This is a genomic window from Streptomyces kronopolitis (assembly GCF_050953795.1).
Classification (GTDB): domain Bacteria; phylum Actinomycetota; class Actinomycetes; order Streptomycetales; family Streptomycetaceae; genus Streptomyces; species Streptomyces kronopolitis_A.
Genome location: NZ_CP191850.1, coordinates 5071765 through 5299152 on the forward strand (window position 1 = coordinate 5071765; position 227388 = coordinate 5299152).

General features: G+C 70.9%; 205 protein-coding genes and 5 pseudogenes (2 of these 210 cut by a window edge). 110 read left to right on the forward strand and 100 right to left on the reverse strand.

Going from position 1 to position 227388, the window contains the following annotated elements; translation table 11 throughout:
* The 3 genes in view from ACQP17_RS22510 to ACQP17_RS22520 are tightly spaced (each overlapping or abutting the next) and all read right to left on the reverse strand, a layout consistent with a single transcriptional unit that may run on beyond the window.
* Positions 1-768: the 5' portion of an acyltransferase family protein gene (locus ACQP17_RS22510; protein WP_433857897.1), read on the reverse strand. 441 nt of this gene lie to the left of the window's left edge; the window shows 768 of its 1209 coding nt (coding positions 1-768); it begins with the start codon at positions 766-768; its stop codon lies off the left edge, out of view.
* Positions 765-2120: a polysialyltransferase family glycosyltransferase gene (locus ACQP17_RS22515; protein ID WP_433857898.1), complete on the reverse strand. Its 1356-nt coding sequence runs from the start codon at positions 2118-2120 to the stop codon at positions 765-767. Before ACQP17_RS22515 ends, ACQP17_RS22510 begins: the two co-directional genes overlap by 4 nt.
* Positions 2120-3097: a glycosyltransferase family 2 protein gene (locus ACQP17_RS22520; RefSeq protein WP_433857899.1), complete on the reverse strand. Its 978-nt coding sequence runs from the start codon at positions 3095-3097 to the stop codon at positions 2120-2122. The genes ACQP17_RS22515 and ACQP17_RS22520 overlap by 1 nt, the downstream gene beginning before the upstream one ends.
* Positions 3098-3285: 188 nt before the next feature.
* Here ACQP17_RS22520 and ACQP17_RS22525 point away from each other — a divergent pair, with 188 nt between their 5' ends.
* From ACQP17_RS22525 to ACQP17_RS22545, 5 genes are all read left to right on the forward strand, one after another.
* Positions 3286-4626, forward strand: coding sequence for a DUF6716 putative glycosyltransferase (locus tag ACQP17_RS22525; protein WP_433857900.1), 1341 nt, complete (start codon positions 3286-3288; stop codon positions 4624-4626).
* 44 nt (positions 4627-4670) lie between these two features.
* Positions 4671-5876 (forward strand): cytidylyltransferase domain-containing protein, encoded by a 1206-nt coding sequence (locus tag ACQP17_RS22530; protein WP_433857901.1) that lies wholly within the window; start codon positions 4671-4673, stop codon positions 5874-5876.
* 67 nt (positions 5877-5943) lie between these two features.
* Positions 5944-6870: an N-acetylneuraminate synthase family protein gene (locus ACQP17_RS22535; protein WP_364874800.1), complete on the forward strand. Its 927-nt coding sequence runs from the start codon at positions 5944-5946 to the stop codon at positions 6868-6870.
* Between the two features lie 29 nt (positions 6871-6899).
* Complete coding sequence (locus ACQP17_RS22540) at positions 6900-8105, forward strand: hypothetical protein (protein ID WP_433857902.1); 1206 nt, start codon at positions 6900-6902, stop codon at positions 8103-8105.
* 191 nt (positions 8106-8296) lie between these two features.
* Positions 8297-9556 (forward strand): amidohydrolase, encoded by a 1260-nt coding sequence (locus ACQP17_RS22545; protein ID WP_433859977.1) that lies wholly within the window; start codon positions 8297-8299, stop codon positions 9554-9556.
* A gap of 21 nt (positions 9557-9577) precedes the next feature.
* On the opposite strand, the gene ACQP17_RS22550 is transcribed toward ACQP17_RS22545, so the two are convergent.
* Genes ACQP17_RS22550 through ACQP17_RS22570 form a run of 5 tightly spaced genes read right to left on the reverse strand, consistent with a single transcriptional unit; the run spans position 9578 to position 14622 of the window.
* The gene (locus tag ACQP17_RS22550) at positions 9578-10468 is read right to left on the reverse strand and encodes a branched-chain amino acid aminotransferase (protein WP_433859978.1); all 891 of its coding nucleotides are present in this window, start codon (positions 10466-10468) and stop codon (positions 9578-9580) included.
* Positions 10469-10470: 2 nt separating this feature from the next.
* Positions 10471-11754, reverse strand: a complete 1284-nt coding sequence (locus ACQP17_RS22555) for an ATP-grasp domain-containing protein (protein WP_433857903.1) — start codon at positions 11752-11754, stop codon at positions 10471-10473.
* Positions 11751-12758, reverse strand: a complete 1008-nt coding sequence (locus ACQP17_RS22560; RefSeq protein ID WP_433857904.1) for a DMT family transporter — start codon at positions 12756-12758, stop codon at positions 11751-11753. Before ACQP17_RS22560 ends, ACQP17_RS22555 begins: the two co-directional genes overlap by 4 nt.
* Positions 12755-14023 (reverse strand): DUF6421 family protein, encoded by a 1269-nt coding sequence (locus ACQP17_RS22565; protein WP_433857905.1) that lies wholly within the window; start codon positions 14021-14023, stop codon positions 12755-12757. The genes ACQP17_RS22560 and ACQP17_RS22565 overlap by 4 nt, the downstream gene beginning before the upstream one ends.
* Positions 14020-14622, reverse strand: coding sequence for a bacilysin biosynthesis protein BacA (locus ACQP17_RS22570; protein ID WP_433857906.1), 603 nt, complete (start codon positions 14620-14622; stop codon positions 14020-14022). The genes ACQP17_RS22565 and ACQP17_RS22570 overlap by 4 nt, the downstream gene beginning before the upstream one ends.
* 473 nt (positions 14623-15095) lie before the next feature.
* Here ACQP17_RS22570 and ACQP17_RS22575 point away from each other — a divergent pair, with 473 nt between their 5' ends.
* The 6 genes from ACQP17_RS22575 (at position 15096) to cutA (ending at position 21180) form a co-directional block, all read left to right on the forward strand.
* On the forward strand, positions 15096-16127 hold the full coding sequence (locus ACQP17_RS22575; protein ID WP_433857907.1) for a BMP family lipoprotein: 1032 nt from the start codon (positions 15096-15098) through the stop codon (positions 16125-16127).
* Positions 16128-16362: 235 nt separating this feature from the next.
* Positions 16363-17904 (forward strand): ABC transporter ATP-binding protein, encoded by a 1542-nt coding sequence (locus ACQP17_RS22580; protein WP_433857908.1) that lies wholly within the window; start codon positions 16363-16365, stop codon positions 17902-17904.
* A gap of 35 nt (positions 17905-17939) precedes the next feature.
* Positions 17940-19067 (forward strand): ABC transporter permease, encoded by a 1128-nt coding sequence (locus ACQP17_RS22585; RefSeq protein WP_433859979.1) that lies wholly within the window; start codon positions 17940-17942, stop codon positions 19065-19067.
* A complete protein-coding gene (locus tag ACQP17_RS22590; protein WP_433857909.1) occupies positions 19064-20344 on the forward strand; it encodes an ABC transporter permease in 1281 nt (426 codons plus the stop codon). The genes ACQP17_RS22585 and ACQP17_RS22590 overlap by 4 nt, the downstream gene beginning before the upstream one ends.
* Entirely contained in the window at positions 20341-20742 is a 402-nt protein-coding gene (locus tag ACQP17_RS22595) for a cytidine deaminase (protein WP_433857910.1), read from the forward strand. The genes ACQP17_RS22590 and ACQP17_RS22595 overlap by 4 nt, the downstream gene beginning before the upstream one ends.
* A gap of 114 nt (positions 20743-20856) precedes the next feature.
* On the forward strand, positions 20857-21180 hold the full coding sequence (cutA, locus tag ACQP17_RS22600; RefSeq protein WP_433857911.1) for a divalent-cation tolerance protein CutA: 324 nt from the start codon (positions 20857-20859) through the stop codon (positions 21178-21180).
* A 2-nt stretch (positions 21181-21182) separates the two neighbouring features.
* Here the strand turns inward: cutA and ACQP17_RS22605 are convergent, their stop codons facing one another.
* Positions 21183-22520 (reverse strand): XRE family transcriptional regulator, encoded by a 1338-nt coding sequence (locus tag ACQP17_RS22605; RefSeq protein WP_433857912.1) that lies wholly within the window; start codon positions 22518-22520, stop codon positions 21183-21185.
* A gap of 188 nt (positions 22521-22708) precedes the next feature.
* Here ACQP17_RS22605 and ACQP17_RS22610 point away from each other — a divergent pair, with 188 nt between their 5' ends.
* The 7 genes from ACQP17_RS22610 (at position 22709) to ACQP17_RS22640 (ending at position 28020) form a co-directional block, all read left to right on the forward strand.
* Positions 22709-23017, forward strand: coding sequence for a hypothetical protein (locus ACQP17_RS22610; RefSeq protein WP_433857913.1), 309 nt, complete (start codon positions 22709-22711; stop codon positions 23015-23017).
* A complete protein-coding gene (locus tag ACQP17_RS22615) occupies positions 23014-23391 on the forward strand; it encodes a hypothetical protein (protein ID WP_433857914.1) in 378 nt (125 codons plus the stop codon). Before ACQP17_RS22610 ends, ACQP17_RS22615 begins: the two co-directional genes overlap by 4 nt.
* 168 nt (positions 23392-23559) lie before the next feature.
* The gene (gene tgmA / locus ACQP17_RS22620) at positions 23560-23802 is read left to right on the forward strand and encodes a putative ATP-grasp-modified RiPP (protein ID WP_433857915.1); all 243 of its coding nucleotides are present in this window, start codon (positions 23560-23562) and stop codon (positions 23800-23802) included.
* Positions 23802-24788: an ATP-grasp ribosomal peptide maturase gene (gene tgmB / locus ACQP17_RS22625; protein ID WP_433857916.1), complete on the forward strand. Its 987-nt coding sequence runs from the start codon at positions 23802-23804 to the stop codon at positions 24786-24788. Before tgmA ends, tgmB begins: the two co-directional genes overlap by 1 nt.
* Positions 24766-25941, forward strand: coding sequence for a methyltransferase domain-containing protein (locus ACQP17_RS22630; protein ID WP_433857917.1), 1176 nt, complete (start codon positions 24766-24768; stop codon positions 25939-25941). The genes tgmB and ACQP17_RS22630 overlap by 23 nt, the downstream gene beginning before the upstream one ends.
* A gap of 110 nt (positions 25942-26051) precedes the next feature.
* Positions 26052-27329 (forward strand): thymidine phosphorylase, encoded by a 1278-nt coding sequence (locus ACQP17_RS22635; protein WP_433857918.1) that lies wholly within the window; start codon positions 26052-26054, stop codon positions 27327-27329.
* 97 nt (positions 27330-27426) lie between these two features.
* Positions 27427-28020, forward strand: a complete 594-nt coding sequence (locus ACQP17_RS22640) for a Uma2 family endonuclease (protein ID WP_433857919.1) — start codon at positions 27427-27429, stop codon at positions 28018-28020.
* 68 nt (positions 28021-28088) lie between these two features.
* On the opposite strand, the gene ACQP17_RS22645 is transcribed toward ACQP17_RS22640, so the two are convergent.
* Positions 28089-29402: an MFS transporter gene (locus tag ACQP17_RS22645; RefSeq protein ID WP_433857920.1), complete on the reverse strand. Its 1314-nt coding sequence runs from the start codon at positions 29400-29402 to the stop codon at positions 28089-28091.
* Between the two features lie 62 nt (positions 29403-29464).
* Between ACQP17_RS22645 and ACQP17_RS22650 the strand changes: the two genes are divergently transcribed.
* Complete coding sequence (locus ACQP17_RS22650; protein ID WP_433857921.1) at positions 29465-30478, forward strand: LysR substrate-binding domain-containing protein; 1014 nt, start codon at positions 29465-29467, stop codon at positions 30476-30478.
* A gap of 24 nt (positions 30479-30502) precedes the next feature.
* Here ACQP17_RS22650 and ACQP17_RS22655 read toward each other — a convergent pair whose 3' ends face one another.
* Entirely contained in the window at positions 30503-31309 is an 807-nt protein-coding gene (locus ACQP17_RS22655; RefSeq protein WP_433857922.1) for an alpha/beta hydrolase, read from the reverse strand.
* Between the two features lie 103 nt (positions 31310-31412).
* Between ACQP17_RS22655 and ACQP17_RS22660 the strand changes: the two genes are divergently transcribed.
* A complete protein-coding gene (locus ACQP17_RS22660; protein WP_433857923.1) occupies positions 31413-32573 on the forward strand; it encodes an adenosine deaminase in 1161 nt (386 codons plus the stop codon).
* Between the two features lie 142 nt (positions 32574-32715).
* Positions 32716-33000: a hypothetical protein gene (locus ACQP17_RS22665; RefSeq protein WP_433857924.1), complete on the forward strand. Its 285-nt coding sequence runs from the start codon at positions 32716-32718 to the stop codon at positions 32998-33000.
* A 149-nt stretch (positions 33001-33149) separates the two neighbouring features.
* Here ACQP17_RS22665 and ACQP17_RS22670 read toward each other — a convergent pair whose 3' ends face one another.
* From ACQP17_RS22670 to afsQ1, 5 genes are all read right to left on the reverse strand, one after another.
* Positions 33150-33362 (reverse strand): PspC domain-containing protein, encoded by a 213-nt coding sequence (locus ACQP17_RS22670; RefSeq protein WP_433857925.1) that lies wholly within the window; start codon positions 33360-33362, stop codon positions 33150-33152.
* A gap of 45 nt (positions 33363-33407) precedes the next feature.
* Positions 33408-33962 (reverse strand): VanZ family protein, encoded by a 555-nt coding sequence (locus tag ACQP17_RS22675; RefSeq protein WP_433857926.1) that lies wholly within the window; start codon positions 33960-33962, stop codon positions 33408-33410.
* Positions 33963-34027: 65 nt separating this feature from the next.
* Positions 34028-34654 carry a hypothetical protein gene (locus ACQP17_RS22680; RefSeq protein ID WP_433857927.1) on the reverse strand — a complete coding sequence of 209 codons (627 nt, stop codon included), beginning with the start codon at positions 34652-34654 and terminating at the stop codon, positions 34028-34030.
* Positions 34651-36306 (reverse strand): ATP-binding protein, encoded by a 1656-nt coding sequence (locus ACQP17_RS22685; RefSeq protein ID WP_433859980.1) that lies wholly within the window; start codon positions 36304-36306, stop codon positions 34651-34653. Before ACQP17_RS22685 ends, ACQP17_RS22680 begins: the two co-directional genes overlap by 4 nt.
* A 119-nt stretch (positions 36307-36425) precedes the next feature.
* A complete protein-coding gene (gene afsQ1, locus ACQP17_RS22690; RefSeq protein ID WP_026169550.1) occupies positions 36426-37103 on the reverse strand; it encodes a two-component system response regulator AfsQ1 in 678 nt (225 codons plus the stop codon).
* A 226-nt stretch (positions 37104-37329) separates the two neighbouring features.
* Between afsQ1 and ACQP17_RS22695 the strand changes: the two genes are divergently transcribed.
* Complete coding sequence (locus tag ACQP17_RS22695) at positions 37330-38145, forward strand: SigE family RNA polymerase sigma factor (RefSeq protein WP_433857928.1); 816 nt, start codon at positions 37330-37332, stop codon at positions 38143-38145.
* Positions 38146-38345: 200 nt separating this feature from the next.
* Here ACQP17_RS22695 and ACQP17_RS22700 read toward each other — a convergent pair whose 3' ends face one another.
* Positions 38346-38984 (reverse strand): uridine kinase family protein, encoded by a 639-nt coding sequence (locus ACQP17_RS22700; protein WP_433857929.1) that lies wholly within the window; start codon positions 38982-38984, stop codon positions 38346-38348.
* 164 nt (positions 38985-39148) lie between these two features.
* Between ACQP17_RS22700 and ACQP17_RS22705 the strand changes: the two genes are divergently transcribed.
* The gene (locus ACQP17_RS22705) at positions 39149-39541 is read left to right on the forward strand and encodes a hypothetical protein (protein ID WP_433857930.1); all 393 of its coding nucleotides are present in this window, start codon (positions 39149-39151) and stop codon (positions 39539-39541) included.
* A gap of 88 nt (positions 39542-39629) precedes the next feature.
* Here the strand turns inward: ACQP17_RS22705 and ACQP17_RS22710 are convergent, their stop codons facing one another.
* The 6 genes from ACQP17_RS22710 to deoC form a co-directional block, all read right to left on the reverse strand.
* Complete coding sequence (locus tag ACQP17_RS22710) at positions 39630-40325, reverse strand: hypothetical protein (protein WP_433857931.1); 696 nt, start codon at positions 40323-40325, stop codon at positions 39630-39632.
* 136 nt (positions 40326-40461) lie between these two features.
* Positions 40462-41535, reverse strand: coding sequence for a WXG100 family type VII secretion target (locus tag ACQP17_RS22715; protein ID WP_433857932.1), 1074 nt, complete (start codon positions 41533-41535; stop codon positions 40462-40464).
* A gap of 19 nt (positions 41536-41554) precedes the next feature.
* Positions 41555-41890: a hypothetical protein gene (locus ACQP17_RS22720; RefSeq protein ID WP_433857933.1), complete on the reverse strand. Its 336-nt coding sequence runs from the start codon at positions 41888-41890 to the stop codon at positions 41555-41557.
* A gap of 142 nt (positions 41891-42032) precedes the next feature.
* The gene (locus tag ACQP17_RS22725) at positions 42033-42899 is read right to left on the reverse strand and encodes an aldehyde dehydrogenase family protein (RefSeq protein ID WP_433857934.1); all 867 of its coding nucleotides are present in this window, start codon (positions 42897-42899) and stop codon (positions 42033-42035) included.
* The gene (locus ACQP17_RS22730; RefSeq protein ID WP_433857935.1) at positions 42899-44350 is read right to left on the reverse strand and encodes an aldehyde dehydrogenase family protein; all 1452 of its coding nucleotides are present in this window, start codon (positions 44348-44350) and stop codon (positions 42899-42901) included. Before ACQP17_RS22730 ends, ACQP17_RS22725 begins: the two co-directional genes overlap by 1 nt.
* A 7-nt stretch (positions 44351-44357) precedes the next feature.
* Entirely contained in the window at positions 44358-45353 is a 996-nt protein-coding gene (gene deoC, locus ACQP17_RS22735; protein WP_433859981.1) for a deoxyribose-phosphate aldolase, read from the reverse strand.
* Between the two features lie 212 nt (positions 45354-45565).
* Here deoC and ACQP17_RS22740 point away from each other — a divergent pair, with 212 nt between their 5' ends.
* Entirely contained in the window at positions 45566-46198 is a 633-nt protein-coding gene (locus ACQP17_RS22740; protein WP_433857936.1) for a PH domain-containing protein, read from the forward strand.
* A gap of 88 nt (positions 46199-46286) precedes the next feature.
* On the opposite strand, the gene ACQP17_RS22745 is transcribed toward ACQP17_RS22740, so the two are convergent.
* The 3 genes from ACQP17_RS22745 to ACQP17_RS22755 form a co-directional block, all read right to left on the reverse strand.
* Positions 46287-47978, reverse strand: coding sequence for a phospho-sugar mutase (locus ACQP17_RS22745; protein WP_433857937.1), 1692 nt, complete (start codon positions 47976-47978; stop codon positions 46287-46289).
* Positions 47979-48229: 251 nt separating this feature from the next.
* Positions 48230-49051: a purine-nucleoside phosphorylase gene (locus ACQP17_RS22750; protein WP_364874864.1), complete on the reverse strand. Its 822-nt coding sequence runs from the start codon at positions 49049-49051 to the stop codon at positions 48230-48232.
* A 136-nt stretch (positions 49052-49187) separates the two neighbouring features.
* Positions 49188-49625 carry a gamma-glutamylcyclotransferase gene (locus ACQP17_RS22755; protein ID WP_364874866.1) on the reverse strand — a complete coding sequence of 146 codons (438 nt, stop codon included), beginning with the start codon at positions 49623-49625 and terminating at the stop codon, positions 49188-49190.
* 138 nt (positions 49626-49763) lie between these two features.
* Here ACQP17_RS22755 and ACQP17_RS22760 point away from each other — a divergent pair, with 138 nt between their 5' ends.
* Both ACQP17_RS22760 and ACQP17_RS22765 read left to right on the forward strand, forming a co-directional pair.
* A complete protein-coding gene (locus ACQP17_RS22760) occupies positions 49764-51209 on the forward strand; it encodes an NAD(P)H-quinone dehydrogenase (RefSeq protein WP_433857938.1) in 1446 nt (481 codons plus the stop codon).
* A 341-nt stretch (positions 51210-51550) separates the two neighbouring features.
* Complete coding sequence (locus ACQP17_RS22765) at positions 51551-52504, forward strand: DeoR/GlpR family DNA-binding transcription regulator (RefSeq protein WP_433859982.1); 954 nt, start codon at positions 51551-51553, stop codon at positions 52502-52504.
* A 48-nt stretch (positions 52505-52552) separates the two neighbouring features.
* On the opposite strand, the gene ACQP17_RS22770 is transcribed toward ACQP17_RS22765, so the two are convergent.
* Positions 52553-53191, reverse strand: a complete 639-nt coding sequence (locus tag ACQP17_RS22770) for a TetR/AcrR family transcriptional regulator (RefSeq protein WP_433857939.1) — start codon at positions 53189-53191, stop codon at positions 52553-52555.
* 347 nt (positions 53192-53538) lie between these two features.
* On the opposite strand from ACQP17_RS22770, the gene ACQP17_RS22775 reads away from it, so the two are divergent.
* Positions 53539-54723 (forward strand): alpha/beta hydrolase, encoded by a 1185-nt coding sequence (locus ACQP17_RS22775; RefSeq protein ID WP_433857940.1) that lies wholly within the window; start codon positions 53539-53541, stop codon positions 54721-54723.
* A gap of 99 nt (positions 54724-54822) precedes the next feature.
* On the opposite strand, the gene ACQP17_RS22780 is transcribed toward ACQP17_RS22775, so the two are convergent.
* Complete coding sequence (locus tag ACQP17_RS22780; protein ID WP_433857941.1) at positions 54823-56592, reverse strand: acetyl/propionyl/methylcrotonyl-CoA carboxylase subunit alpha; 1770 nt, start codon at positions 56590-56592, stop codon at positions 54823-54825.
* Between the two features lie 482 nt (positions 56593-57074).
* Between ACQP17_RS22780 and ACQP17_RS22785 the strand changes: the two genes are divergently transcribed.
* Positions 57075-57539 carry a hypothetical protein gene (locus tag ACQP17_RS22785; protein ID WP_364874877.1) on the forward strand — a complete coding sequence of 155 codons (465 nt, stop codon included), beginning with the start codon at positions 57075-57077 and terminating at the stop codon, positions 57537-57539.
* A 40-nt stretch (positions 57540-57579) separates the two neighbouring features.
* Here the strand turns inward: ACQP17_RS22785 and ACQP17_RS22790 are convergent.
* From ACQP17_RS22790 to ACQP17_RS22820, 7 genes and pseudogenes are all read right to left on the reverse strand, one after another.
* Positions 57580-58153 (reverse strand): annotated as a pseudogene (locus ACQP17_RS22790) (DJ-1/PfpI family protein).
* Between the two features lie 51 nt (positions 58154-58204).
* On the reverse strand, positions 58205-59032 hold the full coding sequence (locus tag ACQP17_RS22795; protein WP_433857942.1) for an MOSC domain-containing protein: 828 nt from the start codon (positions 59030-59032) through the stop codon (positions 58205-58207).
* A 143-nt stretch (positions 59033-59175) separates the two neighbouring features.
* Positions 59176-59787 (reverse strand): nucleoside triphosphate pyrophosphatase, encoded by a 612-nt coding sequence (locus ACQP17_RS22800; protein WP_433857943.1) that lies wholly within the window; start codon positions 59785-59787, stop codon positions 59176-59178.
* Positions 59788-59831: 44 nt separating this feature from the next.
* Positions 59832-61316: a peptidoglycan D,D-transpeptidase FtsI family protein gene (locus ACQP17_RS22805; RefSeq protein ID WP_433857944.1), complete on the reverse strand. Its 1485-nt coding sequence runs from the start codon at positions 61314-61316 to the stop codon at positions 59832-59834.
* A 172-nt stretch (positions 61317-61488) separates the two neighbouring features.
* The gene (gene mmpB / locus ACQP17_RS22810) at positions 61489-61617 is read right to left on the reverse strand and encodes a morphogenic membrane protein MmpB (RefSeq protein ID WP_364874887.1); all 129 of its coding nucleotides are present in this window, start codon (positions 61615-61617) and stop codon (positions 61489-61491) included.
* A gap of 151 nt (positions 61618-61768) precedes the next feature.
* On the reverse strand, positions 61769-61981 hold the full coding sequence (locus tag ACQP17_RS22815; protein ID WP_364874889.1) for an acyl-CoA carboxylase epsilon subunit: 213 nt from the start codon (positions 61979-61981) through the stop codon (positions 61769-61771).
* A 39-nt stretch (positions 61982-62020) separates the two neighbouring features.
* Complete coding sequence (locus tag ACQP17_RS22820; RefSeq protein WP_433857945.1) at positions 62021-63610, reverse strand: acyl-CoA carboxylase subunit beta; 1590 nt, start codon at positions 63608-63610, stop codon at positions 62021-62023.
* Positions 63611-63741: 131 nt separating this feature from the next.
* Here ACQP17_RS22820 and ACQP17_RS22825 point away from each other — a divergent pair, with 131 nt between their 5' ends.
* From ACQP17_RS22825 to hutH, 5 genes are all read left to right on the forward strand, one after another.
* The gene (locus ACQP17_RS22825; protein WP_433857946.1) at positions 63742-64665 is read left to right on the forward strand and encodes a biotin--[acetyl-CoA-carboxylase] ligase; all 924 of its coding nucleotides are present in this window, start codon (positions 63742-63744) and stop codon (positions 64663-64665) included.
* A gap of 182 nt (positions 64666-64847) precedes the next feature.
* Positions 64848-66092, forward strand: a complete 1245-nt coding sequence (locus ACQP17_RS22830) for an adenylate/guanylate cyclase domain-containing protein (RefSeq protein ID WP_433857947.1) — start codon at positions 64848-64850, stop codon at positions 66090-66092.
* A gap of 137 nt (positions 66093-66229) precedes the next feature.
* Positions 66230-67030 (forward strand): enoyl-CoA hydratase/isomerase family protein, encoded by an 801-nt coding sequence (locus ACQP17_RS22835; RefSeq protein ID WP_433857948.1) that lies wholly within the window; start codon positions 66230-66232, stop codon positions 67028-67030.
* Between the two features lie 252 nt (positions 67031-67282).
* Positions 67283-68398 carry a diguanylate cyclase domain-containing protein gene (locus ACQP17_RS22840; protein ID WP_433859983.1) on the forward strand — a complete coding sequence of 372 codons (1116 nt, stop codon included), beginning with the start codon at positions 67283-67285 and terminating at the stop codon, positions 68396-68398.
* A gap of 106 nt (positions 68399-68504) precedes the next feature.
* A complete protein-coding gene (gene hutH, locus ACQP17_RS22845) occupies positions 68505-70049 on the forward strand; it encodes a histidine ammonia-lyase (RefSeq protein ID WP_433857949.1) in 1545 nt (514 codons plus the stop codon).
* A 20-nt stretch (positions 70050-70069) separates the two neighbouring features.
* On the opposite strand, the gene ACQP17_RS22850 is transcribed toward hutH, so the two are convergent.
* The gene (locus tag ACQP17_RS22850; protein WP_433857950.1) at positions 70070-70438 is read right to left on the reverse strand and encodes a hypothetical protein; all 369 of its coding nucleotides are present in this window, start codon (positions 70436-70438) and stop codon (positions 70070-70072) included.
* Positions 70439-70546: 108 nt separating this feature from the next.
* Here ACQP17_RS22850 and ACQP17_RS22855 point away from each other — a divergent pair, with 108 nt between their 5' ends.
* The 4 genes from ACQP17_RS22855 (at position 70547) to ACQP17_RS22870 (ending at position 75942) form a co-directional block, all read left to right on the forward strand.
* Positions 70547-70885 (forward strand): hypothetical protein, encoded by a 339-nt coding sequence (locus ACQP17_RS22855; protein ID WP_433857951.1) that lies wholly within the window; start codon positions 70547-70549, stop codon positions 70883-70885.
* A gap of 311 nt (positions 70886-71196) precedes the next feature.
* Positions 71197-72477 (forward strand): L,D-transpeptidase, encoded by a 1281-nt coding sequence (locus ACQP17_RS22860; protein ID WP_433857952.1) that lies wholly within the window; start codon positions 71197-71199, stop codon positions 72475-72477.
* 96 nt (positions 72478-72573) lie between these two features.
* Positions 72574-73896 (forward strand): DUF2786 domain-containing protein, encoded by a 1323-nt coding sequence (locus ACQP17_RS22865; RefSeq protein WP_433857953.1) that lies wholly within the window; start codon positions 72574-72576, stop codon positions 73894-73896.
* A 183-nt stretch (positions 73897-74079) separates the two neighbouring features.
* Positions 74080-75942, forward strand: a complete 1863-nt coding sequence (locus ACQP17_RS22870) for a sulfatase (RefSeq protein WP_433857954.1) — start codon at positions 74080-74082, stop codon at positions 75940-75942.
* Between the two features lie 19 nt (positions 75943-75961).
* On the opposite strand, the gene ACQP17_RS22875 is transcribed toward ACQP17_RS22870, so the two are convergent.
* Positions 75962-76864 carry a phosphorothioated DNA-binding restriction endonuclease gene (locus ACQP17_RS22875; RefSeq protein WP_433857955.1) on the reverse strand — a complete coding sequence of 301 codons (903 nt, stop codon included), beginning with the start codon at positions 76862-76864 and terminating at the stop codon, positions 75962-75964.
* Positions 76865-77072: 208 nt separating this feature from the next.
* On the opposite strand from ACQP17_RS22875, the gene ACQP17_RS22880 reads away from it, so the two are divergent.
* Positions 77073-77513, forward strand: coding sequence for a hypothetical protein (locus tag ACQP17_RS22880; protein WP_433857956.1), 441 nt, complete (start codon positions 77073-77075; stop codon positions 77511-77513).
* A gap of 21 nt (positions 77514-77534) precedes the next feature.
* Here ACQP17_RS22880 and ACQP17_RS22885 read toward each other — a convergent pair whose 3' ends face one another.
* Positions 77535-78536 carry an alpha/beta fold hydrolase gene (locus ACQP17_RS22885; RefSeq protein ID WP_433857957.1) on the reverse strand — a complete coding sequence of 334 codons (1002 nt, stop codon included), beginning with the start codon at positions 78534-78536 and terminating at the stop codon, positions 77535-77537.
* 289 nt (positions 78537-78825) lie between these two features.
* Between ACQP17_RS22885 and ACQP17_RS22890 the strand changes: the two genes are divergently transcribed.
* The gene (locus tag ACQP17_RS22890; protein WP_433857958.1) at positions 78826-79563 is read left to right on the forward strand and encodes an SAM-dependent methyltransferase; all 738 of its coding nucleotides are present in this window, start codon (positions 78826-78828) and stop codon (positions 79561-79563) included.
* A 38-nt stretch (positions 79564-79601) separates the two neighbouring features.
* Here the strand turns inward: ACQP17_RS22890 and ACQP17_RS22895 are convergent, their stop codons facing one another.
* Positions 79602-80339: an SDR family oxidoreductase gene (locus tag ACQP17_RS22895; RefSeq protein WP_433857959.1), complete on the reverse strand. Its 738-nt coding sequence runs from the start codon at positions 80337-80339 to the stop codon at positions 79602-79604.
* Positions 80340-80565: 226 nt separating this feature from the next.
* Here ACQP17_RS22895 and ACQP17_RS22900 point away from each other — a divergent pair, with 226 nt between their 5' ends.
* Entirely contained in the window at positions 80566-81387 is an 822-nt protein-coding gene (locus tag ACQP17_RS22900; protein WP_433859984.1) for a helix-turn-helix transcriptional regulator, read from the forward strand.
* Here ACQP17_RS22900 and mgt read toward each other — a convergent pair.
* Positions 81350-82588 carry a macrolide-inactivating glycosyltransferase gene (gene mgt, locus ACQP17_RS22905; protein WP_433857960.1) on the reverse strand — a complete coding sequence of 413 codons (1239 nt, stop codon included), beginning with the start codon at positions 82586-82588 and terminating at the stop codon, positions 81350-81352. The two genes, ACQP17_RS22900 and mgt, sit on opposite strands and share 38 nt — an antisense overlap.
* 181 nt (positions 82589-82769) lie before the next feature.
* On the opposite strand from mgt, the gene ACQP17_RS22910 reads away from it, so the two are divergent.
* Both ACQP17_RS22910 and ACQP17_RS22915 read left to right on the forward strand, forming a co-directional pair.
* Positions 82770-83090: a GYD domain-containing protein gene (locus ACQP17_RS22910; protein ID WP_433857961.1), complete on the forward strand. Its 321-nt coding sequence runs from the start codon at positions 82770-82772 to the stop codon at positions 83088-83090.
* A gap of 491 nt (positions 83091-83581) precedes the next feature.
* On the forward strand, positions 83582-83746 hold the full coding sequence (locus ACQP17_RS22915) for a hypothetical protein (RefSeq protein WP_433857962.1): 165 nt from the start codon (positions 83582-83584) through the stop codon (positions 83744-83746).
* A 1185-nt stretch (positions 83747-84931) separates the two neighbouring features.
* Here the strand turns inward: ACQP17_RS22915 and ACQP17_RS22920 are convergent.
* The 4 genes and pseudogenes from ACQP17_RS22920 to ACQP17_RS22935 form a co-directional block, all read right to left on the reverse strand.
* Complete coding sequence (locus tag ACQP17_RS22920; RefSeq protein WP_433857963.1) at positions 84932-85276, reverse strand: hypothetical protein; 345 nt, start codon at positions 85274-85276, stop codon at positions 84932-84934.
* 365 nt (positions 85277-85641) lie between these two features.
* Positions 85642-86412, reverse strand: a complete 771-nt coding sequence (locus ACQP17_RS22925; protein ID WP_433857964.1) for a phytanoyl-CoA dioxygenase family protein — start codon at positions 86410-86412, stop codon at positions 85642-85644.
* 140 nt (positions 86413-86552) lie between these two features.
* The gene (locus ACQP17_RS22930; protein WP_433859985.1) at positions 86553-86939 is read right to left on the reverse strand and encodes a DUF6247 family protein; all 387 of its coding nucleotides are present in this window, start codon (positions 86937-86939) and stop codon (positions 86553-86555) included.
* A 108-nt stretch (positions 86940-87047) separates the two neighbouring features.
* Positions 87048-87158 (reverse strand): annotated as a pseudogene (locus ACQP17_RS22935) (peptide-methionine (S)-S-oxide reductase MsrA); the annotation flags it as partial.
* Positions 87159-87201: 43 nt separating this feature from the next.
* Between ACQP17_RS22935 and ACQP17_RS22940 the strand changes: the two are divergent.
* Positions 87202-88689 carry a recombinase family protein gene (locus ACQP17_RS22940; protein ID WP_433857965.1) on the forward strand — a complete coding sequence of 496 codons (1488 nt, stop codon included), beginning with the start codon at positions 87202-87204 and terminating at the stop codon, positions 88687-88689.
* Between the two features lie 207 nt (positions 88690-88896).
* Here ACQP17_RS22940 and ACQP17_RS22945 read toward each other — a convergent pair whose 3' ends face one another.
* From ACQP17_RS22945 to ACQP17_RS22960, 4 genes are all read right to left on the reverse strand, one after another.
* Positions 88897-90360 (reverse strand): replication initiator, encoded by a 1464-nt coding sequence (locus ACQP17_RS22945; protein WP_433859986.1) that lies wholly within the window; start codon positions 90358-90360, stop codon positions 88897-88899.
* A gap of 233 nt (positions 90361-90593) precedes the next feature.
* Positions 90594-90788, reverse strand: coding sequence for a hypothetical protein (locus ACQP17_RS22950; protein ID WP_433857966.1), 195 nt, complete (start codon positions 90786-90788; stop codon positions 90594-90596).
* Entirely contained in the window at positions 90785-92086 is a 1302-nt protein-coding gene (locus ACQP17_RS22955; protein WP_433857967.1) for an FtsK/SpoIIIE domain-containing protein, read from the reverse strand. Before ACQP17_RS22955 ends, ACQP17_RS22950 begins: the two co-directional genes overlap by 4 nt.
* Entirely contained in the window at positions 92086-92448 is a 363-nt protein-coding gene (locus tag ACQP17_RS22960) for a hypothetical protein (RefSeq protein WP_433857968.1), read from the reverse strand. The genes ACQP17_RS22955 and ACQP17_RS22960 overlap by 1 nt, the downstream gene beginning before the upstream one ends.
* Positions 92449-92613: 165 nt before the next feature.
* Here ACQP17_RS22960 and ACQP17_RS22965 point away from each other — a divergent pair, with 165 nt between their 5' ends.
* From ACQP17_RS22965 to ACQP17_RS22975, 3 genes are all read left to right on the forward strand, one after another.
* Positions 92614-93387 carry a GntR family transcriptional regulator gene (locus ACQP17_RS22965; RefSeq protein WP_433857969.1) on the forward strand — a complete coding sequence of 258 codons (774 nt, stop codon included), beginning with the start codon at positions 92614-92616 and terminating at the stop codon, positions 93385-93387.
* 443 nt (positions 93388-93830) lie between these two features.
* Positions 93831-96485 carry an ATP-binding protein gene (locus ACQP17_RS22970; protein WP_433857970.1) on the forward strand — a complete coding sequence of 885 codons (2655 nt, stop codon included), beginning with the start codon at positions 93831-93833 and terminating at the stop codon, positions 96483-96485.
* A gap of 22 nt (positions 96486-96507) precedes the next feature.
* Complete coding sequence (locus ACQP17_RS22975) at positions 96508-96888, forward strand: hypothetical protein (protein ID WP_433857971.1); 381 nt, start codon at positions 96508-96510, stop codon at positions 96886-96888.
* A gap of 571 nt (positions 96889-97459) precedes the next feature.
* Here the strand turns inward: ACQP17_RS22975 and ACQP17_RS22980 are convergent.
* Together ACQP17_RS22980 and ACQP17_RS22985 are read right to left on the reverse strand one after the other, a co-directional pair.
* Positions 97460-97741: a hypothetical protein gene (locus ACQP17_RS22980; protein ID WP_433857972.1), complete on the reverse strand. Its 282-nt coding sequence runs from the start codon at positions 97739-97741 to the stop codon at positions 97460-97462.
* Positions 97742-98014: 273 nt separating this feature from the next.
* Positions 98015-98260, reverse strand: a complete 246-nt coding sequence (locus ACQP17_RS22985; RefSeq protein WP_433857973.1) for a hypothetical protein — start codon at positions 98258-98260, stop codon at positions 98015-98017.
* A gap of 340 nt (positions 98261-98600) precedes the next feature.
* Here ACQP17_RS22985 and ACQP17_RS22990 point away from each other — a divergent pair, with 340 nt between their 5' ends.
* Together ACQP17_RS22990 and ACQP17_RS22995 are read left to right on the forward strand one after the other, a co-directional pair.
* Positions 98601-99344 (forward strand): XRE family transcriptional regulator, encoded by a 744-nt coding sequence (locus ACQP17_RS22990; protein WP_433857974.1) that lies wholly within the window; start codon positions 98601-98603, stop codon positions 99342-99344.
* Between the two features lie 3 nt (positions 99345-99347).
* Positions 99348-99818, forward strand: coding sequence for an NUDIX domain-containing protein (locus ACQP17_RS22995; protein ID WP_433859987.1), 471 nt, complete (start codon positions 99348-99350; stop codon positions 99816-99818).
* 9 nt (positions 99819-99827) lie between these two features.
* Here the strand turns inward: ACQP17_RS22995 and msrA are convergent, their stop codons facing one another.
* Positions 99828-100502, reverse strand: coding sequence for a peptide-methionine (S)-S-oxide reductase MsrA (gene msrA / locus ACQP17_RS23000; RefSeq protein ID WP_433857975.1), 675 nt, complete (start codon positions 100500-100502; stop codon positions 99828-99830).
* A 188-nt stretch (positions 100503-100690) separates the two neighbouring features.
* On the reverse strand, positions 100691-101854 hold the full coding sequence (locus tag ACQP17_RS23005; protein ID WP_433857976.1) for a hypothetical protein: 1164 nt from the start codon (positions 101852-101854) through the stop codon (positions 100691-100693).
* A gap of 207 nt (positions 101855-102061) precedes the next feature.
* Here ACQP17_RS23005 and ACQP17_RS23010 point away from each other — a divergent pair, with 207 nt between their 5' ends.
* Positions 102062-103213 carry a cystathionine gamma-synthase gene (locus ACQP17_RS23010; protein WP_364874933.1) on the forward strand — a complete coding sequence of 384 codons (1152 nt, stop codon included), beginning with the start codon at positions 102062-102064 and terminating at the stop codon, positions 103211-103213.
* Between the two features lie 26 nt (positions 103214-103239).
* Here ACQP17_RS23010 and ACQP17_RS23015 read toward each other — a convergent pair whose 3' ends face one another.
* The 3 genes from ACQP17_RS23015 to ACQP17_RS23025 form a co-directional block, all read right to left on the reverse strand.
* Positions 103240-103539 (reverse strand): hypothetical protein, encoded by a 300-nt coding sequence (locus ACQP17_RS23015; RefSeq protein ID WP_433857977.1) that lies wholly within the window; start codon positions 103537-103539, stop codon positions 103240-103242.
* Complete coding sequence (locus tag ACQP17_RS23020) at positions 103536-104033, reverse strand: sigma factor-like helix-turn-helix DNA-binding protein (RefSeq protein WP_433857978.1); 498 nt, start codon at positions 104031-104033, stop codon at positions 103536-103538. Before ACQP17_RS23020 ends, ACQP17_RS23015 begins: the two co-directional genes overlap by 4 nt.
* Before the next feature lie 209 nt (positions 104034-104242).
* Positions 104243-104743 carry a MarR family winged helix-turn-helix transcriptional regulator gene (locus tag ACQP17_RS23025; RefSeq protein WP_364874939.1) on the reverse strand — a complete coding sequence of 167 codons (501 nt, stop codon included), beginning with the start codon at positions 104741-104743 and terminating at the stop codon, positions 104243-104245.
* Positions 104744-104950: 207 nt separating this feature from the next.
* Between ACQP17_RS23025 and ilvA the strand changes: the two genes are divergently transcribed.
* The 3 genes from ilvA (at position 104951) to ACQP17_RS23040 (ending at position 108324) form a co-directional block, all read left to right on the forward strand.
* The gene (gene ilvA / locus ACQP17_RS23030) at positions 104951-106231 is read left to right on the forward strand and encodes a threonine ammonia-lyase (RefSeq protein ID WP_433857979.1); all 1281 of its coding nucleotides are present in this window, start codon (positions 104951-104953) and stop codon (positions 106229-106231) included.
* A gap of 189 nt (positions 106232-106420) precedes the next feature.
* Positions 106421-107449 carry an ATP-binding cassette domain-containing protein gene (locus ACQP17_RS23035; protein ID WP_433857980.1) on the forward strand — a complete coding sequence of 343 codons (1029 nt, stop codon included), beginning with the start codon at positions 106421-106423 and terminating at the stop codon, positions 107447-107449.
* Entirely contained in the window at positions 107446-108324 is an 879-nt protein-coding gene (locus ACQP17_RS23040) for an ABC transporter permease (RefSeq protein WP_433857981.1), read from the forward strand. The genes ACQP17_RS23035 and ACQP17_RS23040 overlap by 4 nt, the downstream gene beginning before the upstream one ends.
* Before the next feature lie 78 nt (positions 108325-108402).
* On the opposite strand, the gene greA is transcribed toward ACQP17_RS23040, so the two are convergent.
* Positions 108403-108900, reverse strand: a complete 498-nt coding sequence (greA, locus tag ACQP17_RS23045; RefSeq protein ID WP_433857982.1) for a transcription elongation factor GreA — start codon at positions 108898-108900, stop codon at positions 108403-108405.
* A gap of 301 nt (positions 108901-109201) precedes the next feature.
* A complete protein-coding gene (locus ACQP17_RS23050) occupies positions 109202-109612 on the reverse strand; it encodes a DUF4307 domain-containing protein (protein WP_433857983.1) in 411 nt (136 codons plus the stop codon).
* Between the two features lie 129 nt (positions 109613-109741).
* Here ACQP17_RS23050 and mca point away from each other — a divergent pair, with 129 nt between their 5' ends.
* Complete coding sequence (gene mca / locus ACQP17_RS23055) at positions 109742-110614, forward strand: mycothiol conjugate amidase Mca (protein WP_433857984.1); 873 nt, start codon at positions 109742-109744, stop codon at positions 110612-110614.
* A 4-nt stretch (positions 110615-110618) separates the two neighbouring features.
* Positions 110619-110864: a hypothetical protein gene (locus ACQP17_RS23060; RefSeq protein ID WP_364874951.1), complete on the forward strand. Its 246-nt coding sequence runs from the start codon at positions 110619-110621 to the stop codon at positions 110862-110864.
* A 333-nt stretch (positions 110865-111197) separates the two neighbouring features.
* On the opposite strand, the gene ACQP17_RS23065 is transcribed toward ACQP17_RS23060, so the two are convergent.
* Positions 111198-114479, reverse strand: coding sequence for a tetratricopeptide repeat protein (locus tag ACQP17_RS23065; RefSeq protein WP_433857985.1), 3282 nt, complete (start codon positions 114477-114479; stop codon positions 111198-111200).
* 147 nt (positions 114480-114626) lie between these two features.
* Between ACQP17_RS23065 and ACQP17_RS23070 the strand changes: the two are divergent.
* Positions 114627-114785, forward strand: a pseudogene (locus ACQP17_RS23070) (DUF255 domain-containing protein); the annotation flags it as partial.
* A gap of 625 nt (positions 114786-115410) precedes the next feature.
* On the opposite strand, the gene ACQP17_RS23075 reads toward ACQP17_RS23070, so the two are convergent.
* Together ACQP17_RS23075 and ACQP17_RS23080 are read right to left on the reverse strand one after the other, a co-directional pair.
* On the reverse strand, positions 115411-117243 hold the full coding sequence (locus ACQP17_RS23075; RefSeq protein WP_433857986.1) for a GmrSD restriction endonuclease domain-containing protein: 1833 nt from the start codon (positions 117241-117243) through the stop codon (positions 115411-115413).
* A gap of 604 nt (positions 117244-117847) precedes the next feature.
* Complete coding sequence (locus ACQP17_RS23080; protein ID WP_433857987.1) at positions 117848-118465, reverse strand: Uma2 family endonuclease; 618 nt, start codon at positions 118463-118465, stop codon at positions 117848-117850.
* Between the two features lie 196 nt (positions 118466-118661).
* Here ACQP17_RS23080 and ACQP17_RS23085 point away from each other — a divergent pair, with 196 nt between their 5' ends.
* The 3 genes from ACQP17_RS23085 to ACQP17_RS23095 all read left to right on the forward strand — a co-directional run bounded on the left by ACQP17_RS23085 (position 118662) and on the right by ACQP17_RS23095 (position 123221).
* Entirely contained in the window at positions 118662-120698 is a 2037-nt protein-coding gene (locus tag ACQP17_RS23085) for a thioredoxin domain-containing protein (protein ID WP_433857988.1), read from the forward strand.
* Positions 120699-120793: 95 nt separating this feature from the next.
* Positions 120794-121798: an MDR family NADP-dependent oxidoreductase gene (locus tag ACQP17_RS23090; RefSeq protein ID WP_433857989.1), complete on the forward strand. Its 1005-nt coding sequence runs from the start codon at positions 120794-120796 to the stop codon at positions 121796-121798.
* A gap of 73 nt (positions 121799-121871) precedes the next feature.
* Positions 121872-123221 (forward strand): amidase, encoded by a 1350-nt coding sequence (locus ACQP17_RS23095; RefSeq protein WP_433857990.1) that lies wholly within the window; start codon positions 121872-121874, stop codon positions 123219-123221.
* On the opposite strand, the gene ACQP17_RS23100 is transcribed toward ACQP17_RS23095, so the two are convergent.
* The gene (locus ACQP17_RS23100) at positions 123211-123837 is read right to left on the reverse strand and encodes a TetR/AcrR family transcriptional regulator (RefSeq protein ID WP_433857991.1); all 627 of its coding nucleotides are present in this window, start codon (positions 123835-123837) and stop codon (positions 123211-123213) included. The genes ACQP17_RS23095 and ACQP17_RS23100 overlap by 11 nt on opposite strands.
* 305 nt (positions 123838-124142) lie before the next feature.
* Positions 124143-124859, reverse strand: a complete 717-nt coding sequence (gene trhA / locus ACQP17_RS23105) for a PAQR family membrane homeostasis protein TrhA (RefSeq protein ID WP_433857992.1) — start codon at positions 124857-124859, stop codon at positions 124143-124145.
* Between the two features lie 239 nt (positions 124860-125098).
* Between trhA and ACQP17_RS23110 the strand changes: the two genes are divergently transcribed.
* Positions 125099-126919: a phosphoenolpyruvate carboxykinase (GTP) gene (locus tag ACQP17_RS23110; protein ID WP_433857993.1), complete on the forward strand. Its 1821-nt coding sequence runs from the start codon at positions 125099-125101 to the stop codon at positions 126917-126919.
* Positions 126920-127080: 161 nt separating this feature from the next.
* Here the strand turns inward: ACQP17_RS23110 and ACQP17_RS23115 are convergent, their stop codons facing one another.
* Entirely contained in the window at positions 127081-127530 is a 450-nt protein-coding gene (locus ACQP17_RS23115) for a hypothetical protein (protein WP_433857994.1), read from the reverse strand.
* Between the two features lie 86 nt (positions 127531-127616).
* Positions 127617-128828, reverse strand: a complete 1212-nt coding sequence (locus ACQP17_RS23120) for a pyridoxal phosphate-dependent aminotransferase (RefSeq protein ID WP_433857995.1) — start codon at positions 128826-128828, stop codon at positions 127617-127619.
* A 245-nt stretch (positions 128829-129073) separates the two neighbouring features.
* Here ACQP17_RS23120 and ACQP17_RS23125 point away from each other — a divergent pair, with 245 nt between their 5' ends.
* Complete coding sequence (locus ACQP17_RS23125; RefSeq protein ID WP_433857996.1) at positions 129074-130951, forward strand: P-loop NTPase fold protein; 1878 nt, start codon at positions 129074-129076, stop codon at positions 130949-130951.
* 28 nt (positions 130952-130979) lie between these two features.
* On the opposite strand, the gene ACQP17_RS23130 is transcribed toward ACQP17_RS23125, so the two are convergent.
* Together ACQP17_RS23130 and ACQP17_RS23135 are read right to left on the reverse strand one after the other, a co-directional pair.
* Complete coding sequence (locus ACQP17_RS23130) at positions 130980-132614, reverse strand: N-acyl-D-amino-acid deacylase family protein (RefSeq protein WP_433857997.1); 1635 nt, start codon at positions 132612-132614, stop codon at positions 130980-130982.
* 140 nt (positions 132615-132754) lie between these two features.
* The gene (locus tag ACQP17_RS23135; protein ID WP_433857998.1) at positions 132755-134044 is read right to left on the reverse strand and encodes an amino acid deaminase; all 1290 of its coding nucleotides are present in this window, start codon (positions 134042-134044) and stop codon (positions 132755-132757) included.
* Between the two features lie 180 nt (positions 134045-134224).
* Here ACQP17_RS23135 and ACQP17_RS23140 point away from each other — a divergent pair, with 180 nt between their 5' ends.
* The 4 genes from ACQP17_RS23140 to ACQP17_RS23155 all read left to right on the forward strand — a co-directional run bounded on the left by ACQP17_RS23140 (position 134225) and on the right by ACQP17_RS23155 (position 138259).
* Positions 134225-135430, forward strand: coding sequence for a sugar kinase (locus ACQP17_RS23140; protein WP_433857999.1), 1206 nt, complete (start codon positions 134225-134227; stop codon positions 135428-135430).
* Complete coding sequence (locus ACQP17_RS23145) at positions 135427-136206, forward strand: IclR family transcriptional regulator (RefSeq protein WP_433858000.1); 780 nt, start codon at positions 135427-135429, stop codon at positions 136204-136206. The genes ACQP17_RS23140 and ACQP17_RS23145 overlap by 4 nt, the downstream gene beginning before the upstream one ends.
* A 5-nt stretch (positions 136207-136211) precedes the next feature.
* A complete protein-coding gene (locus ACQP17_RS23150; RefSeq protein WP_433858001.1) occupies positions 136212-136622 on the forward strand; it encodes a RidA family protein in 411 nt (136 codons plus the stop codon).
* 161 nt (positions 136623-136783) lie between these two features.
* Entirely contained in the window at positions 136784-138259 is a 1476-nt protein-coding gene (locus ACQP17_RS23155; RefSeq protein WP_433858002.1) for a GntP family permease, read from the forward strand.
* A gap of 80 nt (positions 138260-138339) precedes the next feature.
* Here the strand turns inward: ACQP17_RS23155 and ACQP17_RS23160 are convergent, their stop codons facing one another.
* A complete protein-coding gene (locus ACQP17_RS23160; protein ID WP_433858003.1) occupies positions 138340-138828 on the reverse strand; it encodes an ATP-binding protein in 489 nt (162 codons plus the stop codon).
* A gap of 267 nt (positions 138829-139095) precedes the next feature.
* Between ACQP17_RS23160 and ACQP17_RS23165 the strand changes: the two genes are divergently transcribed.
* Together ACQP17_RS23165 and ACQP17_RS23170 are read left to right on the forward strand one after the other, a co-directional pair.
* Positions 139096-139944, forward strand: a complete 849-nt coding sequence (locus ACQP17_RS23165; protein ID WP_433858004.1) for a helix-turn-helix domain-containing protein — start codon at positions 139096-139098, stop codon at positions 139942-139944.
* Between the two features lie 10 nt (positions 139945-139954).
* On the forward strand, positions 139955-140146 hold the full coding sequence (locus ACQP17_RS23170; RefSeq protein WP_433858005.1) for a hypothetical protein: 192 nt from the start codon (positions 139955-139957) through the stop codon (positions 140144-140146).
* Here ACQP17_RS23170 and ACQP17_RS23175 read toward each other — a convergent pair.
* Positions 140134-140430, reverse strand: coding sequence for a hypothetical protein (locus tag ACQP17_RS23175; RefSeq protein ID WP_433858006.1), 297 nt, complete (start codon positions 140428-140430; stop codon positions 140134-140136). The genes ACQP17_RS23170 and ACQP17_RS23175 overlap by 13 nt on opposite strands.
* Positions 140431-140704: 274 nt before the next feature.
* Between ACQP17_RS23175 and ACQP17_RS23180 the strand changes: the two genes are divergently transcribed.
* Entirely contained in the window at positions 140705-140986 is a 282-nt protein-coding gene (locus ACQP17_RS23180) for a peptidylprolyl isomerase (RefSeq protein WP_189097275.1), read from the forward strand.
* Positions 140987-141081: 95 nt separating this feature from the next.
* On the opposite strand, the gene ACQP17_RS23185 is transcribed toward ACQP17_RS23180, so the two are convergent.
* On the reverse strand, positions 141082-142431 hold the full coding sequence (locus tag ACQP17_RS23185) for a M14 family metallopeptidase (RefSeq protein ID WP_433858007.1): 1350 nt from the start codon (positions 142429-142431) through the stop codon (positions 141082-141084).
* A gap of 247 nt (positions 142432-142678) precedes the next feature.
* Between ACQP17_RS23185 and ACQP17_RS23190 the strand changes: the two genes are divergently transcribed.
* The 13 genes from ACQP17_RS23190 to ACQP17_RS23250 all read left to right on the forward strand — a co-directional run bounded on the left by ACQP17_RS23190 (position 142679) and on the right by ACQP17_RS23250 (position 154455).
* A complete protein-coding gene (locus ACQP17_RS23190) occupies positions 142679-143554 on the forward strand; it encodes a S1 family peptidase (protein WP_433858008.1) in 876 nt (291 codons plus the stop codon).
* 441 nt (positions 143555-143995) lie between these two features.
* Positions 143996-145327, forward strand: a complete 1332-nt coding sequence (locus ACQP17_RS23195) for a hypothetical protein (RefSeq protein WP_433858009.1) — start codon at positions 143996-143998, stop codon at positions 145325-145327.
* A 106-nt stretch (positions 145328-145433) separates the two neighbouring features.
* Positions 145434-146150 (forward strand): Flp pilus assembly protein CpaB, encoded by a 717-nt coding sequence (gene cpaB, locus ACQP17_RS23200; RefSeq protein WP_433858010.1) that lies wholly within the window; start codon positions 145434-145436, stop codon positions 146148-146150.
* Between the two features lie 13 nt (positions 146151-146163).
* Positions 146164-147585, forward strand: a complete 1422-nt coding sequence (locus ACQP17_RS23205; protein WP_433858011.1) for an AAA family ATPase — start codon at positions 146164-146166, stop codon at positions 147583-147585.
* Between the two features lie 3 nt (positions 147586-147588).
* Complete coding sequence (locus ACQP17_RS23210) at positions 147589-147972, forward strand: TadE/TadG family type IV pilus assembly protein (protein WP_433858012.1); 384 nt, start codon at positions 147589-147591, stop codon at positions 147970-147972.
* Positions 147969-148418: a TadE/TadG family type IV pilus assembly protein gene (locus ACQP17_RS23215; RefSeq protein ID WP_433858013.1), complete on the forward strand. Its 450-nt coding sequence runs from the start codon at positions 147969-147971 to the stop codon at positions 148416-148418. The genes ACQP17_RS23210 and ACQP17_RS23215 overlap by 4 nt, the downstream gene beginning before the upstream one ends.
* The gene (locus ACQP17_RS23220) at positions 148415-149755 is read left to right on the forward strand and encodes a CpaF family protein (RefSeq protein ID WP_433858014.1); all 1341 of its coding nucleotides are present in this window, start codon (positions 148415-148417) and stop codon (positions 149753-149755) included. The genes ACQP17_RS23215 and ACQP17_RS23220 overlap by 4 nt, the downstream gene beginning before the upstream one ends.
* Entirely contained in the window at positions 149752-150741 is a 990-nt protein-coding gene (locus tag ACQP17_RS23225) for a type II secretion system F family protein (protein WP_433858015.1), read from the forward strand. The genes ACQP17_RS23220 and ACQP17_RS23225 overlap by 4 nt, the downstream gene beginning before the upstream one ends.
* A gap of 8 nt (positions 150742-150749) precedes the next feature.
* Positions 150750-151643: a DUF5936 domain-containing protein gene (locus ACQP17_RS23230; RefSeq protein ID WP_433858016.1), complete on the forward strand. Its 894-nt coding sequence runs from the start codon at positions 150750-150752 to the stop codon at positions 151641-151643.
* A gap of 596 nt (positions 151644-152239) precedes the next feature.
* Positions 152240-152404 (forward strand): hypothetical protein, encoded by a 165-nt coding sequence (locus ACQP17_RS23235; RefSeq protein ID WP_189097286.1) that lies wholly within the window; start codon positions 152240-152242, stop codon positions 152402-152404.
* A 20-nt stretch (positions 152405-152424) separates the two neighbouring features.
* The gene (locus ACQP17_RS23240) at positions 152425-153162 is read left to right on the forward strand and encodes a pilus assembly protein TadG-related protein (protein WP_433858017.1); all 738 of its coding nucleotides are present in this window, start codon (positions 152425-152427) and stop codon (positions 153160-153162) included.
* A 65-nt stretch (positions 153163-153227) separates the two neighbouring features.
* A complete protein-coding gene (locus ACQP17_RS23245) occupies positions 153228-153815 on the forward strand; it encodes a hypothetical protein (RefSeq protein ID WP_433858018.1) in 588 nt (195 codons plus the stop codon).
* A gap of 10 nt (positions 153816-153825) precedes the next feature.
* Positions 153826-154455 (forward strand): OmpA family protein, encoded by a 630-nt coding sequence (locus ACQP17_RS23250; RefSeq protein ID WP_433858019.1) that lies wholly within the window; start codon positions 153826-153828, stop codon positions 154453-154455.
* Positions 154456-154505: 50 nt separating this feature from the next.
* Here the strand turns inward: ACQP17_RS23250 and ACQP17_RS23255 are convergent, their stop codons facing one another.
* Positions 154506-154859 (reverse strand): DUF192 domain-containing protein, encoded by a 354-nt coding sequence (locus ACQP17_RS23255; protein ID WP_433858020.1) that lies wholly within the window; start codon positions 154857-154859, stop codon positions 154506-154508.
* A 95-nt stretch (positions 154860-154954) separates the two neighbouring features.
* Between ACQP17_RS23255 and ACQP17_RS23260 the strand changes: the two genes are divergently transcribed.
* Positions 154955-155689 carry a prepilin peptidase gene (locus ACQP17_RS23260; RefSeq protein ID WP_433858021.1) on the forward strand — a complete coding sequence of 245 codons (735 nt, stop codon included), beginning with the start codon at positions 154955-154957 and terminating at the stop codon, positions 155687-155689.
* A gap of 204 nt (positions 155690-155893) precedes the next feature.
* On the opposite strand, the gene mgrA is transcribed toward ACQP17_RS23260, so the two are convergent.
* On the reverse strand, positions 155894-156925 hold the full coding sequence (gene mgrA / locus ACQP17_RS23265; RefSeq protein WP_433858022.1) for an L-glyceraldehyde 3-phosphate reductase: 1032 nt from the start codon (positions 156923-156925) through the stop codon (positions 155894-155896).
* 141 nt (positions 156926-157066) lie between these two features.
* Here mgrA and ACQP17_RS23270 point away from each other — a divergent pair, with 141 nt between their 5' ends.
* The 4 genes from ACQP17_RS23270 to ACQP17_RS23285 all read left to right on the forward strand — a co-directional run bounded on the left by ACQP17_RS23270 (position 157067) and on the right by ACQP17_RS23285 (position 162503).
* On the forward strand, positions 157067-157846 hold the full coding sequence (locus ACQP17_RS23270; protein WP_433859988.1) for an isoprenyl transferase: 780 nt from the start codon (positions 157067-157069) through the stop codon (positions 157844-157846).
* A gap of 577 nt (positions 157847-158423) precedes the next feature.
* Positions 158424-159746 carry a PhoH family protein gene (locus ACQP17_RS23275; RefSeq protein WP_364875021.1) on the forward strand — a complete coding sequence of 441 codons (1323 nt, stop codon included), beginning with the start codon at positions 158424-158426 and terminating at the stop codon, positions 159744-159746.
* Between the two features lie 404 nt (positions 159747-160150).
* A complete protein-coding gene (locus ACQP17_RS23280; RefSeq protein ID WP_433858023.1) occupies positions 160151-160852 on the forward strand; it encodes a transglycosylase SLT domain-containing protein in 702 nt (233 codons plus the stop codon).
* A 127-nt stretch (positions 160853-160979) separates the two neighbouring features.
* On the forward strand, positions 160980-162503 hold the full coding sequence (locus ACQP17_RS23285) for an AI-2E family transporter (protein WP_433858024.1): 1524 nt from the start codon (positions 160980-160982) through the stop codon (positions 162501-162503).
* 95 nt (positions 162504-162598) lie between these two features.
* On the opposite strand, the gene ACQP17_RS23290 is transcribed toward ACQP17_RS23285, so the two are convergent.
* Positions 162599-163132, reverse strand: a complete 534-nt coding sequence (locus tag ACQP17_RS23290) for an alkyl hydroperoxide reductase (RefSeq protein ID WP_086718421.1) — start codon at positions 163130-163132, stop codon at positions 162599-162601.
* Between the two features lie 32 nt (positions 163133-163164).
* On the reverse strand, positions 163165-163719 hold the full coding sequence (locus tag ACQP17_RS23295) for a peroxiredoxin (protein WP_362613446.1): 555 nt from the start codon (positions 163717-163719) through the stop codon (positions 163165-163167).
* Between the two features lie 132 nt (positions 163720-163851).
* Here ACQP17_RS23295 and ACQP17_RS23300 point away from each other — a divergent pair, with 132 nt between their 5' ends.
* Positions 163852-164811 carry a LysR substrate-binding domain-containing protein gene (locus tag ACQP17_RS23300; RefSeq protein WP_433858025.1) on the forward strand — a complete coding sequence of 320 codons (960 nt, stop codon included), beginning with the start codon at positions 163852-163854 and terminating at the stop codon, positions 164809-164811.
* 12 nt (positions 164812-164823) lie between these two features.
* On the opposite strand, the gene ACQP17_RS23305 is transcribed toward ACQP17_RS23300, so the two are convergent.
* The 6 genes from ACQP17_RS23305 to ACQP17_RS23330 form a co-directional block, all read right to left on the reverse strand.
* Positions 164824-165423, reverse strand: a complete 600-nt coding sequence (locus ACQP17_RS23305; RefSeq protein WP_433858026.1) for a dihydrofolate reductase family protein — start codon at positions 165421-165423, stop codon at positions 164824-164826.
* Between the two features lie 58 nt (positions 165424-165481).
* Positions 165482-167872 (reverse strand): FtsX-like permease family protein, encoded by a 2391-nt coding sequence (locus ACQP17_RS23310; RefSeq protein ID WP_433858027.1) that lies wholly within the window; start codon positions 167870-167872, stop codon positions 165482-165484.
* Positions 167869-168558 (reverse strand): ABC transporter ATP-binding protein, encoded by a 690-nt coding sequence (locus ACQP17_RS23315; protein WP_433858028.1) that lies wholly within the window; start codon positions 168556-168558, stop codon positions 167869-167871. The genes ACQP17_RS23310 and ACQP17_RS23315 overlap by 4 nt, the downstream gene beginning before the upstream one ends.
* Positions 168555-169079: a PadR family transcriptional regulator gene (locus ACQP17_RS23320; protein ID WP_433858029.1), complete on the reverse strand. Its 525-nt coding sequence runs from the start codon at positions 169077-169079 to the stop codon at positions 168555-168557. The genes ACQP17_RS23315 and ACQP17_RS23320 overlap by 4 nt, the downstream gene beginning before the upstream one ends.
* Positions 169080-169147: 68 nt before the next feature.
* Positions 169148-169417: a hypothetical protein gene (locus ACQP17_RS23325; protein WP_433858030.1), complete on the reverse strand. Its 270-nt coding sequence runs from the start codon at positions 169415-169417 to the stop codon at positions 169148-169150.
* A gap of 97 nt (positions 169418-169514) precedes the next feature.
* On the reverse strand, positions 169515-170486 hold the full coding sequence (locus ACQP17_RS23330; protein ID WP_433858031.1) for an SPFH domain-containing protein: 972 nt from the start codon (positions 170484-170486) through the stop codon (positions 169515-169517).
* A gap of 309 nt (positions 170487-170795) precedes the next feature.
* Here ACQP17_RS23330 and ACQP17_RS23335 point away from each other — a divergent pair, with 309 nt between their 5' ends.
* Positions 170796-173084, forward strand: a complete 2289-nt coding sequence (locus ACQP17_RS23335; protein WP_433858032.1) for a transglycosylase domain-containing protein — start codon at positions 170796-170798, stop codon at positions 173082-173084.
* A gap of 98 nt (positions 173085-173182) precedes the next feature.
* Here ACQP17_RS23335 and ACQP17_RS23340 read toward each other — a convergent pair whose 3' ends face one another.
* From ACQP17_RS23340 to ACQP17_RS23370, 7 genes are all read right to left on the reverse strand, one after another.
* Positions 173183-174643 carry a catalase gene (locus ACQP17_RS23340; protein ID WP_433858033.1) on the reverse strand — a complete coding sequence of 487 codons (1461 nt, stop codon included), beginning with the start codon at positions 174641-174643 and terminating at the stop codon, positions 173183-173185.
* Between the two features lie 185 nt (positions 174644-174828).
* Positions 174829-177381, reverse strand: a complete 2553-nt coding sequence (locus tag ACQP17_RS23345; RefSeq protein WP_433858034.1) for a SpoIIE family protein phosphatase — start codon at positions 177379-177381, stop codon at positions 174829-174831.
* A gap of 90 nt (positions 177382-177471) precedes the next feature.
* Positions 177472-178155 carry a class I SAM-dependent DNA methyltransferase gene (locus ACQP17_RS23350; RefSeq protein ID WP_433858035.1) on the reverse strand — a complete coding sequence of 228 codons (684 nt, stop codon included), beginning with the start codon at positions 178153-178155 and terminating at the stop codon, positions 177472-177474.
* Positions 178156-178366: 211 nt separating this feature from the next.
* A complete protein-coding gene (gene fomD, locus ACQP17_RS23355; protein ID WP_433858036.1) occupies positions 178367-179113 on the reverse strand; it encodes a cytidylyl-2-hydroxypropylphosphonate hydrolase in 747 nt (248 codons plus the stop codon).
* Positions 179114-179192: 79 nt separating this feature from the next.
* Positions 179193-180614 (reverse strand): class II fumarate hydratase, encoded by a 1422-nt coding sequence (locus ACQP17_RS23360; protein ID WP_433858037.1) that lies wholly within the window; start codon positions 180612-180614, stop codon positions 179193-179195.
* Positions 180615-180666: 52 nt separating this feature from the next.
* A complete protein-coding gene (locus ACQP17_RS23365) occupies positions 180667-180882 on the reverse strand; it encodes a DUF397 domain-containing protein (protein ID WP_433858038.1) in 216 nt (71 codons plus the stop codon).
* Positions 180861-181709, reverse strand: coding sequence for a helix-turn-helix domain-containing protein (locus ACQP17_RS23370; RefSeq protein WP_433858039.1), 849 nt, complete (start codon positions 181707-181709; stop codon positions 180861-180863). The genes ACQP17_RS23365 and ACQP17_RS23370 overlap by 22 nt, the downstream gene beginning before the upstream one ends.
* 353 nt (positions 181710-182062) lie before the next feature.
* Between ACQP17_RS23370 and ACQP17_RS23375 the strand changes: the two genes are divergently transcribed.
* The 4 genes from ACQP17_RS23375 to ACQP17_RS23390 all read left to right on the forward strand — a co-directional run bounded on the left by ACQP17_RS23375 (position 182063) and on the right by ACQP17_RS23390 (position 184490).
* Complete coding sequence (locus ACQP17_RS23375) at positions 182063-182293, forward strand: hypothetical protein (protein WP_433858040.1); 231 nt, start codon at positions 182063-182065, stop codon at positions 182291-182293.
* Between the two features lie 111 nt (positions 182294-182404).
* Complete coding sequence (locus ACQP17_RS23380) at positions 182405-183151, forward strand: hypothetical protein (protein WP_433858041.1); 747 nt, start codon at positions 182405-182407, stop codon at positions 183149-183151.
* Complete coding sequence (locus ACQP17_RS23385; RefSeq protein WP_433858042.1) at positions 183148-183855, forward strand: DUF4166 domain-containing protein; 708 nt, start codon at positions 183148-183150, stop codon at positions 183853-183855. The genes ACQP17_RS23380 and ACQP17_RS23385 overlap by 4 nt, the downstream gene beginning before the upstream one ends.
* Positions 183852-184490: a TetR/AcrR family transcriptional regulator gene (locus ACQP17_RS23390; protein ID WP_433858043.1), complete on the forward strand. Its 639-nt coding sequence runs from the start codon at positions 183852-183854 to the stop codon at positions 184488-184490. Before ACQP17_RS23385 ends, ACQP17_RS23390 begins: the two co-directional genes overlap by 4 nt.
* Before the next feature lie 44 nt (positions 184491-184534).
* Here the strand turns inward: ACQP17_RS23390 and ACQP17_RS23395 are convergent.
* A pseudogene (locus ACQP17_RS23395) lies at positions 184535-184925 on the reverse strand (DUF6879 family protein).
* 359 nt (positions 184926-185284) lie between these two features.
* Entirely contained in the window at positions 185285-186958 is a 1674-nt protein-coding gene (locus ACQP17_RS23400) for a fumarate hydratase (RefSeq protein ID WP_433858044.1), read from the reverse strand.
* Between the two features lie 234 nt (positions 186959-187192).
* Between ACQP17_RS23400 and ACQP17_RS23405 the strand changes: the two genes are divergently transcribed.
* Together ACQP17_RS23405 and ACQP17_RS23410 are read left to right on the forward strand one after the other, a co-directional pair.
* Positions 187193-188077, forward strand: a complete 885-nt coding sequence (locus ACQP17_RS23405) for a DUF1707 SHOCT-like domain-containing protein (RefSeq protein WP_433858045.1) — start codon at positions 187193-187195, stop codon at positions 188075-188077.
* A 239-nt stretch (positions 188078-188316) separates the two neighbouring features.
* Positions 188317-188676 (forward strand): WhiB family transcriptional regulator, encoded by a 360-nt coding sequence (locus ACQP17_RS23410; RefSeq protein ID WP_189097312.1) that lies wholly within the window; start codon positions 188317-188319, stop codon positions 188674-188676.
* Positions 188677-188799: 123 nt separating this feature from the next.
* On the opposite strand, the gene glpX is transcribed toward ACQP17_RS23410, so the two are convergent.
* Positions 188800-189831, reverse strand: a complete 1032-nt coding sequence (gene glpX / locus ACQP17_RS23415) for a class II fructose-bisphosphatase (RefSeq protein ID WP_433858046.1) — start codon at positions 189829-189831, stop codon at positions 188800-188802.
* Positions 189832-190064: 233 nt separating this feature from the next.
* On the opposite strand from glpX, the gene ACQP17_RS23420 reads away from it, so the two are divergent.
* Complete coding sequence (locus ACQP17_RS23420; protein ID WP_433859989.1) at positions 190065-190601, forward strand: DUF4245 domain-containing protein; 537 nt, start codon at positions 190065-190067, stop codon at positions 190599-190601.
* A gap of 159 nt (positions 190602-190760) precedes the next feature.
* Here ACQP17_RS23420 and ACQP17_RS23425 read toward each other — a convergent pair whose 3' ends face one another.
* From ACQP17_RS23425 to ACQP17_RS23440, 4 genes are all read right to left on the reverse strand, one after another.
* Positions 190761-191354, reverse strand: coding sequence for a malonic semialdehyde reductase (locus ACQP17_RS23425; protein WP_433858047.1), 594 nt, complete (start codon positions 191352-191354; stop codon positions 190761-190763).
* A 213-nt stretch (positions 191355-191567) separates the two neighbouring features.
* Complete coding sequence (locus ACQP17_RS23430; protein WP_433858048.1) at positions 191568-191876, reverse strand: exodeoxyribonuclease VII small subunit; 309 nt, start codon at positions 191874-191876, stop codon at positions 191568-191570.
* A 29-nt stretch (positions 191877-191905) separates the two neighbouring features.
* A complete protein-coding gene (gene xseA, locus ACQP17_RS23435; protein WP_433858049.1) occupies positions 191906-193141 on the reverse strand; it encodes an exodeoxyribonuclease VII large subunit in 1236 nt (411 codons plus the stop codon).
* A gap of 93 nt (positions 193142-193234) precedes the next feature.
* Positions 193235-194731 (reverse strand): APC family permease, encoded by a 1497-nt coding sequence (locus ACQP17_RS23440; protein ID WP_433858050.1) that lies wholly within the window; start codon positions 194729-194731, stop codon positions 193235-193237.
* A gap of 84 nt (positions 194732-194815) precedes the next feature.
* On the opposite strand from ACQP17_RS23440, the gene ACQP17_RS23445 reads away from it, so the two are divergent.
* Together ACQP17_RS23445 and ppgK are read left to right on the forward strand one after the other, a co-directional pair.
* Positions 194816-195847, forward strand: a complete 1032-nt coding sequence (locus ACQP17_RS23445; protein ID WP_433858051.1) for a 4-hydroxy-3-methylbut-2-enyl diphosphate reductase — start codon at positions 194816-194818, stop codon at positions 195845-195847.
* Between the two features lie 85 nt (positions 195848-195932).
* Positions 195933-196826, forward strand: a complete 894-nt coding sequence (gene ppgK / locus ACQP17_RS23450) for a polyphosphate--glucose phosphotransferase (protein ID WP_433858052.1) — start codon at positions 195933-195935, stop codon at positions 196824-196826.
* Positions 196827-196839: 13 nt separating this feature from the next.
* Here ppgK and ACQP17_RS23455 read toward each other — a convergent pair.
* Positions 196840-197364: pseudogene (locus tag ACQP17_RS23455) on the reverse strand (DUF6542 domain-containing protein); the annotation flags it as partial.
* A gap of 363 nt (positions 197365-197727) precedes the next feature.
* On the opposite strand from ACQP17_RS23455, the gene ychF reads away from it, so the two are divergent.
* Both ychF and ACQP17_RS23465 read left to right on the forward strand, forming a co-directional pair.
* Positions 197728-198816: a redox-regulated ATPase YchF gene (ychF, locus tag ACQP17_RS23460; RefSeq protein WP_433858053.1), complete on the forward strand. Its 1089-nt coding sequence runs from the start codon at positions 197728-197730 to the stop codon at positions 198814-198816.
* Between the two features lie 310 nt (positions 198817-199126).
* Positions 199127-201283: an AIPR family protein gene (locus tag ACQP17_RS23465; RefSeq protein WP_433858054.1), complete on the forward strand. Its 2157-nt coding sequence runs from the start codon at positions 199127-199129 to the stop codon at positions 201281-201283.
* 258 nt (positions 201284-201541) lie between these two features.
* On the opposite strand, the gene ACQP17_RS23470 is transcribed toward ACQP17_RS23465, so the two are convergent.
* Positions 201542-202381, reverse strand: coding sequence for a hypothetical protein (locus tag ACQP17_RS23470; RefSeq protein ID WP_433858055.1), 840 nt, complete (start codon positions 202379-202381; stop codon positions 201542-201544).
* Between the two features lie 136 nt (positions 202382-202517).
* Between ACQP17_RS23470 and ACQP17_RS23475 the strand changes: the two genes are divergently transcribed.
* The 6 genes from ACQP17_RS23475 (at position 202518) to ACQP17_RS23500 (ending at position 215153) form a co-directional block, all read left to right on the forward strand.
* On the forward strand, positions 202518-204602 hold the full coding sequence (locus tag ACQP17_RS23475) for an N-6 DNA methylase (RefSeq protein ID WP_433858056.1): 2085 nt from the start codon (positions 202518-202520) through the stop codon (positions 204600-204602).
* A gap of 121 nt (positions 204603-204723) precedes the next feature.
* A complete protein-coding gene (locus ACQP17_RS23480; protein WP_433858057.1) occupies positions 204724-206733 on the forward strand; it encodes a type I restriction-modification system subunit M in 2010 nt (669 codons plus the stop codon).
* The gene (locus ACQP17_RS23485) at positions 206730-208034 is read left to right on the forward strand and encodes a restriction endonuclease subunit S (RefSeq protein WP_433858058.1); all 1305 of its coding nucleotides are present in this window, start codon (positions 206730-206732) and stop codon (positions 208032-208034) included. Before ACQP17_RS23480 ends, ACQP17_RS23485 begins: the two co-directional genes overlap by 4 nt.
* The gene (locus ACQP17_RS23490; RefSeq protein ID WP_433858059.1) at positions 208031-211243 is read left to right on the forward strand and encodes a type I restriction endonuclease subunit R; all 3213 of its coding nucleotides are present in this window, start codon (positions 208031-208033) and stop codon (positions 211241-211243) included. Before ACQP17_RS23485 ends, ACQP17_RS23490 begins: the two co-directional genes overlap by 4 nt.
* A gap of 116 nt (positions 211244-211359) precedes the next feature.
* On the forward strand, positions 211360-212967 hold the full coding sequence (locus ACQP17_RS23495; protein WP_433858060.1) for a protein kinase domain-containing protein: 1608 nt from the start codon (positions 211360-211362) through the stop codon (positions 212965-212967).
* Between the two features lie 17 nt (positions 212968-212984).
* On the forward strand, positions 212985-215153 hold the full coding sequence (locus ACQP17_RS23500) for a 3'-5' exonuclease (RefSeq protein ID WP_433858061.1): 2169 nt from the start codon (positions 212985-212987) through the stop codon (positions 215151-215153).
* A 220-nt stretch (positions 215154-215373) separates the two neighbouring features.
* Here ACQP17_RS23500 and ACQP17_RS23505 read toward each other — a convergent pair.
* The 4 genes from ACQP17_RS23505 to ACQP17_RS23520 form a co-directional block, all read right to left on the reverse strand.
* Positions 215374-216536, reverse strand: a protein-coding gene (locus ACQP17_RS23505; RefSeq protein ID WP_433858062.1) for an IS3 family transposase whose coding sequence is annotated in 2 segments (ribosomal slippage) — positions 215374-216249 and positions 216252-216536 — 1161 coding nt in all. Because the reading frame shifts where the segments join, the coding sequence is not laid out codon by codon here.
* A 321-nt stretch (positions 216537-216857) separates the two neighbouring features.
* On the reverse strand, positions 216858-217346 hold the full coding sequence (locus ACQP17_RS23510; RefSeq protein WP_433858063.1) for a hypothetical protein: 489 nt from the start codon (positions 217344-217346) through the stop codon (positions 216858-216860).
* A gap of 475 nt (positions 217347-217821) precedes the next feature.
* Positions 217822-218580, reverse strand: coding sequence for a carbonic anhydrase (locus ACQP17_RS23515; RefSeq protein WP_433858064.1), 759 nt, complete (start codon positions 218578-218580; stop codon positions 217822-217824).
* Positions 218581-218768: 188 nt separating this feature from the next.
* A complete protein-coding gene (locus ACQP17_RS23520) occupies positions 218769-219515 on the reverse strand; it encodes a PIG-L deacetylase family protein (protein ID WP_433858065.1) in 747 nt (248 codons plus the stop codon).
* 333 nt (positions 219516-219848) lie between these two features.
* Between ACQP17_RS23520 and ACQP17_RS23525 the strand changes: the two genes are divergently transcribed.
* The 6 genes from ACQP17_RS23525 (at position 219849) to ACQP17_RS23550 (ending at position 227002) form a co-directional block, all read left to right on the forward strand.
* Positions 219849-220601, forward strand: coding sequence for a GntR family transcriptional regulator (locus tag ACQP17_RS23525; protein WP_189097327.1), 753 nt, complete (start codon positions 219849-219851; stop codon positions 220599-220601).
* Positions 220602-220800: 199 nt separating this feature from the next.
* A complete protein-coding gene (locus ACQP17_RS23530; protein ID WP_433858066.1) occupies positions 220801-222546 on the forward strand; it encodes an APC family permease in 1746 nt (581 codons plus the stop codon).
* A 243-nt stretch (positions 222547-222789) separates the two neighbouring features.
* Positions 222790-222969 carry an SPOR domain-containing protein gene (locus ACQP17_RS23535; protein ID WP_189097328.1) on the forward strand — a complete coding sequence of 60 codons (180 nt, stop codon included), beginning with the start codon at positions 222790-222792 and terminating at the stop codon, positions 222967-222969.
* Positions 222970-223020: 51 nt separating this feature from the next.
* Positions 223021-223452: a (deoxy)nucleoside triphosphate pyrophosphohydrolase gene (locus tag ACQP17_RS23540; RefSeq protein WP_364875073.1), complete on the forward strand. Its 432-nt coding sequence runs from the start codon at positions 223021-223023 to the stop codon at positions 223450-223452.
* A 244-nt stretch (positions 223453-223696) separates the two neighbouring features.
* Entirely contained in the window at positions 223697-224158 is a 462-nt protein-coding gene (locus tag ACQP17_RS23545; RefSeq protein ID WP_433858067.1) for an ATP-binding protein, read from the forward strand.
* A 279-nt stretch (positions 224159-224437) separates the two neighbouring features.
* Positions 224438-227002: a SpoIIE family protein phosphatase gene (locus ACQP17_RS23550; protein ID WP_433858068.1), complete on the forward strand. Its 2565-nt coding sequence runs from the start codon at positions 224438-224440 to the stop codon at positions 227000-227002.
* A 36-nt stretch (positions 227003-227038) separates the two neighbouring features.
* On the opposite strand, the gene ACQP17_RS23555 is transcribed toward ACQP17_RS23550, so the two are convergent.
* Positions 227039-227388, reverse strand: partial view of a succinate dehydrogenase/fumarate reductase iron-sulfur subunit gene (locus ACQP17_RS23555; protein WP_364875079.1) — the end only. 448 nt of this gene lie beyond the right edge of the window; the window shows 350 of its 798 coding nt (coding positions 449-798); its start codon lies off the right edge, out of view — the gene reads right to left on this strand; it ends in the stop codon at positions 227039-227041.

Consider the following 227388-nt stretch of genomic DNA (forward strand, 5'->3'; position numbering starts at 1 on the left):
CAGCAGGTACAGGCCGATGCCGCCGATGAAGAACGGGGCGTACTCGGGCATCAGCGCGGTGTCGAGGAAGGGCTCGTGCGCGGCCTGGGCGAGGGCGGCGGCCAGCGTCCAGCCGGCACAGAAGAGCACCACCCGGCCGCGGGTCGCGCCGGGCAGCACGACGCAGAGCGCGAAGAGGGCGTAGAACCGCATCTCCGCCCAGAGGGTCCAGCACACGCCGAGCACCCGGTCCACGCCCAGCGGCTGTTGCAGCATCGTCAGATTGGTGAGCACCTCGCTGGGCGGCAGCGCCTTGTAGGCGACCCAGGGGAGCGCGAAGACCGCGGTGATCAGGAGGATCGCGGCCCAGTACGCCGGATAGAGGCGGGAGACGCGGGAGGCGAGGAAGGCGCGCAGTCGTCGCTGTCCGGGCGTGGCCCGGTCCGCTGAAGGGCGGTGGTGGGCGACGGGTGGGGCCCAGCCGCTGAGGCAGATGACGAAGCCGCTGATCACGAAGAAGATCTGCACGCCCAGACAGCCGTAGGCGAACAGCGGTGCCAGGGTGGGGAATTGGTGGGCGGGCGAGCCGCCCCAGGCCTGGGATATCTCGCCGTTGCGCCCCGCGTAGTGGTACCCGGCGACCATCAGCGCGGCGAGCAGCCGCAGCCCGTCCAGGGCGCGCAGCCGCGACGATCCGTCACGGCTGCGCCCCCGTATGACGGTCTGCGGGGCGGCGACGGCGGCCGGCGGGGCGGGCGGCGCGCCGGGCGTCAGCTGGGAGGCGGTCATCCGAACGCGGCCCGCTTCTTCAGCCGCCGCTGCACCGCGCGCGCCCGGCGGGCGACCCGGCGGACGGTGGCGTTGCGCGGGATGAACGACAGCTGGGAGGGGATCGCGCCGGGCAGCGCCAGCGCGGTCAGCCGGCGGCGCTTGAAGTAGCGCCAGGTGAACTGGTCGAGGCCGCCCGCGAGATAGCGCTCGGCGTGCGGTCGCAGCTGCGGGTACATCTGGTGCTGCATCGCGTAGCCCACCGCGGTGACCAGGCCGCCGACGGCGTCCGCGGTGGTGAAGGCGCGCGGCCGCTCGCTGCGGTCGCCCAGGTCGGGCACCAGCGCGTCGACCAGCGTGACCGGGATGCGGTTGCTGTTCTGGTACGGGGTGAGTCGCTCCAGCAGCAGGCCGGTGCCGGTGCGCGCGGTCGGCAGGCCGTAGAAGGTGGCCGCGGTCAGCAGCGCGGTGGAGAAGCAGCCGACGACCAGCGCGGGCCGCATCCGCTGGTAGAGCACCTCGGCCGGCACCGGATGCTCCAGCACGGTCAGCGCCAGGTCCCGCTTCTCCGCCTCCCGCTCCAGCAGCCGCGACCAGCGGGCCGGGGCGGAGGGGTGCGGCTTGAAGACGATCTCGCGGTGGCCGCGCTCGGCCGCGCCGCGCAGCATCCGCACGTGCAGCTCCTCTTCCTCCTCGGGGGTGAGGATGCCCAGCGCGGAGAGGTACTGGCCGAGCAGCAGCGCGCCGCCGTCCGGGACGGCCAGCTCCCCGGCGGCGTCGGAGAGTTCGGACAGCACCTTGGTGAAGGCGTCGGTCGGCACGGTCTGCGGCTCGACCTCGAACTCGGTCAGCAGCAGCGGCGTCAGGCCCGGGACCAGGTCCAGGTGCAGCAGCCGGCCGATCCGGGTGCCGATCAGCGGGTCGAGCTTGTTGCGGGTGGGGCCGTAGCTCATCAGGCCGTCGGCGTAGACGTCGATCGGCGCGTCCGGGAACAGCTGGGCGAGGGCCATGGCCGGGTTGACCTGGATGGACTCCACGATCAGCTCGACGTGGTCGTCGCCCAGGCCCCACAGCAGCCGCAGGTGCCGCTCCCACAGCGGGGCGTCGTCCGCGCGCGGGGACCAGCCGCCGGGGTGGAAGGGGCTGATCGTCTCGTTCCAGGACAGCACCCGGTCGAAGCGGCCGCGCAGCCGCTCGAAGCCGGGCACGGTGTCCAGCGCGGGGCTGGTCTCCGGGGTCGTCGCGTTGTTGCTGACCAGCAGCAGTCGGCGGTCGGCCGGGGCGAAGCAGTCGGCGTCCAGGGCGGCGGCGAGGGTCGCCGCGCCGTAGAGCGTGGACGCCAGGAAGATCTGGGTACGGGGTCGGGTGGACATCAGGCGGCGACCTCCGCCGGTGCCGGGCGGCGGCGCAGTCGCCGCAGCCGGGACGCGCGCTGCACATCCATGGAATCCAGGGCTTCCTTCAGTACGTCCTGCGGCATGCGTTTCATGGCCGCCGCGCTCATCGCGCGCAATTTACGGGCGACCTGCGGCTCGAAACGTTCGATCGAACCGAGGTGGTGGGAAATGATCGCGCAATAGGTGCGCACCGCCTTGGGCAGCAGGAATTCCGCATCGCGGTCCTGGGCGGTTTCCTCGATCACCTGGTCGAAGGCGCGGATGAAGTCCAATTGCCGCACATCTCCGATCTGGGTCAGCGAGGACGCCACGCCGCGCCGGTAGAAAACGCCGAGCAGGCCGACCACCGCCATGGAGGAGGCCTCGCGGTGCAGCCGCCAGATCCACGGCCGGTCCTCCGCGGTGCGCAGCCCGTCCTTGAAGTGCAGCACCCCGTCGTCCAGCAGCCGGCGGTGGTACATCCCGGCCCAGGCGTAGGCGTAGTCGACGGAGGTGGAGCGGTCGGCCGGCAGGATCACCGCGCGCGGGTCCAGCACCACCCCGCGCCGGCCGTGCGGGACCCGGTGGACGGTGCGCGCCCGGGCGGTGCACTGCACATGATCCGTACGGACGAAGTCACACCCCAACTCCTCGATGGCGGAGAGCAGTTGGGGGTAGTAGCCGGGGGCGAGCCAGTCGTCGCCGTCCAGGAACGTGACGTATTCGCCGCGGGCCGCGTCCAGGCCGGTGTTGCGGGCGGTGGCCAGGCCGCCGTTCTGTGCGTGCCGCAGCAGTCTGGCGCCCGGCAGCTCACGTTCGGCGCGCGCGAGGATGTCCGGGGTCTCGTCGCGCGAGCAGTCGTCGACGAGCAGGAATTCGAAATCCTCGCGGGCATTGGCCGCCAGGCTTTTCAGGGTGTCGGGCGCGTATGTCTGCACGTTGTAGAACGGCACGATGACGGAGAGCTTAACCACCCGGGTGACGTTAGGCGCGGTGCCCGGCATTCGTCTTTACGGGGTGCGGACACCGAGGTGAACGAAGAATGGCGGGATGGTTAACCAGGCCGACTATCGGGCCGGTTCGTCATTCGTCGACCCGCTGTTAACCCTTTGTTGCGGCCCAGTTGGCCCGCCAAACGGAATGCCTTCCTAGCGTCTTCGACGTGCCATCACGTACCGATTCCACGCCGCGAGTAGCCGTGCTCGCCGACTCGGACACCCGATGGAAATGGGGCGCTATGACAGCGTACCGGCTCCAATCGGACATCCGGCTCGACGGGTACCTCCTCCGCGGCCGCGCCACTCCCACGGTCCGCCAGCTCGACGAGGTCGGCGCCCGTGCGGACTCGCTGCGCGAAATCCGGGGCGTCGACTTCGTGCGGTCCCTCGACCGTACGCGCTATGACGTCCTCGTGCTGGCCTGCGTGGGCGGAGCGGTGCAGGCGATGCTGCACGGCCTGGCCCACGCCTGGAGCGCCGCGGCTCCGGCCGCCGCCACCGGACAGCACCGCCCCGTCGTCGTCACCGGCTACGTCGGAGTGGTCTACGAGAAGCTCGCCGACGGGCTGCTGCTGCGGCACGGCGCCGATGTCGTGCTCGCCAACTCCCGGCACGACGCGGACCGCTTCCGCGAGGTCTACCGCGGTGTCGGCGCCGACGACCACAGCGTCGTCGAATGCGCCCTGCCCTTCCTCGGCGGCGCGCGCTACGCCGGCGAGAACAGCCCCTACACCGTGGTGTTCGCCGCCCAGCCCTCCGTCCCGGAGAGCCGCGCGGACCGCGGCTACCTGCTGCGCAGGGCGGTGGAGCACGCCCGCACGCACCCCGGTCGCGAGGTGCTGATCAAGCTCCGCAGCAAGCCGGGCGAGCACACCACCCACATCGAGGAACTGCCCTACCAGAAGCTCGCCGCCAAGGTGCCCGGCGGACTGCCCGCCAACTGCCGCCTGGTGTACGGCAACATGGGCGAGGTCCTGGACCGCACCGACCTGCTGGTCACGGTCAGCTCGACCGCCGCCCTGGAGTCCCTGCACCGCGGCATCCCCACCGCCGTCCTCACCGACCTCGGCGTCCGCGAGGCCCTCGGCAACCACCACTTCCTCGGCTCCGGCTGCCTGGCCTCCTGGGACGAGCTGGACGCCGGCCACCGCCCCGAGCCCGACCCGCAGTGGCTGGCCCGGCAGGGCGTCGCCGCCGACGGGGACTACGGCCAGGCATTCGACGCCGCCCGCGCCCGGGTCACCGTGCTGCGCGAGGCCGGCGCGCTGCCGCCGCTCGCCCCCTACTACACCCCCCGCACCGCCCCCGGCTACCTCCCCGGCATCCTCGCCCGGCACGGCCTCGACCCGCACGGCGGGCCGCTCGCCGGATACGACGAGGCCCCCGGGGAGACCCGCGGACTGCGCCGGGTCGCCCGCGAGACGGTCCGCGAGGCCGCCCGCGGCGCCTACCGCCACGGCGTCCAGCGCGTCGCCCCCGCCATCCGCCGCTGGGGGCAGCTGTGAGCACCCGCCCGTCGCCCACCCCCAGCCGAACCGAGGAGCCCGCAATGCCACCCACTGTTGTGGCCGTCATCCCCGCCCGCGGCGGATCCAAGGGCGTGCCCGCCAAGAACCTCGCCGCCGTCGGGGGCGTGCCGCTGGTGGCCCGCGCGGTCCGTGAGTGCCGCGCCGCCCGCCTGGTCACCGATGTCGTCGTCTCCACCGACGACGCCGGGATCGCGGCCGCCGCCCGCGGCGCCGGCGCCCTCGTCGTCCGCCGCCCCGGCGACATCGCCGGCGACACCGCCACCAGCGAGGCCGCCGTCCTGCACGCCATGGACGCCTACGAGGCCGAGCAGCGCACCACGGTCGACGCGGTGCTGCTGGTCCAGTGCACCAGCCCCTTCCTCGTCCGCGAGGACATCGACTCGGTGGCCGCCGCGGTCGTCGAGGGCGGCGCGGACAGCGCGCTGACCGTCGCCCCCTTCCACGGCTTCGTCTGGCGCGACGGCGAAGCCGCCGGCCCCGACGACCGGACGGTCCCCGCCGGCGGCCACGGCGTCAACCACGACAAGTCCTTCCGGCCGCGCCGCCAGGACCGCCCCCAGGACCTGCTGGAGACCGGCGCCGCCTACGCGATGGACGCGGCCGGCTTCCGCGCCGGCGGCCACCGCTTCTTCGGCCGCACCGAACTCGTGCGCACCGACCCCGCCCGGGTGCTGGAGATCGACGACCCGCACGAGCTGGCCCGCGCCCGCGCGCTGGCCCCGCTGCTGGACGCCCCTCGCCCCGGTGCCCTGCCGACCAGGGACGACATCGACGCCGTCGTCCTCGACTTCGACGGCACCCAGACCGACGACCGGGTGCTGATCGACGCCGACGGACGGGAGATCGTCGCGGTCCACCGCGGCGACGGCCTCGGCGTCGCCGCCCTGCGCAGGGACGGGCTGAAGCTGCTGATCCTGTCCACCGAGACCAACCCGGTCGTCGCCGCCCGGGCCCGCAAGCTGCGGGTGCCCGTCCTGCACGGCATCGACCGCAAGGACCTCGCCCTCAAGCAGTGGTGCGAGGAAGCCGGCATCGCGCCCGAGCGCGTGCTCTACGTCGGCAACGACGTCAACGACCTGCCGTGCTTCGACCTCGTCGGCTGGCCCGTGGCGGTCGCGAACGCACACGACGTGGTGCGCGGCGCGGCCCGCGCGGTCACCGCGACGCCCGGCGGCAGCGGCGCCGTCCGCGAGATCGCCGCCTGGCTCCTGGGCCCGTCCCTCTGACCCCCACCCACCGGTCCCCGACCAAGTCCCCCCTGCACATCCCTGATCAACACGAAGGAATCTCCCCATGAGCAGCACCTCCCGCCTCCGCACCCTCGGCACCCGCGAGGCCGGCCCCGGCCGCCCCGTCTACGTCACCGGTGAGATCGGCATCAACCACAACGGCGACCTGGAGAACGCCTTCGCGCTGATCGACGCCGCCGCCGACGCCGGCTGCGACGCCGTCAAGTTCCAGAAGCGCACCCCGGAGATCTGCACCCCGCGCGACCAGTGGGACATCGAGCGCGACACCCCCTGGGGCCGGATGACCTACATCGACTACCGCCACCGCGTGGAGTTCGACGAGGACGGCTACCGCGCCATCGACGAGTACTGCAAGAAGCGCGGCATCGCCTGGTTCGCCTCCCCGTGGGACGTCGAGTCCGTCGCCTTCCTGGAGAAGTTCGACGTGCCCTGCTACAAGGTCGCCTCCGCCTCGCTCACCGACGATGAGCTGCTGCGCGCCATGCGCGCCACCGGCCGCACCGTCATCCTCTCGACGGGCATGTCCACCCCCAAGCAGATCCGGCACGCCGTCGAGGTCCTGGGCAGCGACAACATCCTGCTCTGCCACGCCACCAGCACCTACCCGGCCAAGGCCGAGGAGCTCAACCTGCGCATGATCAACACCCTGCAGGACGAGTACCCCAACGTCCCGATCGGCTACAGCGGCCACGAGACCGGCCTGCAGACCACCCTCGCCGCGGTCGCCCTCGGCGCCACCTTCGTCGAGCGCCACATCACCCTCGACCGCGCCATGTGGGGCTCCGACCAGGCCGCCTCCGTCGAGCCCGGCGGCCTGACCCGCCTGGTCCGCGACATCCGCACCATCGAGGAGTCCCTCGGTGACGGCGTCAAGAAGGTCTACGACAGCGAGCGCGGCCCGATGAAGAAGCTGCGCCGCGTCGCCGGTGTGGTCGCCGAGGCCGAGGCCGCCGAGCCGGCCGCTGTCTGAGCACCACCGACGAACCGACGGGAGCCAAGGTGAGCTCACCCGAAGGGGCCCGCGCCGAGCCCGTCCCGCCCGGCGCCGAGGTCCCGCCCCCGGAGACGGCGGTCTCTCCCGCCCACCGTCTCCGGGGGGTGCCGCGCCAGCGCCGCCGCGACGACGCCGGGGGCCGGACCCCCACCGCCCGCGGCACGGGCACGCTCGCCTTCGTCGAGAGCCCGGTGCAGCTGCTGAACACCCTGGAATGGGCGCACACGGCACAGGCCACCGAACTCACCGTCGTCGTGCTCTCCCCGCACGACCCGATGACCCGCGGCCAGCTGCGACGGATGGCCGAACTCGCCCGCGACGAAGGCCATACGGTGCGCTGGGAGGAGGCCCGCGGCGGCCCCACCGCCCCGGTGCGCACCATCGGCGGCCTCACCCCGCTGCTGCGCCGGGCCGGGCGCGTGGTCATCGGCGACCCGTTCTCCCGCTACGTCCAGCTGCTGCTCACCCTCACCAGGGCGCGCGACCTGGTCGTGGTCGACGACGGCACCGCCACCATGGAGTTCATCTCCCAACTCGCCCAGGGCGAACGGCTGGTGCGCTGGCACCGCAACGGCAGCGGGCGCGGCGCCCGGGACCTGGCCTTCGCGCCGTTCTCGGCCACCGCCCGGCGCCGGCTCACCCCGGCGCCGGAGGGCGGGCGGCGCACCGTCGGGCTGTTCAGCTCCATGCCCGTCGAGGTGCCGCCGGGCGTCCGCGTCACCACCAACGACTTCGCCTGGACCCGCGGCCGCTTCGGCCCGCCCCGGCTCACCCGCGCCGCCGACATCGTCGGCACCTCGCTGGTGGAGACCGGCGTCGTCGACACCGACCGCTATCTGGCCGCGGTCGCCGCCCTGGCCCGTACGCACCACGCCACCCGCTACTTCGCGCACCGCAAGGAGAGCACCGAGAAGCTGCGCCGGCTCTCCGCCGAGACCGGTCTGGAGATCGTCCGCCCGGACCTGCCGCTGGAGCTGATCGCCCGGCGCGGCCCGATCGGACGGCTGATCGTCAGCTTCCCCTCCACGGTCGTGCACACCCTGCCGCTCGCCCTGCGGGGCACCGAGGTCAAGGTCGCGGTCTGCGACATCGACCCGGAGTGGCTGACCGCCCACGCCTCACCGCGCGCGCAGGGCTTCCTCGACGGCGTCACCGGCACCGCCCGCGACGTCCAGCGGCTGTCCTTCACCCGGCGGATGGCCACCGGCTGAGGCGGGACCGAGGACGGGCGGACCTCTGTGCGAGGGCGTACGCCGCGCACGAAGCCCTACTGCATACCCTTCGCGCAAGCCGTCCATGCGCCGAGCGGCCTAGATTTTCTTCCCCTAACGGGCTGAACTTTTGTTGATCGAGGGACAGTTGCCCCCTCGGGGCCCGTAACCTTCGCCGGGTGAACCATCTGATGTCCCGCGATGCCGGCACCGCCCGTACCCCCGCCGGGGACCAGCTCCCCGGCACGCTCCCCGACGCGCTGCGCGCCGAACTCAGTGTGTTCCGGCGCGACTTGCACATGCACCCCGAGCTCGGCAACCAGGAGCTCCGGACCACCGAGGCGATCAGGGAGCGGCTGGCGCGGGCCGGGCTGCGCCCACGGGTGCTGGCCACCGGCACCGGCCTGATGTGCGACATCGGCACCCCGGACGCCACGGCCGACGGCCGGGCCCTCGCCGCGGACCCCACCCGCCCCCTGCTGGCCCTGCGCGCGGACATCGACGCCCTGCCCATCCCGGACACCAAGAAGGTCCCCTACGCCTCGACGGTCTCCGGCCGGGCGCACGCCTGCGGCCACGACGTGCACACCACCGTCGTCCTCGGCGCCGGCCTGGTCCTCGCCGAACTCGCCCGCACCGGCGCCCTGCCCCGCCCGGTCCGGTTGATCTTCCAGCCCGCCGAGGAGGTGCTGCCCGGCGGCGCCCCCGACGCGATCGAGTCCGGCGTTCTGGAGGGCGTCGGCCGGATCCTCGCCGTCCACTGCGACCCGCGCGTGGACGCCGGCCGGATCGGACTGCGGGTGGGCCCGATCACCTCCGCCTGCGACCGGCTGGAGGTCGGCCTCGACGGCCCCGGCGGCCACACCGCCCGCCCGCACCTGACCACCGACATGGTCACCGCCGCGTCCCGGGTCGCCCTCGACGTCCCCGCGCTGCTCTCCCGCCGGGTCGACGCCCGTGCCGGACTCGCGGTCACCTGGGGCCGCCTGGCCTCCGGCCACGCCTGCAACGTGATCCCGCAGCACGCCGAACTCTCCGGCACCGTCCGCTGCCTCGACCTCGACGCCTGGCGGCGGGCCCCGGACCTGGTGCACGCCGCGATCGACGAGGTCGCCACGCTGCACGGCGCGAAGTCGCAGATCACCTACGTCCGCGGGGTGCCGCCGGTGGTCAACGAGCCGGTCACCGTCCAGCTGCTGCACTCCGCGATGGCCGCCCGCCGCGGCGAGGGCGCCGTCGAGGACACCGAGCAGTCCCTCGGCGGCGAGGACTTCTCCTGGTACCTCGCACACGTCCCCGGCGCCATGGCCCGCCTCGGTGTCCACCCGCCCGCCGAGAGCACCCACCGCGACCTGCACCGCGGCGACTTCGACGTCGACGAACAAGCCATCGGGGTGGGCGTCGAACTCTTCACCGCCTGCGCCCTCCTCGACGGGGACCTCGCGGACTGACGGCCGGGCGGGCCGCCGCGTTCAGCGGGCCGGCGCGCCGCGGTCCGCCGAGCGCACCAGCTCGGCGTACGCCTCCGCCAGGGCGGTGGTCGTTTTGCCCACCCGGTACTCGTGCGCGTCGATCGCCCGGACCGGCTGGACCTCGTAGGCCGTGCCCGTGAGGAAGCACTCGTCGAACCGGCCGAGTTCCCCGGGGCGGATGTGCCGTTCGACCACGGGGATGCCGAGGTCACCCGCCAGGTCGAGCACCGTCTGCCGGGTGATGCCGGCGAGGAAGCAGTCGGCCGTCGGCGTGTGCAGCACCTCCCCGGCCACGAGGAAGAGGTTGGCTCCGGTGGCCTCCGCGACATGGCCGCGGTAGTCCAGCAGCAGGGCGTCGTCGAAGCCGTCCCGGTCGGCGTCGTCGCGGGCCAGGGTGCAGATGTTGTACAGGGAGGCCGCCTTGGCCCGGACGGGAGCGGTGTCCGGCGCGGGGCGCCGCCAGCGCGAGGTGCCCAGCCGGATGCCGCGCTCCTTGGCGTCGGCCGCGAAGACATGCGGCCATTCCCAGGTGGCGAGGGCGACATGGACAGAGGCGCCCGCACCGGCCACGCCGATGTGCTCGCTGCCGCGCCAGGCCACCGGCCGGACATAGCCGTTGACGATGCCCTGCCGTTGGACGAGTGCGCGCGTCGCCTCGTCCAGCTCCGCGACGGAGAACGGGATGGCGAAGCCGAGTTCCCGCGCCGAGTCGTGCAACCGCTGGGTGTGCTCGGTCAGTTTGAAGACCCGGCCGTCGTAGACCCGTTCGCCCTCGAAGACGCCGCCCCCGTAGTGGAGACCGTGGGTCAGGACGTGCAGCCGGGCGTCGCGCCAGGGAACGAACCGGCCGTCGAGCCAGATGACGCCGTCGCGGTCGTCGAGAGCGGGCATGCTCACTGTGCGTCCCCTGCCGGTGCGTAGTCGATGCGGATGCGGTCCTCCAGGTCCCGGTGGAACTCCTCCGCGTCCTTCGTGGTCGGGTGGTGGGAGAGGACGAACGCCGGATAGCCGGTGAAGTGCGGGTAGGGGCGTACGACGTCGCCGGGATGCAGCATCTGGACGACGTGGTCCACCCGGGGATCCGCGGCCACGTCGGCCAGCCCGTGGAGCGCGGTGATCCGTCCCGAGCCCCCGCACGGCACGATGTAGTTGGCCGCCGCGCCCCTCGCCCGGGCCGGCTGCGCCGGCGCATCGGGCAGGGAACACGGGGCGAGGCCCGCGGCCAGGCGCAGCGCGTCGGCGGCCAGGTCGGCTCCGGTGACGTGCTCGGCGATGTGGTGGGAGACGCCCGATCCGCCGATGCGGGCGCCGAGTTCCAGCAGGTAGGGGCGCTCGCCGCCGCGCAGCCGCAGTTCGGTGTGGGTGGGGCCGTCGGTCACCCCGAGCGCCGCGTGGGCCGCGACGACCTCGCGCACCACGGCGTCCTGCACTCGCGGCGCGAGCGGCGCGGGGGCGCGGTAGACGCCCTCCTCGAAGTGCGGGCCGACCGGCTCGCCCTTGTAGCCGATGGTCAGCACGTGGACCGTGCCGCGGTGGGCGAAGGACTCCACGGCGAGTTCCGGGCCGTCCAGGAACTCCTCGACGACCAGCCCCGTGACCTCGTGCAACTTGCTCCGGCAGACCTGCCACACCTCGTCGACCACGGCGCCGAGCCGCTCCGCGTCGTCGGCCTTGGTCACCCCGAGGCTGGAGAAGCCGTTGGCCGGCTTGACCACGACCGGGAAGTCGAGCCGGGCGGCCGCTTCCCAGGTACCGGGCTCGTCCAGAACGACGAAACCGGGGACGTTCAGCCCCGCACCGGCCAGGCGGCGGCGCATGATCCGCTTGTCCTGCACGGCCCGCGCGGTGGCACTGCCGAGCCCGGGCAGCCCGAGCGCTTCGGCCACGTCGGCGACGAACGGAACGGCCGGGTCGTAGAGCGTGGTGATCCCGTCGAACGGCACGTCCTCGTGCCGTGCGACGAGGGCGGCCAGGGCCGCGGCCGGATCGCCCTCCACGTCCAGGGGGAGCACGTCCACCACGCCGGGCGGCAGCCGGTCCGGGGACACGGTCTCGTCGGGACGCGGTACCAGGACGAGGTCGATACCGGCTCGCCGCGCGCTGTCGAAGACCCAGGGGAGCGAGGTGCGCTGGTACACCAGGACGACGGTGGGGCGCGGTGCGTGTGCTGCTGTCACGTGGTGCTTCTCTCGGGTTCGGCCGGGCTCAGGGGCGGGTGGTCCTCCGCGGGCGGCATCGCGGCGGGCGCCGCAGCCGGCGCCGGGGGCGTCGCGGCGACCGTCATCCACACGCCCACGGCGCACAGCACCAGGAACAGGAAGTCGACCGCGCCCGGCGCCGGCGCCTCGCCCCACGCCCACTCGCCCAGCCGCACCAGGAACGGCACGGTCAGGGCGACGGCGGACGTGAACAACGGGCCCTTGCGCAGGATCAGTTCATGGGAGAGCAGGAAGACCGGCGCGGTGAGCACCGCGCCGAGCGCCGCGACCCCCGCCCACTGACCGGCGCCGATGGTGCCCAGCGGGACGAGGACGACGGTGGCCAGCCCGAGCATGACGGTGCCCGCGCCGGTGACCGCGGGGAGCGCGGCGATGGGGGGCACGTCGGACATGTGCTGCCGGTAGACGTAGCCGTACAGGGCGTAGGCGAACGTGCCCGCGAGGGCGAACAGGACGCCGGTGACCAGCACCCCGCCACCGGCTCCGCCGCCCGCCGGGCCGTCGCCCAGCGCATACCCGAGCGCCGCGGCGACGGCGAGGACGGCCCCCACGACCTTGCGCGGGCCCGCTTGTTCGCGGAAGGCCACGATGCCGATGGCGAAGGTGAGGCACGGCAGGAGGGACACCACCAGGCCCACCCGGGAGGCGCCGATCCGGTCGACGCCGAGCAGCGTCCCCGTGTAGTAGGCGAAGAAACCCAGGAAGGCGAGGAGCACCACGGCCCGCCACCGGCCGGCGCCGGCCCGGATCGCGGGCCAGGTCCGGGGCCGCAGCACGCAGAGCGCGCTGATCGCCACGAAGCTCGCGGCGGTGCGGCCGGCCGCGACGGCCAGCGGCGGGGTGTCGCTGACCAGCTTCCCGGACACCACCCATCCGGTCGCCAGCAGCAGCACCATCAGGCACGACAGGACGGGGACCACGAGGCGGCCGTCGCGGCCCGCACGGGGCGCGGCCGGACTCACCACTCCGCCTCGGCGAAGCGCAGCGGCGGCAGCCCGGCCAGCGGCCGCTTGGCCCGCAGCAGGACGCGCTGGTCCTCGGTGAACCGGTAGCGCTGCTTGGCCTCGCCCTCCGGAAGATAGGCGCGGACCAGGGCCTTCGCGGCGGCCCGGTACTCGTCGTCGGTGGTGACCCGCTCCTCCAGCTCCTCGACGGTGGCCACGTACCGGCGCAGGGCGTCGAGCGCCTTGTCCCGGTCCAGCCGCAGCAGTCCGCCGCCCTCGGGCGAGCCCGTCAGCGCGCCGTGCTCGCGCAGCCAGGAGTAGAGGAAGACGCCGGTGCCGGAGTCGAAGTTGCGCGTCGCGTCGTCCGCCAGCGGATAGCGGAAGACGCGCTCCAGCAGGATCATGTCGATCTGCTCCTGTGCGAACGGCACCCCGCCGTCCGCACAGGCCAGGACGGTCCTGGCATCGACCTTGGTCTCTTCCAGGAGGCCCACGAACCAGTTCATCTTCAGCGCGATGTGCTGATCGAACGGCCAACGCCCCTGGTAGTGCAGGGAGTCGTGCAGATAGCCCCAGATCGCGCGGGCCTCGAAGCAGACCTCCGGCGCCAGGCCGGTCGAGGCCCGCGGCACGGAGTCGGCGGTCAGCACCGCCTCGGCTCCGGGCAGGGCGTACGTCTCGTGGATCTTCCGCATCTTGTTGTAGAAGAACATCGCGTACGCCTGCTCTTCGACCTTGTCGCGCGCGGCCACGTTCTCGGGGAAGAACACGATGCAGTTGCCGTGCGCGAAGCCGTGGCTGCCCGCGATCAGCACCAGCGACTGGCAGTTGTTCCGGGGATGGGGGAAGTCTTCGGCCAGTCGCGGCAGCGCCGCCGGCTCCTTGCGCAGCGCGAAGAAGCAGTCGAGGCGCTTGCCGACCGGCGGCACGCTGTTGGTGCTCTGCGCGGGGGCCAGGAAGAACACCGGAGCCCCGTCCGCCGGCGGCTGGAGCGCGTCCCGGGAACGGGCGAAGTGCGGCGCCTGATCCAGGCCTTCGGCGAGCCAGTCGGCCACGTCGTCGGCCAGCGCGTCGGCCTGGTGGGCCCGCCCGTTACGGACGTACCAGGCGACCGCCTCGTCCCGGATCCCGGTGAGCAGTTCCCGGTCGGCGGCGCCCGGCTCGCGCACCGCGCCGTTGTCGGCCTGGCGCAGGCGGAAGCGGTTGACCCGGGGGATGAGGGAGGCCGCGAGGTCCGCGGCCTCGGCCCGCAGGGCGGAGCTGAGGGGGGCGCTCGCCGTCACAGCCGCGCTCCCGTGGTCTCCGGCCGGCCGGCCGGCGCGTCGTCCACGGCGAAGACCTGGTGGATGGTGAAGACCATGGGCACCGGGCCGAAGTCCCGCAGCACGCGCAGCCCGTGGCGCTCGGCGGCGACGATGGTGGTGATGCACCCCTCGGTGCGGCCCGCCGCGCAGTCGATGGCGGCCTGGGAATTGCTCGTCACCAGCCGGGACTCGGCCTCCGCGGAGACCAGTCCGACCGGGGCGGGGTGGGTGGAGACGGTGCGGGGAGCGTCGGCTCCCGTGCTGGCCAGGACCATGTTGTGGGTCGGCATGAGGAAGCTGTCGACCATGTGCAGCCGGTGCAGGTTCCCGAACGTCAGCGTGTGCAGCGCCGGGTAGACCGCGCAGGCCGCCAGCGCGTGCTCCCCGTCGTCGGGCACCGCGTCCAGGGCGGCCTCCAGCGAGGGGTGCAGTTCGACCGTCCCGTCGATGCCCCGCCGGTGCAGCCACTCGTGGGCCGCGGCTTCCAGATTCGTCCCGTGCGGGCCGAGCGTGTGGACATATCGGACGCTGTCCGCGCCGATGCCCGTACGGCGGCGCGGCTCGGTGGCCATGGTCATGATTCCCCCTGCTTACGCGGTCCCTGGTGAGCCCAGGGCCGGATCCCCTCGTGCGGGCCGGTGGAGTTCACCGGCCTCTGGCGTCGGCAAACGGCACGACGCCCCACGGAAAAGATCAAACAAGCCGGCGCTGTCCCGTGCAAGACATCTGGTACGGCTTCTTGCATTTCAGGGGCACAAGTAGGGACAAATATGCCTTGCTCGCGAAAGTCCGGCTATCCGGGCGGGAGTGTGCCCCGCGGCGTTCAAGATCGAATGCGCAGAGCGGGCCACCGGCCGCAAAACGTGCATACCGTCCCCTTTCCCCAGTTAGCCGGAACGCGCTCGGCAAATCGCCGGGCGACTCCGGTCGGGGGCCCCTACGCCTCGAATCGATAACGTCCGCGCAGTGGAGGGTTTTGCGCCAGGTCTACGCGCGTTAATCTCCCACAAGCCAGCGCCAAAGGGGGCGCTTAGAGCGAAGGGAAGGCCCCGTGCGTCGGGTCATCAGGATTGCCGCCGCGGCTACCGCCACCACGTGTCTCGCGTTCACCGCCACCGCGTGCGGACAGAGCTTCGCCGAGGCCAATCGCGCCAAGCACGCGGGCGTCGGACTGGCCTTCGACATCGGCGGCCGGGACGACCACTCGTTCAACGAGGCGGCCGCCCGCGGTACCGAGGACGCCCAGAAGAAGCTGGGCGTCAAGGTCAAGATGCTCACCGCCAAGAACGGCGAGACCGAGGCGGACCGCGAACAGCGGCTCTCGTCCTTCGCCGAGGCCGGCTACAACCCGGTCATCGGCGTCGGCTTCGCCTACAGCCAGTCCGTGCAGAACGTCGCCAAGGACTTCCCCGCCACCACCTTCGGTGTCGTGGACGCCGTGCCCCAGGGCAAGAACGTCGACGCCATGGTCTTCGCCGAGCACGAGGGCTCCTACCTGGCAGGCGTCGCCGCGGCGCTGAAGAGCAAGACCCACAAGGTGGGCTTCATCGGTGGCGTGAACAACGCGCTGATCCAGAAGTTCCAGGCCGGCTTCGAGCAGGGCGTACGCGACACCGACCCGAAGACCAAGGTCGTCTCGCAGTACCTCTACCCGAACAACGACAAGGGCTTCAACGACCCGGCGGCCGCCAAGGCCAAGGCCGCGGGCATGATCGACAGCGGCATCGACGTGATCTACACGGCGGCCGGACAGTCGGGCGCCGGCTCGATCGAGGAGATCAGCAAGCACAAGGGCGTCTGGGCGATCGGCGTGGACTCCGACCAGTACCGCCAGCCGGGTCTCGCCCAGTACAAGGACCACATCCTGACCTCGGTCGTGAAGAACGTCGATGTGGCCGTGTTCGACCTGATCAAGAGCTACGAGGACCACAAGCCGCTGACCGGCATCCACGCCTACGACCTCAAGCACAAGGGCGTCTCGCTCGCCACCTCGGGCGGCTTCATCAAGGACATCCAGCCGCAGATCGACGCGGCCCGGAAGAGGATCATCGAGGGCAAGGTGAAGGTCAAGGAGACGCCGTAGTCAGACGCCGCAGTCAGGGACGACACTCCACCCCGGGACGCCGAAACGGCCCCCGGGGGCGGTCCCCGCGGCCCCCTGTGACCTTCCGGTCCCGCTTTCTCGTTCTTCGTCCTTTCCGCACCGTCATCCCCGAGGGGAGTGCGCCATCAACGCAGCATCCACGAGCAGTGGCCCGGCCGGCCCGGACGCCCCCGCTGTAGAACTCCGCGGAATCACCAAAAGGTTCCCCGGCGTCGTGGCCAACCACGACATCCATCTCACCGTGCGCCGCGGTACCGTCCACGCCCTCTGCGGCGAGAACGGTGCCGGCAAGTCCACCCTGATGAAGATCCTCTACGGCATGCAGAAGCCGGACGAGGGCACCATCGCGCTGGACGGCGAGCAGGTCACCCTGCACACCCCGGGCGACGCCATCGCCCGCGGCATCGGCATGGTCCACCAGCACTTCATGCTGGCCGACAACCTCACCGTCCTGGAGAACACCGTCCTGGGCGCGGAGAAGCTGCACGGCATCGGCGCCGGCGCCCGCGCGCGGATAAAGGAACTCTCCGACGCCTACGGGCTGCACATCCGCCCGGACGTGCTGGTCGAGGACCTCGGTGTCGCCGACCGCCAGCGGGTGGAGATCCTCAAGGTCCTCTACCGCGGCGCCCGCACCCTCATCCTCGACGAGCCGACCGCGGTCCTGGTCCCGCAGGAGGTCGACGCGCTCTTCGACAACCTGCGCGAGCTCAAGTCCGAGGGCCTGACCGTCATCTTCATCTCGCACAAGCTGGGCGAGGTGCTCTCGGTCGCCGATGACATCACCGTCATCCGGCGCGGCACGACCGTGGCCTCGGTCGAGCCGTCCGGGACCACCCCCAAGCAGCTCGCCGAGCTGATGGTCGGCAGCGAACTCCCCTCGCCCGAGACCCGCGAGTCGACCGTCACGGACGAGGAGATGCTGCGCGTGCGCGATCTCCACCTGTCCGCGACCGACTCCGACGGGGTCGTGCGCACGGTCCTGGACGGCATCTCCCTCACCATCCACAAGGGCGAGGTGCTGGGCGTCGCCGGTGTCGAGGGCAACGGCCAGGCCGAACTCGTCGAGGCCGTCATGGGCACCCGCAGCCCCGACCGCGGCACCGTCGTCCTGGACGGCACGGACCTGTCCGGCGCCTCCACCCGAGCCCGGCGCGAGGGCGGCGTGGGCTACATCCCCGAGGACCGCCACCGCCACGGCCTGCTGCTGGAAGCCCCGCTGTGGGAGAACCGCATGCTGGGCCACGTCACCGAGCGGCCCAACAGCAAGGGCAAGTTGCTCGACCTGGCCGGCGCCCGCAAGGACACCGCGCGCATCGTCGCCGAGTACGACGTGCGCACGCCCGGCATCGAGGTCACCGCGTCCTCGCTCTCCGGCGGCAACCAGCAGAAGCTGATCGTCGGCCGCGAGATGAGCCACCGGCCCAAGCTCTTGATCGCCGCCCACCCCACCCGCGGGGTCGACGTCGGCGCGCAGGCGCAGATCTGGGAGCAGATCCGCGAGGCGCGCCGCGAGGGCCTGGCGGTGCTGCTGATCTCTGCCGACCTGGACGAGCTGATCGGGCTGTCCGACACCCTGCGGGTGATGTACCGGGGCCGGCTGGTCGCGGACGCGGATCCCGCAGTCATCACCCCGGAGGAGTTGGGCTCCGCCATGACCGGTGCCGCCAGCGGCCACCTCACCGCGCCCGAGGACGGCGCGACGCAAGACGGTGCGCCCCACGGCGCCGGCGAGCAGGACGGTGAGCAGAAGTGAGCACCTCCACCCCGAACGCCGGCAAGAACCCGGCCGTGGACGCCCTCGCCAGGAGCGCCACCCGCGACAAGGTGATCCTCGCGATCGCCGCGCCCGTCCTGGCCATCGTCGCCGCGATAGTGATCTCCTCCCTGGTGTTCCTCGCGTCCGGCGAGAACCCCTTCCGGGCCTACGGGATCATGGCCGACTACGGCCACTACAGCGACAGCCAGGTCTGGATCATCAACAAGGCGGTGCCGTACTACCTTTCGGCGCTGGCGGTCGCCATCGGCTTCCGCATGAACCTCTTCAACATCGGCGTCGACGGCCAGTACCGCCTCGCGGCGTTCGCGGCCGCGGCCGTGGGCGGGGCCATCGCCCTCCCCGGCGCGCTCCAGATCATCCTGCTCATCGTCATCGCGATGCTGGTGGGTGCGATCTGGTCGGGCATCGCGGGCGTGCTGAAGACCACCCGTGGCGTCAGCGAAGTGATCACCACGATCATGCTGAACGCCATCGCCGCCTCGATCATCGGCTACTTCCTGCAGGACGGCCGCCTCGCCATCAAGGACGGCAACCTCCTGCACACCAAGTTCCTCCCGGAATCCAGCCACTTCTTCTCCTTCCCGACCCACCCCAAGCCGGTCTACGGCTTCGTGGTGATCGCGGTGCTGGCCGGCGCGCTGTACTGGTTCGGCATCAACCGCACCCGCTTCGGCTTCGACCTGCGCGCCGTGGGCGCCTCCGAGTCGGCCGCCGAGGCCAGCGGCGTCAGCGTCAAGCGCATGGTCGTCAGCAGCATGCTGCTGTCGGGTGCCGCGGCCGGCCTGGTCGGCATGCCCACCCTGCTCGGTGAGTCCTTCCAGTACGGCACGGACTTCCCGGCCGGCATCGGCTTCACCGGTATCGCCATCGCCCTGCTCGGCCGCAACCACCCGGTCGGGATGGCCTTCGGCGCCCTGCTGTGGGCGTTCCTCGACCGCACCGGCTCCCGCCTGGAGTTCGAGGGCTACGCGCAGGAGATCGTCGGCGTCATCCAGGGCGTCATCGTGCTCTGCGTCGTCATCGCCTACGAGATCGTGCGCCGCTACGGGCTGCGCCTGCAGCAGCGCAAGGTCGGCGAGGAGCTGGCCGCCCTGTCCACCGCCGACAAGTCGGACAACAAGCCGGAGGTGTCGGCGTGAGTACGGACCTCAAGACCGCGACGAAGCTCGCGGTCCCCGGGAAGAGCGGGCGGCGCAAGCTGACCTATCCCTGGATCCTGCTGATCATCGCCGGCGCGCTGGTCGCGGTCTCCGTCCTGCGGGCCGTCACCGGCACCGCGGACCTCACCTCCACCGGCCAGTTCGGCGCCGCGCTCAGCGCCGCCGTGCCGATCGGTCTGGCGGGCCTGGGCGGACTGTGGTCCGAGCGGGCCGGCGTGGTCAACATCGGCCTCGAAGGCATGATGATGCTCGGCTCGTTCGCGGCCGGCTGGATCGGCTGGCAGCACGGCCCCTGGGCCGCGGCACTGGCCGGCATCATCGGCGGCGCGCTCGGCGGCCTCATCCACGCGGTCGCCACCGTCACCTTCGGCGTCGACCACATCGTCTCCGGCGTCGCGGTCAACATCCTGGCGCTCGGCGCCACCCAGTACCTGGCCACCCTGTGGTTCGGCCAGGAGGGCAGCGCGGCCATGCTGGCCGGCGGCAACGACAAGCAGTCCCCGCCGATGCCCGACATGCCGAGCTTCACCGTCCCGGGCCTGTCGGACTGGCTCAACTCCGTCGAGGGCCACCACTGGTTCCTCGTCTCGGACCTGGCCGGCATCCTCGGCGCGGCCGTCACCAACGTCTCCTGGCTGACGCTGCTGACCATCGCGCTGTTCGTCGGCACCTTCTACGTGCTGTGGCGCTCGTCCTTCGGCCTGCGGCTGCGCTCCTGCGGCGAGGCGCCGATCTCCGCCGAGTCGCTGGGCGTCAACGTCTACGCGTACAAGTACGCGGCGGTCCTGGTCTCCGGCGCCCTGGCCGGCCTCGGCGGTGCCTTCCTCTCCATCGGGGTGCACTTCTACCAGGACGGCCAGACCGGCGGCCGCGGCTACATCGGTCTCGCCACGATGATCTTCGGCAACTGGCGTCCTGGCGGCGTCGCGATGGGCGCGGGCCTGTTCGGCTTCATGGACGCCATGCAGCTGCGCAGCGGCGGCCCCACCGTCCACGCCCTGCTGCTGGGCCTGGCCGCCCTGCTCGCGGTGATCGCGCTGCTGAAGCTGCGCGCCGCCAAGCGCACCCAGGCCGCGCTGTCGGCGGTGGCCGCCGTCGTCCTCATAGGCTGGTACTTCCTGGCCGACACCGTTCCGCTGGAACTGGTCGAGGCGAGCCCGTACATCGCCACCCTGCTCGTCCTCGCCCTCTCCGCCCAGCGACTGCGGCCCCCGAAGGCGAACGGCAGGCCCTACCGCCGAGGACAAGGCACATGACACCCACGGTGCCGGTCGACTGGACCGCACTGCGCGCGCAGGCCCGGGACGCGATGTCCCGGGCCTACGCCCCTTATTCCGGCTTCCGCGTCGGCGCCGCCGCCCTCGTGGACGACGGCCGCACCCTCACCGGCTGCAACGTCGAGAACGCCTCCTACGGCCTCTCCCTCTGCGCCGAATGCGGCCTGATCTCGGCCCTGTTCGCCACCGGCGGCGGCCGCCTGACCGCCTTCACCTGCGTCGACGGCCACGGCGACCTCCTCGTCCCCTGCGGCCGCTGCCGCCAACTCCTGTGGGAACACGGCGGCCCTGATCTCCTCTGCGACACGTCCTCGGGCATCCGACCGCTGGCCGAACTGCTGCCGGATGCGTTCGGGGCGGGGCATTTGGAGGGGTGAGGGGGCGACGAGCGCTGCGTATCGGGACGTCTGTCGGCTCGGTCCTGCCGCCCACCGCCTCGTTGAACGCGCGTAGCGACCCTGGTCCGGCCGGTTCGCCACTACAGTCGCCACATGACTGACTTTCTTCAGGTGTCCACCGCAACGGAGACCCGCGAAGCAGCCGAGAAGCTGGCGCAGTCGGTTGTCTCCGCACGGCTCGCAGCCGGCGCGCACATCATCGGGCCGGTCGGCTCCGTGTTCTGGCACCAGGGCAAGTTCGGCTCGGGCGAGGAATGGCAGCTCGTCCTCAAGATCCGCGCCGACCGCTACGACGAGGTCGAAGCGCATCTGCTCAAGCACCACCCCTGGCAGAACCCGGAGGTCTCCGCGGTTCCCATCGTTGCGGGGTCGGATGCGTATCTGCACTGGCTCAAGACGACGACGGCACCGGGCTGACCTCAGACCTGCGCCAGTTCCAGTACCTCGGCCACCGCAGACAGTTCGCGGTGAGAGCTGAGCCGGCGCAGGGTCGGTTCGATGCGCTGACGTGGGCGCACGGATGCCACACCGGCCGACAGTTCCAGGGAACGTCGGGCGGTGCTGGCCGCTTGTTCGATTTCCCCGGCAGACATGTACGAGTCGGCGAGCCAAGAAAGGTACAAGCTCTTGTCGCGGGCGTGAGTGTCCTCGTACTTGGCCAGGGCGTCTTCCAGTACGGGCACAGCGCGGAGCGGACGCCGCAACTCCGTCCAACAGCGGCCAGTCATGATCTGGAGTTCGTTGTGGTCAACCCATGAGGCCCAGTCAGGCTGCAGCATTCCGTCATGCTCGTTGAGAGCCGTCTCTGCATCGTTGAGAGCTTGTTCCGTCCCGTGCACCTGCCCTGCGACGGCGTAAGCCCATGCGAGGCGTTCATGCAGTAGAGCACGGACGCCAGGAGGGGCATCAGGGCCAGCAGTGCGGCATGCGGTGAGAGCGGTGCCAATCCCCGCTTCCCGGTCTCCACTGATCTGCTGATAAGCGAGGAAGGCCAAGGCGTTGCCCGCCAGGGCGGTATCTCCGGCTTGGGTGGCAGCTCGATAGCTGTCCTCGTACAGGCTGCGGGCATCGGCGTGATTTCCTCCGTCGAATGCGGCCCATCCGGCCTGTTGCGCTTGTTCGGCAAGCACCGAGAGCAGTGCGAGTCGCGTCTGCTCGCTGTACTCGCACTCTCGCATCAGGCGTTTGGTCGCCAATTGCTCGCCGAGATAGACGCGGTAGGTGTCACCCCCACCCAGAAAGTCGTCGAGGCGTCGCAGGCGGGCCGTGCGTTTCCGCAGCTGGTCGGGAATGTCGTGGCCGATCCGTCGGCCGGTGTTGATCCGGCTGAACTCTGGCAGACCGACGGCCAAACCAGTGCCAGCCGATGCCTTGAAGAATTCCCTACGCCGCACTGTGTCTTCTCCGTCCCGGCTCTCAACGATGGTGTGTGCGGACACGACGGGCGGGCTGCCGGATTGCATGACCGACTCCCATGCGCGAGGGGCGAGCCCGAGCATGTCACCCGGGATGCGTAGCGCATCTGCGATCTTGGCGATCTTTTCGAAGGTGGTGACGCTGCCGTGACCGCGGGCCAGAGCGCCAACTCGTTCGGGCTTGATATCGCACTCAGCCGCAATCTTTGAATAGCTGATACCAGCCTCACTCCGCGCGATGCGGAATACGATGCCGAAATCGTGAGCCGAAATCGCCGCTCTCACATCATTCCGGCTCAGTAAGTCTCGTGGTAGAGCCGTGGCCGGTTGGTAAGCCGTCATGGAGGGTCCCGTCGCGCCTGCTGGTGACAGTGTGCCGCAATGGTCTGGCCACCAGCCTACCCATGATGGGGACACCCATGGTGGGGAAGACGACTGCTTGCCAAGGCGCGACAGTTGCGGCGAAGAGACCCCCGCGACCGTGTTGGGACGGCCCGGGGGAACGGCCAACCTGAGGAAAGCAGGTCGACATGCCGAACTTTATCGCCCGTATCTTCGAACCGCTGTTGCGGTTGTTGCTTCCCAGGCCAGGCTGTCACCGTCCAGGCGATGAGCGTGCGATGGTCCAGCAGCAGGAGGTACCGGCGTGGGCGCCGTGCCGAATCCCGGCACACGGGCCGGTGTTGCTGCGGGGCGAGGATGCGGCCCTGATCCGCCCATACGTCCTCACCTCCGAGGAATGGCAGAAGCGACGGTCGCACCGTGCGCCGTGGCTCGCTGTGCAGGGACCCGATGCCGGGCTGCGCTGGATTCATGGCGTGGAGATGGCGGGCTGGTGAGCCCCACCGACACCCCGCGGCTCCTGCCCTGGGCGAGCCCTGACGGAAATCCGTGCTTCCTCGTGAGCGACGGGACCGGCTATGTGTCTCGGCTCGCCGACGAGATGGAGGAGGCGCAGCTCGACTCCGCCGCCGAACTCCTTGAGGGAGCACATCGCATCCTCGCCGACCGTACGTGGACCCCGGGGGAAATCCACCTGCTCGCGGTTGAGTTGACCAGTTCCCTCGTCGACGTGCACCGCGTCGCGGAGAGCAGAGGCGCGCGTCTGCCCGTGCCGGACGATGCCGTCCGCGACGGCGATGAAGCTCCGGGTGGCCACGACCTCAGCGGCCAGGGCAGCGGGTTGAGGCTTCCGGCGGAGGCGTTCGGATGAACGGCCGGACACCGTGTACGGACTTCCCGTCCGCACACATCCATCCATCGAGAACAATCGAGAAATGAGGAAGCAATGTCCACCACGGTTGAGGTTCACCGGCCTGCCGGGAGGGTACTCGATGCCCCCGAACTGCGGCTCCCGTTAAGCACCGGCGGACCCGCGTCCATGCCGGAGCTGTCCGGCCACCAGGGGCCGGCTCCGTTCGCGTTCCGCTTCCTCACCCCCGTTACGGCCACGGGCGGCATCCTGCCGAGCGATGTCGTCTACGACGAGGAGTCGCAGACGGGCGTCTATGAGGACATGCCGCCGGGCGTCTACATGACCAAGAATCCGCCGAAGACCTATGGGCCGACGGCGCCCACGGGCCAGATGGACGCGCCGGACGACCCCGGACCGAGCGACGACTGATGACGGGCGCCGGGCACATTCTCATCCTGGCGGGTCGCTTCGACCCGACCTGCGATCTGGTGGTGGAGGAGCTGAACCGGCGCGCCGTGCCCGTCTTCCGGGCCGATATGGCCGAGTTCCCGCAGAGGCTCACGCTCGCCGCGAGTCTCAGCGGGAACCGCTGGCACGGCACGCTGAACAACGACCGCCGTACCCTCGACCTGGGTTCGGTGCGCTCCGTCTATTACCGTCGCCCGACCCGTCCGACGTTTCCCGAGCAGATGGCCGCCGAAGCCCGCAGGGTCGCCGAGACCGAAGCCCGGTGGGGCTTCGGTGGACTGCTGACGGCTCTATCGTGCAGGTGGCTGCCCCCACCGGGAAGGGCGGCGGATGCCGAGTACAAGCCGCTGCAACTGCGCGTCGCGGCCGGCGTGGGACTGAACGTTCCCCGCACTCTCATCACCAACGACCCAGCCGCGGCAAAGGACTTCGCCGACTCCCTCGGTGGTCCGCTCATGTACAAGCCTTTCTTCCATGTGCGTGGCACGGTACGCGGGCAGACGGCTGCCGTGTACGCGAGCATCGTCAACCCCGAGGACCTGCCTCACGCGGACATCGCGACCACCGCCCACATGTTCCAGGAGTGGGTACCCAAGGCGTACGAGGTGCGGTTGACCGCCGTGGACGGCCAGATCTTCGCGGCCGAGATCCATGCCGATTCCGACGCCGGCCGCATCGACTGGCGCAGCGACTACGGCAGCCATAGCTACAAGATCTGTGATCCGCCGCCCGAGGTGGCCGCCGGTGTTCTGCGCATGCTGGACCGGCTCGGGCTGCCGTACGGCGCGTTCGACTTCGCGGTGACGCCGGAGGGGGAGTGGCGATTCCTGGAAGTGAACCCGAACGGCCAGTACGGGTTCATCGAGCAGGCGACCGGACTACCGATTACCGCTGCGATCTGTGACTACCTGGAAGGGCCGGCCAGTGACGAACATCCTCGACGATGAACAGCGCTTGATCCGGGCACACGTCTCGCTCACCCAGCAGATCGACCGTGGAAGCGTGGTGTTGTCGGCTCAGCTGGTGGAAGCGTTTCTCAACATCCCCCGGCATCCCTTCGTCCCCGTCTTCTACCGGCGCGAGGGTGAACGGTTCCTCCCCTGGCGGATCACCGACGGCGACGGGGAAGCATGGTTCGACGCCGTGTACACGGACGACTCCCTCCTTACCGAAGTGAACGGCGTACACGCCGAGCGGGCCGACCCCGGCGGAGTGACCGGTGTACCGACGTCGTCCTCCACCGCGCCGAGCCTCATGGCGGACATGCTCGATGCCCTCGACGTGAACGAAGGGGACGAGGTGTACGAGGCAGGTGCCGGCAGCGGCTACAACGCCGCGATGCTCTGCCACCTCGCCGGTGACAAGCACGTCACCACCGTGGATCGATCCGAGACCCTCTCGGCCTTGGCCCGCGAACGGCTCAACGGCCTCGGTTTCTACCCGCTCGTGCTCCACGGCGACGGTGCACGGGATGTCCCGTCCGCGGCCACGTACGACCGCATCATCGCCACGGCCTCGGTACGACGCGTCCCGCCCTTGTGGCTGGAACGATGCCGTACCGGTGGCATCCTGGTCGTCCCTGTCAAGGGCACACTCGCCGGCGGAATGATCGCCCGGCTCACGAAGCTGCCGGACGGGACGGCGGTCGGCCGCATTCTGCACACACCCGCCGCCTTCATGCCGCTCAAGAGCGGTGACGAGGACGAGGCGCAGGTACCGGAGATCCGCGACTGCCCGTGTCGTGATGCCGAGCTTTCCGGGCGGGTGTTGGATGACTGGACATTCTCCTTCTTCGCCCAGCTTCACATGCCGCATGGCCTCATCCGTACGTACGGCCGGAGCGACGGCGGCCTGCACGTCACGACGCTGTACGACCCGGCGGACGGCTCGGCCGCGCGCGTCGAGGACACGCCCGAGGGGACGTCCCGGGTGATGTACAACGGGCCGCGCGATCTGTGGGCACCGATGGAGGCGGCCCACCAGCTTTGGCGGCGGCTCAACCGGCCGCGACGCGAGTGGTTCAGCATCGAAGTCACCCCTGCCGAGCAGACCGTGACGTACACGGAACCGAACGGGCAGATCCATCGCTGGACGCGGTAGCACCCCCCGGCGCCCGGTCGGGGCGAGCGCCCCCCACCCAGGGCGCCCGCCCTGGCCACCCCGCCGTCTATGCGTGTAGAACGGACCTACCCGTTCGAAAGGAACCGTCCATGGACGTCATCTCCGTCATCCGTACCAAGCGCGATCGCGGCGAGCTGACCCCCGCCCAGATCGACTGGGTGATCGACGCCTACACCCGCGGCGAGGTCGCCCACGAGCAGATGTCGTCGCTGGCGATGGCCATCTTCCTCAACGGCATGAACCGCACGGAGATCGCCCGCTGGACCGCCGCGATGATCGCCTCCGGCGAGCGCATGGACTTCTCCTCCCTGCCCCGCCCCACCGCCGACAAGCACTCCACCGGCGGCGTCGGTGACAAGATCACCCTCCCGCTCGCCCCGCTCGTCGCCGCCTGCGGCGCGGCCGTCCCGCAGCTCTCCGGCCGGGGCCTGGGCCACACCGGCGGCACCCTCGACAAGCTGGAGTCCATCCCCGGCTGGCGCGCCGCGCTCTCCAACGCCGCGATGCTGGACGTCCTGCGCGACGTCGGCTCGGTGATCTGCGCCGCCGGCGACGGCCTGGCCCCCGCCGACAAGAAGCTCTACGCGCTGCGCGACGTCACCGGCACCGTCGAGTCCATCCCGCTCATCGCCTCCTCGATCATGTCCAAGAAGATCGCCGAGGGCACCGGCTCCCTCGTCCTGGACGTCAAGGTCGGCTCCGGCGCCTTCATGAAGGACCTCGACAACGCCCGCGAACTGGCCTCCACCATGGTCGAGTTGGGCACCGACCACGGTGTGAAGACCGTCGCCCTGCTCACCGACATGGCCACCCCGCTCGGCCGGACCGCAGGCAACGCCCTCGAGGTCCGCGAGTCCGTCGAGGTGCTCGCCGGCGGCGGCCCCCAGGACGTCGTCGACCTCACCCTCGCCCTCGCCCGCGAGATGCTCGACGCGGCCGGCCTCCAGGACGCCGACCCGGCCAAGGCCCTGGCCGACGGCTCCGCCATGGACCACTGGCGCCGCATGATCAGCGCCCAGGGCGGCGACCCCGACGCCACCCTCCCGGTCGCCCGCGAACAGCACGTCGTCACCGCCTCCTCCTCCGGCACCCTCACCACCCTCGACGCCTACGCCGTCGGCCTCGCCGCCTGGCGCCTGGGCGCCGGCCGCGCCCGCAAGGAGGACCCGGTCCAGGCCGGCGCCGGCATCGAGATGCACGCCAAGCCCGGCGACACGATCACCGCCGGCCAGCCCCTGCTGACCCTCCACACCGACACCCCCGAAAAGCTCCCCTACGCCCTGGAGGCCCTCGACGGCGGCGTCCTCATCGGCCCGGCGGACGCAGCCTTCGCCGCCACCCCGGTGGTGCTGGAACGTATCGCCTGACCTGGGGTTTTCCCGTACGGGTGAACGGGATCGGTGGACCCGCACCGGTCCCGTTCGGCATGCTGGGATCGGTGACGTACCGATAGAGGAGCACACCATGGCAGCAGTATTCGCCGAGCGCCCCCACCGAGCCGATGCATCAGGCTGGGAAGAGGCACTGAGGATCTGGGAGCGGACGAACGCCCCGGAGGGCTGCAAGGTGGAGATCATCGAGGGGATCGTCACCGTGGCACCACCGCCGGAGAGCGACCACAACGACACAGCGGACGAGCTACAGCGCCTGCTGTACACCGTCATCCCCCGGGACTGGGGGATCTACCAGACCCAGGGGCTGACCGTCCCCGGTCGACAGGGGCTGTTCGTTCCCGATGTGGCTGTCATCCCCAAGAAGTTGCTGCCGCGTCCTCGTGAGCGCCGGACAGCCGATGTGGCTCAGCTCGTCGTCGAGATCACCTCTCGCGCCAACGCGAATCACGATCGCATCGAAAAGCTGAACGGCTACGCGGCGGCCGGTGTCCCCCTGTATCTGCTGTTGGATCCCTGGCACTCCGGAAAACCGACCGCCACGTTGTACGGAGAGCCGGCCGGGGGCTTGTACCGGGTGCTCGAGACCGTGAAGTACGGCGATGAGCTGTACCTTCCCGCGCCGTTCGAGGTCACCGTCGATACCGCACTCTTCCCCGCCGGCTGACGTGGCTGACGACGAAGGGCCCGCCCCACCAGGACAGGTGGTGGGGCGGGCCCTTCGCGTCGCGGGGGCTAGGCCGTCTGGAGGAGGCGGCGTTCGGCCACGGCGCGGCGGGTGGCGTAGAGGGTGATGGAGGCGGCGCCGACCATCGCGGCGAGGCCGAGGAGGACGGTGCCCCCCCAGCCGACGGCGCGGAAGGCGGCGGCGCCGAGCGCGCCGCCCAGGCTGCTGCCCGCGTAGTACGCGCACTGGTAGAGGGCCGAGGCCTGGGCGCGGGCCGTCTTGGCGGTGCGGCTGACCGCGGACGAGGCGACCGCGTGGCCTGCGAAGAAGCCCGCGGTGATCAGGATGAGGCCCGCGAGGACCGCGTACACCGAGTCGGACAGCGAGAGCAGCAGGCCCGTGCTGGTGGTGCCGACGGCCAGGTAGAGGGCGCCGCGGCGGCCCGTGCGGGCGACCAGTTGGCCGGCGGCGGCCGAGGAGACCGTGCCGACCAGGTAGACCACGAAGATCGAACCGACGATGCCCTGCGGGAGGTTGAAGGGCTCGGAGACCAGGCGGTAGCCGATGACCGTGTAGACCGCGCCGAAGACCGTCATGAACAGCGCGCCGATGGCGTACAGGCGGCGCAGCAGCGGGTCGGCGAGGTGGCCGCCGAGGGTGCGGGCCAGCGTCCGCGGGCCCACCGAACGGGACGTGAAATGCCGGGCCTTGGGGACCAGCAGCCGGAACACCACCGTGCAGATCACGGCCAGTGCGCCCACCGCGCCGAGCGCGGCCCGCCAGCCCCAGGCCTGCGCGACCCAGCCGGTCAGGATCCGGCCGGACATCCCGCCGATGCTGTTGCCCGCCACGAACAGTCCGATGGCCGCCATCAGGGCCTTGGCCCGTACCTCCTCGGCCAGGAACGCCATCGCCGAGGCCGGCAGTCCGGCCAGTGCCACGCCCTGGATGCCGCGCAGCGCGATCAGGGCGCCGAGCGAGGGGGCGAACGGCACCAGCATCGCGATCAGCGTGGCCACCGTGAGGGAGAGCGTCATCAGCGTGCGCCGGCCGAAGCGCTCGGAGACCGCGCTCAGCGGGATCACACCGAGCGCCAGGCCGAAGGTGGCCGCGGACACGGTCCAGCTGGCCTGGTCGGGGCTCACCCGCAGGCCCGCGGAGATCGCGGGCAGCAGCGCCTGGGTGGAGTAGAGGAGCGCGAAGGTGGCCACTCCGGCGGCGAAGAGGGCGAAGCTCATCCGGCGGTAGCCGGGGCCGCCCGGCCGCAGCTTGGCCGACTCGGGGTCGGGCGCGGCGGCGGAGGAAGAAGAGGATCCGGTGGACGACAAGGGAGAGGCGGCCGCACGGTCGGTGACGGACGCCCCGGTATCAGCGGGAGGCATGGTTCGAAAGTAGGCCTGTGCGTTTCATGCGTCCAATGCATAGAAACGGCATAATCCATGCTGTGGCACATGACCCCAGCTCAGACGAGGTTCTGTTGCGAGGCCGCAACAAAAAAGACACCACAAAGACAGCTCGCGGCGGCGGGGAGGCGGAGCCGGTCGAGCTGGCCGCCGGCTCCTGGGCGGCCGTTCTCGCCCCGCGCCTCGCCCAGTTCGCCGCCGTCGCCCGGCACGAACACGTCACCCGTGCCGCCCTGGAACTCGGCATCCCGCAGCCGACGCTCAGCCGCGCCCTGGTCCGCCTGGAGGACGACCTCGGCGTCGCCCTCTTCGCCCGGCACGGCCGCACCCTCTCCCTCACCCCGGCGGGCCGCGCCTTCCTCGCCTCCACCGAACGCGCGCTGACGGACCTGGAGCGGGCCACCGAATCCGTACGGGCCGACGTCGACCCGGCGGCCGGGAAGGTGGCGTTCGGCTTTCTGCACACCCTCGGCTCCGAGACGGTGCCGGGCCTGATCCGCAGCTTCCGCGCCGACCACCCGCGGGTGCGCTTCCAGCTCGTCCAGACCTACGGCGAGGCGATGATCGAGCGGCTGCGCGCCGGCGACCTCGACCTGTGCCTGACCTCGCCGGTCCCCGACTACCCCGATCTCGTCGCCCGCCGGCTGGACGAGCAGAAGCTGCGCCTGGTCGTCCCGGACGACCATCCGCTGGCCGCCCGCAAGCGGATCCGGCTCGCGGAGGCGGCCGGGGAGCTGTTCGTCTGCCTCGAACCCGGCTTCGGGCTGCGCCGGATCACCGACGCGCTGTGCGCCGAGGCCGGCTTCACCCCCCGCGTCGCCTTCGAGGGGGAGGAGGCCGAGACGCTGCGCGGACTGGTCGCGGCCGGACTGGGGGTGGCGCTGCTGCCGCCGCCCGCCGTTCCGCGGCCCGGGGTGGCCGAACTGACCGTCACCGCGCCGCGGGCGGTCCGCGAGATCGGCGTCGCCTGGCTGGAGGGGCACCCGGACACCCCGCCGGTGACCGCGTTCAAGAAGTTCCTGCTGAGCCGGCGGGGGAAACTGCTGCTGCGGTGACGGGAGTTGCGTGCGCGGGGGGGCTCAGTGCCGCAGCGACGCACCGAAGCCCGCCGCCAGCGGCATCCGCAGCCCCAGCGGCGGCGGCGCGGCCAGGGCGTCCCTGACCGGCCGGGCGAAGTCCCGCGCGAACAGCGAGCCGAGCATGAAGTCGGCCGCCAGGGACTGGACTTCGTCCCGGTGCTGGTGCAGCGAGTGGCCGTCGGAGTGCACCTCGAAGCGGCAGGTGTCGCGGTTGACCTTCTTGGCGCGCTCGGCGTAGCGGTAGGAAAGATCGGGGTCGGTGCGCTCGTCGTTGGTGCCGTGCACCAGCAGCACCTGCCGGCCGATGAGCTGTTTGACCGGGTCGGGCCGCGCGCCCTCCCGCTGCGGATCGGGCAGCCAGGGCGCCAGCGCCAGCACCGAGTGGACGGCGGGATGGCCGGCGGCGTGCAGCGCGGCGCGGGCGCCCATGCCCGTCCCCACCAGGCACACCGGGACGTCGCCGTAGCGGCGGACGACCTCCTCCAGGGCCCAGGCCGCATCGTCCGCCGGATGCGCCGCGCTCCCGTTCCAGCCGCTGTGGCGGTAGCGCACGACATGCGCGGTCAGGCCCTCGGGCCGCCCCGCCCGCGCCAGCCGCAGCGCCAGCGGGCGCACCGCCAGCGCCGTCACCGGGGACGGCCGCCGCACCCCCGTCGGCCCGCCCCCGGGCAGCAGCAGCGCGACCCCGCTCACCTCCCGGCGGCCGCCACCCCTCCACGGGAGCACCTCGCGCGCCCCCTGCCCGCCACTCGTTCCCAGCGGTTTTCCCAGCCGGGCTTCGCGCACCGGCAGTGCTTGCTGAGCCATGACCAGAACGATGGCAGACCGAGGGGTGCCCGCCACCCCGTGGACGGGTCACTGTTACGTATCGTTCGATGAGATCTACGCGCGTAGGGGCTAGAGTGCCGAAATGACGAGCGAGACCACCACCCTTCCGACCAGTGAACAGATCCGCCGTGCCCCCAAGGTGCTGCTCCACGATCACCTCGACGGCGGCCTGCGCCCCGCCACCGTCGTCGAGCTGGCCCGCGAGAACGGCTACGGGGGACTGCCCGAGACCGATCCGGAAAAGCTCGGGGTCTGGTTCCGTGAGGCCGCCGACTCCGGCTCGCTGGAGCGCTATCTGGAGACCTTCGCCCACACCTGCGCCGTCATGCAGACCCGCGACGCACTGGCCCGGGTGGCCGCCGAGTGCGCCGAGGACCTGGCCGCCGACGGCGTCGTCTACGCCGAGGTCCGCTACGCGCCCGAGCAGCACCTCGAAGGGGGCCTGAGCCTCGAAGAGGTCGTCGAGGCGGTCAACGAGGGCTTCCGCGAGGGCGAACGGCGGGCCCGGGAGAACGGCCACCGCATCCGCATCGGCGCCCTGCTGACCGCCATGCGGCACGCCGCCCGCGCCCTGGAGATCGCCGAACTCGCCAACCGCTACCGCGACACCGGCGTCGTCGGCTTCGACATCGCGGGCGCCGAGGCCGGCTACCCGCCCACCCGCCACCTCGACGCCTTCGAGTACCTCAAGCGGGAGAACAACCACTTCACCATCCACGCCGGTGAGGCCTTCGGCCTGCCGTCCATCTGGCAGGCCCTGCAGTGGTGCGGCGCCGACCGTCTGGGCCACGGCGTCCGGATCATCGACGACATCGAGGTCGCCGAGGACGGCTCGGTCAAGCTCGGCCGGCTCGCCTCGTACGTCCGGGACAAGCGCATCCCGCTGGAGATGTGCCCGACCTCCAACCTCCAGACCGGCGCGGCCCCCTCCTACGCGGAGCACCCGCTCGGCCTGCTGCGCCGGCTGCAGTTCCGCCTCACGGTCAACACCGACAACCGGCTCATGAGCGGGACGAACATGTCCCAGGAATTCGAGCACCTGGTCAAGACATTTCGATACACGCTCGATGACATGCAGTGGTTTACAGTCAATGCGATGAAATCAGCGTTCATTCCTTTCGATGAACGTCTGGCCATGATCAATGACGTCATCAAGCCCGGATACGCGGAACTGCGTGCCGAATGGCTGTTCCGCCCGGCAGGTACAACGACGGCTGTGAGCAGCAGTTCTGGCCCTGCGTAAGGGAAAGTGCGAGCTTCTAGCGCAACGGCCGGTGGATTGTCCACCGGCCGTTTTTCCATTGGTCGTGGCTGTTTGCGGGGCCGGTTGGCGCCTCACTAGGTTGATTGGCCGGTCAAGCCCCCATCAACGAGGACGTAATTCGATGAAGCAGGGAACCATCAAGACTCTCGGTGTCGCCGCCCTCGGCGCCGCCTTCGCCGTCACCGCCGCGGGTGTCGCCAGCGCCGCCCCGGCGGTCGCCGCCGGGGACACCACCGGCGTGCTGCACAACCTGCCGGTGAAGGACGCCGCCAAGACCGTCTCCGGTCTCACCAAGACCAAGGCGGCCGGCAACGACGTCAAGACCAAGATGAACTCCCAGGGCAACAAGCTGCTCGGCGGCCTGCCGACCAGCGCCGTCACCAAGACCCTCCCCCTCGGCGGCTGATCCCTGCCCGGCCCGTCCCGCGAGGGACGCGCCGGGCACCGTGCCCCGGTCCTGCGCCCTGGTGCGTACGGCCGGGGCACTGCCGTGCGGCCGGCGGGCGGGCCCGGCCTCCCTCGGGCGGCCGCCCCCGGGACGCGCGGCCGGACGGGTCACCAGGAGGCGGCGGCGCCCGCGGCCCGGTCCTCGGTGGGCAGCAGGATCCACAGCGCCAGGTAGACCAGGAACTGCGGGCCGGGCAGCAGACAGGACAGCACGAAGATCACGCGCATCGTCGTCGGCGTCGTACCGAAGCGCTGGGCCAGGCCCGCGCACACTCCGGCGATCATTCGGTTGTTGCGGGGACGGACCAGTGCGGTGGCCATGAGAGCTACTCCTTTGCGACGTTACGGGGCGGGTGCCCCGATGTCTCAAAGGTAGGTCCGGCTGCCGGAGAGGGCATCAGCCTGCGGAGCCAGTTCGACCCTGGGGATCCTCGGGGTCCTCCCCCTGAGACGCTCCTCCCGGCGGCGGAGCCGGCACCGGGCCCCCGGGACGACCGTGAGGTGCACCAAGGCCACGCCGAGGGTGCTCAGCAGCACCGTATCGATGTCCGGGACCCGTCCGGGGATCCCCGACTGCAGCAGCTCGATGGCCAGCGCGATCATCGCCCCGGCGAACGTGGTCCGGGTGAACGACACCAGTGGCGAAACGTTCAGCCGCCCGGCCGAGAGCGGCAGCAGCACCCCCAGCGGCGCCAGCAGCAGCACCGAGCCGCCCAGGTGCTGCACGGCCTCCCACGACGGGAGGAGCGCCAGCTCGGCACGGATCGTCGCCAGCGGTTCGAGATTCGCCGCCGGTACCCACGGCACCGTACGGGGACGCAGCGTCAGCCAGCTGACGATCGACAGATGCGCCACGAGGAGAAGGAGTCCGGTGACGCGCATACGGGGGGCGGCGGTGGTGCCGGGGCCATGACGCTGCACACAGGCCAGGACGCGGTGAGCGGGGGCCGCGGTTCCGCCCCCTTGCGCCCCTCTTGGGCGCCCCCTCAGCTCACGTCCGACAACGGGTCCCCCCACCCGGCGTCCTCCGCGATGTCCGGATTGGCCAGCACGTCCGCCGAGCAGTCGAAGCGGTGCGCCGTCTCGCCGCCCGGGCCGCCCAGCACCGCCGCGTGCGTCCGGCCCAGCGCCGTGCTCGCGCCGTAGGTGCACACCAGCTGCGCCAGCGCGAACGACGGCAGATCCTCCGGCTGCATGCTCAGCCGCAGCGCATCCGACGGATCGCCGGCCCGCGGCCCCGTCACCCTCAGCTGCGCGGGCAGCGCGCTGCTGAACCCGGCCTTCTCCTCGTCGGCCGACGGCTGCCGTTGCAACTCACCCAGCAGCGCACGGGCCGTCGGCAGCCGCGGGTCGGCGGCCGACGCCCCCTTGGGCAGCGTCACCGTCCGCTCCACCTGCGCCAGCGCCGAGCCGCACACCAGATAGACGGTGGCCTGGGTGGTGCCCGGCGGGCCCGGCGCCGGAGCGGTCGCCGGCGCCTTGCAGCTCACCCGGGAGGGCGCGCCGCCCGCGTCGACCGGCACGGACGTGCCCCGGATCCCGCAGCCCGCGGCGGCGAGCGCCAGCGCCGCCAGCGCGGCCGTGCGCCGTCCCCGCCGCATGGTCGGCGTCATCGGTCGTCCTCCGTGCCCTCGTCCACCGCGCCGTCCCGGCTCTCGCGCCGGTCGCCGTCCGCCGGCGGGGAGGCGTCCATGGGCAGCCGCAGGGTGAAGACCGCGCCGCCCTCGGGGAGGTTGGCGGCGGTGATCTGCCCGCCGTGGATGTGCGCGTTCTCCAGCGCGATCGACAGGCCCAGACCGCTGCCCTCCGACCGCGGCCGGGAGGCGCTCGCCTTGTAGAAGCGGTCGAAGACGTGCGGAAGGACCTCCTCGGGGATGCCGGGGCCGTGATCCCGTACCCGGATCACCAGCGTCCCGCTCCCGGGCCGCGCCGTCTCCGGGTCCGGCCCGCCGTCCCCCGCGGGGGCCTGCGGCCCGCCGTCCGCCTCCTGGCCGGCCGCGGCGTCCGCCCCGTCCCGCGCGCCGAGCGCCGTGCTGCCCGTCCCGCCGCCCGCACCACCCGCCGCGTCCTCGGTGCGCACCGAGACCCGCACCGGCGAACCCCCGTGCTTGAGGGCGTTGCCGATCAGGTTCGCCAGGATCACGTCCAGCCGCCGCGGATCCAGCCGGACCACGATGCCGCGGTCCGCGTCCAGATCGACGGCGTCCAGCCAGGCCCGCGCGTCGATGCACGCGGTCACCTGATCGGCGACATCGACATCGTCCAGCACCAGCCGGGCCGTCCCCGCGTCGAAGCGGGTGACCTCCATCAGGTTCTCGACGAGATCGTTCAGCCGCCGGGTCTCGCTGACCACCAGCTGCACCGCGGGCGCGATCATCGGATCGAGCGAATCGGCCTCCTCCTCCAGCACCTCGGAGACCGCGGTGATCGCGGTCAGCGGCGTCCGCAGCTCGTGCGACATGTCGGCGACGAACCGCCGGGACGCCGCCTCCCGCCCGCTCAGCTCCGCCACCCGCAGCTCCAGACGCTCCGCGGTACGGTTGAACGTCCGTGACAGATCGGCGAGTTCATCGGTCCCGGTCACCCGCAGCCGGGTGTCCAGGCGCCCCTCGCCGAGCTGGCGCGCCGCGTGCCCCAGCCGCTGGACGGGCCGCAGCACGGTCGTCGCCGCGGCCTGCGCCAGCAGCGCGGAGCCGACCAGCGCCAGCGCCGTCGCGATTCCCAGCGACCAGGCCAGCGAGTTGAGGTCCTGCTGCTCGGCGGACAGCGACTTGATCATGTAGCCGGTGGGGCCGCCGCCGGTCACCTTCGCCCCGGCCACGAGATACGGCGTGTCCCCGACCTCCTTGCGCTGCCAGTACAGATGGTGCGCGTAGCGGTTGGACTCGTCGACCGGACGCGCCTCGTCGACCGCGGTACGCAGCGACGCCGGCACGCTCGTGAGCGTCAGCAGATCCTTGTCGGTGGTGGCCGCGCAGTCCTTGCCCTTGCGGTCCACGCCGATCAGCAGCACCGCGTAGTTCTGCGGACCCGCCGCCATCTGCCGCGCCGCGTCCTGGAGTTCGGTGCAGCGCGGACGCAGCGGCAGCGACCGGGTGCTGTCCTCCAGCGCCTTGCGGAAGTCGTTCAGGACGGCGTTTTGCGTGCGGTCCAGCACGGTGTTGCGGTTGAGCCAGTACGCGATCCCCGACGCGGAGACCGCCGCGGTCAGCGCCACCAGCGCGAAGACCACCACCAGCCGCAGCCGCAGGCTCGTCCAGCGCAGCAGCCCCGACGCCCGCAGCAGCAGCCGCAGCGCCCGCCGCCGACCCGCCGGCGCGCCCTCGGCCCCGGCCGGGCCCTCCGCGGTGTCCCCGTCCGCGGCGTCGCCCGCGGAACGTTCCCTCACTGCGGCGAATCCAGCCGGTAGCCGACCCCGCGGACCGTACGGATCAGGGTCGGTGACGACGGCACGTCCTCCACCTTCGCCCGCAGCCGCTGCACACACGCGTCCACCAGGCGCGAGTCACCGAGATAGTCGTGCTCCCACACCAGCCGCAGCAGCTGCTGGCGGGACAGCGCCTGACCCGGCCGGCGGCTCAGCTCCAGCAGCAACCGCAGCTCGGTCGGTGTCAGTTGCAGATCCTCGCCGTTCTTGGTGACCGTCATCGCCGACCGGTCGATCACCAGCGAACCGAACGTCGCCGAATCGCTGGACTCCCGCTCCCCCCGGCGCAGCACGGCCCGGATCCGGGCGTCCAGCACCCGCCCCTGCACCGGTTTGACGACATAGTCGTCGGCGCCGGACTCCAGCCCCACCACGACGTCGATGTCGTCGTTACGCGCGGTGAGCAGGATGATCGGCAGCTGGTCCGTACGCCTGATCCGCCGGCACACCTCGAAACCGTCGATGCCCGGCAGCATCACATCCAGCACGATCAGGTCCGGGCGCTGCTCACGCAGCAGCTTCAGGCCGTCCTCGCCCGTCGCCGCGGTCACCACACGGTGACCCTGGCGGGACAGCGAGAGTTCGAGGGCCGTGCGGATGGCGTCGTCGTCCTCGATCAGCAACAGGAAAGGCACATCAGCCATTCTGGCCCATGGGGCGCCACGAGATCGACCAGCGGCGCTCTCGTACACAAGCCCCGCACCCCCCGCACCCCGGCGACGCGCCGCACAGACCCCTGTGACAGGCCTGTGACAGTCGGCGGACAACGCGATGAAACTGGCTTGGCAGTCTTTGGGGCACCGGGAGAGATCAACAACCGGGACACACCGAACGAGCTGGCTCTACGACGGGGGGCGCGCGATGAACACACTGCACGGCACCACTACCAGCGCAGTCATCACGCGACTCCACGACGTCGTCAGGAATGACAAGCCCGGCGCCGCGGGGGGCACCGCCCTCACCGGCGGTCGCGGCTGTGCCCGCACCACCGGCCGTCAGCGGCCGCCCTTCCGGGTGGCCATCGACGCGACGACGGTGTCCCTGGGCACGGAAGGCGGGCGGCACGGGGGAGACGCCGCCCACGGGGGGAACGGCGGGGAGGCGGCGTACGGGAGGGCCACGGGGGAACGGCGCTCCGCGTCGGAGACGGCGGAGGCCGAAGCGGCCTTCACCGCCTACGTCCAGGAGCGCCGCGCCTCCCTGTTCGCCACCGCCTACCACCTGACCGGTGACCGCTACGAGGCTGAGGACCTGCTGCAGAGCGCCCTGTTCTCGACCTACCGGGCCTGGGACCGGATCAGCGACAAGGCCGCGCTCGGCGGCTACCTGCGCCGCACCATGACCAACCTGCACATCAGCGCCTGGCGCCGGCGCAAGCTCAACGAGTACCCGACCGAGGAGCTGCCCGAGACGGCGGCCGACGCGGACGCGATGCGCGGCACCGAGCTGCGCGCCGTGCTGTGGCAGGCGCTGGTCCGGCTGCCCGAGACGCAGCGCACGATGCTGGTGCTGCGCTACTACGAGGGCCGCACGGACCCGGAGATCGCGGACATCCTCAACATCAGTGTCGGCACGGTCAAGTCGAGCATCTGGCGCGCCCTGCGCCGGCTGCGCGAGGACGAGGTCCTCAGCTTCGGCCGTGACGAGGAGGAGTCCTTCGGCGAGCTGGTGGCCTGAAGGACGGGGGAAAAGCCCGAGGGGGACCGGGGGGAAACCCGAGGGGGACACGGGGGAGCCGGCACGACCTGAGCGTTCGCGCTCGGTGACGGCCGGACCGTATCGGGGGATACGGGAAACACGGGGGAAGAAGAGCGGGTTCGGACAGCCGGGGGGGCCGTCCGAACCCGCTTCTCCGTGTGCGGCCGCCGCACCGCGTCTCAGGAACGCACCGCGGCACCCACCGCGTCCGCCGCCCGCGCGGCCGCTATCCGGGCCAACGCCTCCGCCTTGGCGCAGGGGTGCGCGCCCAGCGCCGTCAGCCGGGCGACGATCGACCGCTCGCCGCGCATCAACCGCAGCCCGCGGCGCACCAGATACGGGGCCGGCTTGCGGCCCTCGCGCAGATCCCGCGCCAGCCGCCGGCGGAACGTGGTCGACGGACGCCCGCGCAGGCACAGCGCGTCCGCCAGCAGCCCCGCCGCCCGGCACCGTGCGATGACATCGGCCGCGAACACGCCCTCCGCCAGGAACAGCGGCGCACCGCCGAGCTCCAGGCCCGACGCGCCGGTGCGGGCACTGGTGGCGATGTCGTACCGCGGGACGTCGGCGCGCCCCGTGCGGCACAGCGACTCGATGGCCGCGACGGCGGCTTCGGCGTCCCAGGACAGCGGGGAGTCCCAGTCGGCGCCGCCGCCGTCGGGCAGTTGCGGCAGCGTCGGGTCCGTCCCCTCCTTGTAGAAGTCGTCGAGATTGAGGACGGGCAGGCCACTGCACGCGGCCAGCGAGGTCTTGCCGGAGCCCGAGGGGCCGGTCAGCAGCACGACCCGGGCGGCGGGCGGGAAGGAGTGGAGGCTCACGGGCACCCATTGTCGCGTATTGGCCCGTGTGGGGTACCCCTGGCGCGCGAGGTGGATCGGCCACCCCACCTCAACTACGCTACGCAGTCAATCGATTACCAAACCCCGTGGGCCCCCGCGCTCGCACAGCACTTCGACCACTCCGACCCACAGGCAGGTGGCACATGCCCTCCCACGCACGTCCCAAGCCCAGCCGCATCCCGCGCACCCTGCTGCGTGCCGGACTGGTGCTCTCCGCTGCCGGTGCGGCGCTCGCGGCGGGCGGTGCGGCCTCGGCGAGCGCCGCCCCCGCGTCCGCCACCGACACCGGCGCCACCGCCTCCGCGCTGACCGGCGCGCTGCTGCACTCCGTCGGCGGCGGCATCGGCCCCGTGAAGGACCTCAAGATCGACCCGCTCGCCAACACCCCCGTCGACCCGCTCGCCAACGCCGTCGGCACCCAGATCGCCGACTTCAAGCCGGTGGGCACCAACCTGCTGACCGGCCCCCTCGCCGGCGGCGGCACCCTGCGGAACCTGCCGCTGGTGGGGACCTTGACGAAGGTGCTGCCCGGCTGAGGCGCGGCCGGCGGCCGGCCCGCTCCCGGCTCCGCCCCCCCCCGGGCCGGCCGCCCACCCCCTGCCCGGGGCCGCGGCCGGCCCGGCATCAGCGCCCGCGGAAGGCCCCGGCCATCGCCTGCATGTCCTCCTGGAACGCACAACACAACGCGATCCACGACCCGTCGACGAAGACCAGGTCGAACCGGCCGCGGGGGAACGTCATACGGGGCCGGGGCCGCAGCTCCGCGATGTTCGAGAGCTGGATCTGCACGGCCACCGCCAGCTCGGGCTCGCGCTGACGCCAGGCCGTGGCCTGATCGGTGAGCACGAACAGCCGGCGGTCGGTCAACGCCTGATGCCGGGGTGTGCCGCCCGCGTTGGTGACCTGCACCAGGAACCGGCCGGCCATGCTGGACCAGTCGCCCTCCATGGTGGTGCCGAACAGCGCACGGTTCGTCGCGTCGTCGAGGGCGTCCTCGATGTTCTCCGGTGCCTCGTTCAGCCCCTCCGCGACGGTGCCGACCGCGCGCGTCCCCCGGTTGTCGAGCAGCCGGTTGTCGAGCAGCCGGCTGCTCGACGGCCGACCGGTGACCGTGCCGGCGGACGGCTGCGACGCCTTGTCGAGGATGTCGCTCAGTTTCCCCAGCAGACCCGTCGCGCGCGGCGACCGCTTCCCGGGCGACCTGAGATGGGCGGGCACCAGCGGGAGGTCGGGGTACTCGGAGTAGTCCCGCGCCTCCCGGAGCACCTCCCCGGGCTGGAGGAACCGGCGGCAGGGGGTGAGGTGGTCGGTCTTCGGCATACGGTCAATCTCCTCGGTTCCGGCCGGCGACGAGCCGCCCCATGGGCTCGCGCTGCGGGCTGCCCGGAAGGGGCTGGAATCGGTCATGGTGGTCCGGACTCATCCGGCGTGGCCTCCTTCTTTGGAGCCCCTGTCCTCAGCCGAACGGGTTGTCGGGATCGCGCGGTGTCCGGGCAGGCGCCGGGCGGGGATCCTGCTCGACCGCGGGTTCGCGGTAGCGGCTGAGCGGGTCCTGGACCACCGGCACCGGGTCCGGATGGCTGCTCACGGATTCGCGGTAGTGGCCTACGGGATCCTGCGCGGTGGGCGGCGCCGAGAAGTCGGAGGCCGGGGGCAGGTGAGGGCTGCCGTGACCGCCGCTGCCCCCACTCGCGTGGGCTCCCTTGCCGCTGAGCGCGTCGTCGAGCTTGTCGGCCTCGTGCTGGACGATGGGCGAGACCGCCTGGGTCGGGTCGCCGGAGAAGCCCAGGCCGCCCATCCCGAGGTCCACGGCCCCCTTCATCGGCGTCTTGACGATCTTCAGCGCCTTCTTGGCGGCCAGCGCCTTCGCGAACTTCTCGGCCTCGACCGGGTCCTTGAGGTGCTTCCAGGTCCATGGCTTGAGCTTTTTGACCTTCGACATCTTCTTGGCCTTTTTCAGCAGCTTGATGATGTTGACGAAGGCCTTGAGTTCCTTGGCCAGTTCGGACAGCACCCTGGCGATACGTGCCGAGACGAAACCGGCCTCGGCCGTCGCTGCCGCAGCGGCGGCAGCAGCCGAGACACCTGCGGTGACGATCGAGGTGGCCAAGGCCACGGCGAGTTCGATGATGGCCCATTCGATCAGCTCACGGATGAGCGTCTCGACTACCTGCTCGGCCATTTTCGCCTGTGCGCCGGCCTGTTCCAGGACGTCGGCCACGGCGTCCATGTCCTCGGCTTCCGCCTCCAGGGCGGTTTCCAGTTCGGCGAGATGCCCCTGGAATGCCTCGGCGGCCTCGCCGGTCCATTCATGCGCGAGGTCCGCACGGTCACGCCGCTGGTCGGCGATCAGGTCACGTAGCTCGGCTGCCTGGTCGCGCCACAGCTTGGCGGCTTCCTGGATGCCTTCGTCGTCACCGGTGACCGACTCCAGGTGCTCGGCGAGCGGCTCGACGAGCGGACGCATGATGCTGTCGACGGCGGAGTCGAAGCCGTTCATCCAGTCGTTGACCTTGTTGTAGGCGCCCAACGCCCCGACACCGGCCCGCTCATCGCGTGCTCCCCGGCCCGCCCGGGTGGATCTGCCGCATCGACGCGGCGGTCGCGTCCTCGTCGGACTGATAGGCGCGCGCCGTCTCGGTGACGCCCTCGCTGATCTTTTCCTCCAGCGTGGCCGCGGAGTCGAGCGTGTCCAGGCAGTGCTCGCTCTGCTCGTCATAGGCCTGGTGGAGCTCAGCGGACTCCGGGAGCTTCCCGAAGGCCTCCTTGCTGAGCTGGTGCGAGGCGAGCTTGCTGCGGATCGCGCGCAGCTTCTCCGCCCGCGCGTCGGTGCTCTTGGCGAATGTGTGCAAGGCCTGCTGAGCAGCGCTGAATTGCTCCGGCACAGATCTCCCCCGAAATGTTGTCGTGCTGCCGATCACGGTCAATGGTAGTTACGGGATCGGACAGCGGTGCGGGGCCCCGCCCGTAGGTGGGGCCCCGCACGCGGCATGGGGGACGGCCGGGTGAAGGGCCGTCAGGGCGGGGTTAGACGCCCTTCGGGTGCCATACCGTCTTGGTTTCCAGGAAGGTCATCAGCCGGGTGGTGCCGGGGTCCGACGACCAGTTCACCGGGGCCGGACGCAGCACGCGCTTGAGGTTGTCGGCCGCGGCCACCTCCAGCTCCTTGGCCAAGTCCGCGCCGGCGCCCGCCAGATCGATGGCGTTGACGTCCTGGTGGGCGGCGAGCGGCGCGCCGAGCTCCGCCGTGCGGCCCGAGAGGAGGTTGACGACCCCGCCCGGGAGGTCGGAGGTGGCGAGCACCTCGGCCAGGGAGAGGGCGGGCAGCGGAGCGTCCTCGGCGGCCACCACGACGACCGTGTTGCCGGTGACGACCGCCGGGGCGATCACCGAGACCAGGCCGAGGAACGACGACTCCTGGGGGGCCAGGACCGCGACCACGCCGGTCGGCTCGGGGGAGGACAGGTTGAAGTAGGGGCCCGCCACCGGGTTCGCGCCGCCGGCGATCTGGGCGACCTTGTCGGACCAGCCCGCGTACCAGACCCAGCGGTCGATCGCCGCGTCCACCTGCGCCGTGGCCTTCGCCTTCGAGTGGCCCTCGGCCGCGGCCACCTCCGCCACGAACTGCTCGCGGCGGCCCTCCAGCATCTCGGCGACGCGGTAGAGGATCTGCCCGCGGTTGTAGGCGGTCGCGCCCGACCAGCCGCCGAACGCCTTACGGGCGGCGACCACCGCGTCCCGGGCGTCCTTGCGGGAGGCCAGCGGGGCGTTGGCGAGCCATGTGCCCTTGGAGTCGGTCACCTCGTACACCCGCCCGCTCTCGGACCGGGGGAACTTCCCCCCGACGTACAGCTTGTAGGTCTTGAGCACACTCAAGCGGTCAACAGTGTTCATCAGCGCGCGCCCTCCGGGCTCGACGGGGCGAGGTACGCCTCCAGACCGTGCCGGCCGCCCTCGCGGCCGAAGCCCGACTCCTTGTAGCCGCCGAACGGCGACGCCGGATCGAACTTGTTGAACGTGTTGGACCAGATGACGCCGGCGCGCAGCCGGTCCGCCGTCCACAGCATCCGCGAGCCCTTCTCCGTCCAGATGCCGGCGGAGAGGCCGTACGGCGTGTTGTTGGCCTTCTCCACGGCCTCCGCCGGGGTGCGGAACGTCAGCACGGACAGCACCGGGCCGAAGATCTCCTCACGGGCGATGCGGTGCGCCTGGGTGACGCCGGTGAACAGCGTCGGGGCGAACCAGTAGCCGGAGTCGGGCAGCTCGCACGACGGCGACCAGCGCTCGGCGCCCTCGGCCTCCCCGGCCTCGGCCAGCGCGGTGATCCGGGCCAGCTGCTCGGCGGAGTTGATGGCGCCGATGTCGGTGTTCTTGTCCAGCGGGTCGCCCACCCGCAGGGTCCGCATCCGGCGCTTGAGGGCGTCCAGCAGCTCCTCGGCCACCGACTCCTGGACCAGCAGCCGCGAGCCCGCGCAGCACACCTGGCCCTGGTTGAAGAAGATGCCGTTGACGATGCCCTCGACGGCCTGGTCCAGCGGCGCGTCGTCGTAGACGATGTTCGCCGCCTTGCCGCCCAGCTCCAGCGTCACCTTCTTGTCGGTGCCGGCGACCGTACGGGCGATGGCCTTGCCGACCGCGGTGGAGCCGGTGAAGGCGACCTTGTCGACGCCGGGGTGCGCCACCAGCGCGGCGCCGGTGGAGCCGTCGCCGGTGAGGATGTTGACGACGCCCTTGGGCAGGCCCGCCTGGCGGCAGATGTCCGCGAAGAAGAGGGCGGACAGCGGGGTCGTCTCGGCGGGCTTGAGGACGACCGTGTTGCCGGTCGCCAGCGCCGGCGCGATCTTCCACGCGAGCATGAGGAGGGGGAAGTTCCAGGGGATGACCTGGCCGGCCACGCCCAGGGGGCGGGGGTGGGCGCCGTACCCCGCGTGGTCGAGCTTGTCGGCCCAGCCCGCGTAGTAGAAGAAGTGCGCGGCCACCAGCGGCAGATCGGCGTCCCGGGACTCGCGGATCGGCTTGCCGTTGTCCAGCGACTCCAGCACGGCCAGCTCGCGCGAGCGCTCCTGGACGATCCGGGCGATCCGGAAGAGGTACTTGGCGCGCTCGGCGCCGGGCAGCGCGGACCACTTCTCGAAGGCCTTGCGGGCCGCCTTGACGGCGCGGTCGACGTCCTCGGCGCTCGCCTGCGCGACCTCGGAGAGGACCTCCTCGGTCGACGGGGAGACGGTCTTGAAGACCTTGCCGTCGGAGGCCGGGACGAACTCGCCGTCGAGGAACAGGCCGTAGGACGGCGCGATGTCGACGACCGCGCGGGACTCGGGTGCGGGTGCGTAATCGAAGGTCATGGGAGCCTCAGTCCACCGTGACGTAGTCGGGGCCGGAGTAGCGGCCGCTGCTGAGCTTCTGGCGCTGCATCAGCAGATCGTTGAGGAGGCTGGAGGCGCCGAAGCGGAACCAGTCGGCGGTCAGCCAGGGCTCACCGAGCGTCTCGTTGACCATGACCAGGTACTTGATCGCGTCCTTGGTCGTACGGATGCCGCCGGCCGGCTTCACCCCGACCTGGACACCGGTCGCGGCGTGGAAGTCACGGACCGCCTCCAGCATCAGGAGGGTGACCGGCGGGGTCGCGTTGACGGCCACCTTGCCGGTCGAGGTCTTGATGAAGTCGGCGCCCGCGAGCATCGCCAGCCAGGAGACCCGGCGGACGTTGTCGTACGTCTGGAGTTCACCGGTCTCGAAGATGACCTTGAGGTGCGCGGCCGTGCCGTCCGGCCGGACGCACGCCTCCTTGACGGCCTTGATCTCCTCGAAGACGTCCATGTACCGGCCGGAGAGGAAGGCGCCCCGGTCGATCACCATGTCGATCTCGTCGGCGCCGGCCGCGACCGCGTCCCGGGTGTCGGCCAGCTTGACCGGCAGCGCGGCCCGGCCCGCCGGGAAGGCGGTGGCGACGGACGCCACCTGGATCCCCGAGTCGCCGAGCGCCTCCTTGGCCGTGGCGACCATGTCCGGATAGACGCAGATCGCCGCCACCTTGGGGGCCGTGCGGTCCGTGGGGTCCGGGTGGACGCCCTTGGCGCACAGCGCCCGGACCTTCCCCGGGGTGTCCGCGCCTTCGAGGGTCGTCAGGTCGATCATCGAGAGGGCGAGGTCGATGGCGTAGGCCTTCGCCGTCGTCTTGATCGAGCGGGTGCCGAGGGTGGCGGCGCGGGCCTGGAGGCCGACCTCGTCGACGCCCGGGAGGCCGTGGAGGAAGCGGCGCAGCGCACCGTCGTCGGCGGTCACGTCCGCCATTGACGCCAGACGCCCCGCGGCTTCCTTGCCGTATGCGGGAACAGTGATGGGCATGGTCACGAGGGGAGCATATCTACGCGCGTAGCGCCATGTCATCCCCCTGGACAGTCCGAATCCGGCCGGTGCGCGCGGGCGCGGGGCGCCGGGAGGCCCGGTGACACCACCCGACCGGCCCGCCACCAGGGCCCGGACGCCCGTGCCGCACGCCGCCGAATGATGCCGTAACGCAATGTCCGGCATCCGGACGGTCAGGCAGAATCGGCGGCATGACGAGCCAGGACCGGTCCACCCCGCCTCAGCAGCAGTACGCGGCACGCAGCTACCGCTCGCCCGCGGCCCTCGCCGGCGGCGCGCTGCTCCTCCTGCTCGGCCTCTGGCTCGGCGGCGACGCCCTCCTGCGTGGTGACACCCACACCCGGCTCACGGCCCTGTTCGCCCTGCTCCTCGGCGTGCCGCTGGTCACCGCCTTCACCCTGCGCCCCCTGGTCAGGGCGGGCGAGGACCGGCTCACGGTGCGCAACCCGTTCCGCACCATCACCCTGCCGTGGACCGCGGTCGAGGGCCTGCGGGCGGGCTACTCCACCGAGGTCCTCACCGACGGTGCCACCTACCAGATGTGGGCGATCCCGGTCTCCCTGCGGCAGCGCAAGAAGGCCGGCCGCCAGGCGGTGCGCGGCACGGCGTCCCGCCCCCGCTTCGGCCCGCACGCCGACGCCGGCGCCGGTCCCGCCCCGCGCGCCATGGCCGACCAGGCCCTCGACGAACTGCGCGAGGTCCGCGAGCGCGCCACCCACCGCGACGGCCCCCGGGACGCACCGGTGGCGGTGCGCTGGTCGTACGCCGTCCTCGCCCCCCTCGCGGTGGGCGCCGCGGGGCTCGTGGTGACGCTGGTGCTCTGAGGGGCGCGGCGGCGGGCCCCTCGCGTGCCGATGGCGGCCGTCCCGGTGCGGGGCGGCCGCCATCGGCACGGGTCGGGATGTCGGGCGGTCAGATCCCGGCCGCCGCCGACACGTCCCGCTTGATCGCCGCCAGTGCCGCCGCCGCCGTCGTACGGGCCTCGGGCAGCGCCTCGGCCGAGGCCACCGGGACCACGACCTCCAGGTAGCACTTGAGCTTGGGTTCGGTGCCGCTGGGACGGACCACGACACGGGCGGACTCGATGCCGCTCTCCGGCGAACCGGCCAGGTAGTAGCGCAGACCGTCGGTCGGCGGCAGCGTCTCGGTGCCCCGGGTCAGGTCGTCGGCACGGGACACGGCCAGACCCGCCAGCGCCGTCGGCGGCTGTTCGCGGAGCCTGCGCATCGCGTCGGCGATCAGGGAGAGGTCCTCGACCCGGACCGAGAGCTGATCGGTGGCGTGCAGCCCGAACTCCCGCGCCAGGTCGTCGAGGAGGTCGGCCGGGCCGCGCCCGGCCTGCTTCAGCTCCGCGGCCAGCTCGGTGATCAGCAGCGCCGCGGTGATGCCGTCCTTGTCCCGGACGCCCTGCGGGTCGACGCAGTAGCCCAGCGCCTCCTCGAAGGCGTACCGCAGACCGTCCACCCGGGCCAGCCACTTGAAGCCGGTCAGCGTCTCCTCGTACGGCAGCGCGGCGGCGGCCGCGATCCGGGAGAGCAGCTGCGAGGAGACGATGGTCGTCGCGAAGGTGCCCGCCGCCCGCTTGCTCACCAGGCTGGCGGCGAGCAGCGCGCCGACCTCGTCGCCGCGCAGCATCCGCCAGCCCTCCGGCGTGCCGGGGGCGGGGACGGCGACGGCGCAGCGGTCCGCGTCGGGGTCGTTCGCGATCACGAGGTCGACGCCGGCGCCCGCCGCCCGCGCGGTGGCGAACGCGAGGTCCATCGCGCCCGGCTCCTCAGGGTTGGGGAAGGCGACCGTCGGGAAGTCCGGGTCCGGCTCGGCCTGTTCCGCGACGACCACCGGGGCCGGGAACCCGGCCCGGGCGAAGGCGGCGACGAGGGTGTCCCGGCCGACGCCGTGCATCGGCGTGTAGACGACCCGGGTGTTCCGGGGGGACCCGGGCGTCAGCACCGCGTCCGTACGCTCCAGGTAGGCGCTCAGCACGGCCTCGTCGAGGGTCTCCCAGCCGGCCTCCGGGCGCGGCACGCCCGCCAGCGGGCCGACCGCGGCGATCTCCGCGGCGATGTCGGCGTCCGCGGGCGGCACGATCTGCGAGCCGTCGCCCAGATAGACCTTGTAGCCGTTGTCGCGCGGCGGGTTGTGGCTGGCGGTGACCTCGACACCGGCCACCGCGCCCAGATGCCTTATCGCGAAGGCCAGGACGGGGGTGGGCAGCGGACGCGGCAGCAGCGCGGCGCGCAGGCCCGCGCCCACCATCACGGCCGCCGTGTCCCGCGCGAAGTCGGCGCTCTTGTGGCGCGCGTCGTAGCCGATGACGACCAGCCCGGCGCCGTCGCCCTGGGCCTTGAGGTACGCGGCCAGGCCGGCCGCCGCCCGGATGACGACGGAGCGGTTCATCCGCATCGGGCCCGCGCCCAGCTCGCCGCGCAGCCCGGCGGTGCCGAACTGGAGGGTGCCGGCGAACCGGGCGGCCAGCTCGGCCGCGATGTCGTCGCCGTCGGCGGCCTCGACGAGCTTCGACAGCTCGTCCCGGGTCTCCGGGTCCGGGTCCTCGGCCAGCCATGCCTGGGCCCGGTTGATCAGCTCCGCGTGATCGGTAGCCACGTGATGCTCCTGACGGTGGGTGCGTGGTGGGGTTGCGTACGGGGGCGGGGGGTCGCGTGCGGGGGCCTGCGGCCGGCCGGGCGCGCGCCCGGCTCGTACCCCTTACCCCGCGTGCGGGGCGAACGACGCCATCCGGCCACCGACGGCCCGTGTGCCACCCGCCCGGCCGCTCCTCCCACCCGCCCGGGCAGCCGGCCGCTCCGGCCGCCGCCCGGGGGATGCGGACGGGCCTGCGCCCGGACCGGCCTCCGTCAGATCTTGTTCAGGACCTGGCCGAGCAGGGAGCCCATGCGGGTCGCCGAGTCGCGGCCGGCCTGCAGGACCTCTTCGTGGTTGAGCGGCTCGCCCGTCATGCCGGCGGCGAGGTTCGTCACCAGCGACAGGCCGAGCACCTCGGCGCCGGCCTCGCGGGCCGCGATGGCCTCCAGGACGGTGGACATGCCGACCAGGTCGGCGCCCAGCGTCCGGAGCATCTTGATCTCGGCCGGGGTCTCGTAGTGCGGGCCGGGGAGCTGGGCGTAGACGCCCTCCTCCAGGCTCGGGTCGATCTCCTTGCACAGCGCGCGCAGCCGCGGCGAGTACAGATCGGTGAGGTCGACGAAGTGGGCGCCGGCGATCGGGGAGGTGGCGGTCAGGTTCAGGTGGTCGCTGATCAGGACCGGCTGGCCGGGGCGCATGCCGGTACGCAGGCCGCCGCACCCGTTGGTGAGCACGACGGTCTTGCAGCCGGCCGCGACGGCGGTGCGCACGCCGTGCGCGACCGCGGCGACCCCGCGGCCCTCGTAGTAGTGCGTACGGCCCAGGAAGACCAGCGCCCGCTTCTCGCCCACCCGGTAGGAGCGGATCGTGCCACCGTGGCCGGCGACGGCCGGCGGCGGGAAGCCGGGCAGCTCGGTGACGGGGAATTCGTGCTCGGGCGCGCCCAGGGCCTCGGCGGCCGGTGCCCAGCCCGAGCCCATCACCAGGGCGACGTCATGGGTCTCGGCGCCGGTCAGCTCGCGCAGACGGGCGGCGGCGTCGGCGGCGGCACCCTGCGGGTCGCGCGCGATGTCCGGAGTAACAGATGCGTTCACGCGGACGAGGGTAGCCGGTATTCCCCTACGCGCGTAGATGTCGTTTCCCACGATGCCGGGATCGTGGTCTTGTGGCGTGCGCCATACGCCGGCCCGGGCGTGTCGCCCCACCGCGCCGGCCGCGGGCCCCGGGCCCTCAGCACGGACGTTTGCGCAGCTCCATCACATAGTCGTGCGGGGCGCCAGCGGATTCGGCGGCGTCGGCGATCTCGCCCAGGTAGCGGGCCGAGGGGAGGCCGCCCTCGTAACCGTTGAGGACGTAGATCCAGGCCGTCTCGTCGCCGTCGAGGGTGTGTGCCCGCACCCGCATCCGGCGGTAGATCTCCATGCCGACGCCCTCCCAGCGGTCCATGGACTCCTCGTCCATGGGCGCGATGTCGTAGAGCGCGACGAACAGCTGCGAGGACGGGTCCTCGACGACCGTCGCCAGGGCGCCTTCCCACCCCATCTGCTCGCCCCCGAACGTCAGCCGCCAGCCGTTGAGCCAGCCGGTGCCGCGCAGCGGCGAGTGCGGTGCGCGGCGGGACATCAGCCGCGCGTCGAGGTTGCCGGCGTAGGCGGCGTAGAGCGACATGGTTCCGAGGGTACGGGAGGTTGACCGCCGGGCCCGTGGTGCCGGGGGTTCGCGGCACCGGCCCGGGCGGCGCGCCCCGGTGCCGGTCAGCGCGGCGGTGTGCCCCCGGGCGTGAGTGACGCACGGGCGTGCGGGAGAATGGAGTACGTGACTCGGATCGTGATCATCGGTGGCGGACCCGGCGGATACGAAGCGGCCCTGGTGGCCGCCTCTCTCGGCGCGGAGGTGACCGTCGTCGACTGCGACGGTCTGGGCGGGGCGTCGGTGCTCACCGACTGCGTGCCGTCGAAGACTCTTATCGCCACGGCCGAGGTGATGACCACCTTCGATTCCTCGTACGAGGAACTCGGCATCATCGTCGAGGACGACACCCCCTACGCGGACCGGCCCGCCCGGGTCGTAGGCGTCGACCTCGGCAAGGTCAACCGGCGGGTCAAGCGCCTCGCGCTCGCCCAGTCGCATGACATCACCGCCTCGGTGACCCGCGCCGGCGGCCGGGTCATGCGCGGCCGCGGGCGGCTGGAGCCGGGGCAGGCGCCGGACGGCTCGCGCAAGGTGACCGTCACCGCCGCCGACGGCTCCACGGAGGGCCTGATCGCGGACGCGGTGCTGATCGCCACCGGCGCGCACCCCCGGGAGATCCCGGACGCGCTGCCCGACGGCGAGCGGATCCTGAACTGGACGCAGGTCTACGACCTCGACGAGCTGCCCGAAGAGCTGATCGTGGTCGGCTCCGGTGTCACCGGTGCCGAGTTCGCCGGCGCCTACCAGGCGCTGGGCTCCCGCGTCACCCTGGTCTCCTCCCGCGACCGCGTGCTGCCGGGCGAGGACCCGGACGCGGCCGCCGTGCTGGAGGACGTCTTCCGCCGCCGCGGCATGAACGTCATGGCGCGCTCGCGGGCCCAGTCGGCCAAGCGGGTCGGCGACCGCGTGGAGGTCACCCTCGCCGACGGCCGCACGATCTCCGGTACGCACTGCCTGATGGCGGTCGGCTCGATCCCCAACACCGAGGACATGGGCCTGGAGGCGGCCGGCGTCAAGCTCCGCGACTCCGGCCACGTCTGGACCGACAAGGTCTCGCGCACCACCGCCCCGGGCGTGTACGCGGCGGGCGACTGCACCGGTGTCTTCGCGCTGGCGTCGGTGGCCGCGATGCAGGGCCGGATCGCGATGTACCACTTCCTCGGCGACGCGGTCACGCCGCTGAACCTCAAGACGGTCTCCGCCAACGTCTTCACCGACCCGGAGATCGCCACGGTCGGTTACTCCCAGGCCGATGTCGACAGCGGAAAGATCGACGCCCGGGTGGTCAAGCTCCCGCTGCTGCGCAACCCGCGCGCCAAGATGCAGGGCATCCGCGACGGCTTCGTCAAGCTGTTCTGCCGTCCCGGCACCGGCATCGTGGTCGGCGGTGTGGTCGTCTCCCCGCGCGCCAGCGAGCTGATTCACCCGATCTCGATCGCGGTCGACAACAATCTGACCGTCGAGCAGATCGCCAGCGCCTTCACGGTCTACCCGTCGCTGTCCGGCTCGATCGCCGAGGTCGCGCGGCAGCTGCACACGCGCAAGGCGGGCGCCGAGTAGTCGGCGTGGCCCCCGTCCGGGCGGCGGACGGGCGCGGCGGCCGATTGAAATCTTTGTGCCCCCGGTGAGCGCTGGGGATGAAACGTCCCTGCACGGGCCGGGTCCCGCGCCGTCCGGCCCGCCGGCCGCCGCGGGGGCCGGCAGGGCGGCTGACCAGGCGGCAAGCCCGTCCCGTCGGCCGGTAGTTCGACGTCCGTACGACATATGCATACCGCATACCACGTCACGCTCCGCGGTGTGCACAACTTCCGTTAATTGGTGCAACCTGCTGAAAACAGACGGTCGTTGGCGTTACTGTCAGTTTCGTGTTCGCTGCAGAACGTCGCCAATTGATCCTTGAAATGGTGCGCGCCAACGGAGCGGTATCGCTCCGGGAGCTCGCCCGCGTCGTCCAGACCTCTGAAGTAACCGTACGGCGGGACGTGCGGGCGCTGGAGGCAGAAGGACTCCTCGACCGCCGGCACGGCGGTGCGGTCCTGCCGGGAGGCTTTACCCGCGAATCCGGATTCCCACAGAAATCCCATCTGGCCACGGCGGAGAAGACGGCCATCGCCGATCTCGCCGCGGGCTTCGTCGAAGAGGGCGAGGCCATCGTGGTCGGGGCGGGAACCACTACCCAGGAGCTGGCCCGCCGGCTCGCCAGGGTCCCCGGCCTGACCGTCGTCACCAATTCCCTGCTCGTCGCCCAGGCGTTGGCCCATGCCAACCGAGTCGAGGTCGTGATGACCGGCGGCACCCTGCGCGGCTCCAACTACGCGCTGGTCGGCAGCGGTGCCGAACAGTCCCTCCAGGGGCTGCGGGTCTCCCGCGCCTTCCTGTCGGGCAGCGGCCTGACCGCCGAGCGCGGGCTGTCCACCTCCAACATGCTCTCCGCCAGCGTCGACCGGGCGCTGGTGCAGGCGGCGGGGGAGGTGGTGGTGCTCGCCGACCACACCAAGCTCGGTTCCGACACGATGTTCCAGACCGTGCCGACGGATGTGATCACCCGGCTGGTCACCGACGAGCCGCCGGGCCACGACGACCGCGCCGCCACGGAGCTGCAGGCGCTGGCCGACCAGGGCGTGCAGATCGCCGTCGCCAACAGTTCGGGCGCCACCGGCCACGGGCCGGGGCAGCCCGGAAGGGAAGGCGGCGCGGCGGAGCGCAGAGGCCCGCGGCGGGACGTCCCGCTGCCGGGGCAGCGCCGCAGCCACGCCCCGGGCGCCGCGGGCGGGGGGCCACAGCTGCGCTCGGCCCCCTCGCTGTCCGAGGCCGCGGGCGGCCGGGTCGCCGACCTCGCACCGCGGCGGCGCTGACGGCCGGAGCCGGGGGCGCGCCCGCCGGGCGCGCCGCACCGGCACCGTTCAGTGCCGCTCGCCCTTCAGCCCGCTGAGGGTGAGGGTCAGCAGCCGGTCGGCGAGCTGCGGGTCGTCGGGGGACTCCTCGACGGCCAGCGCGATGCCGTTGGTCAGCTGCATCAGATCGCCGATGCTCACATCGGGGCGTACGGCCCCGGCCTGCTGGGCGCGGGTCAGCAGCGCGTCGCCGGCCTCCCGCATCGGGACGCTGCACCGCGCCATCCCCGAGTTCTCGTTCGCCGAGGCCGTCATCAGCGCGCGGGACAGCCCGCGGTAGGTGCTGGCGTGGGTGATGATCGCGCGCAGCCAGGCGACCAGGGCGGCGCACGGCTGCGGGGCGTCGGCCAGCTCCCGGGCGTAGGCCAGCAGGGCGTCCACCTCGCCCTGGAAGACGGCGCCCATCAGGGCGGTCCGGTTGGGGAAGTGCCGGTAGAGCGTGCCGATGCCGACGCCGGCGCGGCGGGCGATGTCCTCCAGCGAGGTGTCCGTGCCGTGTGCGGTGAAGGCCGTACGGGCCTCGGTCAGCAGCCGCTCGTAGTTGCGGCGCGCGTCGGCCCGCATGGGGCGTACGTCCTGCGCCCGCACCGCCGCGGACGCCGCCGGCCCCTGCGCCGTCTGCCGCTGCCCTGCCGTTTCGGTGGCCATCGCCGTCCTCCCTCGACCCGGCCGGTCGCGGCCCGGTGGCTCCAGGATGCCATTGCGGGGCGGGGGCCCCGGGGTGTTCCCGGTGAGCGGGCGGGGCCGGGCGGTGCGGGGTCCTCGGGCCGCCGCGGTCGCGGGCCCGGTCCGTGTCGTGCCGGGGGACGGTGCGTGAAGTTGCGGCAGCGCGCAGGAGTCGGGCGTCCGAACACCTCGCGGGGCCGCAACGCCGCCCCTCCACAGGCCATCAAACCAGGCGCAATGAGGTCTTCCGGGGTGTTCCGGGGGCCTGGGACTACGCCGTGGCAGGCCGCCGGGGGAGCGGGCCGCGGCGCGGACATCTGGGGATCGTGATGGGACTGACCAGCCGGTGGTTGGAGTGCGCCGTGGCCGCGGCTGCCGTGGTCTGCGTGGGGCTGACCCTCTGGCTGTGGCCGCGGTTCGCCGGGCGCGGGGCGCGGGCGCTGCTGGGACGGCTCGGGGTGATCGCCGGGACGCAGCTGGTCATCGTGGCGGCGCTCGGTCTCGCCGTGAACGCCAATTTCCAGTTCTACGCCTCCTGGCACGAGCTGCTCGGGCTCTACGACGACGCGCCCGAGGCCGTCGGCAAGTGGGGCGACGGGGGAGCGGCCGGGCCGGTCGGCGACCCGTCGAAGGGGCTGGTGCAGGCGTCGGGGCCGGACGGCCTGGACACGGTGCACGGGCTGCCGAAGGGGCCGCCGGCGACGGCGGGCCGGGTGGAGTCGGTGCGGATCGTCGGCAAGCGGACCCGGGCGGTCGATCCGGCGTACGTGTATCTGCCGCCGCAGTACTTCCAGCCCCAGTTCGCCCGGCAGCGCTTCCCCGTGATCGTCGCGCTCAGCGGCTATCCGGGCGGCACCTTTCTGCTCGGCCAGCACCTGCGGCTGCCGCAGACCGCCGGCGGGCTGATCCGGGCCGGGCGGATGCAGCCGACGGTGATCGTGATGATGCGGCCGACCATCGCCCCGCCGCGCGACACCCAGTGCGTCGATGTGCCCGGCGGGCCGCAGGCCGAGACGTTCTTCGCCCGCGATGTGCCGGACGCGCTGCGGTCGCGCTACCGGGTCGGCCACGACCCCGGCGGCTGGGGGGTGCTGGGCTACTCCTCGGGCGGCAGCTGCGCCCTCCAGCTCGCCATGCGGCACGATCGCACGTACACCTCGGCGGCGGCGCTCTCGCCCGATTACAAGGTCAGCAACGACCCCACGACCGGCGATCTCTTCGGTGGCGGCCGGGACCGGGTGCGGCGCCGCGAGGAGCACGACCTGATGTGGCGGCTGCGGCGGCTGCCCGCGCCCCGGGTGGACGTTCTCATCGGCACCAGCCGCAGCGGGGAGAAGAACTACCCCGCGGCCAGGGCCTTTCTGGCGGCCGTGAAGCCGCCGATGAAGGCGGATTCCGTGGAGCTCGCGCACGGCAGCCACAACTTCGCCACCTGGCGGCGGGAGCTGCCCGCGGCGCTCCAGTGGATGGGCCGCTCGCTGACGTTCCCGGAGGACGTCGTGGGGAACTCCTAGCCGCCGCGGTCACCGGCGGCGGGGCAGGGCCCGGACAGCCGAGAGGGGCTCCCGGCGGGTGTGCCGGGAGCCCCTCTCGTGATGCCGGATGACGTGGTGTCAGTCCTTGATCTCGCAGATGACCGCGCCGGAGGTCAGGGCGGCGCCGACCTCGGCGGTCAGGCCCTTGATGGTGCCGGAGCGGTGCGCGTTCAGCGGCTGCTCCATCTTCATGGCCTCCAGGACGACGACCAGTTCACCCTCGGTGACCTGCTGGCCCTCCTCGACGGCGACCTTGACGATGGTGCCCTGCATCGGGGAGGCCAGCGCGTCGCCGGAGGCGGCGGAGCCGGACTTCTTGGCGGCCTTGCGCTTGGGCTTGGCGCCACCGGCGACCGCGGCGCGGGCCAGCGGCATGCCCAGCGAGGACGGCAGCGAGACCTCCAGGCGCTTGCCGCCGACCTCGACGACGACCGTCTCGCGGGTGTCCGCCTCGGCCTCGTCGGCGCCGGGCGCGGTGAACGGCGCGATCTCGTTGACGAACTCGGTCTCGATCCAGCGGGTGTGGACCGTGAACGGGTCGGCGGAGCCGGTGAGTTCGGGGGCGAAGGCCGGGTCGGTGACCACGACGCGGTGGAAGGGGATGGCGGTGGCCATGCCCTCGACGGTGAACTCCGCCAGCGCGCGGGAGGCGCGCTGCAGCGCCTGCTCACGGGTGGCGCCGGTGATGACCAGCTTCGCCAGCAGGGAGTCCCAGGCGGGGCCGATGACCGAGCCGGACTCGACGCCCGCGTCCAGCCGGACACCCGGGCCGGCCGGCCCGTCGAACGTGGTGACGGTCCCGGGGGCGGGCAGGAAGCCCCGGCCCGGGTCCTCGCCGTTGATGCGGAACTCGAAGGAGTGGCCGCGCACCGCCGGGTCGTCGTAGCCGAGCTCCTCGCCGTCGGCGATGCGGAACATCTCGCGGACCAGGTCGAGGCCGGTGACCTCCTCGGTGACCGGGTGCTCGACCTGGAGACGGGTGTTGACCTCCAGGAAGGAGATGGTGCCGTCCTGGCCGACGAGGAATTCGCAGGTGCCGGCGCCCTCGTAGCCGGCCTCCTTGAGGATGGCCTTGGAGGCGCGGTACAGCTCGGCGTTCTGCTCGGCGCTCAGGAACGGGGCCGGGGCCTCTTCGACGAGCTTTTGGTGGCGGCGCTGCAGCGAGCAGTCACGGGTGGAGACCACGACGACATTGCCGTGCTTGTCGGCCAGGCACTGGGTCTCGACGTGCCGCGGGCGGTCGAGGTACCGCTCGACGAAGCACTCGCCGCGGCCGAAGGCGGCGACGGCCTCGCGGACCGCGGAGTCGTACAGCTCGGGCACCTCGTCGAGGGTGCGGGCGACCTTCAGGCCGCGGCCGCCGCCGCCGAAGGCCGCCTTGATCGCGATCGGCAGGCCGTGCTCCTTGGCGAAGGCGACGACCTCCTCGGCACCGGAGACGGGGTCGGAGGTGCCGGCGACCAGGGGGGCGCCGGCGCGCTGCGCGATGTGACGGGCGGCGACCTTGTCGCCGAGGTCGCGGATGGCGTGGGGCGGCGGGCCGATCCAGGTCAGTCCGGCGTCGAGGACGGCCTGGGCGAACTCGGCGTTCTCCGACAGGAAGCCGTAGCCCGGGTGGATGGCGTCGGCGCCGGAATCGGCGGCGGCGGCCAGGACCTTGGCGATGTCCAGGTAGCTGGTGGCAGGAGTGTCACCGCCCAAGGCGTACGCCTCGTCTGCCGCGCGGACGTGCAGGGCGTCCCGGTCGGGGTCGGCGTAGACGGCTACGCTGCCGATCCCCGCGTCCCGGCATGCACGGGCAACGCGAACAGCGATTTCGCCACGGTTGGCGATGAGCACCTTGCGCACGATGGGTCCTTCCTTGGCGCTTCGCCGTAACTTATGGATGCGGCGATTTTAGGGACTGGCGACACCGCGTGCCGACCCGTTCCCTGGGGTGAGCTTGCCCACACGGAGTGTGCTCGGGGCGCCAGTGAGGAACCTAAGTCCCCTGGTATCCCAGGGTAGGCCCGGATTCCTGGGGTCCGGCCAGAGGCCCGGTGTGGCTTAGGTCTCGCGCCGGTGGCGTCCTGCGGATCGTCAATTCTTTGTGGAGTCCCTACGAATGGGCGAAGGAATCTTTGCGGTCGGCTCCGTCCTTCGGCGTGCCGCGTGACGCCGCGCCCGCCGCTGCCCGTATCCACCCGCGCAGAACCCTTGCCCCAGGCATTACCCATTAGTAGCGTGCCCGATGTCTTCCGTACGTGCGGTAACGGCGGACCACGCGGCAACCGGCGTCCACCCGGGCGACCGGGCTCGGTACACGGCGGAAGTGGGTGGACGGGGTGACGGTGGCCCGAAGGCCGGTGGCGTTGGCCGCGGCGGTGGTCCTGGTCCTGGAGGCGTGCGGGATCGTGCTGCTCAACTGGATCCTGAGCATCGTCGTCGACCGGCAGCAGATGTCGCTGGCCGGGCTCCAGCCGCGGGCGATGTCCGCCGGGTCCTGGATCGGCGGCGCCGTTTTCGGCCTCTACCTGCTGTTCTGTGCGGCGGTTCTGGTGCGCTGCGCGCTGCGCGACCGGGCCCCGGGCGGCTTCGCCCGCATCTGCCTCATCAGCTGCGCCGTGGTGCACGGTGTCCTGGGCGCGCTCGCCGTCGGCCTGGCCGGCTGGGTCGCGTTCCTGGCGATGATGGTGGTGCTGGGACTGCTGGTGCTGACGCTGCTGGCGTACGGGGAGGGCCGTACGGGGGACGCGCGGGGAAACGCGGAAAACCCCCCGAACGGCGTACCGCCGGCCGCGCCCACGTCCGCCTGAGCGAGGCCGAGTTGCGCCACCCCGCCCCCCCCGGCGGGGCTCAGTGCTCCCCGGCGCTCTTCTTCACCGGGGCGTGCTCGCGCAAGACGTCCATGAAGGCGCGCATCCAGTCCGGATGGTCGGTCCAGGCGCGGGCGGAGACGACCTTGCCGTCCACCACGGCCGAGTCGTCGACGAAGGTCCCGCCGCCCATCTCCACGTCCGGCGCGCAGGCGGGATAGGCCGCGGTCCGGCGGCCCTTGAGGAGGCCGAGCGGAGCCAGGGTGATCGCCGCGTGGCAGATGTGGGCGACGGGCTTGTCGGCGTCGAAGAAGTGGCTCACCAGGCGGCGGTAGTCGGGGTCGTTGCGGAGGTACTCGGGGGCCCGGCCGCCGGGCAGCACCAGCGCCGCGTACTCGGCCGGATCGACGTCGGCCAGGGCGAGGTCGGACGGCCAGGAGTGGCCCTCGCGCTCCACGTAGGTGTCGAAGTTGTCGACGAAGTCATGGACGACGAACCGCAGCTTCCGGGGCCGCGATGCGGGGCTCGTAGCCCTCCTCCAGCAGCCGTTGGTAGGGGTAGAAGAACTCCAGGTCCTCGGTGGCGTCGCCGGCGATGATGAGAATCTTGGGCATGCTGCGCACTCCTCGCGATGGCGTCGATCGGGGCGATCGAGTTGTTCCGGATCAATCGGTTCCCCAGTCGGTGACGTGGAATGCGTCGCCGACCGCCACCTTTCCGGTGCGCAGCACGGAGAACTTCGAGCCGAACGACACCCCGCCCCCGGGCTCGCGCCGGTAGGTGGCGAGCGTGCGCAGCGGCTCGGGGCCCGCCTTCGTGCCGGTGTCCTGGTCGACGAGGGCGACGGCGCAGCGGATGGCGAGCTTGGTGAAGCCGAGCGCGCAGTCGCCGGCGGTCAGGCGCCGCGCGCGGTCCTCGACGCCCGGCTCGCGCCAGCCGTCGACGACGAGGTTGGGCCGGAAGCGGCTCATCGGCACCGGTCGCCGGCCGGCCGCGGTGATACGGGCGTTGAGGTCGTCGAGGGTGGCGCGGGAGACGACGTGCACGGCGCTGCTGTCGGCGAAGCCGGACGTGCCGGGGGTGAGGCCGTCGGTCACCCGGTCGTGCTCCGGGGGGATACGCACCAGGCGGCTGGGCGCGCCGAGCACCTCGGAGAGCCAGCCGGCCGCGTCGGCGCCCTGGTCGACCGCGCGGTAGGGCGTGCCGAACATCTCGACCGCCGCCCGCGCCGTCCCCGCGCCGGGGTCGATGGCGCACCGGAGGGGCTCGATGCCCGGCGCCGAGAGGGTGAGCTGCGTCCCGCCGGCGCCGACCTCGGGCCGGATCACCGCCAGCCGGGGGTCCCTGCGCTGGCTGCGGAAGACGCCGTCGGTCCCGACGACCATGAAGCTGCGGTCGTGCCGGAGGCCGGCGGGGGTGAGTTCGGCCTCGGAGGCGGGGACGCCGGCGCAGCCCTTGACGGGGTAGCTGATCAGTTCGACCACGGTCGCCATGTCGGCAGCCTAGGGCGCTTGCGGCGGTCGCGGGCCGATACCGCGGGAGCTGTGCGGATCTGGCGTGATCGGCCCGGATCCTGCCGGATCAGGCCATGCCGGGGCGTCCCCGCCGGCGCCCGTCAGGACGCCCCGGGGTGCCGTCAGGTCCAGAGCCGGGTGATCGCCACGTCGAGGTCGGCGAGCAGCCGGCGCAGCAGCGGCAGGGACAGGCCGATGACGTTGCCCGGGTCGCCGTCGATGCCGTCGATGAAGGGGGCGGAGCGGCCGTCGAGGGTGAACGCGCCGGCGACGTGGAGCGGTTCGCCGCTCGCCACGTAGGCGGTGATCTCCTCGTCGGACGGCTCGCCGAAGCGGACGGTGGTCGAGGCGGTGGCGGCCGCCCGGCGGCCGTTCGCGGTGTCGATGACGCAGTGGCCGGTCCGCAGGACGCCGGAGCGGCCGCGCATGGACTTCCAGCGGGCGGTGGCGTCCTCGGCGTCGGCGGGCTTGCCCAGCGCCCGCCCGTCCAGCTCCAGCACCGAGTCGCAGCCGACGACCAGCGCGCCGTGGATCTCCGGGCGGGCGGCGACGGCGTCCGCCTTCGCCTCGGCGAGCACACGGGCCAGTTCGCCGGGCGTCGGGGCGCTCAGCGCGTCCTCGTCGACCCCGCTGACGACGACCTCGGGCGCCAGCCCGGCCTGCCGCAGCAGGCCCAGCCGGGCGGGGGACTGGGAGGCGAGGACGAGACGGCGGGGGCGGGGCTCTTCGGTCATGTGCGCCATCGTACGGAGCCCGGCCGCGGCGGGTGGTGCCCGGACTACTTGTTGAGCACCGCCTCCATCACGGACTTGGCGATCGGCCCGCCCAGCTTGCCACCGGCGATCTCCGAGCGGGGGATGTCCATGTCCTTGGGGTCGACGAACACGGCGACCGCGACCGGCGAGGAGCCGTCGCTCTGCTTGGCGTAGGAGACGAACCAGGCGTAGGGGCGCTCGTCGTTGACGTTCGCCCCGTGCTGGGCGGTGCCGGTCTTGCCGCCGACGGTCACGCCGTTGATCTTGGCTTTGTCGGCGGTGCCGTCCGAGACGGTGTACTCCATCATCTCCTGCACCTTCTTCGCGGTGTCGGCGGAGACGGCCTGGGACATCTCCTTGGGCTCCAGCTTCTCCAGCGTCGACAGGTCGGGGCCGCGTACCTCGTCGACGACGTGCGGCATCATCAGCTTCCCGTCGTTGGCGAGGGCGGCGGTCACCATCGCCATCTGCATCGGGGTGCTGGTGAGGCTGCCCTGGCCCATGCCGGTGAGGGCGGTCTGCGGCTTGTCGAGCTTGCTGGGGTAGAGGCTCTTGCTGGCCAGCATGTCGCCGAACTCCTTGTCGTAGACATCGGAGTTGAAGCCGAACTTCTCGGCGGTCTCGCGCATCTTGTCCTTGCCGACCTTCAGCGCGGTGTCCAGGAAGACGTTGTTGCACGACCACTGCATGCCGGTCTTCAGCGAGGCCTTGTCGCAGGGCGCGCCGGCCACGTCGTTGCCGACCGTGGTCGAGCTGAGCGGCAGCTTGTAGGGGGTGGGGGCGCCGGTGGGGGCGTTGATGTCGCTGACCACGCCGTGCTCCAGGGCCGCCGCCGCGGTGAGGATCTTGAAGGTGGAGCCGGGGGCGTAGGTCTCGCGCAGCGCCCGGTTGCTGAGCGGCTTGCTCTTGTCGGCGTCCAGTGCCTTGAACTTCCCGGCCTCGGCGTTGGAGATGCCGGCGAACTGCGAGGGGTCGTAGGAGGGCGTGGAGGCCATCGCGAGGACCTTGCCGTTGCGCGGGTCGAGCGCGACCACCGCGCCCTTGGCGTTGAGGTCCTTGAGCCCCTTGTACGCGGCCTTCTGCGCCTTGGGGTCGATGGTGGTGAGCACATCGCCGCCGCGCGGCTTCTCGCCGGTCAGGATGTCCTTGGCCTGCTTGAGGGCGAGCCGGTCGTCCTTGCCGCTGAGCACCTTGTTGTAGATGCCCTCCAGGAACGAGGTGCCCTGGGCCTGGGAGGCGAACCCGGTGATCGGCGCGTACATCGGGCCGTCCTTGTACGTGCGCTTGTACTTGAAGTCCCCGGGGGTCGCCACGGAACCGGTGACGGGCTGCCCGCCCACGATGATGTTGCCGCGCGGGTAGGAGAACGCCTCGATCTTGACGCGGCGGTTGTTGGGGTCGCTGGCCAGCTCGTCGGCCTGCACGAACTGGACCCAGGTGGCGCGGACCAGCAGCGCCAGCACCAGTACCCCGCAGAAGACGGCTACGTGCCGCAACGGCCTGTTCATCGCTCTTCCACTCCCGTTCGGCAGCCTGGCCCGGCAAGCGGCGCCCGATATGCGCCCTCGGGAGGGAAAGAGCGGATTTCAGGGGCGGGGGTTGCCGACGGATTCTGTGATCGTCACCTCGCCGGGAACGGGAACTGCGGCCGCGACCGCGTGGCCGGCCGGCCGGGGTCGGCTATCCCCCCATGAGCAGGACCATCACCACGATCGCGGCGACGGCCAGCACGATGCCCATCCGGTGGAGCCTGGCCTGCACGTCGCGCAGCTCCTCCGGAGGCTCGTCGGGCGGATCTGACCACAGCATGTATCGATCCTGTGCCCGAAGTGCGGACGGCGCCTGAGTACGCGTACTCAGGCGCCGCCCACGCAAGGACTAGACGGTGCACCATGCACCGATCTGGCCGGTCCGCCGGGCCGGGCGGATCGCCCGGCAGGTCACCGCCCGCGCCGCCGGCTCAGTGCGGCCAGTAGCTCGTCCGCCAGGCCCGCGGGCCCGGGTGCGGCATCCGCGACCGGGCCGGCACCGTGGACGCGGGGTCGGACCACTCGGTGCCGCGGTCCTTCCCGCCGGGCGCGACGGCCGCGGCCGCCGCCGCGCGGGCCTGCACCACCGCCAGTGCGGCGGCCAGCTCCTCGGGCGTGGGGTTGCCCCGTACGACCTTGATCATGGAGATCGGCTCCCTTCCTGGTTCCGCTGGTGCCGCCGGTCAGAGGGGGATGTTCCCGTGCTTCTTCGGCGGCAGCGCCTCGCGCTTGTTGCGCAGCGTGCGCAGCCCGCGGACGATGTGCCGGCGCGTCTCGGACGGCATGATCACCGCGTCGACGTAGCCGCGCTCGGCCGCGACGTACGGGTTGAGCAGGGTGTCCTCGTACTCCTGGATCAGCTCCTGGCGCCGCTCGTCCTGGGCCGCCGGGTCCTCGATCGCGGCCAGCGTGCGGCGGTGCAGGATGTTGACCGCGCCCTGCGCGCCCATGACGGCGATCTGCGCGGTCGGCCAGGCCAGGTTGAGGTCCGCGCCCAGGTGCTTGGAGCCCATGACGTCGTAGGCCCCGCCGAACGCCTTGCGGGTGATGACCGTGATCAGCGGGACGGTGGCCTCGGCGTACGCGTAGATCAGCTTGGCGCCGCGCCGGATGATGCCGTCCCACTCCTGGTCGGTGCCGGGCAGGAAGCCGGGCACGTCCACGAAGGTGATCACCGGGACGTTGAACGCGTCGCAGGTCCGCACGAACCGCGCGGCCTTCTCCGACGCCTTGATGTCCAAGATGCCCGCGAACTGCATGGGCTGGTTGGCCACCACGCCCACCGCATGGCCCTCGACCCGCCCGAAGCCGGTCAGGATGTTCGGGGCGAACAGCGCCTGGGTCTCCAGGAATTCGTGGTCGTCCAGGATGTGCTCGATCGCGGTGTGCATGTCGTACGGCTGGTTGGCCGAGTCCGGGATCAGGGTGTCCAGCTCGCGGTCGACGTCCGACGTCTCCAGGTCCGCCTCCTCCGGGAAGGCCGGCGGCTCGGAGAGGTTGTTGGACGGCAGGTAGGACAGCAGGCCCTTGACGTAGTCGATCGCGTCCTTCTCGTCGCCCGCCATGTGGTGCGCCACACCGGAGGTGGTGTTGTGCGTGCGGGCGCCGCCCAGCTCCTCGAAGCCGACGTCCTCGCCGGTGACCGTCTTGATGACGTCGGGGCCGGTGATGAACATGTGCGAGGTCTGATCGACCATGACGGTGAAATCGGTGATGGCGGGGGAGTAGACCGCGCCGCCCGCACACGGGCCGACGATCAGGCTGATCTGCGGGATCACACCGGAGGCGTGGGTGTTGCGGCGGAAGATCTCGCCGTACATGCCCAGCGAGACCACGCCCTCCTGGATGCGCGCGCCACCGGAGTCGTTGATGCCGATGACCGGGCAGCCGGTCTTGAGCGCGAAGTCCATCACCTTGACGATCTTCTCGCCGAAGACCTCGCCCAGCGCCCCGCCGAAGACCGTGAAGTCCTGGGAGAAGACGGCCACCGGGCGGCCGTCGACCGTGCCGTAGCCGGACACCACGCCGTCGCCGTAGGGACGGTTCTGCTCCAGCCCGAAATTGGTCGACCGGTGCCGCGCGAACTCGTCCAGCTCGACGAAGGAGCCCTCGTCCAGCAGCAGATCGATGCGCTCACGCGCCGTCAACTTCCCCTTGGCGTGCTGCTTTTCCACCGCACGGGCGGATCCGGCGTGCGTGGCCTCTTCGACCCGCCGCTGCAGGTCCGCCAATTTGCCCGCGGTGGTGTGGATGTGTGCTTCCGGCTCGGACATCGGGATGCGGCTCCTGCTCGTCCTGGACTGGTGCTCGTGCTGAGGGTGGTATGCGTTGGGCTACTGATTCGTAGCGTATCGGCGGGACTGCTCAGCGGCACTGCGTCGTTGACCACACCTAGGCTGGTCCCATGACGCCTCAACCACCGGAAAACCGGGACAAAGACGCCGGTCGCTGGAGCGATCTGGGCCGCCCCCCGCTGAACGCCACGGCGTTGCGCCGGGCCCTGGTGCGCCCCGGCTCGCTGTGGACCTCCCTGGACGTCGTGCCCGCCACCGGCTCCACCAACACCGACCTCGCGGAGCGTGCGGCGCGGGGCGAGGCCGCCGAGGGCGCCGTCCTGGTGGCCGAGGAGCAGTCCGCCGGCCGCGGCCGGCTCGACCGCTCCTGGTCGGCGCCCGCCCGCTCCGGCCTCTTCTTCTCCGTCTACCTCACCCCGCGTGTCCCCGTGGAGCGCTGGGGCTGGTTGCCGCTGCTCGCCGGCGTCGCCACCGCCACCGCCGTCTCCAAGGTGGCCGGCATCGACACGGCACTCAAGTGGCCCAACGACCTCCTGGTGACTTCCGCCGGAGCGGCCGCCGGGGCCGCCGGGGAGCGCAAGGCGGGCGGCATCCTCGCCGAGCGGGCCGGGGACGGCGTCGTCGTCGGCACCGGCCTCAACGTTTCCCTCACCGCCGGGGAACTCCCGGTGCCCACGGCCGGTTCGCTGGCCCTGGCCGGCGCCCGCAGCACCGACCGCGACCCGCTGCTGCGTGCCGTCCTGCGCGCACTGGAGGACTGGTACGGCACCTGGCAGGACGCCGGCGGCGACCCCGCCGCCAGCCGCCTCCAGGAGGCCTACGCCGCCGGCTGCGCCACCCTGGGCCGTTCGGTGCGCGCCGAGCTCCCCGGGGGCGACGACCTCACCGGCGAGGCCGTGGCCATCGACGGCGACGGGCGCCTGGTGCTGGCCACCGCGAACGGCGTACAGCGGCCGGTCGGGGCGGGCGACATCGTCCATCTGCGTCCCGCGCCGCCGGCCGGGCCCGCGGACGGCGCCGGTCACCAGGGATGAGCGGGCCGGCGGCGCCGTGCCCGCCGGCCGGGCCCGGGCCCTCCTCTTCCGTGGTCAGGGCCGACATGTGAGAGTGAGCCAGAGCACACCTGCCGTATCGTTGAGGCGGTCCGCCAGGGAGCGGACCACCGGCGAGCAGTGATCGGAAGGGCAGTGCGCAGGGATCGGACAGGGAGCGGCCGGTGACCGCCGACGACTCGGGCGCCACCCCGCGCGACGTGGACACCGGGGACGACGCCGTGCCGGGAGCCCCCGACGGCGGCTCCGCGGGCGACCCGGCGCGCGGCGGCGACGCTCCCGCCGAGGGCTCCGCACCGGCCGGCGGCGACCCGGCGCACAGCGCCCCCGAGGGGGCCCCGGCGGCCCGCGAGGCGGACGACGAGAACACCATCGCCATCCGCCTCGAACAGCTCATCCTCGGCGCCGACCGCCGCTACACCCCGTTCCAGGCGGCCCGCGGCGCCGGCGTCTCGATGGATCTGGCGGCCCGCTTCTGGCGGGCCATGGGTTTCGCCGACATCGGGCAGGTCAAGGCCCTGACCGAGGCCGATGTGCTGGCCCTGCGCCGCCTCGCCGGTCTCGTGGAGGCGGGCCTGCTGAGCGAGGCCATGGCCATCCAGGTCGCGCGGTCCACGGGCCAGACCACCGCCCGGCTGGCCGACTGGCAGATCGACTCCTTCCTGGAGGGCCTCACCGAGCCCCAGGACTCCGGCCTGACCCGCACCGAGATCACCTACCCGCTGGTCGAGCTGCTGCTGCCCGAGCTGGAGGAGTTCCTGGTCTACGTCTGGCGGCGCCAGCTCGCCGCCGCCACCGGCCGGGTGGTGCGGGCCCAGGACGACGCCGAGATGGTCGACCGCCGGCTCGCCGTGGGCTTCGCCGACCTGGTGGGCTTCACCCGGCTGACCCGGCGGCTGGAGGAGGAGGAACTCGGCGAGCTGGTGGAGGCGTTCGAGACCACCTGCTCCGACCTGGTGGCCGCGCACGGCGGGCGGCTCATCAAGACCCTGGGTGACGAGGTCCTCTTCTCCGCCGACGACGCCGGGGTCGCCGCCGAGATCGGCCTGCGGCTGATCGAGACGATGACCAACGACGAGACGATGCCGGAGCTGCGCGTCGGCATCGCCTTCGGCACGGTCACGACCCGGATGGGCGACGTCTTCGGCACGACCGTGAATCTCGCGAGCCGCCTGACCTCGATAGCGCCGAAGGACACCGTGCTGGTGGACGAGGCGTTCGCCGAGGAGCTGGGGCGGATCGGCGAGGCGCCGGTCTCCGAGGCGGAGGCCGCGGCCGCGGAGAAGGCCGCCGAGGAGGGCACCGGCAGCCCGCCCCCGCCCTACCGCTTCGCGCTCCAGCCGATGTGGCAGCGGCCGGTGCGCGGTCTGGGCGTGGTCGAACCCTGGCTGCTCAGCCGCCGCGACTGACCGGGGCGCCTCCCCCCCCCGGGGTTCTCGCGGGCGCCCACGGCCCCGGTGCGGGCCCCTGCCCCCTCCTGTGCCCCCGAGCGCGCACCTGACATGATCCCTGCGTCAGGTCAACGTCCGTTAACAGGGAGGGCTGCATGTCACAGCGACGGTTCGGTGCGGACGGCTGGGTCGCCATCGAGCGCCATGACCACGTGGCGGAACTGATCATGGACCGCCCGAAGGCCATGAACGCCGTGTCGACGGCCATGGCCGACAGCCTGGCGCAGGCCTGCGAGGAGCTGGCGGCCGACCGCACCGTGCGGGCGGTGGTCCTCACCTCCACGCACGAGCGGGCGTTCTGCGTCGGCGCGGACCTCAAGGAGCGCAACTCCCTCAGCGACGCGGAACTGATGCGCCAGCGCCCGCGCACCCGCGCCGCCTACACGGGCGTGCTGGAGCTGCCGATGCCCACCATCGCGGCGGTGCACGGCTTCGCGCTCGGCGGCGGCTACGAGCTGGCGCTGGCCTGCGATCTGATCGTGGCCGACGGGACGGCGACGGTCGGTCTGCCGGAGGTATCGGTGGGCGTCATCCCCGGGGGCGGCGGCACCCAGCTGCTGCCGCGCCGGGTGGGCGCGGCGCGGGCGGCCGAGCTGGTGTTCACCGCGCGGCGGGTGCCGGCGGCCGAGGCGGCGGAGCTGGGCCTGGTCGACCAGCTGACCGAGGACGGGCGCGACCGCGCCGAGGCGCTGGAGCTGGCGGCCCGGATCGCCCGGAACTCGCCGCTGGGGCTGCGCGCCGCCAAGCGCGCCATGCGGCTGGGGCACGGGCTGGACCTGCGGACCGGCCTGGACCTGGAGGACGGCGCCTGGCGCAGTGTGGCCTTCTCCGGGGACCGGACGGAGGGCGTGGCGGCCTTCAACGAGAAGCGTGCGCCGCAGTGGCCCGGCGAGTGACCCGGGGCCGGACCGCTCCCTGGTGACGCACCGTAAGACCTGCCCGCAAGGCCTCACCGATTGCTCATCCGTCCCGTCCGACCAGGGCGGACGCGAGTGCGTACGGGTGTCGATCGCGCACCGGAAGGGGCGGAAGGGGTTAAACATTCCTACGCTGAAGTACAGAGCGTGCTCACGGTGACGGAATGCGAGGATCCGGTGACGGGCGAGGGCGATGCGAGGCTGCGGGCCGTGGTGGGGCTGGCGCAGGCGATGGCGGCCGCGCACACACCGCGCGAATCGGCACACGCCGCGGCCCGGGGTGTGTGCCGGGCCCTGGGCGGCTCCTTCGCGGCGATCTCGAAATGGGAGCGCGAGCTGGGCAAGCTGCGGGTGCTGGTCAACACCGGCGAACTCGCCGAGGGCGAGGAGGAGTTCCCGGACGACGAGAGCTACCCCGTCCACGAGTTCCCGGAGATCGCCGGCTTCGTGCACGAGCAGTGGGCCGGCGGCGGGGAGTCCAGCGCCTGGGTGGAGAGCGCCGGCGCCCTCCCGGTGGCCGTGGTGGCGCCAGGGGAGCCGGGCGGCGGCCGGGGCAACGCCCAGCGGGTGGCCGCGCTGCGCCGCCGGGGCCGCGGCTGCTGTGTGGTCGCGCCGATCGTGCTGCACGGGCGGGCCTGGGGCGAGCTGTATGTCGCGCGCGGCACGGGCGAGCCGGTCTTCGGCCGGGCGGACGCCGACTTCGCCGGGGTGCTCGCGGCCGTGACGGCCGCCGGTATCGCCCAGACCGAGCGGCTGGCGGAGGCCCGCCGACTGGCGTTCACCGACTCCCTGACCGGGCTGGCCAACCGCCGCGCCGTCGACATGCGGCTGGACGAGGCGCTGGAGCTGCACCGCAGGGACTCCGTGGTGGTCAGCCTGGTGGTGTGCGATCTCAACGGGCTGAAGCGGGTCAACGACTCCCGCGGCCACGCGGTCGGCGACCGGCTGCTGGAGCGCTTCGGCTCGGTGCTCTCGCTGTGCGGCGCCATGCTGCCGGGCACCCTCGCCGCCCGGCTCGGCGGCGACGAGTTCTGCCTGCTGGCGGTGGGTGCGCCGGCCGACGAGGTGGTCAAGGTGGCCGGTGAACTGTGCGACCGGGCGGGGGAGCTGGACCTCGGTGAGGGCGTCGCGGTCGGGGTCGCCTCGACCGGCGATCCGATCGGTGAGGTGCGCAGCGCCCGGCGGCTCTTCCGGCTGGCGGACGCCGCGCAGTACAAGGCCAAGGCGGCGCGGTCCGGCGAGCCGGTGGTCGCCGGGCGGCACGGCGGCAAGGACGACCCGGTGGTCCGGCTCGCGGACGCCCCGGACCGGCGCCCGGGGCCGGAGCGCCGGCGCTTCCGGAGGTGAGGCGGCGCGTCCCCGGCGGCCTGCGGGCCCGCGTGCACGCCCGGTAAGGGGTGATCCCGAAATCCGGTGGTGACATCTGGCGATTCAGTCTCTAGGGTGCCTGAATATGGATATGCACACTGTGGTGCTGGGGACGTCCGGCACGACCGCACAGGACGTCATCGCGGTGGCCCGCGGCGCGGCCCGGATCGAGCTGTCCGAGGAGGCCCTCGCGGCCGTCGCCGCCTCCCGCGCCTTCATCGACGAACTCGCCGCCAAGCCCGACCCCGTCTACGGCGTCTCCACCGGCTTCGGGGCCCTGGCCGTCCGGCACATCAGCCCCGAGCTGCGGGCGCAGCTCCAGCGCAACATCGTGCGCTCGCACGCGGCCGGCATGGGCCCGCGGGTCGAACGCGAGGTCGTCCGCGCCCTGATGTTCCTGCGGCTGAAGACCCTGGCCTCCGGGCGCACCGGCGTCCGCCCGCTGGTCGTCGAGACGATGGCGGCCATACTCAACGCGGGCATCACGCCCGTCGTGCACGAGTACGGCTCGCTCGGCTGCTCCGGCGACCTGGCCCCGCTGTCGCACTGCGCGCTGACGCTGCTGGGCGAGGGCGACGCGGAGGGCCCCGACGGCGTGGTCCGCCCGGCCGGGGAACTGCTGGCCGCGCACGGCATCGAGCCCGTCGCGCTGCGCGAGAAGGAGGGCCTGGCGCTCCTCAACGGCACCGACGGCATGCTGGGCATGCTCGTGATGGCCTGCGCCGACCTGGCCCGGCTGTTCACCTCCGCGGACATCACCGCGGCGCTGTCCCTGGAGGCCCTGCTCGGCACGGACAAGGTCCTCGCGCCCGAGTTGCACGCCATCCGCCCGCACCCCGGACAGGCGGCCGCCGCGGCCAACATGGCCAAGGTGCTCGACGGTTCGGGCTTCACCGGCCACCTCCAGGACGACGCCCCGCGCGTCCAGGACGCCTACTCCATCCGCTGCGCCCCGCAGGTCGCCGGCGCCGGCCGGGACACCCTCGACCACGCCCGGCTGGTCGCCGACCGCGAGCTGGCCGCCGCCGTCGACAACCCCGTCGTCCTCCCGGACGGCCGGGTGGAGTCCAACGGCAACTTCCACGGCGCGCCGGTGGCCTATGTCCTGGACTTCCTGGCGATCGCCGCGGCCGACCTCGGCTCGATCGCCGAGCGCCGTACCGACCGCCTCCTGGACAAGAACCGCTCGCACGGGCTGCCCGCTTTCCTGGCCGGTGACCCGGGCGTCGACTCCGGTCTGATGATCGCCCAGTACACCCAGGCCGCCCTGGTCAGCGAGTTGAAGCGGCTGGCCGCACCGGCCTCGGTGGACTCCATCCCGTCCTCCGCCATGCAGGAGGACCATGTCTCGATGGGCTGGTCGGCGGCGCGCAAGCTGCGCACCGCGGTCGACAACCTGACCCGGGTCGTCGCCGTCGAGCTGTACGCGGCGACCCGTGCCGTCGAGATGCGTGAGGGCCTGGTCCCGGCCCCCGCCACCCGTGCCGTGCTGGACGCGGTGCGCGCCGCGGGTGTCCAGGGACCCGGCGAGGACCGTTTCCTGGCGCCGGACCTGGCGGCCGCGTACGCGTTCGTGCAGGAGGGGAAGCTGGTGGCGGCCGTGGAGTCGGTCACCGGCCCGCTGGCGTAACGGGCGCACGGGCGCCGGTCTCAGAGGCTCCCGTCGCGGGTGCGGCGGACGGAGTAGCTGACCAGGCCGGCGCCGAGCGCGAGGCAGGCGGTTCCGCCGATCACATACGGCGTGGTGTCCGGGCTGCCGGTGTCGGCGAGGAAGTGCGGTGCGGGGACGGCCGGTCCGGCGTCGTGCGCGGTGGTCGTCGCGGACCGGTCACCGGCGTCCCGGGTCCGCTGCACGGCCCGGTCGGCCGGCTCGCGCCCGGCCGGTGCCGGCGCCGCCCGAGGGCCGGGATCTGTCGCTCCGTCATGTTCCGCGGTGGCATTGGCGGACGGTACGAACCACAGGGCGAACAGTACCGATCCCGCGGCCGCGGCGGTCAGCAGTGGTCGTCGTGCCGTCACGGATGCGATCCCCCTTGTGGGTCGGCGAATTGGCCGTTGACCTCAGATGTTAATGACAGCCGCGGGTCGTGGGGAAGTCGGGACCCGTCCATGCCTAACCTCCGTGCTATGAGCAAAGGCGAGACATCACGTTTTGTGCGGCTTCATGTCGAACTGATCATGGAGGTCACCGACACCGACCGGCTGACCGGCGCCGCCGTCGACCACATCGGCAAGGACTCCTCGCTCCCCGACGAGGAGCGCCGGCAGTCCCTGGAGGCCGTCAAGGAGGACCCGGCGGACGCGCTGGCGCATCTGATCGACCCGTTCGACCTGGTCACCGCGGTGCCGGGGACCGAACTCGCACAGGCCTCCTGGAGCAGTGAGGAGCTGACCGACTACGACCCGGACGCCGAGTGGGACGCGGCGGAGTGGGATCTGGCCGACGACGCCGACGGGGAGGGCTGACCGGCACCCCTCCCGCGCCGCGCCCCCTCCCGCCGGCGCACCCCCCCCCGAACGGCCATCCCGGCCCCCGTACGGCACCTCGCCGCACGGGGGCCGGCTCACGGGGCGCCCGGTCCGTAGCGCCCGATTTCTTGCCGCGATCACCTTCTGACCGGCATCGGGGCGATACGTGTCCTACCCCACACTTTGTGGAGGCATGGAACCCGGGAAACGGAAAAGGCGTTCCCCTGGCGTCGGCCGGAATGCCTGCGACCAGAAAGGCCTGCGTGCAGTGGGCAGCTCGCTCGGGGAAACGTGCGAAACCGGTAGCAATGGAGATGCGTGTGATAACGGACAGCAAGCGACGAAAGCGCCTCATGGCCGGCGCCGCGCTGCTGGGGGGCGCACTCACGCTTGCGGCGTGTGGCGGCAGCAATGCGGCCGGGCACGGAATAGGTGGTGGTGACGGCACCCGTCACGAGAACACCCGCCAGGTGGACGAGGCGGCCGCGAAGGACGCCTCCGAGGCCCGGATCACGATCTCCCCGGAGGACGGGGCGACCGATGCCGGCATCAACGACGACGCCAAAGTCACGGTGAGCAACGGCAAGCTCACGGAGGTCACCATGGTCTCCGCCGACGGCCGGCAGACCGTCAGCGGCACCCTCGCGGCCGACGGCAGCTCCTGGAAGCCGGACCGCCCGCTGAACCGCGCGACGAAGTACAAGGTCACCGCGCACGCCGTGGACTCCCAGGGCCGCAAGGCGGTGGAGAACTCCTCCTTCACCACGGTCTCCCCGGCGAACAGCTTCATCGGGAACTTCACCCCCGAGGACGGCTCCACCGTCGGTGTCGGCATGCCGGTGTCGGTCAACTTCGACAAGCCGGTCACGAACAAGGCCGCCGTCCAGTCCGCGATCAAGGTCTCCGACGACAGCGGCCAGCCGGTCGTCGGCCACTGGTTCAGCGACAAGCGGCTGGACTTCCGCCCCGAGCAGTACTGGAAGCCGGGCACCAAGGTCACCATGCGCCTCGGCCTGGACGGCGTGCAGGCCTCGCCGGGCGTCACCGGCATCCAGAACAAGACCGTCAGCTTCCGCGTCGGCCACTCGCAGGTCAGCACCGTCGACACCACGACGCACGAGATGACGGTGGTGCGCGACGGCCGCACGGTCAAGACCCTGCCGATCTCGGCCGGCAGCGACGACCACCCGACCTACAACGGCCAGATGGTCATCTCCGAGCGGTTCAAGCAGACCCGGATGGACGGCTCGACCGTCGGCTTCAAGAAGAAGGACGGCAAGGGCGAGTACGACATCCCCGACGTGCCGCACGCCCAGCGCCTGTCCTCGTCCGGCACCTTCATCCACGGCAACTACTGGGGCAAGGGCGTCTTCGGCCAGACCAACACCAGCCACGGCTGCATCGGCCTGGAGGACGCCAAGGGCGCCAAGGACGCCACCACCGACGGCGCGTGGTTCTTCGACCACTCGCAGACCGGCGACGTCGTGAAGGTGATCAACTCCCCGGACCGGACCATCACCCCGGACAACGGCCTCAACGGCTGGAACATGGACTGGTCCGCGTGGGTGGCCGGCAGCGCGGTCACCTGACCCCGCGGGCCCACGGCGCGTAGCCGCGGCGCCGGCCCGTCGCCCCACCACCACCGGGGCGACGGGCCCGGCGCCGCCCTCCGTAGAGTGGAGCGGGTGAGCGAGCGCGGAGGAAGAGGGCGCGGCGGGGCGTCGTCGCCGGCGGCCGGTGAACTGGTCGGGCAGGTGCTCGGCAGCGTCCGGTACGCGCCGGACGGCGCGGCCGCCGAGGACGCCCTGGAGGCCGGCGCCTCGGCGCTGGCCGCGGCCGGGCCCGGCTGGGAGGCGGTCAGCGCGGCCGTCGTCGACGCCGCCGTGGCGGCGGTGCGCCGGTGCCGGTCGGGCGGCTGGCTCCCCGCCGACCTGGAGCGGATCGTACGGCGCGACGACGCCGGCACCACCCTGGCCGCGCTCGTCCTCGACGCCCTCGCGGCCGAGGCGGCCCGCCCGCCCGCCGCACGTGCCCCGCACGACCCCCGCTGGGCCGGTCAGCTGCGCGACCTCGGCGCCGACGTCTGGTGGCCGTCCGGCGCCGGCTACCTCGACGCCCTGGCCGCCCGCCGCCGCACCTCCCGCTTCGAGACCGCCCACGACGTGCTGGCGGCGCTGCGCGCCCTCGCCCGGCTGCCCCGGATCACCCCGCTGCCGCCCCCGCCGCCGCCCGCGGGAGCCGGTCCGGCCGGCGCCGCCGCGGACCGCGCGCTCGGCCGGATCCGCGGACTGCTCGCCAAGGCCGAGGCGACCGACTACGCCGAGGAGGCCGAGGCACTGTCCGCCAAGGCCCAGGAGCTGATGGCCCGGCACAGCATCGACGAGGCGCTTCTTGACGGGGCCGTTGGCGCCGGCGGCCCCGGGGGCGGGCGCCCCGGCGGCCCCTCGGCGGTCCGGGTCGGCATCGAGGGCCCCTACGAACAGGCCAAGGCCCTGCTGCTCGACGCGGTCGCGGCCGCCAACCGCTGCCAGGCGGTCTGGGCCGCCGACGTCGGCTTCTCCACCCTCGTCGGCTTCGCGCCCGACCTGGAGGCGGCCGAACTGCTCTACACCTCGCTGCTGCTCCAGGCCACCTCCGCGATGCACCGCGCGGGCGACGACCACCACCGGGCGCTCAAGGCGCAGGGCGGCACCCCCGTCGCCCGCGGCCGCTCCCGCCGCACCCGTGACTTCCGCCAGACCTTCCTCGTCGCCTACGCCGACCGCATCCGCGACCGGCTCGCCGCCGCCACGGCCGCCGCCACCGCTTCCGCCTCCGCCGCGGCCGGGTCGGACCCCGCGGCCCCCGACCTCCGCCCGGTCCTCGCCGCCCGCCACCTCGCCGTCGAGGAGACCACCGGCGCCCTCTTCCCCGACACCGCCCCGGTCCGGCTGCGCGGCGTACGCGACGCGGAGGGCTGGCACCAGGGCACGGCCGCCGCGGACCGGGCCCGGCTGGCGGAGGGCTGACGCACCGGGGCGGCGCGCCCCGGCACACCCGCCCGCGCTCCGGGGCCCGTGCGCCCCGCTCCCACGCCGACGACCTGCGGATTGAACACGGGCCGCCGGCCGCCCGTACAGCTATCGACGGCGTCGGCCTCCCGGGTCCGGTCCGCCGTGCCACTACCGGGCCTCGCACGGAAGGACCTTCGGGTGTCGCACACCACGGACTCTCACCCCCTGCCCCAGGAGGAGCGGAACACCGCGACCGAGGACCTGCCCCCGGACGACGACCCGAAGGCGGCGTCCCCGGACGCGCCGGAAGCGGCCCCGGACACCGCCGGAGCGGCCCCGGACGGCGCGGACGCGCCCGAGGAGCAGGACACCGCACCGCCCCAGGCCCCCGCCCCCGGCTGGCGCGAGCGGCACCCGGCCGCCGCCCGCACCCTGGCGTGGACCACCACCGTCCTGGCCGGCGTGCTGGTCCTCGCCACCCTCCTGCTGCCGAACGATCCCGCCCGCCTGACCCCCGCCGAGTTCCTCCGCATCCCGGTCGAGGGCATAGCCGGTGCCGCCCTGCTGCTCGTCCTGCCGCGCACGGTACGGCGGGTGGCGGCGGTCCTGGCCGGTACGGTCCTCGCCCTGCTGGCCGTCCTGGACTTCCTCGACATCGGCTTCATCGAGGCGCTGGGCCGCGGCTTCAACGTGGTGTTCGACTGGCCGCTGCTCGGCGACGGCGCCTCCTTCCTCCAGGACTCGATCGGCCCGGCGGGCGCCCTCGGCGTCGAGATCGCGGCCGTGGTGCTGGTGCTGGCCCTGCTCGTCCTCACGGCGCTGGCCGTCGTCCGGCTGAGCAACCTCATGGCCCGCCACCGCGCCGCGGCCGCCGGCACCACCCTCGTCCTGGGGACCGCCTGGGTCCTGTGCACGGCGCTCGGCCTCCAGGTCGCCGGCGCGCCACTCGCCTCCCGGAGCACCTCCGACCTCGTCCAGGCCCGGATGGACGGCGTGAGCGCGACCCTCAAGGACGAGCGGGAGTTCACCAAGGTGGCCGCCCACGACCCGTACGGCAACACCCCGGGCAGCAAGCTGCTGACCGGACTGCGCGGCAAGGACGTCATCTTCACCTTCATCGAGAGCTACGGCCGCAGCGCGGTCCAGGATCCGCTGATGGCGCCGGGCGTCGACAAGGTGCTGGCCAAGGGCACCAAGCGGCTGCGCGCTGCCGGCTTCTCGGCCCGCAGCGGCTGGCTCACCTCGGCGACCTACGGCGGCAGCAGCTGGCTGGGCCACTCCACGTTCCTGTCCGGCCTGTGGATCGACAACCAGCAGCGTTACCGCACCGTCACCGCGGGCGATCACCTCAGCCTCACCAAGGCGTTCCAGCGCACCGGCGCCTGGCGGACCGTCGGCATCATGCCCGGCGTCACCAAGGGCTGGCCGGAAGCGAAGTTCTACGGCCTCGACCACGTCTACGACTCACGGGAACTCGGCTACCAGGGGCCCAAGTTCAGCTGGTCGACCATGCCCGACCAGTACAGCCTCTCGGCCTTCCAGCGCCTGGAGCACGGCCGGCCGCACGACAAGCCGCTGATGTCCGAGATCATCCTGACCTCCAGCCACAACCCCTGGGCGCCGCTGCCCAAGACCCTCCCCTGGAACAAGGTCGGCGACGGCTCCGTCTACCGCTCCATCGAGAAGGCCGGCAAGAACCCCGTCGACGTGTGGCAGCAGACCGACAAGGTGCGCACCGAGTACGGCAAGTCCATCCAGTACTCCCTCAACAGCCTCATCTCGTACGTCGAGAAGTACGGCAACAAGAACACCGTGCTCGTCTTCCTCGGCGACCACCAGCCGGTCGCGAAGGTCTCCGGCGACCACGCCAGCCGGGACGTGCCGGTCGCGCTCGTCGCCCACGACCCCGACGTCCTCAAGCGGATCTCCGGCTGGCACTGGACGCCCAGCCTCAACCCCGGCCACCGGGCGCCGGTCTGGCGGATGGACACCTTCCGCGACCGCTTCCTGAAGGCCTACGGCCCGCACCCCGGCGCCACCACGTCCCCGGCCTCCCGGTAGCCGCCCGCGGCGCCCCCGCTCAGACGCACTCCGGCACCCGTGGCTCCCCGCGGAAGACCTGCGCGGTGTGCCAGGCGAGGTGGGCGGGGGCCACCCGCGCGCTGCCCTGCTGCGGCCCGGTCAGCGCCCGTCCGCCGAGGCCGAGCACCTGCTCCCGTGCGGTCCGGCTCCGCCCGACGAACTCCCGCGACACCGTGATCCGCCGACCGGAATCCAGACCCAGCACCCCTCGGTCGAACAGCTTGTGGTGCAGTGAGCACAGGCACAGGCAGTTGGCGAGGTCGTCCGGCCCGCGAAAGGCCCACCACCGGACGTGCGCGGCCTCCAGCCCGACCGGCACCCGGCCGAGCGAACCGTCGAACCCGCAGAAGGCGCACCGGTATTCGTAGGCGATGAGCACCTGCCGCCGCAGTTCGGCCGCACCCCGCCGCCCGGCTGCCGGCCCGGCGGCGCTCCGCGACCCGTCCGAAGGCTCCGGGTCCAGCCCGACGGCGGCGGCGATGTCCGGATGGCTCGACGGCGGGAAGTGCCGCTCCAGCAGCAGCTGCGCCAGCCGTCCGGCCAGCGCCGGATCGTCCGAGAGCGCCTCGCGCAGCCCCGCGGCCAACTGCCCCCGCGCCCCGCTCTCCCGCAGCACCCGCACCCCCGTTCCCGGACTGCCGCCGCCGCTGTCGGTCCGCACCTCCCAGACCCCGTCACCGGTGAGGTGGTGGAACGGATAGGCGGGCGAGGTCCGGTGCGGCGGCCCGAAGTCCTGCAGCAGCGCGCTCAGTTCGTGCTCGATCTCGGAGTAGCGCATCGCCCGCTGCGGCTCCCGCTGGAACCGCCCCAACGCGTAGAGCACGAGCAGCGGCTTGTGCGGCGCCCGCACCCCGTTCTGCGCCCACTGCCGCAGATTTCCCACCCGTTCCATCCAGTCCATGACAGGACTCTAGAAGCCGGTGTGGCCCGACGCGCGGCCGCGGTCGTCGTCCCTCGCCGGGAGGGCGACGCAGGCCCGAACGGAAGCCGCCGCCAGGGATTGTGGGCCACCCGGGCCGGGCGGTACTTTCGCGACCGGACCGCACCAGCGGCACAACCGGCCGGCCGGACCGCGCCGGCCGGACCGGCATCGCCCAGGGGGAGCGCAGATGTCTCTTTACGGCCGCGACGATCTCGAATGGGATCAACTCACCGAAGCGGGAACGACGTTCCTCGTCGAACGCGCCCGGCTCGGCAAGGTCACGACGTACACCGAACTCAACGTCACGCTGGAGCGGCGAACGGGATTATCCCCGTTCGACTTCGACCTTCCCGCCGAGCGCGCCGCGATGGGCCATCTGCTCGGCCTGATCGTCCTGCGCGACCAGGAACGCGACCGCGAACGTGACCCCGCCGGGCCACGGCTCATGCTCTCGGCCCTGGTGCACTATCTGGGTGAGAACGACGCCGGATCCGGGTTCTACGCACTCGCCAAAGACCTCGGCCTGCTCCCGCCCAAGGCGTCCAAGGCCGCGAAGGAAGAATTCTGGATCCGCCAGATCACGGCGCTGTACGAGCGGCACGGCGCCACGCGGATCCGGCGGACATAACGCACCCCGCCCCGCCCGCCGTCACGAAGCGGACGGCGCGCCGCTCTGCCGCCGGCGGGCCTTGTCGACCACCGCGCGCACCGCGTCGATGACCAGCTGCGGCTGATTGTTCTGGATGTTGTGGTCGCTCTTGGTCTTTGTCACGTGCCGCGCGCCGGGGAATTTCCGCGCGAGGTCTCCCTGCGAGGCGAGTTGGGCCCGCCAGAAGATCTGCGGATAGTCCGCAGGGGCACCGGCCGGCAGCCGGGCGCGGAATGCCCGCGGATCGAATTCGTCCCCGGTGAGCACGACCACCGGTACATCCGGCACGGGCGGAGCGGCCCGCACCTGCCCGAAGACCGTCGCCGGCTCCTGCCGTTCCACATCCTTCCACTGGACGATGCGCTTCTCGTCGTCCTTGCGCTCCAGCGCCAGGAAGGTGGTGAACTGCGCGGCCGTGAGCCGCGATTGCAGGAATTCCGTCTCGGCGTCCACCAGAACGAGCCCGGACACGTCGCGCGGATATTCGCCGGCGTAGATCCGCACGATCGGCCCGCCCGCCGACCACCCCACGAGGACGTAGGGGCCGGGCACCTTCGCCGTGGTCAGCAGCGTGTGCAGATCGGCGACATCGGCGCGCGGCGTCGTCGGCTGGGGGACCGGCGTCGAGGTGGTGGGCCTGCCGCCCTCCCGCGCCGTCCCCGGCCGGTCGTAGGAGCAGACCCGGGTGAAGCGCCCCACCCCGGGATATATGGCGGAATTGCTGGCCTTCATCGCACCGGCGGGGCCGCGCACATATCTCCAGGTATCGGCGGCGGCGACGAGCCCCGGCACCAGAATGACCGTCGGCGACCCGCTGCCGTGGCACTCCAGATACATCGTGCGCCCCTGGCCGATATCCACCAGCCGCGCGAAGGACGCCGGGGTATCGGCACTCGCGTCCGCCGAGAGCGCGGAATGTGTGGGGGAGGTGGTGTCGCACGCCGTGCCGAGCAACGCGCACACGAGCAGCATTCCGGCCGGCCCGAGAATTCCTCCGCGCACCCCGCGACCGTCCCGGCGGACAACGCCAGATCGACTCATCTCACTCCCTCGTGAAGGCGCGTACCGGAGACCGCGTACCGGAGACCTCGGGCCCGGTCCCGCCGACAGGCACACGAACGCCCCGAAAGCTACCGTTCGTGACCTCCCGGAACGGAAAACAACGGGCCATTCCGGCGAGGCGTCCGCCCGCACCCTCGTCGCCCGGGCCCGCGGCCTTCCCCTCCCGGCCCGCCCGTCGCACCGCGGAAAACCAGGTGTGCGCGCTCCCCGCCGCTGACAAGCTGCGCCGGTGAACCGTGAAGAGATCTCCCGGCTCGCCCATGCCGGACACCCCGTCAAGGCCCCGGTCGACGACGACGCCGTGCGCCACCTGCTGGCCCGCGCCCTGCCGCGAGGCGACGAGCGGGTCCTCGACCTCGGCTGCGGCACCGGCGAATGGCTGCTGCGGGCCCTGGCCGCGCACCCGCGGCTGCACGCCGAGGGCGTCGACCGCTCCGCCGACTCCCTGGCGCAGGCCCGCGAGTCCGCCCGCGGCCTCGGCGTCCAGGACCGCCTCGCCCTCCACTGCCGAGCGGCGGACGACTTCTGCGCTCCGCACGCCTTCGACCTGGTGCTCAGCGTCGGCGCCGCCCACGCCTTCGGCGGCCTCCTCCCCACCCTCGCGGCCGCCCGCACCCACCTGGCACCCGGCGGACGCGTGCTCATCGGCGACGGCATCTGGGAACGCAGCCCCTCGCCGGCCGCCGTCGAGATGCTGGGGGACTTCGCCGACCTGGCCACCACCATGGACCGGGTGGCCGCCGACGGCTGGACCCCCGTCCACGGCCATGTCAGCACGCGCCGCGAACTGGACGACTACGAGTGGGCCTGCTGGGGATCGCTGGCCTCCTGGGCCCTGGACCACCCCGACGACCCGGACAGCGCGCAGGCGCGCGAAACCGCCGCCCTGCGCCGCTCCGAATGGCTGCGCGTCTACCGGGACACCTTCGGCTTCGTCTGCCTGGTGCTGCGACGCACCTCCGACTGACCCGGGCGGCCGTGCGCCCGCGCACCGTGGGACGGCGGTCAGCTCTGAGCCGTGGGCCGCACGACGATCTCGTTCACATCGACCTCGGCGGGCTGCTCGATGGCGAACGCGATGGCCCGGGCGATCGCGTCCGGCGGAATGGCGAGGTCGTCCCGCATCTTCGTGATCTCCGCCCGGACCCGGCTGTTGGAGGACGCCTCGGCGAAGTCCGTGGCGATCGCGCCGGGGGAGACGGTGGTCACCCGCAGGGCGTCGCCGGCCTCCTGACGCAGCCCTTCGCACAGGGCCCGGACCGCGAACTTGCTCGCCGCGTAGACCGCCATGGTCGGGACGATGCGGAAGGCGGCCGTGGAGGCGGTGGTGACGAAGTGTCCGGCGCCCTGCGCGCGGAAGACCGGCAGCGCGGCGGCGATCCCGTGCAGCACCCCCTTCACATTGACGTCGATCATGTGGTCCCACTCCTCGACCCGCAGATCGTCCAGCGGCGAGATCGTGCCGACCCCCGCGTTGCCGACCAGCACATCGAGCCGGCCGAAGCGCTCGGTGGCCAGCGCCACCAGCGCGTGCAGGTCCTCCGGCCGGGTCACATCGGTCCGGATCTGCACGGCCGTGCCTCCCGCCTGCTCGATGCGGGCCACCAGTTCCGCCAGCCGCGCGGACCGGCGCGCACCGAGCACCAGCCGCGCGCCCCGCTCGGCGAGCAGCAGCGCGGTCGCCTCCCCGATACCGCTGCTGGCTCCCGTGATCGCCACGACTTTTCCCTCTGTTCCGGCCATGGGACGTCCTTCCTGTTCGGTACGGCGGGGTGCGGGGCCCGGCGGCGGTCCGTGCAGGACCCGCTCCCGCGGACACTGACGAGTCTCCGGGAGGCTTAGCCTGGTATCCAGAATCCCTTTATCCTGGAATGGGAAGTGCTGGCATGCCCCTGCCGCCGGACCAACGCCGCCAGCTGGGCGCGTCCTGCGCAGCCGCCGGGAGCGCCTGACGCCCGACGAGGTCGGCCTGCCGCGGACCGCCCGCCGCCGGACCCCGGGACTGCGCCGGGAGGAGCTGGCGCTGCTGGCCGGGATGAGCGCGACTTGGTACACGTACCTGGAACAGGGTCGGGAGATCCGCGCCTCCGCACAGGTGATGACCGCGCTCGCCGAGGCGCTGCGCCTCGACCGGCACGAGCGCGCCCACCTCCTCCAGCTCGCCGGTCACGCGCCCGCGGCGGAACCCGGCGCACGCGAGCCGCTCACGCCCGAGGCGGCGGCCGTCCCGCTGCTGCTCCAGCCGCACCCGGCGTACCTCATCGGCGGCACCTACGACGTGCTCAGCCACAACCCGGCGGCCGTCGAACTGTTCCCGCGGCTCTTCGACGACGCGTCGGAGCGGCCGCCCGACGACGGGTCGGAACGGCCGCCCGGCGGCGAGGCGCGGCGACCGCCCAACTTCGTCCGCTGGATGTTCCTCGAACCACTGGCCAGGGACATCGTCGTCGACTGGGAACCCGAGGCCCGCGGCCTGCTCGCCCGCCTCCGCACCCAGGCCGCCCGCCACCCCGCCGACCCCCGCTACACCCGGCTGATCGACGAGTTGACCGAGGGCAGCCCGCACGCACGGGACTGGTGGGGCCGGTACGAGGTGCAGCCCCGCCACAGCGGACACAAACGCCTCCGCCACCCCGCACTCGGCCCGGTCGAGTACGCCTACACCGCCTTCCACCTGGCCGAACAGCCCGACCAGACCCTGGTGGTCTACCTCGACGCACCGGCTGCTGATGCACCGGCTACCGGCGAACGGGCTACCGGGGCCCGGCCTGCCGCAGCTCGGCCTCGATGAGATCGGCCGCCCGCCGGGTCCCACCCTCGGCGGCCATGTCCGCCCGAATGGCCTCAAGCCGGCGCCGCACCTCCGGATCGTCGACGAGCGCGAGCACGGCGGCCCGGAGCGTGGCGGCATCCGCCTCGTCCATCGGAACGTGCCGGGCGACGCCGAGCCCCTGGAGCATGTCCGCGTTGCCGAACTGGTCGACGGCCTGCGGGACGGCCACCATGGGCGTGGCGGTGGCCAGCCCCTCCTGGCAGCCGCCCGCGCCCGCATGCGTGACGAATGCATCGGCCTCCCGCAGAATCGCCAACTGCGGTACCCACGACCGCACTTCGACGCTCCCGGGCACCTCACCCAGATCATCGACCGTGACATGCTTGCCCACCTGGAGCACGACGTGCCAGCCCGGCAGGTCCCCGAACGCCTTGACGCACTCGCGATAGAACCCGGGCTGCTTGGTGAACGACGACCCCAACGAGACCAGCAGCACCCGCTCCGCACCCGCCGGCCGCTCCCAGCCACCCTGCGCGGCCCGGTCCCCCTGACAGGCCCCGACGAACGAGTACACCGCCTTGTCGACCCGGTCGGCGTTCGGCTGCAACACCTTCGGAATCAGCACGATCGACCGCTCCGGACACCCGGCGAACGCATCCGGATGCCGCCCGATCCCGTTCTCCATCAACCAGTTGCCGAACCTCGCGTAGTACGCCCTGCCCCGCGCGGTGGCCCGCGGCCCCGCCCACATCGGCTCGGCGACCTCCTCCTCGTACCCCTCCCACGCCACCAGATTCGGCGACAGCGACACCGCGGGCACCCCCCACCGGTGCGCGAGCACCCGCGCCGGATACGACGCGATGTCATGCAGCACAAGATCCGGCCGATCCCCCTCCCCCTCCCCCTCCCCCTCATACGCGGCGATGAGCTGCGGCAACGCCTGAATCGCGTCCTCCAGGAACGGCTCGACATTGTCGAGCAGCGTCGTCCCCCACGCCGACGGATCATCATCCGGCGACGGCAACGTGCTGCGATACACCACCGGCTCCGCACCGGTCTCGGCCACCTTCTCCGCGAACACCCGCGGAATCGCGTACGTCACGCGATGCCCACGCGCCACCAGCTCCCGCATCACCTCAAGACTCGGATTCACATGCCCATGGGCAGCAATGGAGAACATGGCGATATGAGCACGTCCACTACGGACCGGTTTTGTCATGCCCCCAAGCTAAACGAGACGATACGTCTCGTCCAACACATTTACGGGACTGGCGGACTGGCGGCTCCTCTCCTCGTCATGGCATCCAACGGGTGAATCAGCCCGCCCGGCGCGTGGCGGCCGGTGCGCCAACGGGAAGGGCCTCTGCATACGGGACATGCGACGGGCAGGGAGTACCCCAGTGCCGAAGTTTCTGATTCAGGCCACCTACACCTCCGAGGGCGTCAAGGGGCTGCTCCAGGAAGGCGCGAGCGGCCGCCGCGCCGCCGTCGACCAGGTCGTCACGGACCTCGGCGGCACGGTCGAGTCCGTCTACTTCACCTTCGGCGACAACGACATCATCCTCATCCTCGACCTCCCCGACCCCATCTCCATGGCCGCCATCAGCCTCGCCGTCAAAGCCAGCGGCGCCCTCCACACCCGAGCCACCCCCCTCCTCACCACCGAGGAAGTCGACGAGGCCACCCACCGCCAGGTCGCGTTCCGGGCGCCTCGCGCTTAACGATGTGTGGGGGAGGGGCAGGGGTTCGCTTAATCGCCGGGGCTGCGTCCCAGCGACCGGGGTACGGGGGCACCTGACGCCGCCCCCCGGGACGCAGCTCACGACTCGCACCGTCAACACGCCCTGAGTACACCTCCATTGTCGGAACGCCGCCCGAGGACCCTCGGTGCCCCTGCACTCGCCCAGGCCGAGCCGGCGCCCGAACACCCAGACCGACCGGCAGGTCATGGCGCGCCGCCCGTTCGGGGGCATCTTCATGATCGACGACCTACCCACCGCTCAGGGGCGCCCTCGCGTCATTCATGCGCGGCCTGTGTCATAGCCACGAAGGCGACGGTGGCACCTGGGAAGACACTGATCTCGACGCCTTCCCGGAAACGCCCTGGTCTCCCAAGCAACCTCCCACACCGGACGTACCATTCCTGCATCCAAGTTGCGGGCATGACGACGACACTCGCATAACCAGGGAGCCAGGGAGCCGGGGGGAGACCATGCAAGATTGGGATGACGACGCTGATTACCATGCGGCGGTCGGACGCACCTGGCTTACGGTGGTCATCGCATTGGGCTGCGCCGTGGTCGTGGCATGCATCGCCCTCGCCGGCGTGCTCGGATTCTTCGAGCTCTCCGACGTGTTGTCCGTACTCCCTGACTGACTCTCACCGTTGTTTCACTCAAGCCCTCTGATGCCGACGGCTCACGCGAAGCACGTGTCACGTGCAGGTCAGTCGATGGCTGGTTGAACGCCCTCTTACAGCATGCCGGAGCAGCCTCTGGCGGTTGTCCGGTGCGCGCCGGCTTCGCGCCAGATTCATCGGTCAATCTCGGCCAACGTGGGAGCGCCGGCGAGAAAATGGCAGCCTGGAGGGTGGGAGGTGGCAGCAACTGCTGCCGGCGTCGGCGAGCGATTCAGGCCCTGGCCCCTCGGCCCCTGAGTAACGAAAGCGCAGGTCAGCAAGGTCTCTGGCAAGGCCCAGGAAAATTGCACCAGTTGATCCGTTCGTAAGGACTTGGCGCTGGGGGAGCGGTAGCCGGATCCTTATGGTGAGGTTCCCGTGGTGCTCCGCGGTGTTGTCGCCTAACGTTCATTCATGCCCCCGGACAGGCGGGCACGTCACGTCAACGGGGGTAGCGCGTGATTAGGAACCTCATCTTCGCCGAAGCCGCGCGAACGCAGTTCGATGCACTGGCCCGGAGAAGCAAGGATGATGTGTGCGCGGCCTTGCTGAGGGTTATTCAGGATGCGAATACCCACGGAGTGTGGCGACCGGAGGACGATCGTCACTTGGCCGTCACCTATGAGGTACACCCAGCAGCAATCGTGGTGATCGAGATCAGTACTGCTCAGCTCCGCCCAGCCGGTTTTCGTCAGCCTTATCAGGGAATGGAGATGCGGCATGAGGGCGGCGGGCGGTGGACGCACTTGAACCCCCACGAGGAGTGACCTCCGAAACGCCGGGATGCCAGGTTCTCGCCGAGGTGCAGGGCAGCCGGATCTGTGGGGAACAGCGGGGACTCGGCTGCGGATCCAAGGAGGCCTGTGCAACTTCCGCCGCAGGTCAGCGCAGTATTCGCCGCCAAGAAACCCAAGCTTCCCAGGCTGAGGGCTCAGCCATCGTCGTCGCGGGCCTACCGCGGCGACTGCTCTGGTCGACGAAGTTGGCAGCGGGCCAGACGCAGGCGACCCGTCTTGGTCAGGGGTGCACCACGGTGAGACGGACAGGGACTTTCTGGTTGGTGCAGATGCGGCAATCCACACCGCACCTGAAAGGCCCCCACCCGTTCCAGATCCCTCAGCCGAGACCTGGCTCGCCCGCCCACAACCTCCCCGGACACCAAAGCTAGACCTCGGCGTCCTCTTCTTCTTCTTCCTCGTCCTCCGCGGCCTCGTCCTCCGCGGCGCCCTTGGTGTAGTCATCCACCCACCGCCACTCATGTCTGCAGTTGCCGGTGGCATGGCCGCGGGGGTTGAGGCACTGGAAGCGCCAGTAGCCGCGTACGTCACCGGTGCAGGGCGGCCGGGGCGGCGGGCTGGAGCTGTCGTCCTGTTCCTCAGCGGCTTGGTTGAGGATGCGGGCGACCTCAGCAAGGACGCCGCCGGACTCCTCGGCCTCGTCGTCGGTCGCAGTGGTGCTCGCCCGGGCGTGAGCCACGGCGATGACGCCTCCGATCACGGCAGCAGCCACGCCGATCACCCCCGCCTTGCCGGCGGGCCCGAGCCTGTTCCAGGTGTCAGTCAGGCGCCGCCGCAGCGGCTTTCGCTGGACGTCGTTTTCTGGCGGTGGGCCGGATGGCGGTTCGGGTGATCGTGGCCCATCGGTCATGTGCCCGCCCTTGGCGGAGAGTTGCCAGCGCCGCCCAATCTGGCAGTCGAAATTTCCGTCGGCATGCACCGGACGATAGCCGTCCGTCACCCGTGATCGACGATTCTCTGTGGAAGTCCAGCGCGACAACTATCAATGTGCTAGACCACTTTGATAGTTCTCGCCGAAGCCGCTGTACCGATGTTCCAACTGCCACCATCACTACGCGAACTGCCCTGTAGCCGAGGCTACTTGCCGAGGCTTCGACGGATCGCCTGCTCGACCGGCGATGTCCCGTGGTCCACGTCGTACGGCTTGACCGGGTCCAGGGGTGGCTGGGCGAGGAACCGTGGCCGGGTGCCGTGGTGGGCTTGGGCGGAGTGGACCAAGAACGGGTGGCACAGGTAGACATCGCCGGGCCGGCCAGTGGCCAAGGTGATCGGGCGATGCTCCGTCGCCGGTATTGCCCGCGCCGAGATCTCCCTCATCGTGAGGCCGTCCTCGCCGTAGGGCGCCAGCAGAGGTGCCACGTCGAGGTGCGAGCCAACCCGGATGCGCGTGGGCGCGTCGTTTTCGTCGATCTCGGAGAAGAGGAAGAGCATGAGCAGGGCCCGTCCCTTGGAGGCCACGTTGACGCGGTAGCTGAAGTAGTCGCCCGGGTCGGCGCCACCTTGGAAGCTCGCGTCGAGGTGCCATCCATCGTCGCCAGGTGCCGTGGCGCTGGGGAACCGGATCGGAAACGTTCCGAGGCCACCGCGTGGCGCCCAGTGGCCCGGCCCGACCAGCCGGTCGAACGCGGCTGTCAGCCGTGGGTTGTTGGCGGCATCCCGGAACGGCTCTTCGGTATGCCCGTTGATCCTGATCACCGGTTCGGTCCAGGTCGCCGGGTCGTCGGGCGAGCAGCCGGTCTCCCTCCAGAGGATCGTCCGGCACTCAGCAGCCGTCTCCTCGGGGAAAGCCTGCTCGACCTTGACGAACCCGTTCTCGATAAATCGGGTGACCTGGTCATCAGTCAGCATGGCCCTATGTTGCCAAGACTCAGTTGGCAGAGGCGAACGCTTTTCAGGCGTACATCGCGAACTCAACCGTCACCCGCAGGCGCGGCAGGAAGGCGTTGGAGACCTTCGGCGACTGCGAACGGTCGCCGGCAGGACGGGTCTCAGGGAGAACTGACGACCAGCGCCAGTCGGCGGCACCGGGTGGGCAGGTCGAGGGCGGCGTGGGCTTCGTCCAGGATCCGGCCGATCTCGGAGGCGGCCTGACGTGCCTGAGCCGCGTCGCCGGACGTGGCGGTGTCCTCCCACCGGCGGAGGTCCGCCGCGGTCTCGGGCCGACGCTGGATGTGGACATAGACGGCCCACTGGGCGATGAAACGCTGGAGCGGCGCCAGATCGGAGCCCTGCCGGGACTGATCCGCCGCTTGGTCCAACTCCCGTGTGAAGGCCGGGAGTGCCGCCGGTGCGATCTGGCTGATGGCCTGCCGCAGCGCCGCAACCGTGGCGGGGGGCTGCGGAATGAGTGGCTGCCCAGCGGCGGAGGTGGTCATGGCTGCTCCCATGGGCGTGATTCTGTCCCGTGCGTCAGCCTATCGGGCACGAGTGCTCCCCCTCCGCTCGAACGAGTGAGGGGGATGACGCGCGCCGCCCGAAACGTGCTATTGCTCCGTGCCGCCCGGCGCCGGAGCCACCCCCACCGGGCAGCTCACCCCCGTCCCCCCGATCCCGCAGTACCCCGTCGGGTTCTTGTCGAGGTACTGCTGGTGGTACGTACTCTCTTCATGCGGTATTTCATGGATGACAGGGGGTGGCATGACCAACGACGCTCAGTTAGTGCCGGTAGTGGCCTACGCGCGGATCTCCGCAGACCTGGCCAAGGACGGCCACGGGGTCGACGACCAGCACAAGGTGAACGACGAGACAGCGTCGGCGCTGGGACTGAAGATCGTCCACTACTACACGGACAATGACCTCTCCGCAGCCAAGGCCGGCCTTGTGCGGCCCGACTTCGAGGCCATGCTGAGGACACTCAAGGCCGGGCACCTCCCGGACGGACAGTCGGTGCGCGGTGCGATCGTCGTGGCGGACGATCGGCTGGTACGGCGTGTCGGTGACTACGAGCGTTTCGTGGACGCCCTGACCTACGAGGACGGGAGGGTGTACGCGGACGCCAAGGGACTCAAGGACCTCTACAACGAAGACGTCGAGTCCATGGGGCTCTTCGGCGTGGTCATCGCGAAGGCAGAGGTCCGCAAGATCAAGCGGCGTACGCGTCGCTCGCACCGGCGGCGTGCGGAGGAGGGGATCCCGGTTGGTGGGAAACGGCCATTCGGATGGCAGGACGACAAGCTGACGCTTGAGCCTGAAGAGGCGCAGCACCTCGCACAGGCCGCACGAGATGTGATCGCCCGAAAGTCCCTCCACTCCATTCTTGCCGCGTGGCGAGAGCAAGGGGTGCGGACTGTCCACGGCAACGAATGGCAGAGCCGGTCGCTCAAGCTCGCACTGTGGAACCCTCGTCTGTGTGGCTGGCGCAAGCACAACGGGGAGTTGGTGCGAGACGCTAACGGTGTCCCCGTCGTAGGAAAATGGGAAGCAATCATCACGCCGAAGGAATGGATGGCTATCGACGCCCTCTTTTCCGCACGGATCGGTCCCAACATCAAGGCGGACGGTACGGTCACGGACTACCGCACTCCTTCGCACCTCTTGACGGGAATTCTTCGGTGCGGGAAGCCCAAAGATGACGGGCAGATCTGTAACGCTCCTTTGCGGGTGAGCACCAGGCCGGACCTGTCAGGCGGATATGTCTACCAGTGCCAGAGCAGATCCATGGGGGGCTGCGGTGGCAGCGCACGGAACGGCGCCAAGGTCGACGAGTACGTTACGGAAGCGGTCCTCGCGAAGCTGGAGGAACGCACCGCAGCCAAGAGCCAAGTGAGCTCTGAGTGGACCGGGCAGGAAGAGCTCGATCGCCTGATGGTCAAGCAGCGGAAGATGTTGCAGGCGTGGCAGGAGGACCAGGTCTCGGACGAGCTCTTCTTTCCTGAGAACCACAAGATGGAATCTCGTATCAAGGAGCTCCGCAAGGAGCGCACTCAGCATGCCTTGCAGGTTCAGCGCGCTTCAGCGGTCACGGAGAACATCCGAGAGCAGTGGTACTCGGGAAAGCTGGACATGGCACAGAAGCGTGCTCTCGTCCGAGAAGCCCTGCATGCCGTGATCGTTCTTCCAGTCGGCGGAGGAGGCAGACGCCCGTTCAACCCTGACCTTCTCGTCCCCAAGTGGACTGAAAGCTAAGGTTGATATGGCGAAGAGGGGCGCGATGGTTGCGCCCCTCTTCGTGTGTTCACGGAGACTTTTCTGGGTCGTGGTTCCCTCTTGACCGATGCTCTCTTCGTTCACCCTCCAAGAGATCAACTCCGAGGATTCTGGAAATGCGATGCCACCGTTCCTCACTCCACGCGGGAGCATTGGCCGCTTGCCTTCTTCCCCACTCGCGAGCGCTTAGACAGGGCACGTCAGGCCTCCCCGTCGATCGTGCAATTCGCGCTCTGTTTCTTCCCTTGCTATTTCTCGGTTCCGGGAGAGGTCTTCGGCGACTCCTGCGGCGAGTAGCGCGGCGCCGGGTGTGTGACCGGAGCCGACGTATCGCCAATGGGCTTCCGTGATCGCGTCCGTGTCGTCGAGTTGAGTTCCGCCACGTTCGTGGTCGGCTCTCTCTGCCCGCAGAGCGGTGTACGTGGTGGAGTACGCACGGGACTTGGTGAGGATGTGGCCGCGGTAGCCGAGCGTGTGAGCCCAAGCGCGCAGCCGTAGCGGTTCGAGTTCCGGCAGGCCGCCCAGGTGCCAGCAGGCCCGTATGAGGGTGCGTACGTGTACCGACACGGGGGCTGCTGCGATGTCGTCTGGACCAGCGATCCGGTAATCGAGGCCGGCGGCTGTGTCCGTGGCTCCTTTGGTGACGTACTTGGCGACGTAGGCAGCAACAGCGTCGTCGGCCAGGCCCTCGCGGTCGCCGAAGGCGCGGAGCGGTCGGGCGTCGAGTTGGGTGCCCCAGCGCAGCTCGTGTTCTCCCACAGCCGAGCTGTAGGGGGTGCGTAGGCGTACGGCCGACGCAGCGGTGCGTACCACGGTCGACAGCACGTCCGCCGTTGCCCAGGCCGGGGGAGGGGCGTCCGTTCCGTGCGCGCCGTCGAGGCGCACCACCGCGTGGACGTGGACGGCTGCACGCTTCTGGTACTCGGCGACCTTGGCGTAGGAGATGCGAAGGCTGCGGCGCAGGCCGGTACGGGTGCGGCCGGTGTGGGCGGCGAGGTGGTTGTAGAGATTGTCGGTGAATGCCTTCCACAGCCGTCCGGCGTTCGCGTGCCACAGGACGTGCGCCGGGTAGTCGTAGCAGTCGGGGCACAGTGGTTGCCCGTTGAGCGGGTCAGCCAGGTCGTGGACGGCCGGACAGCCGAGGGACCGGCCGTGCTCACACTGGCCGGCGTCCCGGCGCGGTCGGCATCGTCGACGGTCCGTGGTGGCGTGATGGGCGGGGCCAAAGCCGGGCGCCGTGAGCGTGATGAACAGTCGGGGCCGGGCGCGCACATCAGAGGTGACGGTCTTGCCGCCGACGAGTCCGGCGCGCACGAGGTGGAAGGTGTCGCCGGCATGGAGGCGGGAGCAGGGAGCGCAGACAGTTTGGCGCCGGTTGCGGCAGCGGATCAGGAGCCGTTCGCCAGGTTCGTCGCGGGTGTCGTAGCGGTGCAGGACCTCGTCGGTTGCAGCATCGCGGGTGGTGATGGAGCCAGTGAGGTGGATCGGGTGGGCGCAGCCGCCGGTGGCGGTTACCTGCTCCAGCCATCGGTGGAAGCGCGGGTCCTGGACGAGGCGGATCAGGTCTTGGTCGACTTCGGAGAGCTGACGCGGACGCGCCGAGCGGTCGAGCGCGGCGCGTCTGTCAGCCGAGGGGTTCTCGGTGGGGATGGTGGGGACCTTCCGGGGTGGGCCGCGGTTGCGGCACGGATGGATGGGGTTGGGTCGGATACGTCCATGGCGATCACTCCCGGTGGGTTGGTGTGTGGTTCAGCGGATGGTGCCGGTGCCGCGGCAGCAGCGGCAGCGTCGCCTGTGGCCGGTGCGGGTCTTGGCGGAGCGCTCGCCCTTGCAGATGGGGCAGCGGACTCGACGCATGGGCACGGTGAGGTCCTCCCTGGTCTCTAGGTGTGGCTGACGCCGGTCAGGAGCCAGTGCACGAGGCCGTTCGCGGCGAAGATGAATGGCGTCTGGCCGAGGTACATGCCGAACAGGGCGATCAGTACGGCTTCCCACCAGCGCACTTCACGGGAGCGGATGAGGAGCACGGTGGCCAGTCCGAAGACCAGCAACAGCGGAAGGGCTGCCGATTCGCTCATGCGCCCACACCGCCTTCCACCGCGCTCGCGAGGCAGGGAACGTAAGGAGTCAGGTCCGCGAACTCCGCTGCAGCCTCCTGTACTTCAGCGGACGAGGTGAGCCGGGAACGGCTGCGCATCCAGGCACCCATGTCGCCGACGGTCACCGCGACACCCTGTTCTGCCTCCCCGATCGACTGGGCGACCGCCACGGCGTCCTTGTTGAGGTCGCCGAGCGCCATCTCCGCCGTTCCCGGGTCGTTGACGCGGTGGCAGATCCGTCCGCTCAACTGGGCACGCAGGGCTGTGACTCCGGGCCCGAGATCGGATCCGACGCGTTGGCCGGCCACCACCAGGTGGACGCCGAGGGCCGCGCCGAGCTGCGCCAGCCGAAGGAGGTAGGTCGAGCACTGCTCGGCCTCTGCCCGCTGTTCTTTGCTGCCGTTGGTCAGGTAGAGCTCTGCCAGCTCATCGACGATCACGACCACCGGCACCGGCCGTTCCTTCTCCGTCAGGTCCCAGATCGACCGGGCGCCCGCCGCGCGGCACAGCCGCATGCGGTCCTGCATGTCGGTGACCAGCGCGCCCAGGACGATGACGGCTTCCGCACGGCAGGTGGCCAGGGCGGAGAGCCGCTGGGCGACCAGGCCGAGTTCCATGCCGCCCTTGCAGTCGATGCCGACCAGGGCGACCGGTTGCGGGGCGAGTTGGGTGATCAGCCGTGCGATGAGCGTCGACTTGCCGGACTGGGTGGCCCCGACGATGAGCCAGTGCGGCACCCGCCGGAAGTCCATCACCCACGCACGGCCGCTCTCCAGCGCACCGACCACCGCCGACAGAAGCGCCACGGGCTCCGGCCCAGCAGGGCGGCTGGGATGCTCCAGAGGATCCCTGGCGGTAGCGGTGATCAGTACGACGCCGCGTTCCGGCGAGACGACGCGTACGGCGTGCATCCGCCAGGCGTGCGCGAGGGCATCGGCCGCCGCCAGGAACGGGGTCGGGGTCTGCCCGGCCCGCAAGCGCACCAGGAGCTCCAGACCGTTCGGGGTGGAACGGGGGAACGAGATCCGCGGGGCACGGGGGCGCAGCGGATCGCCCTTGACCGCCAGATCCCCCAGAACCCGACGCGTCGGCTTGCGGGAGACGGTGAGGCCGTTGAGGCAAGCCACCTTGGACCAGGTGAACACCACGCGCAGAGCAGTGCGCGGGTAGCCCGTGAGGTACCAGTGCCACTCCGGCCGGCGCTGCCGCAGCTCCCTGCCGACGACCAGGAGCCACGCTAGTAACGCGAGGGCGAACGCGAGCAGGGTCGGCCTCATCAGGCACCGCCCACCTTCCCGTTGGACCCTGCGGCCGGTGCGGCAGTGGTGGGTGCGGGGGTGATGGCTGCGGCGCGAAAGCTGATTCCGTGCCGGTCGCCCATGGCCCAGGCGAAGGCATCCAGGCCGGTCACCCGTACCTCCGCGCCCTCGACGACGCCTTTGGGCTCTCCGGTGACGGCGATCTCGATCACCGAGACCCGGCGCCCTTCCTGGCGGACCGTCACGGCGACGGAGTAGATCGTGTTGCCGTCCCGGTCCTTCTTGACCTCCTTCGTTTCGAAATCCGCGATCTTCGGTTCAGGCCCGACCGCGCACCGCAGTACGCCCAGTCGGGAGGTGTCCACAGGGATGGACTGCATGGTTTGGGGCCTCCTGGCCACTCAGACGCCAAGACATCACATGACGTCACTCGTGCTTACGAGTTGAGAGTGGCATGGGTTGACCGAAGAAGGCAAGCACTTATGCTTACGAGTGACGTCATCTCACGTCAGGACCGCACACACAGGTGATGAGGAGAGCCCGGCATGGGAGAGATCCAGCGTCCCGGCGCGCTGTACCAGCAGGTTGCCGCCGAGATCCGCAGCGGCATCACCGCAGGCGAGTACAAGCCCGGAGCCCCACTCCCCTCTGAATCCCAGCTCATCGACCGGTACCAGGTCAGCCGCCCGACCGTGCGCAAGGCCATCGCCGCCCTCCGCGCGGAAGGACTCATCGAGGTCATTCACGGCAAGGGCAGCTACGTCCGGGCCGTCCCCGCCCCCGCGGTCACGATCGAGCGGACCATCACCCGCAGCGGCAAGATGTTCCGCACCGGCCACCAGGCGTGGCACGAGGGCGAGGCGCCGACCGTCTACCGCACCACGACCACAGCCACCACCGGCCTACTCCTCGGACTCCCGGAAGGCGAGGCCCTGTTCGCCGTCGACCGGCTGCTGGCCGACCCCCGCACCGAGACCCGCGCTCTGCACCGCGTGCTCATCCCGTTCGCCACTGCGGCCAACGAGGCCGAACAGCTCGGCGAAGCCCCGGACACCGAGCCGGAGCAGATCTACGCCATCCTCACCGCAGCCGGCCACAAACTCACCTGGGACGAAACCGTCAGCGCCCGCATGCCCCTGCCCGACGAGCGCGCCACACTGCAAATCCCCGACGCGACCCCGATCGTCCACGCCACCCGCGTCACCCTCGGCACCGACCAACGCCCGCTGATCCTCGAAGAACTCCGCGCCGGCGCCGACCGCACCCAACTCGCCTACCGCATCACCGCCGACAGCCCCCGCGCACTCCACGCCGTCTGAGCCCACGCTCGGCCAACTGTCGAAAACTGTCTTCACTTACTCAAGGCGGCTCGCTTCGCTCCCCGCGCGCGGCCCGGCCCCCGGCCGGGCCTGCGCTCCTGTCTCCGCCCCGCTCCCCCCGGCCGGCATCCGTGCCGCGCTCAAGAGGCCCGCCTGGTGCCAGAGAAGGGCTACGTCGCGGCTGAGGGCTCCACGGCTTTAGCCACCTCCCCGGTCCGGGGCCAGCGTCGAGCAAGATCAGAGGGCCACTCGTGCACATTACAGTCAGGCCCAAAGCCTGCCCAAGTGCCAGCCAGCGTACGGCCCCCTGATCATGCCTGACTCCAAGCCAAGCATGCCACCGACCGAGCCCGTTACGCCGACGAGGCTTCCCGTTCTCGTTAGGACCACGTACTGCCAAGTTGCTCTGTACGCTTACATAAGGTGCGCATGCGCATCCACCCATGCCAGGCCAGATCTCAGCAGCGGGGGCCTACATGCAGCAAGAAGAAGAGCGCACCAACCTCCGGATCTCGGATCACGCGAACGTCGGCAAGGCTGTGGTGATCGAACATGCTGGCCATGTGTCCCTGAGCGGACCGGAACTCAAGCAGCGCAGACGTCCGTTACAGATCCCACGCGATATTCCCGAATTTACTGGGCGCGAGGAAATATTCGAGAGGATTAGCGAATCCCTCGCCAGCCACCTTGAAACCCCAGCAATTTGGGTCCTTTCTGGAATGGCGGGCGTAGGAAAGACGTCAATCGCCATCAGGGCAGCAAATAGGCATTCGGACAGCTTTCCAGACGGAATCCTCTATGCAAACCTTGCTGGTGCAGGTTCCAATCCCACAGACCCCAATGAAGTCCTGGTTCGTTTCTTAAAGGATTTGGGTGTCACACTTGGCGAGATTCCAGGCGATTACGAAAGTCTCGTGACCGCTTACAGGACACTGATTGCAACAAAAGCAATACTCGTAGTCCTCGACGATGCAGCCGACACAGCACAAGTGAATGACTTGATTCCCACATCGCCCCGGAGCGCTGCGCTGATCACGAGCCGTCGCCCATTGGCCACGCTTCCAGGGGCGCAAAGCATCTCGGTGGGCGTGTGGACTTTGAATGAATGTACACAGTTCCTCAAAGTGCTCCTTGGCGTTAGTCGCATCGAAGACAGCATCGATGAAGTCCATGAATTGTCGGAGATCTGCGGACGACTCCCACTAGCTTTGCGTATCATTGGAGCCCAGCTACTTAGGCGTCCACTCTGGCCATTGGTGCGCATGGTAAATCGACTTCGGGACGAACAAAGACGTCTTGAAGTATTACGGGCTGACGATATTGCAATCCGGTCAGTTTTCGCAACGGCCTACGAATCGCTGACAGATGCCCAATCGCGAACATTTCGCGCAGTAGGTCTAACTCTCGGATTCTCGTTCAGCGTGGAATCAGTTACCAAGTTGACCGATGCCGACGAGTATTTCGTCGAAGATGCACTGGAGGACCTAGCAGATCGCCATTTGATCAGTCCCGATAATGTACCCGGCAGGTTCAAGATCCATGATCTGATGCGCCTTTTCGCGAAAGAAAGGGCTGTCGCTCAAGACTCGTCCGCTGCCGTATCAGAATCTATTCATCGCCTGCTCCAGTGGCACCTCGAAGTGCTGGCCGACATAAGCCCATCCATTCGCAAATGGGTACATCTGGAAAGGCCAGGCCTGGTGGCTGGCGTACTGCTGGCCAATGAACACCATTGGGATGATTTGTGCTGGAGGACAGCAAATAGCCTGGCCACCTTCCATTCGATGGACGGCGATTACAGCGACTGGATTCTGTGTAACGAGGCCGGCCTAGTAGCCGCCCGCAGATGCGGAGCTCGCGAAGGCGAAGCATTGATGCTTGGGGGACTCGGCCAAGCGAGCAGAAAACTAAACCGGTTCAATGATGCCCGATCATATCTGGAAGACTCCTTGGAAGTCTTTCGTGAAATTAAAGACCGTGAGCGTTGCGCCGACGTTCTTTGGGAAATTGGCAAGACCGCGAGCAGCCAGTGGGACGTTGGTCGAGCCATGTCTGCCTACAGTGAATCCGTTGGCATATACGCCGCGATGGGCTATCTGTCAGGCCAAGCTAGAGCCCTCCATGCACTTGGGCACTTGTACAGCGCAATTGGGCGCCATGACGAAGCGCTCAAGTCTTTCAAGGAAGAACTTGAACTAGCCACAAAAGCCAGCGCCAACTCCAACTCCCTTAGCACCACCTACCAAGGAATGGCATCTTGTTTGGCCGCTGGAGGAATGCTCGAAGAGTCAATTGAAGCCTACGAAAAATCGATTTCCGAGGCGCATGCTGCGAACGATCAGAAAGCCATTCAAATTCGGCTGGCAAGGAAAGCAGGCGTCCTCCAGGGTATGGGCAGGGCTGATGAGGCCAGCGCGACTTACGAGGATGCTCTGAGACTGGCACGTGAGCGGGATGACACGTCAGGAATTGCGTGGATCCTGCACACTCTTGCGGACAGGCACGAAAAAGCGAAGGAATACGAGGAAGCAGACTCTCTCTACGCCGAGATTCTGGATACTGATGGCATCGATGAGGCGCCAGAAGGATTGATCAACACGCTGCACTGCTGGGCGGATTCCTACATGCGGCGTGAAAATTTTGACCGGGCTATCGAACTGCTAGATGAGGCTCAAAATATCGCCCGGCAGCATGACAAAGTGCCCGAACTGATGCAAGTACTGCTCTGCCGAAGTGCAGCACTTCAAAAGAACGGGGACATTAATGAGGCGCTCTCCCTTGCCCGCGAGGCTGCGGCTATTGCAACATCATACGGGTCGGCAAAGCATCTCGCGCAATGCCTACGCAGAGTAGGTGGGTCTCTGAAAGGACTCACCCGCGTAGAGGATGCAGCGGAGGTCTATGCTGAAAAAATGCGCTTGGAAATTCTTATGCAACAGCATGAGAAGGCTCATGAAACAGCACATGAGCTCTCCTCCATCTGGGCAGAGCTAGGCGACACCGGTAAGGCGGAATTTTATTCCGCTAGGGCGTCAGAGTTTATTCGCGAGGCTGAGCGCGTCTCCTCAGAAAATCGCAAACCCCTTGAAAGTCACTAGATTCGATACTGAAGGAAACATCATGACTGATCCCATTTCCTTGACTGTAGCAACCTTGCTGGCTGGAGGGTACCTAGCTGAGGCTGGAAGCGGGGCCTGGCGAACGACCACTCGCATTGCGGCCTTTTTGCGAAACAAGTTCGTGCGGGATCAGCAAGCGCTCGATGTCCTGCAACGCTGCGAGGATGATCCCTCTAACGCATTGACGCAAGCCGATGTGCGTTCCGTACTCGACCGCTACCTGGACAGTGATTCGGGCTTTCGCGATCAGTTGCTGTCCGTACTGGAGTCTCAGGGATACAGCCAGAATGAGGTGATGAACAATCGAGTGACTGTGACAGATCAAGCCAACGTGGGAAAGATCGTTCAGATTAAAGACGTACAAGGCGACGTCAGCTTCTAGGTTCAAGGCACTTACGGACTCGTGCTCTCCGCGATACCGACCTGAGTGCAGGCACTCAGCCTGAGCCACAGGGTTGCGTGCCAACTGCGTGATAACAACCGCGGACGGGCGTGAACGGCTACGAACCGTCAGCGCAGCTGAGATGAGCACCAGCCCTAGTCAGCACCCTTACCCACGTTGCTTCGGGGCGAAGAAGCCACAGTGCCAAAGCTTCGTCACCACGCTTCCACCGGGGCTACTTGCTCTGGTGGACGTCACCGAACTGCATGGCTGGGCACAGTGGGGGTGCAGCGAGGTATACGCGCGCCTGGTCGGTCGACGCACCCACCGTCGTGGCTGACTGTCGTCGGCTGAGGTCCAGGCGGGCAACCATTCACGGAGTGCCAGATGCGTGCCACAACGGAGGGACAGTTACGGTCAACGGGGGTGCCTACCGGTCCCCGCGTCCATAGAAGAGCTGTGGCTGGCCGCCCGCCCACCGACCAGCAGATCTACTGCGGAGGTCACCCCCAGGCTTACAAAGCAGTGATCGTGAAGCGGCGCGCACAGCCCTGTCAGCAGCTTCGATTGCCTAAGCTCCAGCCCTTCGCCACCTGAGCGCTTCCTCTCGCGCTGCGTTGGCCTGAGCTAGCGCGGCTTCCACAGGGAGCGACAGACGGAGTACTCCCGAGCCATCAGTTGTTGTCGATGCCGTCGACATGACCTCGGTCGTGTCGATGCCCGCCTCATCCATCGCGCCCTTGAGCTCCGTCGCAGCGTCCACCGCGCTCCGCCAGCCGGCCACGTAGTCCACTCCGCGTACCCACATCCAGCCGTCCGGTTCCAGAGCCTCGTCGTCGAAGTTCGGATCCATCGGATCGTGCTGCACAGAACGTCACTCCCAGGAGCAGTAGTTGATTACCTGGGGATGTCCCCCGCCGGTCAGCGGGCATGACAGCGGCCCCAGTACCATCGGCACCGGGGTCCGCGAGGGCTCCGGACCGGACCACCCCGGATGCTGTCCAGGCGAGGGGTGGTCCGGTCTCACATGTCTTTGATCAGCCGTTACCAGGGGTGCTGATGACGACAAGCGGCACGACTATCGCCGCCCAGAAGGTCACGATCAGCACGCTGAATAATCGCTGCCTCACAGGCACTCACCGTCCGTTGGCGTCATGCGCCAGAAGCGTGTGACGGTCTCGCGGTACTGGCGGTGCGAGGGGTTTCGGCCGGTGTGCGAGAAGGCCCAGTCGCGTGCGGTCTCGAACTCTTCCGAGGGGTCTGCTGCGGCGTTGCAGGACATGCACTCCAACTCGTGCACAATCTCGGGGGCTTCTGGAGCGGTCTCCGGCCCCATCGTCCACCTGAGGTAGCGATAGACCGACCTGTTCACAGCCCGCTCCTGCTGTGAGCGTTGCGTTCTGCCACGCGTGAGCTCAGGTCGTCACAGGAACCGAGCGGTCGTAGATCCTCCGGTCGTGCGTCCCATTCGATCCCGCCTTGGGGCGGACGCAGTTGTACGTGCGACCACCTGAAGTCCATGACCCGGCCGACTCGGCCGCTCCTGGTGTCCAGCGTCAAAGTGCCCACCGCAGGGGCTTTCTTGTCGCTCATGCAAGGAGGATCACGGCGATGCCCAGGACGTAGGAACCTCGCCCAAAACCCATTTTGGGACGTCCCAGAGGAGGTAGAACGTCCCTAGCAACGTCCCAACTTCCAGGGAGAGACTGCGGATGCCGAACGAGAGGCTTCGAGCCGCTATGGCAGCCGGAGGGTGGACCCATGCCACCCTCGCAGCGAGGGCTCAGGTGGACCCCAAGTCCGTAGAGCGATGGGTCAACTTGGGTCGGACGCCTCGACGAGCCACGGCCCTGCTGGCGGCTGAGACGTTAGGAGAAGACGTGCATGCACTTTGGCCGACGCTCAGGCAAGCACGCTCTGCCCGTGCTGTCAGTTCCGAGCTGGTCGCGTTGTACGACCAGCGGGCGGACGTTCCTGTATCCACGTTCACGGACATGCTGGCGGAGGCCCGCGAGAACATCGACGTACTCGTCTACGCGGCGGTCTTCCTGCACGAGGGGTTTCCCCGCCTGAATGACCTGCTTCGCGAGCGCGCTGCCGAAGGGTGCTCCGTACGTATCGCATTGGGCGATGCGGAGAGTGAGAACGTGCGGCAGCGCGGCGAGGAGGAACGGTTCGGGCACGGCATCGAATCGCGTTGCCAGCTGGCCCTCATGCACTACCGGCCGCTCCTCGGGGTACCCGGAGTCGAGATCCGAACCCACGAGACCACGCTGTACAACTCCATCTACCGGGCGGACGATCAGCTCCTGGCCAATGCCCATGTCTGGGGAGTGAACGCCTACGGAGCACCCGTGTGGCACCTTCGTCGGAACGGGGATGGTGGAATCTTCGACACCTATGCCCAGAGCTTCGACGCGGTCTGGACAACGGCGAAGCCAGTACCCGAGGAGTGAACCCTGTCGCGCACCGAGTATTACGACGATCCCGACGCACCCGAGCCCAACAGCCTCGTCGTTGCTGCTTCAGCTGTGGTGACGGACGACGAGGGCCGCATCCTGCTCCAGCGGCGCCGGGACAACGACCTCTGGGCCCTGCCCGGCGGCGGCATGGAGATGACCGACTCCCTTCCCGGCACCGCGGTCCGGGAGGTCAAGGAGGAGACCGGGCTGGATGTGGAGATCACGGGGCTGGTGGGGACGTACACCGATCCCCGTCATGTGATCGCCTACACGGACGGGGAGGTACGGCGGCAGTTCAACGTGTGCTTCACCGCACGCCTCGTAGGAGGGCAGCTTGCCATCTCGGACGAGTCCACGGAGCTGCGGTTCATCCACCCCGATGAGATCGACGGTCTCCCGATGCACCACACGCAGCAGCTCCGTATCCGGCACTTCCTGGAGCATCGGGAGCGCCCCTACCTGGGGTGATGAACTGAGTTATTCCCCAGCCGGAGCCACCCCTACCGGGCAGCTCACGCCCGTCCCGCCGATGCCGCAGTACCCGTTCGGGTTTTTGCTGCTTGAAAGGTACTGCTGGTGGTAGGCCTCGGCCGGGTAGAAGGGGCGGGTGGTGTCGGCGGGGAGGATTTCGGTGGTGGTGTCGGGGTGGCCGGCGTTGTGGAGGACGGTGCGGTAGGCGTCGCGGGAGGCTTCGGCGGCCTGTTGCTGGGCGGGGGAGTGGGTGTAGATCGCCGAGCGGTACTGGGTGCCGACGTCGTTGCCCTGGCGGAAGCCCTGGGTGGGGTCGTGGGACTCCCAGAAGAGCTTGAGCAGGGTCGTGTACGGGACGACGGCGGGGTCGTAGACGACGCGGACGGCCTCGGTGTGGCCGGTGTGGCCGCTGCAGACCTCTTCGTAGGTGGGGTTCGGGGTGTGGCCGCCCTGGTAGCCGACGAGGGTGGTCCAGACGCCCTCGGTCTGCCAGAACTTCCGCTCGGCGCCCCAGAAGCAGCCCAGGCCGAAGTCGGCGATCTCCAGACCCTCCGGGTACGGGCCCAGCAGGGGGTTGCCCAGGACGGTGTGCCGGTCGGGGACCGCGAAGGTCCGCTCGGGGCGGCCTTCGAGCGCTTCCTCGGGGGTGGGCAGGTGGGTCTTGAAGCGGGAGAAGAGCATGGGATCGGGCTCCTGGCTGGCGTGGGTGGCGTGGCAGGGCTGGTGGCGGGAGTGGCGTGCGGCATTCCCCTGTGCGTATCGGTCGGAACGCTGAACGCGCCGGGGGTATTCCGGCCAGGGCGGGCCGGCGGCACGGGGCCGAAGCCGGCCCATGGGGCGGGCGGACCGTTCCCCCTCAGCCCACGCCCCTACTGCGGCCCCGCCGGGGGGAAGCCCGCCGCGTTGCCGCCGCGTTGTTCCCAGCCCGCGATGGCCAGGGCGCGATAGGCGGCGTACTCGGCGGCGGGGCTGTGGCCGTACGACCACGGGACGGCGCCGACGTGGCCGTCCACCAGGCGGAGCTGCTCCATGGCCTCGGCGTAGCGCTCGGCCCGGACCAGGAACCAGACGAGCAGATGACGGACGTGCGGCGCCATGGGGTGGTCGGCGGGGGCCTCGCGGAGGGCGAAGTGGGCACCCTCGATGGCGCGCTCGACGACCGCGCTCCGGTAGAGGCTGCGGACCATGTTGGCCTCGGGGAGGTGCTCGTAGACCGCGAAGAGGGGGAGGGCCGGCAGGAGGGTGCGGGCGGGGGCGCCGGCCGCGGCGCGCTCGGCGAAGGCCTCGGCCTCCCTGCGCGAGCCGTGCCACTTCTGCGACCAGTAGGGGAGGGCCGCGAGATGCGCGCCCATGTGCTGCGGGGCGCGCTGGGCGACCTTGGTCCACAGCTCCTCGTAGTCGGCGGCACGGTCGCCCAGGCCGCGGGCGACGGCGAGCTCGATGATGTACGGGAGGGGGCTGCCCGGGGCCAGCAGCGCCGCCTCCCGGCAGACCGTACGGGCCTCCTCCAGGATCATGCGGAAGTCCTGCGAGCCGGGATCGCGCAGCGCCTGGAGGACGAGGAACTGGGCGTGGGTCTGGGCGCCGCCGGGGTCCTTGGGCGCCTCCGTGCGCCAGGTGCGCAGCCAGATGCCGCCGGTGCGGCCGCCGTCGCCGTACCCCGGTGCCGTACCGCGCCGCTGCTCTTCGCTCGCCTCCTGCGCGGCCAGCTCGAAGGCGGCGGCGCCGGCCAGCGTCTGCACCCGCTGCCAGCGGCGCTCCCAGTCGTCGCCGGTGGACTTCAGGAGTGCGGCCGCCGGGCGCCAGTCGTGTGTCCGGCGCATTTCGGCCAGCGCCTCCTCCAGCTCCTCGTCGGGGCCGGGCAGGCGGACGTCGAGTTCCTCCAGGGGCACGAAGCCGTAGCCGGCCATCGGGTCGGCGGCCGTCACCAGGCCCTGCCGGGTGTGCTGCGCCGTCCGGCGCCGGCGCATCCAGGGCAGGAAGACGAACCCGCCGAGCGCGAGCGCGGCGAGGAGAAGCAGCAGAGCGTCCATGTGGGTGTCCTGTACCTGAAATTCTTGTTACGGCTGCCTGGAGGGTCAACGTGCCGGGGACACCGGGGATTCCCGGCGTTGTGGGCGGTCACCGGTGCGGCGGGCGGGAGGGGCGGAACCGGCTTGCGGTCCTTCGTATGTATCCACTATCCAGCCAACCAGAAAGTTCCGAAAAGTTCGGTCGCGCGGCCGACTACCCTCGGCGGCATGAGCGAACAACACCCACAGCATTTCGAAACCGTTGCCATCCACGCAGGTCAGGAGCCCGACGCGGCCACCGGCGCGGTGGTACCGCCCATCTACCAGGTGTCCACCTACAAGCAGGACGGCGTGGGCGGGCTGCGCGGCGGCTACGAGTACAGCCGCAGCGCCAATCCGACCCGTACCGCCCTGGAGGAGCAGCTCGCGGCGCTGGACGGGGGCCGTCGGGGTCTCGCCTTCGCCTCCGGCCTGGCCGCCGAGGACTGCCTGCTGCGGACCCTGCTGGTCCCCGGCGACCACGTCGTGATCCCGAACGACGCCTACGGCGGAACGTTCCGTCTCATCTCCAAGGTCGTCGAGCGGTGGGGCGTGGAGTGGTCGGTCGCCGACACCTCCGACCCGAAGGCCGTCCGCGACGCCCTGCGGCCCCGTACGAAGGCGATCTGGGTGGAGACGCCCAGCAACCCGCTGCTCGGCATCAGCGACATCTCCGCGCTGGCCGCCGTCGCCCGGGAAGCCGGCGTCAGGCTGGTCGTCGACAACACCTTCGCCAGCCCCTACCTCCAGCAGCCGCTCGGCCTCGGCGCGGACGTGGTCGTCTACTCCACGACCAAGTACATGGGCGGGCACTCGGACGTGGTCGGCGGCGCGCTCGTCGTCAACGACGACGCCCTCGGTGAGGAACTCGCCTACCACCAGAACGCGATGGGCGCAGTCGCCGGCCCCTTCGACGCCTGGCTGGTGATGCGCGGCATCAAGACGCTGGCCGTCCGTATGGACCGGCACAGCGCCAACGCCGCCCGGATCGCGGACCTGCTGACCTCCCACAGCAAGGTCACCCGCGTCTACTACCCGGGGCTGGCCGAGCACCCGGGTCACGAGGTCGCGTCGAAGCAGATGCGGTCCTTCGGCGGCATGGTGTCGTTCCAGGTCGCGGGCGGTGAGCAGGCCGCAGTGGAGGTCTGCAACCGCGCCAAGCTGTTCACCCTCGGGGAGTCGCTCGGCGGCGTCGAGTCGCTGATCGAGCACCCGGGGCTGATGACGCACGCCTCGACGGCCGGTTCGCTGCTGGAGGTCCCCGCGGACCTGGTGCGCCTCTCGGTGGGCATCGAGTCCGTCGACGACCTGGTGGCCGACCTCACGCAGGCGCTGGGCTGACCGAGCCCCTTGGGTGTCCCCGCCGTTCACCACCCCTCCACGGGAGGGGTGGTGTGGGTGGGCGGGGGCAGCCAGGGCCGGTCCGTGACCAGCACGAACAGCGCCACCAGGGCGCACAGGGCGAGCAGCCAGCCCAGGCGGCGCAGCAGGGTGCGGCGGGCCAGGAGCCGGCGGCCGCGCTCGGCGGCGCGGGCCGCCAGATCGGGCGGGACGCGCGGATACGGGCCCGCCAGCATCCGCCGCACCTCGTCCTGTTTGCGGTCCGGCAGGCCGGGGTGGTCGGGACTGTCAGGGCTGTGGGGGCCGGGGAGGCCCGGGAGGCTCATGGGGCCGCGGGCTTCGCGGGCGGGGCCGGGGTCGGGGCGGGCGGCGGGTTCGGGCGCCGGCGGCTGCGCAGGTCCGCGACGGCGCGCAGGCACAGGTCGTGCACCCGCTCCGTGGGCAGGCCGAGTTGGGCCGCGGTCAGCTCCTCGGGCACGTCCTCGTACAGTCGCAGGACGAGCACCAGACGCTCCCGCGGGGACAGCCGGTCCAGCGGGCCGCCGCGTGGCCTGCGGTGCCGGCGCGCGGTGCGGGCGAAGCGGGCGGCCAGCTCCCGGCGGGTGCGCTCGTAGGGATCGTCGCCGTCCAGCCGGTCCCAGGCGGCGTAGGTCCTCGACAGCGCGCCGAGCAGCAACTCCTCGGCGGCCGGGGCGGGACGGGCGGCCGGCTCGCCGGTCAGCAGCGTGGCGGCGGACAGCAGCCGGCCCCCGGCGCCGGCCACGAAGGACTCGAACTCCCGGGCGCGGCGGCGCTCCTGCGCCGGTCGCCGCTCTCGCACCACGCCTCCCGGATGACGGACACCCGACCCCTGGGCTCCTATGGCACGGCAGCGCGGCCACCCGGTCAAGAGGCGTGACGCGCACGGCCGGTCACGGGGGCGGCGGAGGGACGCTCACGGGAGGGGAGGGCGCCGCTCGGGCCGCCGGCCGGGACGTGCGCGGGGCCCGGTCAGGGCGCAGGGCCCCGGTCAGGATGCGGGCCCTCGGGTCAGGACGCGGGGCCGGCCGGCGTCAGGGACGTGGTGATGTCGGCGAGCGAGCTGTTGAAGCGGGTCAGGAGGGTGGTGAACGCCTCGCGCTCCGCCTCGGACCACTCCTCCGTCACCAGGGCCATCAGCGCACGGCGCGAGGTGCGCACCTCGTCCAGCCGGGCGTGGCCGCGCTCGGACAGCTGGAGCACCACGGCGCGGCCGTCCTCGGGGTGGGTGGCGCGGCTGACCAGCCCGGAGTCGACCAGCGGGGCGACCTGGCGGGTGACCGTCGAGGAGTCGATGCCCATACCGGCGGCCAGCGCCTTGACGCCCATCGGGCCTTCCTGGTCCAGGCGGTTGAGCAGCAGATAGGCGGCGCGGTCCATGGAGTTGCGCGCCTGTCCGACGCCACCGAGCCGGCTCTGTTCGGCGCGGCGGGCGAAGACGGCCACTTGGTGCTGCAGCGCGTCGAGCAGAGCGGGGTCGGTAGGTGTCGTCATGTCCGAAGAGGTGGGCATGGCCGGGAGCTCGCTTCGGTGGAAGTGCGTATGGATGGGAGGACAGCGTACGCGGACCCGGCGCGGGGCGTACCCGGGCTGTGGATTCCGATAACGCCCCGTAACCCCCGCGCGGCGGTGCGGTACGCGGGCGCGCGCGGCCGTCGGTGCCGTCCTGACAGCCGGACAGAAAAGGCCCTCAGGTGGGCAAACTGTAAGACTGGCGGCATGGCCGCTCACACGCCGCGTACGTCGCACGAGACCTCCGCCGTCGCACCGGGAGGGGCCACCGCCGCGGCCGCGCATCCCGCAATTACGGTCGATGACGTACGCAACGCGGACAAGATGCTCTCCGGTGTCTCCCGGGTCACCGCCATGGAGGGCAGCCGCTATCTGGCCGGGCTGGTGGGCGCGCCCGTCCACCTCAAGTGCGAGAACCTCCAGCGCACCGGCTCCTTCAAGATCCGTGGCGCCTACGTACGGATCGCCGGGCTCACCGCGGAGCAGCGGGCGGCCGGTGTGGTGGCCGCGAGTGCCGGCAACCACGCCCAGGGGGTGGCGCTCGCGGCGTCCCTGCTGGGCGTGCGCTCGACGGTGTTCATGCCCGTCGGCGCCCCCCTGCCGAAGGTCGCTGCGACCCGCGAATACGGCGCCGAGGTGCGGCTGCACGGCCAGGTGGTGGACGAGACGCTGGCCGCCGCCGAGGACTGGGCGCGGGAGACCGGCGCGGTCTTCATCCACCCCTTCGACCACCCCGACATCATCGCCGGGCAGGGCACGGTCGGCCTGGAGATCCTGGAACAGTGCCCGGAGGTGCGGACGGTCGTCGTCGGGATCGGCGGCGGCGGGCTGGCCGCGGGGCTGGCGCTCGCGGTCAAGGCGCTGCGGCCGGACGTGCGGATCGTCGGGGTGCAGGCGGCGGGCGCGGCCTGCTATCCGCCCTCGCTCGCGGCCGGGCGGCCGGTGGCGATCGAGGGGCTGTCGACCATGGCGGACGGCATCAAGGTGGGCCGCCCCGGTGAGGTCACGTTCGGGATGGTCGAGGAGCTGGTGGACGAGGTCCGCACGGTCACCGAGGACCAGCTCTCCAGCGCGCTGCTGCTGTGCCTGGAGCGGGCGAAGCTGGTGGTGGAGCCGGCCGGGGCGAGCCCGGTGGCCGCGCTGCTCGCCGACCCGGAGTCCTTCGAGGGGCCGGTGGTCGCGGTGCTGTCCGGCGGCAATGTGGACCCGCTGCTGCTCCAGCGCATCCTGCGGCACGGCATGGCCGCCGGCGGGCGCTATCTCTCCCTGCGGCTGCGGCTGACCGACCGGCCGGGGGCGCTGGCGGCGATGCTCGGGGTGCTGTCGGTGGTGGATGCGAACGTCCTCGACGTGGGGCATGTGCGCACGGATCCGCAGCTGGGCCTGACCGAGGTCGAGGTGGAACTGCACATGGAGACCAAGGGCCCGGCGCACTGCGAGGAGGTCCGTGCGGCGCTGCGCGAGGCGGGGTACGTCGTCGCGGAGTGAGCGGGCGTCCGTCCGGACGGACGTGAATCTTGCACATGTGTATCGCGATGTATCGCGTCTCGGCGTATCATCGCGGAGTCGGGGTGCCGGTGCGTCGTGGTGCCCGTTGCGCACACATGCCACAAGGCAGGCATAAGCCGCCAAACGTAATATTCGACCTGGAACTGACCCAAGTCTTGGGAGTGTCCTATGCCAGGCGCCATCTACGCCGAAGGGCTGGTGAAGACCTTCGGCGACGTGCGAGCACTGGACGGCGTCGATCTCGACGTTCCCGAAGGAACGGTCCTCGGCATGCTGGGCCCGAACGGCGCGGGGAAGACCACCGCCGTCCGCGTGCTGACGACCCTGCTGCGGCCCGACCGCGGCACGGCGGTGGTCGCCGGCATCGACGTCCTCGCCCGCCCGGACGAGGTACGGCGGTCCATCGGCCTCTCCGGCCAATTCGCCGCCGTGGACGAGTATTTGACCGGCCGGGAGAACCTGACGATGGTCGGCCGGCTCTACCAGATGGGCGGCCGCGAGGCGAAGCGGCGGGCCGTCGAACTGCTGGAGCGCTTCCACCTCGGTGACGCCGCCGACCGCATCGCCAAGACCTACTCCGGCGGGATGCGCCGGCGGCTCGACCTGGCGGCCGCACTCGTCGTCAGCCCGCCCGTGATGTTCATGGACGAGCCCACCACCGGCCTGGACCCGCGCAACCGCCAGGAGCTGTGGGACGTCATCCAGGAGCTGGTCGCGGGCGGCACCACCCTCCTGCTCACCACCCAGTACCTGGAGGAGGCCGACCGGCTGGCGCACGACATCTGCGTCGTCGACCACGGCAGGGTCATCGCCCGCGGCACCGCCGACCAGCTCAAGGCGCGCACCGGCGGGGAGCGCGTCGAGGTCGTGGTGCACGCCCCCGAACACCTCACCGTCGCCGACGAGGTGCTGCGCGGCTTCGGCAAGGGCGAGGGCACCGTCGACCCCCACACCCGCAAGCTCACGGTCCCGGTGACCGGCGGCGCCAAGCTGCTCGCCGAGGTCATCCGCGAACTGGACCTGCGCGGCGTGGAGATCGACGACATCGGGCTGCGCCGCCCGACCCTCGACGACGTGTTCCTCTCGCTGACCGGGCACCACGCCGAGGGCGACGCGGACGACCGCCCGGACGACGGGAGCGCGGGCCGGACCGGCGCGGACGCGGGCGCGACGAGTGACAGGGAAGGTGTGAAGTGAGCACGGTGACCGAAGCGACCGGGGGCGCCCCGGTCCGGACCGTGCGGCCGCGCGGCGGCATCACCCGGTCCGTCCGCGACTCCCTGGTCGTGGCCCAGCGCAATCTGATCCGGATGCTGCGGATTCCCGAGGTGGTGATCTTCGGGCTGATCCAGCCGATCATGTTCGTGGTGCTGTTCACGTACGTCTTCGGCGGCTCCATCAACGTCCCCGGCGCCCCGGTGGGCGACGCCCAGGCGTATCACGAGTTCCTGATGGCGGGGATCTTCGCGCAGACCGTCACCTTCGCCACGGCGGGCGCCGGTGCGGGGATCGCCGACGACATGCACAAGGGGCTCATCGACCGGTTCCGGTCGCTGCCGATGTCCCGCGGGGCGGTGCTCACCGGCCGCACCCTCGCCGACCTCGTGCAGACCGCGCTGACGCTGGTGGTGCTGGCCGTCGTCGCGCTGCTGATCGGCTGGCGCACCCACGAGAACCTCGCCGAGGTACTGGCGGGCTTCGCGCTGCTGCTCCTGCTCGGGTACGCGTTCTCCTGGATCGGCGCGCTCATCGGCCTGACGGTGCGCACGCCCGAGGCGGCCACCTCCGGCGGGCTGATCTGGCTGTTCCCGCTGACCTTCATCTCGAACGCGTTCGTCCCGGTCAACGGCATGCCGCCATTCCTGCAGCATGTCGCCGAGTGGAACCCGTTCAGTGCCACGGTCGCCGCCGTCCGCCTGCTGTTCGGCAACACCATCGAGGGGGTGCCGAGGTCGGTGACCGGCGCCTGGCCGATGGAGCACCCGGTGGTGGCCTCGGTGATCTGGTCCGTCCTGATCATCGTGGTCTTCCGGACTCTGGCGGTCCGCAAATACCGCTCGGCCACCGCCTGAACGGGGCGTACGGCACGCAGAAGCGGCCCGGAGCATCACGCTCCGGGCCGCTTCCCGCGTCTGTGGGGCGCTCGCGCCTCAGCCGGTGTACGGCTGGGCGTCGAGGATCTTCACGGCCGCCTTCTTGCCGTTGGGCAGCTCGTACTCCGCCTCGGCGCCGACCTTCTTGCCGTGCACGCCGGTGCCCAGGGGCGACTGGGGGGAGTAGGTCTCGATGTCCGAGCTCGCGTACTCCCGGGAGGCGAGAAGGAAGGTCAGCGTGTCGTCCGGGTCCCCGTCGAACGCAATGGTGACGACCATGCCGGGAGCGACGACGCCGGTCGCGGCGGGGGCCTCGCCGACCTTCGCGGTCTGCAGCAGCTGCGTGAGCTGGCGGACGCGGAGCTCCTGCTTGCCCTGCTCCTCCTTGGCCGCGTGGTACCCGGCGTTCTCCTTCAGGTCACCTTCCTCGCGGGCCGCCGCGATCTTCTCGGTGATCTCGGCGCGTGCGGGACCAGACAGGTGCTCCAGCTCGGCCTTGAGCTGGTCATACGCCTCCTGGGTAAGCCAGGTGACGTTCTCGCTGGTCTGGGTCACAGGTGCTCCTCGTCGGTACTGGGGATAAATCAAACGCCCTACCAGGAAGGTTTGCGCCTTCACAGGTGGGCGAAACCACGAGCCTAACAATTCCGGCACAAAACGGGGAAGAGGAATTTCACAGTGGCCGCACAGGAACACATCATCCCTGCTCAGGGCCGGTTCCGACACGCCCCGCCGACGGGCGGGAGGGCGGTGGGGCGGGGGTGTGGTCCCGGGGTGTGGCTGTGGCTACGGGGCGTGGGGTGCGGGAGGGCTGGCGACGCGGCCGGTGGTGGGGCGGTGCCGTCGGCCGGGGCCGTCAGCCCTTGCCGGCGGGTGTGCAGCCGACGAGCACGGCGTTGGTCGCGCGCTTCGTCGTCCGCAGCGTGACCTCGGTGTCCACCTGGCCCGTGCGCTGGTCGACGGTGACGTCCTTGCGGCCGACCTCGGTGCCGTCCTCGGCCTGCGAGCGCAGGGTGCACACCCCCTTGTCGTCCGCGTCCTTGACGACCTCCAGATGCACCTTCACGGCATGCTCGGAGACCGCGTCCCAGGCGATCACCCGGCCGCTGAGCTCCTGACCGGAGATGTAGGAGACGCCGCACCAGCCGATCACGCCCAGCAGGGCGACGCCGAGCACACTGCCGATGATCTTGAGCTTACGGTCCGCGCGCGCGTCCGCGGAGCGGCCGTAGCGTCCTTCGGGAAGCCCTTCACGCACCGCGGTCATGATCAATTCTCCTGGTCGGGGGGCCGGAACCAATAACCCCTGGGGGGTCCCCGCCCCAGGGAATACAGCGCCCCCCGCTTCGGTCACTATAGGAGGCATCTTCTCCAGCTCTTCACTGAGGATCGAGTCTTGACTGAGCAGTTGCGATTGATGGCGGTCCACGCCCACCCCGACGACGAGTCGAGCAAGGGTGCGGCCACCATGGCCAAGTACGTGTCCGAGGGGGTGGACGTGCTGGTCGCCACCTGCACAGGCGGTGAGCGAGGCTCCATCCTCAACCCCAAGCTCCAGGGCGATCCGTACATCGAGGAGAACATCCACGAGGTACGGAAGAAGGAAATGGACGAGGCCCGGGAGATCCTGGGCGTCAAGCAGGAGTGGCTCGGCTTCGTCGACTCCGGGCTGCCCGAGGGGGACCCGCTGCCGGCGCTGCCCGACGGCTGCTTCGCGCTGCAGTCCGTCGAGACGGCCGCGGAGCCCCTGGTCCGGCTGATCCGCACCTTCAAGCCGCACGTCATCACGACGTACGACGAGAACGGCGGCTATCCGCACCCGGACCACATCATGACCCACAAGATCACGATGGTGGCCTTCGAGGCGGCCGGCGACCCGGAGCGCTACCCGGACGCCGGTGAGCCGTGGCAGCCCCAGAAGCTCTACTACAACCAGGGCTTCAACAAGCCGCGCACCATCGCGCTGCACGAGGCGCTGCTGGCGCGCGGCATGGACTCCCCGTACGGCGAGTGGCTGGAGCGCTGGAAGCAGTTCGAGCGGCGCGAGCGCACGCTGACCACCTACGTTCCGTGCGATGAGTTCTTCGAGATCCGGGACAAGGCGCTGATCGCGCACGCCACCCAGATCGACCCCGACGGCGGATGGTTCCGGGTCCCGATGGACCTCCAGCGCGAGGTCTGGCCGACGGAGGAGTACGAGCTCGCGAAGTCGCTCGTGGACACTTCCCTCCCCGAGGACGACCTCTTCGCGGGCATCCGCAACAATTGAGCCCATGATGAGCGCGACCAGCACCCTCGCCCTGACGCACTTCGTCACCCTTGCCGACACGTTCGACAAGGACAAGGTGACCCCCGGCGTCCTCGGCTTCATCGTCTTCGCGGTCATCGGCGGCGCCGTGTGGCTGCTGATGAAGTCGATGAACAAGCACATGAAGAAGGTGGACTTCGAGGAGCAGCCGCAGGGCGGAGAGGCCGGCGGCACGGCCTCCGCAGTGGCGCCGGAGCCGAAGACCGGCTGACGGCGGCATCGCCCGCCCCGCGCACCGGACCGCCGATCCGCGAAGATCGGCCGGTCCGCGAAGACCGGGTGGCGGTCGACGGCCGGCCGATGGACACGGCCGGCCGACCGGCCCGGCGGCTCGCCGACCCGAGCGGCCGGCGAGCCGAGCCCAGGGAGTGGGCTGAGCTCGGATGGTGGGCCCGAGCCCAGGCAGCGGGCTGAGCCCAGGCAGTGGGCTGAGCCCAGACCGTGGGCCGGGGGGACGGCGCGGGTGCGCGTGCGGGCCGCGCGGTGGGCCGAAGCCCTGGCAAGCGGTGGGCCCGAAGCCCGGGCACGGGGCCCGGCCACGCCGTCATGCCCCGTCGGTCGGCGGGACGACCACCCCCATGACCTCACGCGCGGGGCGGTGGGGCACCATGCCTAGCCGCCATGCCTGCCACCCCGTTTCCGGCTCCACCCCGCGCTCCAGCAGCAGCGCGAACGTCTCCGCACAGTCCTCCAACCGGGAATCGCGGGCCGGGTGCTTGTCCCGCACCAGCTGCGCCAGCTCCTCCTGCGCCACGGCGGCACCCACCACCGAACCGCCCGGAGACGCGAGCGGCAGCAGGGTGCAGCGCAGGAACCGGGCCCAGTCCTCGCCGCGCCGGTCGCCGTAGCCCGCGAACAGGCCCGCCGCCTCGTCGGCCAGCTCCAGCGCCTGTGCCGCCCGGCCGTTGCCGGCATCGATGATCAACAGCTCCAGGCAGGACCAGGCCTCCCCGTGCGGCACTCCTATCCGCTGGAAATCCTTGCGGGCGTCCTGCAGTAGCTGCCGGGCGAAGCCGCTGTTGCGCAGTGACCCGGTCTGCTCCGCCCGCAGATCACGGGTGACCCGGCCGGAATGGTGCCGGGCGCAGGCCAGGCCGTAGGCGTCCTGCATCCGGCTGAACATCGTCCGGGACCGCTCCAGCTGGCGCAGCGCCGCATCGTGCTCGCCGCGCTCCTCCAGGGCCTGGCCGAGGTAGTACATGGTCCAGGCCTCGCCGCGGGCGTCCTCGTGCTGGTGGTGGAGCGGCAGCGCCTGCCGCAGTTGGTCGACCGCCGGACCCGGGTCACCGTCCACCAGCCGGGCACGTGCCAGTTGGGTCATAGCCCAGGCCTCACCGCGCTCGTCGTGCGTCCGCCCGTAGAGCTCCATCGCCGCCTGCAAGGAGCGCTCCGCCGCCGGCACCTCGCCCATCCGCAGATACACCTGGCCGAGCTGGAAGTGCGCCCACGCCTGGCCGTGCACACTCTCGCTCTCCTCGTGCAGCTCCAGCGCCTCGTGCAGCATGGAGTGCGCCCCGGCGAGCTGCGCCCGGTCCCGCTCCACCGCCGCCAGGGCGTGCAATGTCCAGGCCCGGTCGCCGTGCATGTCCGGGCCCGACTGCAGCTCCAGCGCCTCACGCAGCTTCACCGAGGCCTCGGCGAGACTGCCCTGCTGCTGGAGCGTGATGCCCAGATCGCGCAGCGCACGGGCCGCGCCCACCGGATGCTGCGCCTCGAAGTAGAGGTCCACCACCGACGACAGGGTCGTACGCGCCTTGTCCAGCTCACCGAGCTGCCGGGCCGCGATGCCCGTCCGCCACTGCACCGAGCGGGACAGCAGCCCCTGGCCGACCGCCCGGGTCAGATCGCTCAGCTCGCCCAGGCGGTAGAGGTCGCCGCGCAGCAGGCAGTAGTCGGCCAGCGCGCCCAGCAGATGGGAGACCGCCGCCTGGTCCACGCCCTGGTCGGCATGGCGCAGCGCGGCGGTGATGAAGCTGGTCTCGTCGTCCAGCCACTGCAGGGCCGCGTCCAGTGACGTGAAGCCGTGGGAGCCGAAGCGGTCGGCGCGGGTGGAGGTGCGGCCGTCGACCAGCCGGATGACCGAGTCCGCCAGCTCCGCATAGCCGCGGATCAGGCGTTCTTGGGCGGCGCCGCGCTCCTGGGCGTCCTCCTCGTCCTCCAGCCGGGCGTGCGCGAAGCTGTGCACCAGGGCGTGCAGGCGGTAGCGCTCACCGCGGACGTGCTCGATCAGCCCGGCCCGCACCAGCGTCGTCAGCTGCCGCTCCGCCTCCGCGTTCGCCGCCCCCAGCAGGGCCGCGGCGGCCGCCGTCCCCAGGCTCGCCCGGCCCACCAGCGCCAGCCGGCGCAGCAGCCGCCGGGCCGCCTCGGGCTGATCGAAGTAGCGCAGCGACAGCGCACGCTCCACCGGCGGCACCGGACCGTACGCCGCCAGGTCCGCGGCCAGTGTGGTGGCCGTGCGCGGACCGAGCGAGGAGCCCGCCACCCGCAGCGCCAGCGGCAGGCCGGCGCACAGCCGGACGATCTCGTCGACGGCCCGCGCGTCGTAGGGGCCCGCCTCGTCCGGGGCCTCACCGCCGGCCGCGGCGCTGGCGCGCAGCAGCTCCTCGGTGCCCGCCGCGTCCAAGGGCCCCACCGGCAGCTGGTGCACCCAGGCCTGGAGGTCCCCGGGCAGCTCCAGGGGAGCGCGGGAGGTGACCAGCACCAGACTGTCGGACCGCTCCGGCACCAGGGTGCGCACCTGCTCCGGATCCGTGGCGTCGTCCAGCAGCACCGTCACCGGAAGGTCCGTCAGATGCTGGTGGTACAGCTCGGTGAGCCGCTTGACGTGCTGTTCCTGGGACGGCCGCTCGCGGAACAACAGCTGTTCGCGCGGCGCGCCGAGCCGGTTGAGCAGATGCAGCAGCGCGTCCCGGGTCGGCAGCGGCACCTCGCCGGGGGTGTCACTGCGCAGGTCCACCACGCAGGCGCCACGGAACTGATCGCGCAGCTGATGGGTGGCCCGCACCGCCAGCGCGGTGCGCCCCGAGCCCGCCTCGCCGTGCAGCACCACCACCGTCGGCTTGGTCTCGGTGCTCGCACGGGCCGCGTGCACCCACTGCGCGATCTGCGTCAGCTCCGTCCGCCGCCCGGCGAACGGGCCGTCCGCGCTGGGAAGTTGTGAGAACGAGTGCTCCAGCACGGACCGCTGCCGGGCCGCCGCGCTGCGGTCGGCGCCGCGCAGCTGCGGTCCCCGGCCGCTCTGCCCGCCCTTCGCCGCGGCCGGCGCACCGCTGCCGCGGGCCGCCGCCGTCAGCATCCGCTGCTGGTCCAGGAACGGCCGGACGCCGCGCACCTCCAGCGCCGTCAGCCACTGCAGCCGCAGCTGCTGCTGGCCACCGGGCTGGCCGCGCCTGCCCGCCTCCCGGTGCGCAGCCGGCATATGAGCCGCGGTCAGCTTCAGGACCGTGGCCACCGCGCCCGCCAGCAGCACGGAGGCACCCACGGCCAGCGCCGGCCCCGCGCCCGTGCCGTACGCGAGGTCGGTGCTGAAGGCCGCCACCGCCGCCACGCCCGTCGCCACCGCCGGGGTGCCCAGCTCCTTGCGCGAGAGCCGGCCGGTCAGCGACGGCTGCTCCGCGTCCGCCTCGTCCAGCGCCCGGACGTACGCGGTGTACTCCTCGGCGGCGCTCCCGGCCAGTTCCTCCAGCGCCGACCGCGCCCGCCCGAGCAGGGTGGTGCCGTCGAGCCGGCCGCCCGAGCGCCGCACCTCTTCCTCGACCGCCCTGGTCAACAGCGCTTCCGCGTCCGCGCGATGGCCCTCGCGCAGCACGGCCAGTGAGCCCGGCATGCTTCCTCCCCCTCCAGCACTCCTGCAGTCCCCGGCGGTGATCGTCGCCGTACGCACAGTGTTCCGCGTCCGCGCGCTTTCCGGCAGGCCTGTGGAAAACTCCCTCCGCTCCCCGATCCCCACGCCCCCGTGGGAGAGGATGACCCCATGCCGAACCGCCTGGCCCAAGAGACTTCCCCGTATCTGCTCCAGCACGCCGACAACCCCGTCGACTGGTGGCCGTGGTCCGCCGGCGCCTTCGAGGAGGCCCGCCGACGCGGCGTGCCTGTGCTGCTCAGCGTGGGGTACAGCTCGTGCCACTGGTGCCAGTGCACTTGTTGAACCCATAAGAGCCCACGTCGACAGCTCGGAGAGCTTCTTTGTCCGGGCTTCTGCACGGGAACCTCTGCGTACCAGGAAGCCGCCGGGGTGTTCGAGGCCACTGCACGGCTCGCCCCTCCATACGCTGGAGGCCGTACGTCACAACATCCGCAGCCATGGATGCGCCGACGACGAGTTCCTCAAGGCACGTAACGCCGAGCCACCCAGGAGCAGAGTGACGTCTGCAAGGAGCTTGTCGTGGCCGGCCTGGACCTCAGGCGACGGTGGATTTGGTGAGGGTGCGGGGCCGTTGTCCGGGATCCCCTGTGCGGTGTCCCGGACTTGACGGATCAGACGTGCTTCAACTCCGCCAAGTGGTCCCCGGTGAATCCGTCGCTGTGATGTAGAGCCGTGCATGCCTTGGTGCGCTGTGCTTCATTCACGAGTTTGTGCACCTGGAGGCAGGGCTGACTCCACTACATGCAGGCGCTGGCCACCTCCCCATCCCAAGGTTGAGAGCGGGATGCCCCAGGTCAAACGGAGCTTGACCTGGGGCATGTAGTTCGGAGGTGTAGCGTGCGTCGCCGGATTCGGTGCCGAGAGTTCGCGCCTCGGAATCTCCGGTATCTGGCTATCTCATGCGCGAGGCATGGGTGAACCGCTGGAAGAGCCGCATGTAATCGGACTGCTCCACCTCTTGCACCCCGGATCCCGTCCGCTCATACATGACGTTCTTGTAGAAGGAGGGCTCGGGTGAGGGGGTGATTTTGATGAGGATCACGGCCCGGTCGTGATAGTCGACGAGGCTGATCCCGGCGGTGACTCGCTTCCGCAAGTCAGGTGCCAGGTCGGAGCCTGCCAGCTTGTCGGACACCCAGTCGAAATATCTCTTGAGGCTCTCGCCCCGCACCGCGGCCTCTCGCCCTATACCTACGACGTCGAACCGGCTGCTGCGTGACTTCACCGATTCGATGCCGTCCAGTTGGTGAATGCGACGGACGTCCTTCTCGCTGTCGGCCACACCTATGACGAGATAACCGGTGTTGTCGGGGCCAGCGTTAGCGATTGCGGTGATGCTACGGAGGATCTTCTCCCACGAACCCTCATCGAATTTCCGTTTCTGGTCCAGAGTCAGCAGCCCTTGCTTCAATTCGAATAGCGACTGCTCCGTGACCGAGTTCTGGAGAATTCTCTCCAAGTGCGACGCAAGGCCGAACTGTGCGGCGTCCTGTCGGGAGCCTGGGTCGGGCTCGAAGGCGTCCCGAACAGCACCCTTCACCACATCGATGTTCCGCCGCTTATCTTCCGCCGTCCAGTCGCCGCCTCCTCCCGGAATGTTCAGCGAACCGCGAGGGGTCCCGATAGCGCGGAGCCTGAGTGCAGCATCCCCGCGTGCAGCGACGCGCAGGCCATCTCTGATGATCAGTTCCCAGAACGCCAGGAACACCGCTTGGAAGTAACGTGGGTAACGATTTCCGGTCCTCCTGCCCACGACGTGCTTCACGAACTTGTCGTCGGCTACGTCCAAGACGGCGCGAAGCTCCTCGTACACCAGGGAGAAGTCGTCCCGGACATTGGACTCCCCGTATATGTCGATACGCTCGGAAAGCCGCCTTTCCAAAATGGCAGGCGCGCTGTCGTTGGCATCGGCCGAGCCATACACAGCGTCCCGTGTGTAGGTGCCCGAAGAGACGAGAGGATCGATAAGGCAGTCAACGAGAATGTCCAGAATCAGCTGCTCATCAAGTGAACCGCGGACGTCGATGCGCCGCAGAACCGCCTGCTGCACCCAGAAGATGTTGTCCACGTCCACGCCGTATGACAAGTGGCGATTGTTGATGCTGAGCTGAGGCATCGTACGCAGTGGGACAATGTCGCTGCTGCTCGAATCTCCCCTGATCTCGCTTGCGATGACACGTACCAGCTGCGCGATTTTCGCCGTGGAACCGACCTGGCGGAGTTCCTGTCCAGAGAGCCGACGGCCGCCTGAGTTGATGCGGCGGAAAACTTTGTCCACCTGCTCCGGGTCCGATGCCTTGAAGACCGACATCGGCAGGAGGTAATTTGCTATCTTGCGAGATTGGTCACGAGGCAGGATTGGCTTCTGCTGTACAATCTTGCCATCGTCGAGCTGGCTTTTGGTGTCGGCCAGCGCCTGTAGGTCGAAGAACTGCCCATTGATGTCGAATTCGTTCTCGATGAACGAGAAAATGGCATTCAGGCGCTGCATCCCGTCGATCAGCTCGTAGCTGGTGCCGCCCTCTCCCGATATCTCTGCGACCAGGATGAGCGGAATCGGGAGATCGCTCAGTATCGAGTCCACGAGGTCGCACTTCTCCTCGACGGTCCAGACGAGTTTCCGTTGGTAGCGTCGGTTTACGGAGAACCGGTCCGCCAGGTAGTCCGTGTAGAGCTTCTGAACGCTCTCGCTGCGAACGGACAGGTCTGACAGGGGGATCGACATCGTAGTTGCTCCTGTGCGTGTGCCTCAGGTGTCCAGGTGATCCTGGGTGGAAGGGATCCTACAAGTCGACCGGGCGTGCTGCCGCCGGGATTTCCCAACTCTGTGGGTGGGGCTCGCTCGGCGTCACCACTCACGTGCAACTCCTCAACGATCCAGCACGTGATGGAGCCTGACCTCTGTCCGCAGCGCACGCCTGGAGGGCAGCAGACCAGTCACAGACTGGCTGGCTTCACGTCGGGACTTGTGGTCAGCTCGACACGGAAGACGCCGTCAGGGGGCGATGTCGGTACGAATCGGCTGACCGACACGAAACCTAGTCGCGATATCTCTTAGTACGCATTCAACCTAGTGGACCTCTCGGCCTGTTAGCGCTGGTGCACTGACTGGAACCGTAGCGTCGAGCAGGTGGGACTATGCAGGGTTCCGATACAAGTCGACGACTATCTTGACTCGAAAATCGACTCCAGGGGAAGGCACCTCGCCGCCTCGATTTTGTTGGCTCGTGGAGAAGTGGGTGCATGTGGGGCGATCCTGGGATCAAAGAACTCGGCTTCAATTCGGTCCTACCTAGCCGGAATGGACTTCACCGACTGCGCCCAGTGCCTCAGCCGTGTGGCGAGGCATCGCTGGTGGAGCGAGCCCCACTATTTCTGCCTGGCAAGGCCCCAAGGTCGACCATTACAGTGAATGGCGCGGTGGCTCTCACCGTGCCAGTGAACATTTCGCCGTCCCTGTACGCCTTGGTGGCGGGGTCGAGGACGTAGGTGTAGATGATCGGGACCCCGGTGGCGGCCTGCTCGACCCGCCAGTAGAAGGGGATGCCGGCCTTGGCGTACTGGTCCACCTTCACGATTCGGTCGGTGGTTTCCGATCCGGGCGACACGACCTCGACGACCAGGAGTACGTGCTCGGGGCGGGTAGGCGTGAGGTCGATGGTTTCCGCCCGGTAGACGATGACATCCGGACGACGGTTGGTGAGCGGAACGTCCTGCAGGCGGACGTCGAAGTCTGTGTCGGCGTTCCAGTCCGGGCCCGCGGCGGCGTCCAAGGCGTTGGCCAGGATGCGGGCCAGCCGGTTGTGGCGCTTGGAGGCGCTCGGGCTCACGACGACCATCCCGTCCACGATCTCGATGCCGGCGCACTGCTCCTCGGACCACGAGTCGTACTGCTCCGCGCTGATCTGCGTATGCATCCACGCGGGCGCCACCATCTCGGCGGTCATGATGTACCTCCTTCGAGAGGCCTCGGCAGGTCCGGCGCTGCTGCGCCAAGCCTACTGTTTCGAGCTGCCGGGCTGCCCGACTCGGAAGGGAAGGAGCCGCCCACCACGTAATGGCGCATAAGTGCAATTCGGCCATGTGAGGAGGGTCTGTGAGGGCTTCGCCGTCACGGCAGAGCCCTGTGAGACGCTGGATCGCATGAACCGGCTGGCTGGTGTGACCTCGCCTTATCTGCTGCAGCATGCTGACAATCCGGTCGACTGGTGGCCCTGGTCGCCGGAGGCGTTCGAGGAGGCGCGGCGGCGGAATGTACCCGTTCTGCTGTCGGTCGGCTACTCCGCGTGCCACTGGTGTCACGTGATGGCGCACGAGAGTTTCGAGGACCCCGTTACCGCCGCGCTGCTCAATGAGCACTTCGTGGCGGTCAAGGTGGATCGGGAGGAGCGGCCGGACGTCGATGCCGTCTATATGGAGGCCGTGCAGGCCGCCACGGGGCAGGGGGGCTGGCCGATGACGGTGTTTCTCACGCCGGATGCCGAGCCGTTCTACTTCGGGACGTATTTCCCGCCCGAGCCGCGCCACGGTATGCCGTCGTTCGGGCAGATCCTGGACGGGGTGCGCAGTGCCTGGAGTGACCGGCGTGACGAGGTCGGGGAGGTCGCCGGGCGGATCGTCTCGGATCTGGCCGGGCGGTCGCTGAGCGCATCGCTGCCCGCGGACCGGCGGCCGCCGCGTGCGGAGGAGCTGCACACCGCGCTGATGGGGCTGACCCGCGAATTCGATGCGGCGCACGGTGGTTTCGGCGGGGCGCCCAAGTTCCCGCCGCCCATGGTGCTGGAGTTCCTCCTCCGCCACCATGCGCGCACCGCCTCCGAGGGGGCCCTGGAGATGGCGCAGGCGACCTGTGCGGCCATGGCCCGCGGCGGTATCTACGACCAGCTCGGCGGGGGGTTCGCGCGCTATGCGGTGGACGCCACGTGGACCGTGCCGCACTTCGAGAAGATGCTCTACGACAACGCCCTGCTGTGCCGGACCTACGCCCACCTTTGGCGGTCCACGGGCTCCGAGGAGGCGCGCCGGGTCGCCGTCGAGACGGCCGATTTCCTGGTCCGTGAACTCCGCACCGAGCAGGGTGGTTTCGCCTCCGCATTGGACGCCGACAGCGACGACGGCACCGGGCGGCACACCGAGGGCGCCTACTACGTGTGGACGCCCGGGCAGCTGCGTGCCGTACTGGGCGAGGACGACGCGGAGTTCGCCGCCTTCCACTACGGCGTGACGGAGGACGGCACCTTCGAGGAGGGCGCCTCGGTCCTGCAACTCCCGCACGCGGACGAGCCGGTGGACGGGGAGCGGCTGGCGTCCGTCCGGCGGCGGCTGCTCGCGGCGCGTGACGAGCGGCCGCGCCCCGGCCGGGACGACAAGGTCGTGGCCGCCTGGAACGGGCTGGCCATCGCCGCGCTCGCCGAGACCGGCGCCTACTTCGACCGCCCGGACCTGGTCCAGGCCGCCCTCGACGCCGCCGATCTGCTCGTCCGCGTCCACATGGACGGCCGGGCCCGACTGCACCGCACCTCCCGCGACGGCACGCCCGGCGACAACTCCGGTGTCCTGGAGGACTACGCGGACGTCGCCGAGGGCTTCCTCACCCTCGCCTCGGTCACCGGGGAGGGCGTGTGGGTGGAGTTCGCGGGCCTGCTCCTGGACACCGTGCTGCTGCAGTTCACCACCGAGGACGGCGCGCTCTACGACACCGCGGCCGATGCCGAGGCGCTGATCCGCCGCCCCCAGGACCCGACCGACAACGCGACGCCCTCCGGGTGGACCGCGGCCGCCGGCGCCCTGCTGTCGTACGCGGCGCTGACCGGCAGCGGCCTCCACCGGGACGCCGCGGAGCGGGCCCTGGGCATCGTCACCGCGCTCGCCGGCCGGGCCCCGCGCTTCATCGGCTGGGGCCTGGCGGTCGCCGAGGCCGCGCTGGACGGGCCGCGCGAGGTCGCGGTGGTCGGCCCGCAGGGCGATCCGGCCACCGCCGCCCTGCACCGCGCCGCGCTGCTGGGCACCGCCCCGGGAGCGGTCGTGGCGACGGGCGCCCCGGGGTCCGAGGAGGTGCCGCTCCTCCAGGACCGCCCGCTGGTCGACGGCGCACCCGCCGCGTATGTCTGCCGCCACTTCACCTGCACGCGCCCGACGACGGACCCGGTGGAGCTGACGGCGAGTCTCCAGGAGAGCTAGAGAGCTAGAGGGCTGGAGGGCGTTGCCGCGGGTGGGGCGGGGCCGGGTGCGGGTTCGAGACCCTGTCGCGGCGTGTCAGGTTCTAGCCTCGGGGGATGACACAGCGCACACACCGTGAAGTTCACCTGGTCGCGCGGCCCCGGGGGCCGGTCACCGAGGACCTCTTCGAGGTCGTGGAGGTGCCGGTGCCGGACCCCGGGTCCGGCCAGGTGCTGGTACGCAACACCGTGATGGGTGTCGCCGCCGTGATGCGCACGCTGATGGAGGAGTCCAGCGTGGTGCCGATGCCCTCCTACCGGATCGGCGAGCCGCTGTACGGGGCCGCCGTCGGCGAGGTGGTGGCCGCCCCGGGGACCGACCTCGCACCCGGTGACCTGGTGGAACACCACTTCGGCTGGCGTGAGTTCGCCCTGCTGGACGCCGACCGGGCGCACCGCCTGGACCCGGGGGTGCTACCCGATCCGGCCGCCTACCTCTCCCAGGGCCCCACGGCGTGGATGGGGGTGGTGCGCGGCGCCGAAGTGCGCCCCGGGGAAACGGTGTTCATCAGCGGCGCGGCGGGCGGCGTGGGCTCCCTGGCGGGGCAGGTCGCCCGGCTGCGCGGTGCCGCCCGGGTCATCGGCAGTACGGGGTCGCCGGCCAAGGCGGAGCGTCTGATCGGGGAGTGCGGCTATGACGCGGTGGTGATCCGTGGCGCCGACCCCATGGAGGAGCAGTTGCGCAAGGCCGCCCCGGAGGGTCTCGACGCGGTCTTCGACAACGTCGGCGGCGAACAGCTCCGGGCCGCCCTCGCCGTCGCCAACCGGGGCGCGCGGGTCGCCCTCGTGGGAGCCCTGTCCAGCCAGCTCGCCTCCGGGGGCACGACCACCCTGGAACTCGACACCCACTCGCTGCTCTCCCGGAGCATCACCCTGCGCGGCATCTCCCTGTACGACCATCTGGACCTGGTCCCCGAGTGGAACAAGCGGTTCGGCGAGGGGCTGCGCGACGGCTCCCTCACCTTCCCGCACGCCCGGCTGCGGGGCATCGAGGAGGCGCCGCGGGCGCTGCGGGAGCTCACCGAGGGGCGGCATCTGGGCGCCGTGGTCGTGGAGTTGTGAGGCCATGGCGGCGGGGCGCGGGCCGGGGAGCGGAACTCCGGCCGCTGTCGGTGGGCGGTTGTAGCCTGCGGGTGTGACGACCTTGCTCGGATATCGCTCCCTCGCCCAGGAAGCCGCGGGGCTGCGGGCCGGGACGGACGATCCCGTCGACGCGGCGCGGCGTACGTGCGACCGGATCGACGCCGTCGACCCGCAGGTGCAGGCGTTCGTGCCCGAAGCCGGGCGGCGTGCGCGGCTCCTGGAGGCGGCGCGCCGGGCGGCGGGCGACGCGGGCGAGGCCGGCGGCCGGCCCGCGCTGTACGGCGTCCCGGTGGGCGTCAAGGACATCGTGCACGCCGACGGGCTGCCCACCCGGGCGGGTTCGGTGCTGCCGCCCGAGGCGCTCGCCGGGCGGCAGGCCGGCGTCGTCGACCGGCTGTGTGCCGCCGGTGCGCTGATCGCGGGCAAGACGGTGACCGCGGAATTCGCCGTCACCGCGCCGGGCCCGACCCGCAATCCGCACCACCCGGCGCACACCCCCGGCGGTTCGAGCAGCGGGTCGGCGGCCGCCGTCGCCGCCGGGATGGTGCCGCTGGCCATCGGGACGCAGACCGTCGGCTCGATGATCCGGCCCGCCGCGTACTGCGGAGTGGTCGGCTTCAAGCCGAGCTACGGGCGGATCCCGATGGACGGAGTGATCCCCAACGCCGCGAGTTTCGACACCCTGGGCTGGTACGCCACGGACGTCGCCGGGGTCGCCCTGGCGGCATCGGTGCTGGCCGACGGCTGGCGGGGGCGGGGCCCGGCGGAGGGCGAGGCGCGCCCCGTACTGGGCGTGCCGGCCGGGCCCTATCTGGAGCGCGCCGGTGACGAGGCGCTGGCCGCCTTCGCCGCGCAGCGCGCGCTGCTGCGCGCCGCCGGGTACGTCGTCCACGAGGTGCCGGTGATGGCCGACTTCGCGCAGATCGTGGCGCAGCTGTTCACGATGAACCGCTACGAGGTGGCCCGGGCCCACGCCGACTGGTTCGCGCGCTACGGGGACCTCTACCGCCCCGAGACCACGGCGGCCATCCGGGAGGGCCACACGATCGGGGACACCGCCTACGAGGCGGCCCGGGAGCGGCGCGAGGTCTTCCGCGAGCGGCTCGCGGCGGAGCGTGCCGCGGCCGGCGTCGACCTGTGGATCGCCCCGTCCGCGACCGGCCCCGCCCCCGCCGACCTCACCACCACCGGCAGCTCGATCATGTGCCTGCCGTGGAGCAACGCCGGTCTGCCGTCCGTCAGTCTGCCCGCGGGGCGTGCGGCGAACGGGCTGCCGCTGGGCCTGCAGCTCGTCGGCCCGCTCGGCGCGGACGAGGAGCTGCTGACCGCGGCGGCCGGGATCGAGCGCGTCCTGAACGCCGCGCCGGGCGCAGCGCCCCCGGGCGCCGCCCCTACGGTGTGAGGCCCCGGGCCAGGACGTCCATGGCCCGGTGGACCAGGGCCGCCGGATCGCCCTCGGGACCGGTCTCGACCCAGGCCAGCAGCGCCTCCTGGAGCGCGGCGAGTAACGCGGCGACGGTCACCCGCAGTTCCGGGTCGCCTTCCGGGCGGCCGGAGCGTTCCGTCAGCACCGCGGTGAGCCGCGCGGCGTCCCGCGCGGTCTTCTCCGCGGTGCGGCCCCGGACGGCGGGCACCTCGCGGATCAGCCGGACGCGCTGGACGAGTTCGCCGCGCTCCTGTGCGGTGAGCCGGCGCAGTGCTTCGACGGTGATCCGGCGCATCGACTCGACCACCGGCTCGTCCAGGGGGCGGGCCCGCAGACCGGCCTCCAGTACGGCGGGCCGGTCGTCGGCGAGCACGATGTCCTCCTTGGTGGGGAAGTAGCGGAAGACCGTGCTCGGTGAGACCTCGGCGGCCTCGGCGATCCGGTCGACCGGCGTCGCGTCGTAGCCCCGCTCCGCGAAGAGCCGGTAGGCGGCGTGCCGGATCGCCTCCCGGGTCTGGAGTTTCTTCCGCTCCCGTAACCCGGGCTTCGGTGTCCCGGAGGATGGCGTGGCGGAGCGGTGTGCGGAGACCATGGGCAGCATTGTCGGCCATCCCGGGGCCCGGAAACGACGGCGTGGTGGGGGTGCGGGCAGGGCGCCCGCGCTCGCGGTTGGCCGGGTGCGCGCTGTCGGTTGTCAGTGGGGTGTGTCACGCTGTGGCGCGTGAGTGATTACGTTGCGTGAAGCAGCCCGGGAGGGGCGTCGGGATGACCGTCGCCGCATCGGGCGCGGCGACGGAAAGGGCCGCGACACGAAGTCGCGGCGGGGAGGCGTGGGGGAGGGGTGCGGAGTGCCGGTTGCGGAGTCCGGGGCGTTGCGGCGGGGAGCGGGACCGCCGGTCAGGTGTGGGTGTAGGCCACCAGCGAGATCCCGACGTAGTGCACGACGAAGGCCGCCAGGGTGAGGGAGTGGAAGACCTCGTGGAAGCCGAACCACTGGGGTGAGGGGTTGGGGCGCTTGAGGCCGTAGATGACGCCGCCCGCGCTGTAGAGCAGCCCGCCGACGACGACCAGTACGAGAACGGCGATGCCGCCGGTGCGCAGGAAATCGGGCAGGAAGAAGACGGCGGCCCAGCCCATGGCGATGTAGCAGGGGGTGTACAGCCAGCGGGGGGCGCCGACCCAGAAGACCCGGAAGAGGATGCCGGCCAGGGCGGCCGCCCAGACCGCCCAGAGCAGGGTCTCGCCGCGGGATCCCGGCATGAGCAGCATCGTCAGCGGGGTGTAGGTGCCCGCGATGATCAGGAAGATGTTGGCGTGGTCGAGCCGGCGCAGCACGCCGTCGGCCCGCGGGCCCCAATTGCCGCGGTGGTAAAGGGCGCTGACGCCGAACAGCAGACAGGCGGTCATCGTGTAGATGGCGCAGGCCAGGCGGCCGCGGGGGCTGTCGGCGAGGGCGGTGAGGAGGATGCCGGAGAGCAGCGCGGCGGGGAACATCCCGGCGTGCAGCCAGCCGCGCAGTCTCGGCTTGAGGGGTGCGGCCGTGGCGGCGACGGCCGCGTCCGCGGGCGGCGCGGAGGGGGGCCGGCTGTCGGCGGCTTCGGGCGCGGAAGTCATGGCGTCATGCTACCTACGCCACCGTAAGTTACGGATTCATACCGGAGTGGTGACGGTCACCAAGGTGCCCTCTGGACAGAACACTCTCCGGGTCGGATGATCAAATGAGTGCGGTCGGCACCGGATGAGCGGTCACGAAGCATCCGGGTCGCGGCCCCCAAGGGGCAGACAACCAAAAGAAGCGGATGTTCCCGGCGAATCGGGTAGATATCCGTCCAGACCCTCATCTAGGAGCGATCGTGGCGCGCGACAACGCGGCTCCCACCCTTCCGACCGGTCACCAGGGGCTCATCGCCTGGGTCGACGAGATCGCAGCTATCACCCAGCCCGACCGGGTCGTCTGGTGTGACGGCTCGGAGGCGGAGTACGAGCGGCTGTGCGAGGAGCTCGTCGACAAGGGCACGTTCAAGAAGCTCGACCCGATCAAGCGCCCCAACTCGTACTACGCCGCCTCCGACCCCTCGGACGTCGCGCGTGTCGAGGACCGCACCTTCATCTGCGCCGAGAAGGAAGAGGACGCCGGCCCGACCAACCACTGGAAGGCCCCCGCCGAGATGCGGGAGATCTTCGCAGGCGAGAAGGGCATCTTCCGCGGGGCGATGAAGGGCCGGACGATGTACGTCGTCCCGTTCTGCATGGGCCCGCTCGGCTCCCCGCTCTCCGCGATCGGCGTGGAGATCACCGACTCCGCCTATGTCGCGGTCTCCATGCGCACCATGACGCGCATGGGCCGGCCGGTGCTCGACCAGCTCGGCGACGACGGCTTCTTCGTCAAGGCCGTCCACACCCTCGGCGCCCCGCTGGCCGAGGGCGAGGCCGACGTGCCGTGGCCGTGCAACTCCACCAAGTACATCTCGCACTTCCCCGAGGACCGCGAGATCTGGTCCTACGGCTCCGGCTACGGCGGCAACGCCCTGCTCGGCAAGAAGTGTTACGCGCTGCGCATCGCCTCCGTCATGGCCCGCGACGAGGGCTGGCTCGCCGAGCACATGCTGATCCTCAAGCTCACCCCGCCGCAGGGCGAGGCCAAGTACGTCGCCGCCGCCTTCCCGAGCGCCTGTGGCAAGACCAACCTCGCGATGCTGGAGCCCACGATCTCCGGCTGGACGGTCGAGACCATCGGCGACGACATCGCCTGGATGCGCTTCGGTGAGGACGGCCGTCTCTACGCGATCAACCCCGAGGCCGGCTTCTTCGGCGTCGCCCCCGGTACCGGCGAGCACACCAACGCCAACGCCATGAAGACGATGTGGGGCAACTCCGTCTTCACCAACGTCGCGCTGACCGACGACGGCGACGTGTGGTGGGAGGGCATGACGGAGGAGAAGCCCGCCCACCTCACGGACTGGAAGGGCAACGACTGGACCCCGGAGTCCGCGACCCCGGCCGCCCACCCCAACGCCCGCTTCACCGTGCCCGCGGGCCAGTGCCCGATCATCGCGCCCGAGTGGGAGGACCCCCGGGGCGTGCCGATCTCGGCCATCCTCTTCGGCGGCCGCCGCGCCAGCGCCGTGCCGCTGGTGACCGAGTCGCTGACCTGGCAGCACGGCGTCTTCCTCGGCGCCAACGTGGCCAGCGAGAAGACCGCAGCGGCCGAGGGCAAGGTCGGCGAGCTGCGCCGCGACCCGTTCGCCATGCTGCCGTTCTGCGGCTACAACATGGGCGACTACATGGGCCATTGGGTCAAGGTCGGTGCGGACAAGGACCAGGCCAAGCTGCCGAAGATCTACTACGTCAACTGGTTCCGCAAGGACGACAAGGGCCGCTTCGTGTGGCCGGGCTTCGGCGAGAACGGCCGGGTGCTCAAGTGGATCGTCGAGCGGCTGGACGGCAAGGCCGAGGGGGTCGAGACGCCCATCGGCGTGCTGCCCACCAAGGAGTCGCTGGACACCGAGGGCCTCGGTCTCGACGACGCCGACCTCGACTTCCTGCTGACCGTCGACAAGGACGTGTGGCGCGAGGAGGCGGCGCTGATCCCCGAGCACCTCAACACCTTCGGTGACCACACGCCGAAGGAGCTGTGGGACGAGTACCGCGCGCTGGTCCAGCGGCTCGGCTGACCACGCGCACCGCACACCGACCGGGGCCCCGCACCACGCAGGTGCGGGGCCCCGGCTCGTGCGCTGCGCGGAGGCGGGTGCGCTGCGCGGGGCGGGCGGGATCGATGCCGCCCGTTTGGGCCGGTCGGGTGAGCGGAGGCGTCCGGCGCGTGCGGCGCGGCTCAGGCCGTGGCGAGATCCGGGAGCGGTGCGGCGTGCGCGGCCACCCGCTCCGCCGCCAGGGCGGCCACCGCGGTGTCGTTCCGGGTCGTGGCGAGGGCGAGGGTGTGTTCGGCGAGGGCGTGGGCGCGCTGGTGGAGGGCCGCGGCCCGGGAGGCGGCGGCGCCGTCGGTGGGCTCGGCGCGCAGCGGATAGTGGCCGCCGCTCAGCCGCGCGACCTGCTCCGCGAGGCGCTCGGCGGCGTCGGCCAGCGCGGCGCCCTCGGGTGCGGCGCCGTCCGCCGCAGGGCCGTCCGCCCGCGTCGCCAGCGCGTGCAGCTCATCGGTGACGGTGAGCAGCGCGGTCAGCTGGGTGGCGAGCCGGATGTCCAGCTCCTGCGCGCGGGAGCGGTGCGGGATCTGCGGGGCGGCGGCCATGGTGTGGACCGACTTGGTGCGGATCGGTTCGTACATGGGACGGCCTCCTGAAATGCGTCAGGAGACCATCCTAGCTTGGACTCTGTCTAAAGTTGAGATCCGTATAGAAAAATCGCGGTGGTTCAGTACTGTCCGTAACCGTCGAGGAAGGAGCCGATCCGGGTGACGGCGTCCGTCAGATCCTCCTTGCCGGGCAGCGTGACCAGGCGGAAGTGATCCGGCTCGGGCCAGTTGAAGCCGGTGCCGTGGACGATCATGATCTTCTCGGCGCGGAGCAGGTCGAGCACCATCTCCCGGTCGTCCTTGATCTTGTAGACCTTGGGGTCCAGGCGCGGGAAGGCGTACAGCGCGCCCTTCGGCCGGACGCAGCTGACCCCGGGGATCTGGGTGAGCAGGTCGTACGCCGTGTCGCGCTGTTCCAGCAGCCGTCCGCCGGGCAGCACCAGATCGTTGATCGACTGACGGCCGCCGAGCGCGGTGGCCACGGCGTGCTGGGCCGGCATGTTGGCGCACAGCCGCATATTGGCCAGGATCGTCAGGCCCTCGATGTACGAGGCGGCGTGCGCCTTCGGGCCGCAGACGGCCATCCAGCCGCTGCGGTAGCCCGCCACCCGGTAGGACTTCGACAGCCCGTTGAAGGTCAGGGTCAGCAGGTCGGGGGCCAGGGCGGCGAACGGGGTGTGGGTGACGCCGTCGTAGAGGATCTTGTCGTAGATCTCGTCGGCGCAGACGATCAGGTTGTGCCGGCGGGCGATCTCCGCGATGCCCCGCAGCAGCTCCTCGTCGTAGACGGCGCCCGTGGGGTTGTTGGGGTTGATGACGACGATCGCCTTGGTGCGGTCGGTGACCTTGCGCTCGATGTCGGCGAGGTCGGGCATCCAGTCGGCCTGCTCGTCGCAGCGGTAGTGCACGGCCGTGCCGCCGGAGAGCGAGACCGAGGCCGTCCACAGCGGGTAGTCCGGGGCCGGGACCAGGACCTCGTCGCCGTCGTCCAGCAGCGCCTGCATGGACATCTGGATCAGCTCGGAGACGCCGTTGCCGAGGTAGACGTCGTCGACGGAGAGCTCGATGCCCTGGGTCTGGTAGTGCTGCATCACCGCGCGGCGGGCGGACAGCAGGCCCTTCGCGTCGCCGTAGCCGTGGGCGCTGCCGACCGTGCGGAGGATGTCCTCCAGGATCTCGGGCGGGCACTCGAAGCCGAACGCCGCCGGATTGCCGGTGTTGAGCTTGAGGATGCGGTGACCCGCCGCCTCCAGCCGCATGGCCTCCTCGAGCACCGGGCCACGGATCTCGTAGCAGACGTTGGCGAGCTTCGTTGACTGGATCACCTGCATGTCCGCCACCTTACGGGCGCGTATCGGCGGCCGCCCGGTGTTTTTCCCCACGTTGACTCACGGAACGGGGGAGCTTCCTCACACTCGGTGAGGATCCGGGTGGTCGGGGTCCGGGCGGGCGCAGGGCGCCGGCGATTTCCGCCAGGGGCCGCGGGTGGGGGTCGCCCGACGGTACGCTCTGGCCGGTGCACGGCCGGTCCTGCCCGGCCGCCGCGCACGCCGACGAGCTGACACGGGGGCCACGGATGACGAGCACCTCCACCGGAGCCGCACGCCTCCCGTTACCCGCCCAGTCTTTCCCGCACGGCCCCGAGCCCGCACCGGCCGCGCGGTTCGCGCTGCTCAACGACGAACCGGTCACCGACCCGGCGGCGGATCTGCTGGGAACCGGGCGGGCCGCCCGCCAGCTCGCCGGGTTGCTGGTCGCCTCCCGTGACTCCACGCCCTTCACGCTCGCCGTGGACGCCGGCTGGGGCATGGGCAAGAGCAGCCTCATGCGGCTGGTCGACGCCGAACTGGCGCGGGCCCCCGAGGTGCACACCGTCTGGTTCAACGCCTGGACCTCGACCGCCGACGACGCGCTGGAAGGGCTGATCAAGTCCGTCCTGATGCGGTTCGACCGGCGGGTGCTGCGGCGCGGGGTGCACCGGCTGTCCGAGCGGCGCGCGCTGCTGCGGGCCGCTCGGGCCCTGACGACGGTCGCCGCCGGGCCGCTGGGGGTGGCCGGGCTGGTCGACGAGGTGTGGAAGAGCCTGTCCGTCGACTCCCAGGCCCGCAACGCGATGCGCGGGGCGATCGGCGACCTGGTGCAGGAGTGGTCGCAGACCGGGGAGTTCCGGCCGCGCCGGCTGCTGGTCGTCTTCATCGACGACCTCGACCGCTGCCCGGAGGAGGTGGTACTCAAGGTCTGCGAGGCGGTGAAAGTCTCGCTGGACGTCCCGGGGCTGGCGTTCGTCGTCGGCTGCGACCGGTCGGCACTGGGCCCGGGCGGGCTGCTGCGCGATCTGTCGCCCGCCGCCTCGGCGTTCATGGAGAAGATCTTCCAGACGAGCTACCGCATCCCGGTGGCCGACCAGCAGGGCGTACGGGAGTACATCGGGCGGTGCGCCCGCGAGGCCGGCATCGACCGGCTTCTGGACGAGCGGCTGACGACGATGCTCGCGGAGCGCTCGGCCCGCAACCCGCGCCGTATCAAGCGGCTGGTGAACGGCTTCGTGCTGGAGGCGACGCTCAACCCGATGTGGGACGACTTCCCGCCCGAGGCGGTGGTCCGCACGCTGCTGCTGCAGTACTTCTACCCCGACTTCTACCGGATGGTGGCCGGTGCCCCGGGCGGGACGGGCGATGTGATCGCCGAGTTCCGCACCTACCGGCAGGTGCGCCGGCTGCTGCGGACGCCGGAGGCCGTCCCGGCGGCGGAGCTGGCCGTGGTGTCCCGCTTCCTGGACGAACACGACCTGCCCGAAACGGACAGGGAACCGCGGGAGGAGACCCTCAACCGGCTGGAGCGCCAACTGCCCAGCAGTTTCCCGGAGATGGTCACCGACCAGGAGTTCACCTCGCTGATCGACGGCCTGGTGGAACTGCCCCGGTCCGCGGAGCTGCTGCGGCGATTGCGCGAGGGGGCGGCACTCCCGGCCGCCGTGGAGCCCGAACCCGCCCCGTACGTCCTGGCCACCCCCTCGCCGGTGGCGCCCGGGTACGGCGCGCGGCCGGCGACGCGGGGTGAGGAGTCCGGTGCGCCGCTGCGGCGGGTACGGATCCTGTGGGTGGACGACTACCCGGGCAACAACGAGCCTCTGGCGGGGCGGCTGCGGGCGGCGGGTGCCGTGGTGCGGATCGCCGAGGACTCCGATGCCGCGGACGCCGCCCTCGCGGTCGAGCAGCCGACGCTGATCGTTTCCGACATCGGCCGGGGCGCCAACCCGCGCGCGGGCCTGGAGCACGTCGGGCGGCTGCGGAGCGAGGGCCGCTACGCCGGGCCGGTCATCTTCTACACCGGGCGGATCACGCCGGAGCGCCAGTCCGTCGCGGACGAGCTGGGGGCCGACCTGACCACCAGCGCCGCGGAGGTCGAGCTGCTGGTGCTGCGGCTGGCCGGGCAGGTCCCGCGGTCCGGCTGAGCAGCGGTCCAGGGCCCCGTGCCGCCTCTCACCGGCGCCCCGGTGCCGTTCGCCGGACCGAGCGGCCCGCCAGTACCTGCGTGCGCCGGCCGTCCTCGATCACGAACCGGCCGTCGATCAGGACGTGCGGGATGCCCACGGGCGGGGTGCGCGGGGCGTCGAAGGTGGCTCCGGCGGCGATCGTCGCGGGGTCGAAGAGGACCAGGTCGGCGCGGTGGCCCTCGCGGACCAGGCCGCGGTCGGCGAGTCGCAGCCGGGCGGCCGGACGGCCCGTCAGATGGGCGACGCACTCCTCCAGCGACAGCACCCCCAGCTCCCGGGCGTAGGTGCCGAGGTAGCGGGGGAAGGTGCCGTACGCGCGCGGATGCGGCTTGTCGCCCTGGAGGATGCCGTCGCTGCCGCCGGTGTGCACCCGGTGGCGCATGATGCGGCGGACGTTGTCCTCGTGGCCGATGTGCTGAAGGATCGTCGGGCCCAGCCGGTCGTCGAGCAGCAGCTGCCGGGCGGTGTCCCAGGGCTCCTCGCCGCGCTCGGCCGCGCTGCGGGCGACGGTCTTGCCGACGAAGCCGGCCAGGGCCGGGTCGCACACCCCGGAGATCTCGACGGTGTCCCAGGAGATCGGCACCCCGTGGCAGCCGTCCGCGCCCGCCACCTCCATGGCATGGCGGATGCGGGCGGCCGTCGCCTCGTCGCGCAGCCGGGCCAAGGCCGCCTCGGGGCCGCCCTCGCCCGCCCAGCTCGGCAGCATCGCGGCCAGCGTCGTGCAGCCGGGGGTGTAGGGATAGGTGTCGAGGGAGAGGTCCGCGCCGGCGTCCAGGGCGTCGTCCAGCAGCGCGAGCAGCTCGGGCGCGCGGCCCTCGTTGACGCCGAAGTTCATGGTGGCGTGGGCGAGATGCAGCGCGCAGCCGGCCTCGCGGGTCAGGGCGATCATCTCCGCGTACGCGTCCAGCGCCCCGGCGCCGTACGAGCGGTGGTGCGGGCAGTAGTAGCCGCCGTGGCGGGCCACCACCCGGCACAGCTCGGTCAGTTCGGCGTCGCCCGCGTACATGCCGGGGGTGTAGGTCAGCCCGGAGGACATGCCGACCGCGCCCTGTTCCAGGCCCTCGGCGACCAGCTGCTTCATCCGGGCCAGTTCACCGGCGGTGGCCGCCCGGTCGTCCCAGCCGACCGCGAGCATCCGCACGGTGCCCTGCGGGACGAGGTAGGCGGCGTTGACCGCGATGCCCTGGCCGCCGAAGCCGTGGTCGAGGCGGTCGAGGTACTCGCCGACCGTGCGCCAGTCGAAGTCGACGGAGGTGTCGCCGGGCCCGCCGCCGTTCCAGCCGGTGATCTGGACGCGGACCTCGTCCAGGGTGCGCTCGTCGACCGGTGCGTACGACAGGCCGTCCTGGCCGAGGACTTCGAGGGTGACGCCCTGGGCGGCCTTCGCCTCGTGGCCCGGGTCGCGCAGCAGCGCCAGATCGCTGTGGGCGTGCATGTCGATGAAGCCGGGGGCCAGGGCCAGGCCGTGGCCGTCCACCACGCGGGCGGCGCCCGGGCGCCGCCCGCCGTCCGACTCGCGGTGGATCTCGGCGATCCGGCCGCCGGACAGGGCGACGTCGGCGCGGTAGGACGGGCCGCCGGACCCGTCCAGGACACGCACATCGCGGAACACGGTGTCCATGGGCGGGCCGCCTTTCTCGCTGCCCCGGGGACGGGTGCCCCACCCCCGGGGCCCGGGGAGGGACCGGCGGTGCGCACCGCGGGGGATCGGTACGCACCGCCGGGGCTCGGGGGCGGGCCGCGGCCCGCCGGGGGCCGGTCCTAGAAGAAGGTCCGGATGAAGTCCGTGACCGTGCCGTCCGCCTCGACCAGCGGGATCAGCTGCCACTTGTCGAAGGAGGTGCAGGGGTGCGACAGCCCCAGCGCGACCCAGTCGCCGACCTCCAGATCGCCGGAGCGCTCGGTGGCGACCCAGGCGTGCTGGTCGGACAGGCCGGTGACGGTGAGCCCGTCGGCCGGGCGCAGGGTGCCGTCCCGGCCGGACCGTACGACCTGGGCCTCCGGCAGATGGAGGTCGTAGGCCGCGTCGCGCTTGCCCGCGTTGAGGAACGCCTGCTGCGGGGTGGGGCGGGAGACGACCTGCGCCCACAGGCGGAAGGCGGGCTGCAGGGCGCCCTCCTCCGGGACCCGGTTGAAGGGGGTCAGCGTGCGGTACTGGCCGTCGTCGTGCGAGACGTACGCGCCCGAGCGCAGCAGCTTGAGGACCGGCGCGGACAGCGCGGGGAGTTCGGCGAAGACGTCGGCGACCGCGTCGAACCAGGCGCTACCACCGGCGCTGATGACGATCCGGTCGAGGTCGGCGAACCGGCCCGCGGCGTCCAGCCGTTCGGCCAGCGCGACCAGCCGGCGCATCCAGGCGGTGACCCGCTCGGTGGTGGCGTCCGGCACCTCGCCCTCGTAGCCGGCCACGCCGACCAGGCGCAGGGTGTCCACCCCGGCCAGCGCGTCGGCGAGTTCGAGGCACTCGGTCTCGGTCCGTACGCCGGTGCGCGCGCCGTCGCCGGCGCCGAGTTCGATGACCACGTCGACCGGGCGGGTCGCGCCGGCCTCGCGCAGCGCGGCGTCCATCAGCTCGATGCCGCGCAGCGAGTCGACGTAGCACAGGAAGCGGAAGTCCGGGTCGGCGGCGAGTTCGGCGGCGAGCCAGCGCAGCGCGACCGCGTCGACGACCTCGTTGGCCAGGAAGATCCGGTCGATGCCGTAACTGCGGTAGACCCGGACCTGGTGCGGGACGGCGGCGGTGATGCCCCACGCGCCGTGCGCCAGCTGGCGGGCGAAGAGCTGGGGCGCCATGGAGGTCTTGCCGTGCGGGGCGAAGGCCAGGTCGTGCCGCTCGGCGTAGGTCTCCATCAGGGCCAGGTTGTGCTCGACCGACTCGGCGGAGAGGGCGAGGACGGGGGTGGTGAAGCCGTCGCGGAAGAGGTTGCGGCGCTCGGCGGCGAGTTCGCCGACGGTGCGGCCGTCGGCGTCCGGCGGGAGCGACTTGAAGCGGTGATCCACCCGCTCTTCCGCGAGTTCCTTCAGTCCCTGCGCGAGCCGTTCGCCCGACATGCGGCCTCCTCCAGAATTGTGTTGCATTCTCTGCAACGCTCATTGCGCATATCGCTGGCAGCTGTCTAACATCCGGGCCAGCGCCCGGTCAATGGTGACAAAACGCGGTGCGGATCGGCCGTGGAACACCGCGCGGCACACCGTCCGGGCACGCACCCCAGCGAAGGAGCGCGAGCCATCGTGACCAGGCCCTCGAACGCCGGCACCGCCGCCGCCCCGGCCGGTGCCCCCGCCCGGGACGTCGAGGTCGTCTGCCTCGGCGAGTCGATGGTCACCTTCCTGCCCCGCGCCCCCGGCCCGCTGGCCGGCGTCCCCGCCTTCGACCGGGCCATCGGCGGCGCCGAGTCCAACGTCGCCTGCGCCCTCGCCCGCGCCGGACACACCGCCCGCTGGGTCTCGCGGGTCGGCACCGACGGCTTCGGCGACCACCTCCTGGCCGCCGTGGCCGACTGCGGCGTCGACACCACCCACGTCCAGCGCGACCCGCTGCGCCCCACCGGCATCTACTTCCGCACCGCCGGCGAGCGCGCCACCGGCCTGGAGCACGAGAGCGCGGAGCGCGCCGAAGTCCTCTACTACCGCGCCGGATCCGCCGCCTCCGCCATGGCGCCGGACCTCCTCGACCCCGCGGCGCTGCACCCCGCCCGCATCCTGCACCTCAGCGGCATCACCGCCGCGCTCTCCGACGGCTGCCTCGGCGTGCTGCGCGCCCTCACCCGCCGCACCCCGGACCGCCCCCTGGTCTCCTTCGACGTCAACTACCGCGCGGACCTGTGGCGTGCCTGCGCCCACGGCCCGGACCTCCTCCTGGACCTCGCCCGCGGCTGCGACCTGGTCTTCGTCGGCGAGGACGAGGCCGAGGCCGCGTGGGGGCTGCACGGGCCCGGCGCCGTGCGCGCCGCCCTGCCCGAGCCCGCCACCCTCGTCGTCAAGCACGGCGCGGCCGGCGCCACCGCCTTCGACCGGCAGGCCGACGGCACCGACACCGTCACCTTCGCCCCCGCGCTGCACGTCGAGGTCGTCGCCCCGATCGGCGCCGGCGACGCGTTCGCCGCCGGCTACCTCTCCGGCGCCCTGCGCGCGCTGCCGCCCTTCGCCCGCCTGCGGCACGGCCATCTGCTGGCCGCCGCCTCGCTCACCGTCCCCGGCGACCTCGGCCCCCCGCTCGGCCGGGCCCTCGCCGACCGCCTCGCCGCCCTGGGCCCCGCCGACTGGGGCACACTGCGACTCGGCCCCGGCTGGACGGCCGCCGGAGCGCACCGCACGGGTGGAGGGACGGGCACAGTGAACGAGTCAGGTACGGCGGATCCGCCGGACCCCGGCCGAAGGGCCGGCGCCGAACGGCACGTCCCCGGCGGCCGCCGGGACAGCGAGGTGGGCACATGAGCCAGACCGTCGACCGCGCACTGAGCATCCTGCCGCTGCTCGCGGAGGGCCCGGCCAACCTCGAACAGGTTGCGGTCCGGCTCGGCGTGCACAAATCCACCGCCCTGCGCCTGTTGCGGACCCTGCACGAGCACGGCATGGTCTACCGCCAGGCCGACCAGCGCTACCGCCTGGGCGCCCGGCTCTTCGCGCTCGCCCAGCAGGCCGCCGAGCACCTCGACGTCCGGGAGATCGCCCACCCCCACCTCGTCGCCCTCAACGAGGCCTGTGGACACACCGTCCACCTCGCCGTGCTGGAGGAGAGCGAGGTCCTCTACATCGACAAGGTCGAGAGCCGCTACCCGGTCCGGATGTACTCCCGGATCGGCAAGCCCGTCGCCATCACCGTCGCCGCGGTCGCCAAGCTGCTCCTGGCCGACCTGCCCACGCCCGAGCGCCGCGCCCTCGCCGAGAAGCTCGACTACCCCCGCTACACGCCCCGTTCGACGCCCGACGCCGCGGCCTTCCTCGCCGAACTGGCCACCGTCCGCACCCAGGGCTGGGCCACCGACCTCGGCGGCCACGAAGAGTCCATCAACTGCGTCGGCGCGCCCGTCCGCGGCACGGACGGGCACGTGGTCGCCGCCATGTCCCTCTCCGCGCCGAACGTCGTCGTCACCGCCGAGGAACTCCTCACCCTGCTCCCCCTGGTACGCCGCACCGCCGACGCCATCAGCCGGGAGTACTCCGGAACCGCACCTGCCCCGTCCACCGCCGGCCCCGCACAGGAAGCCTGACCACCATGACCGAGAAGACCGCGCTCACCCCAGCCACCCACACCACCCCGCCCGCGAAGTTCTCCCACGGCGTGAAGAAGGGCAACATCCTCCAGGTCGCCGGCCAGGTCGGCTTCCTGCCCGCCTCCGGGGGACAGGCCCCCACCCCGGCCGGCCCCACCCTGCGCGAACAGACCCTGCAGACCCTCGCCAACGTCAAGGCCATCCTCGAAGAGGGCGGCGCGAGCTGGGACGACGCGATGATGATCCGCGTCTACCTCACCGACGTGGCGCACTTCGCCGAGCTGAACGAGATCTACAACGCCTACTTCGAGGAGCAGGGCCTCAAGGAGGCGCCCGCCGCCCGCACCACCGTCTACGTCGGTCTGCCGCCCGGCCTGCTCGTCGAGATCGACGCCCTCGCGGTCCTGAGCTGAGGCGCCGACTCCCTTGCCCCGCCTGCCGTTAGCGCCGCTCGGCGCACACCGAACGCCGCACGGCACGGCGTCCCGTAGCGACGGGTCGCCGTGCCGCGGACCGCCCTGTCCGGGAACACTGCCAGGGACCCGCGGGCCCCTGCCTGACAACGGAGTCACCCATGTTCCTCGCCGCCACGCCCGCCCCCGCGCCCCCACCCCCGCACACCGGCGGACTGCTCGCCCTGATACCCGGCACCGCGGGCCTGCTCGCGGTCGCCGTCCTGGGCATCGCCCTCCTCCTCGTCCTGATCATCAAGGTGCGGCTGCAGCCGTTCGTCGCGCTGCTGACGGTCTCCCTCGCGGTGGGCCTGGCCGCCGGGCTCTCGGTCACCGAACTCTTCGGCACGGTGCAGAAGTCCGACGCGGTCTCGCTGATCGAGTCCGGGATGGGCGGCATCCTCGGCCATGTCGCCATCATCATCGGCCTGGGCACCATGCTGGGGGCGATCCTCGAAGTCTCCGGCGGGGCCGAGGTGCTCAGCGCCCGTCTGCTGCGCCTCTTCGGTGAGAAGCGCGCACCGCTCGCCATGGGCCTGACCGGCCTGATCTTCGGCATCCCGGTCTTCTTCGACGTCGGCATCTTCGTCCTCGCGCCGATCGTCTACGCGGCGGCGAAGAGAAGCGGAAAGTCGATCCTGCTCTTCTGCATGCCGCTTCTCGCGGGTCTGTCCATGACCCACGCCTTCCTGCCGCCACACCCCGGCCCGGTCGCCGCCGCCGGCCTGTTCAAGGTCGACCTGGGCTGGATCCTCCTCATGGGCCTGGTCTGCGGCCTCCCCGCGGTGCTCGCCGCCTGGGGCTACGCGGCCTGGATCGGCAAGCGGATCTTCGTGCCCGTCCCGCAGGACATGGTCGAGGCGGCTGACGAGGCGAAGGCCGCGGTAACCGAGGAGAAGCGCGCGGCCGGCGCCGGTCCGGCCGAGGAACCGGTCTCCCTCGCCACCGTCCTGCTCATCATCGGCACCCCGCTGCTCCTCATCCTCCTGGCGACCTTCTCCTCCATCGCCCTGCCGCCCTCCACCGGCCGCTCGGTGCTCGAATTCTTCGGCCACCCCTTCGTCGCCCTGACCCTCGCCCTGCTGATGTCGTACTACCTGCTGGGCATCCGCCGCGGCTGGTCCCGCACGTCCCTGGAACGGGTCTCCACCGCGTCCCTCAAGCCGGTCGGCAACATCATCCTGGTCGTCGGCGCCGGCGGTATCTTCGGCGCCGTCCTCAAGGGCAGCGGCGTGGCCACCGCCCTCGCCGACACCTTCCACCACGTCGGCCTCCCGGTGCTGGTCCTCGCCTACCTCCTCTCCCTCCTCCTGCGCGTCGCCCAGGGCTCGGCCACCGTCGCCATCGTCACCACGGCCGGCATCGTCGTCCCCCTCGTCGAGAACCAGGGCATGTCCCAGGCCCAGCTGGCGCTGATCATCATGGCGATCTCGGCCGGCTCGATCTTCGCGTCCCACGTGAACGACGGCGGCTTCTGGATGGTCAGCAAGTACTTCGGCATCACGGAACGCGACACCCTCAAGTCCTGGACGGTCCTGGAGTCGGTCCTGTCGGTGGCGGGGTTCGCGGTGGCGCTGGCGGTGAGCCTGGTGGTGTAGGGGCGGGCGGCGACTTCTCCCACCCCTGCGTACGCCGAGGGGCAGCCCGGTGGTGGGCGACGCCCCCTCGGCGTACGGCGTCACACCACGCGCCCGTACGCCCGCGCCCCGTCGCGCGGCAGCACGGCCCACATCCGTGTCCCGTAGCCGGACTCCTGCGACGCCCCGACCCCCCACTCGCCCTCACAGTCCCGCACCACGCAGGCCAGCAGCAGGAGCGTGGAGCGCCGCCGGGCGTCGCAGGCCGCCGCGAGCCGCCGATGGGTATGGCGCGGATGCCCGTCGTACAGCGTGACGCGCAGCGCGTCGTCCCGGTAGCGCAGCGACAGGTAGACGTCCTCGGTCGCCGTGAACCGGCAGGCGCAGGCGGCGAGTTCCCCCACCACTTGAAGGGCCGCGACGGCCACATCGCGCAGACCGTGGGCTTCGAGCAGTACGCCCGTGGCGGCACGCGCGATGGCGGGACTGGCCAGCGCGGCGGGGACGGTCAGGCTGTAGGCCAGACTTTCCGGTACGGGGGGCGTGACGGTGTCGAGCGGGTGCGGGCAGACGGATACGGCTGCGGGCATGGCAACTCCCTGTGCTTCACGGGTGGTTGATGTCTCGGCAGCCGGTGGCCTGTCTCCCTGGCGCGAGCCCGCCTCTCCCAGGGCAGGAGGCCGCGGGCAGGCTCGCGCAATGCGCTTCCGACTGCGTCGAGCGTAAGCGTTGCGTTACTGACTGTAGGGCAGCCGGGGTTAAATTTGCCACTCGGTCGGGAGATTTCTGACCTCCGGTAGTGCCTCTTGCATGTCAGGCGGCAGACTTCTCAACATCTCGGAGTCGGAGGGAACTTCATGGCGCAGAGGACAACGCCGACCGAACGCCAGCAGCGGCTGGGTGCCGAACTCAGGAAGCTGCGTACGACGGCAGGCATGTCCGCCGAATATGCAGCCGGGTTGCTGGGTGTCGACCGGAGCAGGCTCTCTAACATGGAGGCGGGCCTGCGCCCCATCAGCCCGGAGCGGCTGCGCACCTTGGCCTGCAACTGCGACTGCCGCGATGAGAAATATGTCGATGCACTGGTGGCCATGGCCGAGCCCGGCCGGGGCTGGTGGGAGAAGTACCGGGGCAGCCTCCCTGCCGGGCTGCTGGACATCGCCGAGTTCGAGTGGCACGCCGTACGGATGCGCACCGCGCACACGGTGCACATCCCGGGTCTGCTGCAGACCGGCGACCATGCCGCCACGATCTTTCGTGCGGGCGTCCCTCCCATGCCGAAGCATGAGATTGCGCTGCGGGTGGCCCATCGGATGGAGCGTCAGCAAGTGTTGGAGGGTGCTGACCCGTGCGGATACCTCGGCATCGTCCATGAGGCAGCCCTACGAATGCAGTTCGGGGGCCGGGCGGTAGCCCTCGCCCAGCTGGAGCACCTCCTCGCAGTCTCCGAGCGCGACAACGTGACCCTGCGCGTCATCCCCTTCGAGGCCGGAGAGTTTCCGGGTGCCGGGCAGACCGTGGTCTACGCGGAAGGTGTGGTGCCGCAACTCGATGCCGTGCAGGTGGACAGCACGCACGGACCGGAGTTCCTGCACCTGGATGCGCAGTTGACCCGCTACCGGTCACAGATGGACGGAATGGAACGAGTTAGCCTCTCTCCCGAACGCTCGCGCGACTTCATCCACGCCATCGCGCGTCAACTGTGAGGGGCACCCCATGGCCGATATCCGCTGGGAAGAGCCGTTCTGCGCCGAGGGCTCAGCCTGCTTCCGTCTCGGCACCGACGACCAGGGCAATGCCTACATCGCCGTGGCAGGCGCCGAGGGCACGTACGTCACCGACAGTCGTGAGGCTCTGCGCACCCTCATCCGCGAGATAAAGGCGGGCAAGGCCGATCACCTGCTCTGAGGGCCGTCCTGGCTGTCCGTTTCCTCGGTGGACGTGGCACGGGCCCGGCGGCGGGTGAGCAAGGTACTGCCCACGATCACCAGGCCGAGGGCGATGACCTTGGAGGCTCCGTAGTAGCCGTAGGCCGGTTCCGGCGGGGTGCCGGGGAGGCGGAGGAAGACCCATGCCGCCAGGAGGGCTCCGAAGGCGGTCATGGCGATGGCTCCCCAGGCGCCGATGTCCGCCCACCAGGGCTCCGGGGGGTGGATCCGCTCGTCGGTGGGCTCAACGTCCTTGTCGGGCATGGTCTGTTCTCCCAGGCAGGTGGGATGCGGTCGCGGGGGAAGACGCGGGCCCGGGGCGGACGGTTCACCGGGCCGCAGAGGTGCCGCGGGGGCCGCCCCCGGCCGGTGACCTGCGCGGGTGATCGGCTGTGGGATTCTGAGGTGGCGCTTGCCCGACCTACGGAGGCGGCACGTGTACCTGCCGGGGGCCGGGCCGGTGGTCGCTGCCACCGGCAGATCCTGCCGGGTACGCGATCGTGGATGGCGCTGAAGAAGACTCGAAAGGACGCAAATCATGGCAAGGGCTACTGCACGTCACATCCTGGTCAACACCGAGGCCGAGGCGCTGAACCTGAAGGAGCAGATCGCCGGCGGAGCGGACTTCGCCGAGCTGGCCAAGAAGCACTCCTCCTGCCCCTCGTCCCGTGACGGGGGCAACCTCGGGTCCTTCGGTCCCGGGCAGATGGTCCCGGAGTTCGACCAGGTCGTGTTCTCCGCCCCGGTCGGCGTGGTCCAGGGACCGGTCAAGACCCAGTTCGGCATGCACCTCCTGGAGGTCACCAGCCGCGAGGACTGACGCGGTGTGCCGTCGGGCCGCGTCGTCGAGGACGTGACGAGGGGGCACCCGGGCCGGACCGGGCCGGGTGCCCCCTCGTCGTGCGGCCGGGCGGCTCAGCTGCCCTTGCAGTACCGGTCCTCCTTGCCGATGGAGCGGTAGACGCAGTCGGCGTTCTCCAGGAGGCGCAGGACCGCCTCGCGGTTGCGGGTGGTTTCCCTGGGGATCACGGTGTCCTTGGGGTAGAAGCCGCCGGCGCCGGCCGAGGACGGATACATCTCGAAGGTGTAGGCGAAGATCTTCTGGTCGCCCCACAGCCAGTCGTCGATCGCGCCGTCGGTGATGTACAGCTCGCTGGACTGCTCGGGGGTGTAGCCGTTGCTGGCGGCCATGCTCAGGCCGATGGCGGCGAAGGCGTCATGGTCGTCCTGCGTCATCCCGGGACCGGTGTCGTCGTCGGTGAAGCCGAAGGGCCACAGGACCAGCTCGCTGTAGGTGTGGAAGTCGATGGCGGCCTTGATCTGCTGCTTCCCGCCGACGATCCGGCTGCGGACGAACTTCGAGACGACCTGGACCTCGGGGGCCGAGGCGGCCGACGGGCCGCGGTAGATCTCGGAGGAGGGGCTGGACGACGAGCCGCCGCAGCAGCCCCACTTGAAGTCCCAGTTGCGGTTGAGGTCGGTGCCGACGCTGCGGGAGCCGGTGTTGGGCTGGCGGTTCTTGCGCCAGCTGCGGAACGAGCCGGCGGCGATGTCGTAGGCGCCGCCGTCCGGGTTCAGGTCCGGGACGATCCAGATCTCGCGGGAGTCCAGCAGCTTGGTGATGCGGGGGTCGGTCCCGTACTTCGAGGTGAACTCGCCCAGGAGGTACAGGGCCATCTCGACGGTGAGGTGCTCGCGGGCGTGCTGGTGCGCGGTGAAGAGGACCTCGGGCTCCGCCTCGTCCTCGGTGACGTTCCGGCTGACCTTGAGGGCGAGGATGCTGCGGCCCTCCTGGGAGGTGCCGATGACCTGCTCGCTCAGCAGGTGCGGGTACTTCGCGACGAGGGCGTCGATCTCCTTCGTGGCCTCGTCGTAGGTGTGGTACTTCGTGTACCCGGCGGGGAAATCCCTGACCCGGGTGCCGGGGGAGACCGGCCGGGTGGCCGGGGGATCGGGCAACCTGCGCAGGCGGTAGCCCAATTGACGTACGGCCGCGGCTTGGGCGCGGTCGGCGGTGAGGACGACGGCGCGGGCGTGGACCTCGTCGATCGTGGCGCCGGTCGTGGTGAGCGCGGTGCGCTGGGCGGGCGTCGCCGGGCCCGGCACCTCGTACTGGTGCGGGAGTTCGAGGCGGGCCGCGGCGCCGGCGGCGGGTGCGCCGGGCGGGGCGGCGGTCGCCTGGGCGGCGGCGACCGGAGCGGCGAGGGCGAGGGAGAGGAGCGCGGCGAGGACGGTGCTGCGTCCGCCGCGGATACGTGGTCGCATGCGGTCTCCTGTGGGGTGTGAGCGAAGCGACGACGTGAGTGTCGGGGTATGACATGAGCGGGTCAAGGCGTCCGGCGGCCAGATGCCGGGCGGGCGGGCCGCTCCCGCCCGCCGGTGGCCAACCCGGCGACTTCCCATCGATCCGGCGAAACCGATTGCTTCATCGGGCGGCCGCGCGGACACTGCGCACGACAAATCCGAAGCCCCGGGCGGGACTTCGGTGACAAAGAGTTGAGAGGACCCCCACATGAATCGACCTCTCGTCGGCACCCTGGCCACGGCCGTGCTGGGCGCCGCAGCCCTCGCGGGCACCGTCGGAACGGCCCAGGCGGCGCCGCAGCAGCACCGGGCGCCCGCGCAGCACCAGAAGGCCAAGGCCGTGGACTTCGCCGGCACCGTCGCACTGAGCAACTGCTCCGGCTCCGTCGTGCGGATGCCCGGCTCGCAGGCGAACGACCCGGCGCTGGTGATGTCCAACGGCCACTGTCTGGAAAGCGGCATGCCGGGCGCGGGCGAGGTCGTCGTCGACCAGCCGTCCAGCCGCAGCTTCACCCTGCTGACCAAGTCGGGCGGCCGGGCGGGCACGATCCGGGCCAACCGGGTCGTCTACGCCACGATGACCGACACCGACGTCACGCTCTACCGGTCCGGCTCGACCTACGCCCAGATCGAGCAGAAGTACGGGATCAAGCCACTGGAGCTGTCCACCGACCATCCGACGAAGGGCGCCGGGATCAGCGTCGTCTCCGGATACTGGAAGAAGATCTACACGTGCAGCATCGACGGGTTCGTGCCCACCCTCAAGGAGGGTGACTGGACCTGGAAGGACTCGGTCCGCTACACCCCGCAGTGCCAGACCATCGGCGGCACCTCCGGATCGCCCGTGATCGACACGTCCACGGGCAAGGTCACGGCCATCAACAACACGGGCAACGAGGACGGTGAGCGGTGCACCGAGAACAACCCGTGCGAAGTGGACGAGAACGGCAAGGTCACGGTGCACAAGGGCACCAACTACGCGGAGGAGACCTACGGGATACCGAAGTGCTTCGGCGCCGGCAACAAGCTCGACCTGAACGCGGACGGCTGCACCCTGCCGAAGCCGGCCGCCGCGCGCAGGTGAGGTAGCGGCGCCGGTCCGGTCGAGAAGCGGTGGGCGAGGTCCCGTGTGCTCCGGCGCACGGGACCTCGCGGCGGGTACGGAGCGGGGGCGTGCGGGTGGTGCGGGCCCCCGCGGACGCGCGCCCGTGCACCTACCCGCGGGCGGCCGAAAAGTGGGGCACGAGAGACGGATGTGCACCCTGTGACGCCTGCGCCCGCGCGTGTGTGGTCCAGACCATTACGGGTGCCAAGCCGCTGGTCGGGGGCGGGGGTTACCGTGTTTCCCGCTCAGTCGCTCCGCGTCCCTTACTGGTGGAGCGACGGTGATGACGAGTAGCTCAGAACGTGTTCTCTGGGACGTATCTCTGTGGATAAGGTGCTCAGCGTATGGCGCCGATGGCGCAGAGCTGTGCCGATCCGCGGTCCCGGGGCCCCCGGCGGCCGGAGGGAGTGGGGGAGCGACGTGCCGACCGCGATTGCAGTCACCAGCCCTGACCTCGCGCTGCCCTCCCCCGAGCTCTCGACCTCGTTCGAGCCGGGAGGTGCCCCCGCCGACTGGCGGACCCCCGCCGCCGTCGTCCTCCGGGCCCCGCATCTCCAGCCGCTGGACGAGGCGCTGACGGAGACCAGTGCGGTGCTGGAGCACCACGGCCATCTCATCGCGCTCTACTCCTCCGCCTGCCCGCCCGCGCACATCCGCCGGCTGCACACCCTGCGCTCCGTCCTGGAGACCGACCGGATCGCCATCGTGCCGCTGTCCCTGCCGCCGCTGGGGGTGGCCGTGCTGGCCCGTCAGCTGCGGCAGTTGTCGCTGTGCGACTTCAGCCCCGGCGTCCTGGCCAGCGCGGCGCGGCTGCTGACCCACTACCTCCACGCGGGCGCCCTGCTGGGCAGCGTCGGCGGCCTCGACCACATCGAGGTCGATCTGCGCTCCCATGTGAAGTCCTGGCTGCCCGGTGTGCAGTTCGCGGTGCTCGCCCACCCCGCGCCGCGGCTGCTGCAGCTCGACCGGCACGGCGGCGGTGCCGGGCTGCCGGCGCCCGGCTTCACCACCCAGCTCGCGCTCGCCCGGGGCCAGTTCACCGGCGACTGGGTGAGTGACACCCTCGCCCCCGCCTGGCAGGCGCAGGGCGTGTACGAGACCCGGCTGCCCGACGAGTCCGCCCAGTGGTGGGGGACGCGCAAACTGGTCGAATTCGCCGCGGCCATACCGGACCTGTCGGTCCTTCACCAGCTGGTGAGCTCCGTCCTGCGGGAGCAGTGCGGCTGGTGCGGCCGGGAACTCCTCGGCGACCGCTGCGCGTTCTGCGCCGCGCCGCTGGCACGGCCACGGGCGGCAGGGGGTGGCGGCCCGGCGCAGGGGCCGGCGGCCATAGCCGCGCCCGCGCCCCGCCCCGCACCCCCGGCCGTGACCGAGCCGCCGTCGGCCGTCCCGGACGCGCCCGCCGCCAGGGACGCGGCCGCCGCCCCCGGCGCCCCTCCGGCCGGCCCCGGCACACCGCGACGCCCGGACCCCCAGGCCCCGGATCGCCCGGCCGGGCCGCAGCAGCCCGCCGCCCGCGCCCCGCACCACCCCGACGTCCGCGGCCCCCAGTACCCGCCGGGCGGCCCGGTGGCGCCCGGCAACCCCTACGGGTCCGGTCCCCCCGTCCCCGGCAACCCCTACGCGTCCGACGGCCCCCGTGCTCCCGGCCGCCGGGACCTGCCCGGCCAGGCCTCCTTCGCCGGCCATCCGGACCTGTCCGGCCGGCCGGGCGTCCCCGGCAGTCCGCGGACGGTGGCCCGCGTGCGCTGAGCCGACCGGGCCGAGTGCGGCCCCGCCCCGGCCGGCCCGCCCGCCGTCCGCGCCCCCGTCCGACCGCCCGCCCCTGCTCCCCGTCCCCGATCGAGGTCCCTCCCCCATGAACTCACGCCAGCGCCGCGGAGCGATCCTGCTGCTCCTGTCGGTTCTCTGTGCGATCGGCGCGTTCATCGGCGTGCTGTCGGTGATCAAGAACGTCGAGTCCAAGGTCGGCCCCGAGCGGACGGCGTACCGGCTGAAGACGGATGTCGCCGCATACAAGGCGCTGGATCCGGGGCAGTTCGAGAAGGTGAGGATGCCGCAGCGCTGGCTGCCGCCCACCGCCGTGACCGACCTGGACAAGGTCAGCGGCCGGATCGCCGTGACCCCGCTGAAGAAGGGGTCACTGCTCCAGGACGACATGATCGTCGAGCGGCCCGCGCTGCAGCCCGGTCAGCAGGAGATCGCCATCATGATCGACGCCGCCACCGGAGTGGCCGGCAAGATCAACCCGGGGGCGCGGGTCAACATCTACGCCACGTTCGAGGGCAAGCGCCCCGAGGACAAGCCGGTCTCCAAGGTCATCGTCGCCGGCGCCCAGGTCATCGACGTCGGCAAGCTGACGCCGCTGGAGGCCAAGGACCCGGGCGACACCACCGCGAACCGGCAGGCCGGCGAGGCCGTGCCGATCACCTTCGCGCTGGACACCCACGACGCCCAGCGCGTCGCCTACGCCGAGTCCTTCGCCACCCATGTACGGCTCGCCCTGCTCGCCCCCGGCAGCGAGACCGCCATACCGCCCGGTCAGCGCACCTACACCCTCGACGGCGACAAGTGACCCGGAGCCCCTGGTGACCATCCGCATCCTTTCGGCCATCGGCGACCCGGACGCCGCACGCGCGGTCTCCTCGCTGCTCCACCAGCTGCCGGACGCCGAACCCGCGCCCCCGGTCGCCGACTCCACCGCGCTGCTCGACGCGCTCGCCCGGGCCGCCGCCCAGGGCGCCGAGGCCCCGGCCGCCGTGGAGGCGCTCCCCGAGGTCGTGCTCGTCCACGAACGGGTCGGCCCGGCACCGGCGCTGGAGCTGATCCGCGAGGTGGCGCTGCGCTTCCCCGCCGTCGGCGTGGTGCTGATCACCGCGGACGCCGGACCCGCGCTGTTCTCCGCGGTGATGGACGCCGGCGCCCGCGGCGTGGTGGGGCTGCCGCTGGGCTACGACGAGCTGGCCGCCCGGGTGCAGGCCGCCGCCCAGTGGGCGGCCGGTGTACGGGTGCACCTGGGGGCCGGGCCGGACGCGGCGCCCGGACCGGCCGGCACGTTGGTGACCGTGACCGGTGCCAAGGGCGGGGTCGGCACCACTGTCACCGCCGTGCACCTCGCCCTGGCCGCTCGGACCGCGGGCCGCAGCGTGGCACTGGTCGACCTGGACCTGCAGTCCGGCGATGTGGCCTCCTATCTGGACGTGCAGTTCCGCCGCTCGATCGTCGACCTGGCCGGCATCCAGGACATCTCCGTACGGGTCCTCCAGGACGCCGTGCACGCCCACCACACCGGCCTGGGACTGCTGCTGGCGCCCGAGGAGGGGGAACGCGGCGAGGAGGTCGACGACCGCGCCGCCCGGCAGATCCTCGGCGCGCTGCGCTCCCGTTACGAGGTGGTGCTGGTCGACTGCGGGTCCCAGATGCAGTCCGCCAACGCCGCGGCGGTCGAACTCGCCGAAGCGGCGCTGCTGGTGACCACCCCGGACGTGGTGGCCGTGCGGGCCGCCAAGCGGCAGGTGCGGCTGTGGGACCGGCTGCAGATCCGCAAGGCGGAGGACACCACGACCGTCGTCAACCGCCTCACCCGCAACACCGAGATCCAGCCGCCGCTGGTCGCCAAAGCCACCGGCACCCAGGTCGCCCGGACCCATGTGCCGGCCGCCTTCAAGGAGTTGCAGCCCTGCGTCGACGCGGGCCGGATGCAGGACCTCGACAACCGGTCGACCGTCAAGCAGGCGCTGGGCGCCCTGGCGGCCGAACTCGGCCTGGTCGAGTCGCCGGCCGCCCGGCAGGGCCGCGGCAGCCACCGGGCGCGTCCGACCCTGACCGGGCGCAAGCGCAAGGCCATAGCGCCGGGGGCGGCTCCCGGTACGGACACGGCCGAGGGCGCGGCGGGAGGGGTATCGGGTCCGGCGGCGCGGCCCGGCGGCCGGTTCGCGGGCCGTCGCGGCACCGCGGCGACGGGCGGCACGGGGCCGTTCGACCCCGCCGGTCCCTACGAGGAGGGCTGAGCGGTGCGGCGCCCGCTGGGCGGCGACGACCGGGGGCAGGTCTCCGTGGAGTTCCTGGGGATGCTCCCGCTGATCCTGCTGGTCCTCGCGCTGCTCTGGCAGCTCGTCCTGGTCGGCTACGCCTACGCGCTGGCCGCCCACGCCGCCGACCGGGGCGCGCGGGCCGGCACCGCGACCGAGGGCGGCGGCGCGGGCGCCTGCCGGGCCGCCGCCACGCACGAACTGCCCGCCTCCTGGCGGGGCGGGGCGAGCATCTCCTGCGGCGCCGCCGCCGGGGTGTGGAAGGCGACGGTCCACATCGAGGTCCCCGTGCTCTTCCCCGGCGCGGGCAGCTTCCCGTGGTCGGCCGCCGGCTCGGCCGGAGCCGCGAAGGAGGAGCCCAGGTGAGCGCCGTCCGTCCGCCCGCCCGGCGCCGCGGCCACGACCGCGACCGCGGCCAGGTCTCCCTGGAGTTCCTCGGCTTCCTGCCGCTCCTGCTGGTGGTCGGGCTGGCCGTGGTCCAGCTCGGGCTCGCGGCGTTCGCCGTCCAGCAGGCCGGAACGGGAGCGCGCGCCGCGGCCCGTACCGCCTCGATGGACCCGGCCGACCACCCTGCCGACCCGCAGGCCGCCGGCCGGGCCGCGATGAGCGACTGGATCAAGGCCGGCATCACCGTGGGCGGCGGCGGGGACTCGGTCAGCGCGACGGTGCGGGTCACCATCCCCTCGATCATCCCCGGCGTGGACGACTTCGGTACCGCCCGCCGCAGCGCCACCATGCCCCGCCCGCAGGAGTCCGGTGCCCTCGGCGCCGGGCCGCTCGCGGGCACCGACGAAGGAGCAGTCCCGCGATGAGCCTGAAAGCCCGGATCGTCGCACCCGAACCGGCCGGTGAGGCGCGCCAGGACAGCCACATGGTGGCCGTCTACCGCGCCAAGCTGCTGGCGGAGATCGACCTCGCCGAGATGTCCTCGCTGGCCGCCGCCGAGCGCCGCACCCGGCTGGAGCGCGTGCTGGGCCACATCATCAGCCGTGAGGGCCCGGTGCTCTCCACGGCCGAACGCGCCCAGCTCATCCGCCGGGTGGTCGACGAGGCGCTGGGCCTGGGGGTGCTGGAGCCGCTGCTGGAGGACGCCTCGATCACCGAGATCATGGTCAACGGCCCGGACCAGGTCTACGTCGAACGGTGCGGCCGGGTCGAGCTGCTGCCCGTCCGCTTCGCCTCGCACGAGCAGCTGATGCAGACCATCGAGCGCATCGTCTCCACGGTCAACCGCCGGGTCGACGAGTCCAATCCGATGGTCGACGCCCGGCTGCCGTCCGGCGAGCGCGTCAACGTGATCATCCCGCCGCTCGCCCTGAACGGCGCCACCCTCACCATCCGCCGCTTCCCGCGCGCCTACACCCTCGCCGAACTCATCGGCATGGGCACCCTCGACGAGCAGATGCTGATGCTGCTGGCGGGGCTGGTGCGGGCCAAGTTCAACGTGGTGGTCTCCGGGGCCACCGGCGCCGGCAAGACCACCCTCCTCAACGCCCTCTCCGGCCTGATCCCGGACGGCGAGCGGATCATCACCGTCGAGGACGCCGCCGAACTCCAGCTCCAGCAGTCCCATGTGATCCGGCTGGAGTCCCGGCCGCCCAACGTGGAGGGCAAGGGCCGCATCACCATCCGCGACCTGGTCCGCAACTCCCTGCGGATGCGCCCCGACCGCATCATCGTCGGCGAGGTGCGCGGCGGCGAGACCCTCGACATGCTCCAGGCGATGTCCACCGGCCACGACGGCTCGCTGGCCACCGTGCACGCCAACAGCGCCGAGGACGCCCTGATGCGGCTGCAGACGCTGGCCTCCATGTCGGACGTCACGATCCCCTTCGAGGCGCTGCGGGACCAGATCAACAGCGCCGTCGACTGCATCGTCCAGCTCTCCCGGCACGCCGACGGCACCCGCCGGATCAGCGAGATCGCCCTCCTCGACTCCCGCGGCCACGAGGACTACCGGATCGCGACGGTCTGCCGCTTCGACGCCGAACCGATGGGCGCCGACCGCGTCGTGCACGGCCGGTTCCGCTATTTCCCGCTGCCGCGCCGGGTCGCCGAACGCCTCTTCATGGCCAGCGAACCCACCCCGCCCGCCTTCGGCGTGGCGGCCACCGACGACCAACTCGCCACCCGGGAGGCCACCTCATGACCGGCTGGGCCCCGACCACCGCCGCCGGGGGGCTGACCGCGGCCACCGCGAGCCCCCTCGCCCTGTTCGCCATCGGGGCCACGCTGCTGTGCGGACTGCTGGCGATCGCCGGCGTCCGCACCTACGCGGCCGGGCGAGCCCAGCGGCAGGCCGTCGTCGACCGGCTCGCCGACGAACGGGCGCTGCCGGCCTCCGGACGCCGCCGCCGCTTCCCGTCCGTCGACCGCACCCTGCGCGCCACCCGCTTCGGCCGCCGCCTCGAACTGCGGCTGGCCGCCACCGGCCTGGACGTCACCCCCGGTGAGTTCTTCGTCGGCATGCTCGCCGCGGTCGCGGTCCTCTGGCTGGTCGCGCAGGCCACCCTCGCTCCCTTCTTCGGCCCGATCGCGGCCCTGGTCGCCGTCTGGGCCGCCTTCGCCTTCCTCAACTGGCAGCGGCAGAAGCGCATCGAGAGGTTCATCAACCAGCTGCCCGAACTCTCCCGGATCCTCGCCAACGCCACCCAGGCCGGGCTGGCGCTGCGCACGGCGCTGGGCATGGCCGCCGAGGAACTGGAGGCCCCGGCCGGCGAGGAGCTGGCCAAGGTCTCCGACAAGCTGGCCGTCGGCCACTCCGTCGACGAGGCCCTCGGCGAACTGGCCGAACGCCTCCCGTCGCGCGAACTGGTCGTCCTGGTCACCACCCTGGTGCTCGCCAACCGGGCCGGGGGCACGGTCGTCGGCTCGCTGCGCAACCTCACCACGACCCTGGAGGAGCGCAAGGAGACCCGGCGGGAGGTCCGCACCCAGCTCTCCCAGGTGGTCGTCACCGCCTACGTCGTCCCGCTGCTCGGCATCGGCACCCTGCTTCTGATGAACCGGATCGCGCCCGGCGCCATCGACCGGATGACCTCCTCCTTCCTCGGCCAGCTCGCGGTCGTGGTGGCCTTCGCCCTCTACGGGCTCGGGTTCTTCTTCATCCGCCGCCTCTCCAAGATCGACGTCTAGGTATCGCCATGGCAATCGGAATCCTGCTGGCCCTCGCCTTCGCCCTCTCGGTCGTGGGCGTCTGCTGCGGTGTCGCGCTCTACCGCCGGGAGGCCCGGCTGCCGCCCGACCTGGCGCTGTCCCTGGAGGTCGGCGCCACGCGCACCACCGTCGTCGGGTCGGCGGTGGACCGTGCCGGGATGCGCTGGGCGCCGCTGGTGTTGCGGCTGATGGGGGAGGGGCGCACCGCGCGGATCCGCCGGCGGATCGACCTGGCGGGCAATCCGGGCGGGCTGACCGTCGACCGCTACGCGGCCCGCCGCGCCGTCTACGGGGCCCTGGGCTTCCTCGGCGCGCTGGTGATGTTCCTGCGCGGCCAGCCGCTGCTCGGCATCCTGATGGTGCTCTTCGGGCTCTTCTGGACCGAGGTCGGCATCTGGGCCGCGATCCGCCAGCGCCGGGACACCATCGAGCGCACGCTTCCGGACTTTCTCGACGTGCTGGCCGTCGTGGTCAGCGCCGGCCTGAGCTTCCGTCAGGCCCTGGACCGGGTCGCCGAACGCTACGAGGGCCCCTGGGCCGACGAACTCCGCATCACGCTGCGGCAGATGGACATGGGCGTCAGCCGCCGCGCCGCCTTCGAGGAACTGCGCAAACGCAACGACTCCGAACAGGTCGCCCAGTTCGTCACCGCCCTCCAGCAGGGCGAGGAGCTGGGCTCGCCGATCGTCGACACCCTGATCCAGATCGCCAACGACATGCGCCGCACCGACGCCCAGAACGCCCGGCGCCGCGCCGCCCGCGCGGTCCCCAAGGCCACCATGGTCGTCACCACGTTCATGGTGCCGGCCACGATGATCCTGCTCATCGCGGGGTTCTTCCTGGGCTCCGGCACCAACTTCGGTTCGCTGGTGGGGAAGTGACCGCGGCCCGGAGCGGGGCACGGGCCTCGTCGCCGCTCTCCGGAACGGCCCGCTCCGGCCGCTGCGCCGCCCTCCCCGCCGGGACCTTCCGTGCCCCCGTCGCCGCGGGCCGTCCTTGCGGATGCACATCCCCGGGCGGGCCGATCCTCGCCCCGGATCCGGCCTCCCGGTGCCGCGCGCCGGGCCGCGCCGGGGCGCACTCCGGCGCGTCCGGAGCGCCGCTCCCGGCCGGATGCGTGTGGTTCCCGCCTCGCTTCTCCGTAACTCCTTCGCACCAGCAACGAGTTGTGTCACAGTGGGTAGGCCTGCGGTCGCGCGCACTAGGGTGCGGTCGGGCCGTACGGTCCACATGGGCAGGGCAGCGGGGCAGGGTCCCGGAGGGGGAACGGGGGTGGACGGGGTGCGAGCGAGTGGCCAAAATGTGCCGTTGTCTCTGTCGTCCGCGTTCCGGAATCAGGACGGGGTTCGCAATCCCTGTTCCGGGAACGCTGTAGCGGCGTACTTTTCTGGTGTCACCAGCGCGCCCGAACGCGCCGGCATATCGGGGGCAGACCAGCCGGACCGGAGTGGTACGGCCGCCCATGGAGGGGAACACGATGGCGAAGCGGCTTTTGGGGAACGACCGGGGACAGACCTCGATCGAGTACCTCGGCATCATCGCGGTGGTCGTCGCGATCGTCCTGGTCCTGTCGACCACGGACTTCGGCAGCCAGATCGCGAACGCCATCGCCAACAAGATTTCCGACGTCGTCGGCATTTAAGCCGGGCCGGCTCCACTGCCGTGACGGCTCCCCTCACCCGTCCCGCCCGCCTCACAGGCCGCGGCCCGCGCGATGCCGGACAGGCCTTTCCCGTCTACATCGTCGCGGTCGGCGGCCTGCTCTTCCTCGCGCTCGCCTTCTTCGCCGTCGGACAGGCGGCGGCCAGCCGCAACGGTGCGCAGACCGCCGCCGACGCGGCCGCGCTCGCCGCCGGCCAGAAGTACCGCGACCTGCTGACCAAGAGCCTGCTCGACGGTCTGCGCGACGGCAGTTACGCGACCGACCCGGCCGCCTGGAAGGACCTGCTGAACGGGCGCGGCCCGCTGTCCGACGCCGCCTGCGCGAGCGCGGACTGGTTCGCCGGACGCAACGGCGCCGAGGTCTCCGGCCCCGGCTGCGTCCCGGACTCCTGGCCCACCTCCTTCGCCGTCACGGTCACCACCCGCAAGGCCGTGGGGAATTCGGTCATCCCGATGACCCGCAGCACCCACGCGGAGTCCGAGGCGACGTCCGTCGTCGGTCCCCGCTGCACCCTCGCCGCACCGCCGGACGACGGCGGCGGCACGGGCGGCGCGGGGGACCCCGGCGGCACGGACGACAAGGGTGGCAAGGGTGGCAAGGCCGACAAGGACAAGGAAGACCCCGGGCACGCCCCCGTCGAACTGAGCTGCGACGGCAAGCGCTGGGCCCTCGACCCCGACCACCTCCAGGACCTCCCGGAAGCCGCCGACCTCTTCTCCGTACGCCTCGCCCACTGACCGGCCGCACCGGCCACCGCCCCGAGCCACGACCCGACCGGACGACGATCAAAGGAATCGCACCCATGAGCATTCGGCGCACCACGAAGGCCGCCAGAGGAGCGGTCGCCTTGGCCGGCGCTGTCGGCCTGGCTCTCGTCGTGGCCGGCTGCGGTGGCGGCGACGGCGGCGGTGCCAAGGCCACGGACGGCGACAAGCCGCCGGCTCGCAGCAGCGCCCCCAAGGACGGCGGCCCCGGCAGCCCGGCCGCCGACTCCGACAAGGTGATCGGTCAGATGAAGGGGCCGGACGGCGTGGTGGTCACCCTGCACTCCGTCGTCCGGGACTCCGGCGGCTTCGTCACCGTCAACGGCACGGTCGCCAATCACGGCAACCGCCCCTTCAACGCCATCAACTGGCGCTCCAACGAGACCGAGCTGCGCTCCCGCTCCTCGATCTCCGGCGCCACCCTCGTCGACAAGGCGGGCAAGAAGCGCTATCTGGTGCTGCGCGACACCAACGGCGAATGCCTGTGCACCACCGGCCTCAGCGGTCTGATGCCGGGCGCCAGCCGCCCCGTCTTCGCACAGTTCCCGGCACCCCCCGCCAAGGTCACCGAGGTCGACTTCCAGCTGCCGACCATGCCGCCGGCCACCGTACAGATCACGGACTGAGCGGGCACCGATGACCGCGACCCAGACTCCCCGAGGCCGCCGCGCGCCGCGCCGCGCCGTCACCGCAGCCGCCGTCGCGCTGCTGCTGGCCGTGCCGCTGACGGCGCCCGCCGCCCACGCCGACCCGCCGGGCGTGACCGAGGACTCCGCCCCGCCCGTGCACATCGACCCCAACGACCCCGATCTGCGGATGGTCCAGGGCGCCCGGCTCGCCCCGTCGAAGGTCCTCAACATCAAGTCCGTCGTCGAGACCGACGACGGCTCCGAGCGCCGCCAGGACACCAACGACAACGTGACCTTCGCGCTCCAGGCCGAGGTCCTCTTCGGCAAGGACAGCGCCGAGCTGACCCACGACGCGCTGTCCCGGATCGGCACCATCGCCGACGAGATCAAGAAGCAGGACGCCACCAGCCTGCGGGTGTTCGGCTTCACCGACGATCTCGGCTCCGCGAGCCACGGCCTGGTGCTGTCCAAACGGCGGGCCACCGCGGTGCAGGAGGAACTCGCCAAGGACCTCGGCCCGTCCGTCGGCTTCCAGATCCGCGGCTACGGCGAGCAGTACCCCATCGCCGACAACGGCACGGAGGAGGGCCGCAGGAAGAACCGTCGGGTCGAGGTCAGCTTCCCGCGCGCGTCATGACGCGGACACCGGGCGCCCGCGCGGGGCGCCGGCCGACCGCGCCGGCGTGCTCAGCCGGCGGGTTCGACGCCGAGCCGAAGACCGGGCCGCAGCCCCCAGCGGGCCATCGCACCGGCCTCCGCCTCCAGGACGTGCCGGGCACGCCACCGCGGGCGGCCCAGCCGACCCGGGCGCATGGTGCGCACCGCCAGCACGGTGAAGTCCCGGCTCAGGTAGGCCACATCGATCGCGAACCGCATCCGGAAGGTGTGCACCCCGCTCGCCGGGGTCAGCAGCAGCGCCCCCTCGATGCCGTCGCGGCCCAGCAGACCGCGGGCGCGGGCACGGTAGGAGGCCGCGATCTCCACCGGTATGTCCACCTGTGCCCCGTGCAGAGTCCCCGGGCCGTTCTTCCAGCGCGCCATGCCCAGGGTTCTATCAGCTCCGGGGCCCCGGGGTCCCGCCCGCGAGGTCTCCGGGCGGACGGCCGGTGGCCGGCGGCGGAGCCCGGGGCCGGCCAGTGGCGCTGACACTGATCGTCCTCGCCGCCGCCTACGGGGCCGCGGCCGGGCTGCTGCTGCCGCGCCCCGCCCACCGGATGGCCGTCGCCCCCGGGGAGGAGTGGCGCGCGGCCTGTCCCGGGGGGCACGCGATCACGGGGCCGGCCCGGGGCTGGCTGGGACGCGGGCACTGCCGGCACTGCGGGGCGTACGGGCCGGGTGCGCTGCCGACGGCGACGGTGACCGCGCTGGCCTGCGCGGCGCTGGCGGCGGCCACCGGGCCGCGGCCGGAACTCGTCGCCTGGCTGCTGATGACACCGCTCGCGGTGCTGCTGACGGCGGTCGACCGGCGGGTCCGGCGCCTGCCGGACGCGCTGACGCTGTCGCTGGCCGTGGTGGGCGCGGGGGCGCTGGGGCTCGCCGCCCGGCTGACGGGGGAGACCGGGGCCTGGCGCCGGGCGCTGCTGGGCGGTCTGGTGCTCGGCCTCTGCTACCTCCTGCTCCATGCCGTCAACCGCCGCGGGCTCGGGCTGGGGGACGCCAAGCTGGCGGTCGGACTGGGGATCGCCCTGGGGTGGTACGGCTGGCGCACCCTGGTCGCCGGCGGGGCGGCGGGGGTGTTCGGCGGAGCCCTCTACGGCGCCGCGCTGCTGCTCTCGCGGCGCGGCGGGCGCGACACGGCCATGCCGCTCGGGCCTTTCATGATCTTCGGGGCGTTCTGCGGACTGCTCGCCGGCGCCGCCGCCGCGGCCTGACCGGCGCCGGAGCGCGCCCCGCCCGCGCCGGGGAGGCGCCGGCCCCGCGCGCGGGAGGAACCCGTCCGTACGCGTGCACCCCCGCGAGCCACGCCGCGGCGCGCGCCGGTGCACGCAGCACCCCGCCCGCGGGGTTATGGTGGAAACCCCCCCTCGGGCCGGTCCGTATCCCCCCCACGGACCGGCCCGCTTTTTGTTGGCCCGCTACCGCCGGGCCCAGATGTTCACGCCGTCCGTCGTCCTGGCGAACTCGTCGATCTCGGCCAGCTCGGCGTCCGTGATCGCGGGGGCGTCCAGCGCCGCGATGTTGGCCTCCAGCTGGGCGACGCTGCTGGCACCGATCAGCGCGGAGGTCATCCGCCCGTCACGCAGCACCCAGCGCAGGGCGAGCTGGGCCAGCGACTGCCCGCGGCGGGCGGCGATGTCGTGCAGGCCGCGCAGCCGGCGGACGACCTCGTCGGACAGCAGACCCGGATCCAGGGACTTGCCCTGGGCGGCGCGCGAGCCCTCGGGGACGCCGTGCAGATATTTGTCCGTCAGCAGGCCCTGTGCCAGTGGCGCAAAAGAGATGCAGCCCATGCCCTCGGCCTCCAGGGTGTCCAGCAGCAGGTCGTCCTCGGTCCAGCGGTTGATCATCGAGTACGAGGGCTGGTGGATCAGCGCCGGTACGCCCATGGCACGCAGGATTCCGGCCGCGTTCCGGGTCTGCTCGGCGTTGTAGGAGGAGATACCGGCATAAAGTGCCTTGCCCTGCTGGACGGCGGACGCCAGCGCACCCATCGTCTCCTCGAGCGGAGTGTCGGGATCGAAGCGGTGCGAGTAGAAGATATCGACGTAATCAACGCCCATCCGCTGCAGTGACGCATCCAGCGACGAGAGGAGATATTTCCGCGAACCCCATTCGCCGTAGGGACCCGGATGCATCAGATATCCGGCCTTCGTCGACAGAATCATCTCGTCGCGGTAGCTCCGGAAGTCCTGCGCGAAGATCTTTCCGAAGTTCAGCTCGGCGGACCCGGGCGGCGGGCCGTAGTTGTTGGCCAGATCGAAGTGGGTGACGCCCAGGTCGAAGGCGCGGCGCAGGATGGCCCGCTGGGAGCTCAGGGTGCGGTCGTCACCGAAGTTGTGCCAGAGTCCAAGGGAGATAGCCGGGAGTTTGAGTCCGCTGCGGCCTGTTCGCCGGTACTTCATCGAGTCGTAGCGGGAATCCGCGGCGTGGTAGTCGGTGCCAGTCATGCTCATCTCCCTATCACGTGAGCGCGAACCACCTGATTGGGCTGCCGAGACAGCCGAGAAGTAAAGTTGCTCCCTTGAGGCGACGGGGGTGACCGCCATTGGTACGGAGGGGTTGGACCACACATGCTGCGATCTTCCGGGATGCGCATCCCTTATCCGCCCGCACTGCGCAATCTGGTCTACCGGTTGTATGCGCGCAGGGTGGAGGGTCGCCTGGATCACACCCAGGTGCCCAAGCACATCGGCGTCATCCTGGACGGCAACCGGCGCTGGGCGCGGGCCGACGGGCGCACGACCGAGCAGGGCCACCAGGCGGGCGCGGACAAGATCGGTGAGCTGCTCGGCTGGTGCGAGGAGACCGAGGTCGGGGTCGTCACGCTCTGGCTGCTGTCGACGGACAACCTCGACCGGCCCGAGGACGAGCTGAGGCCGCTGCTGGGCATCATCGAGAACACCGTCCGCGGTCTGGCCGCCGACGGCCGCTGGCGGGTGCACCACGTCGGCAACCGCGATCTGCTGCCCACCGCCACCCAGCGGGTGCTCAAGGAGTCCGAGCAGGCCACCGCGGACAACAAGGGCGTCCTGGTGAACGTCGCGGTCGGCTACGGAGGCCGGCAGGAGATCGCCGACGCGGTGCGCTCGCTGCTGCTGGACCATGCCCGGCGCGGCACCTCCTTCGATCAGCTCGCCGAGATCGTCGACATCGACCTGATCTCCGAGCACCTCTACACCCGCGGCCAGCCCGACCCGGACCTGGTGATCCGTACCAGCGGCGAGCAGCGGCTGTCGGGCTTCATGCTGTGGCAGAGCGCCCATTCGGAGTACTACTTCTGCGAGGTCTTCTGGCCGGCGTTCCGGAAGGTCGACTTCCTGCGGGCGCTGCGTGACTACGCCGCCCGGCACCGGCGCTACGGCTTCTAGGGGACATCCCCCGCGGGCCCCGTCCCGGCACCGGGGGCACGACACTCGCTAGGCCATTCGAGTCCTCTCTCGCTTTCACCCCGTATGACCCTTACGCCCCGGTATTTCCGTGTGGCGTTCTCCGCCCCGCCGGCGCCACCAACCCCCGGCGGGGCGCTTTCTGACACCGCGTCCCCCGGGACGGCCGGGGCCCGCACCGGTCGCCCGGGGGAGAGGCGTTGCCAAAGGTTCACCGACCGTGCGTCATATGCCGTGGCATGGCGGCGGGTGTTCGAGGGAATATCCCTTCCAGGTCGGCGTCCGGAACAAGCCATCGGGCGCCGCATCTCAGCGGACGACATGGAGCCGTCCGCCCGGGAGGCCCTTTGCACATCACGGAGGTCCGTGCGCACCGCACGGTCGACGCGGAGGGCCGGCGCTCGGCCCGCGCAATGTGGTCCGAGCCCGGTCCGGTCACGAGATGGCCGGGGGTCCTGAGGACGCCGTCCAGCGGTAGCCGGTGGCCCGGCGGTCCCAGGAGTACACCGCCCCGCGACGCCGTCGCACCCCGACCTCATCCGAGGGGGTTCGTCCCACCGTGGTGAACAGCAAACAGCGCCGTGACAACGACCGGCGCACCTATGTTCTCGACACCAGTGTCCTGCTGGCGGATCCAGGCGCCATGTCCCGCTTCGACGAGCACGAGGTCGTGCTGCCGGTCGTCGTGGTCACGGAACTGGAAGCCAAGAGACACCATCCGGAGCTCGGCTACTTCGCGCGGCAGGCGCTGCGCCTGCTGGACGAGTACCGGGTGCAGTTCGGGAGGCTGGATGCGCCGCTCCCCATCGGAGACCTCGGCGGGTCGCTCCGGGTCGAGCTGAACCACTCCGACCCCGGGATCCTGCCCGCGGGCTTCCGGCTCGGGGACAACGACTCGCGGATCCTCGCGGTGGCGCGCAACCTGCAGGCCGAGGGGCACGACGTCACGGTCGTCTCCAAGGATCTGCCGCTGCGCATCAAGGCGTCCTCGGTCGGACTGCTGGCCGAGGAGTACCGCGCCGAACTCGCGATCACCGACTCCGGCTGGACGGGGATGGCCGAGCTGACCGTCTCCGCGGAGCAGATCGACGCGCTGTTCGCCGCGGAGAGCGCCGACATGCCGGAAGTATCCGAACTGCCGGTGCATACCGGACTTGTGCTGCAGTCCGAGCGCGGCAAGGCGCTCGGGCGGGTCACCGCGGAGGGCGGGGTGCGCCTCGTGCGGGGCGACCGGGAGGCCTTCGGGATCCACGGCCGCAGCGCCGAACAGCGGATCGCGCTGGACCTGTTGCTCGATCCGGACGTCGGCATCGTCTCGATGGGCGGGCGGGCCGGTACCGGCAAGTCGGCGCTGGCGCTGTGCGCGGGTCTGGAGGCCGTCCTGGAGCGCCGGCAGCACCGCAAGGTGATGGTGTTCCGCCCGCTGTACGCCGTCGGCGGACAGGAACTGGGCTATCTGCCGGGCAGCGAGGCGGAGAAGATGAGCCCCTGGGCCCAGGCCGTCTTCGACACCCTCTCCGCGGTGACCAGTAAGGAGGTCATCGAAGAGGTGGTCGGGCGCGGCATGTTGGAGGTACTCCCTCTGACCCATATCCGCGGACGGTCGCTGCACGACGCGTTCGTCATCGTCGACGAGGCCCAGTCACTCGAACGGAACGTCCTTTTGACGGTTCTGTCCAGAATCGGGGCCAACTCCCGTGTGGTGCTGACCCATGACGTCGCCCAGCGCGACAACCTCCGGGTCGGGCGGTACGACGGCGTGGTCGCCGTGGTCGAGAAGCTGAAGGGGCATCCGCTGTTCGCGCACGTCACGCTGAACCGCTCGGAGCGCTCGCCGATCGCGGCGCTGGTGACCGAAATGCTGGAGGACGGCAGGATCTGACCCGTTGTGAACACCGCGCCGCCCGGCAAAGCGAAGGAGCTTAGCCGGGCGGCGTTGTGCTGTGCGTGGTTATCCGAAAATCCTTGACGGTAAACGAGGTGTGAGCTTTCACACCCAGCGGGGAATTGATTCCCGGCGTGCCGTTCGGGCAGAGTCTGGGTCCTGTCAGGCCCCGCATACGGCACCCAACACCCCCAGCGGTGTAGAACGATCGAACTTCATAGTGAGTCGCCGTATGCCGCCCGAGCACCACGCGGACCCCGAGGGGGACGTACCGGGCCAGTGCCTCCCGTGACCAGCCGGTCCCGCCCGCTCCATTGGGTCCGGAACAAGGGGAGACCAGCGCCAGGGGCACGATTGCGCCCGCGAGGTCACCTATGCGGGCGATGCTGGAAGGAAAACGTGTGAGCCGGATCTCGGTCCGGGGATTCGCCGTGGCATCCGCCACCGCGGTCACCACCGTCGGCGCCGTGGTCGGCGTCGCCGCGGGCAACGAGCCCGCCTCGGTCGGCAACACCGAGGCGACCGCTGCCGACGCGACGATCGCTGACATCCCCGCAGGCGCTCAGGCACAGGTGCAGACGGCTTCCCTGACGCAGCAGGCGGACGACCAGTCCACCCAGGCGGACACGGCAGCCCTGAAGTCCGCACAGGAGTCGGCTCGCAAGGCGGCCGCTGAGACGGCCAAGAGCAAGAAGGACGCCGCGGACGAGGCGAGGGCCAAGAAGGACGCCGACGCCCGCAAGAAGAAGGAGCTGGCCGCGTCCCGCTCCTCCTCGCGCGACGTCAGCGACCTGCTCGGCAAGAGCTCGTACTCCGTCTCCGAGACCCAGGCCATCGCGCGCCAGATGATGGCCGGCGACCAGTTCCAGTGCTTCAGCAACATCGTGGACCACGAGTCCGGCTGGAACTACAAGGCCACCAACGCCGGCTCGGGCGCCTACGGACTCGTCCAGGCGCTTCCCGGCTCCAAGATGTCCTCGGCGGGCTCCGACTGGCAGACGAACCCGGCCACCCAGATCAAGTGGGGCCTGAACTACATGAACGACCGCTACGGCAGCCCCTGCGGCGCCTGGTCGTTCTGGCAGGCCAACAGCTGGTACTAGGCCCGCCGGTACCTCTCCCGTACGTCCGAAACCCCCGAACGCGCACGCGTCGGGGGTTTCGTGCGTCGGCACGGGTAACGTCGTGCCCGTCAGGTTAGTGGCGTGCGGGAGGGGAAGAGGAAGGCACATGTCCAGATTGCCTCAGTGGGTCGGCGGCCTCGGCGCCGGTCTGACACGGCTCTCGCAGCGGATGGAGCAGCAGCGCCGCCGCGCGGAGGCCATGGGGGTCCCCCCTGGCGGGAGCCTGTCCGACGATCCGGAAGCGCTGAGGCCTGCCGGGTACGCGGACACCGCCGCGGCCGGCGCCCCGGCGCACGCCTCGGCGGTGCGCGACGGCGGACCGGGCACGCTCACCGTGCCCCGTACGCAACTGCCGGAGGCGACGGACGGGGTGCCGCACCCCGCGACCGAACTCCCGCCGTCGTCCCCGGAGCCCGCGCCGCCGGAGACCGTTCCGCCGCCGCCGTCCTACGCCCCGGCCGTCGCGGCCCGTCCCGATCCGGTCGACGCGGTGCCGTGGGGCGTACGGGTCGCCGCCGAGGCGGGCTGGCGGCTGCTGGTGCTGGCCGCCACCCTCTGGGTGCTGGCGCGGGTGATCACCACCATCGAACTGGTCGTGCTGGCCTTCATCGCGGCCACGCTGATCACCGCGCTGCTGCAGCCCACGGTGGCCTGGCTGCGTCAGCGCGGGCTGCCGCGCGGGCCGTCCACGGCGCTGACCTTCATCGGCGGGTTCGTCATCATGGGCCTGGTCGGATGGTTCGTGGTCTGGCAGGTCCAGGACAACATCGACTCGGTGTCCAGCCGCATCCAGGAGGGCATCACCGAGCTCAAGGGCTGGCTGCTGAAGAGCCCGTTCCATGTGACCGAGTCCCAGATCAACCACATCGCCAAGAATCTCCAGGACGCGGTCGGCGCCAACACCGAGGCGATCACCTCGGCCGGTCTGGAGGGCGTCACCGTCGTCCTGGAGGTGTTCACCGGCATCCTGCTGGCGATGTTCACCACGCTGTTCCTGCTCTACGACGGCCGCCGGATCTGGAACTGGCTGCTCAAGCTGGTCCCGAGCGCGGCCCGGGAGGGCGTGGCGGGCGCCGGGCCGCGGGCCTGGCGGACGCTGACCGCCTATGTGCGCGGCACGGTCGTCGTCGCCCTGATCGACGCCATCTTCATCGGCATCGGCCTCTACTTCCTCAATGTGCCGCTGGCCGTGCCGCTGGCCGTCTTCATCTTCCTGTTCGCGTTCATCCCGCTGATCGGCGCGGTGGTGTCGGGGGCGCTGGCGTGTGTGATCGCGCTGGTCGCCAACGGGGTGTTCACGGCGCTGATGGTGCTGGCGGTCGTGCTGGCCGTCCAGCAGATCGAGGGCCACGTCCTGCAGCCGTTCATCCTGGGCCGGGCGGTGCGGGTCCACCCGCTGGCGGTGATCCTCTCGGTCGCCGCGGGCGGGCTGATCGCCGGTATCGGCGGTGCGGTCGTCGCCGTCCCGCTGGTGGCGGTCACCAACACGGTGGTCGGCTATCTCCGTTCCTACTCCAGGGAGCAGGCGCTGCGGATGTCGGTGGCCCCGCGCGGCGCCACCGCGCTGGCCCTCGCCCCCACCCCGCCGCCGGCGCCCACGCCGCAACCGCCGGAAGGGGAGCGGGAGTAGCCCCCCACCGCACGGCGCGACCCGCAACAGCACGGAACCCCGCAGACCTGATGTCTGCGGGGTTCCGTGCTGCGTGCGTCGCGCGGTGGCCGGAGTTACTCGGCGAGCGCGGCCTCGGCGTCGAGCGTGGCGCCGACGGCCTGCAGGACGGACGCGATCTTCACGGCCTCCTGGATCGTCTCGCGGTCCACACCGGCCTTGCGCAGCACCTGCTCGTGCGAGTCCAGGCACATGCCGCAGCCGTTGATGGCCGAGACGGCCAGCGACCACAGCTCGAAGTCGACCTTGTCCACGCCCGGGTTGCCGATGACGTTCATCCGCAGACCGGCCCGCAGGTTGCCGTACTCCGGGTCCGACAGCAGGTGCCGGGTCCGGTAGAAGACGTTGTTCATCGCCATGATGGCGGCCGCCGACTTGGCGGCGGCGTACGCCTCGGCGGAGAGGTTCGCCTTCGCCTCCGGCTCCAGCTCGCGCAGCACCTTCGGCGAGCGTGAGGCGATCGCGCAGGCCAGCACGGTGCCCCACAGCTGCTGCTGCGGCAGGTCGCTGTTGCCGATGACCGAGCCGAGGTTCAGCTTCAGGTCCTTGGCGTAGTCCGGTACGGCGGACTTGAGTTCGTCGAGAGCCATGTCAGATCAGCCTCCAGTTCGCTAGCGGAGTGTCACTCGCCCGAGAGCAGCGCGACCGGGTCGAGGGTGTCGTCGCCCTTGGACCAGTTGCAGGGGCACAGCTCGTCGGTCTGCAGCGCGTCGAGGACCCGCAGGACCTCCTTGGGGTTACGGCCGACGGAGCCGGCGGTCACCATGGTGAACTGGATCTCGTTGTTCTGGTCGACGATGAAGACGGCGCGCTGCGCGAAGCCGTCCTCGCCCTCGATGCCCAGGTCGCGCATGAGCTCGTGCTTGGAGTCGGCGAGCATCGGGAAGGGCAGGTCGGTCAGGTCCGGGTGGTCCTTGCGCCAGGCGTGGTGCACGAACTCGGAGTCGCCGGAGAAGCCGAGGACCTGGGCGTCACGGTCGGCGAACTCGTCGTTCAGCTTGCCGAAGGCGGCGATCTCGGTGGGGCACACGAAGGTGAAGTCCTTGGGCCACGCGAAGACGATCTTCCACTTGCCCTCGTAGGTCTTGTGGTTGATCTGCTCGAACTCCTGGCCCTGCTCCAGCGAAACACAGGCGGTCAGGTCGAACTCGGGGAACTTGTCACCGACAGTGAGCACGTACTCTCCTTGTTGCGCAGAAAGTCCCTTTTGAGGTCTTTCTTTGAGGCTTGGACGGTTCTCACAGTGCCACAGGAGGCATTGATCAGTGAAATAGCTAGACTGGTTGATGTTGATCGGAGGTGGTTATCAGTGGCGTCACCGGCGAGTGGGGGCACCCGGCCCCGCCAGCCCAGCCTGGCCCAGCTGCGGGCGTTCGCGGCGGTGGCCGAGCACTTGCATTTCCGCGAGGCGGCGGCCGAGATCGGGATGAGCCAGCCCGCGCTGTCCGGGGCGGTCTCCGCATTGGAGGAGACCCTCGGGGTGCAGCTGCTGGAGCGTACGACGCGCAAGGTGCTGTTGTCGCCCGCGGGGGAGCGGGTGGCCGCGCGGGCGAGGGTGGTCCTGGAGGCCGTCGGGGATCTGCTGGAGGAGGCGGAGGCGGCCCGCGCGCCGTTCACGGGGGTGCTGCGGCTCGGCGTCATCCCGACCGTCGCGCCGTATCTGCTGCCGGCCGTGCTGCGGCTGGTCCACGACACCTATCCCGATCTGGACCTCCAGGTGCACGAGGAGCAGACCGCCTCCCTCCTGGAGGGCCTGGCCCAGGGACGGCTCGACCTGCTGCTGCTCGCCGTCCCCCTCGGCATGTCCCAGGTCACCGAACTCCCGCTGTTCGACGAGGACTTCGTTCTGGTCGCCCCCAAGGAGCACTGGCTCGGCGGCCGCGGCGACATCCCGCGCCAGGCCCTCCAGGAGCTGGATCTGCTGCTGCTCGACGAGGGCCACTGCCTGCGCGACCAGGCCCTGGACATCTGCCGGGAGGCCGGACGGGACGAGAACACCCCCGTGACGACCAGCGCGGCGGGCCTGTCCACGCTGGTGCAGCTGGTGGCCGGCGGCCTGGGGGTGACCCTGCTGCCGCGTACCGCGCTGCGGGTCGAGACCGGCCGCAACGACCAGCTCACCACCGGGTACTTCGCGGATCCGGCACCCTCGCGGACCATCGCGCTGGCCATGCGCACGGGCGCGGCGCGTCAGGAGGAGTTCGTGGAGTTCGCCCGGGCGCTGCGCGGCGCGCTGCGCGGACTGCCGGTGCGGATGGCGAAGGGCTGAGGGCCCCGCGCCTCACGCCGCCGCGGGGCGGGTGTACGTCAAGAAGGCCGCGCCGCTCTGCAGGAGGGTGTGCTCGGTCAGCTCCCAGCCGCGCGGGTCGAAGGCGGTGTCGGGGGAGAAGAGCGGGATGCCGCGGCCGACGGTGAGCGGGCTCAGCTTGAGGAGCAGCTGGTCGACCTCCGGGTAGAGCACCCCGGCCAGTTCGCTGCCGCCCAGCAGCCAGATGTCCTTGCCGGGCGCGGCCTTGAGCGCGCGGACCGTCGCCACCGGGTCGTCGGCGACCAGCTCCACCGCCGGGTCCGGGCTCTGTGTCATGGTCCGGGAGAAGACCAGGTGCCGCAGATGGGGGTAGGCGTCGGTCAGGCCGGCCCTGAGGCCGATCTCGTAGCTGCGCCGGCCCTCCAGGACGGTGTCGAAGCGGAGGTTGTCCGCGCTGATGCCGAGCGCCGAGCGGGCGTGGACGGGCAGGATCTCCGGGAGTTCGGCGGCCAGGTGCCCGAGGTAGTCCTCGGGGAGGGGCCAGAAGCCGTCCGGGCCGGTGGGGTCCGCGCCGTCGGGCCCGGCGATGAAGCCGTCGAGCGTGGACGCGATGCAGTAGACGAGCCTGCGCATGAAAGGTCCCCCTGGGGCAGTCGGTGGGCACTGCGGTGGCGGAAATGATCTCGCAGTTTCACTCCGTACGCAGCCCATCCGGGCGCATCAGCCGCCACAGCGCCGGCAGGCTCAGCGCCGTCACGAGGAGGATCATGGCGCCGCCGGTGCCGGTCATCGCGGCGACCACCGGCCAGTCCACCGTCACCGTGTGGTCGAGCGTCGTCAGCAGCAGCGCCCCCAGCGCCAGCCCGCAGGCCAGCGCCAGGCCCAGCCCCAGCACCACGGGGACGGCGGTCTGCCACAGCACCGAACGGCCCAGGGTGGCCCGCCGGGTGCCGTACGCGGCGAGGACGGACAGCAGCCGGCGGCGCTCGTGGAGTTGCTCGGCGGTGGAGATGATCAGGCCCGAGCCGATCAGCAGCAGGGTGAGGACGGCGCCGGCGAACAGCCCCGTGCGGATGCTGGAGAGCTGCGCGTCATGCGGATTGTCGACCGCGGAGAACTCGTGCGGCGCCGGGTCGAGCCGGGCGGCGGTGTTGCGCAGGTGCTCCACCGCGTCCGGGGTGCCCCGGTCGAAGTCGACCGTGAACTCCACGGTGGGGTCGCCGACTGCGCGGATGTCGAGTGCGGACGGGGTGGCCAGGACGTCGGGGACGACCTGGGCGCGGCTCTGCGCCGGGGAGCGCAACGGGACCGTACGGGCGTCGCGGGGGACCGACCACGGGTGCGACCGCGCCCCCTTCCGCGCCTGCGCCGGCCCCGGCTCGTCCGCCTCCCCGGGCATCGGCTCGTCCGGCGGCGTGAGGTCGAGGGTGGCGCCGGGGGCGACGGTGCGTTCGCGGCCGGTGGTGGTGGTGAACACCTCGCCGTCGTGACAGGTCTCCAGCCGGGCCAGGGCGCGCAGTTCGGCGCAGCTGCCGACCGCGACGACGCTGCGGGCGGGGGCCGCCGGGTCCTTGTCGCCGGTGGGCCGCGGGCCGGCCAGGGTGTGGACGAAGCCGCGGGCCGCGGTCACGCCCGGGGTGGCGCGCAGCGCGGTGAGAGCCCGCTGGGTCCGCGGCCAGTCCCGGGCCTCGCCCCACAGGCCGATCCGCGGCTCCTTGCCCGACTCGGCGTACGCCCGGGCGTAGCCGGCCTGCATCCCGGTCATCAGCATGTGGAGCGCGATGGCGCCGGCCACCGCGACGGTGATCCCGGCGACCGCGCGGGTCGCCGGGGCGCTGTTCAGCTGGAGGCGGCGGACGGCGAGTTGCCAGGAGACCGGGCCGCGGTGCAGCCGGCCGACCACCGCCTGCACCAGCCAGGGCAGCAGCGCGGTGACGCCCCACAGCAGCAGCATCGACCCGGCCGCGAGCCGGGCGGTGTCCCACGGGGTGCCGCTCCACGGCCGCTCCCCGCCCCGCGGCACCAGCAGCAGGGCGCCCGCGGCCGGCAGCGCCACCCGCCACCACAGCCGGCGGCGCACCGGCGGACGGTGGCGGACCACGCCCAGCGGCTCGACGGTCACGCCGCGCTGGGCGACCAGGGTCACCACGACCGCCGCGGTCGGCACCACAGCGGCGATCAGCGCCACGGCGAGCGGGCCGGGCGTCACGTCCGCGGCGAAGACGTTGATGTCCCACAGCGTGACCAGCGGGACGAGCTGCCGCCCGGCCAGGAACAGCGCCCCGCCGGCCACCAGCCCCAGCAGCGAGCCGAACAGCGCCTCACCGGAGGCGATCCGGCGGGTGGTGCGGATATCGGCGCCCACCAGCCGCAGCGCGGCCAGCCGGCGCTCCCGGCGCTCGTTGCCGAACCGTACGGAGGTGCCGAGGAAGGCCAGCACCGGCGTCAGCAGCGCCACACCCGCCACGACCACCAGGAGCACGGCGGACGGCTGCATCGGCGGCGGGCCCGGTGCCGGGCCGAAGTGGTCGATGCGGGTGCCGTGGGCCGGGGCGGACGCGGCGGGGCGGGCGACGTAGGTGAGTTCGCCGGGGCCCAGCAGCCCGGCGTCGCCGAGGGTGCCGGCCACGGTGTAGTCCAGCCGCGGGCGCAGCAGGGCGCCTTCGGGGGAGTCCAGCAGCTTCTTGAGCGCGGGGGAGACCAGCATCCGGCCGGGGCCGGGGAGCCGGCCGACGCCGGGCGGCACGGGCGGATGCGCGCCGTCCGGGCGCACCAGCCGGCCGCGGACGGGGGTGCCGTGGAAAGTCGTGTCCGCCGTGGCGTAGCGCAGGGTGTCGTCGGCGGCGCGCGGCGGGTGGGCCGGGTCCGGGGCCTCGCGGGCCTGTTCCCGGCCGTGCCGGGCGTCCAGCAGGCCCGGCACGGACGCGCCGAGCAGCAGCACGGCCACGCCCAGGGCGACCCCGGCGGCCGTCAGCGCGGTACGGAGCCGGCCCGCGCGGCCGCCGCCGGCCGCGAACCGCATCCCCATCGCGAGGTCGCGTGCCCACCGGACGGGACCGGCGGGCGAACGGGGCGGGTTCATCGCAGGCCCAACGGCGCGTCCTTGACCGTGCCGTCGCGGACCACGACCTCACGGTCGGAGTAGGCGGCGACCCGGGCCTCGTGGGTGACCAGGACGACCGCGGCACGGGTGTCGCGGGCGGCGTCGGTCAGCAGGCCCAGGACGCGTTCGCCGTTGAGCGAGTCCAGGGCGCCGGTGGGCTCGTCGGCGAAGAGCACCCGCGGGCCGGTGACCAGGGCGCGGGCGACCGCGATCCGCTGGCCCTGGCCGCCGGATATCTCACCGGGCCGCTGGTCCGCCGCCCCGTCCACCTCCAGCCGCTCCAGCCATGCGCGGGCCCGCCGCTCGGCCTCCTTGCGCCCGGTGCCGTTCAGCCGCAGGGGCAGCGCGACGTTCTCCAGGCCGGTCAGTTCCGGTACCAGCTGGCCGAATTGGAAGACGAAGCCGAAGTCGCTGCGGCGCAGGGCGCTGCGCCGGGCGTCGTCGAGCGCGGTCAGCTCGTGCGGTCCGTAGCGGACGGTGCCGGCGTCCGGGGCGATGATCCCGGCCAGGCAGTGCAGCAGGGTCGATTTGCCGGAGCCGGAGGGGCCCATGACGGCGACGACCTCGCCGGGGTGCACGGAGAAGTCCACCCCGGCGAGCGCCGGGGTCGCCCCGTAGGTCTTGTACAGCCCCTCCGCCGCGAGCAGCGATCCCTCCGGCGTCATCCGCGGACCGTCTCCGCGAGCTTGTCCAGCCGGTCGGCGGTCAACTCCAGCCAGCGCAGGTCGGCTTCGAGGTGGAACAGCGCGTGGTCGCAGATCAGCTGGTCGGCGAGGTCGCCGGTGCGCTTGCGCTCGGTCAGTCCGCGCATCAGCCGCAGGTGCTCGGCGCGCTGGGAGTCCAGGAGTTCGGTGGCGTCGCGCCCGGTCAGCAGCGCCATGACGATCTTGGTGTAGAGCGTCGACTGGAGGTAGGGCTCGGGCTTCTCCGGACGGGCCAGCCACTGGGCGACATCGGTGATCCCGGCGTCCGTGATCGCGTACCGCTTGCGCTCGGGACCGGCGCCGGCCTCCACGCCGTCCACCTCGACCAGGCCGTTCTTCAGCAGCCGGGACATGGTCGCGTAGACCTGCCCGTAGTGCAGCGGACGGTCCTGGCCGAAGTGCGCGTCGAAGGCCCGCTTGAGGTCGTAGCCGTGGCGGGGACCGGACTCCAGGAGGCCCAGCAGCGTGTGACCGATTGACATGCCGGCCAGCTTACGCGGGGGTGTGCCGCCTGTGTATACATGCAGGGTATACGCAGGCCGCGGGCCGGCTAAGGGCTGTCGTCCGGGTCCTTGGGCGGACGCCCCCGACGGGGGATCGCGCCCGCTCCCCGGGGCAGCCGTCCCGCGTCCGACAGCGCCTTGCGCAGCAGGAATTCGATCTGCGCGTTGGCGCTGCGCAGCTCGTCGCCGGCCCACCGCGTCAGCGCGTCATGGATCGCCGGGTCCAGCCGCAGCAGCATCTGCTTGCGCTGCTGCGGCCGCCGTCCGGGCGGCGGTCCGCCCGCCGCGCCGGGCTCCTCGGGGGTGCCGGTGCTCATCCGGCCGCCTCGCTTCCTGCGGCCGCACCGGCCGGCACGCGCCGTGCCGCGGCCGCTCCCCGGCCCGGGACCGGGGAGCGCCGCACGCCGTGCCCGCTCACTGGTAGAGGGAGCCCGTGTTCAGGACCGGCTGGGCGGCCCGGTCGCCGCACAGCACCACCATCAGATTGCTGACCATGGCCGCCTTCCGCTCCTCGTCCAGTTCGACGATGCCCTGCCGGCTGATCCGGTCCAGCGCCTGCTCGACCATGCCCACCGCGCCCTCGACGATCTGCTGCCGGGCCGCGACCACCGCGCCGGCCTGCTGGCGCTGGAGCATCGCGGAAGCGATCTCGGGGGCGTAGGCGAGGTGGCTGAAGCGGGACTCGATGATCCGTACGCCGGCGGCCTGGACCCGGACCGTCAGCTCCATGGCGAGCTTCTCGGTGATCTCCTCGGCGTTGCCGCGCAGCGACAGGGCGTCCTCGTCGTGCGCGTCATAGGGGTACTCGATGGCGATGTGCCGCACGGCCGCCTCGGTCTGGGTGGCCACGAACTCCAGGAAGTCGTCCACCTCGAAGAGCGCCTGGGCGGTGTCCTCGACCTGCCAGACCACGATCGAGGCCAGCTCGATCGGGTTGCCGTAGGCGTCGTTGACCTTCAGGACCGCGGTCTCGTGGTTGCGCACCCGGGTGGAGATCTTCCGGGCGGTGGTCAGCGGGTTGACCCAGCGCAGCCCGTCGGTGCGGATGGTGCCGGCGTAGCGCCCGAAGAGCTGGATGACCCGGGCCTCACCGGGCGCGACCATCTTCACGCCGGTCATGCAGAAGAGCGAGCCGAGCAATATCAGGACACCCGCGATGACGGTCGGCGCGGCGGCCCCGCCGTGTCCGCCGGAGCCGAGCACCGAGCCGACGGAGATCGCGGCGATGCCCAGCGCGACGCCGAGCACGGTCAGCAGCAGGGCGACGCCGCCCGGGATGCTGTGCGCCGTGACCTCGCGGACCTGCGGGCTGGGCATGTCGGGAGCGTCGACGGCCGGCTCGCCGTCGGGGCCGGTACCGCGGTCGGCCGGTGTCTGATCGGACATGGCAATCCCCGTTTCTGCGGATGCGGTACGTGATGTCTGCCGCATCAAGCGATGTCACTTGCCTAGCAAAGTGTTAGCACTTTAGCCCTCGGGTTGCCCGGGTGTCCAGCGACTGCAGGGAGCCCGGCCTGCGGCAAGACCCCAGGTGGGAGACGGGCGACGCAGAACACCCACCCAAAGGTTCCGTCTGTCCCAGTGCTGTTTGTCACGTCGGGAAAAGCCTTGATCGATGAGTATTTGTGAAGAGATGCGGTGTTAGCTTCAACAGCTGAATTAGCTGGGGGCGGAACGACTGGAGTTGCTGAAGCGATGGGCCGAGCGGAAGCGAGACGGGCGCGGCAGGGGAGCGCCCGCCGCGCCAAACGTACGGAGAAGAAGTCCGGCATACGCCGCTTCTTCACCTGGAAGAAGATCCTCGGAGCCTTCCTCGGGATGTGCCTGCTGGGCATCCTCGGCTTCGTGGGGCTGTACCTGTACGTGGACGTGCCGACCGACGGCAACGCGAACGCCAAGCTCCAGAGCAACGTCTACAAGTACTCCGACGGCAAGGTCATGGCGCGCGTCGGCCGTCTCAACCGTGAGAGCGTGCCGCTCAGCCGGATACCCAAGGACGTCCAGCGCACCTTCGTCGCCGCCGAGAACAAGACCTTCTACCAGGACTCCGGCGTCGACCTGAAGGGCACCCTGCGCGGCATCTTCAACACGCTGCGGGGGCAGGGCAAGCAGGGCGGCTCGACGATCACCCAGCAGTACGTCAAGAACTACTACCTGAGCCAGGAGCAGACGGTCAGCCGCAAGCTCCAGGAGATCGTCATCTCGCTCAAGGTGGACAACAAGCTGGGCAAGGACAAGATCCTCGCCGGCTACATCAACACCAGCTACTACGGGCGCGGCGCCTACGGCATCCAGGCCGCGGCCCAGGCGTACTACCGCAAGGACGTCGACAAGCTCACCGTCGCGGAGGGCGCCTACCTCGCCTCGCTGCTCCAGGCGCCGAACCAGTACGACTGGACGCTGGCGAGCGACGCCGGCAAGAAGCGGGTCCAGGAGCGCTGGGCGTACACCCTGGACAACATGGTCGAGATGCACTGGCTCTCGCCGGAGGACCGCGCCAAGCAGAAGTTCGAGATACCCAAGGACCCCAAGCCGCTGCCCGGACTCAGCGGCCAGGCCAGCTATCTGGTGACCGAGGCGAAGAAGGAACTCTTCGCCCAGGGCGTCGACGAGAAGCAGTTCGAGGCCGGCGGTTATACGGTCACCCTCGGCATCGACCGCAAGAAGCAGAAGGACCTGGAGCAGGCCGTCAAGCGCAAGCTCACCGACGACCTGAACCCCAAGACCCGCAAGGTCGACGCGGACGCCCAGCTCGGCGCCACCTCCGTGGACCCCAAGACCGGCCACATCGTGGCGATGTACGGCGGCGCGGGCTACCCGAAGCACTACACGAACAACGCCACCCGCGCCGACTACCAGCCGGCGTCGACGTTCAAGCCGCTGATCCTCGCCTCCGCGATGGAGAACAACGCGACCACCCAGAGCGGCGTGCCGATCACCCCCAACACCGTGTACGACGGCCACAACCGCCGTCCGGTCGTCGGTGGTGACATCCCCTTCGCGCCGCCCAACGAGGACGAGGCGCAGTACGGCAACATCTCCGTCCAGACGGCGACCAACAACTCCGTCAACGCCGTCTTCGCGCAGATGGGCCAGGACGCCGGACTGGAGAAGGTCAAGCAGACCGCGGTCAGTCTCGGCCTGGACGGCTCCAGGATGGACGTCAAGCCGGCCATGACACTGGGCACCATGGGTGCCAGCCCGCTCCAGATGGCCGGGGCCTACGCCACCCTCGACAACCACGGCAAGAAGGTCACCCCGACGCTGGTCACCGAGGCCACCCACAGCGTCAACGGCGCGGAGACCAAGATCCCGCTCAAGAAGCCGATCGGTGACCAGGTGCTGTCGCGGAAGACCGCCGACACCCTCACCTCCGTGCTGACCGGCGTGGTCAACGACGGCACCGCCTCGCAGGCCGTGAAGAACACCGCCTACAGCGCGGCGGGCAAGACCGGCACCTCCGACGACAACAAGTCGGCCTGGTTCGTGGGCTACACGCCCAAGCTGGTCACCGCGGTCGGCATGTTCGGCGAGTCGCCCAAGGGCGGCGCCCAGGTCACCCTCAAGGGCGCCGGCGGCGGCGGCCGCGTCAACGGCGGCGGCTACCCGGCCCGGGTGTGGGCGGACTACACCGAGGCCGCGCTGAACGGCAGCACCGGCCCGGACTTCGACCTGGACACCACCTTCGGTGCCGGGGTCGCCCCGACGCCCACCCCGACGCCGAGCGACACCCCGTCGACCAGCCCCTCGCCGAGCGACAAGCCGAGCAAGTCGCCGTCGCCCACCCCGTCGAAGCCGAGCAGCCCGGCGAGCCCCTCGCAGAGCGGACGCCCCTCGGGCGGCCCGTCCACCCCGACCGGCGGCACCACCTCGGGCCCCCCGGACGGCGGGACGCAGGGCGGTGACGCCGGCGGAGACACCGCGGGCGCCGGCACCCAGGGCGCCGGCGGAACCCAGCCCAACAGCCTGCCCGGCTTCAACTAGCCGGCCCGGCACACGAGAACGAGGGGCGCCCGGAGGACCGGGCGCCCCTCGTTCTCGTGTGCGGCGGGAGCCGGCGGGCGGCCGTCGCCGCGCGGTGCTCAGCCGCCGTTGAACTTCTTGACGATCCGGTCGCCGAGGTTCTTGTCGACATTGCGCCAGTACTGGAACGCGCGCTCCAGGACCGGCTTGGAGACGTCCTCGGAGAGGTGGCCGGCGACGTTGTTCACCAGCCGGTCGCGGGCCGCGTCGTCGAGGACCTGGCGGACCATCGTGCCGGGCTGGACGAAGTCGTCGTCGTCCCGCCGCGGCCGGGTGGCCTCGCGCACCATCTCGCCGGCCGTCGCCCAGCCCGCCGGGTCGCCGAACTGCCCGGTGTCGGCCGCCGGCCCGCCGTAGGAGTTGGGGGCGTACGGCCGGGCCACCCGGGCCGGCTCGTAGCGCATCGGGCCGTCCTTGGCGTACGAGCGGACCGGGACGTGCGGCCGGTTGGGCGGCAGCTGGAGATAGTTCGGGCCGATGCGGTACCGGTGGGTGTCCGGGTAGGAGAACAGCCGGCCCAGCAGCATCTTGTCGGGGGAGGGGCCGATGCCCGGCACCATGTTGGACGGCTCGAAGGCCGCCTGCTCGATGTGGATGAAGTAATCTTCCGGGTTCCTGTTGAGCGTCATCCGCCCGACCTCGATCAGCGGGTAGTCGCCGTGCGGCCACACCTTGGTCAGGTCGAACGGGTTGAAGCGGTAGTCCGGCGCGTCGTCGAACGGCATGACCTGGACGTACAGCGTCCACGACGGGGCGTCCCCGCCGTCGATGGCGCGGTAGAGGTCGCGGCGGTGGTAGTCGGCGTCCTCGCCCGCGAGCCGGTCCGCGTCCTCCTGGGTGAGGAAGTCGATGCCCTGGTCCGTCTTGAAGTGGTACTTGATCCAGAACTTCTCGCCGCCGGCGTTGATCCACATGTAGGTGTGGGAGCCGTAGCCGTTCATGTGGCGGTAGGTCTTGGGGATGCCGCGGTCGCCCATCAGCCAGGTGACCTGGTGGGCCGACTCCGGCGACAGCGTCCAGAAGTCCCACTGCATGTCGTGGTCGCGCAGCCCGCTGCCCGGCTGGCGCTTCTGGGAGCGGATGAAGTCCTGGAACTTGATCGTGTCCCGGACGAAGAAGACCGGGGTGTTGTTGCCGACCAGGTCGTAGTTGCCGTGCTCGGTGTAGAACTTCAGCGCGAAGCCGCGGGGGTCGCGCCAGGTGTCGGGGGAGCCCTGTTCGCCCGCGACGGTCGAGAAACGCGCCAGCATCTCGGTCGTCCGGCCGGGCTGGAAGAGGTCCGCCTTGGTGAACTGGCTGACGTCGTTGGTGACCTCGAAGGTGCCGTAGGCGCCGCTGCCCTTGGCGTGCACCACCCGCTCGGGGACCCGTTCGCGGTTGAACTGGGCCATCTTCTCGATCAGGTAGTGGTCCTGGAGCAGGATCGGGCCGTCGGGACCCACGGTCAGCGAATGCTCGTCGCTCTCGACCGGAATGCCGGCGTTGTTCGTGGTGTGCGGGACGCGTGCGGAGCTGGTCATGGAGGAGCGCCTCCTGGGTCGACGACGGGGGAGTAGAGGGTCGGTCAGTCCCGTATTGGGCCGGTCAGTCCCTTACGCCCACCCAAGCAGTCAACTCCTCGGACGGCATGTCGGCAAGAGTTGGACCCCGTCCGATCTCAGACGGGGTCCAACATGTGGGATACCGGCCGGGCGGCCGCGCGGCGTCAGCGCTGCTGGGCTCCCGGCGGCATGCTCAGCTCGAACCAGACGACCTTTCCCATGCTCAGACGGGTCGCACCCCAGCGCCGCGCCATCCGGTTGACGAGGTAGAGGCCCCGCCCGCCCTCGTCCGACGGCCGGGCCTGGCGCAGCCGCGGCAGCTGCGGGACGTCGTCCCCGACCTCACAGCGCAATACGTCCGTTCGCAGCAACCGCAGCGTGATCGGCCGCTCCGCGTACCGCACCGCATTCGTCACCACCTCGCTGACCAGCAGCTCCAGCTGGTCGGTCAGCTCGTCCAGACCCCAGCGCGCCAGCGCCCGCCGGGCCAGCCGGCGGGCCTGCCCGGCCGTCTGCGCCTTCGGATCCAGATACCAGTAGGCGACATCGCTCGGCGCGATTCCGTCGAAGCGGGCCGCCAGCAGTGCGATGTCGTCGTCGCGGTCGCCGGGGCCCAGCATGTCGAGGACCTCGTCGCACATCGGCTCCAGCGGCGGCGGATTGGGCCCCGTCAGCCGGGCCGTCTCCGCCAGCCGCTCCCGCAGCTGCTCGATGCCGGTCCACACGTCCCGGATCCGCGACTCGACCAGCCCGTCCGTGTAGAGGACCAGCGTGGCGCCCGCCGGGGCGTCCAGCTCCACCGCCTCGAAGTCCACCCCGCCGACGCCGATCGGCGCACCCGACGGCACCCGCAGCACCTCGGCGCGCCCGCCGCGGTGCAGCATCACCGGCGGCGGATGACCCGCGTTGGCGATGGTGATCCGGTGCGCGACCGGGTCGTAGACCGCGTACATGCAGGTCGCCATACGGTCCGTGCCCAGCCGCTGGGCCTGCTCGTCGAGGTGGTGCAGCACCTCCTGCGGCGGCAGGTCCAGCCCCGCGAGCGTCTGCGCGGTGGTGCGCAGCTGGCCCATGATCGCGGCCGAGGTCATCGAGTGCCCCATGACATCGCCGACGACCAGCGCCACCCGGCTGCCCGGCAGCGGGATCGCGTCGTACCAGTCGCCGCCCACCCGCGCGGTCTCGGCGGCCGGCAGATAGCGGCTGGCCAGCCGGACGCCGGTCGGCTGCGGCAGCGAGTCCGGCAGCATCGTGCGCTGCAGCGCGTCGGCGATGTAGGCCTCGCGGCCGTAGAGCACCGCCTTGTCCACGCCCAGCGCGGTGTGCGTCGCCAGCTGCGCCGCCACCAGCAGATCGTCCGGCTCGAACGCGGGCCGGTCCGGGCGGCGCAGGAACACCGCGGCACCGATCACCCGCCGGCGGCCGCGCAGCGGCGCCAGGATCACCCGGTGGCCGCCGGGCAGCCGCGGGTCCGGCCCGAGCAGCTCCGGCAGCGCCGTCCGCGCCGCCTGGGCCTCGCCGAACAGCGGCCGCACGCCCCGCAGCACCTCGGCCAGCGGGCCGCCGGGCTGCACCTCGGCCAGCTCCGCCGCGCTGCCGCCCATCGCCGGGCCCAGATCGGGCTGGGCCGGCAGCATCGGCAGCCGCCCGCCGTTGGTGTCCGGCTCCTCCGGAATCCGGTCGGTGCGGCGCAGCCGCAGCACCACCGGGCCGGTCGGGCGCTCGTCGCCCACCGGCAGCGGATCCCGCAGATAGACGAGGATCGCGTCGGCGAACGTCGGGACCGTGGCCCGGCACAGGCCGAGCACGATCTCGTCGAGGTCTATGCCGCGGGCGATCCGGCGGGTCGCCGCCCCGATGAACCGCAGCCGGTCCCCGCCCGCCTGCCGGGCCGCCGCCACCTCGCCGCTCTCGCCCGGGTGCGCGGAGCGGGCCGGCGGCGGTCCGGCCGGCCCGGCGGGGGCCTCACCGGCCGCCGCCCGCGACGCCTCGGCGTGCGGGGCCGCGGGGACCGCGGACCGTCCGTCGTGCGGCGTCGACTGCTCCGGCACCGTCCCGCCCGGCTCACCGTCGCGCGGCGAGGGCCGTCCGCCGCCCGGGGCGTCGCCCTCCCGCGGCCGCCCCACGCCCTCGCCGCCGTGCCGCGGATGCGGCTCGTGCCGGGGCTCCTCCTCCGGCCCGGACGCCTCGGCGCGGCCCATCGCGCCCCGCGCCACCCGCTGCCCGGCCCGGGCCGCCTCACGGCCCCCGTCCGCCGCGCCGCCCGGCCGTCCGCTCGCCGACATCGGCACCTCCCCGTACGCGTCGCCATACGCCTCCCCGTACGGGATCGAGGCGTCCGGTGCGACGGCCCGTCCGTCGCGGTGACCGGTGGCACGCCCACCGGTGTGGCCGGCGGCGCCGTCCGCGTCCGCCGAAGGATCCCGCCGTGCCGCGCCGTGGTCGGCGGCCGGCTCGTCGTCGAAGCGGCCGCCCGGCGTGCCCGCCGACGCCGTGACGGCGGCACCGGCGAGGCCTATGTCGTCACCGCCGCGCACCGCGAACCCGCTGCCGGGCACCGGGGCGAACCCCGGCGCGGCCGGCCGGTGCAGGGCGCTGCGCGGGTCGGGGACCGCGCCGAGCGGCGCAGCGCCGGCCGGCCCGCGGGCAGGGGACAGCGAGGGCGCGGCGGCCGGGGCCGGCTGCCGCGGTTCGTGGGAGGTGGGGTGCTCCGTCACGCGTGGGATTCCATCCGTCCGGGGCTGTGCGCCGAACGCGCCGCGTCACGGGCGTGCCGCTCTGTGCGGCCGCGCCCGGCGCGCCGCGTCTCAGGCGCGTCGCAGGTGCAGAAAGAGCTGGATCTCGGGTGGTACGTCCGTACTCGCCGGGGCGTATGCGTAGGCGTCCTCCCCGACGACGTCGAAACCCGCGTCGTGCACGACCCGGCGCAGGTCGTCCCGCAGGTAACCCGATACCCGGATCGAGTTGCCCAGGAACGGAATCGTGAAGTCGTCCACATCCGCCTCGACCATCGACAGGGCCAGCAGCCCCTCGGGACGTAGCAGATCATGCAGCAGGCCCAGTGCGTAAGGGATTTCGGCACGGGGCAGCATCAGAAGCGAGAAATAAGCCGCGACACCGTCGAAGGAGCCGGGGCCGCCGAGCCGGCCGCCGCGCAGGTCGGCGATGTCCAGCCGGTGGAATTCGGCGCCCGGGACGTGCTCCCGGGCCAGCGCGATCATCGAGGGGGAAAGATCGATACCCACCACGCGGTGCCCGGCCTCCAGGAGCTGACGGGCGGTCGGCAGACCCGTGCCGCACCCCAGATCCAGGACGCGCGAGCCGGCCGGCAGTGCGTCGGACAGCCAGGCGCCCGAGGCGAGCTGGCCCTCCTTGTGCGGGAAGGCGTCGTCGTACCGGTCGCCGATCGCGTCGAACGCCTCGGCCTGGCCGGCCCGGTCCAGTGCTAACCGGTTCAGGCCCTCGTATCCGTCGTAGCTCGTCGCGCTCACGACCTCGCTCCTCCTGCGACCGCGGTCAAGTTCGTTTTCCAGTTCTGGAGTTGCGCCTGTGCAGTCTTGCGGAGGACGATCCTACGTTTGAAGGCCGGGGGCGCAGCAAGGGGGCTCGGCCCCGCTCCGCGCCCCGCGTGGAACAGCTTTGCCCATAGGCGCACCTTTCCATGGTTCGCCCCCTTCACTCCCGTCGTTTCACTTCACTCCCTTACGACCGCAAACGATCCGGCGCGCGGTCCCACTCCTTTGGGAGCGGCGGAATCCGCCAGGACGGGTCGGGCCGCCAGTCCTCCCAGCCGTCGGAGAAGGGGCCGCGCCAGGCCGTGATCTGCGCGATCGCGGCCCGGCCCGCCGATCTGACCTCGGCGGCCCGCGCCCCCGTCATCAGCCCGTCCCGCTGCGCCTGGGCGAACTCGTCCTCGTCCCGCCACTCCCAGTGCCGGTCCGGATAGACGCAGATGTCGAGGAAGTGGTCCTCGGAGTCAATGCCGCCCGACCAACGGCGGCGCGGCTCCTCCAGGTTGACGTACCAGTTCTTGAACTGCCAGCCGCGCTCCCAGAACAGCCACACCGACCAGGGGTCGCCGGGCCGGGCCAGCTTCAGCACGCCGGTGCCGAACCACTGGTCGCGGGTGGTGCGGCGGGGTTTGGTGTAGCGGGTGGCCAGCGGCTCGCGGTGCACCGGGGTGCCGTCGGCGAGCACCGGCTTGACGCACGGGGTACCGGGCGCCATCCACACCGCCAGCAGCTCCGCGGTGTCCTGCACGACGGTCATCGGACGGCAGATGTGGAACCGGCCGGCGTCGGCGTTGTCGCGATAGCGCCACAGGACGTGGTCCCCGGGCGCCCAGCGCCGCGCGTCCGCCGCGCCGTTCGCCGCCCGCCGCGCCCGGGGCGTCCCGCGTCCGCCGGCCGTCCCGCCGCCCTCCGTCGTGTCCACCGTGTCCGCTGTCATGCGCAGATCTTAGAGGCGCCGCATGACGCGCGCCGTGACCTGAGCCGCACCATGCGTGACGGGCGGGTAACGTGTGCCGTTACGTCTGCGCCGGCCGGGTCATCCGCAGGACGTCGAGCGCCTCGTCCAGTTGTTCCTCGCTCAGCAGTCCCCGCTCGACATAGCCGCCCTCCAGGACCACCTGACGGATGGTCTTCCGCTCGGCCAGGGAGGCCTTGGCGACCTTGGCCGCCTCCTCGTAGCCCAGGTAGCGGTTGAGCGGGGTGACGACCGAGGGCGAGGACTCGGCGTATTCACGGGCCCGTTCGGCGTGCGCGGTGATGCCGTCGACGGTCCGGTCCGCGAGCAGCCGCGAGACATTGGCCAGCAGCCGCACCGACTCCAGCACATTCTTCGCGATCACCGGCAGCATCACGTTCAGCTCGAAGTTGCCGGCCGCCCCGGCCGCCGCCACCGTCGCGTCGTTGCCGGTGACCTGCGCGGCGACCATCAACACCGCCTCGGGGACCACCGGGTTGACCTTCCCCGGCATGATCGACGAGCCCGGCTGGAGATCCGGCAGCGAAATCTCCGCGAGCCCGGTCCGCGGGCCGGACGCCATCCACCGCAGATCGTTGGCGATCTTCGTCAGCCCGACCCCGATGGTCCGCAGCTGCCCGCTGGTCTCCACGATCCCGTCGCGCGCCCCCTGCGCCTCGAAGTGGTCGCGCGCCTCGGTCAGCGGCAGTCCGGTCGCCCGCGCCACCTCGGCGATCACCGCGGCCGGGAAACCGGGCGGGGTGTTGATGCCGGTGCCCACCGCCGTGCCGCCGAGCGGGAGTTCGGCCAGCCGCGGCAGCGAGGCCCGCAGCCGCTCGACGCCGTACCGCACCTGCGCCGCGTAGCCGCCGAACTCCTGGCCCAGCGTCACCGGGGTGGCGTCCATCAGATGCGTCCGCCCCGACTTCACGACCTCGGCGAACTCCGCCGCCTTGCGCTCCAGCGCCTCCGCGAGATGCTCCAGCGCCGGAATCAGGTCGTTCAGCACCGCCGAGGTCGCCGCGATGTGGATCGAGGACGGGAAGACGTCGTTGGACGACTGGCTGGCGTTGACGTGGTCGTTCGGGTGCACCTCGCGGCCCAGCCGCTCGCTCGCCAGCGTCGCGATGACCTCGTTGGTGTTCATGTTCGACGAGGTCCCGGACCCGGTCTGGAACACGTCGACGGGGAAGTGCTCGTCCCACTGCCCCGTGGCGACCGCCGCGGCCGCCTCCTGGACGGCCCGGGCGATGTCCTTGTCCAGCACGCCCAGCTCCCCGTTGACCAGGGCGGCGGCGCCCTTGATCCGGGCCAGCGCCTCGATGTGCGCCCGCTCCAGCCGCTGCCCGGAGACCGGGAAGTTCTCCACCGCCCGCTGGGTCTGCGCCCGCCACTTGGCGTGCGCGGGCACCCGCACCTCGCCCATGGAGTCGTGCTCGGTCCGGAAGCCGCCGGAGTCGCCGAATGCGCTGTTGTCACTCATACCTATGTCAGTGCCCGGGAACGGCGATCTGTTCCCGGGCACCGCTCCGATGTCACCTGCCTGCGGGGCGTCCGGCCTTCAGGCTCCCTATGAACGCGTCCCAGGCCCCGTCCGGGATGAGCAGGGCGGGGCCGAGGGGGTTCTTGGAGTCACGGACGGGGACGAGGCCGGGGTAGTGGTCGGCGACCTCGACGCACTCGCCTCCGGCATTGTTGCTGTAACTACTCCTGCGCCAGGCGACCGTGCTCAGGTCTGGGGCGGTTCGCATGGTGTCCAGTCCTCCATCGCTGCTCGGACCATCGCCTCGGAGTCACGAGGTGAGAGGGCCATGGCCTTGAGCAGATCGTAGGACTCCTCCAGCTCCACCACGTCGCCCCGGTCCTCGATGATCGTTCCGGACCGGCTGCCTTCCAGGTAGGCCAGCAGCGGCTGGTCGGGCAGCGTGTAAAGGGTCAGCGAACCCCCCATTTCGGCATGCTCGCCCGCGTCGTAAGGCAGGACCTGAATGGTCACGTGCGGCGCTGTCCCGCTCTCGATCAGGGACATCATCTGGTGACGCATCACATCGGGGCTGCCGACCCGGCGGCGCAGCACCGCCTCGTCCAGGATGAACCAGCACCTGGGTGGCTTCGGTGCGCTCAGCCTGGCCTGCCGGGCCATCCGGGCCGCCGCCATTGCCTCGATTTCCGCGTCCGGAGCGTACGGATGGCCGCAGCGCAGCGACCGTAGCGCAAGCTCTGACGTCTGGAGCAGGCCAGGGACGGTGGCGCTCGCGTACTGCCGGATGACGGTTGCCCGGCTCGCAATCTCGATCACACGGCGGAACCTGCGCGGGAACGGCTCCTTCCGCGCGAGTTCATACAGACTCGTGAAGAGTCCGTCGGTACCGAAGCAGACGTCCAGTCTCGCTGGCAGGTCGTCATACGGCAGCGACTCCGCCCGCTCGATGCGTGCCAGGTGGGACTTGCTGTAGTTCAGTTCCTCGGCGAGGCCTCTGAGGGAAAAGCCCGCCTTCTCGCGGTGGTACCGGAGCCTGGCGCCGAACAGGTCGCGCGCCGAGCGGTCCGGTGAGAGGTCATGCGGCTCAAATGCCATCGGCCCGTTCCTCCTCTGTCCCATGGCTGGACGTGGGACAGCAACCCTCTGTTGATCGTAGCCACCACAGAGCAACCATGAGGGCACAGAAGGTAATTACCCCGGTGGCCGCGCACACGGTCCCGGGGCATGGCCAACGCCTGATCCAGAAGGAGCGTCAACATGCTGGAGCCTATGGCCCGTTGCCTCGCCCGCGTGGGGGCTTTACTCATTCCGCGGGCGTCGGGGCGGCACCGGCTCGTCGGCCCCTGCGCGCACCGCCCGGCGTCCGCCCGTACGGTCCTCGTACGGCCGTGGAACCCGCCACCGCTGCCGGGCCGGGTGCGTCGCCGCCGGCCCGCCGAGGTGGTCTGGTGAGCACGGCCTCCATGCCGCCGCCGGGCCCGCCGCCCCGGCAGTCGCTGATGACGCTGCGGGTCTACCGGACGACCCGGGACGGGGCCGTGACGGAGGAGCGGGAGCCGCTGCACGTCCTCGGCGGGGACGGGTGGGACCTCTACGGGCTTTCGCAGGTGTGGCCGCCGTGTGCCTGTCCTCGCCACCGCGACCCGTGCCCCCGGGCGGGCGACCAGGGCGGTAGCTGATTCCCACGCCTGGACAACCTCCCGTCCAGGACACCCACTTGAGCGACTGCTCAAAACGCTCTACGCTGCGTTTTGAGCAGTCGCTCAAACTCCTGGGGTGGAGGAAGTCGCATGGGGTTGTACGTGGAGGCGCGCATCCGCGCCGGGATCGACGAGGTGTGGGACCGGAGTCAGCTCCCGGACCGGCACCAACGCTGGGACCTGCGGTTCAGCGAGATCGACTACCTGCCGTGCGAGCCGGGGGAGCCACAGCACTTCCGCTACGCCACCCGCGTGCTTCCGCTGCTCACGGTCGACGGCACCGGCGTCTCGGCCGGGGAACGCAACCGGCCGGACGGCACCCGGACTTCCGCGCTCCGCTTCTTCTCGGCGCATCCGCTGTCGCTCATCGAGGAGGGCCGCGGGTACTGGCGGTACATCCCGGACGGCGAGGCGCTGCGGTTCCTCACCGGTTACGACTACCGCCCGCGCTGGGGGCGCTTCGGCCGGGGCGTCGACCGGCTCCTCTTCCGGCCGCTCATGGGCTGGGCCACCGCCTGGTCCTTCGACCGGCTGCGGCTGTGGTGCGAGCGCGGGATCACCCCCGAGCGGTCGCTGTGCCACGCCCTCGCGGAGCTGTTCGTCCGTATCGCCGCCGTCGTCACCACCGCGGCCCTGGCCCCCGTGGCCCCGGTGGCCACAGGGGCCGTACTCGCCGCGACCGTACCGGCCGTGGCGGCCGCCGCGCTGCTGCTGCCGCCGCTGTCCGTCACTCCCGCGGCCCGCCGCTGTCTGCGCCGCCCTCCCGAGCGGGCCGCGGGCCGCAGCGGGAGCGCTGCCGCGCCGACCGCCCTTCTCGCCACCCTGGAGCAGTCATGACCTCGATATTCCAACGCGCCCTGGGCGCCGACTTCGACCGGCTGCACCCACAGATCCGGCGGCGCTTCTCCGTCGGGTTGGACAGCGGTGAGGCGTGCGTCGGGCGGGGCACGATGGACCGCATCTGGCACGGCCGCAGCTTCGTCCGGCCGTTCCTGGCGCTCGGCGGCAGCCGCAACATCCTCGTCCCGCAGACCGGACGGGACATCCCCTTCGTCATCGAGAACGTCCCGTACACCGACTCCTTCGGCCGCGAAACCGTCACCTTCGTCCGGACCTTCTCCTTCCCGAGCCCCCCGAGCCGCCCGAGCCCCCCGAGCCGCCCCCGCCGCTTCGACGCGACCATGGTCTACAGCCCCGAGCGCGGCTGCGTCGTCGACTACCTCGGCACCCACCAGCACCTCGCCACCGACCTCCACTTCACGGTCGACGACACCGGCGCCCTGGTCATCCGCTCCGGCGAGCACCGCTTCCGGGAGGGGCCGGTCGACCTCCGGGTTCCGGACCTGATCGGGGGCGATGCCGTGGTGCGCGAGTCGTACGACGAGGCGGCCGGGCGCTTCCGTATCCAGGTGCGGGTCGGCAACCGGCGGTTCGGGCCGCTCTTCGGCTACGAGGGGTCCTTCGACGCCGAGTTCGTGAACGTCGCCGAGCGCGGCGTACGCGCGGGGCTGCGGCCGGTGCGCGAGGAGGCGCGGACGTGAGCACCGACACCCGTACAAAACTGCTCGCCGGTGCGCTGCGGACGCTCACCGAACAGGGCCTTGCCAAGACCTCGGCCCGCACCATCGCCGCCGCCGCGGGGGTCAACCAGGCCCTGGTCTTCTACCACTTCGGCAGCGTCGACGAACTCCTCGCCGCAGCCTGCCGCTACGGCGCGGAGCAGCGCGTCGCCCACTACCGCGAACGCTTCGGCCGGGTCGGCAGCCTCGCCGAATTCCTGGAACTGGGCCGGGAACTGCATGCCGAGGAGCGTGCCGCCGGTCATGTCGCCGTCCTCGCCCAGCTCTTGGCCGGCGCCCAGACCCAGCCCCGCCTCGCCCCCGCGACCGCCGCCGGACTCGCCTCGTGGATCGAGGAGATCGAAGCGGTGCTGGCCCGGGTACTGGCCGGGACGCCGATCGCCGCCTTCGTGGACGTCGCCGGCCTCTCCCGGGCGCTCGCCGCGGGCTTCGTCGGCCTGGAGCTGTACGAGGGCGTGGACCCGGAGGGGGCGCTTGCGGCCCTGGACGCGCTGGAGCAACTGTCCGGACTGGTCGGCGTACTGGAGGACCTGGGCCCGGTCGCCCAGCGCGCCGTACGCGCCCATCTCAGGCGCAGCGCGGCGCGGCGGGGGTAGGCCCGCTTCGCGGCTGGTCCGGCGGTCCGGCAGCTCTCCTCTCTTCACTCGCTGTGCTGCGCCCACCATCCGGAGAACGGCACGGAGTGCGCCATCGCCGCATCACGGGATGCGCGGAACTCCTCTGCGCGCTTCGAGGCCAGGATGTCGGCTCCGAGGAATGTTCCGTCCTCCGAATAGCTCATGACCCCCGGTTTAAGGCTGTCCATCAGCCCGAAATCGGGAATCCCCTCCAAGGGCTTCGGTTGATCGGTGGTGCCGAGGATGAAGAACTCTTCGCCGCCCGTCGCGTTCTTCCGATAACCCCAACCCAGTTCGCACCGCAAGTACGGGGTCGTTCACGTTTCCCGACTTGCTGTAGTCGTCCAGGGTTTCCAGCCGGAACGCCTCCGGCTCGAAGGCATCGAACAGTTCGCCGAGGGTCTCAGGCGCCACGAAACCCCTTCCGGACCAGGACGACGAAGAAAACCCCTGTACCAGCAGAGTGCCTCTCTCGGTGGCATAGGTGGCATAGAGGGTCGGGCAGTCCTTGAGAGCGCAGGTACTCACAGAGAGCGCAGATACTCACAAGCTCGGTGACCTTCACGCGTTCCCTTCCTGGCCTACCGCGTGGCGTCTTGGTCGACGCTCGCGAGCAACTGACCACACGCGCAAGGGGTTCGAGTTTCCAGACTGGAAAGCAGAGCCGGGCCCGGGCACTCCGGATTCCGGCCCCTTGCAGGACGGCGTCAGCAACAGAGCCCCTGACGCCAAGTCAGGGGCTCTGCGGGGTCTTGCCGGTGGGGCCGGGGGCGTCAGCTGCCCGGGCGCACCGGAATGCTCGTGAACGTCGGAGCCGGGGCCGGGTCCTGGAAGAAGTCGTTGCCCTTGTCGTCGACGACGATGAAGGCGGGGAAGTCCTCGACCTCGATCCTCCAGACCGCTTCCATGCCGAGCTCCTCGTACTCCAGGACCTCGACCTTCTTGATGCAGTCCTGGGCCAGGCGCGCCGCCGGGCCGCCGATGGAGCCGAGGTAGAAGCCGCCGTGCGCGTGGCAGGCGTCGGTGACCTGCTGCGAGCGGTTGCCCTTGGCCAGCATCACCTTGGAGCCGCCGGCCGCCTGGAACTGCTCGACGTAGGCGTCCATCCGGCCGGCCGTGGTCGGGCCGAAGGAGCCGGACGCGTAGCCCTCGGGGGTCTTCGCCGGGCCCGCGTAGTAGACGGGGTGGTTCTTGAGGTAGTCCGGCATCTCCTCGCCGGCGTCCAGGCGTTCCTTGATCTTCGCGTGGGCGATGTCGCGGGCGACGACCAGGGTGCCGGTGAGCGACAGCCGGGTCTTGACCGGGTGCCGGGTCAGCTCGGCGAGGACCTCGTCCATCGGGCGGTTGAGGTCGACCGCGACCGCGTCGAGGTCGGGGCCCGCGCCCTCGGTCAGCTCCTCGTGCGTGGTCTCCGGCAGGAAGCGCGCCGGGTCGGTCTCCAGCTGCTCCAGGAAGACGCCCTCGGCGGTGATCTTCGCGACGGCCTGGCGGTCGGCGGAGCAGGACACCGCGATGGCGACCGGGCAGGACGCGCCGTGGCGGGGCAGGCGGACCACGCGGACGTCGTGGCAGAAGTACTTGCCGCCGAACTGCGCACCGATGCCGATCTTCTGCGTCAGCTCGAAGACCTTCTCCTCCAGCTCCTTGTCACGGAAGCCGTGGCCGGTGGGCGAGCCCTCGGCGGGCAGCTCGTCGAGGTAGTGCGCGGAGGCGTACTTGGCGGTCTTCATCGCGTACTCGGCGGAGGTGCCGCCGACGACGATGGCGAGGTGGTACGGCGGGCAGGCCGCGGTGCCCAGCGAACGGATCTTCTGCTCCAGGAACTTCATCATGGAGGCCTCGTTGAGGACCGCCTTGGTCTCCTGGAAGAGGAAGGACTTGTTGGCGCTGCCGCCGCCCTTGGCCATGAAGAGGAACTTGTAGGCGCCGCCGTCGGTCGCGTACAGCTCGATCTGCGCCGGGAGGTTGGAGCCGGTGTTCTTCTCGTCCCACATCGTCAGCGGGGCCATCTGCGAGTAGCGCAGGTTCAGCTGGGTGTAGGCGTCGTAGATGCCGCGGGAGAGGGCCTCCTCGTCGCCACCCTCGGTCAGGACCTGCTGGCCGCGCTTGCCCATCACGATCGCGGTGCCGGTGTCCTGGCACATGGGCAGGACGCCCGCGGCGGCGATGTTGGCGTTCTTCAGCAGGTCGAGCGCGACGAAGCGGTCGTTGGCGCTGGCCTCGGGGTCGTCCAGGATCGTGCGGAGCTGGGCGAGGTGGGCCGGGCGCAGATAGTGCGAAATGTCGTGCATCGCCTCGGCCGCCAGCTTGCGCAGCGCCTCCGGCTCGACCTTGAGGAACGTCCGTCCGTCGGCCTCGAAGGTGCTCACGCCCTCCGCGGTGACGAGGCGGTACGGGGTGGTGTCCTCACCTACGGGGAGCAGGTCGGTGTAGGCGAATTCCGGCATTGAAGGTCATTCCTTACTCGGAGAGGTCCGGCTGGCATCTACGGCAGCGCCTGAACAGCGTAGAACCCTGGCGGCCCGGCACGGCTGTGAGGTAAGGCTCAGTAGGCGCGCGCGGCCCCTGCCGTGCGCCGGTACGGGGCCCGTGGCCGTCCCGCCGCCCGCCGTGGCCTGATCCGTCGTCTCTCCCGTGCCGGACCCTGGTCGCGATCTATCGCGTTTCGGTACGCTGGGGCGGTGACTGACGACAACGGGGGACGACCGGGCCCACAGACCCCGCCCGGACCGCTACAGAAGCAGGACCGGCCGCCGGACGCGCCGCCGGTGCAACTGACCAAGCAGCCGCCCGCCGCGGTGGCCGAGGGCGACCTGCGCGCGTCCGACGCGGACCGCGACCGGGTCGCCGAGATCCTCCGCGAGGCCCTCGCGGAGGGCCGGCTCGATCCGGAGGAGCACGCCGAGCGGATCGACACGGTCTACCGCTCCAAGACCATGGGCGAGCTGGAGCCCGTCCTGCGGGACCTGCCCGCGCCGGCCGGCAGCCGTCCGCAGCCGGAGCCCGGCGGCCCTGCGCAGGGCTCCGGCGCCCCGGTGCCGGACCAGAATCTCGTCGCGGTCTTCAGCGCCTCGGTCCGCAAGGGCCGCTGGCGGGTGCCCGCGCGGATCAACGCCTTCGCGTTCTTCGGCTCCGTCGAGATCGACCTGACCGAGGCGGTCTTCCCGCAGCAGCAGGTCCAGATCAACGCGACCTCGATCTTCGGCAGCGTGGACATCCGGGTGCCGGAGAACGTCACGCTGCGCAGCAACGGCTCCGGCGTGCTGGGCAGTTTCGAGGTCAAGACCAACGACGCGGAGGACGCCGACGCCCCGCAGGTGCTGGTCAACGGCCTTGCCGTGCTGGGCAGTGTGGACGCCCGGCCCAAGCGGGGCGCCTGGATCCGCGATCTGCGCGACCGGCTGCGCGAGGGCCGCCGCGAGCTGCGCGAGGGCCACCTCGAAGCCCATGCGCACCTGCTGGAGGAGCACCGCGAGCGCCACGCGTACCTCCGCAAGGAGCGGCGCGACATGCACGAACAGCTGCGCTCCGCGCGCCGCGCACACCGGGACCGCTTCCGCGGGTGAGGGGGACGGGGCCCGGGGCGGAGCCGCCAACCCCGGGCCACGGCGCAACTGCCCGTGCGGGAAAGGCCGTCAGCGGCGGTTTTCCTGTAGTCGCACGATCGCCACGGTGTGCATAAGCGTGCGCACAGCGGGTAGGGCTGGTGCATCGTCTCTCGTGCGGCTGCGGGGTGCGAAAAGGCCGTGCGCAGCGAGACGGGCAAGGGTGATTCTCTCGCCGAAGCCGTCGTCAGGAGTAGACCGTGCTGCTACCGCATCAGACTCTGCAGGATGCCGCTGTCGTTCCGCCCCCGCAAGTGCCTGATCGTGACGAGGCCGGCCCCTGGCATGCGGAGGCGGTGTGCCGGCGGGACGAGGCCGGGTTGTTCTTCGCTCCGTCGAAGGAGCCGACCGCCGCGCGGCTGGCCAGGGAGGAGGCCGCCAAGCGGGTCTGCGCGCGCTGTCCGGTGATGGTCGAGTGCCGGGAGCACGCGCTGCTCCAGCCCGAGCCGTACGGCGTCTGGGGCGGACTGACCGCGGCCGAGCGGCGGGTCGTGCTGACCCGGCGCCGGCGCCGGGAGGCCGAACTCCCGCGTGCGGCCCCGATGCCCGCGGCAGGCTGACCACCGCGACCTCGGCTTCGGCTCGTCGGGCGCGACCGGGCGTCCGGGCCACCTCGCCCCCGCCGGAGACTCTCCGGCGGGGGCGAGGTGTGTGCGCGACCGGCGGGTCCCGCCGGGGCGTTGCTAGCTGGGGCGCTCGAAGTCCACCGAGCTGTAGGCGCGCAGCTTGGACAGCCGGTGCTGGGAGTCGATCTGGCGGATGGTGCCGGACTTCGACCGCATCACCAGGGACTGGGTGTAGGCGTTCTCGGCGCGGTAGCGCACCCCGCGCAGCAGCTCGCCGTCGGTGATGCCGGTGGCGACGAAGAAGACGTTGTCCCCGCGGACCAGGTCGTTGATCTCCAGCACCTTGTCCAGGTCGTGCCCGGCGTCCAGTGCCCGCTGACGCTCCTCGTCGTCCTTGGGCCACAGCTTGCCCTGGAAGGCGCCGCCCAGGCACTTCAGCGCACAGGCCGCGATGATGCCCTCGGGCGTACCGCCGATGCCCAGCAGCAGGTCGACGCCGGTGCCCTCACGGGCCGCCATGATCGCGCCGGCGACGTCGCCGTCGGCGATGAACTTGATCCGGGCCCCGGCCTCGCGGACCTCCTTGACCAGGCCGTCGTGGCGCGGCCGGTCCAGGATGACCACGGTGACGTCCTCGACCGAGGACTTCTTCGCCTTCGCGATCCGCTTGATGTTCACCGCCACCGGCGCCGTGATGTCGACGAAGTCCGCCGCCTCCGGGCCCGTGGCGATCTTGTCCATGTAGAAGACCGCGGACGGGTCGAACATCGAGCCGCGCTCGGCCACCGCCATCACGGACACCGCGTTCGCCATGCCCTTGGCGGTCAGCGTCGTGCCGTCCACCGGGTCCACGGCCACGTCGCACTCCGCGCCGGTCCCGTCGCCCACGCGCTCGCCGTTGTAGAGCATCGGGGCGTTGTCCTTCTCGCCCTCGCCGATGACCACGACGCCGTTCATCGACACCGTGTGGATCAGGGCGCGCATGGCCTTGACCGCCGCGCCGTCCGCGCCGTTCTTGTCACCTCGCCCCACCCAGCGGCCCGATGCCATGGCACCGGCCTCGGTGACCCGGACGAGCTCCAGGGCGAGGTTGCGGTCCGGGGCCTCGGGGCTGACCTCGAGTGGGGACGGGAGATGATGCTCGGTCATCGAGCGACCTTTCTGTACGGCGACGGCCGTGAAGGAGGAGGGCGGCTGTGCGGCGGTGCGGGGTTTCCCCCAGAGGCTCACATTATCTTCCGGTCGCCAAAATGAGCAGAGGGCCCTACGCATGAGCGGCCGACCGGGTGCCGCGATTAGGGACGTTCGCGCAGGTGGCGGGCTTTGCCGGGGGGTGTGTCCGAGCCGCCTCGGGGATGGGGGACGATAGGGGCGTGGCAGGTATGCGAGGCAGGCAGACGGTGCGGGACATGGTCCTGTCACTGGCGGTGATCGGCATTCTCGTCGGGGTGATCTACGTCTTCATCCCGCACGACGAGAGCACCGACGCGGAGCGCACCGCGGTCAAGGCGGTCGACTACCGCGTGGAGCTGATCACGGCCCGGCGGGCGGCACCGTATGCGGTCGCCGCGCCCCAGGGGCTGCCGGGGACCTGGCGCGCCACCTCCGTGTCCTACCGGGCGAGCGAGGACGGCAAGGGCGGCGCCTGGCATCTGGGCATGCTCGACCCGGAGCAGCAGTACGCGTCCGTCGAGCAGAGCGACGCGGCCCCGCGCAAGTTCATCAAGGACGTCACGCTCGGCGCGACCAAGGCCGAGGGCAAGCAGGCCGTCGGCAGCAAGAAGTGGGACCGCTACCAGGGCGACAAGTACCGGGCGCTGGTCCGCGAGGAGCCCGGGGTGACCACGGTCGTCACGGGCACCGCGCCGTACGGCCGGCTCGCCGACCTGGCCGCCGCACTGGTGGCGAAGAAGGGCTGAGCCCCGGGCCGCCCGGCCGCGGCCCGCGAATGACGTGAACACAGGGCCTCACCGGCGGGAAAACGCCGGTGGGGCCCTGGCGTACGAGGAGGCCGCCGCACCCGGCAGGGATGCGGCGGCCTCTCGTCACGAGGGGCTCCGGTGGGGCCCCGGCGGTGCTCAGACGGTGGTGACGGCCTCGTCGAAGGTGAGCCGCGGCGAGCGTGGGAAGAAGGCCTCGGCGCCCGGCTTGCCCATGTTGATCACCAGGAACGACTTCTGCTTGCCGTCGCCGAAGAACTCCTTGTCGATGCCGGTGAAGTCGAAGCCGGTCATCGGGCCGGCGGCGAGGCCGGCGGCGCGGACGCCGACGATGAAGTAGCCGGCCTGGAGGGTGGCGTTCTGGGTGCCGGCGGCCTCGCGGGACGCGGCCTCGGAGAAGAAGGCGTCCTTGATGCCCGGGGCGTGCGGGAAGAGGTGCGGCAGCTTCTCGTGGAACTCCAGGTCCACGGAGAGGATCGCGGTCAGCGGCGCGCTGAGGGTCTTCGGGCCGTTGGCGCCCATGGCGTGCGTGACCAGGCGCTGACGGGCCTCCTGGGAGCGGACCAGGGTGATCCGCAGCGGCGACTGGTTGAAGGCGGTCGGGCCGAACTTCACCAGGTCGTAGACGGCCTGGACCTGCTCGTCCGTCACCGGCTCGTCCGTGAACGTGTTGGCGGTCTGGGCCTCGCGGAAGAGGAGGTCCTGCGCGGCGGCGTCAAGGGCGAGAGACATAGGGGCACCTCGTGGTCAGCGTGGTCAACGGTCAGCGGTGGGCGGCGCGGCGGACCGTGGGGCCGCCACAACCCACTGCGGGGTTCTATCGGCTTTTACTCTAAGGCAGATAGATTAAATTTCAACTAAATCCGAGTCATTGTGAGGTGCTTCACAAGGGCGTCGATTCCTCGTCGCCGAGCGGAGGGGGAGGATCCGGCTTCTGCGCCGGGGTCAGGCGCGCCCGGCCTCCGCCTCGTCCGGCGACTCCGCCAGTGCCGCGTCCAGCCGCGCCCGGGCGCCGTCCAGCCAGCGGCGGCAGACCTTCGCCAGCGCCTCGCCGCGCTCCCACAGCGCGAGCGACTCCTCCAGCGTCGTGCCGCCCGCCTCCAGGCTGCGGACGACCTCGATCAGCTCGTCCCGCGCCTGCTCGTAGCCGAGCGTGGAGTCCACCGGTTCCACGGCGGCCGCCGCGCCGGGCTCCGCACCCACCGCCGTGCCCTGCTCCGCGTCCGCCGCGCCGTCCGTCTTCGCCTTCGCCATGTGTCCCACCCTAAGAGTCCGTCGTCGTCCTATGCCGGGGCCGAATCGGTGCCCGGATCACCGCTCACCCGCACCCGGAACGCGCCCTCGGCGACCCGGGCCCGCAGCTCCTCGTCCGCGCCCACCTCGCCGGGGCCGCGCACCGCCGACCCGTCCGGCTTCTGCAGCACCGCGTAGCCGCGCTCCAGCGTCGCCTTGGGCGAGAGCGCGACCACCCGGGCCAGGGTGTGCGACAGCTCGGAGTCGGCACGGTCCAGCAGATGCCCCAGGGTCCGCCGGCCGCGCTCCAGCAGCGCCGTGACCTGCTCCTCGCGGTCCTCGACCATCCGCTGCGGCCGCTGTATGCACGGCCGCTGGAGCGCGGCGTGCAGCCCCCGCTCCTCGCGCTGGACGAGGCCGTCGATGGCGCGCCACGCCCGCTCCCGCAGCTGGCCGATCCGGGCCAGCTCCTCGCCGACGTCCGGCACGACCTTCTTCGCCGCGTCCGTCGGCGTCGAGGCCCGCAGATCGGCGACCAGGTCGAGCAGCGGGGTGTCCGGCTCGTGGCCGATCGCCGAGACGACGGGCGTCGCGGCCGCGCCCACCGCCCGCACCAGCTGCTCGTCGGAGAACGGCAGCAGGTCCTCCACGCTGCCGCCGCCGCGCGCCACGATGATCACGTCCACCTCGGGCAGCGCGTCCAGCTCCTGGACCGCGCCGATCACCTGGGGGACGGCATGGACCCCCTGCACCGGCACGTTGCGCACCGCGAAGCGGACGGCCGGCCAGCGGTGCCGGGCGTTCTCCAGGACGTCGCGCTCCGCCGCGCTCGCCCGGCCGCAGACCAGGCCGATCAACTGCGGCAGGAACGGCAGCGGCTTCTTGCGGTCCGCCGCGAACAGCCCCTCCGCCGCCAGCGACTTCTTCAACTGCTCCAGCCGGGCGAGGAGTTCACCGACCCCGACCGGCTTGATCTCGGCGGCCCGCAGGGACAGCTGGCCGCGCGGGGCGTACCACTCCGGTTTGGCGTGCACCACCACCCGGGCGCCCTCGCCGACCACCTCGGCGACCCTGTCGAAGACCTGGCGGTAGCACGTCACGCTCACCGAGATGTCGTGCGACGGGTCGCGCAGGGTCAGGAAGACCACGCCCGCGCCGGGCCGCCGGGAGAGCTGGGTGATCTGCCCCTCGACCCAGACGGCGCCGAGCCGGTCGATCCAGCCGCCGATGAGCCGGGACACCTCGCCGACCGGGATCGGCGCTTCGGGGGACGTGGAAACAGCCATACGAGCGAGAGTAGCGGCGGCCACCGACAGTGGCCGCGGCCGCGCGGGCCGTGGTCCGGCCGGGAGCCCGCCGTGCCGCCCGGCCCCGCGCGCTCAGCCCCGCCCGGCGCCGTCCCCCGCCCGCCCGCCGCGGCTCCGGACGCCCCGGTGGTGCTGCACCACCAGCACCACCGCCCCCACCACCAGCCAGCACCCGCCGACGAGCTGCGCGGTCCCGGAGGCCTTGACGAGGACGGCGGCCACCACGGCCAGGCCCAGCGACGGTGCCACCACGTGCCGCAGCACGCCCGCCGGCCCGGCCCGTTCGCGCGCCCGGAAGCGGAACCAGCCGATCACCGACGCGTGCAGCAGCCCGAACGCGGTCAGCGCCCCCACGCTCACGATCGAGGACAGCAGCGCCAGCCCGTCATCCCTGCGCGCCGCCCCCACCGCCGCGCCCAGCGTCACCATGGCAGCGCCCAGCAGCGCCCGGCGCGGCACCCCGCTGTCCGCGGCCACCTTCGCCATGCCCGTCGGCAGCCGCCGGTCGCGGGCCATCGCGAACAGCAGCCGCCCGGCCGCCGCCTGCCCCGCCAGCGCCGCGAACGCCGCCCCGATCGCCTTGCTCGCCGCCACCAGGCCGTGCAGCGGGCGGCCGAGCGTCGCGTCGACCGTCGCGTAGAAGGCGTTTCCCTGCTCCGCCGGGTGCGCCGCCAGCTCCGCCGCGCTCATCGGCATCAGCAGCGCCGCCAGGTACGTCTGCGCGGCGAACAGCACCCCGGCCACCACCAGACACGTCAGCACCGCCCGCGCCACCCGCTCCGGCCCCCCGTCGGCCCGGTCACCGTCCCCGAGGTCCCGGTCGGCCCCGCCCGCCGGCCGCCCGGCGGCCTCCTCCGCGAACGAGGCGATCGCGTCGAAGCCCAGATACGACAGCACCGCCACCGACACCGCGGACAGCACCGCCCCGGCCGCGAAGCCGCCCGCGCCGGTCAGCGGTTCGGACCAGCCCCGCCGCGCCCCGTGGGACAGCAGCTCGACGAGCGCCGACACCACGAACACCCCGAGCACCACGATCTCCATCGCCAGCACCGCGAAGCCGACCCGGGCCGCGGTCCGCACCCCCCACAGGTTCAGCAGCGTCGTCACGACCACCGCCAGCGCCGTCCACACCCACGCGTGCACGGACGGCACCAGCGCGTGCAGCGCGATCCCGGAGAACAGATACGCCACCGCCGGGACCAGCAGATAGTCCAGCAGCGCCATCCACCCGGCGAGGAACCCGGCACTCTCGTTCAGCCCCGCCCGGGCGTAGGCGTAGACCGACCCGGCCCGCGGGGCGACCCGCACCATCTGGGCGTACGAGTACGCGGTGAACCCCATGGCGGCGGTCGCGACGACATAGACGGCCGTCACCGCCCCGTGCGAGGTGGCCTGGAGGGTGCCGAAGATCCCCACCGGCGCCATCGGGGCGATGAACAGCAGCCCGTAGACGATCAGATCCCGGGAGGTCAGCGTCCGCCGCAGCGCGCCCCCGCCGTCGTCCCCGCCGGCTTCCCGCGCGGCACGGCCCGTGGCATCGCCCGCCCCACCACCGTCCCTGCCCGGCATCGATCCTCCTCGCCCGCGTCGCACCCCAGTCTGCGGCCACGGCGCGATCTTCCGGGACGGTGGCACGCCCTTACGATGGGACGCATGACTTCCTCGCCCAGCCCGAAGCCCGCCACCACCCCGGGCGACGACGCATCGCCCCGCAGCGGCCGGCGCAAGGTCCTGCTCGCCGCCCCCCGCGGCTACTGCGCGGGCGTGGACCGCGCCGTGATCGCCGTGGAGCAGGCCCTGGAGCAGTACGGCGCCCCCGTTTACGTGCGTCACGAGATCGTCCACAACAAGTACGTCGTCAAGACCCTGGAGCGGAAGGGCGCGATCTTCGTCGAAGAGACCGAAGAGGTGCCCGAGGGCAACATCGTCATCTTCTCCGCCCACGGCGTGGCGCCCGTCGTCCACGACGAGGCCAAGCGCGGCAAGCTCGCCACCATCGACGCCACCTGCCCCCTCGTCACCAAGGTCCACAAGGAAGCCGTCCGCTACGCCAAGGAGGACTACGACATCCTCCTGATCGGCCACGAGGGCCACGAAGAGGTCATCGGCACCAGCGGCGAGGCCCCCGAGCACATCACCCTGGTCGACGGCCCCGAGGACGTCGCCAACGTCGAGGTCCGCGACCCGGACCGGGTCGTCTGGCTCTCCCAGACCACCCTGTCGGTCGACGAGACCATGGAGACCGTGGACGCCCTCAAGGGCCGCTACCCCAACCTCCTCTCGCCGCCCAGCGACGACATCTGCTACGCCACCCAGAACCGCCAGACCGCGGTCAAGCAGATGGGCGCGGAGGCCGACCTCGTCATCGTCGTCGGCTCCAAGAACTCCTCGAACTCCGTACGCCTCGTCGAGGTGGCGCTGGGCGCCGGCGCGAGCGCCTCGCACCTCGTCGACGGCGCCGACGAGATCGACGAGGCCTGGCTGGAGGGCGTGGACACGGTCGGCGTCACCTCCGGTGCCTCGGTCCCCGAGGTCCTCGTCCACGGCGTCCTGGACTGGCTCGCCGAGCGCGGCTACGAGGACGTCGAGACCCTCACGGCCGCCGAGGAGTCCATCGCCTTCTCGCTGCCCAAGGAGCTGCGCCGCGACCTGCGCGCCGAGGCGAAGGCCGCCACCGAGGGCTGACCGGGCCCCCTGCCGCCGTGCTTCCGGGACCGGGCGTGTGCCCATCCCGGGGGCGCGCCGCCCCGTCGGCGCCTAGCCTTTTCCCATGAAGGTCTTCGGTGTGGACATCGGCGGATCGGGCATCAAAGGCGCCCCGGTCGATCTGGAACGCGGCGATCTCACGGACGAGCGCCACAAGGTACTGACCCCGCATCCGGCCACCCCGGAAGCGGTCGCGGACGGCGTCCGAGAGGTCGTGGACCACTTCGGCTGGTCCGGACCGGTCGGCGCGACCTTCCCCGGAGTGGTCACCGACGGGACGACCCGTACCGCGGCGAATGTCGACAAGAGCTGGATCGGCACGGACGCCGGCGCGCTGCTCACCCGCGCACTGGGCGGCGAGGCCGGCGGCCGCCCCGTCACCCTCCTCAACGACGCGGACGCCGCCGGCCTGGCCGAGATGCGCTACGGCGCGGGCCGCGGCCGGGCCGGCACCGTCATCCTGCTCACCCTCGGCACCGGCATCGGCAGCGCCGTCTTCACCGACGGCCGCCTCGTGCCCAATACGGAGCTGGGCCATCTGGAGCTGCACGGGCACGACGCCGAGAAGCGCGCCTCCACCAAGGCCAAGGAGGACGAGTCGCTCAGCTGGCAGCACTGGGCGCACCGGGTCCAGAAGTACCTCGCCCACGTGGAGATGCTCTTCTCGCCCGAGCTGTTCGTGATCGGCGGCGGGGTCAGCCGCAAGGCGGAGAAGTTCCTGCCGCTGATCGAGGGCATCAGTGCCGAGATCGTGCCGGCTCAGCTTCAGAACAACGCGGGGATTGTGGGGGCCGCGATGGCTGCGCACGCCGTTCGGGCTGGCGGGCCACCTGCCGTGGACGGTTCCCCGGCCGCGGGCGCTCCCGGTTCGCCGGCCGCGCCGTCGGCCGGCCCGGCTGCCCGTGCGGTGCGCTCCGCGGTCGATTCGCCGGTCGGCTGGCCCGACGGCGGGCGATGATCAGCACCCGGCGCACCAGCGCGAGCAGCGCGCAGATCAGCGTGCCCGCGTAGAGCCAGCCGGCGCTCAGCGCGAGGACGGTGAACAGGCCCATCAGCAGGCCCTCGAAGCCGTCCCCGCCGTGCTGGATCGGCAGCGCGCCGAGGGTGAACGCGATCGGCAGCGTGACCGGCGCGCAGACCAGGTCGTAGGGCCGCACCCACACCGCCGCGGCGATGCCCACGAGCAGATAGCACACGCCGTACGCGCCCGGCGCGCCGTCCAGCAGCAGACGGTCCAGGAAGGCGAACCCCAGCAGCGCCAGCGTCGCCAGCAGCCAGCAGCCCAGACCGGTGAGCCGGGCGGCCGGCAGCCGGCCCGGGCGGCCGGGCGGCGGGGTGGGCACAGGCCGGGGGCGGCCCCGGTGGACGGCCGAGGATTCGGGCGGCGACGGGGCGGGGGCCCCGGCCACGGCCGGGCGGGCGGGGGCCCACGCGGTCCCGGCCGACGCGCGCCCGCGCGCGGAGGCGGGCACCGAGGCGAACCCGGAGGCCCGCATCGCGGAGAGAAAGGCGTCGTCGGGGTCGGGTGCCACGGCCTCCGCGGGGCGCGGGAGCCGGGCGTCGGAGTCCACGGGCGGCCGAGCGGACCGCGGCGGACTGTACTGGGGCGTGCGCGCTTCGTGTTGCTCCACCCGGCCACGGTAGGCCGCTAAGTGGGATTAACCGGTTACGGGACACGCGCTTTGGCCGAGCTTGCGGCCGAGTTCGCGACCGGCGGCGCGGAGCGGGGGTGCGGCCGGTCCCGGTGGCGGCCACGCGTGCCCGCCCGCCCCGTAGACTGGTGGATCGGCCCTCCAGGGATCACCTCCCGGGGCGGCTGCCCACCCCACCACCTCCCCTTCGGAAGTCGAGTCGCCACCGTGTCGCTCACGATCGGAATCGTCGGTCTGCCGAATGTCGGCAAGTCGACCATGTTCAACGCCCTGACCAAGAACGACGTGCTGGCGGCCAACTACCCGTTCGCCACCATCGAGCCGAACGTCGGCGTCGTCGGCGTGCCCGACCCGCGCCTGGCCACCCTGGCCGGGATCTTCTCCTCGCAGAAGGTCCTGCCGGCCACGGTCGACTTCGTGGACATCGCGGGCATCGTCCGCGGCGCCTCCGAGGGCGAGGGCCTGGGCAACAAGTTCCTCGCGAACATCCGCGAGTCCGACGCGATCTGCCAGGTCATCCGCGCCTTCAAGGACGAGAACGTCGTCCACGTCGACGGCAAGATCTCGCCCCGGGACGACATCGAGACGATCAACACCGAGCTGATCCTCGCCGACCTCCAGACGATCGAGAAGGTCCTGCCCCGCCTCCAGAAGGAGTCGCGGATCAAGAAGGACGTGGCGCCGAAGGTCAAGGCGGTCGAGGCGGCCAAGGAGATCCTGGAGCGGGGCGACACCCTCTTCTCGGCGGGCATCGTCCAGGGCTCCGGCAAGGAGGAGCTCCTCCACGACCTCCACCTCCTCACCACCAAGCCCTTCCTCTACGTCTTCAACGTCGACGAGGACGAGCTGACCGACGAGGACTTCAAGAACGAGCAGCGCGCCCTGGTCGCCCCCGCCGAGGCGATCTTCCTCAACGCCAAGCTGGAGGCCGACCTCGCCGAGCTCGACGAGGACGAGGCCCTGGAACTCCTCCAGTCCGTCGGCCAGGACCAGCCCGGCCTCGCCACTCTCGCCCACGTCGGCTTCGACACCCTCGGCCTGCAGACCTACCTGACGGCCGGCCCCAAGGAAACCCGCGCCTGGACCATCAAGAAGGGCGCCACCGCCCCCGAGGCCGCCGGAGTCATCCACACCGACTTCCAGAAGGGCTTCATCAAGGCCGAGGTCATCTCCTTCACCGACCTGGTCGAAACCGGCTCCGTAACCGAAGCCCGCGCCGCCGGCAAGGCCCGCATGGAGGGCAAGGAATATGTGATGCAGGACGGGGATGTGGTGGAGTTCCGGTTCAACGTCTGAACTCCACCACGTCGCTGATGTGGTGGAGTGCAGCCCGAAAGTACAAGTGACTGATGAAGTCGGGATGACCTCGGTCCGGCCTCATCAGCCTTGCCTGCCATCTGTGATGGTGCACGAAGGAACCAAACCGTCCCCCTGGGGTCTGCGTCACTGTCAGCGGCGGGGCGCCTGCCGGGAGCGCCGACTACGAGCGGCCGGTGCGCCTTGCCGTCAGCACGAGTTGTGACGCCGACTCATCCTCAGCCCCGCTGGCCCACGTTTCTCGTAGCATATGAGAAGTTCAAACGCGTGGTCGTGACTGGGGGCAGGGATGAGCAAGAGCAGGCAGGCAATGCCGCTGGAAGTCCGACACGTTCGCGATGCGTTGAAGCGCGAGTTCGATCCGCTGATCTCGCTCGCTGACTACGAGAAACGTCAGCCGTCGGAACGTGAGAGTGCCTTCAACTCGCGTGCGTTGTCAGCCAGAGCGGCTCGCATGCTCACGGACTGTACGTCCGAGGAAGCTGCCGAGTCGGTGATCGACGGCCGGGACGACTTCGGTATCGACGCCGTCGCCTTCTCCGCCTCCGCTCCTGAACTGTGGCTGATCCAGGCCAAATGGAGCGACAAAGGCAAGGCCGGCTTCGACACGAGTGCCGCACACAAGCTGGTGCACGGCCTGAAGAAGCTCGACAACCGGGACTTCGATCAGTTCAACGAACGGTTCCGCCGTCTCGCTGACCGTGTGCGGTCAGTGCTTGACGTGCCTACCTGCAAGGTGGTCCTCGTCATCGCTGTCATGGGCGAAGGACACCTGTCTACGGAGACTGAGGCCATACTCGTCGAAGCGGCTGAGGAGTTCGGCGGCTACACACGCTCCATCGAGCACCGGGTTTTGAACCAGACGGACTTCCACCGTGCTGTCCGCGAGGACCTCACCCCAGAGCCGATCACCCTCACCGCCACCATGACGCAGGGCTGGCATTCCCGGGAAACCCCATTTCAGGCGTATTCGGGGCTGGTGGCGGCCGACGAACTCGCTCAGTGGTACGCCGACAACGGGGAGCGGTTGTACGACCGCAACGTTCGCAGATCGCTGGGCCTAACCGGAGTCAACCAGACACTCGTCGAGAGTCTGATCCGGGATCCGCAGGGCTTCTGGTACCGCCATAACGGCATCACGGTTCAGTGCGACAAGATCGAGCCTCATTTCTTCGCCAAGCAAAAACCCAGTGAGCCCGTCAAGCTGGTCCTCGAGAACGCAAGCGTCGTCAACGGTGCGCAGACCGTCAGTTCTGCCCACCGGGCGTTCCAGCAGAACGAAGAAGCGGTGGGAGAGGCGTATGTCACCGTCCGGATCATCTCAGTTTCCGGTGCCCCGGAGGGGTTCGCGGGCGAGATCACCGAGGCGACTAACACGCAGAACCACATGGAGCGGTCGGACTTCATCGCGATCAAGCCAGTACAGAGTCTGATCCGTGAGGACTTCCGACTCTCTCTTGACAAGGACTACGTATTCAAGCGCGGTGAGATCGAGCCGTCGCCGGCGTTCGGATGTTCGGTCCGCGAGGCCGCCACCGCCCTTGCCTGCGCTCACCCGGACCCGGCTCTGGCGGTACGGGTGAAGGGCTCAGCCGACGCGCTCTGGGAGGATGGTCCTGGAGGCATCTACACCCGGCTGTTCGGACGCAGGCCGAGCGCTTTTCAGATCTGGCGTAGCGTCCTACTTATGCGGCGGGTGCGGGAGTCCTTGCACGAGGTCCGCTCCACGCTCACCGGACGGGCGGGTTCGATCGCTGACAGCGGTGCTCTGCTGGTGGCGCACATGGTCGCCCAGCAGGTCGGCTCAGAGGGAATCGACGAACCAGACTCAGGTTGGGAGTCCTCTCTGGAGGACGTACCGGCGCGAGTCGGGGCAACGCTTGCCCAGCTGATTCCGCTGGTGAACCACCTTTTTGGTGGCGGAAGTTACATCACCAGCACCTTCGCCAGCGAGGAACGCTCCCGAAAACTGGTCGCCGCCGTCCTTCAAGCGCTTTCCGACGGTACGGATGCCGGGGACCTCGCTGCGTACCAGCAGCGGGACGACTCGAAGCCGCCTAGGCGCCCCAATACCGTGACCCTACTCATCGACCATGACCGTATTCCAGCCGGTACCAGGCTGATGTACCACCCCAGCGCGACGGAGGAACAGGCCATCGGGGACTGGCTGAACGCTGACCCGCGCCGGGCCTACGCGACCTGGGTCAACGACCGGCGCAAGCCGTTGCTCTGGGAGGCTGACGGGAGCCGTTACTCGCCAAGCGGCCTGGTCACGCATATCTGGCAGCAGGCCGAGTGGCGCGAGGCGTGGAGCGCGGTCCAGGGGCCAAAACAGTGGGGTGTGCTGGGCGAGGATGGAACGCTTGTTGACCTTGCAGAGCAGCTCTGGCAGCGGCTCCTGACGGAGTCCTTGCCTGAGGAGGAACAGTTCGAGTCGCTCCAATAAGGCAGCTTCCGGCAACGCCCGACATAGTGACGCGTGTCGGCGAACCAGTTCCGCCTCGGCCTCCTCTCGATTCGGCATACGGTGGGCGAGGCGCTAGCGAGGAGCGCGTGGGGCTCTGCGCGAGCATCGGTGACTTTGATACGCAAAGTGCACGGGCCTCAACGTGAATCGGAAGTCGAAGTCCCGTCCGACGACGCGTGAGCTGACCCGCGCGGCCGCCCCCCTCTTGTCCCCGATGCCGAACTTCTCCAGGATGTTTCAGGCCCCTTCTGCGAACCGGGGCCGAGCCGTGTGCCGCGAGATGCGCGGCATCGTCTCGCCTGGTGAACGACGGAGCAGCTTCATGTCGCGGCCCTCGACCCAGGCGTTCCAGGATTTGAGGTAGTAGAGCAGGTGCTCCCGTGAGTCGTCGCGCCTGCGCTGGGTCTTGCCGGCCGCCAGGTTCAGCAGCGTATTGCGCAAAGTCAGCCGCGGGTCACCGATGCGCAGCCCCGCACCGGTGACCAGGGCCTCGTGCCAGGGGAGCTGATCGAGCTCGGGACGGGCGTCGGTGGTCGCGTACCAGCCGACCGAGGCGGCCGTCACGGTGATGCGGAAAGCCTTGTTCATCGGGATTGCCGCCCGGACAGCGTCCCGCATACCGGGGTGCTGGTCGAGGACGGTGAGCAGCAGATCGTTACTGACGGCGGCGCTCTGCCCGCTCCACGCGGAGTCCGGGGCGGTCAGATAGAGATGCAGTCCGCGCAGGGCCGCTGCCAGGTGAGTACTGTGCTCCTCGCCCGCGAGGGCCAGCGCGTCGCGCCCGCTGCGCTTGCGGCCGGTGTCCATCACGGTGAACGCGGACTGCGCCACCCCGCGTGTCACCACGCACTGCACGGGGACGCCCGCCTTCGCCACAGCCTCCAACCGGTGCTGGCCGTCGATCAGTGCGCCGTGGTCGTCGAAGGCGATGCCCTGGTGCGTGAGCTGCCACTCGCCGCGCTCGATCTGCTGGGTGAGCTGCTGGACGAACGCTTTGCTCAGCGGGCGGTTCTTGCTGTTGAGAAGCAGCCAGTCGCGGGCCAGCTCGGGCGTGATCACTTCTACGTTGCTCTGCATGACGTCCCCTCCATTGCCATCACCGACAGCACTCGTCGATAGCAACGATGACAGCATCGCCTGAAAGCATTGTCAAACGACATTCTGTCGTGCTGTACTGTTCGTGCGTGTTCGATGAAGACGAAGGGGGCTGCTGATGGCCGCACCGACCACGGTGAGTACCTCCGACATCGCCCGTATCGCGGACGTCGGCCGCGCGACCGTGACCAACTGGCGGCGCCGCCACTCCGATTTCCCCGCTCCCACGGGCGGTACGGAATCACGCCCCACGTTCACGCTGGAGGATGTGGAGGGGTGGCTGGCCGAGCATGGCCGCCTACCGCAGTTCACCGAGCAGCAGCAGTTGTGGCGTGAGCTGCTGCGAGAGGCCGAGGGGTCGGGGCTGACTGAAGCGATGGCCCGGGCCGCGCTCTTCCTCGCCTTCCTGGAACGTGAAGGTCACACCTCACGGGAGACGCGTTACGTTTACTATGCCGAAGGGCCGGACCTGGACGACGAGGGTCTCGGTGACGGCATGCTCGACGAGATCGGCAGAGCACTTCAGGACATGCCTGAGCCGCTCGCCCTACTGCGTTCCGCGTCGCTGATGCGTGAGCTTGCGGCTGCCGCGACACGGCAGACGCCGGACGAAGTCCTGTCGGACCTGCTCGACCGCTACGCGAGCGAGTCGCGAAGACGCGGGCCGGGGACCCCGGCGGCGGTGGCCCACTTCATGGCGACACTGGCCAAGGCCGCCTCGCCGGACGACGCGCTGAGCGCCGTACTCGACCCGGCATGCGGGACGGGGGACTTGCTGGAGGTGGCCCGGATCCAGGGAGCCACGCAGCTTGACGGCCAGGACCGGGAGCTGCATTTGGCCCAGTTGGCCGCGTCCCGGCTCTCCCTCCGGCTGGGCGGGAAAGGGCACTGCTCTGTCGACGCCGAGGACGCTCTCGCCCGATCCCGGCATACGGGTGGGGAGTTCGACGCGGTCCTGTGCAATCCCCCGTACAACGAACGTGACTGGGGCGCGGACGAGTTGGCGTACGACTCCCGCTGGGAGTACGGCCTGCCGTCCCGGTCCGAGTCTGAGCTCGCCTGGGTGCAGCACTGCCTGTCGCGGGTGCGGCCGGGGGGTGTGGTGGTCATGCTGTTGCCGCCGTCCGTCGCCTCCCGGAGTTCGGGGCGGCGGATCCGGGCGGCGCTCGTACGGCACGGCGCGCTGTGCGCTGTGCTGGCGCTGCCTGCCGGGGCCGCTCCGCCGGCGCACATCGGGCTGCATCTGTGGGTGCTGCGAAGGCCGAGAGGGGGCAACGGCGCAGAGGCCAGCCATGTGTTGTTCATGAATTGCAAGTCGTTGCCGGACATGAACAGCCGTGGCGGGCGCCCCTCCGTCACCTACCGAGAGCTGCTTGCAGCGCCTGAGAAGTGCCCTGCCATGCCAGGTGTGTACCGTGCCGTTCCGATCACGGATCTGCTCGACGACACAGTCGACCTCACGCCCGCGCCGCGACTCGCGGGGGAGCGGGACCTGCCGCCGGTAGCCGACCTCCGCCGTACCCTGAGCGGCCGTCGAGACAGCCTCGGCTCCGTGCTGTCGCAGGCATCGGCACTCGCCCCGAGCGACGATTGGGGAGTCTCCCGGACGGGCGGGCCATGGACGATGGCCCCGCTCGCCGATCTGATTCGTACGGGGGCGCTGACTCTGCTCAGACCCAAGGCGACGGGCGCCAACGGGGATTTGGGCGGCGACGATCCGGTCCTTACGGCTGCGGATGTGAATGAGGGGCGCTCCCCATCCGGGCGCGGTCCGGCAGGGGACGAGGACGCGGTGCGGATCAGGGCCGGAGACGTGATCATCCCCGGGACCCTGCTGTCCGCGGACAGGACCGTCGCGCGGGTTACGGACGATACCGACGCGGGGGCGCTGCTCGGCAGGAACCTGCACCTGCTGCGCCCGGACGAGGCGCGGCTCGACCTGTGGTTCCTGGCCGGTTTCCTCGCCGACCCGGCCAATGTGCAGCGGGCGAGCCAGGGGACGTCGATCGTTCGAGTGGACCCGCGCAGGCTCCAAGTTCCCTTGCTGCCGCTTGAGGAGCAGCAGACATACGGGGCGGCGTTCCGGCGGCTGCACACCTTTACGACGGCTCTGCGTCGGGCTGCGCTCCAGGGTGAGGAGACGGCCGGGAAGTTGCGGGCCGCGCTCACAGCAGGCGCTTTGCGGCCACCGCCACCGGCCTGAACCCGTGCGGGCCTCCCCGCACACACGACACACTGACCGCATACGTACCGCACTGAAGTATTCGCCGCCCCGGCGGCCCGGAAGGACAACGGTGGAGCAGGACCACAGCAGGCACTCAGAGATGATCAACTTCATCTGGAAAGTCGCCGACTTGTTGCGCGGCGACTTCCGGGCGCATGACTACGGGAAGATCATTCTTCCGTTCACGGTGCTGAGGCGACTGGATTGTGTGCTGGAACCGACGAAGGCCGAAGTGCTTGCGGAGGTCGAGGAACTGGAGGAGCGCGGACGCAAGCAGGCATACCGGGAGATGAGGCTCCGCGAAGTTGCGGGGCACGGTTTCTACAACACGAGTAATCTCACCTTCGAGTGCATCGGCCGGGACCACTCGCAGGCAAAGACACTGCTGAAGTCGTACTACGGCGCCTTCTCCGAGAACGCTCGGGAGATCCTCGACCGGTACAACTTCGATCAGCACATCTCCGATCTTCAGGCGAGGGGGCTGCTGTATCAGGTCATCGGCGAATTCGCCAAGATCGATCTGCGGCTGCCGAAGGGGCCGGACGACAAGGACGGCATCGACAACCACCAGATGGGCTACATCTTCGAGGAGCTCATCCGGAAGTTCTCCGAGGACAACCCCGCCGGTGAGCACTTCACGCCCCGCGAGGTGGTCCGGTTGATGGTGAACCTGCTGCTGGCCCCGGATGAGGGGACGCTGGGTGCGGGCAAGACGCGGACGGTCCTCGACCCGGCCTGCGGGACGGGCGGCATCCTCAGCGAGACTGAGGACCACATCAAGCGCAAGGCTCCGCATACGACCGTCGGGCTGTACGGGCAGGAACTGAACCCCGAGTCGCACGCCATCTGCCAGTCCGACCTGCTGATCAAAGGGCAGGAACCGGACAACATCAAGTCCGGGAACTCCTTCACCCAGGACGGCCACAAGGACCAGAAGTTCGACTACTTGGTCGCGAACCCGCCGTTCGGAGTGGAGTGGAAGAAGGTCAAGCAGGAAGTGGAACGCTTCGCCAGAAACGGAGATCGTTTCCACGCCGGACTGCCAAGGATCAGCGACGGTTCCTTCCTCTTCCTCCAGCACATGATTTCGAAGATGAAGCCGGCGCATCCTGACGGGAAGGGCGGCTTCGAGGGCGGAAGCCGTATCGCGATCGTCTTCAACGGGTCGCCGTTGTTCAGCGGTGGGGCAGGATCCGGCGAGTCCGACATCCGGCGGTGGATCCTGGAGGAAGAGGACCTGCTGGAGGCCATTGTGGCGCTGCCGGACCAGCTCTTCTACAACACCGGAATCTCCACCTACTTCTGGATCCTGTCGAACAGGAAACGCCGGAGCCTCAAGGACAAGGTCATTCTGCTCGACGCGCGAGGCCAGTGGACGAAGATGCGGAAGTCGCTCGGGGACAAGCGCAAGGTCATCTCCGATGCTCAGATCGCGGCGGTGACGGACATGTACATGGAGGCGGTGGCTGCCGCGGCCGACGAGGAGCAGTTGCTTCCGGAGAACGCGAAGATCCTTGAAACGAAGGAGTTCGGTTACCAGCGGATCACCGTGGAGCGGCCGTTGAAACTGCGCTTCGAGGTCACGGAGGAGACGCTGACTGCACTCCGGGCTTCGGCTGCGATCGACAGGGCAGTCGATGCGGGGGCGTTCGCGGATGCGCTGAAGTCGCTGGTGGGCGAGCGATGGGCGACAAAAACGGAGGTGTGGGACGCGATTCGTCAGGCGATGGTGCCGGCGGGCCTGATGATGCCGACGGGCAAGCCCTTCCAGAAGGCGCTACGGGATGTGGTGGGAGTGCGCGATCCCGAGGGCGAGAAGCAGTACATCAAGAAGGGCGACTCGCACCCGCACCCGGAACCGGACCCTGACCTTCGTGACTACGAGAACGTGCCGCTGGAGGAGGACATCGACGCGTACATGAAGCGTGAGGTTTTGGAACACGTGCCGGAGGCGTGGGTGGATCACACGAAGACGAAGATCGGCTACGAGATTCCGTTCACGCGGCAGTTTTATGTGTATGAGCCGCCGAGGCCGTTGGAGACGATCGACGCGGAGCTGGCCGCGCTGGAGATCGAGATCCAGCGGCTGCTCGGGGAGGTGACGAAGTGAAAGGAGCCTTTGGGAACCTCCCCGAGAACTGGCAGCTGACTCGTGTAGATCGGGTCGCCTCGGTCAATGCCCGCATTGGGTGGAAGGCGCTAACAGCTGCCGAGTACCAGGAAGAGGGATATGCCTTTTTGGCCACGCCCAACATCAAAGCTGCCGAGATCGACTTCGGGGAAGTCAACTTCATCTCCGAGTTCCGGTACGAGGAGTCACCGGACCTGAAGCTTGCTGTCGGGGACGTACTTTTGGCCAAGGACGGCAACACTCTTGGCATCGTAAACATCGTTCGCGACCTGCCTCGGATGGCTACTGTCAATGGATCCATTGCGGTTCTTCGCTCACACGGCATTGACCCCAACTTCCTGCGCTATGTAATCGCGAGTGATATCACGCAGAGTGCAATCTGTGCAGTTAAAGACGGCATGGGTGTGCCGCACTTGTTTCAGCGGGATATCAATAGGCTTGCTGTGCCGCTTCCGCCGTTTGAGGAACAGCGTCGGATCTCAGACTTCCTCGACGCGGAGATCAATAGAATCAACCATGTGATCAATAGGCGAAACCGCCAACTTGCACTTCTCGGTGAGCTTGAGATTGCCTCAGTTATCCATGCGGTTCGGGGGGCCGGCCAGCCGGGAGAGCGAAAGGAGAGTGGACTCGCCTGGTTGGGGTCGGTCCCCGATGTTTGGGCAGTCGCCGCAGTTTCGCACCACTACGAGGTGCTCCTGGGGAAAATGCTGAACCAAGAAAGAGTGGACGGTGAGCACCTGCGGCCGTACCTTCGAAATACGAACGTTCAGTGGGATCGCATCGCAACACATGACTTGCTCCGAATGAATTTCCCTCCTGACGAAAGGAATCGCTATGAGGTACGTGCTGGGGATCTTCTGATTTGCGAGGGTGGAGAACCGGGACGTTCCGCTATCTGGCAGGGCGAGGTAGGGGAGATCTACTATCAGAAGGCTTTGCATCGGGCGCGTCCGAGGAGTGAAAGCTCGGTTCGCTGGCTCTACTACTGCATGCGGGCTGCTACCGCGCTTAATGTGTTCGCGGTGGAAGGGAACACCACAACTATCGCTCACCTCACTGGAGAGCAGCTGCGCGTTCTTCGATTCCCGTTCCCGCCTCGTGAGGTTCAAGATCAAACTACCTCTCGGTTGGATAAAAAGGTTGGATCATTGCGCGACCTTGCGAGCAGGGTGAGGGAGCAGCTGGCCCTGCTCGCCGAGCGCCGGAGCGCCCTGATCGCCGCCGCAGTAACCGGCCAAATCGACGTAACCACCGCACGGGGGGTGCGAGTTCCGTGATTCACAGCAATCCGTTTAGCAACAAGGGCTCGAAAGGACCCCAGCACAAGGTCCACCACGAAGAGGCGTTCCGCGTCGCGATCATCAACCAGCTCCTCGCCCACGGCTGGAAGATGGGCCTCAACTCCGACTACCGCCGCGACCTCGCCCTCGACACCGCACAGGTCTTCGCCTTCATCGGCGCCACCCAGAACAAAGCATGGCTGAACTACGCCGGCTACTACGACAACGACCCCGACACCGCCCAGCGTGCGTTCGCCGAGCACCTCGCCAAGTGGATCGACAAGAGGGGCACCCTCCAGACCCTCCGCCAAGGAGTCAAGGCGCACGGCATCCACTTCGACCTCGCCTACTTCAAGCCGTCACAGACGATCGACCCCGGCGCCCTCACCTCGTACAGCAAGAACCGGCTCACCGTCGTCCGTGATCTCGTCTACGCCACCCGCAGTGCGGCGGGCGGCGCGACCAGCAAGGACGAGGGCAACAAGCCCGACCTCACCCTCTTCGTCAACGGCATCCCCGTCGCCACCGCAGAGTTGAAGAATCCGCTCACCGGTACCGGTACCGCCGAGGCCATGCGTCAGTACCGGACGACCCGGGACCACCGGGAGCCGCTCCTCGCCAAGCGCGCCCTCGCGCACTTCGCTGTCGATCCGGACGCTGTGTTCCTCACCACCCAGTTGAAGGGCAAGGACACCGTCTTTCTGCCCTTCAACACAGGTTCCGACGGCCCCGGAAACCGCGGCGGTGCCGGAAACCCGACGATCCCCGACGAGGCTCCCGTCGGCACGTATCGGACCTCGTACCTCTGGGAACAGATCTGGCACCCGGACACCTGGCTGGACCTGCTGGAGCGGTACGTTCACCAGAGCACGGAGAAGAAGGATGACGGCAGCACCGTCAAGAAGCTGATCTTCCCGCGCTTCCACCAGTGGCATGCCGTGAGGGAGTTGACCGCACACGCCGCGCGTAAGGGGGCGGGGCACAACTACCTGGTCATGCACTCCGCCGGGTCCGGCAAGTCGAACACCATCGCCTGGCTCGCCCACCGGCTCTCCGACCTGCACGACGCAGGCCACGAGTCGGTTTTCGACAAGGTGCTGGTGATCACCGACCGCACGGTCCTGGACGATCAGCTACAGGAAACCATAGGGGACTTCCAGCAGACCAACGGCCTGGTCCTCGGGATTGGAGGCAAGGGCGGCTCGAAGTCGTCGCAGCTGGCGGATGCGCTTGCCCAGGAGACGGCGAAGATCCTCATCGTCACCCTCCAGACCTTCCCCGCGCTGCTCGCTTATCTGCGCAAGTCGCCCATCGAGATACGCGGCAGTCGCTTCGCGATCATCGTCGACGAAGCGCACTCCTCCCAGTCGGGCGAAGCCGCCACCGACGTCAAGAAAGCCCTGCGCGATCTCGGCCTCGACGCCGACGACGAAGAGACCGGAGCCATGGAGGCGGAAGCGGAAGCGTCGGAGCCCACCGCCGACGAACTGCTCGCCGCGTCCGCCCGCGCCCGCGGGCAGAGTGCGAACCTTTCCTACTTCGCCTTCACCGCCACCCCCAAGCACAAGACGCTGAAGCTCTTCGGCACCAAGAACCCGCTCACCGGCCTTTACGAGCCCTTCCACACCTATTCGATGCGGCAGGCGATCGAAGAGAAGTTCATCCTCGACCCGTTGTGCCAGTACGTGAGGTACGAGACGTACTGGCAGATGGTCAACGAGGACCCGCACGAGGCGGAACGCGAGGTCGACAAGACAAAGGCCAACGCACTGCTCGCCCTGACCGCGCACGGTCACACCGAGACCGCCGTGCAGCGGGCCAGGGTGATCGCGGAGCACTTCATGGCTCACACCCGCAGGCGGCTGGGAGGGCGGGCCAAGGCCATGGTGGTGTGCCGTTCGCGGTACGGCGCGCTCCAGCTGTACCGGCAGATCGTCAAGTACTTCGACGACAACGGCTATCCGGACCCCGGGGTACTGGTCGCCTTCTCCGGCTCTCTCAAGGAGGGAGAGGAGGAGGTCACCGAGGCGAAGCTCAACGGCTTCTCGGAGGGCGAGCTGCGCAAGAGGTTCGCGTACACCGCGGCTGACGACAAAAAGGGCACGTCGGCCAGGAGCTGGCGCGAGTACCGGATCTTGGTGGTCGCGGACAAGTACCAGACAGGCTTCGACCAGCCGCTGCTGACCACGATGTACGTCGACAAGAAGCTGAAGGGTGTCGCCGCTGTGCAGACGCTCTCCCGCCTCAACCGCACGCATCCTCTCAAGGACCAGCAGGATCTTTGCGTCCTGGACTTCGCGAATGACGCGCACGACATCCAGAGCGAGTTCCGGCCGTTCTTCGAAGAAGCCCAGACCATGCCCACCGACCCGAACCTAATCTATGACGCGCAGCATCAAGTCATGGATGCGCCGATCCTGCTGGTCGACGAGATGCAGTCGTTCGTGGTGGCGTACCTCAGGGCACAGGACGTGGCGGCCGGGGACGGTACCCGCTGGGGGAAGCTGCACGCGGAGCTCTACCGGCACACCGACCCCGCCCGCGACAGGTTCATCGCGCTCAGGGACAGCGAAGTGCCGGCCGAGCACGAAAGCGCCGAGCAGTTCCGGGCCGACCTCGCCGACTATGTGCGCAAGTACAGCTTCCTTGCGCAGATCGTGCCGTACATCGACATCGACCTGGAGCGCCTGCACCTCTTCGGGCAGCATCTGCTGCGCAGGCTGCCCCCGCGAGAGGGGGGTGGGGTGGACATCGGGGAAACCCGGCTCGAGGCTGTGCGCCTGGAAAGGGTTGGGGAGGTCAACGTGAGCCTGACTGCCGAGGGCGCGGTCGAACTGAAGGGCTTCGGTAGTGGTGCCGGTGGGGCGGCTGAGCCCGACAAATCGCCGCTGGCCAAGGTGATCGACCAGTTCAACGAGCGGTTCGGTACGGACTTCACCGAGGACGACTTCATCGTGCCACTGCGGGCGGTGATGGCCGACGAGAAGGTGCGGCGGTCCGCCTCGCAGGACGACGAGGACGGATTCAAGCACGTCATCGACCCGGTACTGGACGCCGAGATGGTGAAGCACATCGACTCGGTGCGCGAGTTGGGGGATCACTACTTCCACGACGACCGGGATCACCGGGAGTCGATCAAGCGCGACCTGCGGCGGCACGCCTTCCGCATGCTGCGCCGCGAGCTGGGCATGGACGACGCGGCCTGAACCCGCCGCGGGCAGCGCGGGCCGTCCACGGCAACTCCCCGTAACCGTGGACGGTTCACGGCGACACGCGCCACACTGGGCACACATGATCACGGGGCACGGGGAGGACAGCGCAGGTGGCGCCAGAAGTACGAGTCATCGCTGAACGCTATGAACTGCGGACCAGGATCAGTACCGGGGGGATGGGACAGGTCTGGCTCGGCTACGACCCGATCCTGAACCGGGACGTGGCGGTCAAACTCATCCGCCGGGACCTGACCACGCCGGGCCCGGACGCGGAAGAGCTGGCCGAGCGCTTCAAGCGGGAAGCCCGGGTCACAGCCAAGTTCGACCACCCAGGGGTGCCCGCGGTCCATGACGCGGTGCTCGACCGGGCGGCGGACGGCGTCTACATGGTGATGCAACTGGTGCGTGGCGCGCTGCTCACCGACATCCTCGCCAGGCCCGGTATGTTGCCGGTCACCTGGGCGGTCTCCGTCGCCGCGCAGGTCTGCTCGGTGCTCTCGTACGCGCACGCCGTGCCCGTCGTCCACCGCGACCTGAAGCCGGACAACATCATGGTCGCCGGGGACGGCACCGTGAAGGTTCTCGACTTCGGAGTCGCCGCGGTGCTCGGAACCGATGTCACGAAGCTGACGTCCACCGGGCACATCATTGGTACCCGCCGCTACATGTCGCCCGAGCAGATCCAGGCGGCCGCGGTCAGCCCCCGCAGTGATCTCTATGCGCTGGGCTGCATCCTCCATGAACTGCTCGCCGGGAAGCCGCCGTTCACGGCCGAGGCGGAGTTCCAGCTGATGGAGGACCACATGTACCGGGCGCCGGCCCCGCTGTGCGGGCTGCGCGCCGAGGTGGACCCGGCGCTGGAGCGGCTGGTCCTGGATCTGCTGGCCAAGGTGCCCCATCAGCGGCCTGACTCAGCCCAGGATGTCTACGACCGTCTGGTGCCATTTCTCCCCGCACCCGACTCCGAGCGGACCACCGAGCAGCGGGGGCGGGGAGCCACTGACCCCACGGGCCCTTACCGCCGTCCGCTCGCGCCCCGCCCCCGCCCGGCCGAGAAGGCCGTGTACACGCCGACCGCTGTGGACTCGCCACTGAGGCCGGCTGCCCCTGCCGTACCGGATGAGGAACTGCAACAGGCCCGTGGTCACGCAGCGGCGCTTGTCGAGGAGGAGCGGTTCTCCCAGGCATCCGGAATGCTGGAGGACGTCCTGGCCCGCGCTGCTGCGGTGCGTAGCGCTTCCGAACCCCTGATGCTCGGCCTCCGTCTTGTCCACGCGCTCGCGCTCTTCTGTGACGATGACTACGGACGAGCACTGCCGGAGTACGAGGCACTCGTTGAAGTAGTGGAGGCCGCAGGTCCTGCCCGTGGCGAGGATGCCCTTTACTGCCGCAGGCAGGCCGCCTTCTGCCGGATGGAGCTCGGCGACAGCGAAGGTGCGCTGGCCGAGTTCGAGGCCGTACTGGGACAGATGAGGCAGGGGCTGCCGGACAACGACATGGACGTCCTTGAGGTACGCAGGCATGTCGGTCTGCTGCTTCAGGCGGTCGACCGCTTGCGGGAGGCGGTGGAGGTATTGATGCCGCTGTATCGGGACCTGATGACTGCGTACGGACCGGACGCACCGGAGACCGCTCAGGTGCGGGATGCGCTCGTACGCATCCGACTGCGTACCTCACGCACTACCGGATCCGGCCGGGCCGCCACGCACAGGAACTAACCGAAGGAGCTTCCTCCATGGCACAGCTGGCTCTGTCGGTTCGGTTTCTCGACGAGTTCGGGAAGCTCGACTCCAAGGCACGGTCCGGAGCTGTGAAGACGGCGCTGAAGTTCCAGCAGCTCACTCTCAAACAACTCTGGGCGGACGCCGGACTGGATTTCAAGCAGCCCAAGGGGGCAAGAGGCAAGCATATTTACACCTGTCGTATCGACAGGTTCTACCGCGGAGTCGTACTCGCACCCGGCACGGGCGAAGACTTCTTGCTGCTGCGTGTGATGGCGCACGACGACGCCTACACCTGGGCTGCCAAGCAGGTGCCGAGCGTAAACGCGGTGACACATGGACTGGAGATTCGTGACGTCGTCACGGTGGAGCAGCTGGTGCCGGCATGGGAGGCGGAGGCGTCCGCCGCCGCGCTGGAACCTCTCTTCGCCCGTCACACGGACGGGGATCTCCGTGGCCTCGGCATCGAGGATGATGTGCTGCGCGCTGCCCGCTCTTTGACCTCTAAGGAACAACTCGAGGCGTTCGCTCCGCTAATGCCGGAGGACCAGTGGCAGGTGCTGCAGTTCCTTTCCGAGGGACTCAGCGTACAGACGGTATGGGGTGAACTAGTCGCCACCCGTACACGGAACGGCATGCTGGCTGTGGACCGTACGGATCTGGCAGGTGCGATGCGTAACACTCCTTCGCGCATTGCCCTGGTGACTGGCCCGCAGGAACTGTCCGAGATCCTCGACAAGCCGTTCGCCGCGTGGAGGATCTTCCTGCACCCGTCTCAGCGGTATATCGCGTACAGGCCCAGCTACTCAGGGCCTGCTCAGGTGACCGGCGGACCGGGCACAGGAAAGACGGTGGTGGCGCTCCATCGGGTCAAGCACCTCTTGGGGCATCTGCGGGCTGGCGAACGCATCTTGCTCACCACATACACCGGGACGCTTACTTCGGCCCTTCGTGAAGGGCTGGATCTGCTGGTCGAGGACGAGAAGCTGCGCGGCCGGGTGGATGTTTTGACAGTCAACGCCCGCGCACGAGAGATCGTCGAACCACATGACGATGCCCGGTGTGTGTACCTGGACGGGGCGCAGGAGCTTTCTCTCTGGGGAGAGATCGTAGAGCAGCTGGGCCTGCGGTGGAGCGCCCAGTTCCTTGTTCAGGAGTACAAGCACGTCATCTTGGCGCAGGGCCTGCGCTCTCTCGATGCCTACCAAGAGGCATCCAGAAGCGGTAGAGGTTCCCGACTCGCCTTCACTGGGCGGCACGAGGTCTGGCAGGCGGTGGAGGCGTTCCAGGCCGCGCTCGATAAGCGCTCCGCACGTACGCATCTTGGGGTGTGTGACGAAGCGGCGTTGCGGGTCACGACATCCGGAGTACCGCTCTACCGACACGTTGTCGTCGACGAGGCACAGGACCTCCACCCCGCTCAGTGGAGGCTGCTGCGTGCCTTGGTTCTCGCTCGCCCTGACGACCTATTCATTGCCGGTGACCCACATCAGCGCATCTACGACACGAAGGTGTCTCTGAAATCATTGGGCATCCCTGTGACCGGCCGTTCCACCCGGATGCGCAAGAACTATCGCAGTACGCAGGAAATTCTCACCTGGGCGGTTGCTTTGCTGGACGGCCGGCGCGTGGAACAACTGGAGAACGGCAGCGCGGACACGCTGGCAGGTTTCCAGTCCTCGCTCCACGGAGACCGCCCGACCGTGCGTGCCATGGATGACCAGGACGCAGAACTGTCCGAGTTGGTGGTGCGTATTCGGGAGTGGGCTGACGGTGGCGTCGAGTTGTCCGACATCGCGGTGGCTGCCCGGTTCAACAAGATTGTGCGCAGCGTGGTCCAGCGATTGCGGGACGAGCGAATCCCCGTGGTCCGGCTACGGCAAGACCGAGGCACTGACGCTGAGGGCGTCAGGGTTGGAACGATGCATTCCCTCAAAGGGCTCGAGTTCCGGTGCGTGGCAGTTGTTGGGGTCCGGGAAGGGGTGCTTCCGTACATAGGGGCCATCACGCCTATGGAACTCGACCCCATTCAGCACCACACGGATCTGACAGCCGAGCGCTGCCTGCTCTTCGTCGCGTGCACGCGCGCACGCGACCGATTGCACGTTTCGTGGAGTGGTCAAGCGAGTCGCTTTCTCGCTGAAGTAGATGCGGGCAGGAGAGTGCCGTCTGCTTCGCACTGAGGGCCAGGAGCTACCTCGTTCTGTGAGCGTGCGATAGAGGAGTGGGGAGCCTTGTTCGGAGAAGAGGCTCCGCATAGATGAGGTGAAGGGGCCCGCGTTGCCGGTCGGCGGTGGAGCAGTGCAGCTCTTCGTCGGTCAGGGCTGGCGGCTGAAGCACCGTTTACATCCAGTAACCTCGAAGGTCGGGTGGGTCTGATGCAGGTTTGGGTGACAGCTTCGGTCACGCGGCCTTGAGGCCCGGTGTGGTCATCACGGTTTCGAATTCGATGGGGGTCAGTCGGCCGAGTGCGGCTTGTCTGCGGCGTCGGTGATAGGTCCGCTCGATCCAGGTCACGATCGCAATCCGGAGTTCCTCGCGGGTGGTCCAGGTCCGGCGGTCGAGGACGTTCTTCTGCAGCAGGCTGAAGAAGGACTCCATGGCCGCGTTGTCGCCGGCCGCCCCAACTTTCCCTATCGAGCCGGCCATCCGGTGGCGGTCGAGTGCCCGGACGAATTTCCGGGAGCGGAACTGCGATCCGCGATCGCTGTGCAGGATGCATCCGTCGACCTGTTCGCGCCGGGCGACGGCGTTGTCCAGGGCGGTCACGGCCAGGCGGGACTTCATCCGTGCATCGATGGAGTAGCCCACGATCCTGTTGCTGAAAACGTCCTTGATCGCGCAGAAGTACAACTTGCCTTCGCCGGTGGCGTGTTCGGTGATGTCGGCGAGCCACAGCCGGTTCGGCCCGTCCGCGGTGAAGTCGCGGCGGACCAGGTCGTCGTGCACCGGCGGTCCGGCCTTCTTGACTCTCCCGCGCTTCTTGCCGAACACGCTCCACCAGCGGTTGTCCCGGCAGATCCGCCACGCGGTGCGGCCCGCCATCCGGGCCCCGACACCACGGGCTTCATCGGCCAGGAAGCGGTAGCCGAATTCCGGGTCGTCGCGGTGGGCGTCGAACAGCGCGTTCGCGCGATACGACTCCTCCAGCACGGTGACGGTCACCGGCTTGTCGAGCCAGCGGTAGTAAGGCTGTCTGGCGAGCTTCAGGACCCGGCACGTGACCGCGACGGGCGTCCCGTCCGCGGCCAGCTCTTTCACGAGCGGGTAGATCCTTTTCCCGGTAGATGGGCCTGCGACAGATAGGCCGCTGCCCGGCGCAGGACCTCGTTCTCCTGCTCCAGCAGCTTGATCCGCCGCCGAGCCTCCCGCAGCTCCGCGCTGTCCTGGCTGGCCACTCCAGGCTTGATCCCGTCATCGATGTCCGCCCGGCGCATCCACTTCCACAACGTCATCGGATGGACCCCGAAGTCGGTGGCCACCTGCTCCACTGTCACGCCCGGGCCGCGGTTCCTCGCGACCCGCACGACATCCTGGCGGAACTCTTCCGGATAAGGCTTGGGCACAACGACATCCTTCCCACCCGCCCCACAGGGCAAGCCAGTTCAGATGTCACCCGATCGTGCAGCAGACCCAACCATCTCGTGCCGAGCCTTGGTCGTAAGCCCCTGGCTGGGCTGGCGCGCCGGGACTTTGAGAAGTTCGTCAAGGACATCTACCGAGGCGGTGCAGGTCTGGCTGCATCGACAGTGAACGACCGCATGGTGATGGTGGCCGCCATCATTGAGGCGGCCGTTGTCGACAAGCGCATCACGGAGAACCCTGCCCGAGGTATCCGGATCTCCCACAGGGACGCGCTGGCGGTGGACGAGGACGAAGTTCCGACGTCAGCCGAGGTGGATCAGATAGCTGCGCATATCGCGCCACAGTTTCGCCGCACCGTCTACCTTCAGTCCGGCACAGGCCAGCGCCCCAGCAAAGCCCTGGCCTTCTCCACCGAGTGCCGGCGGCCTGACTACGTCAGGGTTCGATGGCAGGTCAGTGCCAAGGCGCGCCGTGAGGACTGCCAGATACCCTTCGTGCCACTCAAGCATCGACTGGAGAATGAGTGCGGAGACGTCCCGACCGCCCTGTTCGTTGAGCAGGAGATCGACGCGTACCTCCTGAAGCGGAAGCCGGTGCCCGTCGTCTTCACTGGGCAGAAGGGGAAACGGCTTCGGCTCGAGACCTTCTTTGCTCCACGTCAACCTGGCGCTGGCGTGATGCCATCCATTGCTTCCTACGGCTACCGGTTCAAGAAGGAATGCCTCTCGGCTGGCCTGGTCGATCTGGACGGCCCGAGTACACGCCCCGTAGCCTTCGGTACTTCTTCGCATCCACGGCCCTCGCCAACGGTGTGCCGATCCACGAGGTCTCGCGCTGGCTGGGGCACCGTTCGGTTAAGACGACGGTCGACATCTACGGGCATCTGTTGCCCAGCGCCTGGGATCGCTGCCGGGAAGTTCTGCAGCGCGCCATGCGGCCTGTATCCCCAGACGCGACGTCCCAGTCGGCGGAGGAGGCGAGCTCGAGCGGCAGCGCCCGAGCTGCGTAGGCGTACGAGGGGCGCCTGTCCTGCATGGTGCTGGTATTGAACGCCCGTGCTGGGATGGTGCTGGGATGACCCCTATAAAACTCGCGTTTTCGCAGGTGGGAGCCCTGCACTGCAGATTCCGGTTCAACGTCTGACCGTGCCGGCGGAGTTGCGGGACGAGGCAAACCCGCACTGAAAGGGCCGGGCTCTCAGGAGCCCGGCCCTTTGTCGTATCCGCGCCGACCCTGCGCCGCTGCGGATGTCTCTCCGAATGCCCGTCAGGAAGGCGCCCCCGACAAGACCTCGACCTTCCCCGTGTCCAGGGAGTAGTAGGCGCCGACGACGGCGAGGGTGCCCTTTTTGACGAGGGGGGCCAGGTCCTGGTTGGAGCGGAGGGCGGCGGCGGTCAGGGTGACCTGGTTGCGGGCCATGGTGTCGACGGGGTCGGCGGGGGTGCCTTGGCGGACGGTTTCGTCGTAGGCGGGGCGCAGGGCCCTGGCGATCGCCTCCAGGTTGCCGGGCAGCGGCTTGCCGTCCCGCAGGGAGTTGTACGAGGCCTCGACCGCGCCGCACCGCTGGTGGCCGAGGACGACGATGAGGGGTGTGCCGCTGGTCATGGGGCCGTACTCGACGGAACCGGTGACCACCGGGCCGATCGCCTCGCCGCCGGTGCGCATGACGTAGAGGTCGCCGAGACCGGTGTCGAAGAGGAGTTCCGGCGGGACCCGGGAGTCGATGCACGAGAGGACCGAGCCGAACGGCTGCTGCTTCTCGGCCACGAACTGGCGGCGGTTCGGGTCCCGGTCGGGGTGCTGGAGGTTGCCGCTCACCCAGCGCTGGTTTCCGGCCATGAGGCGTGCGAAGGCCGCGGCGGGGGTGGTCGGCGGGGCTTGCGGGGACGCCGCCCGCCCCTGGGGCGAGGCGTCGGCCGGCAAGGGGGCGGTGCGCTTCGACGAGCAGCCCGTAAGGGCGGCCGTGGCGACGAGAAGGCCCCCGGCGAGCATGGCCCTGCGGTCCGGGTGTCCGGCTCCGTCCATCGTTCGTTCCCCTCGGTCGGCTGAGACGGGTGCGTAGCTCCTGGTCAGGGCGATTGTTCAGCGTGGCGGGGGGACTCGGCGGGAGGCGCACACGGACGCGGCCCGCTGTGCCACCGACGGCCCACAGAACCGGCCCGGTCGGCGGCAGGGTGGCCCCGGGGAGGGCGCACCCGGGGCGGGCGGGAGGCTCAGCGGGGGAAGACCTGGAAGAGCGTGGCGGGGTGGCCCCGGTAGCGTTCGCCGCCGTTGCGCAGCATCTGCTCGATGAAGGTGCGGGCGTAGGCGCGCGGGTCCTGGTCGGCGCCGCGCAGGCCCTCGATGTACGTGGCGTGGGCCGCCAGGGAGGCGACCGCGCGTTCGATGCCGGGGCCGACCTCGGCGGCGTGGGTGGGGTGCGGGGAGCCCGCCACGGCCACCCAGCGGACGCCGTTCCAGGGCGCCAGGCCCTTGGCGGCGGTCAGGTCGCGGAAGATCCAGCGGTTGCCGGCGTCGCCCGCCGCGTCGAGGACCGCGCGGCCGACCACCCGGTGGTCGGGGGTGTTCCAGCGGCCGCCGCCCCAGGTGTCGTGGTGGTTGAGGGTCACCAGGAGTTCGGGCCGGTGGCGGCGGATGGCCGCGGACAGGTCACGGCGCAGCGTCCGGCCGGGTTCGATGACGCCGTCGTGGTGGTGGTCGAGGAACTCGACGGTGTGGACACCGACGAGTGCCGCGCCGGCCCGCTGCTCCTCCTCGCGGACCGTGGCGCACTCGGCCGGCGCGAGCCCGTCGATACCGGCCTCACCGCGGGTGACCAGGAGGTAGCTGACCTCGCGCCCCGCGGCGGTCCATTCGGCGATGGCGGCCGCGGCGCCGAATTCGAGGTCGTCGGGGTGGGCGACGACGGCGAGTGCGCGCTGCCAGTCCTTGGGCATGGGGGAGAGGTGTTCGGCGGGCATCGGGTCCCTTCCTTCCCGTCCGGGTGGCGCCGCCCGTACGGGGCGTGCCGGATTCTCCGTACGCCGTTGTGGCCGGCGTTCTCCGGTCGCGTCCCGGGTGCGCGGGTGGCCCCGCTTCGATCGTGACACGCCTGGGAGGCGGCTACCGGGTGGGTGGCGAGAGGGGGAGGGGTGGCGCGGGGTGGGCCGGGCGGCGGCACCGGCCCCCGATCTCGGGTTTTACACAGGCTGAGCTGGGATTCATCACATCAGGCGAATATCTGGCCCAAGCTTGCGGTCGACGACAGGCGGTTGCCACGCTGTTGCTGACTGTCAAGCTGTTGGGAGGGGCATGTGCCTTTCGGTGAGCAGCCCGCGTACCTCCGCGTGGCCGGCGACCTGCGCCAGAAAATCGTCGACGGCCTCCTGCCGCCGCACACCCGTCTCCCTTCCCAGGCGCGGATCCGCGAGGAGTACGGCGTCTCGGACACCGTCGCGCTGGAGGCCCGGAAGGTCCTGATGGCCGAGGGGCTGGTCGAGGGCCGCTCGGGGTCGGGCACCTATGTGCGTGAGCAGCCCGTGCCGCGCCGTATCGCCCGCGTCGGCTTCCACTCGTCGGGCGGCTGCACGCCGTTCCGGCAGGAGCAGACCGACGAGCGGGTGCGGGGCACCTGGGAGTCCAGCAGCGAGCAGGAGGCGGCCGGTCCGGCCGTCGCGGGCCGGCTGCGGATCGAGCAGGGGGCCAAGGTGATGCGGACGCGCTATGTCTTCCGGGCCGAGGGGGAGCCGGCGATGCTCTCGACGTCCTGGGAGCCCCTGGAGGTGACCGGGCGGACGCCGGTGATGCTGCCGGAGGAGGGGCCGCTGGCGGGGCGCGGGGTGGTCGAGCGGATGGCGGCCATCGACGTCGTGGTGGACAACGTCGTCGAGGAGGTCGGCGCCCGGCCGGCGCTGGCGGAGGAGGCCATGACGCTGGGCGGGGTGCCGGGGCATGCGGTGCTGGTGGTGTCGCGGACGTATTTCGCGGGCGGCCGCCCGGTCGAGACGGCCGATGTCGTCACCCTCGCCGACCGGCACCGGGTCACCTATCACCTGCCCGTGAAGTAGCCGCGGGCACGCTCCCGTCCGCCTTGTGCGCGTGCGCGAGACGCCACGTCTGCGCCTGCGGTTCTCGGCCAGAGGACCGTTTTGGGCTGGTTTGTGCGCAAAATTTGGCCGAAACCTTGTGTTGGATAACTCACAGACCCTCAACTGGGCGGCTTTTTTTGGCAGCTGTGGGAAGCCGATGCCTCGATTCGCTCTTACGATGGCGAAGTTTGTGCACGGCACGGGGGAAGACCAGGAGACCAAGCACGTGAGCACGACGAAGAACCCGAGCGCGGAGCAGGGCTCGCACTCGAATTACCGTCGGTCCCTCGGGACCATCGCCCTGACCGCCACTGGTCTCGGGTCCATCATCGGCTCCGGCTGGCTCTTCGGAGCCGAACGGGCCGCCGCCATCGCCGGCCCGGCCGCGATCCTCGCCTGGGTCATCGGTGCGCTCGTCGCGCTCACCATCGCCCTCACGTACAGCGAGCTGGGCGCGATGTTCCCGAAGGCCGGCGGCATGGTCCGCTACGGCCAGTACTCCCACGGCTCGCTCGCCGGCTACCTCGCGGCCTGGGCGAACTGGATCGCGATCGTCTCGGTGATCCCGGGTGAGGCCACCGCCTCCGTCCAGTACATGAGCTCCTGGGACTTCGGCTGGACGCACGCGCTCTACGACGGCAAGGAGCTGACCGGCACCGGCGTCGGGCTGGCCAGCATCCTGCTGATCTTCTACTTCTTCCTCAACTGGTTCGCGATCTCGCTGTTCGCCAAGACCAACACCGCGATCACGGTCTTCAAGGTCGTCGTCCCGGCGCTGACCGCGACCGCGCTGATGATGGCGCACTTCGACACCGGCAACATCGTCCACCACGGCGGCTTCACGCCCAACGGCTGGAGCTCGGTCTTCACCGCCGTCGCCGTCTCGGGCATCGTCTGGGCCTACAACGGCTTCCAGTCCCCGCTGAACCTCGCCGGTGAGGCGCGCAACCCCGGCAAGTCGCTGCCGAAGGCCGTCATCTGGTCGATCCTGATCGCCCTGGTCATCTATGTCGCGCTGCAGGTCGCTTTCCTGATGGCGGTGCCCGGTGACAAGCTCACCGCCGGCGGCGGCTGGGCCTCCCTCGGCTTCAACTCGCCGCTCGCCGACCTCGCCGTGGCCTGGGGCCTGAACTGGCTGGCGCTGCTGCTGTACGCGGACGCCTTCGTCTCGCCGTCCGGTACCGGCATGATCTACGCGGCCACCACCTCGCGCATGATCCACGGTGTGCAGGAGAACGGCCACCTGCCCGGCATCTTCGGCAAGGTGGACAAGAAGACCGGTGTGCCGCGCCCGGCGCTGGTGCTCAACCTCGTGATCGCCTTCCTCTTCCTCGCGGTCTTCCGCGGCTGGGGCTCGCTGGCCGAGATCGTCTCGGTGGCCACGGTCATCTCGTACATCACCGGGCCGGTCGCGGTGATGTCGCTGCGCCGGATCTCGCCGGACCTCACGCGCCCGGTCAAGCTGCGCGCGATGCCGATCATCGCCCCGATCGCCATGGTCTTCGGTTCGCTGGTCCTCTACTGGGGCCGCTGGCCGCTCACCGGCAAGGTCATCCTGATCATGGCCGTCGGACTGCCGGTCTGGGCCTGGTACGAGATCGGCAAGCCGCTGACCCAGGGCCGCAAGCCGTGGGCCGAGCTGCGCCCGCACCTCAAGGCCGGTGCCTGGATGGTGGCGTACCTGCTGGTCATGGCCGCGGTGTCGTACCTGGGCGGCAAGGAGTTCGGCGGCAAGGGCTATCTGCCGCAGGGCTGGGACATCGTCCTGGTCGCCGCGATCGGGCTGGCCTTCTACTACTGGGGCGTGCGCAGCTCCTGGCGCAACCCCTCGCTGCTCACGGTCGAGGCCGAGCTCGCCGAGGAGGCGGCCGCCGCCAAGGAGGCCACCGAGGCCGAGGGCGCCAAGGCGTCCGTCGGGTCCTGAGCCCCGCGCCCTCCGCCCGACAGCTGTCCGCCCGCCCGAGCGCATCGGGCCACCAGCCGGCCACCCGCAGGCCGTCTCCGGTACACCGGAGGCCCGCGGGTGGCCGGTTCGGTATCTCTTTGTGAAAAGCCATATCCGCTGAGTGAAGGTCGGGCGTAGGCTCGGGCATATGCGGATTGCGATGTCGGCATCAGCGGACCAGGGGCGCACAAGGGGGCGCCACACGGCGGACGGAGGGGCGCAATGACCGACGGTGGAGCGGTGCTCCCCTGGCTCGTCATCCGCCAGGACGAAGGCGGCAACCGCTATCGCGTGGGCCGCTATGCCACCCGAGCGGAGGCGGAGCGGGTGGCCGACCGGCTTGGCACACGCGGCCACCAGCAGCTTTACGTGGTCGAGAAGGCCGATCGCGCGGCGACCTGAGAGGCCACGGGCGGCAAGCGGGACGTGGGCGGGGGACGTAGGCTGCCGCGCATGACGACCGTGCGCGTAGTGGTGGGCGGAGCGGTGTGCGAGCGCGGGCGGCTGCTGGCCGCCCGGCGCAGCGCGCCGCCCGCGCTGGCCGGCCGCTGGGAGCTGCCCGGCGGCAAGGTGGAGGACGATGAGACCCCCGAGCGGGCGCTGGAGCGCGAGCTGCGCGAGGAGCTGGGCGTCGAGGCCGCGGTCGTGGACCGGATCCCGGGGGAGTGGGTGCTGCGGCCCGGCTATGTCCTGCAGGTGTGGACGGCCCGGCTGGTGTCCGGCGTGCCACAGCCCCTGGAGGACCACGACGAGCTGCGCTGGCTGCGGCCCGGCGAGGAGGACCAGGTCGACTGGCTCGACCAGGACCGGCCCGCGGTCGCCGAGGTGATGCGCAGACTGGCGACGAAGAACGGGGTGCCGCCGGCCGCCCAGGCGCGGCCGTAGGACCCCGCCGGCGGCCCGTGGCCGCCCGGCGCCGCCCGTCCGGGCCCGCCGCGCACACCCGCGGACCCAGGGCCGCTCCCGCCCCCGTGGCCGCCCGCCCCGGCGTCCCGGCCCACCGCGCCGATATGTTTCATTTGCGGCACAGTGCGCCACCCCGGGCGATACTTCGCGCGGGATATCGGGTATGTCCTGAATGACCCCTTCCATCCGTGGAATGTGACAGGGGGAGTCATCGGGCTGGGATGTGATCGGCGTGAGCGACAGCGCAGCGGCAGAGGTCCCGGAGCCGGTCTCCGGCAATGCCCGCAGGCGCGGCAAGGCCACGGGTTCCCCCACCGCCGAATGGAGCTTCCCCGCCGATCCCGGTGCCGTGCGCACCGCCCGCGCCGTGGTCCGCCGGGTGCTGGACGACTGGGGATTGAACGGCGCGGCCGACATGGCCGTACTACTCGTGAGCGAGCTCGTCACCAACTCCCTGCGCCATGCGAGCGGGCCGATCGGGGTCCGCATGGTGCTGCTGAGTACCGGCGGGCTGCTCGTCGAGGTCTCCGATCCGCTGCCCGATCCGCCGCGGGAGCGTGACGCCGCGCCCGACGACGAGGGGGGCCGTGGATTGCAGCTGGTCGCGTGCAGTTCGCGGCGCTGGGGGACCCGGCGGGGAAAGAGTGGCAAGACTGTGTGGTTCGAGCTGTCGGTGGCTGGTTAGGAGACAGATGAAGTCCTGATCGTTGCCATTTCATCGACATCCTGTCGATGGCCTGCGATCGAGACTGTGCTGTGATCGTGAAGACCGTGTTCCGGATTGCCGAGGTGCTGGATACTCAGGCGGGTCCGGTCCGGGCACGATGAGCTGGAGGGGACGGGGCTCGTGAGCGAGATGTCATCTGGCGGGGCAGAACCCGCACAGAGCGAGGGTCAGGGTGGTGTGGACTGCCCGGGGGACCCAGGCGGCCGCCCGCGCGCGGACGAGCCGGCGGGCGCGCCCGTGTGGCAGAGCAGCCGGCCCGGATCGATCTATGACTACATCCGCGTGGCCTCCTTCTCGCTCGGTCCCGACGGCCGGATCGACCAGTGGAGCGAGCGGGCCGCGCAGATGCTCGGCATCCCCGCCCGCTACGCCCTCGGCAAGGACCCCGTAGAGGCCTTCGTGCCCAGTGAGTTGCGCGACACCGGCCACCGCAAGGTGTCCGAGATACTCGACGGCCGGGAGTGGACCGGCCTGGTGCCCTACCGCAGGGAAGCGGACGGCGCGACCGACGGGCTCGCCGAGATCTATGTGATGCCCTCGCGCAACGAGGACGGTGAGCGCGCCGCGGTCTGCCTCGTCGTCGACGTCCGGGCGCTGCGCGGCATCGAGACCGATCTCGCCGCCTCGCAGGCCGTTTTCGGTCAATCTCCCATGGGCTTCACCCTGTTCGGCACGGACCTGAAGCTGCTGCGGGTCAACGAACGCTTCGCCACCGTCTTCGGCGGCCCGGCCAGCAAGTACCGCGGCTGCGGCCCGCACGACTTCCTGCCGCGCAGCGAGGCCGAGCGGATGACCGCCGCCCTGCGCCGCGTCCTGGACACCGGCGAGCCGGTCGCCGAGATGCAACTGATCGGCCTGCCCGGCGGCGAGGGCGACCGGCGCCGCTGGTCGGTGTCGCTCTACCGGCTGCACGGCGCCAGCGGCCGGCCGATCGGCGTCGCGGCGCTCGCCGCCGACGTGACCGGCCGGCGCCGGGCCGAGCGGGAGGCCGCCAACGCCCGCCGCAACCTCGCGCTGCTCAACGAGGCCGGCGCCCGGATAGGCAACTCCCTCGATCTGGAGACCACCGCCCGCACCCTCCTGGACGTCGCCGTCCCGCAGTTCTGCGACCTGGCCTCGGTGGACCTCTACCAGGGGCTGCTCGCCGGTGACGAGGCCCCGCCCGGCATGAGCGACGGCAGCGCGGAGCTGCGCCGGGTCGCCTTCGCCAGCGCCGTCTCGGACGCCCCGCTCGCCACCGCCCCCGCCGTCCCCGGCGGCCCCCCGGGCCCGGTCGCGGTCGGCGCCGTCCATCGCTACCCCTTCAACTCCCCGTGCGCGGGCGCCCTGCGCACCGGCAACGCGCAGATCATCCCGGGCCGGGAGAGCGACGACGGCGGGCCGGAGTTCGGCGCGGTGGTGCAGTCCACCCTCGCCGTCCCGATGGTCGCCCGGGACACCGTCGTCGGGCTGGTGCAGTTCTCCCGCACCAAGGGCAGCGAGCCGTTCGGCGAGCGGGACACCGCCCTCGCCGTGGAGCTGGCCGCGCGCGCCGCCGTCTGCATCGACAACGCCCGCCTCTACCGCCGTGAGCACGAGCGGGCGCTGATATTGCAGCGCAGCCTGCTGCCGCCCGGCGACCCCGAGGCGGCCGGCCTGGACATCGCCTGCCGCTATCTGCCCGGCACCACCGCGACCGAGGTCGGCGGCGACTGGTTCGACGTCATCGAACTCCCCGGCCACCGCACCGCGCTGGTGGTCGGCGACGTGATGGGCCGCGGACTGCGCGCCGCGGTCGCCATGGGGGAACTGCGCACCGCCGTACGGACCCTGGCGCTGCTGGACCTGGAGCCCGCCGAGGTGCTCTCGGCGCTGGACGAGATCGCCCGCGGGCTCGGCGGCGACGGCGAGGGCCGGTCCACCGCCCGCGGCGCCCGCGGCCGGTCCGGGGCCCCGGAGGGCGCCGAGCCGGGGCGCTCGGCGCGGACCGCCGATCTGTCCGAGGTCTACCTCGCCACCTGCGTCTACGCCGTCTACGACCCGATCACCCGGCGCTGTACGTTCGCCAACGCCGGGCATCTGCCGCCGGTGCTGGTCGAGGACGGCGAGGACGCGCTGCTGCTCGACGTGCCCCCGGGGATGCCGCTCGGCGTGGGCGGCGAGCCGTTCGAGGAGATCGAGGTCGAGCTGCCGGACGGCGCGCTGCTGGCGCTCTACACCGACGGCCTGGTGGAGTCCCGCGACCATCCGCTGGACGAGGGGCTGCAGGCCTTCCGCCGGGCCCTGTCGGGCGCCGACCGCCCGCTGGAGGACGCCTGCGACCAGGTGCTGAGCGCGATGGACACCTCGCACGGCGAGGACGACATCGCGCTGCTGATGGCGCGGGTGCGCGGGCTGCCCAAGGACGCGGTGGGCGACTGGAACCTGGCGCCGGAGCCGCGCTCGGTGGCCCGCGCCCGTGAGCTGGCCCGCGACCAGCTCACGGACTGGGGCCTGCAGGGCCTGGTCGACACCACCGAGCTGCTGGTCAGCGAGCTGGTGACCAACGCGCTGCGGCACGGCCACGGCGAGATCCGGCTGCGGCTGCTGCTGGACCGCACCCTGGTCTGCGAGGTCTGGGACGCCGATCTCGCCCAGCCGCGCCGGCGCCGGGCCCGGGACACCGACGAGGGCGGCCGCGGGCTGCAGCTGGTCGGTCTGCTCAGCGAGGGCTGGGGCAGCCGGCGCACCCCGCGCGGCAAGACGGTGTGGTTCGAACTCGCCCTGCCCGACGGGGAGTCGCCCGCGGTGGACCCGGCGGAAGCGCTGCTGAGCCTGTTCTGAGGAGCCGGGGCGGGACCGGGGTCCCGCCCCGCCCGCTCACTCGCCGCGGCGCCGGATCTTGTTCCCGAGCCACACCAGCGGGTCGTACTTGCGGTCCGCGGCGCGCTCCTTGAGGGGGATCAGCGCATTGTCGGTGATCTTGATGTGCTCGGGGCAGACCTCGGTGCAGCACTTGGTGATGTTGCAGTAGCCCAGCCCGTGCTCGTCCTGCGCGGTGGCCTTGCGGTCGAGGCCGGAGGCCGGCGCCGCGTCCAGCGGATGCATGTCGAGCTCGGCGATGCGCATCAGGAAGCGCGGACCGGCGAACGCGGTCTTGTTCTCCTCGTGGTCACGCACCACGTGGCAGGTGTCCTGGCACAGGAAGCACTCGATGCACTTGCGGAACT

Coding starts and splice junctions, on each gene's coding strand:
- ACQP17_RS22550 (WP_433859978.1), bottom strand. CDS start 10,468: ATGCCCGCTCTCGACGACCGCGACGGCGTCATCTGGCTCGACGGCCGG.
- ACQP17_RS23530 (WP_433858066.1), top strand. CDS start 220,801: ATGGCGAAGTTTGTGCACGGCACGGGGGAAGACCAGGAGACCAAGCAC.
- ACQP17_RS23150 (WP_433858001.1), top strand. CDS start 136,212: ATGACCGAGAAGACCGCGCTCACCCCAGCCACCCACACCACCCCGCCC.
- ACQP17_RS23080 (WP_433857987.1), bottom strand. CDS start 118,465: ATGACCGCCGAGATGGTGGCGCCCGCGTGGATGCATACGCAGATCAGC.
- ACQP17_RS22805 (WP_433857944.1), bottom strand. CDS start 61,316: ATGAACAGGCCGTTGCGGCACGTAGCCGTCTTCTGCGGGGTACTGGTG.
- ACQP17_RS23500 (WP_433858061.1), top strand. CDS start 212,985: ATGGCACAGCTGGCTCTGTCGGTTCGGTTTCTCGACGAGTTCGGGAAG.
- ilvA (WP_433857979.1), top strand. CDS start 104,951: ATGGCCGCTCACACGCCGCGTACGTCGCACGAGACCTCCGCCGTCGCA.
- ACQP17_RS22515 (WP_433857898.1), bottom strand. CDS start 2,120: ATGTCCACCCGACCCCGTACCCAGATCTTCCTGGCGTCCACGCTCTAC.
- mgt (WP_433857960.1), bottom strand. CDS start 82,588: ATGACAAAACCGGTCCGTAGTGGACGTGCTCATATCGCCATGTTCTCC.
- ACQP17_RS23475 (WP_433858056.1), top strand. CDS start 202,518: ATGGCCGCACCGACCACGGTGAGTACCTCCGACATCGCCCGTATCGCG.
- ACQP17_RS23320 (WP_433858029.1), bottom strand. CDS start 169,079: ATGTCAATCGGTCACACGCTGCTGGGCCTCCTGGAGTCCGGTCCCCGC.
- ACQP17_RS23025 (WP_364874939.1), bottom strand. CDS start 104,743: ATGCCCACCTCTTCGGACATGACGACACCTACCGACCCCGCTCTGCTC.
- ACQP17_RS23420 (WP_433859989.1), top strand. CDS start 190,065: ATGCGAGGCAGGCAGACGGTGCGGGACATGGTCCTGTCACTGGCGGTG.
- ACQP17_RS23285 (WP_433858024.1), top strand. CDS start 160,980: ATGTCCAGATTGCCTCAGTGGGTCGGCGGCCTCGGCGCCGGTCTGACA.
- ACQP17_RS22765 (WP_433859982.1), top strand. CDS start 51,551: ATGGTGCGCGCCAACGGAGCGGTATCGCTCCGGGAGCTCGCCCGCGTC.
- glpX (WP_433858046.1), bottom strand. CDS start 189,831: ATGACCGAGCATCATCTCCCGTCCCCACTCGAGGTCAGCCCCGAGGCC.
- ACQP17_RS22965 (WP_433857969.1), top strand. CDS start 92,614: ATGGGAGAGATCCAGCGTCCCGGCGCGCTGTACCAGCAGGTTGCCGCC.
- ACQP17_RS23470 (WP_433858055.1), bottom strand. CDS start 202,381: ATGCAGAGCAACGTAGAAGTGATCACGCCCGAGCTGGCCCGCGACTGG.
- ACQP17_RS22975 (WP_433857971.1), top strand. CDS start 96,508: ATGACTGATCCCATTTCCTTGACTGTAGCAACCTTGCTGGCTGGAGGG.
- ACQP17_RS23155 (WP_433858002.1), top strand. CDS start 136,784: ATGTTCCTCGCCGCCACGCCCGCCCCCGCGCCCCCACCCCCGCACACC.
- ACQP17_RS22925 (WP_433857964.1), bottom strand. CDS start 86,412: ATGCTGACTGATGACCAGGTCACCCGATTTATCGAGAACGGGTTCGTC.
- ACQP17_RS22730 (WP_433857935.1), bottom strand. CDS start 44,350: ATGACCTTCGATTACGCACCCGCACCCGAGTCCCGCGCGGTCGTCGAC.
- ACQP17_RS22930 (WP_433859985.1), bottom strand. CDS start 86,939: ATGACCACCTCCGCCGCTGGGCAGCCACTCATTCCGCAGCCCCCCGCC.
- ACQP17_RS23235 (WP_189097286.1), top strand. CDS start 152,240: ATGGCGAAGCGGCTTTTGGGGAACGACCGGGGACAGACCTCGATCGAG.
- ACQP17_RS22820 (WP_433857945.1), bottom strand. CDS start 63,610: ATGTCCGAGCCGGAAGCACACATCCACACCACCGCGGGCAAATTGGCG.
- ACQP17_RS23190 (WP_433858008.1), top strand. CDS start 142,679: ATGAATCGACCTCTCGTCGGCACCCTGGCCACGGCCGTGCTGGGCGCC.
- ACQP17_RS23325 (WP_433858030.1), bottom strand. CDS start 169,417: ATGAGCACCGGCACCCCCGAGGAGCCCGGCGCGGCGGGCGGACCGCCG.
- hutH (WP_433857949.1), top strand. CDS start 68,505: ATGGATATGCACACTGTGGTGCTGGGGACGTCCGGCACGACCGCACAG.
- ACQP17_RS22855 (WP_433857951.1), top strand. CDS start 70,547: ATGAGCAAAGGCGAGACATCACGTTTTGTGCGGCTTCATGTCGAACTG.
- ACQP17_RS22655 (WP_433857922.1), bottom strand. CDS start 31,309: ATGGCTCAGCAAGCACTGCCGGTGCGCGAAGCCCGGCTGGGAAAACCG.
- ACQP17_RS23535 (WP_189097328.1), top strand. CDS start 222,790: ATGACCGACGGTGGAGCGGTGCTCCCCTGGCTCGTCATCCGCCAGGAC.
- ACQP17_RS23385 (WP_433858042.1), top strand. CDS start 183,148: ATGACCTCGATATTCCAACGCGCCCTGGGCGCCGACTTCGACCGGCTG.
- ACQP17_RS23115 (WP_433857994.1), bottom strand. CDS start 127,530: ATGTACGAACCGATCCGCACCAAGTCGGTCCACACCATGGCCGCCGCC.
- ACQP17_RS23360 (WP_433858037.1), bottom strand. CDS start 180,614: ATGAGTGACAACAGCGCATTCGGCGACTCCGGCGGCTTCCGGACCGAG.
- ACQP17_RS23050 (WP_433857983.1), bottom strand. CDS start 109,612: ATGACCGCGGTGCGTGAAGGGCTTCCCGAAGGACGCTACGGCCGCTCC.
- ACQP17_RS22860 (WP_433857952.1), top strand. CDS start 71,197: ATGGAGATGCGTGTGATAACGGACAGCAAGCGACGAAAGCGCCTCATG.
- ACQP17_RS23120 (WP_433857995.1), bottom strand. CDS start 128,828: ATGCAGGTGATCCAGTCAACGAAGCTCGCCAACGTCTGCTACGAGATC.
- ACQP17_RS22795 (WP_433857942.1), bottom strand. CDS start 59,032: ATGGCGACCGTGGTCGAACTGATCAGCTACCCCGTCAAGGGCTGCGCC.
- ACQP17_RS23165 (WP_433858004.1), top strand. CDS start 139,096: ATGGCGCAGAGGACAACGCCGACCGAACGCCAGCAGCGGCTGGGTGCC.
- ACQP17_RS22915 (WP_433857962.1), top strand. CDS start 83,582: ATGCAAGATTGGGATGACGACGCTGATTACCATGCGGCGGTCGGACGC.
- deoC (WP_433859981.1), bottom strand. CDS start 45,353: ATGCCCATCACTGTTCCCGCATACGGCAAGGAAGCCGCGGGGCGTCTG.
- ACQP17_RS23060 (WP_364874951.1), top strand. CDS start 110,619: ATGATGAGCGCGACCAGCACCCTCGCCCTGACGCACTTCGTCACCCTT.
- ACQP17_RS23065 (WP_433857985.1), bottom strand. CDS start 114,479: ATGCCGGGCTCACTGGCCGTGCTGCGCGAGGGCCATCGCGCGGACGCG.
- ACQP17_RS23005 (WP_433857976.1), bottom strand. CDS start 101,854: ATGGACGCTCTGCTGCTTCTCCTCGCCGCGCTCGCGCTCGGCGGGTTC.
- ACQP17_RS23520 (WP_433858065.1), bottom strand. CDS start 219,515: ATGCCCGCCGAACACCTCTCCCCCATGCCCAAGGACTGGCAGCGCGCA.
- ACQP17_RS23125 (WP_433857996.1), top strand. CDS start 129,074: ATGACGAGCACCTCCACCGGAGCCGCACGCCTCCCGTTACCCGCCCAG.
- ACQP17_RS22980 (WP_433857972.1), bottom strand. CDS start 97,741: ATGGATCCGAACTTCGACGACGAGGCTCTGGAACCGGACGGCTGGATG.
- ACQP17_RS22635 (WP_433857918.1), top strand. CDS start 26,052: ATGGACGTCATCTCCGTCATCCGTACCAAGCGCGATCGCGGCGAGCTG.
- ACQP17_RS23135 (WP_433857998.1), bottom strand. CDS start 134,044: ATGTCGGGCGAACGGCTCGCGCAGGGACTGAAGGAACTCGCGGAAGAG.
- ACQP17_RS22545 (WP_433859977.1), top strand. CDS start 8,297: ATGTCCCGCGATGCCGGCACCGCCCGTACCCCCGCCGGGGACCAGCTC.
- ACQP17_RS22875 (WP_433857955.1), bottom strand. CDS start 76,864: ATGGACTGGATGGAACGGGTGGGAAATCTGCGGCAGTGGGCGCAGAAC.
- ACQP17_RS23255 (WP_433858020.1), bottom strand. CDS start 154,859: ATGGCGCGCTGGAAGAACGGCCCGGGGACTCTGCACGGGGCACAGGTG.
- ACQP17_RS23425 (WP_433858047.1), bottom strand. CDS start 191,354: ATGTCTCTCGCCCTTGACGCCGCCGCGCAGGACCTCCTCTTCCGCGAG.
- ACQP17_RS23170 (WP_433858005.1), top strand. CDS start 139,955: ATGGCCGATATCCGCTGGGAAGAGCCGTTCTGCGCCGAGGGCTCAGCC.
- ACQP17_RS23230 (WP_433858016.1), top strand. CDS start 150,750: ATGGCAATCGGAATCCTGCTGGCCCTCGCCTTCGCCCTCTCGGTCGTG.
- ACQP17_RS22645 (WP_433857920.1), bottom strand. CDS start 29,402: ATGCCTCCCGCTGATACCGGGGCGTCCGTCACCGACCGTGCGGCCGCC.
- ACQP17_RS23185 (WP_433858007.1), bottom strand. CDS start 142,431: ATGCGACCACGTATCCGCGGCGGACGCAGCACCGTCCTCGCCGCGCTC.
- ACQP17_RS23515 (WP_433858064.1), bottom strand. CDS start 218,580: ATGGACGGAGCCGGACACCCGGACCGCAGGGCCATGCTCGCCGGGGGC.
- ACQP17_RS22595 (WP_433857910.1), top strand. CDS start 20,341: ATGACACCCACGGTGCCGGTCGACTGGACCGCACTGCGCGCGCAGGCC.
- ACQP17_RS23340 (WP_433858033.1), bottom strand. CDS start 174,643: ATGACCAGCTCCGCACGCGTCCCGCACACCACGAACAACGCCGGCATT.
- ACQP17_RS23180 (WP_189097275.1), top strand. CDS start 140,705: ATGGCAAGGGCTACTGCACGTCACATCCTGGTCAACACCGAGGCCGAG.
- ACQP17_RS22695 (WP_433857928.1), top strand. CDS start 37,330: ATGAACACACTGCACGGCACCACTACCAGCGCAGTCATCACGCGACTC.
- tgmA (WP_433857915.1), top strand. CDS start 23,560: ATGCCGGAGCTGTCCGGCCACCAGGGGCCGGCTCCGTTCGCGTTCCGC.
- ACQP17_RS22705 (WP_433857930.1), top strand. CDS start 39,149: ATGCCCTCCCACGCACGTCCCAAGCCCAGCCGCATCCCGCGCACCCTG.
- ACQP17_RS23250 (WP_433858019.1), top strand. CDS start 153,826: ATGACCGCGACCCAGACTCCCCGAGGCCGCCGCGCGCCGCGCCGCGCC.
- ACQP17_RS23245 (WP_433858018.1), top strand. CDS start 153,228: ATGAGCATTCGGCGCACCACGAAGGCCGCCAGAGGAGCGGTCGCCTTG.
- ACQP17_RS22740 (WP_433857936.1), top strand. CDS start 45,566: ATGACGAGCCAGGACCGGTCCACCCCGCCTCAGCAGCAGTACGCGGCA.
- ACQP17_RS22775 (WP_433857940.1), top strand. CDS start 53,539: ATGGGACTGACCAGCCGGTGGTTGGAGTGCGCCGTGGCCGCGGCTGCC.
- ACQP17_RS22530 (WP_433857901.1), top strand. CDS start 4,671: ATGCCACCCACTGTTGTGGCCGTCATCCCCGCCCGCGGCGGATCCAAG.
- ACQP17_RS23310 (WP_433858027.1), bottom strand. CDS start 167,872: ATGAACCCGCCCCGTTCGCCCGCCGGTCCCGTCCGGTGGGCACGCGAC.
- ACQP17_RS22710 (WP_433857931.1), bottom strand. CDS start 40,325: ATGCCGAAGACCGACCACCTCACCCCCTGCCGCCGGTTCCTCCAGCCC.
- ACQP17_RS23160 (WP_433858003.1), bottom strand. CDS start 138,828: ATGCCCGCAGCCGTATCCGTCTGCCCGCACCCGCTCGACACCGTCACG.
- ACQP17_RS22760 (WP_433857938.1), top strand. CDS start 49,764: ATGGAGTACGTGACTCGGATCGTGATCATCGGTGGCGGACCCGGCGGA.
- ACQP17_RS22660 (WP_433857923.1), top strand. CDS start 31,413: ATGACGAGCGAGACCACCACCCTTCCGACCAGTGAACAGATCCGCCGT.
- ACQP17_RS22825 (WP_433857946.1), top strand. CDS start 63,742: ATGACGCCTCAACCACCGGAAAACCGGGACAAAGACGCCGGTCGCTGG.
- ACQP17_RS22755 (WP_364874866.1), bottom strand. CDS start 49,625: ATGTCGCTCTACGCCGCCTACGCCGGCAACCTCGACGCGCGGCTGATG.
- mmpB (WP_364874887.1), bottom strand. CDS start 61,617: ATGCTGTGGTCAGATCCGCCCGACGAGCCTCCGGAGGAGCTGCGCGAC.
- ACQP17_RS23440 (WP_433858050.1), bottom strand. CDS start 194,731: ATGCCGGGCAGGGACGGTGGTGGGGCGGGCGATGCCACGGGCCGTGCC.
- ACQP17_RS22770 (WP_433857939.1), bottom strand. CDS start 53,191: ATGGCCACCGAAACGGCAGGGCAGCGGCAGACGGCGCAGGGGCCGGCG.
- ACQP17_RS23085 (WP_433857988.1), top strand. CDS start 118,662: ATGAACCGGCTGGCTGGTGTGACCTCGCCTTATCTGCTGCAGCATGCT.
- trhA (WP_433857992.1), bottom strand. CDS start 124,859: ATGACTTCCGCGCCCGAAGCCGCCGACAGCCGGCCCCCCTCCGCGCCG.
- ACQP17_RS22895 (WP_433857959.1), bottom strand. CDS start 80,339: ATGGCCGGAACAGAGGGAAAAGTCGTGGCGATCACGGGAGCCAGCAGC.
- ACQP17_RS22990 (WP_433857974.1), top strand. CDS start 98,601: ATGCCGAACGAGAGGCTTCGAGCCGCTATGGCAGCCGGAGGGTGGACC.
- ACQP17_RS23175 (WP_433858006.1), bottom strand. CDS start 140,430: ATGCCCGACAAGGACGTTGAGCCCACCGACGAGCGGATCCACCCCCCG.
- ACQP17_RS23365 (WP_433858038.1), bottom strand. CDS start 180,882: ATGCGAACCGCCCCAGACCTGAGCACGGTCGCCTGGCGCAGGAGTAGT.
- ACQP17_RS22940 (WP_433857965.1), top strand. CDS start 87,202: ATGACCAACGACGCTCAGTTAGTGCCGGTAGTGGCCTACGCGCGGATC.
- ACQP17_RS22605 (WP_433857912.1), bottom strand. CDS start 22,520: ATGACGGCTTACCAACCGGCCACGGCTCTACCACGAGACTTACTGAGC.
- ACQP17_RS23270 (WP_433859988.1), top strand. CDS start 157,067: ATGCGCATCCCTTATCCGCCCGCACTGCGCAATCTGGTCTACCGGTTG.
- ACQP17_RS23130 (WP_433857997.1), bottom strand. CDS start 132,614: ATGGACACCGTGTTCCGCGATGTGCGTGTCCTGGACGGGTCCGGCGGC.
- ACQP17_RS22950 (WP_433857966.1), bottom strand. CDS start 90,788: ATGAGCGAATCGGCAGCCCTTCCGCTGTTGCTGGTCTTCGGACTGGCC.
- ACQP17_RS23370 (WP_433858039.1), bottom strand. CDS start 181,709: ATGGCATTTGAGCCGCATGACCTCTCACCGGACCGCTCGGCGCGCGAC.
- ACQP17_RS23480 (WP_433858057.1), top strand. CDS start 204,724: ATGATCAACTTCATCTGGAAAGTCGCCGACTTGTTGCGCGGCGACTTC.
- ACQP17_RS22835 (WP_433857948.1), top strand. CDS start 66,230: ATGTCACAGCGACGGTTCGGTGCGGACGGCTGGGTCGCCATCGAGCGC.
- ACQP17_RS22680 (WP_433857927.1), bottom strand. CDS start 34,654: ATGACGCCGACCATGCGGCGGGGACGGCGCACGGCCGCGCTGGCGGCG.
- ppgK (WP_433858052.1), top strand. CDS start 195,933: ATGAAGGTCTTCGGTGTGGACATCGGCGGATCGGGCATCAAAGGCGCC.
- ACQP17_RS23035 (WP_433857980.1), top strand. CDS start 106,421: ATGCCAGGCGCCATCTACGCCGAAGGGCTGGTGAAGACCTTCGGCGAC.
- ACQP17_RS22800 (WP_433857943.1), bottom strand. CDS start 59,787: ATGACCGAAGAGCCCCGCCCCCGCCGTCTCGTCCTCGCCTCCCAGTCC.
- ACQP17_RS22840 (WP_433859983.1), top strand. CDS start 67,283: ATGGCGGCCGCGCACACACCGCGCGAATCGGCACACGCCGCGGCCCGG.
- ACQP17_RS23290 (WP_086718421.1), bottom strand. CDS start 163,132: ATGGCTCTCGACGAACTCAAGTCCGCCGTACCGGACTACGCCAAGGAC.
- ACQP17_RS23465 (WP_433858054.1), top strand. CDS start 199,127: ATGAGCAAGAGCAGGCAGGCAATGCCGCTGGAAGTCCGACACGTTCGC.
- mgrA (WP_433858022.1), bottom strand. CDS start 156,925: ATGACTGGCACCGACTACCACGCCGCGGATTCCCGCTACGACTCGATG.
- ACQP17_RS23540 (WP_364875073.1), top strand. CDS start 223,021: ATGACGACCGTGCGCGTAGTGGTGGGCGGAGCGGTGTGCGAGCGCGGG.
- ACQP17_RS23145 (WP_433858000.1), top strand. CDS start 135,427: ATGAGCCAGACCGTCGACCGCGCACTGAGCATCCTGCCGCTGCTCGCG.
- ACQP17_RS23015 (WP_433857977.1), bottom strand. CDS start 103,539: ATGAGCCTCCCGGGCCTCCCCGGCCCCCACAGCCCTGACAGTCCCGAC.
- ACQP17_RS23330 (WP_433858031.1), bottom strand. CDS start 170,486: ATGTCCGATCAGACACCGGCCGACCGCGGTACCGGCCCCGACGGCGAG.
- ACQP17_RS23100 (WP_433857991.1), bottom strand. CDS start 123,837: ATGGTCTCCGCACACCGCTCCGCCACGCCATCCTCCGGGACACCGAAG.
- ACQP17_RS23315 (WP_433858028.1), bottom strand. CDS start 168,558: ATGACGCCGGAGGGATCGCTGCTCGCGGCGGAGGGGCTGTACAAGACC.
- msrA (WP_433857975.1), bottom strand. CDS start 100,502: ATGCTCTTCTCCCGCTTCAAGACCCACCTGCCCACCCCCGAGGAAGCG.
- ACQP17_RS22610 (WP_433857913.1), top strand. CDS start 22,709: ATGCCGAACTTTATCGCCCGTATCTTCGAACCGCTGTTGCGGTTGTTG.
- ACQP17_RS22725 (WP_433857934.1), bottom strand. CDS start 42,899: ATGAACACTGTTGACCGCTTGAGTGTGCTCAAGACCTACAAGCTGTAC.
- ACQP17_RS23305 (WP_433858026.1), bottom strand. CDS start 165,423: ATGCGCAGGCTCGTCTACTGCATCGCGTCCACGCTCGACGGCTTCATC.
- ACQP17_RS23510 (WP_433858063.1), bottom strand. CDS start 217,346: ATGCGAAGAAGTACCGAAGGCTACGGGGCGTGTACTCGGGCCGTCCAG.
- ACQP17_RS23445 (WP_433858051.1), top strand. CDS start 194,816: ATGACTTCCTCGCCCAGCCCGAAGCCCGCCACCACCCCGGGCGACGAC.
- ACQP17_RS22570 (WP_433857906.1), bottom strand. CDS start 14,622: ATGACCATGGCCACCGAGCCGCGCCGCCGTACGGGCATCGGCGCGGAC.
- cutA (WP_433857911.1), top strand. CDS start 20,857: ATGACTGACTTTCTTCAGGTGTCCACCGCAACGGAGACCCGCGAAGCA.
- ACQP17_RS23380 (WP_433858041.1), top strand. CDS start 182,405: ATGGGGTTGTACGTGGAGGCGCGCATCCGCGCCGGGATCGACGAGGTG.
- cpaB (WP_433858010.1), top strand. CDS start 145,434: ATGAACTCACGCCAGCGCCGCGGAGCGATCCTGCTGCTCCTGTCGGTT.
- xseA (WP_433858049.1), bottom strand. CDS start 193,141: ATGGCTGTTTCCACGTCCCCCGAAGCGCCGATCCCGGTCGGCGAGGTG.
- ACQP17_RS22640 (WP_433857919.1), top strand. CDS start 27,427: ATGGCAGCAGTATTCGCCGAGCGCCCCCACCGAGCCGATGCATCAGGC.
- ACQP17_RS23010 (WP_364874933.1), top strand. CDS start 102,062: ATGAGCGAACAACACCCACAGCATTTCGAAACCGTTGCCATCCACGCA.
- ACQP17_RS22880 (WP_433857956.1), top strand. CDS start 77,073: ATGTCTCTTTACGGCCGCGACGATCTCGAATGGGATCAACTCACCGAA.
- fomD (WP_433858036.1), bottom strand. CDS start 179,113: ATGACAGCGGACACGGTGGACACGACGGAGGGCGGCGGGACGGCCGGC.
- ACQP17_RS23220 (WP_433858014.1), top strand. CDS start 148,415: ATGAGCCTGAAAGCCCGGATCGTCGCACCCGAACCGGCCGGTGAGGCG.
- ACQP17_RS22535 (WP_364874800.1), top strand. CDS start 5,944: ATGAGCAGCACCTCCCGCCTCCGCACCCTCGGCACCCGCGAGGCCGGC.
- tgmB (WP_433857916.1), top strand. CDS start 23,802: ATGACGGGCGCCGGGCACATTCTCATCCTGGCGGGTCGCTTCGACCCG.
- ACQP17_RS23400 (WP_433858044.1), bottom strand. CDS start 186,958: ATGCCGGAATTCGCCTACACCGACCTGCTCCCCGTAGGTGAGGACACC.
- ACQP17_RS22955 (WP_433857967.1), bottom strand. CDS start 92,086: ATGAGGCCGACCCTGCTCGCGTTCGCCCTCGCGTTACTAGCGTGGCTC.
- ACQP17_RS23090 (WP_433857989.1), top strand. CDS start 120,794: ATGACACAGCGCACACACCGTGAAGTTCACCTGGTCGCGCGGCCCCGG.
- ACQP17_RS22665 (WP_433857924.1), top strand. CDS start 32,716: ATGAAGCAGGGAACCATCAAGACTCTCGGTGTCGCCGCCCTCGGCGCC.
- ACQP17_RS22815 (WP_364874889.1), bottom strand. CDS start 61,981: ATGATCAAGGTCGTACGGGGCAACCCCACGCCCGAGGAGCTGGCCGCC.
- ACQP17_RS23335 (WP_433858032.1), top strand. CDS start 170,796: ATGGGCCGAGCGGAAGCGAGACGGGCGCGGCAGGGGAGCGCCCGCCGC.
- ACQP17_RS23225 (WP_433858015.1), top strand. CDS start 149,752: ATGACCGGCTGGGCCCCGACCACCGCCGCCGGGGGGCTGACCGCGGCC.
- ACQP17_RS23075 (WP_433857986.1), bottom strand. CDS start 117,243: ATGTCGATCCCCCTGTCAGACCTGTCCGTTCGCAGCGAGAGCGTTCAG.
- ACQP17_RS22970 (WP_433857970.1), top strand. CDS start 93,831: ATGCCAGGCCAGATCTCAGCAGCGGGGGCCTACATGCAGCAAGAAGAA.
- ACQP17_RS22960 (WP_433857968.1), bottom strand. CDS start 92,448: ATGCAGTCCATCCCTGTGGACACCTCCCGACTGGGCGTACTGCGGTGC.
- ACQP17_RS22670 (WP_433857925.1), bottom strand. CDS start 33,362: ATGGCCACCGCACTGGTCCGTCCCCGCAACAACCGAATGATCGCCGGA.
- ACQP17_RS23430 (WP_433858048.1), bottom strand. CDS start 191,876: ATGGCGAAGGCGAAGACGGACGGCGCGGCGGACGCGGAGCAGGGCACG.